Source organism: Bifidobacterium sp. B4111 (genome assembly GCF_026537235.1).
Lineage (GTDB): Bacteria > Actinomycetota > Actinomycetes > Actinomycetales > Bifidobacteriaceae > Bombiscardovia.
The window spans coordinates 288,358-519,043 of record NZ_JAFNMO010000002.1; the positions used below are offsets into that span (position 1 = coordinate 288,358).

At 60.6% G+C, this 230,686-nt stretch carries 165 protein-coding genes, 5 tRNA genes, 3 rRNA genes and 1 pseudogene (2 of these 174 running past the window's edge); 64 read left to right on the plus strand and 110 right to left on the minus strand.

Annotated elements, in window-relative coordinates; all coding sequences use genetic code 11:
• Positions 1-1,242 carry the 3' portion of a sugar porter family MFS transporter gene (locus tag J3T93_RS05105; protein WP_267430806.1) on the plus strand. It extends 147 nt beyond the left edge of the window, so only the last 1,242 of its 1,389 coding nucleotides appear in the window; the start codon falls outside the window, past its left edge; the stop codon is at positions 1,240-1,242.
• A 132-nt stretch (positions 1,243-1,374) separates the two neighbouring features.
• Here J3T93_RS05105 and J3T93_RS05110 read toward each other — a convergent pair whose 3' ends face one another.
• Positions 1,375-2,040: an HD domain-containing protein gene (locus J3T93_RS05110; RefSeq protein ID WP_267430807.1), complete on the minus strand. Its 666-nt coding sequence runs from the start codon at positions 2,038-2,040 to the stop codon at positions 1,375-1,377.
• 233 nt (positions 2,041-2,273) lie between these two features.
• Between J3T93_RS05110 and zwf the strand changes: the two genes are divergently transcribed.
• The 4 genes from zwf (at position 2,274) to J3T93_RS05130 (ending at position 13,002) form a co-directional block, all read left to right on the plus strand.
• Positions 2,274-3,755 carry a glucose-6-phosphate dehydrogenase gene (zwf, locus tag J3T93_RS05115; RefSeq protein ID WP_258561583.1) on the plus strand — a complete coding sequence of 494 codons (1,482 nt, stop codon included), beginning with the start codon at positions 2,274-2,276 and terminating at the stop codon, positions 3,753-3,755.
• On the plus strand, positions 3,752-4,759 hold the full coding sequence (locus J3T93_RS05120; RefSeq protein ID WP_267430808.1) for a glucose-6-phosphate dehydrogenase assembly protein OpcA: 1,008 nt from the start codon (positions 3,752-3,754) through the stop codon (positions 4,757-4,759). The genes zwf and J3T93_RS05120 overlap by 4 nt, the downstream gene beginning before the upstream one ends.
• An 86-nt stretch (positions 4,760-4,845) precedes the next feature.
• Positions 4,846-5,637, plus strand: coding sequence for a 6-phosphogluconolactonase (gene pgl, locus J3T93_RS05125; RefSeq protein ID WP_267430809.1), 792 nt, complete (start codon positions 4,846-4,848; stop codon positions 5,635-5,637).
• Positions 5,638-6,396: 759 nt separating this feature from the next.
• Entirely contained in the window at positions 6,397-13,002 is a 6,606-nt protein-coding gene (locus tag J3T93_RS05130; protein WP_267430811.1) for an InlB B-repeat-containing protein, read from the plus strand.
• 292 nt (positions 13,003-13,294) lie between these two features.
• On the opposite strand, the gene J3T93_RS05135 is transcribed toward J3T93_RS05130, so the two are convergent.
• Complete coding sequence (locus J3T93_RS05135) at positions 13,295-13,999, minus strand: FadR/GntR family transcriptional regulator (RefSeq protein WP_220236755.1); 705 nt, start codon at positions 13,997-13,999, stop codon at positions 13,295-13,297.
• A 223-nt stretch (positions 14,000-14,222) separates the two neighbouring features.
• Here J3T93_RS05135 and J3T93_RS05140 point away from each other — a divergent pair, with 223 nt between their 5' ends.
• The 3 genes from J3T93_RS05140 to gnd are packed head-to-tail and all read left to right on the plus strand — an operon-like array spanning position 14,223 to position 17,355.
• Positions 14,223-15,668 carry a GntP family permease gene (locus J3T93_RS05140; protein ID WP_258561531.1) on the plus strand — a complete coding sequence of 482 codons (1,446 nt, stop codon included), beginning with the start codon at positions 14,223-14,225 and terminating at the stop codon, positions 15,666-15,668.
• Between the two features lie 36 nt (positions 15,669-15,704).
• Positions 15,705-16,382 (plus strand): gluconokinase, encoded by a 678-nt coding sequence (locus J3T93_RS05145; RefSeq protein WP_267430812.1) that lies wholly within the window; start codon positions 15,705-15,707, stop codon positions 16,380-16,382.
• 28 nt (positions 16,383-16,410) lie between these two features.
• Complete coding sequence (gnd, locus tag J3T93_RS05150; RefSeq protein WP_258561582.1) at positions 16,411-17,355, plus strand: phosphogluconate dehydrogenase (NAD(+)-dependent, decarboxylating); 945 nt, start codon at positions 16,411-16,413, stop codon at positions 17,353-17,355.
• Here gnd and J3T93_RS05155 read toward each other — a convergent pair.
• The 4 genes from J3T93_RS05155 to J3T93_RS05170 form a co-directional block, all read right to left on the minus strand.
• A complete protein-coding gene (locus J3T93_RS05155; RefSeq protein ID WP_258561529.1) occupies positions 17,345-18,235 on the minus strand; it encodes a family 43 glycosylhydrolase in 891 nt (296 codons plus the stop codon). The genes gnd and J3T93_RS05155 overlap by 11 nt on opposite strands.
• A 122-nt stretch (positions 18,236-18,357) precedes the next feature.
• Positions 18,358-19,215 (minus strand): carbohydrate ABC transporter permease, encoded by an 858-nt coding sequence (locus tag J3T93_RS05160; protein ID WP_267430813.1) that lies wholly within the window; start codon positions 19,213-19,215, stop codon positions 18,358-18,360.
• The gene (locus J3T93_RS05165) at positions 19,212-20,141 is read right to left on the minus strand and encodes a carbohydrate ABC transporter permease (RefSeq protein WP_267430814.1); all 930 of its coding nucleotides are present in this window, start codon (positions 20,139-20,141) and stop codon (positions 19,212-19,214) included. Before J3T93_RS05165 ends, J3T93_RS05160 begins: the two co-directional genes overlap by 4 nt.
• Positions 20,142-20,155: 14 nt before the next feature.
• The gene (locus J3T93_RS05170) at positions 20,156-21,406 is read right to left on the minus strand and encodes an ABC transporter substrate-binding protein (protein ID WP_267400403.1); all 1,251 of its coding nucleotides are present in this window, start codon (positions 21,404-21,406) and stop codon (positions 20,156-20,158) included.
• Between the two features lie 185 nt (positions 21,407-21,591).
• On the opposite strand from J3T93_RS05170, the gene J3T93_RS05175 reads away from it, so the two are divergent.
• Positions 21,592-22,626, plus strand: a complete 1,035-nt coding sequence (locus tag J3T93_RS05175) for a LacI family DNA-binding transcriptional regulator (RefSeq protein ID WP_267430816.1) — start codon at positions 21,592-21,594, stop codon at positions 22,624-22,626.
• A gap of 72 nt (positions 22,627-22,698) precedes the next feature.
• Here J3T93_RS05175 and gndA read toward each other — a convergent pair whose 3' ends face one another.
• From gndA to J3T93_RS05190, 3 genes are all read right to left on the minus strand, one after another.
• Entirely contained in the window at positions 22,699-24,165 is a 1,467-nt protein-coding gene (gene gndA / locus J3T93_RS05180) for an NADP-dependent phosphogluconate dehydrogenase (RefSeq protein ID WP_267430817.1), read from the minus strand.
• Positions 24,166-24,277: 112 nt separating this feature from the next.
• Positions 24,278-26,599 (minus strand): KUP/HAK/KT family potassium transporter, encoded by a 2,322-nt coding sequence (locus J3T93_RS05185; RefSeq protein ID WP_267430818.1) that lies wholly within the window; start codon positions 26,597-26,599, stop codon positions 24,278-24,280.
• Positions 26,600-26,774: 175 nt separating this feature from the next.
• Positions 26,775-27,731: a TatD family hydrolase gene (locus tag J3T93_RS05190; RefSeq protein ID WP_267430819.1), complete on the minus strand. Its 957-nt coding sequence runs from the start codon at positions 27,729-27,731 to the stop codon at positions 26,775-26,777.
• A 176-nt stretch (positions 27,732-27,907) separates the two neighbouring features.
• Between J3T93_RS05190 and J3T93_RS05195 the strand changes: the two genes are divergently transcribed.
• On the plus strand, positions 27,908-28,972 hold the full coding sequence (locus tag J3T93_RS05195) for a glycoside hydrolase family 43 protein (RefSeq protein WP_267430820.1): 1,065 nt from the start codon (positions 27,908-27,910) through the stop codon (positions 28,970-28,972).
• On the opposite strand, the gene J3T93_RS05200 is transcribed toward J3T93_RS05195, so the two are convergent.
• The 7 genes and pseudogenes from J3T93_RS05200 to J3T93_RS05230 form a co-directional block, all read right to left on the minus strand.
• Complete coding sequence (locus J3T93_RS05200) at positions 28,926-29,321, minus strand: hypothetical protein (protein WP_267430980.1); 396 nt, start codon at positions 29,319-29,321, stop codon at positions 28,926-28,928. The genes J3T93_RS05195 and J3T93_RS05200 overlap by 47 nt on opposite strands.
• Before the next feature lie 106 nt (positions 29,322-29,427).
• A pseudogene (locus J3T93_RS05205) lies at positions 29,428-29,652 on the minus strand (DUF624 domain-containing protein); the annotation flags it as partial.
• Entirely contained in the window at positions 29,625-30,539 is a 915-nt protein-coding gene (locus tag J3T93_RS05210; protein ID WP_267430821.1) for a family 43 glycosylhydrolase, read from the minus strand. The pseudogene J3T93_RS05205 and the gene J3T93_RS05210, both read right to left, overlap by 28 nt.
• A gap of 4 nt (positions 30,540-30,543) precedes the next feature.
• On the minus strand, positions 30,544-31,503 hold the full coding sequence (locus J3T93_RS05215) for a carbohydrate ABC transporter permease (protein ID WP_267430822.1): 960 nt from the start codon (positions 31,501-31,503) through the stop codon (positions 30,544-30,546).
• Between the two features lie 24 nt (positions 31,504-31,527).
• Entirely contained in the window at positions 31,528-32,463 is a 936-nt protein-coding gene (locus J3T93_RS05220) for an ABC transporter permease (protein ID WP_267430968.1), read from the minus strand.
• Positions 32,464-32,534: 71 nt separating this feature from the next.
• Entirely contained in the window at positions 32,535-33,590 is a 1,056-nt protein-coding gene (locus tag J3T93_RS05225; RefSeq protein ID WP_267430823.1) for a hypothetical protein, read from the minus strand.
• Positions 33,529-33,999: a hypothetical protein gene (locus tag J3T93_RS05230; protein WP_267430824.1), complete on the minus strand. Its 471-nt coding sequence runs from the start codon at positions 33,997-33,999 to the stop codon at positions 33,529-33,531. The genes J3T93_RS05225 and J3T93_RS05230 overlap by 62 nt, the downstream gene beginning before the upstream one ends.
• A 474-nt stretch (positions 34,000-34,473) precedes the next feature.
• Here J3T93_RS05230 and J3T93_RS05235 point away from each other — a divergent pair, with 474 nt between their 5' ends.
• The gene (locus tag J3T93_RS05235; protein ID WP_267430825.1) at positions 34,474-35,568 is read left to right on the plus strand and encodes a LacI family DNA-binding transcriptional regulator; all 1,095 of its coding nucleotides are present in this window, start codon (positions 34,474-34,476) and stop codon (positions 35,566-35,568) included.
• Here the strand turns inward: J3T93_RS05235 and J3T93_RS05240 are convergent.
• The 9 genes from J3T93_RS05240 to J3T93_RS05280 all read right to left on the minus strand — a co-directional run bounded on the left by J3T93_RS05240 (position 35,550) and on the right by J3T93_RS05280 (position 47,364).
• Positions 35,550-36,014 (minus strand): hypothetical protein, encoded by a 465-nt coding sequence (locus J3T93_RS05240; protein ID WP_267430826.1) that lies wholly within the window; start codon positions 36,012-36,014, stop codon positions 35,550-35,552. The genes J3T93_RS05235 and J3T93_RS05240 overlap by 19 nt on opposite strands.
• 129 nt (positions 36,015-36,143) lie before the next feature.
• On the minus strand, positions 36,144-36,281 hold the full coding sequence (locus J3T93_RS05245; protein ID WP_267430827.1) for a hypothetical protein: 138 nt from the start codon (positions 36,279-36,281) through the stop codon (positions 36,144-36,146).
• A 165-nt stretch (positions 36,282-36,446) separates the two neighbouring features.
• The gene (locus tag J3T93_RS05250) at positions 36,447-37,328 is read right to left on the minus strand and encodes a carbohydrate ABC transporter permease (RefSeq protein WP_144178217.1); all 882 of its coding nucleotides are present in this window, start codon (positions 37,326-37,328) and stop codon (positions 36,447-36,449) included.
• Complete coding sequence (locus tag J3T93_RS05255) at positions 37,325-38,275, minus strand: carbohydrate ABC transporter permease (RefSeq protein WP_220236740.1); 951 nt, start codon at positions 38,273-38,275, stop codon at positions 37,325-37,327. Before J3T93_RS05255 ends, J3T93_RS05250 begins: the two co-directional genes overlap by 4 nt.
• A 111-nt stretch (positions 38,276-38,386) precedes the next feature.
• Entirely contained in the window at positions 38,387-39,706 is a 1,320-nt protein-coding gene (locus J3T93_RS05260; protein ID WP_267430831.1) for an ABC transporter substrate-binding protein, read from the minus strand.
• Between the two features lie 229 nt (positions 39,707-39,935).
• On the minus strand, positions 39,936-40,928 hold the full coding sequence (locus J3T93_RS05265; RefSeq protein WP_267430969.1) for a family 43 glycosylhydrolase: 993 nt from the start codon (positions 40,926-40,928) through the stop codon (positions 39,936-39,938).
• Between the two features lie 139 nt (positions 40,929-41,067).
• Positions 41,068-43,902: a family 43 glycosylhydrolase gene (locus J3T93_RS05270; RefSeq protein WP_267430833.1), complete on the minus strand. Its 2,835-nt coding sequence runs from the start codon at positions 43,900-43,902 to the stop codon at positions 41,068-41,070.
• 157 nt (positions 43,903-44,059) lie between these two features.
• Positions 44,060-45,142 carry a LacI family DNA-binding transcriptional regulator gene (locus J3T93_RS05275; RefSeq protein WP_220236737.1) on the minus strand — a complete coding sequence of 361 codons (1,083 nt, stop codon included), beginning with the start codon at positions 45,140-45,142 and terminating at the stop codon, positions 44,060-44,062.
• A complete protein-coding gene (locus tag J3T93_RS05280; protein ID WP_267430835.1) occupies positions 45,139-47,364 on the minus strand; it encodes a family 43 glycosylhydrolase in 2,226 nt (741 codons plus the stop codon). Before J3T93_RS05280 ends, J3T93_RS05275 begins: the two co-directional genes overlap by 4 nt.
• On the opposite strand from J3T93_RS05280, the gene J3T93_RS05285 reads away from it, so the two are divergent.
• Positions 47,363-47,581, plus strand: coding sequence for a hypothetical protein (locus tag J3T93_RS05285; RefSeq protein ID WP_267430837.1), 219 nt, complete (start codon positions 47,363-47,365; stop codon positions 47,579-47,581). The two genes, J3T93_RS05280 and J3T93_RS05285, sit on opposite strands and share 2 nt — an antisense overlap.
• Positions 47,578-49,161 carry a glycoside hydrolase family 43 protein gene (locus tag J3T93_RS05290; protein ID WP_267430838.1) on the plus strand — a complete coding sequence of 528 codons (1,584 nt, stop codon included), beginning with the start codon at positions 47,578-47,580 and terminating at the stop codon, positions 49,159-49,161. The genes J3T93_RS05285 and J3T93_RS05290 overlap by 4 nt, the downstream gene beginning before the upstream one ends.
• A gap of 6 nt (positions 49,162-49,167) precedes the next feature.
• Here the strand turns inward: J3T93_RS05290 and J3T93_RS05295 are convergent, their stop codons facing one another.
• From J3T93_RS05295 to metG, 6 genes are all read right to left on the minus strand, one after another.
• Positions 49,168-50,526, minus strand: a complete 1,359-nt coding sequence (locus tag J3T93_RS05295) for a glycoside hydrolase family 27 protein (protein ID WP_267430839.1) — start codon at positions 50,524-50,526, stop codon at positions 49,168-49,170.
• Positions 50,527-50,577: 51 nt separating this feature from the next.
• Complete coding sequence (locus J3T93_RS05300; RefSeq protein WP_267430840.1) at positions 50,578-51,645, minus strand: glycoside hydrolase family 43 protein; 1,068 nt, start codon at positions 51,643-51,645, stop codon at positions 50,578-50,580.
• A 114-nt stretch (positions 51,646-51,759) separates the two neighbouring features.
• Positions 51,760-53,670 carry an ABC transporter ATP-binding protein gene (locus J3T93_RS05305; protein ID WP_267430841.1) on the minus strand — a complete coding sequence of 637 codons (1,911 nt, stop codon included), beginning with the start codon at positions 53,668-53,670 and terminating at the stop codon, positions 51,760-51,762.
• A gap of 29 nt (positions 53,671-53,699) precedes the next feature.
• Positions 53,700-55,538 carry an ABC transporter ATP-binding protein gene (locus J3T93_RS05310; RefSeq protein WP_267430842.1) on the minus strand — a complete coding sequence of 613 codons (1,839 nt, stop codon included), beginning with the start codon at positions 55,536-55,538 and terminating at the stop codon, positions 53,700-53,702.
• 226 nt (positions 55,539-55,764) lie between these two features.
• Positions 55,765-58,785 (minus strand): HAD-IA family hydrolase, encoded by a 3,021-nt coding sequence (locus J3T93_RS05315; RefSeq protein ID WP_267430843.1) that lies wholly within the window; start codon positions 58,783-58,785, stop codon positions 55,765-55,767.
• Positions 58,786-59,010: 225 nt separating this feature from the next.
• The gene (metG, locus tag J3T93_RS05320) at positions 59,011-60,882 is read right to left on the minus strand and encodes a methionine--tRNA ligase (RefSeq protein WP_267430844.1); all 1,872 of its coding nucleotides are present in this window, start codon (positions 60,880-60,882) and stop codon (positions 59,011-59,013) included.
• A gap of 294 nt (positions 60,883-61,176) precedes the next feature.
• Here metG and J3T93_RS05325 point away from each other — a divergent pair, with 294 nt between their 5' ends.
• Entirely contained in the window at positions 61,177-61,788 is a 612-nt protein-coding gene (locus J3T93_RS05325; RefSeq protein ID WP_267400351.1) for a hypothetical protein, read from the plus strand.
• Positions 61,785-62,201 carry a hypothetical protein gene (locus tag J3T93_RS05330; RefSeq protein ID WP_267400348.1) on the plus strand — a complete coding sequence of 139 codons (417 nt, stop codon included), beginning with the start codon at positions 61,785-61,787 and terminating at the stop codon, positions 62,199-62,201. Before J3T93_RS05325 ends, J3T93_RS05330 begins: the two co-directional genes overlap by 4 nt.
• Here J3T93_RS05330 and rsmI read toward each other — a convergent pair.
• On the minus strand, positions 62,180-63,133 hold the full coding sequence (rsmI, locus tag J3T93_RS05335) for a 16S rRNA (cytidine(1402)-2'-O)-methyltransferase (protein ID WP_267430970.1): 954 nt from the start codon (positions 63,131-63,133) through the stop codon (positions 62,180-62,182). The genes J3T93_RS05330 and rsmI overlap by 22 nt on opposite strands.
• 223 nt (positions 63,134-63,356) lie before the next feature.
• On the opposite strand from rsmI, the gene J3T93_RS05340 reads away from it, so the two are divergent.
• Positions 63,357-64,913 (plus strand): dolichyl-phosphate-mannose--protein mannosyltransferase, encoded by a 1,557-nt coding sequence (locus J3T93_RS05340; protein ID WP_267430971.1) that lies wholly within the window; start codon positions 63,357-63,359, stop codon positions 64,911-64,913.
• A gap of 65 nt (positions 64,914-64,978) precedes the next feature.
• Here J3T93_RS05340 and J3T93_RS05345 read toward each other — a convergent pair whose 3' ends face one another.
• The gene (locus J3T93_RS05345) at positions 64,979-66,373 is read right to left on the minus strand and encodes a GH1 family beta-glucosidase (protein WP_267430846.1); all 1,395 of its coding nucleotides are present in this window, start codon (positions 66,371-66,373) and stop codon (positions 64,979-64,981) included.
• A gap of 212 nt (positions 66,374-66,585) precedes the next feature.
• Here J3T93_RS05345 and J3T93_RS05350 point away from each other — a divergent pair, with 212 nt between their 5' ends.
• Both J3T93_RS05350 and J3T93_RS05355 read left to right on the plus strand, forming a co-directional pair.
• Complete coding sequence (locus J3T93_RS05350; RefSeq protein WP_267430847.1) at positions 66,586-67,269, plus strand: VTT domain-containing protein; 684 nt, start codon at positions 66,586-66,588, stop codon at positions 67,267-67,269.
• A gap of 83 nt (positions 67,270-67,352) precedes the next feature.
• Positions 67,353-67,425 (plus strand) — tRNA-Ala (locus J3T93_RS05355).
• A 212-nt stretch (positions 67,426-67,637) separates the two neighbouring features.
• Here J3T93_RS05355 and J3T93_RS05360 read toward each other — a convergent pair.
• The 11 genes from J3T93_RS05360 to J3T93_RS05410 form a co-directional block, all read right to left on the minus strand.
• On the minus strand, positions 67,638-69,287 hold the full coding sequence (locus J3T93_RS05360) for a DEAD/DEAH box helicase (protein WP_267430972.1): 1,650 nt from the start codon (positions 69,285-69,287) through the stop codon (positions 67,638-67,640).
• 192 nt (positions 69,288-69,479) lie between these two features.
• Positions 69,480-70,019: a heat shock protein transcriptional repressor HspR gene (locus J3T93_RS05365; RefSeq protein WP_267400335.1), complete on the minus strand. Its 540-nt coding sequence runs from the start codon at positions 70,017-70,019 to the stop codon at positions 69,480-69,482.
• Positions 70,020-70,071: 52 nt separating this feature from the next.
• Complete coding sequence (locus tag J3T93_RS05370; RefSeq protein ID WP_267400333.1) at positions 70,072-71,076, minus strand: J domain-containing protein; 1,005 nt, start codon at positions 71,074-71,076, stop codon at positions 70,072-70,074.
• 147 nt (positions 71,077-71,223) lie between these two features.
• Complete coding sequence (gene grpE / locus J3T93_RS05375; protein WP_267441427.1) at positions 71,224-71,949, minus strand: nucleotide exchange factor GrpE; 726 nt, start codon at positions 71,947-71,949, stop codon at positions 71,224-71,226.
• A gap of 1 nt (position 71,950) precedes the next feature.
• Positions 71,951-73,849 carry a molecular chaperone DnaK gene (gene dnaK, locus J3T93_RS05380; protein ID WP_121913956.1) on the minus strand — a complete coding sequence of 633 codons (1,899 nt, stop codon included), beginning with the start codon at positions 73,847-73,849 and terminating at the stop codon, positions 71,951-71,953.
• 229 nt (positions 73,850-74,078) lie between these two features.
• Positions 74,079-74,648, minus strand: a complete 570-nt coding sequence (locus tag J3T93_RS05385; protein WP_267430849.1) for a YesL family protein — start codon at positions 74,646-74,648, stop codon at positions 74,079-74,081.
• 46 nt (positions 74,649-74,694) lie between these two features.
• Positions 74,695-75,816, minus strand: coding sequence for a glycoside hydrolase family 172 protein (locus tag J3T93_RS05390; RefSeq protein ID WP_267430850.1), 1,122 nt, complete (start codon positions 75,814-75,816; stop codon positions 74,695-74,697).
• Positions 75,817-75,872: 56 nt separating this feature from the next.
• Positions 75,873-78,113, minus strand: coding sequence for a hypothetical protein (locus J3T93_RS05395; protein ID WP_267430851.1), 2,241 nt, complete (start codon positions 78,111-78,113; stop codon positions 75,873-75,875).
• Between the two features lie 3 nt (positions 78,114-78,116).
• On the minus strand, positions 78,117-78,956 hold the full coding sequence (locus J3T93_RS05400) for a carbohydrate ABC transporter permease (RefSeq protein WP_267430852.1): 840 nt from the start codon (positions 78,954-78,956) through the stop codon (positions 78,117-78,119).
• The gene (locus tag J3T93_RS05405) at positions 78,953-79,807 is read right to left on the minus strand and encodes a carbohydrate ABC transporter permease (RefSeq protein ID WP_267430853.1); all 855 of its coding nucleotides are present in this window, start codon (positions 79,805-79,807) and stop codon (positions 78,953-78,955) included. Before J3T93_RS05405 ends, J3T93_RS05400 begins: the two co-directional genes overlap by 4 nt.
• Before the next feature lie 167 nt (positions 79,808-79,974).
• Complete coding sequence (locus tag J3T93_RS05410; protein ID WP_267430854.1) at positions 79,975-81,339, minus strand: ABC transporter substrate-binding protein; 1,365 nt, start codon at positions 81,337-81,339, stop codon at positions 79,975-79,977.
• A gap of 42 nt (positions 81,340-81,381) precedes the next feature.
• On the opposite strand from J3T93_RS05410, the gene J3T93_RS05415 reads away from it, so the two are divergent.
• The 3 genes from J3T93_RS05415 (at position 81,382) to J3T93_RS05425 (ending at position 84,766) form a co-directional block, all read left to right on the plus strand.
• Positions 81,382-81,615, plus strand: coding sequence for a hypothetical protein (locus tag J3T93_RS05415; RefSeq protein WP_267430855.1), 234 nt, complete (start codon positions 81,382-81,384; stop codon positions 81,613-81,615).
• Between the two features lie 284 nt (positions 81,616-81,899).
• On the plus strand, positions 81,900-83,648 hold the full coding sequence (locus J3T93_RS05420; RefSeq protein ID WP_267430856.1) for a glycoside hydrolase family 13 protein: 1,749 nt from the start codon (positions 81,900-81,902) through the stop codon (positions 83,646-83,648).
• Between the two features lie 77 nt (positions 83,649-83,725).
• Positions 83,726-84,766, plus strand: coding sequence for a LacI family DNA-binding transcriptional regulator (locus J3T93_RS05425; protein ID WP_267430857.1), 1,041 nt, complete (start codon positions 83,726-83,728; stop codon positions 84,764-84,766).
• A gap of 96 nt (positions 84,767-84,862) precedes the next feature.
• Here the strand turns inward: J3T93_RS05425 and J3T93_RS05430 are convergent, their stop codons facing one another.
• Positions 84,863-85,573, minus strand: coding sequence for a histidine phosphatase family protein (locus J3T93_RS05430; RefSeq protein WP_267430858.1), 711 nt, complete (start codon positions 85,571-85,573; stop codon positions 84,863-84,865).
• Between the two features lie 64 nt (positions 85,574-85,637).
• Here J3T93_RS05430 and J3T93_RS05435 point away from each other — a divergent pair, with 64 nt between their 5' ends.
• Together J3T93_RS05435 and J3T93_RS05440 are read left to right on the plus strand one after the other, a co-directional pair.
• Positions 85,638-86,003 (plus strand): DUF4235 domain-containing protein, encoded by a 366-nt coding sequence (locus J3T93_RS05435; protein ID WP_267400307.1) that lies wholly within the window; start codon positions 85,638-85,640, stop codon positions 86,001-86,003.
• 106 nt (positions 86,004-86,109) lie between these two features.
• Positions 86,110-86,928 (plus strand): nitroreductase family protein, encoded by an 819-nt coding sequence (locus J3T93_RS05440; RefSeq protein ID WP_267430859.1) that lies wholly within the window; start codon positions 86,110-86,112, stop codon positions 86,926-86,928.
• Between the two features lie 215 nt (positions 86,929-87,143).
• Here J3T93_RS05440 and J3T93_RS05445 read toward each other — a convergent pair whose 3' ends face one another.
• The 7 genes from J3T93_RS05445 to J3T93_RS05475 all read right to left on the minus strand — a co-directional run bounded on the left by J3T93_RS05445 (position 87,144) and on the right by J3T93_RS05475 (position 95,831).
• A complete protein-coding gene (locus J3T93_RS05445) occupies positions 87,144-87,395 on the minus strand; it encodes a hypothetical protein (protein ID WP_267430860.1) in 252 nt (83 codons plus the stop codon).
• Positions 87,396-87,590: 195 nt separating this feature from the next.
• Positions 87,591-88,529, minus strand: a complete 939-nt coding sequence (locus J3T93_RS05450) for an aldo/keto reductase (protein ID WP_267400304.1) — start codon at positions 88,527-88,529, stop codon at positions 87,591-87,593.
• Positions 88,530-88,597: 68 nt separating this feature from the next.
• On the minus strand, positions 88,598-89,350 hold the full coding sequence (locus tag J3T93_RS05455) for a tyrosine-protein phosphatase (protein ID WP_267430862.1): 753 nt from the start codon (positions 89,348-89,350) through the stop codon (positions 88,598-88,600).
• 180 nt (positions 89,351-89,530) lie between these two features.
• Positions 89,531-90,196 (minus strand): SDR family oxidoreductase, encoded by a 666-nt coding sequence (locus tag J3T93_RS05460; protein WP_267400302.1) that lies wholly within the window; start codon positions 90,194-90,196, stop codon positions 89,531-89,533.
• Between the two features lie 353 nt (positions 90,197-90,549).
• A 5S ribosomal RNA gene (gene rrf, locus J3T93_RS05465) occupies positions 90,550-90,666 on the minus strand.
• A 170-nt stretch (positions 90,667-90,836) separates the two neighbouring features.
• Positions 90,837-93,904 (minus strand): 23S ribosomal RNA (locus J3T93_RS05470).
• A 402-nt stretch (positions 93,905-94,306) separates the two neighbouring features.
• Positions 94,307-95,831: ribosomal RNA gene (locus J3T93_RS05475) — 16S ribosomal RNA — on the minus strand.
• Together the 16S, 23S and 5S rRNA genes form the textbook arrangement of a ribosomal RNA operon.
• A gap of 649 nt (positions 95,832-96,480) precedes the next feature.
• On the opposite strand from J3T93_RS05475, the gene J3T93_RS05480 reads away from it, so the two are divergent.
• Entirely contained in the window at positions 96,481-97,236 is a 756-nt protein-coding gene (locus tag J3T93_RS05480; RefSeq protein WP_267400934.1) for a Sir2 family NAD-dependent protein deacetylase, read from the plus strand.
• A gap of 196 nt (positions 97,237-97,432) precedes the next feature.
• On the opposite strand, the gene ilvA is transcribed toward J3T93_RS05480, so the two are convergent.
• From ilvA to J3T93_RS05510, 6 genes are all read right to left on the minus strand, one after another.
• Entirely contained in the window at positions 97,433-98,698 is a 1,266-nt protein-coding gene (gene ilvA / locus J3T93_RS05485) for a threonine ammonia-lyase (protein ID WP_267400935.1), read from the minus strand.
• A 302-nt stretch (positions 98,699-99,000) separates the two neighbouring features.
• On the minus strand, positions 99,001-101,466 hold the full coding sequence (gene otsB, locus J3T93_RS05490) for a trehalose-phosphatase (RefSeq protein WP_267430863.1): 2,466 nt from the start codon (positions 101,464-101,466) through the stop codon (positions 99,001-99,003).
• A 162-nt stretch (positions 101,467-101,628) separates the two neighbouring features.
• Complete coding sequence (locus J3T93_RS05495; protein WP_267430864.1) at positions 101,629-103,539, minus strand: glycoside hydrolase family 13 protein; 1,911 nt, start codon at positions 103,537-103,539, stop codon at positions 101,629-101,631.
• An 87-nt stretch (positions 103,540-103,626) separates the two neighbouring features.
• On the minus strand, positions 103,627-104,526 hold the full coding sequence (locus J3T93_RS05500) for a carbohydrate ABC transporter permease (protein ID WP_267400939.1): 900 nt from the start codon (positions 104,524-104,526) through the stop codon (positions 103,627-103,629).
• 1 nt (position 104,527) lies between these two features.
• Entirely contained in the window at positions 104,528-105,466 is a 939-nt protein-coding gene (locus J3T93_RS05505; RefSeq protein ID WP_267430865.1) for a carbohydrate ABC transporter permease, read from the minus strand.
• A 20-nt stretch (positions 105,467-105,486) separates the two neighbouring features.
• The gene (locus tag J3T93_RS05510; RefSeq protein WP_267430973.1) at positions 105,487-106,743 is read right to left on the minus strand and encodes an ABC transporter substrate-binding protein; all 1,257 of its coding nucleotides are present in this window, start codon (positions 106,741-106,743) and stop codon (positions 105,487-105,489) included.
• Between the two features lie 231 nt (positions 106,744-106,974).
• On the opposite strand from J3T93_RS05510, the gene J3T93_RS05515 reads away from it, so the two are divergent.
• Positions 106,975-108,258, plus strand: coding sequence for an ROK family transcriptional regulator (locus J3T93_RS05515; protein WP_220236659.1), 1,284 nt, complete (start codon positions 106,975-106,977; stop codon positions 108,256-108,258).
• Positions 108,259-108,280: 22 nt separating this feature from the next.
• Here the strand turns inward: J3T93_RS05515 and J3T93_RS05520 are convergent, their stop codons facing one another.
• Together J3T93_RS05520 and J3T93_RS05525 are read right to left on the minus strand one after the other, a co-directional pair.
• Complete coding sequence (locus tag J3T93_RS05520; RefSeq protein ID WP_267430974.1) at positions 108,281-110,506, minus strand: alpha-galactosidase; 2,226 nt, start codon at positions 110,504-110,506, stop codon at positions 108,281-108,283.
• 176 nt (positions 110,507-110,682) lie between these two features.
• Positions 110,683-111,657, minus strand: coding sequence for a ketopantoate reductase family protein (locus J3T93_RS05525; RefSeq protein WP_267430866.1), 975 nt, complete (start codon positions 111,655-111,657; stop codon positions 110,683-110,685).
• Between the two features lie 274 nt (positions 111,658-111,931).
• Here J3T93_RS05525 and J3T93_RS05530 point away from each other — a divergent pair, with 274 nt between their 5' ends.
• On the plus strand, positions 111,932-112,729 hold the full coding sequence (locus J3T93_RS05530) for a sulfite exporter TauE/SafE family protein (protein WP_324123867.1): 798 nt from the start codon (positions 111,932-111,934) through the stop codon (positions 112,727-112,729).
• 8 nt (positions 112,730-112,737) lie between these two features.
• Here J3T93_RS05530 and J3T93_RS05535 read toward each other — a convergent pair whose 3' ends face one another.
• Positions 112,738-113,190, minus strand: coding sequence for a nucleoside deaminase (locus J3T93_RS05535; RefSeq protein ID WP_258561511.1), 453 nt, complete (start codon positions 113,188-113,190; stop codon positions 112,738-112,740).
• A gap of 35 nt (positions 113,191-113,225) precedes the next feature.
• Positions 113,226-115,961, minus strand: a complete 2,736-nt coding sequence (locus tag J3T93_RS05540) for a cation-translocating P-type ATPase (protein WP_267430868.1) — start codon at positions 115,959-115,961, stop codon at positions 113,226-113,228.
• A 571-nt stretch (positions 115,962-116,532) separates the two neighbouring features.
• Between J3T93_RS05540 and J3T93_RS05545 the strand changes: the two genes are divergently transcribed.
• Positions 116,533-118,752, plus strand: coding sequence for a cation:proton antiporter (locus J3T93_RS05545; RefSeq protein WP_267430869.1), 2,220 nt, complete (start codon positions 116,533-116,535; stop codon positions 118,750-118,752).
• A gap of 6 nt (positions 118,753-118,758) precedes the next feature.
• Here the strand turns inward: J3T93_RS05545 and J3T93_RS05550 are convergent, their stop codons facing one another.
• The 5 genes from J3T93_RS05550 to J3T93_RS05570 form a co-directional block, all read right to left on the minus strand.
• Positions 118,759-119,514: an alpha/beta hydrolase gene (locus J3T93_RS05550; protein WP_267400953.1), complete on the minus strand. Its 756-nt coding sequence runs from the start codon at positions 119,512-119,514 to the stop codon at positions 118,759-118,761.
• A 31-nt stretch (positions 119,515-119,545) separates the two neighbouring features.
• The gene (locus J3T93_RS05555; protein ID WP_267430870.1) at positions 119,546-120,355 is read right to left on the minus strand and encodes a hypothetical protein; all 810 of its coding nucleotides are present in this window, start codon (positions 120,353-120,355) and stop codon (positions 119,546-119,548) included.
• A gap of 203 nt (positions 120,356-120,558) precedes the next feature.
• Positions 120,559-120,792, minus strand: a complete 234-nt coding sequence (locus tag J3T93_RS05560) for a DUF2188 domain-containing protein (protein WP_045934889.1) — start codon at positions 120,790-120,792, stop codon at positions 120,559-120,561.
• A 504-nt stretch (positions 120,793-121,296) separates the two neighbouring features.
• A tRNA-Gly gene (locus tag J3T93_RS05565) sits at positions 121,297-121,370 on the minus strand.
• Between the two features lie 123 nt (positions 121,371-121,493).
• Positions 121,494-122,612, minus strand: a complete 1,119-nt coding sequence (locus J3T93_RS05570) for an ROK family transcriptional regulator (RefSeq protein WP_267430871.1) — start codon at positions 122,610-122,612, stop codon at positions 121,494-121,496.
• Between the two features lie 296 nt (positions 122,613-122,908).
• Between J3T93_RS05570 and J3T93_RS05575 the strand changes: the two genes are divergently transcribed.
• The 4 genes from J3T93_RS05575 to nagA are packed head-to-tail and all read left to right on the plus strand — an operon-like array spanning position 122,909 to position 127,456.
• Positions 122,909-124,213, plus strand: coding sequence for an AGE family epimerase/isomerase (locus tag J3T93_RS05575; protein ID WP_416378828.1), 1,305 nt, complete (start codon positions 122,909-122,911; stop codon positions 124,211-124,213).
• Between the two features lie 6 nt (positions 124,214-124,219).
• Complete coding sequence (locus tag J3T93_RS05580; RefSeq protein ID WP_267430872.1) at positions 124,220-125,326, plus strand: ROK family protein; 1,107 nt, start codon at positions 124,220-124,222, stop codon at positions 125,324-125,326.
• Positions 125,323-126,111, plus strand: coding sequence for a glucosamine-6-phosphate deaminase (gene nagB / locus J3T93_RS05585; RefSeq protein ID WP_220236648.1), 789 nt, complete (start codon positions 125,323-125,325; stop codon positions 126,109-126,111). Before J3T93_RS05580 ends, nagB begins: the two co-directional genes overlap by 4 nt.
• Before the next feature lie 37 nt (positions 126,112-126,148).
• Positions 126,149-127,456 carry an N-acetylglucosamine-6-phosphate deacetylase gene (gene nagA / locus J3T93_RS05590; RefSeq protein WP_267430873.1) on the plus strand — a complete coding sequence of 436 codons (1,308 nt, stop codon included), beginning with the start codon at positions 126,149-126,151 and terminating at the stop codon, positions 127,454-127,456.
• On the opposite strand, the gene J3T93_RS05595 is transcribed toward nagA, so the two are convergent.
• The 9 genes from J3T93_RS05595 to J3T93_RS05635 form a co-directional block, all read right to left on the minus strand.
• Positions 127,447-128,319, minus strand: coding sequence for an ABC transporter ATP-binding protein (locus tag J3T93_RS05595; RefSeq protein ID WP_267430874.1), 873 nt, complete (start codon positions 128,317-128,319; stop codon positions 127,447-127,449). The two genes, nagA and J3T93_RS05595, sit on opposite strands and share 10 nt — an antisense overlap.
• 176 nt (positions 128,320-128,495) lie before the next feature.
• Positions 128,496-130,484: an ABC transporter permease gene (locus tag J3T93_RS05600; protein ID WP_267430875.1), complete on the minus strand. Its 1,989-nt coding sequence runs from the start codon at positions 130,482-130,484 to the stop codon at positions 128,496-128,498.
• A gap of 110 nt (positions 130,485-130,594) precedes the next feature.
• Entirely contained in the window at positions 130,595-131,770 is a 1,176-nt protein-coding gene (locus J3T93_RS05605) for a sensor histidine kinase (RefSeq protein ID WP_267430876.1), read from the minus strand.
• Positions 131,767-132,393, minus strand: a complete 627-nt coding sequence (locus J3T93_RS05610) for a response regulator (protein ID WP_267430877.1) — start codon at positions 132,391-132,393, stop codon at positions 131,767-131,769. Before J3T93_RS05610 ends, J3T93_RS05605 begins: the two co-directional genes overlap by 4 nt.
• Positions 132,394-132,440: 47 nt before the next feature.
• The gene (gene htpX / locus J3T93_RS05615; protein WP_254478207.1) at positions 132,441-133,376 is read right to left on the minus strand and encodes a zinc metalloprotease HtpX; all 936 of its coding nucleotides are present in this window, start codon (positions 133,374-133,376) and stop codon (positions 132,441-132,443) included.
• A gap of 136 nt (positions 133,377-133,512) precedes the next feature.
• Positions 133,513-134,523, minus strand: coding sequence for a D-alanine--D-alanine ligase family protein (locus J3T93_RS05620; protein ID WP_267430878.1), 1,011 nt, complete (start codon positions 134,521-134,523; stop codon positions 133,513-133,515).
• Between the two features lie 250 nt (positions 134,524-134,773).
• Positions 134,774-136,240 (minus strand): FAD-dependent oxidoreductase, encoded by a 1,467-nt coding sequence (locus tag J3T93_RS05625; RefSeq protein WP_267430975.1) that lies wholly within the window; start codon positions 136,238-136,240, stop codon positions 134,774-134,776.
• A gap of 118 nt (positions 136,241-136,358) precedes the next feature.
• A complete protein-coding gene (locus J3T93_RS05630; RefSeq protein WP_267430879.1) occupies positions 136,359-138,326 on the minus strand; it encodes a heavy metal translocating P-type ATPase in 1,968 nt (655 codons plus the stop codon).
• A 172-nt stretch (positions 138,327-138,498) separates the two neighbouring features.
• Positions 138,499-140,370: a S1C family serine protease gene (locus J3T93_RS05635; protein WP_267430880.1), complete on the minus strand. Its 1,872-nt coding sequence runs from the start codon at positions 140,368-140,370 to the stop codon at positions 138,499-138,501.
• Between the two features lie 232 nt (positions 140,371-140,602).
• Between J3T93_RS05635 and tgt the strand changes: the two genes are divergently transcribed.
• A complete protein-coding gene (gene tgt, locus J3T93_RS05640) occupies positions 140,603-141,901 on the plus strand; it encodes a tRNA guanosine(34) transglycosylase Tgt (RefSeq protein WP_267400995.1) in 1,299 nt (432 codons plus the stop codon).
• A 56-nt stretch (positions 141,902-141,957) separates the two neighbouring features.
• Positions 141,958-142,040: transfer RNA gene (locus tag J3T93_RS05645), tRNA-Leu, on the plus strand.
• Positions 142,041-142,218: 178 nt separating this feature from the next.
• On the opposite strand, the gene J3T93_RS05650 is transcribed toward J3T93_RS05645, so the two are convergent.
• Positions 142,219-143,553, minus strand: coding sequence for a dicarboxylate/amino acid:cation symporter (locus J3T93_RS05650; RefSeq protein ID WP_267430881.1), 1,335 nt, complete (start codon positions 143,551-143,553; stop codon positions 142,219-142,221).
• A gap of 165 nt (positions 143,554-143,718) precedes the next feature.
• Positions 143,719-144,000, minus strand: a complete 282-nt coding sequence (locus J3T93_RS05655; protein ID WP_110416674.1) for a metal-sensitive transcriptional regulator — start codon at positions 143,998-144,000, stop codon at positions 143,719-143,721.
• Between the two features lie 115 nt (positions 144,001-144,115).
• Here J3T93_RS05655 and J3T93_RS05660 point away from each other — a divergent pair, with 115 nt between their 5' ends.
• Positions 144,116-146,968: a heavy metal translocating P-type ATPase gene (locus J3T93_RS05660; protein ID WP_267430882.1), complete on the plus strand. Its 2,853-nt coding sequence runs from the start codon at positions 144,116-144,118 to the stop codon at positions 146,966-146,968.
• A 21-nt stretch (positions 146,969-146,989) separates the two neighbouring features.
• Here the strand turns inward: J3T93_RS05660 and J3T93_RS05665 are convergent, their stop codons facing one another.
• The 5 genes from J3T93_RS05665 to J3T93_RS05685 all read right to left on the minus strand — a co-directional run bounded on the left by J3T93_RS05665 (position 146,990) and on the right by J3T93_RS05685 (position 157,069).
• The gene (locus J3T93_RS05665; protein ID WP_220236632.1) at positions 146,990-148,081 is read right to left on the minus strand and encodes an alpha/beta fold hydrolase; all 1,092 of its coding nucleotides are present in this window, start codon (positions 148,079-148,081) and stop codon (positions 146,990-146,992) included.
• 35 nt (positions 148,082-148,116) lie between these two features.
• On the minus strand, positions 148,117-150,447 hold the full coding sequence (locus tag J3T93_RS05670; RefSeq protein WP_267430883.1) for a YhgE/Pip domain-containing protein: 2,331 nt from the start codon (positions 150,445-150,447) through the stop codon (positions 148,117-148,119).
• Entirely contained in the window at positions 150,444-153,080 is a 2,637-nt protein-coding gene (locus J3T93_RS05675; protein WP_267430884.1) for a YhgE/Pip domain-containing protein, read from the minus strand. The genes J3T93_RS05670 and J3T93_RS05675 overlap by 4 nt, the downstream gene beginning before the upstream one ends.
• A 194-nt stretch (positions 153,081-153,274) precedes the next feature.
• Complete coding sequence (locus tag J3T93_RS05680) at positions 153,275-154,582, minus strand: chloride channel protein (protein ID WP_267430885.1); 1,308 nt, start codon at positions 154,580-154,582, stop codon at positions 153,275-153,277.
• Between the two features lie 57 nt (positions 154,583-154,639).
• Complete coding sequence (locus J3T93_RS05685; protein WP_267430886.1) at positions 154,640-157,069, minus strand: S9 family peptidase; 2,430 nt, start codon at positions 157,067-157,069, stop codon at positions 154,640-154,642.
• A gap of 345 nt (positions 157,070-157,414) precedes the next feature.
• Between J3T93_RS05685 and J3T93_RS05690 the strand changes: the two genes are divergently transcribed.
• From J3T93_RS05690 to pknB, 8 genes are all read left to right on the plus strand, one after another.
• On the plus strand, positions 157,415-158,284 hold the full coding sequence (locus J3T93_RS05690; RefSeq protein WP_267430887.1) for an InlB B-repeat-containing protein: 870 nt from the start codon (positions 157,415-157,417) through the stop codon (positions 158,282-158,284).
• Positions 158,285-158,481: 197 nt separating this feature from the next.
• Entirely contained in the window at positions 158,482-159,186 is a 705-nt protein-coding gene (locus tag J3T93_RS05695) for an FhaA domain-containing protein (RefSeq protein ID WP_267430888.1), read from the plus strand.
• A gap of 36 nt (positions 159,187-159,222) precedes the next feature.
• Positions 159,223-159,738 (plus strand): FHA domain-containing protein, encoded by a 516-nt coding sequence (locus J3T93_RS05700; RefSeq protein ID WP_416378830.1) that lies wholly within the window; start codon positions 159,223-159,225, stop codon positions 159,736-159,738.
• Between the two features lie 6 nt (positions 159,739-159,744).
• On the plus strand, positions 159,745-161,313 hold the full coding sequence (locus J3T93_RS05705) for a BofC C-terminal domain-containing protein (RefSeq protein WP_267430890.1): 1,569 nt from the start codon (positions 159,745-159,747) through the stop codon (positions 161,311-161,313).
• 2 nt (positions 161,314-161,315) lie between these two features.
• Positions 161,316-162,857, plus strand: a complete 1,542-nt coding sequence (locus tag J3T93_RS05710) for an FtsW/RodA/SpoVE family cell cycle protein (RefSeq protein ID WP_267430892.1) — start codon at positions 161,316-161,318, stop codon at positions 162,855-162,857.
• On the plus strand, positions 162,854-164,317 hold the full coding sequence (locus J3T93_RS05715; RefSeq protein WP_267430894.1) for a peptidoglycan D,D-transpeptidase FtsI family protein: 1,464 nt from the start codon (positions 162,854-162,856) through the stop codon (positions 164,315-164,317). The genes J3T93_RS05710 and J3T93_RS05715 overlap by 4 nt, the downstream gene beginning before the upstream one ends.
• On the plus strand, positions 164,314-165,306 hold the full coding sequence (locus J3T93_RS05720) for a serine/threonine-protein kinase (RefSeq protein WP_267401016.1): 993 nt from the start codon (positions 164,314-164,316) through the stop codon (positions 165,304-165,306). The genes J3T93_RS05715 and J3T93_RS05720 overlap by 4 nt, the downstream gene beginning before the upstream one ends.
• Positions 165,303-167,462 carry a Stk1 family PASTA domain-containing Ser/Thr kinase gene (gene pknB, locus J3T93_RS05725; protein ID WP_267430896.1) on the plus strand — a complete coding sequence of 720 codons (2,160 nt, stop codon included), beginning with the start codon at positions 165,303-165,305 and terminating at the stop codon, positions 167,460-167,462. Before J3T93_RS05720 ends, pknB begins: the two co-directional genes overlap by 4 nt.
• A 241-nt stretch (positions 167,463-167,703) precedes the next feature.
• Here pknB and J3T93_RS05730 read toward each other — a convergent pair whose 3' ends face one another.
• Both J3T93_RS05730 and J3T93_RS05735 read right to left on the minus strand, forming a co-directional pair.
• Positions 167,704-168,819 carry a class E sortase gene (locus J3T93_RS05730; protein WP_267401018.1) on the minus strand — a complete coding sequence of 372 codons (1,116 nt, stop codon included), beginning with the start codon at positions 168,817-168,819 and terminating at the stop codon, positions 167,704-167,706.
• Positions 168,820-169,572, minus strand: a complete 753-nt coding sequence (locus tag J3T93_RS05735) for a DUF881 domain-containing protein (protein WP_267401019.1) — start codon at positions 169,570-169,572, stop codon at positions 168,820-168,822.
• A 90-nt stretch (positions 169,573-169,662) separates the two neighbouring features.
• On the opposite strand from J3T93_RS05735, the gene crgA reads away from it, so the two are divergent.
• Positions 169,663-170,082: a cell division protein CrgA gene (gene crgA / locus J3T93_RS05740; protein WP_229133395.1), complete on the plus strand. Its 420-nt coding sequence runs from the start codon at positions 169,663-169,665 to the stop codon at positions 170,080-170,082.
• 383 nt (positions 170,083-170,465) lie between these two features.
• On the opposite strand, the gene J3T93_RS05745 is transcribed toward crgA, so the two are convergent.
• The gene (locus J3T93_RS05745) at positions 170,466-171,227 is read right to left on the minus strand and encodes a rhomboid family intramembrane serine protease (protein ID WP_267430898.1); all 762 of its coding nucleotides are present in this window, start codon (positions 171,225-171,227) and stop codon (positions 170,466-170,468) included.
• Positions 171,228-171,380: 153 nt separating this feature from the next.
• Between J3T93_RS05745 and J3T93_RS05750 the strand changes: the two genes are divergently transcribed.
• Both J3T93_RS05750 and J3T93_RS05755 read left to right on the plus strand, forming a co-directional pair.
• On the plus strand, positions 171,381-171,611 hold the full coding sequence (locus tag J3T93_RS05750) for a hypothetical protein (protein WP_015021110.1): 231 nt from the start codon (positions 171,381-171,383) through the stop codon (positions 171,609-171,611).
• A 134-nt stretch (positions 171,612-171,745) separates the two neighbouring features.
• A complete protein-coding gene (locus tag J3T93_RS05755) occupies positions 171,746-172,165 on the plus strand; it encodes a sterol carrier family protein (RefSeq protein WP_267430900.1) in 420 nt (139 codons plus the stop codon).
• Positions 172,166-172,187: 22 nt separating this feature from the next.
• Here the strand turns inward: J3T93_RS05755 and J3T93_RS05760 are convergent, their stop codons facing one another.
• Positions 172,188-172,571 carry a DUF3073 domain-containing protein gene (locus J3T93_RS05760; RefSeq protein WP_267430902.1) on the minus strand — a complete coding sequence of 128 codons (384 nt, stop codon included), beginning with the start codon at positions 172,569-172,571 and terminating at the stop codon, positions 172,188-172,190.
• A gap of 153 nt (positions 172,572-172,724) precedes the next feature.
• On the opposite strand from J3T93_RS05760, the gene trpS reads away from it, so the two are divergent.
• Complete coding sequence (gene trpS / locus J3T93_RS05765; protein ID WP_267430903.1) at positions 172,725-173,810, plus strand: tryptophan--tRNA ligase; 1,086 nt, start codon at positions 172,725-172,727, stop codon at positions 173,808-173,810.
• Here the strand turns inward: trpS and J3T93_RS05770 are convergent.
• Positions 173,807-175,666 carry a threonine/serine ThrE exporter family protein gene (locus tag J3T93_RS05770; protein WP_267430976.1) on the minus strand — a complete coding sequence of 620 codons (1,860 nt, stop codon included), beginning with the start codon at positions 175,664-175,666 and terminating at the stop codon, positions 173,807-173,809. The two genes, trpS and J3T93_RS05770, sit on opposite strands and share 4 nt — an antisense overlap.
• A 306-nt stretch (positions 175,667-175,972) precedes the next feature.
• Between J3T93_RS05770 and J3T93_RS05775 the strand changes: the two genes are divergently transcribed.
• Positions 175,973-178,732 carry a phosphoenolpyruvate carboxylase gene (locus J3T93_RS05775; protein WP_267430904.1) on the plus strand — a complete coding sequence of 920 codons (2,760 nt, stop codon included), beginning with the start codon at positions 175,973-175,975 and terminating at the stop codon, positions 178,730-178,732.
• A 672-nt stretch (positions 178,733-179,404) separates the two neighbouring features.
• Here the strand turns inward: J3T93_RS05775 and J3T93_RS05780 are convergent.
• From J3T93_RS05780 to J3T93_RS05800, 5 genes are all read right to left on the minus strand, one after another.
• Positions 179,405-181,042 (minus strand): glycoside hydrolase family 36 protein, encoded by a 1,638-nt coding sequence (locus J3T93_RS05780; protein WP_267430906.1) that lies wholly within the window; start codon positions 181,040-181,042, stop codon positions 179,405-179,407.
• Positions 181,043-181,087: 45 nt separating this feature from the next.
• Positions 181,088-183,208, minus strand: coding sequence for an alpha-galactosidase (locus J3T93_RS05785; RefSeq protein ID WP_267430907.1), 2,121 nt, complete (start codon positions 183,206-183,208; stop codon positions 181,088-181,090).
• Positions 183,209-183,313: 105 nt separating this feature from the next.
• Positions 183,314-184,174 (minus strand): carbohydrate ABC transporter permease, encoded by an 861-nt coding sequence (locus tag J3T93_RS05790; RefSeq protein WP_267430908.1) that lies wholly within the window; start codon positions 184,172-184,174, stop codon positions 183,314-183,316.
• A gap of 1 nt (position 184,175) precedes the next feature.
• Positions 184,176-185,162 (minus strand): carbohydrate ABC transporter permease, encoded by a 987-nt coding sequence (locus tag J3T93_RS05795; RefSeq protein WP_267430909.1) that lies wholly within the window; start codon positions 185,160-185,162, stop codon positions 184,176-184,178.
• Between the two features lie 25 nt (positions 185,163-185,187).
• Positions 185,188-186,450: an ABC transporter substrate-binding protein gene (locus tag J3T93_RS05800; protein ID WP_220236608.1), complete on the minus strand. Its 1,263-nt coding sequence runs from the start codon at positions 186,448-186,450 to the stop codon at positions 185,188-185,190.
• A gap of 325 nt (positions 186,451-186,775) precedes the next feature.
• Between J3T93_RS05800 and J3T93_RS05805 the strand changes: the two genes are divergently transcribed.
• On the plus strand, positions 186,776-187,789 hold the full coding sequence (locus J3T93_RS05805; protein WP_267430910.1) for a LacI family DNA-binding transcriptional regulator: 1,014 nt from the start codon (positions 186,776-186,778) through the stop codon (positions 187,787-187,789).
• A gap of 148 nt (positions 187,790-187,937) precedes the next feature.
• Here J3T93_RS05805 and J3T93_RS05810 read toward each other — a convergent pair whose 3' ends face one another.
• Positions 187,938-189,689 carry an FAD-dependent oxidoreductase gene (locus tag J3T93_RS05810; protein WP_267430911.1) on the minus strand — a complete coding sequence of 584 codons (1,752 nt, stop codon included), beginning with the start codon at positions 189,687-189,689 and terminating at the stop codon, positions 187,938-187,940.
• A gap of 121 nt (positions 189,690-189,810) precedes the next feature.
• Positions 189,811-190,374 (minus strand): peroxiredoxin, encoded by a 564-nt coding sequence (locus tag J3T93_RS05815; protein WP_015021096.1) that lies wholly within the window; start codon positions 190,372-190,374, stop codon positions 189,811-189,813.
• A gap of 157 nt (positions 190,375-190,531) precedes the next feature.
• On the opposite strand from J3T93_RS05815, the gene J3T93_RS05820 reads away from it, so the two are divergent.
• The 3 genes from J3T93_RS05820 to J3T93_RS05830 all read left to right on the plus strand — a co-directional run bounded on the left by J3T93_RS05820 (position 190,532) and on the right by J3T93_RS05830 (position 194,296).
• Positions 190,532-191,917: a hemolysin family protein gene (locus tag J3T93_RS05820; RefSeq protein WP_267430913.1), complete on the plus strand. Its 1,386-nt coding sequence runs from the start codon at positions 190,532-190,534 to the stop codon at positions 191,915-191,917.
• Positions 191,918-192,149: 232 nt separating this feature from the next.
• On the plus strand, positions 192,150-192,629 hold the full coding sequence (locus J3T93_RS05825; RefSeq protein ID WP_267430914.1) for a Dps family protein: 480 nt from the start codon (positions 192,150-192,152) through the stop codon (positions 192,627-192,629).
• Positions 192,630-193,036: 407 nt separating this feature from the next.
• Positions 193,037-194,296 carry a Na+/H+ antiporter NhaA gene (locus J3T93_RS05830; protein ID WP_267430915.1) on the plus strand — a complete coding sequence of 420 codons (1,260 nt, stop codon included), beginning with the start codon at positions 193,037-193,039 and terminating at the stop codon, positions 194,294-194,296.
• A 110-nt stretch (positions 194,297-194,406) separates the two neighbouring features.
• On the opposite strand, the gene J3T93_RS05835 is transcribed toward J3T93_RS05830, so the two are convergent.
• Entirely contained in the window at positions 194,407-195,174 is a 768-nt protein-coding gene (locus J3T93_RS05835; protein ID WP_267401042.1) for an SDR family oxidoreductase, read from the minus strand.
• 502 nt (positions 195,175-195,676) lie between these two features.
• Entirely contained in the window at positions 195,677-196,285 is a 609-nt protein-coding gene (locus J3T93_RS05840; protein WP_267401044.1) for a M48 family metallopeptidase, read from the minus strand.
• 104 nt (positions 196,286-196,389) lie between these two features.
• Between J3T93_RS05840 and J3T93_RS05845 the strand changes: the two genes are divergently transcribed.
• Positions 196,390-196,463, plus strand: a tRNA-Ile gene (locus J3T93_RS05845).
• 38 nt (positions 196,464-196,501) lie between these two features.
• Positions 196,502-196,574, plus strand: a tRNA-Ala gene (locus J3T93_RS05850).
• Between the two features lie 811 nt (positions 196,575-197,385).
• Here J3T93_RS05850 and J3T93_RS05855 read toward each other — a convergent pair.
• The 6 genes from J3T93_RS05855 to J3T93_RS05880 form a co-directional block, all read right to left on the minus strand.
• Positions 197,386-197,979, minus strand: a complete 594-nt coding sequence (locus tag J3T93_RS05855) for an Abi family protein (protein ID WP_267430916.1) — start codon at positions 197,977-197,979, stop codon at positions 197,386-197,388.
• A 621-nt stretch (positions 197,980-198,600) separates the two neighbouring features.
• Positions 198,601-200,082: a Na+/H+ antiporter NhaC gene (nhaC, locus tag J3T93_RS05860; RefSeq protein ID WP_267401048.1), complete on the minus strand. Its 1,482-nt coding sequence runs from the start codon at positions 200,080-200,082 to the stop codon at positions 198,601-198,603.
• Positions 200,079-201,263, minus strand: coding sequence for a MalY/PatB family protein (locus J3T93_RS05865; protein WP_267430917.1), 1,185 nt, complete (start codon positions 201,261-201,263; stop codon positions 200,079-200,081). Before J3T93_RS05865 ends, nhaC begins: the two co-directional genes overlap by 4 nt.
• 100 nt (positions 201,264-201,363) lie before the next feature.
• A complete protein-coding gene (locus tag J3T93_RS05870; RefSeq protein WP_267430918.1) occupies positions 201,364-202,188 on the minus strand; it encodes a helix-turn-helix transcriptional regulator in 825 nt (274 codons plus the stop codon).
• 2,269 nt (positions 202,189-204,457) lie between these two features.
• The gene (locus J3T93_RS05875; protein WP_267430920.1) at positions 204,458-206,233 is read right to left on the minus strand and encodes an amino acid ABC transporter ATP-binding/permease protein; all 1,776 of its coding nucleotides are present in this window, start codon (positions 206,231-206,233) and stop codon (positions 204,458-204,460) included.
• Positions 206,217-208,001, minus strand: a complete 1,785-nt coding sequence (locus tag J3T93_RS05880) for an ABC transporter ATP-binding protein/permease (RefSeq protein ID WP_267430921.1) — start codon at positions 207,999-208,001, stop codon at positions 206,217-206,219. Before J3T93_RS05880 ends, J3T93_RS05875 begins: the two co-directional genes overlap by 17 nt.
• Before the next feature lie 221 nt (positions 208,002-208,222).
• On the opposite strand from J3T93_RS05880, the gene J3T93_RS05885 reads away from it, so the two are divergent.
• The 8 genes from J3T93_RS05885 (at position 208,223) to J3T93_RS05920 (ending at position 219,654) form a co-directional block, all read left to right on the plus strand.
• Positions 208,223-208,831, plus strand: a complete 609-nt coding sequence (locus J3T93_RS05885) for an MptD family putative ECF transporter S component (RefSeq protein WP_220236595.1) — start codon at positions 208,223-208,225, stop codon at positions 208,829-208,831.
• Positions 208,828-209,526, plus strand: a complete 699-nt coding sequence (locus tag J3T93_RS05890; protein WP_220236594.1) for an energy-coupling factor transporter transmembrane component T — start codon at positions 208,828-208,830, stop codon at positions 209,524-209,526. The genes J3T93_RS05885 and J3T93_RS05890 overlap by 4 nt, the downstream gene beginning before the upstream one ends.
• A complete protein-coding gene (locus J3T93_RS05895; RefSeq protein ID WP_267430922.1) occupies positions 209,504-210,955 on the plus strand; it encodes an ABC transporter ATP-binding protein in 1,452 nt (483 codons plus the stop codon). The genes J3T93_RS05890 and J3T93_RS05895 overlap by 23 nt, the downstream gene beginning before the upstream one ends.
• Before the next feature lie 142 nt (positions 210,956-211,097).
• Positions 211,098-211,799, plus strand: coding sequence for an ABC transporter ATP-binding protein (locus J3T93_RS05900; protein ID WP_220237321.1), 702 nt, complete (start codon positions 211,098-211,100; stop codon positions 211,797-211,799).
• A gap of 2 nt (positions 211,800-211,801) precedes the next feature.
• Positions 211,802-215,260: an FtsX-like permease family protein gene (locus tag J3T93_RS05905; RefSeq protein WP_267430923.1), complete on the plus strand. Its 3,459-nt coding sequence runs from the start codon at positions 211,802-211,804 to the stop codon at positions 215,258-215,260.
• A 103-nt stretch (positions 215,261-215,363) separates the two neighbouring features.
• Entirely contained in the window at positions 215,364-218,189 is a 2,826-nt protein-coding gene (locus J3T93_RS05910) for an ABC transporter ATP-binding protein/permease (RefSeq protein ID WP_267430924.1), read from the plus strand.
• 81 nt (positions 218,190-218,270) lie between these two features.
• Positions 218,271-219,143: a formate/nitrite transporter family protein gene (locus J3T93_RS05915; RefSeq protein WP_220236590.1), complete on the plus strand. Its 873-nt coding sequence runs from the start codon at positions 218,271-218,273 to the stop codon at positions 219,141-219,143.
• Positions 219,144-219,267: 124 nt separating this feature from the next.
• Positions 219,268-219,654, plus strand: a complete 387-nt coding sequence (locus J3T93_RS05920) for a nuclear transport factor 2 family protein (protein WP_267401060.1) — start codon at positions 219,268-219,270, stop codon at positions 219,652-219,654.
• 117 nt (positions 219,655-219,771) lie between these two features.
• Here J3T93_RS05920 and J3T93_RS05925 read toward each other — a convergent pair whose 3' ends face one another.
• Positions 219,772-220,473, minus strand: a complete 702-nt coding sequence (locus tag J3T93_RS05925; RefSeq protein WP_267401061.1) for a TetR/AcrR family transcriptional regulator — start codon at positions 220,471-220,473, stop codon at positions 219,772-219,774.
• A gap of 209 nt (positions 220,474-220,682) precedes the next feature.
• Here J3T93_RS05925 and J3T93_RS05930 point away from each other — a divergent pair, with 209 nt between their 5' ends.
• Positions 220,683-221,999, plus strand: coding sequence for an ABC transporter permease (locus J3T93_RS05930; RefSeq protein ID WP_267430925.1), 1,317 nt, complete (start codon positions 220,683-220,685; stop codon positions 221,997-221,999).
• The gene (locus J3T93_RS05935; protein ID WP_267430926.1) at positions 221,996-223,876 is read left to right on the plus strand and encodes an ATP-binding cassette domain-containing protein; all 1,881 of its coding nucleotides are present in this window, start codon (positions 221,996-221,998) and stop codon (positions 223,874-223,876) included. Before J3T93_RS05930 ends, J3T93_RS05935 begins: the two co-directional genes overlap by 4 nt.
• A gap of 36 nt (positions 223,877-223,912) precedes the next feature.
• On the opposite strand, the gene J3T93_RS05940 is transcribed toward J3T93_RS05935, so the two are convergent.
• Both J3T93_RS05940 and J3T93_RS05945 read right to left on the minus strand, forming a co-directional pair.
• Complete coding sequence (locus tag J3T93_RS05940) at positions 223,913-225,247, minus strand: gluconate:H+ symporter (protein ID WP_267430927.1); 1,335 nt, start codon at positions 225,245-225,247, stop codon at positions 223,913-223,915.
• Positions 225,248-225,365: 118 nt separating this feature from the next.
• The gene (locus J3T93_RS05945) at positions 225,366-226,145 is read right to left on the minus strand and encodes an SDR family NAD(P)-dependent oxidoreductase (protein WP_267430928.1); all 780 of its coding nucleotides are present in this window, start codon (positions 226,143-226,145) and stop codon (positions 225,366-225,368) included.
• A 275-nt stretch (positions 226,146-226,420) separates the two neighbouring features.
• On the opposite strand from J3T93_RS05945, the gene J3T93_RS05950 reads away from it, so the two are divergent.
• A complete protein-coding gene (locus tag J3T93_RS05950) occupies positions 226,421-227,452 on the plus strand; it encodes a LacI family DNA-binding transcriptional regulator (RefSeq protein WP_267430929.1) in 1,032 nt (343 codons plus the stop codon).
• 248 nt (positions 227,453-227,700) lie between these two features.
• On the opposite strand, the gene ptsP is transcribed toward J3T93_RS05950, so the two are convergent.
• The 4 genes in view from ptsP to J3T93_RS05970 are tightly spaced (at most 26 nt apart) and all read right to left on the minus strand, a layout consistent with a single transcriptional unit that may run on beyond the window.
• Complete coding sequence (gene ptsP / locus J3T93_RS05955; protein WP_267430930.1) at positions 227,701-229,314, minus strand: phosphoenolpyruvate--protein phosphotransferase; 1,614 nt, start codon at positions 229,312-229,314, stop codon at positions 227,701-227,703.
• Complete coding sequence (locus tag J3T93_RS05960) at positions 229,311-229,571, minus strand: HPr family phosphocarrier protein (RefSeq protein WP_267430931.1); 261 nt, start codon at positions 229,569-229,571, stop codon at positions 229,311-229,313. The genes ptsP and J3T93_RS05960 overlap by 4 nt, the downstream gene beginning before the upstream one ends.
• 10 nt (positions 229,572-229,581) lie before the next feature.
• On the minus strand, positions 229,582-230,331 hold the full coding sequence (gene alsE, locus J3T93_RS05965; protein WP_267430932.1) for a D-allulose 6-phosphate 3-epimerase: 750 nt from the start codon (positions 230,329-230,331) through the stop codon (positions 229,582-229,584).
• A gap of 26 nt (positions 230,332-230,357) precedes the next feature.
• Positions 230,358-230,686, minus strand: the end of a protein-coding gene (locus J3T93_RS05970; protein WP_267430933.1) for a PTS fructose transporter subunit IIC. The gene runs 790 nt beyond the window's last position; only the last 329 of its 1,119 coding nucleotides appear in the window; its start codon lies off the right edge, out of view; its stop codon occupies positions 230,358-230,360.

The window sequence follows — 230,686 nt, forward strand, 5'->3', positions numbered from 1 at the left end:
AAGTTCAAACTGAATCCAGCCTCAATGGGGTGGGTAACCTCTTGCCTCACAGTAGGTTGCATTGTAGGGGTGATTTTTGCGGGTCGCCTCTCCGACCTTATCGGACGCAAAAAGGTACTAGTCATCGTCGCATCCCTTTTCATAATCGGAGCCGTGGGTGAAAGCGTCTCTCCCAACGTTCTGTTTCTGGTTATTTCACGCATGCTGGTTGGCATAGGCATAGGACTTGAAACCACTGTCGCTCCGCTTTACATCGGCGAAATTGCACCGGCTCGCATTCGTGGCCGCCTGGTCTCTTTCAACCAGCTTTTCAACTGTATCGGCAACCTCATCATTTTCTGTGTAAGCGCAGCCGTCATCAGCTTTCATGCCGAACAGTGGAATGTGGACTATAGCTGGCGCGTCATTTTCATGATCGGTGTAATACCATCCATAATCCTGATTATCTGCCTGCGCTTCATCCCTGAGAGCCCACGCTGGCTGGTACAGCAGGGTCGGCTTGACGAAGCGCGGGTTTCCATTTCGCGTCTGGTATCAGACAAGGATGCCGTCGACGACCAGCTGAACAGCATCAATGTAGCAATCGCCTCGGAGGAAAAGCCAAAAATCACCGAGATTTTCGAACCTCGCTTGCGGCGGCGACTGATGATTGTCACTGTAGTGCCCTTCTTCATGCAGTTCACTGGCATTACAGCCGTCTTTTACTATGCTCCTGAAATCTTCAAGAAGGCAGGCTTTGGAACCAACGCAGCCGTGCAAAGCACCATACTGGTCGGCGGCGCACTGGTGGCAGGCACTCTCTTGTCAGTGTGGATCATCGACAAGGCTGGCCGTCGACCTCTACTTCTATTTGGTTCTATTGGCATGACTGTGCTTCTAGGGGCAATAAGCTACCTCTTTACCCAGACCCACCCGAACGGTCCAGCTCTGATAGTCCTGCTGCTGACCTATGTAGTGGTGTGGGGTGTGAGTTTCGGCACGGTATCGTATGTGCTTCCCGGCGAAATGTTCCCCACTCGAATTCGTGGCCTTGCCTCTTCGGCAAATACCTTGTCTCAGTGGGTATTCACTTTCGTCATTGCTCAGTTCTTCCCCATCCTGGTCGATAGGTTTGGCTCCACTATGACCTTCGCCGGGTTAGCCATCTTCTCTCTCTTGGCATTCTTCTTCTGCATGGCATATGTCCCTGAAACCAAGCAAAAGCCTCTAGAACAGCTAGAGCTGGAACTCGCGCAGAAGTGAGCCCATCCCTTGATAAACAACTCAATATCAACTTGATCTCATCATTCTGATCAATTACTTATAAGTTGAAGTGCGGCATCCTGCTCAGCCTGAGCAGGATGCCGAATTATATAGGCATACAAAGCATACAAATCAGACGATGGTCATGCCGTAGTACTTAGCCAGGGGCTGCAGATCCGGTACTCCATACCGGGCCACCAGTTGCCTCCAGCGGGCCAGGTTGTCGGGACCATACTTGGCCGTGCGCTTGGCGGCAGTGGGCTCGGAGACAAAAATAGGCGGCTGGTGCTTGCTGTGGAACTTGTCCGCATACATGACCACCTCCTGCTCAGGGTTGACCGGCAGGTAGTCGTCCGGCGGCAGATTCAGATGCTCCTCCTCCACCTGGCGGCGGGTCAGTCCCACTCCGGTGTGGTTGCGCGCGAACTGGGCCACCGACTCGTCCACCCCGGCATCCAGCAGCAGGTGGTAGCCCTCCAGCCCGTGCTCGATGTACCGCTCGCCTTGGAAGGTCAGGGGCCGACCATGGGAGCCGTCATCCTTCAAAATCCTATAGGTGCCGATGTCATGCAGCAGGGCACCTATGCGGACCAGGTCACGGTCCAGGGGACGCTCGGGCAGGATACCGTCAGGGTCATCGTCACACAGCAGGCGTTCGTTGACCTGGTCAGCCATACGCACCGCGAGGGCGGCAATGATCTGGCAATGGGTGTGTATCAGTTCATAGGCGGCTTGTGAGGGTGCGTACTGGCGGTGCAGGGCCTCGGCCAAGGGAACATTGGGAATCATACCGACCATTCTAGGGATCCTTGCCGCAAATGTGACCTTTGCGACGCTTATGCACTCTTCAGCGGATAATCCGCCCTGCCCTTCTACTGCCGACAGTACACTGGGAGCCACGGTATTTCACGAGGAGCACTATGGACACTTCACCACTTGCGCGCTCCGCCGACCAGCCCGCTCCTCCCGACGAGGACGGCGGCCGACAGGCGCCCTGGCACAACCCCCTGCTGGACCCGCGCGATCTGCGCATGCCGCGCATCGCGGGCCCAAGCTCATTGGTCATCTTCGGCGTCACCGGCGATCTGGCCAAGAAAAAACTTCTGCCGGCCGTCTATGACCTGGCCAACCGGGGACTGTTGCCAGCCAGCTTCGGGCTGATCGGCTTCGGGCGGCGGGACTGGAGCGACCCGCAGTTCGTGGCCTTTGCAGAGGAGAACGTCCGCGCCCACTGCCGCACCCCCTTCAACGAGTCCACCTGGCGACATCTGAGCCAGGGCATGCGCTTCGTCAAGGGCAGCTTCGACGATGCGGAGGCCTTCCGTCGCCTGTCGGCCACCGTCTCGGAGCTGGACCGGGTCCGGGGCACCCGTGGCAACCATGCCTTCTACATGTCGGTGCCGCCTAAGGCCTTTCCCCAAGTGGCCCGCCAGCTGGCCGAATCGGGGCTCTCCCACTCCACCCAGGGGGCCTGGCGACGGGTCATCATTGAGAAGCCCTTCGGCCGCGACCTGGCTTCGGCCAAGGAGCTTGACCGGGTGGTCTCCCAAGTCTTCGAGCCGGATTCGGTCTTCCGCATCGACCACTATCTGGGCAAGGAGACTGTGCAGAACATCCTGGCCCTGCGCTTTGCCAACATGATGTTCGAACCAGTCTGGAACTCCAACTACGTCTCCCACGTGCAAATCACCATGGCCGAAGACATGGGCATCGGCGGCAGGGCCGGCTACTACGACGGAATCGGAGCGGCTCGGGATGTCATCCAGAACCACCTCCTGCAGCTGATGGCCCTGACGGCCATGGAAGAGCCGGTCTCCTTCTCAGCATCAGATCTGACAGCCGAAAAGACCAAGATCCTTTCCGCTGTCCGCCTTCCCAAGGATCTGGCGGCCCACACCGCCCGGGGCCAGTACACGGCAGGCTGGCAGGGCTCCCAGCATGTGGTCGGCTACCTGGATGAGGACGGGATTGATCCCTCCTCTACCACCGAGACCTATGCGGCCATCAGGCTGGACGTGGATACCCGCCGCTGGGCTGGCGTCCCGTTCTACCTGCGCACAGGCAAGCGCCTGGGCAAGCGGGTCAGCGAGATCGCCATCGTCTTCAAGCGTGCACCTCATCTGCCCTTCGAGGCCACAGCCACCCGGGAACTGGGCGCCAACGCGGTGGTCATCCGCGTACAGCCCGACGAGGGCGTGACCCTGCGTTTCGGGGCCAAGACTCCCGGCTCGGCCATGGAGGTGCGCGACGTCAACATGGACTTCTCCTACGGGCGTTCATTCACCGAGGCCTCCCCGGAGGCCTATGAACGGCTGATCCTGGACGTGCTCCTGGGCGACCCTCCCCTCTTCCCCACCACCGAGGAAGTCAATCTCTCCTGGAAGATCCTGGACCCCATCGAGGAGTTCTGGGCCGGACAGGGCCAGCCCCAGCCCTACTGCGCCGGCACCTGGGGTCCGCGGGAGGCTGATCTGATGCTGGCCCGCGACGGATACCACTGGAGGATGCCATGATCGTCAGACTGAACAACACCACTACCTCCGCCATCGCCCAGGAGATTGACGAGCTCCACGTCGAACGTGGAGAGGCCGCCCAGGGAAGAGTGCTGACCCTGGTCATCGTCACCGAGCAGGCCCATCTGGAGACGGCCCTGGAGACCGTAAACGCCGCAAGTCGTGAACACCCCTGCCGGGTCATCGCCATAGTGACCAATGCCGAAGACCATCAGGCCGAGCAAGAGGCGGACCAGCGGACCGCTGCGGCACAGTCCTCAGAAGATTGCGTCTCCTACAAGAACACCAACCATGACGGTGACCGCACGCTGGATGCCGAAATCCGTTTCGGATCAGATGCAGGAGCCGGCGAGATAATAGTGCTCAGGCCGGTCCTGGCCCTCCTGAGCCATTCCGATGCCTTGGTCATCCCGCTGTTGGTCCCGGACGCCCCCCTGGTGGTCTGGTGGCCCGCCAATCCACCCCAGGACCCATCCAAGGACCCGATCGGGGCCATGGCCACCAGCCGCATCACCGATGCCATGGAAGCCGACGACCCACAGACCGCCTTCACCTCCCTCCTCAAGCATTCGGGTACTGCTGACGTGGACCTCTCCTGGACAAGAACCACGATCTGGCGAGCCTTGCTCGCTTCCATGATGGATCAACCACCGCATCTGCCCGTAACCTCAGTGCGGGTGACCGGCCAGACGCACTTCCTGCCCTTGGAGCTCCTGGCTTCCTGGCTGGCTCTGAAGCTTGGGGTGCCGGTCACGATTGAGCGTGATCCACAGGCCCAGGCCATCACCGGGGTCTTCTTCAAACGCAGCGACGGAACCATGAGCATGGAACGTCACAAGGCCGACCAGGCCAGAATCAACCAGCCTGGCCAGGCCAGCCAGACCATCTCCATGCCTTTGCGAACCGCCGTTGACTGCATGAGCGAGGAAATGGGACGTCTGGATCCTGATGAGGTCTATCGGGATGTCATCAGCAGGGGCTGGCCCATGGTGCATGAACGGTGACCAGTTGACGGCTGGCTCGGCGCCGGGAGCCACTGGAGGCGCAAGCGCGCAAGTATGATAGACATCACTGCCATGAAGGAGACGCCATGACCGAGCGTACAATCATCCGCTATGCCAGCACCAGCCTGCTCAACAAGGCCACAGCCGCGCGAATACTGATCGAATTAGGGGACATCCTGGCACGTCAGGAGCGGGCGGACCTGGCTTTGACCGGTGGAACGGACGCGGCGGAAATCTACGCACTGATGGGGACCAGTGATCTTGCAGCGAGCATCGACTGGAAGCGGGTTCATCTGTGGTGGAGCGACGAGAGATTCGTGAGCCCGGAAGACCCTGAACGCAATGCCAAACAAGCCCGGGATGCCTGGTTCGGCAGGCTCATCGACAAGGGTGATCTACCTGCGGACCATGTTCATGAAATGCCGGCTGATATTCGTACCCCCGACCAGATCGCAAGGGCGAGCGAGGCCGACGACACAGAAGCACTGGCCCAGGCGGCACGGACCTACCAGGATGAAATCATTCGGGGGATCGGCCCCCATGGCCATATGGACCTGGCCGTTTTCGGCGTAGGGCCAGACGGCCACTACGCATCGCTCTTCCCTGACCGCCCCGAGGCGCTGATCAGCGACGAAACCACGCTGGTGGCAGGCGTCAACCATTCGCCCAAGCTCCCACCGCTGCGAGTGACCATGACCACCCCGTTCATCCGCCGTACCCCCAAAGTCTGGCTCTTCACTTCCACCCAAGAAAAGGCCCAAGCCGTGAAGGAAGCACTGAGGGATGAAGACAACCCCCACGTCCCCTCCTCATTCGCCAGGGGTACCGAACAGACCTTATGGCTGCTTGACGAGGACGCCGCAAGCCAGCTTGGCTAAGATCCCGAACACCAGCCATGATTCGGCCGACCGCACAGCGTCAGCAGCGCTGTGCGAAAGTCGCGCCGCATAGGATAACGTGACTGGCAAGCCCACCCGATCCAGGTTGTGGGACGGCCTCAAAACCGTTCCCCTGATGGCATTTCGTCACACTCGCCTCCCCGCGCTTCAGCTCGGGGGTCTTTTTCAGGCCCGCGAAGGCAGGAATCCTCCTTCGCCGAGTATCCCCTCAAGACAGGAACGAGGTGTTATAGTGCTAAGCAGTGTATTGAACTGCCCTCTCCTGGTTATTCATGGGGTTGAAGAAATCAGGTTCTAAGATATTTCGAGGGCAGCATGTTGGGAAGGCATCTTTCATGCGTGTTGCTTCTAGGCGTGTCTCACGCCCTATTATCTGCGTCTTCGCTGTGCTCGCTACCATGGGCCTGGGGCTCATGGCAGATGCGCATGCTGCCGGTGCTGAGCAATCAGACACCGATGCATTGGCAGAGTCTGAAATCAGGGGGGGGGGGGGGTGAGAGAGAAGCCCCGGCCCCAAGGCCGTCAGTCCCCGAACTAGACAGCCATCCTTCACCCTCTTTCATAGCAACACCCTCCGAGCATCCATCCCCGCAAACCGCCCAATCAACACCACTGATCCAACCCACGAACCCTCAGCCGGCATCAGGGAGCCATCCTTCACCCCTGGCGACGCTGAATTCTCTGGCCGCCACACAGCAGTCTCCAGGCCCGTCGCCAAGAAACGACGGAACCCATACAGTGCAGTTCACATCAGATGAGGGCACCACGGGCATGCCCGCCCAACAGATCGTGGCCGACGGCGGAATCGCTTCCTGGCCGCATGACGATCCATCCCGCCCGGGCTGGACATTCGACGGCTGGTTCCAGGGCGATGTCCCCTACGATTTCTCCAGGCCCGTCACTAAGGATACGAATCTGAAGGCCAGATGGGGGCAATGGGCGACCAACCCCACGAGCGGCCCCTGGCAGGGCGGCACAGACGTAACGGTGAATTCGCCAAAGGACCCGGTCCGACTCGCTCAGGTGTCCGCTGCCCAGTACCATTCCCTGGCATTGGGCAGCGACGGGAACGCCTACGCATGGGGTAGAAACGACTGCGGACAACTGGGCGACGGGACGACCACGGCGAGTAGAACGACTCCGGTGCCGGTATCCATGCCCGCGGGCGTCAAATTCACCCAAGTGTCCGCAGGCGGCTGGTATTCCATGGCCCTGGACCGCGACGGCAGGATCTGGACCTGGGGATTCAACGATGGCGGACGACTGGGCCGCGGCTCTGTCAACAGCTCCTACTCCACACCCGGCCTGGCTGACATCCCATCAGGCACAACCTTCAAAGCTATCAGCGCCGGGAACCTGCATTCCTTAGCCCTGGACACCAAGGGCAACATCTGGACCTGGGGCGTCAATTACAACGGCCAGCTCGGCCGTCCTCCATATGGCAGCAAGGCAAGCGACAACACGCCGGCAAAGGTGACCGCGCCGGAGGGAACCTTCTTCACGGCAATCAGCGCAGGCGTTTACCATTCCATGGCCCTGGCCGCCGACGGCACCGCCTGGACCTGGGGGGACAACGGCGGCACAAGAGATGACTTTTATGGCGTACTGGGCCGCACGCCGACCGATGCCGCCCCCGCCAACAGGCCCGGCCAAGTCGATACCGACCGGAAGTTCACCGCAATCAGCGCTGGATACAACCATTCCATGGCTATCGGCGCCGACAACACCGTACTCACCTGGGGAGGCAACAGTTCAAAACAACTGGGACGCTCCGGCGACACGACCCGACCAGGACAGGTTCCCGGCATGACCGGCGCCACAGACATCAACGCCGGCTGGAACTACTCCACCGCCATCACCGACACCGGTGCCTGGGCGTGGGGAAGCAACGACTACGGCCAGCTCGGCACCAACACCGACACGACCATCCCCGCCCGCATGACAACCCCCGACGAAACACCCGCCCCCTTCACCTACACCAGCCTCAACACGGGAAACACCAGCCTCCACATGCTTGTCATCGGGTCTGACGGAAACACCTACAGCATGGGCCGCAACGACTACGGCCAACTCGGCACCAACACCACCAACAGCGCAACGAGCGGATCAGCGGCAGCCAATCCGAAGCCAGGCATGGTCTGGCGGTCAACCGACCGGCGGATAGCCTCCGTTCTTTTCGGCGACAGCCACAACGTCGGCGGCATCACCAAACGCGCCGACGGATGGCACGTTACCTCCCCCCGGCACCATCTGGGCACCGTCACCCTCACCATCCAGTCTGCTGACGCCACAGGTGCAAGCCAACCCGACGACACCAGCCAGAGATTCACCTACACCGGCACTGCGGCCGCCGTCACTTTCAAGTCGGAGCACGGCGACCCAATCCCCAACCAGCAGGTCGCCGTAGGCGACACCATCCAACGCCCGGACGATCCAAGCGAGGCGGGTTGGACATTTGACGGCTGGTTCCAGGGAAATGTCGCCTACGACTTCAGCAGACCCATCAAGGGGCCCACCACGCTGACCGCCAGGTGGACATTCGGCAATAACCAGTGGTCGATCCACCCCACGTCGGGTCCCCGGACCGGTGGCAACGATGTGCGCATCGACCCTCCGAACCGCATCGCCTTCTCCCAGGTGTCCTCGGGACAGTTTCATTCCCTGGCGTTGGGCAGCGACGGGAACGCCTATGCATGGGGAAGAAACGACTGCGGCCAACTGGGCACCGGCGGAATGGAAGGCGCCTCGGCGCGTCGAACCACCCCGGTGATGGTCAAGGTGCCCGATGGCGTGAAGTTCACCCATGTCTCCAATGGTGGCTGGTATTCCATGGCCCTGGACCGGGACGGCAGAATCTGGACCTGGGGAAACAACGAAGCCGGACGTCTGGGGCGCGGATCCGTGGGAGTGGGTAACTGCTATCCCACGCCGGGTCTTGCCTCCACCCCTCCAAATGTTCAGTTCATCGCCATCAGCGCCGGCAACATCCATTCCATGGCCCTGGACCGGGACGGCAACGTCTGGACCTGGGGGCAAAACAAGGACGGCCAGCTCGGCCGCCCGCCCTACGACGGTTCCATGAACGACATCACCCCTACGAAAGTGGCCATGCCCGAGGGAACCACCTTCACCGCGATCAGCGCCGGCGACCGGGATTCCATGGCCTTGGCCGCCGACGGCACCGCCTGGACCTGGGGCCGCTATGAAAAAACCAACACCCTTAGCGACTACTACGGTATACTGGGGCGCGATTCCAGCGATGCCTACCCCGCCGACAAACCAGGCCCAGTCGCCACAGATCTGAAGTTCACCGCGATCAGCGCCGGTGCATACGTATCCATGGGCATAGCCACCGACGGCAACATCTATACATGGGGAGGCAATAAGCACAATGAGCTGGGACGCAACGGAGAACGCACCCGCCCAGGACGGGTACCGGGCCTGACCGGCGCCATAGACATTAATGCAAGTTGGGACTTTTCCACCGCCATCACCGACACGGGCGCCTGGGCATGGGGAAGCAACCAATACGGCCAGCTTGGCACCACCTCCACCAACGGCAGCGACTCAGGCGTAGCCACACCCACGCGCATACCCAAACCGGACGGGGCGACGAGCGACCTGACCTACTTCAGCCTCACCATCGGCAGCAACCACTGGCACATGCTGATCATCGGGTCGGACGGCAACGTCTACAGTTTCGGCCGCAACGACTGGGGACAGCTCGGCATCAACAGCGTCAACACCAGCAACGGGGCAGCGGCGGCCAATCCGAGACCAGCGGGCGTATGGTTCCCATGGCCCTTGACCGTGTCCTCCGTCACCTTCGACGGAAAGCCATCGATGATCGTGCCGGTCAGGAACCCTGACGGCTCCTGGAAGGTGCGCCCGCCGGCGCACGCTCCGGGCCCGGTGGATGTCAAAGTCTCCTGGTCACGACGGAACCTGGATTCCGGCACGGCTGCCCTGACCTACACGTATCTCACAGTCAGCCACCGGGTCCGATTCGACCCGGCCAACGGCGACCCGGTCACCAGCCATAACGTAGACGACTGGGGACAGGCCGTCCGACCCGCGGCCGACCCGGGCCGCGCAGGATACAGGTTCGACGGCTGGTTCCAGGGCAACGTTGCCTTTGACTTCACCCAGCCCGTCACCAGCGATACAACCATCACTGCCAGATGGAGCCGACCAGGCCCCTGGACCCGCTCTCCTGCCTCAGGTCGCACATCCGGAGGCACCAGTCTGACCCTGACCCCGCCCGACTACGCGACCAACACCCGCCTGGCCGGCATCAGCGCCGACGGCACCCATTCGCTGGCCGTATCCAGCGACGGCCGTCTGTATGCCTGGGGTGACAACGACCACGGCCAACTCGGCAATCCCGACCGGGCCAGACGCTCCGCCCCCACCAGCGTTCCCACCCCCGATGACACCCGATTCACCCAAGCCACCGCAGGCGACAAATACTCCGCCGCACTCGACACCCAGGGACGCATCTGGACCTGGGGCGACAACGACCACGGCCAACTCGGCCATGGCACCACCAGCGGTGACGACCCGACACCACGGCAGGCCGATACCGGGGACACCAGGTTCACCCAGATCAGCGCCGGCGACGGCCATATGACCGCCCTCGACACCCAGGGCAGGGCGTGGACCTGGGGGGACAACACCCAAGGCCAGCTCGGCGACGGAAACACGGGCGGCTCCACCGGTACCCCGACCATGCGGGCCATGCCTCCCGCCACCCCCTCATGGCTGGTCTACACACAGATCCAAGCCGGCGGCCGCCATACCCTCGCCATCGCCAACAACGGCCGCATGTACGCTTGGGGCGACAACAACCACGGCCAGCTCGGCGACGGAAACACGGGCGGCTCCGCCGGTACCCCGACCCAGGTCCAGGCCCCGACCGGCACATCCCCCGCCTTCACATGGCTGCATGTCACCGCCGGCACCGACCACACCTTCGCCATCGGCTCCGACGCCGACACTGGCGACGACATTCCGTACACGTTCGGCTCCGATCAGCAGGGCCAACTCGGCGCAGGCAGCGGCACCGAGACCGGCCGACCCGTCAAACCCGGTCTGCCCGCAACCATCACCGCCATCTCCGCCGGCGGCCATGCATCCTTCGCCATCGACAGCCATGGAACCCTGCACGCATGGGGCGACAACACCCAGGGCCAACTCGGCGACAACACCACCACCAGCAGAGCCAAACCCGTCGCCATCGACGCACCTGCCTCCGACGCCACCTGGGTCCGCACCGCCGGCGGCACCGGACACACTCTCGCCATCGACAGCCATGGAACCCTGCACGCATGGGGCGACAACACCCAGGGCCAACTCGGCGACAACACCACCAGCAGCAGAGCCAAACCCGTCGCCATCGACTACCCCGACCTGCAGGTCGCCTCCATCGATTTCGGCGGGATGCCAGGAGCCGATCCCTCCCGACAGCCGGACGGCGCCTGGACCGTCATCGCGCCACCCAGACGGCATCGACCCGGCACGATACCTCTCGTCATCCACTGGAACCAGAACGGTCTTCCCCAACCAGATGCTGTCCTCGACTTCACCTATACCCCTGAGCGCTACACCATCACCTACGACAGCGACGGAGGCTCGCCCACACCACCATCGCAGACCGCGGACGAGGACACCACCGTCATCCGACCTGCCAATCCCGCCAAACCAGGTCAACAATTCGACGGCTGGTTCGACGGGAATGCCGCCTATGACTTCACCCAACCCATTCAGCAGGGCCACAACCTGAAAGCCAGGTGGAGCCCTGCAAACACCAAATGGACCCTCACCCCCACGCGCGGCATCGATACCGGCGGCGAGACCGTGACCCTCACCCCACCGCCAGCCGGCAACATGCGTCTGTCACAGGTCAGCGCCGGGTCAGGATACTCACTCGCGATCGGCAGCAACGGAAAAGCCTACAGCTGGGGAGACAATAGCTCCGGCCAACTTGGGGACGGCACGCGGACCAATCGGAACCAACCCATTGCTGTTGCCGCTCCGAAAGGGGCCAGACCCGGGTTCACCTGGCTGCAGGCCGCCGCAGGCACCACGATGAGCATCGGCTTGGGATCCGATGGGATGGCCTACGCCTGGGGCACCAACGCCACAGGCCTGGGCGACGGCACCACCAGCACCTCCACGATCCCTGTCAAGGTGGTCCTTCCGGCAGATGCAGCCCCAGGCTTCAGGTTCACTCAGGTGGCCGTAGGCAGAAGGCATATCCTGGCTCTGGGCAGCGACGGGAACATCTATGCCTGGGGATCCATCACAGGCGGGCTAGGTGATGGCAAGACCGGCAGTTCACCGATTCCGATCCGGGTAGCCAAGCCCGGCGAAGCCACATCCGGCTTCTCCTACATCCAGATCAGTGCGGGAAGCGAGCACAGCCTGGCCATCGGCACCGACCGGAAGATATACGCCTGGGGGTCCAATGCCAATGGGAGACTCGGCCTTGGCGACGGAAGCAGCGAAAGCAAGGTGCCCAAACCGCTGGCAGTACCATCAGGCATGAGCGAAAGCCCCGTGTACATCCGGATCAGCGCCGGGTCATCCCACTCCGTGGCCCTGGACCAGGATGGGAGGGCCTGGGCCTGGGGGTCGAACAGCAACGGCCAGGTCAGACCCGTCGGGGACGACGAGCCCATACCCGTTCAAGTCGCCCTCCCCCGGGGTGCATCCGACAGCTTCGCCTATCAGCAGGTGGCGGCCGGAGACAACCACAGCCTGGCCATCGGCACCGACCAGGTGGTCTACGGTTGGGGGGACGACACCCACGGCCAACTCGGTGATGGACGCTCCCCCGAGCAGCCTGCCAAGGCCAGGGATCCCAAGGACAAGAGCCAGGGACTCAAGGCTGGAAGCATCAGCGCCGGCGACAACCACAGCCTGGCCATCGGCACCGACGGAACGGCCTATGGCTTCGGCCGAAACAGCACCGGGCAGAACGGGACCGGCTCCGACAACACCGATCTGGTGCTGGCCACCCGCATTGCCATCCCGCCCATGGGCATTCCCACCCGCCTTTCCTTCGGCGATGCCGACGGAACGATTGTCAGTGGGCAACCGAACGGGACCTGGCAGGCTATCACCCCCAGCCATAGATTCGGCCAGGTTTCCACCACCATCGAATGGACGCTGGCCGGGGAGCCGCAGACCCCGGACACGAGCAATATCTACATCTTCATGCATTCATGGATACTGCCGAATGCCGGCGGAAGGGGGATAATCCTCCTCCTGCTGATCGGGCTTATGACATTGGCAGCCATCGCCGCCCAACGCAAGCACCGAATGCAGGAAGGCATGAGTTGATCAGGATTTCGCTCGAGTAAGTGGCCATAGCAGGGGAAGCTCCCCAGCTTCCCGGCCGGAAGGCAGCTCCGCCAGTAATATCCCCCTTGGCAGGCTGCCTTCTTTCTTGTTGTTCCCGATCAGAAAAAGGCCTGCCTCTTTGAAAAATATGCAACCAAGCGAATTCCTGGCTTGCTTCGCAGACGTGGAATCAGTCAGCATACGGCGTGCCGAACAGAGGCGGGGATGGCTTGCACACTCTGTCGCGATAGCCACAGCCCGACGACGATGCCAACCTTTTGCCAGTGACGACTTACCCCTGCGAACTCGTCATGGCATGAATGGCCTGGTCTGATTCGTCAACGATGCGCTCCATGGCCCTGCGGGCACCATCGCCGTCACCCTGGCGGATCAGAGCCGCCACGTCGCCATGGAGCCTCAGCGCCTGTTCATTGGCCCGCCGGGGCATGAGTTCATGGCGGGTGCGGCCCGCCAGGACAGCGGCCACCACGTCACCGAGGGCAGCAAACATGGCGTTTCCTGATGATTCCAGGAGTGTCCTATGAAAACATTCGTCAGCCTGGAGGTAGTCGGACTCATTCGCCCGGTTGGCGTGGGCCACCATGTCGATGGCGGCTTGAGTAAGGGCGGCCCATTGTTCCGGCTTGGCCCTGGATGCCGCGAGCCGTGCCGCCGTGGGCTCCACGCTTCCCCGCAGCTCCGAGAGCTCGTGGAGCGTGCTTTCCCGATCCGGTCCGCGCAGTCTCCATTCGATGACCATGGGGTCGTAGATGTTCCAGACCCTGGCGGGGTTGACGGCGGCTCCCACCTTACGTTTTACCGTGACCAGCCCCATGGATTCGAGGACACGGGTCACCTCTCTGGTAACCGTTCGGGAGGGGAGCTCCCGACCTAGGGCCGGGGCGGGCAGACGCTCTCCTTGGGCTATATGGCCAGTGATGATGCCCATGCCCCATTGATCGAGCAGCCTGTCATGCAACGACGGTTCGGTTCCCATGAAATTTACTCTACCAATCATTCCCGGCGAGGTGTCCCGTACTGAAATACGGATGGGTCCTGCCATAATGAAGGAGCGGCAGCGTCGCTGCCGTCCACAGGGCGTGTACACTTATAGCAGTTAAAACATACATAATGTCATTTGGTCGATATTATGTCATGCAAAATAAAAAAAATGAACCCGGGAGACCGGATTCGTCCGATTCCTCAGAGAAGAGGCAGCAATGCAAACCATATTGCACCTGGCAGCCGCCGAGCAGGTCCTGATCGCCGCTGGCGGGACCGCCAAGCTCAACACCACGCAGCTGGGCGTCAGTCTGATCCTCAGCCTGGCGGTGCTCATATTCCTGGTGACCGTCGTCAAACTCCACCCCTTCGTATCCCTCCTGGCGGCCGGACTGGTGGTAGGCATCGGATCAGGCTATGGCCCCATGCCGACCTTGACCAGCTTCACCGGCGAGTTCGGCAACACCATGGGGTCAGTAGGCATCCTGATAGGCCTGGGAGCCATGATAGGCAAGGTGCTCATGGATACCGGCGCCACCGACCAGGTGGTCAACACCCTGGTATCCAAATCCTCCGCAGCCTCCATACCCTGGATCATGGCCCTGATAGGAGCCCTGATCGGCCTTCCCATGTTCTTCGAGGTAGGCTTGGTCATCCTGGTGCCGGTCATCATCCTGGTGGCCCAACGCACCAAGCTGCCCTTGATGCGCGTTGCGATCCCCACCCTGGCGGGCCTGTCGATCATGCATGCCTGCGTACCCCCCCACCCCGGCCCGCTGGCCGCCCTGAGCCAGTTCAAGGAAACCGGCAATGTAGGGCTGACCATGATGTTCGGCATCCCCTTCGCCCTGATCACCCTGGTCCTGGTCGGCCCCCTCTTCTCCAGGGTGGCCGCCCGGTGGGTTCCGGTCCAGGCACCTGCGGACTTTGTAGCCAAAAGCGATGAGGCCGGCAAGGAGGAGACCAAGCTTCCCTCATTCGGCATTTCCCTCTGCTGCATCCTTCTTCCCGCCGTCCTCATGCTCCTCACCTCAATCTTCGAAATCGCCTTGCCCGGTTTCAAGGACCGCACAGACGGATTCGCCCAGACCATCAACTTCATCGGCAACCCCGTCATGGCCCTGGCCATCGCCCTGGTCGTTTCCATGCTGGTGCTCAAGGCCGCCTCCGGAATATCCTGGAAGACCGTCAACGATTCCCTGGGCGCCTCCCTGCCCGCAGTGGCCGGCATTCTCCTGATCGTCGGGGCAGGAGGCGGCTTCAAGGGCGTCCTGGTTGCCACGGGCATCGGCAAGATCATCGGCAACTTCGTGGAGACCTCAAGCATCTCCATCTTCCTGTTGGGCTGGCTCATCGCGGTCTTCGTCCGTGTCGCCACCGGTTCAGCCACCGTCTCCATCCTGACCACGGCGGGCATCCTCAGCAACGCCATGACCATGATGCATGCCACCCCGATGGCCACCACCCTCCTGGTGATCGCCATCGGCGCCGGGTCCATATTCCTCTCCCACCTCAACGACGCAGGCTTCTGGCTGATCAAGGAGTACTTCGGCCTGAGCGTTGGCGAGACCCTGAAGACCTGGTCGGTTCTGGAATGTCTGCTGTCGGTCGTGGTCCTGGTTCTGGTCATGGTCGCCAGCCTGTTTGTGCCCATCGCCTCCTGAGCATCATCGTCACATCACTTTTCAGAAAGGTTGCACATGGTAGATACATCATTGAAGAATTCCGACGCGCTGAGCGCAGAAAGCCACCCGGAGCCCAAGGTCCCCTCGGCGGTCGACAACACGGTTCCATCTGACTATTTCCACGGCCGCACACCAATCCTGGTCATCATGGGCGTTTCAGGCTGCGGCAAGACCACCATGAACGAGCACCTTGGACGCAAGCTGGGCTGGGACATGGCAGAGGCCGACGACTTCCACCCCCAGGCAAACATCGACAAGATGGCCCGCGGCATCCCCCTGACCGATCAGGACCGCTGGCCCTGGCTGGACAGCATCCATGATTGGATTGAGGACCACGTACGCCGGGGGACGCCCGGGACCGTTACCTGCTCCGCCTTGAAGCGAATCTACCGTGACCGGCTGCGGATGCCGGGCGTGGTCTTCATCCACCTGAGCGGGGACTACGACTCCATCATGGAACGGCTCTCCAAGCGGAAGGGCCATTTCATGAAGCCGCAGATGCTACGCTCCCAGTTCGATGACCTGGAGCCCCTGGGACCTGACGAGATCCATCTGACCATCGACGTGGGGCTGCGCATGTCTCCTGAGATCGAGGCCGAAGAGGTCATCGACACTCTGGGGCTCCAGTGCGACGTCAAGGCGCACACCGCCCAGGTTCAAGCTGAGCGCGCCCGGCAGGCAGCCCGCCAGTAGCACCCGCGAATCGGCCCGACCGCGGCCGATAACCAACTATCGCGGTCAACTTCACACTGTTGCAGTTAAGAGTCAAGGGAGAGGAACTAACACTATGAAGATCGGCATGATTGGCCTGGGACGCATGGGCAAGAACATGGCAGACCGCCTGCGCACCGGCGGTCATCAGGTAGTCGGCTACGACATCGCGCCGGACTCGGGCAGGGATGTGGACAGCCTTGAGGCCCTGGTCCAGGCCCTGGAGGCACCACGAGTGATCTGGGTCATGGTCCCGGCCGGCAAACCCATTGAGTCCACTCTCAATCAGCTGGGCGAGCTGATGGAGCACGGCGACCTGGTCGTGGATGGCGGCAACACTCGCTTCACCCAGGACCAGGAACACGCCCAGGCCCTGGCCGCCAAGGGCATAGGCCTAGTTGACGTGGGCACCTCCAACGGCATCTGGGGCAAGGAGAAGGGTTATGCTCTGATGGTCGGCGGCTCGGACCAGGACGTGGCCCGAATCCAGCCCATCCTGGACACCTTGAAGCCTGAGGGCGACTACGGTCTGGTCCACGCGGGAGGCACCGGCGCGGGCCACTATGCCAAGATGGTCCACAACGGCATCGAGTACGGGATGATGCAGGCCCTGGCCGAGGGGTACGCAGTCCTTGAGGCCTCCGACCTGATCAAGGAGCCTGGCGAAGTGGTGGAGTCCTGGCGCAAGGGCTCGGTCATCCAGTCGTGGCTGTTGGATCTGCTGGCCCAGGCTCTGAAGGATGACCCGCATCTGAGCGGGATCGCCGGCAAGGCCGACGAAACCGGCGAGACCAAGTGGATGATTGCGGACGCCCTGGAGCTGGGGGTGCCCACGCCGGCCATCACCTCGGCTCTCTATGCCCGCCAGTCCTCCAAGATCGAGGATCCCATGACCATGAAGGTAGTGTCCGCCCTGCGCAGCGCATTCGGCGGCCACCCCATCGTCAGGGAGTAACCGGATTCCGGGCTGGGTACCAGTAGGATCCCACTTGCGGGCGGATCTGGACCAGGGCGCTGTCATCGGCGAAATCCAAGGAGTCAAAGATGATTTCGCGATGGCAGCCGTCACCCCGGCCGTCCCTGGCGAACCTGTGGTAGGCCACGATCCAGTCATCCCGGCCCGGCACACGGGTGATGCAGTGGTGACCCGTGGCCAGAATCCCCTTGGCATAATCAGCCTCGATCAGGATCTGGGGTGCGGTCCATGGCCCGTCCAGCGATGGCGCGCTGGACCAGCGGATCCGGTAGCTCGGATCCCTGGTGTCATTCTCCGACCAGGAGGCGTAGTAGATGTCTCCCCGTCGGCAGACAGTGATGGCCTCGCGGAAGTTGTCAGGCACGGCGGAGTGCACCGAGCCGTCCTCCAGGCGCCGGCCGTCCGGACTCAGCCGTGCCATGTAGGCACGGCCATTGCCCCATAGCAGATAGGGCACATCGTCGTCATCCACAAAGACCGAGGGATCGATGGGCAGGCAGTCGTAGTCCCCCCGGGCGATGAATGGCTCCTGGGCCGCCCGGAAGGGACCGGTTGGACCAGGTGCGACTGCTTGGCCGATCTGTCCGTCGGCCACAAAATACAGGATGCAGGTTCCCTGACGCATCAGCAGGCAGGGAGCCCAGGCACCCTGTCCCCCATGCCACCAGGGGACCTGGTCCAGGTCCAGAATCTTTCTGCGGGTCCAATGGCACAGGTCCACGGATTCATAAACGTAGAAGGCATGCGAGGTCCATTCAGGCAGACCATCCTCGGTGCAGTACAGGTACCAACGGTCCCCGATCATGACCAGATCCGGGTCCGCGCAGTAGCGATGCAGCGGGTTGCTTGCCAATCCCATTCTCTTCGATCCTGGATGTGCGTTTGCGAATTCCTCCATGGACTGTGACTCCGATTCCTTACGAGCGGAACGGCCGGAACCCCCAACCGCCTCCATAGACTACGACCTTCCGATTGGTCGCCTTACCCCTTGACCGCTCCGGCAACCAGCCCGGAGACGATCCACTTCTGGCAGAAGATGAAGAAAACGAAGACCGGAATCAGGGCCAGGACCGTAATGGTCATGAAGCTGGGCCAGTCAGTGGTGAACTGGCCGACTGCGTTGTAGACCTGCAGGACGATGGTGCGCAGGTTGGAGCTGCTGATGAAGACGTTGGCCGTCATGAAGTCGTTCCAGGTCGACATGGTCTGAAAGACCACCACTGTGGTCAGGATGGGCCTGATCAGGGGCAGCACAATGCTCCAGAAGATCCTTAGGGGCCCGGCCCCGTCGATCCTGGCGGCCTCAATGACCTCGAAGGGCAGGGACTGCATGTAGCCCACAATCAGGAAGTAGCAGAAGACCGCCCCGCCCAGGTACATGACGATCAGGCCCAGGAGCGTGTTGACCAGCCCCACGCTGGACTCCATCCGGTAGAGGGGAATCAGGGTGGACTGGGTCGGAATGACGAAGGCGATCATGAGAATCACACCGATGACCGAGGTGAAAATCGACTTGCGCAGGATCATCCCATAGGCGGCCAAAGCTCCGATCAGCACCTGGAGGAGAACGCCGAAGAAGGTGACAATCAGGGTGTTGACCAGGCTTCGGACAATGGGCACCGTGGCGAAGGCCCGCGTGTAGTTGCGCAGCGTCCACTGCTTGGGCAGGCCCAGGGGATTGGTGGCCATGTCGGGGACGGTCTTGAAAGTGTTGATCAGGATGTACCAGAGGGGCACGGCGCAGATCAGGGCGATGATCAGCACCACCAGGCTCCTGACCGCCGAACGCTGCCGTTCCCGCTGGCTCAGGGTCAGGGTCGGGCTCTTGCTGCTACTCATTGGAACCTCCTGGAAATCAGACTGGCGGCGCCCATCTGAGCGAAGACCACAAGGGCCGTGGCCACGGTGAACAGGACTGCTAGAGCCGAGCCCAGCCCATACTGGGACTGGCCGATACCCTGTTGAATGATGGACTGGGTAACCGTATAGGTGGAGTACCCGGGGCCGCCCTTGGTCATGGTGTAGGGCAGGTCGTAGACCTTGAGGCCGCCTGACATAAGCAGGAAGCTGGAGGTGACGATGCCCGGGATTAGCTGAGGCAGGGTGATGTGGACGAACTGCTGGCGGCTGCTGGCCCCGTCCACCGTGGCCTGCTCATAGAGGTCTTCGGGAATGGATTGCAGGAAGGCCAGGTAGAGCGTGGCGTGCCAGCCTATCTGCGCCCAGACTGCGATGAAGATGACGCAGCACCGGGCCAGGGTCGAATTGGACAGCCAGGGTACCGGCCCAAGGCCGAAGACACCCAGGACGGTGTTGAAGACGCCTGACTTCATGGGCGAGAAGATGTACTTCCAGACCATGCCCATGATGGCCAGCGATGGCACGCTGAAGAAGAAGAACAGGGAACGGGCGAAGTTGCGGCCCCAAAACTTCCGGTTAAGCGTAACAGCCAAAGGGATGGCGAAGATGGTCACCAGGACCGTCTGGGCCACGGCGTACAGGATGGTGAACACAAGTCCCTGCATGGTCGAGGCGTCGGTGAACACGCTGTGGTAGTTCTTCCAGCCCACATAGTGCATGTTCAGGCTGTAGCCGTTGAAGTCGGTCATCGAGTAGATGATGGTCTGCGCCAGCGGCACGGCGAAGAGAACGACGAAGACGGCCAAAATAGGCAGGAGGAACCAGAAAGAGGTCAGATCCTGCCGCAGGCCGAGCGTGCGCCGTCGATGGGCGTTGGCACGCTCCGCCGCAGATTGTGAAGCCATGGTCCAGCCCCTTCCTACTTGACCGAGGCCATCTTGTCGTCGATAGCCTTGGCCCACTGATCCAGATTGATGGACCCCTGGACCAGCTGCTGGGTCTCGGACTGGCGGACGGTGGTCAGCACATCCGGCTTGGCATAGAAGTTCATGAGCAGGAAGTAGTGGCCCGGCTGCACGTTGGTCCGGTAGACCTGCTCATACTCGGGCTTGACCTTGGCCTTGAACCCCTGGACCGTGATGGCATCCCCGTTGTCGGCCGAACGCTGCAAGGCCCAGTGGCTGTCCATGAAGGTCAGGAACTTCTGGGCAGCCTTGAGCTTGTCGCCCTTGAGGCGGGAGTATATGGCGTAGGCGGGCGATGGCGACCCCTGTGCGTAGTTGACCGTGTTCCTCTCCATAAGCGGCATGGGGGCCATGCCATACTTGAGCCCAGCCTGGCCTATGGATGGCAGGTCCCAGGGGCCGGTGCAGATCATGGCCACCTGGCCGTTGATGAACTGGGTCTTCATATCGTCGCCGCTGATGCCGACCGTGTCACGGGTGACCAGGCCCTGGTCGTAGAGCTTCATCCAGGCCGCAACCGCCTCACGTTGGTCGCCGCCGGGCTTTTGAGGGCGGCGGTCGATCAGGCTGGTCACATCAACCTTGTCCCTGTCGAACTGCGAGCCCATGAAGGCATCGGGAATCCTGCTGGGGCCATCGGCGATGGTCTCCAGGAAGGGCGTGACCCCAGCGGCCTTGAGCTTCTTGCACAGCTGCAGGAAGCCATCCCAGGTCTCTGGGACCTCCTTGGCGCCCGCCTTGGCCAGAAGGTCCTTGTTGTAGACGATTCCTGAGGCCCAGGAGGACACGGACATGCCGTAGACCTTGCCCTGATGGCTGACGAAGTCCTTGTTGGCCTGAGAGATGTTGTGCATGAAGGGCTCGTTGGTCAGGTCGCGCACGTAGCCGTTCTTGATCAGGTCAGCCTTATTCTCGGAGGTGATGATGAACACATCCGGGGCCTGGTTACCGACCAGTCGGGTCTGCAGGGTCTGGATGTACTCAGGGGTAGGCGGCGAATAGCTGAAGTCCACCTTGATCCCTGGGTTCTGCTGCTCGAATTGGTCGATGTATGGCCTCATCACCTGTTCGTTGTTCCATGACAGGAAGGTCAGCGCAGTCTTGGACCCGTCAGCGCCGCCAGCCCCGCAGGCACCCATGGCCGACACCAACATGCCGACACCCAGCGCCGCAGCTATGCCCCTCCATGCTCGCTTCAGCTTCATGACTCCTCCTTGCAATCAATCCTCTGAACATCTCTCCGGGCTGTTCAACGTCGAGACCCGGGGATTGACACGATTCAACTCCAGTCACAATATGGTATATCACATTGATTGAATCGTGTCAACTATATTCTGATAAGGCCACCCACGTGCCTAGGATAATGGCTGAACCCCGGGAAAGGTGCGAGATGGTGACGATGAGCGATGTAGCCAAGGAGGCGCAGGTCTCTCGGGCCACTGCTTCCTATGCCCTTCGAGGCGATAAACGCATAGCGGATGACACCAGGCGCAGGGTCCTGCTTGCCGCCCACAAGCTCCGCTACTCAGCCAATCTGTCGGCCAGGAGCCTGCGCTCAGGCAAGAGCGGAATCATCGGCGTGGCCATCTTCGAGCTGGACAAGCCTTATCCCGCGCAGATGAGTGCAGCCATCTCCCGGCAGATCAACGCCCACGGTATGCAGGCCATCATTCAGCAGACCTCCAACTCCAAACAGGACGAGGTCTCCATTCTCCGGCATGTGACCAGCCAGCTCTGCGACGGCACCATCTTCAGTCCGGGCAGCATCACCAATGAGGAGATGCAGGAGCTGGCCGATGGCAAGCCTCTGGTGCTGCTGGACGACCCCTCAGCCGAGCCGGTCTTCGATTCGGTCATGACGGCCGGGTTCGAGGGAGCCGCCATGGCTGTGCAGCACCTGCTGGACTGCGGATGCCGACGAATAGGCGTGGTGGGTGCCGACATGACGGCCAGCACCGATCCGGTCCAACAGCACTCGGTCCACGGCCGCAGGGTGGCCGGCTGTCTGAAGGCTATGAAAGCCGCCGGAATCAAGGCCCGTCCCAAAGACTTCCTGCCCCTGGACCGCTGGGACGGAGAAATGGCGCGCGACCTGGGCCATCATCTGGCGGACACATCCGGCCAGCCCTTTGACGGCATCTTCTGTATGACCGACTCTCTGGCCTTAGGTCTGATTCGTGGACTGCACGAATGCGGCGTGGAGGTCCCCAGGGACCTGGCCGTCGTGGGATTCGACGGCATTCAGGAGGGAGAGTCCTACATACCCTCGCTGACCACTATCAGCACCGACAAGGACGACCTGGCCCGCAAGGCGGTGGATGCCCTGCTGACCCGTCTGCAGGGAAGCGATGAGAATCATCCCCCCACCCGGACGACCGCCGCCTGCCGGCTGGTGGTCCGGGAATCCACAGCCAAGATCCGCTGACAGGATGATAAAAAGAGGTCCGCGCTGCCGTCTCAGCGGCTGCTCGGACCCCTTGCGATTCTGGCGAGAAGCTCAGTCCTGCTTGATCTCGGACTTGTCCTCGGCCCAGAGGGTGTGGAAGGCACCTGGCTGATCCACACGCCCATAAGTGTGGGCCCCGAAGAGGTCACGCTGGCCCTGAATCAGGGCGGCAGGGAGCCTATCGGAACGCAGCCCGTCGTAATAGGACAGGGAGCTGGCGAAAACGGGGATGGGGATGCCGGCCTGGGTGGCACGGGCCACGACACGCCGCCAGGAATCCTGGGCCTGCTCGACCGCCTGCTTGAAGAAGGGATCGAAGAGCAGGGAACCCGGCTCACGTCCAGAGGCGTAAGCATCGGAGATCCGGTTCAGGAACTTGGCCCGAATGATGCAGCCGCCACGCCAGATGCGGGCGATGGCACCCATGTCCAGCTTCCAGCCGTAGACCTGGGCGCCCTCCTGCATCTCGTTGAACCCCTGGGCGTAGGCCACGATCTTGGAGGCGTAGAGGGCCTGACGGATGTCCTCAATGAAGGACTTGCGAGCCTCGGGATCGGCGGCCAGGTCGGCCATGACGGCCTTGGGCTGCGGCCCCTTCAGGCCCTCCTGGGCCGCTTGGCTGCGCAGCTCGGGCGAAGAGGACAGTCCCCGGGCGAAGACGGCCTCGCCAATGCCGGTCACGGGCACGGCAAGATCCAACGCGGTCTGCACGGTCCAGGTGCCGGTGCCCTTCATGCCAGCCTGGTCGGTGACGATGTCGATAAAGGGCTTGCCGGTGGCAGCATCGGTGTGATGGAGCACTTCAGCAGTGATCTGCACCAGGTAGGAGTTCAGATCCCCCTGGTTCCACTCTTCGAAGACCTGGGCGATGGCCTCGGGCTCCATGCCCAGGCCCCGGCGCATCAGGTCATAGGACTCGGCGATCACCTGCATGTCGGCGTACTCGATGCCGTTGTGGACCATCTTGACGAAGTGGCCCGCACCGTCGGTACCGATGTGGGTGACGCAGGGTTCCCTATCGACCTTGGCGGCGATGGACTCCAGGATGGGCCCCAGGGTCTTCCAGGACTCATCGGTCCCGCCGGGCATCATGGAGGGCCCCAGGAGGGCGCCCTGCTCGCCGCCCGAGACGCCGCAGCCCACGAAGTGCAGCCCACGGGCCCGGATGGCCTTCTCCCGGCGGATGGTGTCCTTGAAGTAAGCATTGCCGGCATCGACGATGATGTCACCAGGCCCCATCAGGTCGGCCAGGTCATTGATCATCTGGTCGGTGGGATCCCCGGCCTTGACCATGATGATGGCCGTACGGGGCTTGGTCAGCGAGGCCACGAACTCCTGCAGGGTCTTGGCCGGAACGAACCGGCCCTCCTGGCCATGATCGTTGATCAGGGTCTCGGTGCGCGAATAGTGGCGGTTGTAGACCGCTACGGTATTGCCGTGCCGTGCCAGGTTCCTGGACAGGCTGGCACCCATGGCGGCCAGACCCACGACTCCGATATTGGCTTGAGCTTGTGTCATCACATCACCTTTCGACGGTAGCCCGGAAAGGCCGGGCACCAGGTTCCATGCCGTCAATTCTATGGCCCGGACTCGATTTGAGCCAGGCTCCCCGGGGTGAGATTCCACTCATTCAGCCCTTGTGGTGCTTGCCGCCCTTGATCTTGCGGGAGGGCAGGACCACGCGCGTCAGCTTGGGAACCGCCCTGGTGGAGACGAACAGGGGCTGCACCTCCACGATGGGGTTGTAGGGAGCCAGGCCGAACCACTTGATCGGCGAGCCCGCCACCTTGCGGATGGCGTACTTGACCTTCAGCGAGAAGGCACCGCGGGAGTCGATCTTGGACTCGGGCATCAGGGCCTTATGAACCAGCACATAGGTGACCGTGCCGATCTGCGGATCCTCGTCCACCTTGGGATAGATGGAAGGCTGCTTGGGTAGCTCGCCGCTGTCAATCAGCTCGTGCATGATCTGGTGCAGGTAGGTGGCCACATTCTGGTCCACCTTGAAGCCCAGCCTCATACGCACACGGAAGAGGTAGTTGGTGCCGAAGTTCTCCACCGAATACTTGCGGGTGTAGGGGGCGTCCGTGGTCTGGACCGAGACGGCCCACCAGGCGCGAGCCCGCTTGGGCCGGTTGGCGAAGATGGAGAAGAAGATGTCGGTGTCCAGCCGTCGCATCTCCGCATCCGAGGTCAGATAGACCAGGTTGTCTGCGTAGTAGGGAACGCGGAAGTCATTGTGGAGCATCTCCAGGGCGGGCAGACACTCCTTGGCCGTCATATGCCGCCGTTGCGAGCGCTCCACCTTGGTACCCACATCCCAGGTGTACATGATGTAGAGGATGGCCGCGGTCAGCAGCATGGTGAACCAGCCGCCGTGCATGAACTTGGCCATGGAGGCCATGAAGAAGAGGATCTGGATGGCCAGGAAGACCAAGGCGAAGAGCAGAGAGAACACGCGCTTGCCATCGTGCCAGATGTAGTCGGCCAGCAGGACGGTCGTGGTGATCATGGTCACCGTCAGGGCCAGTCCATAGGCGGCCGAGATGTGCTCGGAATCCTTGAAGATAGCCAGCACCGTCAGCGTGGCCGCGCACAGGACCCAGTTGATGGTAGGGATGTAGAGCTGGCCGCGAGTACGCGCCGGGTAGCGTACCTGCAGGTGGGGCATCCAGTTGAGGCCGGTGGCCTCCGAGACCATGGTGAAGGCGCCCGTGATCAGGGCCTGCGAAGCGATGACACCGGCCGTCACCGACAGAAGAACCGCCACGTAGCGCACGGTGGTGGGCATCATCTGGAAGAAGGGGTTGAGTCCGTCCACGCCCTGCAGGGCCTGATTGTCGGTGTTGCGCAGAATCCACGCCCCCTGGCCGAAGTAATTGAAGACCAAGGCGATGTTGATGAAGGGCCAGGTGGCGTAGATGTTGCCACGGCCCACGTGGCCCATGTCGGAGTAGAGGGCCTCGGCTCCCGTAGTCGACAGGAAAACCGTGCCCATGATGGTCAGGCCCACCGGGTTCTGCGGGCTGAAGAGGAAGCGAATCCCGTAGACCGGGTTCAGAGCCTCGAAGATGGACCAGTCGTTGCCGATGCAGTAGATGCCGATCAGGGCCAGGAAGGCGAACCAGACCATGACCACGCTGCCGAAGACCTTGCCGATCCGCTCGGTTCCGCGCGATTGGACGGCAAACAGGATCAGGATGATCACGAAAGTGATGACCATGGTCAGGTTCCCGTTTTCACGGAAGATCGGAGTCAGGATGGGGATGGTCTTAAGGCCTTCGACTGCCGAGGAGATGGAGACCGCAGGAGTCAGCACCGAATCAGCCAGGAAGGCTGCACCACCGACCATGGCCGGAATGGCCAGCCATTTGCCGTAGTGCCGAACCAGGGTGTACAGGGCGAAGATGCCGCCCTCGCCCTTGTTGTCGATGCGCATGGCCACCAGGACGTATTTGACCGTGGTGATCAGCGTGATGGACCAGAAGACCAAGGAGAGCATACCCAGCACGGCCGGCCTGTCCACACGGGCCATGCCGCCCTGGCCGGCCACGAAGGCCTGCATAGTGTACAGGGGCGAGGTGCCGATGTCGCCGTATACCACGCCCAGGGCCACGATGCACATGCCCAGGCTGATTCTGTCTGGCGAGGACTGCACCCGCCGCCACCAGCGGCCCAGAGGACCCTTCGGCGGGATGCGGCGACGCTGGGCCGCCCGTTGGGCCTCGCGCCGAACCCGCTTGAGCTCGTTCTCCTCCTCCCGGGTGCGGGACTTGGCCGAGATCTTGGGAGCCTTGGTGAAGCTCTCCTGAGGAAGTATCGATTCTTTCGTCGGCCGACCTTTACGGCGGGCCGTCGTCGGCTTCGCCGCTTTTTCACCGGATAACCGGGGTGGTTCGTCAGCGCCCCTGCCATCATCCTGAGCCGCCAACTCATGCCGCTCATCCGCCATAGAGCCCTCCATCGGCCAATGCCTTCACTCATCTACTTCCGGGTGCCGTATGTTGCTGTTCGCGCACACGTGCGACGACAACCGTAGCACTCTCCCCCCACACTCTGCAGGGACGATTCAGACCGCGACACACCATTAGCTTAGTCCCGGTCCGGCACCGTCCATCGGACACCCCTCACAGCCCGAAAACCCGGCGCGTGGTGGCTGCCGTCGCTTTGGCCACCTGAGCCAGGGGGCAGTCCAAGGCATCGGCCATGGCACGCAGGGTGTAGGGAATCATGTATGGGGAGTTAGTGCGCCCCCGGTAGGGCATGGGACTCAGATAGGGCGCATCGGTCTCCACCATGATGTGGTCCATGCCGACCACAGACAGGGCCTGGCGGATTCCCTCGTTGCCCTTGTAGGAGACTGTCCCCGAGAAACTCAAATACCAGTCATGCTCGGCAGCGACCTGAGCCATCTTCGCATCCCCCGAATAAGAGTGGAAAATCGTGCGCTCGGGAGCGCCGTCCTCCAGCAGGGTCTCGACGACCTGGCGGTGAGCGTCGCGGTCGTGGATCTGCACAGGCAGGTCCAGCTCCTTGGCCAGGGCGATGTGTTCGCGGAAGGCCTGGCGTTGGATTTCTTCGGCCCCCTGTCCTGTTCGGAAGAGGTCCATGCCCGTCTCCCCGATGGCCACCACCTGGTCGGGATATGCGCGAGCCAGACGGGCGACCTCCTCAAGCGCCTGCTCGAAAGAAACCTCATGCCAGGGCTGATATTGCAGTGGCAGTCCATCCGGCCCCGGCACCCCTCGATGGCCGTGCAGGACGGCCTCATTGGGATGGATGGCCAGGGCCGCGTGAACCACCCCGGGATGGGCCAGGGCCAGGTCCACAGCCGTCTGCAGATGGGGCAGCTCGCAGCCTACGTCGATGGCCCCGACCACGCCCACAGCCCGGGCCCTTTCCAGCTGCTGGTCGACCGTGCGAACGGGGACCGGATTTTGCCCGCGCTCCCTGGCCTGCCGATCCATCTCCTGGGCGAAGGGGACCACGGAGGCCATGTGGGTATGATCGTCGATGACTTCAATGCCTTCGGGCAGCGGCTCGGGGTCGGGAGCCCAGCTGCGGTCGCGATGATGCCTGCTCATGGTCCACAGTCTAGGAACCCGTGCGGCCCAAACCGCGACCCGCCCGGACGACCGGCTCTGCCAAAAGGAAGGGCGGCAGCTAGAATCGCCCATGACGGCCCTGGAACGGCCGGAACGAAGGGGCGAAGAAGCGCCCGCCGCCGCGGTACCGTTGCCGTAAGCAGGAAAGGTGGAACATGTCTACGGATTGGCAACCCTCGTTCGAGGCGACCAGCGCCTACCTCTTCGTCCACTTCACCGGACACGAACAGGCCGAGACGGACGAGCAGCTCTACTTCGCCCTCAGCCGGGACGGTCTGCACTGGCATGACCTGCGGGCCCAGGGAGACCCGGTGCTGACCTGGAGCGAGGGCGAGGGTGGTGTGCGCGACCCCTATGTCGTCCGTGGACCAGACGGCCTCTTCCATATCATCGCCACCGACCTGTCCGTCTACCACAGGGGCGGCTGGCAGGAGGGCCGGTCCACGGTGGATGGATCCACCGGCCTGGTCATCTGGGATTCGCCGGACCTGGCCCACTGGGGCAGACCCCGCCTGGTGGATGTGGCCTCGGCCATACCCAAGGCTGGCATGGCATGGGCACCGGAGGCCTGCTGGGATGCCGACAGGGAGCAGTGGATAGTCTTCTGGGCCACGGCGGCCGCCGACAGCGCCGAGGACCCGGCCGCAGCCGACCTGGCCAACGAGCTGGGCGACGGCATCAACATGTACTACGCCACCAGCACCGATCTGGTTTCCTTCTCCCGCCCGGTCAAATGGATCGACCGCAGCAACGGGATCATCGACACGACCATGCTCAAGGCGCCCGACGGCTGGTGGTACCGGGCCTCCAAGGATGACCAGATCACCCTGGAACGCACCCGCAACCCCTATGCTGTCACCCATGAGCTGGTGCGCACGGACGATGACCAGGCCTGGTCATACCTGTCCAACCTGACCGACATCTTTGGCCAGGGACGCTACTCCTCGCGGTATCTGGAGGGCCCCGAGCTCTTCCTCTACAACGATGCCGACGCCGCAGGACCCGACGGCCGGGCCATGCCTTTTGGCCTGATCTGCGACCAGTTCGCCGAAGGCCGGGGCTATCTGCCCTTCCGCTCGGCCGACCTGTCCTCCAGAGAGCCTCAGGACTGGACCTTGGTCAACGACATGGACTTCGGCCGACTGACCAAGCGCCATGGCTCCATCATGCCCATCACCGAGAACGAGCATCGGATTTTGAAGCGGACCCTGACCCGCTGACCCGCTTCTTGGCAGGTTCGAGCACATGGACATCCATGCCCGGCAGCCGCCCCCAGGAATAAACGGCGGCCATGTCTGCAAAGAGCGGCGCGGCCAGGCCGAAGGTCACAGCCAAACCTGGCCAGGTGTAGTAAGCCCAGCCCGTGATCATAAGCAGGGCCAGGACCATCAGGGAGCATAGGGGACGCCCCGCCACCATGGACAGTGCAGTCCGGGCCGCCCAGAGCGGGCTCTCGTCGAAGTTGGACCGCACTGGCCAGCTGAGCAGAACGAAGAGCCCATACAGCAGGTTGAGCAGGAGGAGCAAGCCGGAGACCACGGGCGTCAGGGTGCCCATGTAATTGGTCATGGTCAGCCAGTATTCCCAAATCAGGAGGGCCCAGACCAGGGAGCTGGGGCCATCCGAAACGGTTGGCTGTGGCCAGTTCTGAGCGCCAAGCCCGGTGGAAGGTCATCCAGGTCTGCCTGACCGTCCATGAACGGTCCTTCAGGTCCAGCAGCCAGGTCCGGTAAGTGGTGCAGGTGGCTGCCATGGAGGGGAAGAATCCAACCAGGACCAGTCCGAGCAGTGTGTGGGCCAGAAAGGCCACATGGACCACGAATATCATCATGATGATTCGGCACAGGAACTCGTATCCCACCGCGAAGCGCTTCATCGCCACCCCTTTCCTGGATCCCATTGTTCCCGCCAGAGCAGACGAACGCAACCGTCGTCAATCAGGATGGGCAGGGTCACCAGCGGGGATTCGCCCAAATGATCGGGCCGCCACCGATCTCCGATGTACAGGCAGGGCAGGGCTGGATCCTCTGACAGGGGCACGATGGCGTCGCACTGCGACTGGTAGGTTTGCGTCCCCAGAGGCGCCACAGGCTTCCATGGGCTCCATGGTCCGCGCAGGTTCCGCGAAACGGATACCATGTTGTCATTGCAATCCCAGCCGGTCAACTGCGAGCCGAACCAGTAGTACCAGCCGCTCCGGTGCAGGAGGATGGGGGACTCATAGCCGAAGCGACCGTCCTGGCCACGCAGACAGACCAGATCCTCCACCAGAGACAGGTAGTCCCTTGAGAGCCGGTAGATGTGGGTTCCCTGATCCCGGTCCTCGGAAACCAGATACCCGCTGCCATCCCGGTCCTGGAAGGCGAAGGTGTCGCGGCTGGCATTCATGCCAAACCGCATGGTTGAAAGGGACCGGAAGGGTCCCTCGGGCCGCTCGCTGATAGCCGTGCCCACATGGGCGTAACGGTAATCCCCCTCGCCGTCCACATGCAGGTACATGACATAGAGCCCGGTGGCCGGACAGCGCAGGACCCGGGGCCGCTCCACGATGCGCTCCGGAGAAGTCATCCCGCCCGGCGACCCAACTGGCAGAACGCAGCCCAGATCGCGCCAGTGGACGAAGTCCTCAGTGTCATAGCAGCAGATTCCCCCAAACCGGCTGCCCCCGGTCTTGATCTCGCCATAGGCCAGCCAGCGGCCGCCATCCTTCAGCATGCCCAAGGCGTGCAGCTGGGCCACAGACCCATCCGCTCGCCTGACTAGCTGCACACCAGGTATGAGGCTCACGGTCTCATCCCTTGACCGCGCCGATCATGACCCCTTTGTCGAAGTATTTTTGCAGGAAGGGGTAGATAATCAGCAGGGGCAGGGTGGAAACGATGATGACGCCATACTTGATCTGGTCAGCCAGCTGTTGCTGCTGCAGGACGTTCTGGCCGCCGTTGCCGGTGCCCATCTGGTTGGTCTGGTTAGCCAGCTGAATGGACTGGAGGACATTCTGCAGAGGCTCCTTGGCCTCCTGTCGGATGTAGATCAGGCCAGTGAAGTAGTCGTTCCAGTGGCCCACGAAGTAGTAGAGGCCGATGACAGCGATGATGGCCGAGCTTAGGGGGATGACGATCTTCATGAAGTAGCCGAAGTAGCCCAGTCCGTCGATTCGCGCCGCATCATGCAGGTCCTCGGGTATGGAGGTCTCGAAGAATGAACGGGCGATGATCAGGTTCCAGACGCTCAGGGCACCGGGCAGGATGAAGACCCACATGCTGTTGAGCAGGCCCAGCTGCTTGTATAGCAGGTAGTTGGGGATGAGCCCGCCGGCGAAGTACATGGTGAAGGCGAACAGGAAGAGCAGCACCCTGCGGGGCTTGAACTCCAAGCGTGACAGGGCGAAGGCCGCAGGCATGGTGACCACCAGGTTCAGAGCCGTGCCCAGGACGGCGTACAGGACCGTATTTCCATAGCCGGTCCAGATGCGGGCATCCTGAAAAACCCTCTGGTAGCCGGCCAGCGTGAAGCCCACGGGCCAGAGCGTGACCCGCCCCGAGGAGACTGCCCCCTGGTCGGACAGAGATGCGACCACGATGAACCAGAGCGGGTAGATGACCGCGAGAAGCGTGGCGGCCAGAAGCAGGGCTATGACGATGTCGACGGCCAGATCCCCAGGCTTCTGCTGCTGCCTGGTGTGCTTGTTCCACGGGACGGCCCCAGGGTCCGCCTTGGGTGCCGGTTGGGCGACGTTGCTGCTAGTCATGATGGCCCTCCTTAACCTGCGCGATCAGAAGATGCTGGTGTCGGTGACCCGCTTGGATATCCAGTTGGCCCCGACCAGGAAGACGAAGTTGATGACCGTGTTGAACAGGCCTATGGCCGTTCCGTAGCTGAATTGGAAAGATTGGATGCCGATCTTGAAGGTATAGGTGGATATGACCTCGGAACCCGGCAGGTTCATGGCGTTCTGCATCAGCCAGACCTTTTCGAAGCCGACCGAAAGCACAGAGCCCATGTTCATGATCAGGAGGACCACACAGGTGGGCATGATGGTGGGCAGGTCCACGTAGCGGATCAGCTGCAGCCGGCCTGCCCCGTCCATCTTGGCCGCCTCGTAAAGAGACAGGTCCACCGAGCTCAGGGCCGCCAGATAGATGATGGCGTTCCATCCGCAGTGTTGCCAGACCTCGCTAATCCAGTAGATGGGCGCCACGGCGCCGGGGCTGTCCAGGACGTTGTCCTTGCCCAGGAAGCGGCCGACCAGCCCGGTATTAGGCGTTAGGAAGATGTTGAGCATGGCCACGATGACCACAGTGGAAATAAAGTGAGGCATGTAGGTGATGGTCTGGGCGAATCCCTTGATCCGCTGCGAGCCGATCTGGTTGATCAGCAGGGCCAGAATGATAGGGGTGATGAACCCCAGGACCAGCGTCCCCAGGCTGATCTTGAAGGTGTTGATCATGGTGGAGGCAAAGAGGGGCGACTGGAAGAACTGCCGGAAGTACTGCAGCCCCACCCATCGGCCACCGGTCAGCCCCTTGGCGGGGACAAAGTCCCGGAAGGCCAGCTGGATGCCGTACATGGGCACGTAGGCAAAGAGCAGGGTGAAGCCCAGGGCCGGCAGGGCCATGAGCCAGAGCTGCCAGTATCGTCGGAAATGCCAGGCCAGCCGCCTATGCAGAGGCCAGGTTTCCCGCACCTTGTCGTTATCCACCACCTGCACGTCGCTACCGCGCTCGATCGCTTCCTTGTCCGCACGCACATTCAACCTCCTTGCCAGCGGCGCCGGCCGGCTTACTTGACCTTGAGGGCCTTGTCGTAGGCCTTCTGCCAGATCGTGGTGTTCTGATCGATCTGATACTTCTTCAGATTGCTCTGGGAGTCCCGCCAAGCGGCATCATCCTGGACGCGCCCTTTGGCCAGCCAGTTGGAGACCACAGGCACGGCGTAGTTGAACAGGGCGGTGTTGTTGTTGGCCACAGTGTTCTGATCTGCCTCGCTGATACGCACATAAATAGGCATCATGTCCCGCTCGTGGTCGTAGTGCTTATACTGCTCCTCATAGGCCTTGTCCACGGCAGCCACATGGTCCATGCCCCGGTCGCCCTCGACAGTGACCGCATCAGGAATCCAGCCGGCCAGCCGGTCCTCCAGGGCCGGAATCCTGGCCGCGTCCTGGGCCTGGTGGAACTTGTCGGTGACACGGTAGGCGTGCGGTCCGGTCTTCTCCAGGTACTCATCAGTTAGGGAGCCATAGAGCTGCTGGATGGAGTACTTTTCGGAATAAAGCAGGTTGATGACCTTCAGCGCAGCATCCTTGTTAGCCGCATTTGCGGACATGGCCATGTGGTAGTCCTCAAAGCGGTTGGCCTCGCGCGAGCCGTCCCAGACCACCTTGTCGGCGGAAACCCCGTCGGCCGCGGGCACCGGGATGCTCTCATACTGCTGGGCCATGGCCGACCCGTAGGATCCCAGGGCAGAGTCGTCCCAGCCGAAGACCATGCCCACCGTGGCGGTCTGCCCGTCAGATTGGTTGCGGGCGTTGTACTTGTCTCCCTTGGCAGTGACCCAGTCCGAGGGGGCCCATCCCCTCTCGACCATCTCGCGGTAGAAGGCGATGACCTGACGGAACTGGTCGGTCTGCATCCAGTTGCCGACCTTCCCGTCGCGCAGATAGATCCCCTGCTGCGAGGGTCCTGAATTGAAATGGGTGACGATGCCGGTCGAATTCATCATCAGGAAGGGGCTCCACCAGTCGCCGATCTTGCCGGTGATCAGGGCCCGCGGGTTAAAGGCGATTTCGTCGGCCTTGCCGTTGCCGTTGGGATCGCGGGTCTTGAAAGCCTCCATGAACCGTACGCATCTCATCCCAGGTGGTGGGGGCCTTGAGCCCCAGTTTTTCCAGCCAGACGCGGTTGATCATCAGATGCTGGCCCGAGGCCAGGAACCCCTTGGTGCGGCTGGATGGCAGAACACGAACCTTGCCGTCGACAGTGACGAACTTGCGGGCTGTGGGCTGCTCCTTGAAGAAGCGCTTGACATTGGGGAGCTTGTCCAGGTCATCGCCCAAAGGCTCGAAGGCCGAGGGGTTGCGGACGGCATCGTCCGGGTTGAAGGCCCTGATGTTCAGATCGTCGATCTCGCCAGCAGCCAGTGAGGCATTCTTCTGCTGTCCCCAGGCATCGTCGCTGACCTCGTGCCACTGAATGGAACATCCGCAGTCGGCGGCCAGCTCCTTGGCCCAAGTCATGTCGGCCATCTTGGTTTCATTGGAATTTTTCACCACAAGAATCTTGACTATGGGCCGTCCCTTGTCATCGGTGGAGGAGCCCCCCCCCCCCGCCACAGGCGGCGAGAGTACCCGCCACGGCCAGCGCCGACAGCACGGCCAGGCCCTTCATCATGGTTGCCTTGGTTGTCATCATCAGTCTCCTTCTCCATTCCCGGCCCTTGAAAGGCCTGGCAAGCGGATCGGGTCATACAGGACCCCGGCTGCTTTGCCTACGCATACGTCTTTGCATACTTGCAGAGGGTGAAACCTGTCGTCATCCTATAGGAATCGTAACGATTTGATTATGCAATCCCCATTACCTCCTTGTCAAATCATTACTGTTGTTGGCGCGTTCAGCAGGTAGTAGACATAGAATTACTGCAACGATTCGATATGTAGGTCGCCCTATGGGACCAAACTTGACCCGTCGGTTCCTGGTCAAGTTCGCAAGGAGGCGAAGCGGTGGTAACACTCAAGGATGTGGCGGATGCCGCAGGCGTATCCCCATCGACAGCCTCTGCGGCCCTGCGCGGCATGGACATCGTCAAACCGCTTACACGCCGCAAGGTCATCAGGCAGGCCCAGCGCCTCCATTACTCCACCAACGTATCCGCTCGTGCCCTGCGCTCGGGCCGGTCGGGCATCTTCACCCTGATCGTGCCGGACCTGGAGAACGGCTACTATGCCAGGCTGGCCAACTCCCTGGCCAGCCGGCTCTTCGCCAAAAATCTGAAGCTGATCATCCAGGTCAGCCAGTACGACAAGGCCAAGGAGCTCCGCCAGATCCAGGAGCTGCGTTCTTCCATGTGCGACGGGCTCTTCGTCTGCTCCACCCACAACAGCGCCCGGGAAATCCAGCAGGTGGCCAACGGGCTGCCGGTCCTGCTCTTCGACGATATGAGCGCGCAGAACCAAGCCTGCTACGATTCCATCGAGACTCCCAGCAGGGACGGAATGACCGCAGCCATACGCCATCTGCATGCCTGCGGGCGCCGGAGGATCGGCGTGGTGGGCGGCCATCAGGGAGCCCTGAGCGCCAGCCACGCCCTGAGCGTGACGTTGCGGCGGAACCGCTATCGGCAGGCCCTGGACACCATGCAAGACCTGGGCATGGATACCTCCCAAGCCCTGGTCACCTGTGACTGGTCCACCCCGGCCGGACGGCGGACAGCACATGCCCTTGCTCGCCAAGGCATGCACTACGATGCCCTCTGCTGCATGAATGACGCCCTGGCCCTTGGCATCATCCGCGGCTTGGCTGAATGCGGACTGCGGGTGCCTGAGGATGTCGCGGTCACCGGTTTCGACGGGATTGAACCGGGAGCCTACTCCGTCCCCACCCTGACCACCGTGGCAGTGGATTTCACTGAGATGGCGCGGATGGCCATCTCCATGATGCTGGATCATGTGGGTCAGCAGGAGGGTCAGGAAGATTCGGACCGAACCCCTCGCAGAGTGATCGTGGGCTACCATCTGCTGGAGCGGGAATCCACCCTGGGAATCCATGCTGCAGACACGGTTCAAAGGGACCCGGGAACTCAGCCGAAATCCATATAGTCGACGAAGGCCCGGACGTAGGTTATGGTGTCGGCTACGTTGCTCAACCCCAGGATGGCGTGATCAGGCAGGCCGGGCACCTGCCTCCAGCGCGATGAGCGGGAGAGATCCAGTCCCATGGCATGGGACGGATTCGATACCTGCCGTCCCTTGGAGTCCACCAGAACGCCTTGGCTGGCTAACCGCCGCAGGTCACCGCCCTTCAATCCTTGCGAGGGCTTAGCCACCAGCCCGCGCTTACACAGAGTCGGAAAGAGGCCCGTCGGGGCGATCACCATGTTGATCTGTCCTGCAGTGACCCGGGTCAGGGCCTTGGCCGAATCGTCGTAGCCCTGGCCATTCAGCGTCAGGGTCGCCTCCATGCCCACCAGCCGGCCATCCTTGATTCCCCGGTCGTGCATGAATCCCTGTTTGATGCGGTCAAACCCCTCCTCATGGGCGCTCATGTTGAAGCCCTGAACTGAAAGAAGCGGGTCCGGCGGCCTGGTCAGTCTGGTGACGACCAGGCCGACCAGCAGGGCCAGTACCAGAGCGGCGGCCAGAATACCGGGAAGAAAGTGCTGGGCGAAATATGGCTAACGCTCATTCGGCGGCAATTGCCTGAAGATGGTCCACTTGGACTGTCCGGCATGGGGATCCTCCGATGCCAGAACCCCCAAGGCATCCTGCTGGTCGGGGCTCAGCCCATATTGATCGCCCTGACGCTCATCCATGCTTGACCTCCCCGTCCGCGACGCTCACCAGCCCAGTCTAGATCCAGAACGAACAAGGGGCCGACGGAGGGTTGGTCATCCCCCGTCGGCCCCTTGGACACCAGGCGCAGTGGCCCACCCCTCAAAGGGCCCTGGGCCCGGTGCCGATAATGGTGGCCTCGTCGATCACTTGATACCGGTCATGGCGATGCCCTGCACGAAGCTCTTCTGGATGAAGAAGAAGATGATCAGCAAGGGCAGTGCCGAGATCAGGGCGCCTGCCATGACCACGCCATAGGGCGTGACCGAGGAGCCATGGCCGGTCAGCATGGCCAGACCGGCGGTTATGGTCCTTGTCTCCGGGCGGCTGGTCATGATCAATGGCCAGAGCAGGTCGTTCCAGTTGCCCATGAAGTTGAACATGGTCACTACCAGCACCGAGGACTTGGCGTTGGGCAGGATAATCTGCCAGAAGATGCGGAACTCGCCGGCACCATCGATGCGAGCCGCGTTGTCCAGATCTTTGGGCAGGGAGATGAAGAACTGCCGCATCAGGAAGATGCCGCCCACATCAGCCAGCCTGGGGATGATGATGCCCCAATAAGAGTTGACCAGACCCATGCTTGCCAGCAGCTTGTAGACCGGGATCAGCAGGGCCATGCCAGGGATCATCATGGTGGCGATCAGGATTCCCAGCAGGAAGCCGCGCCCCTTGAAGTCGATCCTAGAGAGCCCGTAGGCGGCCAGGGAGTCGAAGAAGACCGAGAAGACCGTCACAGCACCGGCGAAAATCACTGTGTTCATCAGCTGCTTGCCGATGGGCATCCGCTGGAAGAGCGAGGTGTAGTTGTCCAGGGTGAATGAGGAGGGAATCACCTTGGGCGGCCAGGTCTGGGTCAGCTTGTTGGGCGTAAAGGAGGTGATCAGCACGATCAGCAAGGGGAAGATGATGATCACCGTCATCAGGATCAGCAGGAAGTAGGTCAGGACCCTGGCCACCATGTGTCGGGCATGGGCCCTCCTGAGCAGCTTATCGTGCTCGATTGCGGTAGGAGTCGACTGGCTCATCCGATTTCCTCCTTCTCATGCTTGTTGTTCCAGACCAGCTGGATAACGCCGATGATCAGCGTCATGATCAGCAGGACATAGGACAGGGCCGACGCATAGCCCATCTTGCCGTTGCCGAAGGCCTCGGTGTAGATGCGGTAGACGATGGTCTCCGTGGCGCGGTCGGGGCCTCCGGATGTCAGGATGAAGACCTGGTCGAAGACCTGGAAGGATCCGATCAGTCCGAAGATGACCACGTAGTTAAAGGTGGGCATCAGCCCTGGCAGGGTGATGTGCAGGAAGCGCTGCCAGGCGTTGGCTCCATCCAGGGAGGCCGCCTCGTACAGGTCCGGGTTGATCCCCTGCAGGCCGGCCAGGAAGATGACCATGAAATAGCCGAAGTTCTTCCATACGGTGATGAAAATGATGGTGGCCAGGGCCGTGGACTTGGTTCCCAGCAGATCCATGTGCTGGATGCCGAAGAGCACCTTGCCCCAGTAGGGTATGAGACCCAGTGATGGCGAGAGAAGGAAGCTCCAGGCGATGGAGGCCACAGTCAGCGAGATGATGTAGGGCATGAACAGGCAGGTGCGGAAGAAGCCGACCCCCTTGATGTCCTTGCGGTTGAGCAACAGGGCGAAGGCCAGGGCCACGATGACCACCAACGGCGCGTAGACGACCGCGTAGATGACCGTGTTGCGGAAGTCGGTCCAGAAGTCCGCGTTGGTGAAAAGCTCGACGTAGTTGTGCAGACCGACGAAGATGCCCTTGCGGTTGATGCGGTCGGTAGTCAGCGAGGTGAAGAAGGTCTTAATGGTCGGGTAAAAGACGAAGACCGACAGGACGATCAGGGCCGGGGCTATGAAGCTAAGCCCGATCCGGATATTGCGCCTGGAAAGGGTTTTCTTGTTGTCCTTGATGACCTCGTCGGCGCCCTGCGCGGGTGGGATCCCAGTGGTAGTGGACATAGGTACTCCAAAGTGCCGCCCGGACGCCGGGCCCGGGCGACGGTCAGCCATGAGGGACCGGCCGACGGCGCTGCAGGCCGCCAGGCCGGCTCCTCAGGGGCGGATGTTCAATCAGTCCTCAGCCTTGTACTCATCCAGATACTTCTGGATTTTGTTGGAGGCTTTGGATAGCGAGGCGGAAATGTCATCGTCAGTGCGGGCGGTGTTCTGGGTCACCGAATCCAGGGTGGACGAGATATCCGCGAAGCCGCCCTTGAGGCCGGCAATGCCGATGTAGGAGTTGTCCGTATTCTCGGAGACCTTGGCGATCAGGGGGCGCTTGGAAAGCTCGTCGGTGGTCACGGTCTTGTTGTTGGACGGATAGGCGGAGCCCAGCGACCACATGACCTGGTTGTCATGGTTGTTGTAGTACTTGAAGAAGGCGTAGATGCCCTTCTTCTTGGCCTCGTCCTTGACCTGCGAGGTGACCCACCAATACAGACCGGTGGAACCGGTGTTGGAGCCCTTCTTGCCGTCGGGGTAGACATAGGTGCCGTCTCCGTTGGGCACGGGGAACAGATCGTGCTTGATGCCCTTGTCGGTGGCTGCCTGGTCCTCCCAGGGGCCGACGATGACCATGGCCGACTGGCCGGACTCGAAGGACTCGCGTGCAGCGGTGTCATCCATGCCGGTCTTGGAGTAACCACCCTTGTAGAACTCGCGCATCTTCTGCAGGAAGGCCTTGTTCTGCTCGGAGTTGATGGTGACCTTGCCCTTGGTGCTGTACAGGCCGGTGCCGTTGCCCTTCATGAAGGCCGCCCATCCCGAGTCGGACAGGGCCATGCCGTACTGGGAACCGTCACCCTTGGTCAACTTCTTGGCCACATCCAGGAGCTGGTCCCAAGTCTTGGGATAATCCTGCTCGGTCAGGCCGGCAGCCTTCCACATATCGGTGTTGTACCAGACGGTGGTGGGCGCATAGCCCATGGGAACCGCGCACTGCTGCTTCTTGCCGTCGATGGTGAACTCGGTCTGCTTAGTCACGTTGGGCAGGTAGTTCTTGGTCTCGTTGGAGGGATCGTCATAGAAGTCCTGCACGCACTGGAAGGTGCCGTCTATGGACCAGCCCTGGCCGTTGTCGGCGCCGGTGGTGACGAAGTCCGGGCCGTCGCCCGAGGTGACCTTGGTGACCATGGTCTCGCCGATAGTGCTCCAGGGCTGCAGCTGGGCGTCGATGTGGTACTTCTTCTGGGACTTGTTAAAGTTCTCGACGATCTTCTTCAGAGTCTTGCCATCGGCCTCGGAGAATCCGTGCCACATGACGATGTTGGTAACGCCGTCCTTGCCCTTGGCATCCTTGCCACCACTGCCGGAACCGCAGGCCGAGAGCCCCACGGTGCTGAGCGTGGCGAGCGCGATCGCGGCTACCGCAGCCTTTCTGATTGCCTTCATTGTCTCTGTCCTTTCGACATCAAGCAACGGTTACAAAGGAACCGATGACGGCCGAAACAACCATGTCCTGCCCATCTGGTCCAATGGCTTGCATCGCCTGGTCACGCTCCCAGATACGTGAACGTAGCCCACGCCTTTGTAAACCGACATCTTTCTAACGTTGCAAATGATATACTACTCTCTTCTCCAACGATGTACAAGCGTGTCGGGCATAGCCCGGTTATGCCGCTCAATGGCTGCCATCGGGAGGCAGGATCTGGCGGCTCGTCGGGGTCCACCGATCATCAGGCAGCGGTAGTCCGAAGTCTGGTCCATGGTCGGTCCAAGTGACCAGCCCAACCCTGGCATGGCGGTTGGGATCGAAGAGGGGATCACCCTCGATATGTGTGTAGTTGCGAGCATGATAGATCATCAGGTCCTGGCTGCCATCCTCGCTGACTGTGAAGCAGTTGTGGCCGGGCCCATACTGATGGTTCTCCTCAGCCGTTTTGAAGACGGGGTGATCGCTCTTGGTCCAGCTGGCAGGATCCAGCAGGTCGGCATCCTCACAGGCGGTCAGCATGCCCACCGCGTAAGGGACCCCGGTGCCCGAGGCCGAGTAGGTCAGGTAGATCATGCCCTGGTGAAGCATGACAGCCGGGCCCTCGTTGACCTTGAAATCAATGCATTCCCAGTCGTATTCGGGCTTTGAGAGCAGGACAGGATCAGTGGCCAGGGTCCAGGGATTGGCCATGCGGGCGATGTAGAGATTGGAATTGCCCTCTATGGCTGGATCCTTCTGGGCCCAAATCAGGTACTGGCTGCCCCCGATCACCGCTGTGGTGGCATCCAGGGAGAAGGAGTCGATCGGGGTGTGGATTTGCCCCTTCTCGATCCACTCGTCATCCATGGGGTCTTTGCCGGTATTCTCCAGCACATACATGCGATGGGTGGGCAGATCGGCGGAGCCGAAGTCCTCCTCGGCAGCCGCGAAGTAGATATACCAAGCCCCATTGATCTGGTGGAGTTCGGGCGCCCAGATATACCTGCTCATGGGGCCGGACTCGTGCTTGTGCCAGATGGTGCGCTCAGGGGCGGCCTGCAGGTCGTCCAGCCTGGCGGCGGCGCGTAGGATGATTCTGTCGTAGGCCGGGTAGGAGGCGGTGAAATAGTAGAGGTTCCTATGCCTGATGACCCAGGGATCGGCCCGCTGGAGTACCAGGGGATTGTGGTATGCGCTCATCATGTGTTCCTATCACGAAGACGGAGGTACTGGTCTATATGACCAATATACAACGTTGAATATCAGCGAGCTGCCCACCCTCCGCCGGGCGCTCGAGTTCGAAGGCGGAGGGCGGCTTGGGCAGTGGGCCCGGTCGGGTTCAGCCTTGGGCTCGGCGAATGGCAGTGAACACCAGTGCGCCCAGACCCAAGACAAGGGCCGCGGATGCGGCTGCGACGGGAGCCGACAGGGCCGATCCGGCCGAGGGAAGACGACCGGCCTTGCCTTCCTTGCCGGACCGACCTGCAGGTGCACGAGTGGAGTCCGCGGCGGGAACAGTCGCATGACCGCTATCGCCATCGGCCTCCTCTTGAACCTTGGGACCGGCCAGGGGACGCGAGCCCCAGATGGCCGCGGCACCTGCTGCCTGAGAGACATCGGCACCGGCATCGGTGAAGACATCGCCGCCCAATCCTGAGAAGAAGACGACCGGATGGCCCTGCTCATCAAGCTGTCGGCCCAGCCTGGCCCGATAGACGCCGTGCAACAGAGTGCCCGGATCCGCCGAGTCCACCTTGATGGTCAGATCGCCACCAGTCGCCGTCCAAGAGCCCTGCACCTGGCCGCCCAGCCGACCGCCAGCCAGCAGGCTCACTGACACGGACCGGTAGATTGCCGGGCTGAGCAGGCCGGATCCCGCATAGCAACGGACCGGATCATGGACCACCACCTGGTAGTCGCCGACCACCTGGCTGGAGGAGACCCTGCCCACCGGATTCCGGTATTCGAAGGGCGTCATGACCAGCCATCCGTCAGGGGTCTGGACCATCTGCTTGACCCGGACCTGATGTTCCTCCAAGTTGCCCGCAGCGCGCACGAAGCGAGTATGGTAAACGTTAAAGACGCGATCCTCGTCAATCAACAGCGCATTGCCTCCCTGGGAGGTCAGCACCTCGTCCTGTCCAGGCTGGGCGAAGGAGGAGTCGATCCGCAGACCCCGGTTGGCATCCAGATCGTTCATTGCACGCCCATAGACGGCCGGCTTGCCGTTCTGGTCCATGTAGGGGCCGGTAATGGAACGGGAGCGGAATTCACGCATCTGGTAGCCCCCGGTCTGCCCGAGTCCGCCGTAAGAAAGCATCAGATACCACCAGTCACCCTGACGGACCAGGGCGGTGCCTTCGCCTGAGTTGCCGAAGCCTCCGGCGAGTTTGTGTCCGTAGTAGGCGTCGGACTGGTTGGCCTGGGTGGGGTAGGTGGTGGAGTAGTCGCGCAGACCGGTCTTGGGGTCCAGCCGGATCATCCAGATGCCGCCGAACCAGGAGCCGAAGCTCATCCACAGGCCCCCCTGCCCGTCATCCTTGACACAGGCGTCAATCGCATTGATGCCCGTATCCGTAAGGCTGGCATAACGCGACAAATCGACATTGGGGCCCAGCACCTTGGGAACGTCAGTAGCCTCCACGTTGGACTTCTGGAAGCCGGAGTAGACCACTGGGCCCACCAGGCTCCAGTCCCCCTCGATGTCGTCGGCCGTCAGCAGGACGATGACCGACTTCTGGAAGGGGAACCCTCCCCCGTTCAGGCTCAGGTACATGCACCACTTCTTCATGGTGGCGTTGTAGTAGACCTCGGGCGCCCACATGTTGCCGGTCACGTCCGGGTTGGAGGACTGCTTGGGCCATGCCTTCCAGATAGGATCCAGAATGCGCTGGTAATCCCGGCTCAGATTGTTGGTGAATGGCTCCCAATGCTTGAGGTCGGTGCTGCGGGCCCAGGCCCGATGCGAGCCGAAGACATAGTAGCGCCCTCCGGCCTTGACCACGGAAGGGTCATGCACAGAGACGCGCGAGTAGGCGTTCTGATCGTCCTTGGATGTGCCCCTGACAATAAGCCGGTAGTCCTGCTGGATGGCTTTAGCGTCTCGGGAGGACCTCGAGGCCTTGCTCGCTTGCAGCCGGGCCGTCAGCGTGATTGGGACATCCCGCTTGCCGGGGACCACATGGGCCCTCCCGGTGGCAGCATTGACACTGACTGTTCCAGGCACAGAAGAGGTCCACCCCACCGAGGCGACAGTAGTTGAGACCGGCAGGTTGAAATCACCGTCTACGGCTGCGGGAACCGCCAGTGATGCGGCCTGCTGGTTGATCAGATCTCCAAGGTCCTCCGAGGGCAGGGTGGCGACGATCTGGTCGGCATTCAGGGCCTGCGGATAGACGGCAAATGACTGCACTGCGCCATGGAAGAGGGCGTCGCCTATGCCGGGGTATCGGGACTGGCCGATTACGTTGTGGTGGTGGTCTCCAAAGGCGGCGGGATTGACCGTGGCCTTGCCCTCAGCCACCTGCAAACCGTTGATATAGAGCCGAACCATGTTGTTCTTGCCGTCGATGGTGGCGGTCAACGTGGAGAAGCGGTCATTGGGCAGGTTCTTGGATGCCGGCAGATATGTCTCGCCTTGGCCGTTGGCCTTGGAAGTGATGGAGGTGTACAGGGAGGTATGGGTGGAGGCGGTCCAGGAGCCGACAGCCTGCTGGCCGGTCCCCCCTAGCGACCAGAGATAGGTCCAGGGGCCTGAGGCGTTGAACCGGTCGTTGCGCACGCGGATGGACACCGTGGCGCTGGCGTGTCCGCTCAGTATGTCATCGGGAAGCTTGACATAAGTGGATCCATCGAACAGGAGCGCATCGTCGTTCTTGGCCGCCCCTGTCGGCCGGCCATTGGCATCCAGGATGCGGGCCGGGCCAAAGGATGAGCCTGTGACAGTATTGTTTGCCTCCTTGGCTCCTGCGGCAAGGGCTGAAAAATCGTAGCCGAGCAGGGGCTGCGGCTGACTGGCGGACATCCTGGTTGTAGCGCTGCCATCTGCTGGGGACTGATCAGCCCAGGCTGGAGACGCGACTGTGCCGCCCGCCAGTATCATGCCCACGAGGGCCGCCGCTGCAACCCCTCCTCGGCTCCGTCGTCCTGCGTCTGATGACGATTGATGACGCATGTTCACACCTTTCCGCATCGGCATCGGAGCGGCCGCGCTCCGACCGGCAGGCCTCCATGGCCCGCCGGTGCCGCATCAAATCATTCGAGAACGTCTTCAGTATATTATAACGTTAGAAATTCAGAAATCCAAGACACCCGAAAAAGCACATCAGCGATCAGACGGCGATCTCGTTTCCGGGTAGGGCACGGGTTGAATTGCGGACCACCAGCGAGGAGGATACCTTGCGGAAGACGTGCTCGCCCTCTTTGGTGTTCAGCGGCTGGACCCCATTGATCCTGTCCTTGAGAACACGGACCGAGAGCCTGGCCACGGCCTTGAGCCCGGGCGAGATGCTGGTCAACGAGGGCGACAGATACTGGGAATCATCGGAATTGTCGAAACCGATTACCGAGATGTCGTCCGGCACCGACATGCCATGCATTTGTATGGAATGCAGAACCCCTGCCGCCAGCATGTCGTTCAGGGCCACCACCCCGTCGGGGACAATGCCCTGGTCCAGCAGGGCATTCATGGCGTTGACCCCGTCGATGCGATGCCACATGCGCGATGGGGCCACCAACCGGGGATCGTAGTCCAGGCCGGCCTCCTCAAGACCCTGTCTGTACCCTTCCAAGCGAAGAGCAGCCGAACCAAGCTTCTCGCCGGGATGGGTGCCGATGACCGCCACCCGACGGCAACCAGTGTTAATCAGATAGGCGGTGGCGTGCTTGGCGCCCTCCACGTTCTCCGTGGCCACATGATCAAACTGATCGCTGAAGATCCGCTCCCCCACAACCACCAGAGGATAGTCCACCCGCAGCTGGTCCAGATCGTCCATGCCCAGCTCCAGCGGGCTGTAGATGAGGCCGTCGATCATGGATCGCTGGGAGCCGTGCAGAGCCTCGATTTCACCCTCGCGCGAGTAGAGGGTGGGCTCCACCAGAACCCGCATGCCCAGCTTCTTGGCCTCCTCGATGACCAAGGAGGAGAGCTGAGCGAAGTAAGGCATTGCCAGATCAGGTATGGCCAAAGAGATCATCCCCGTGAAGCCCAGCCGCAGGTTTCTGGCCGGCACATTGACCCGGTAGCCCAGCTCCTCTATGGCCTTGTTGACCTTGCCTCTAGTAGCCTTGGAGACGAATTCATAGTCATTGACCACATTGGAGACGGTCTTGACCGACACTCCTGCGGCCTGGGCCACATCCTTCATAGTCGGGGTGGAACCACGTCCTGTGCCGGGGGAATCGGCTAAACTCATAAGACCCTAACCTCCAAGGTTACCGTGGCACGGGTGGGGTCGAGCTCCTCATCCGTTTGCATATCCAATACGGGCATCCCCTCAGCGGACCAATGTACCCGTCGTACCTGACTGTCGCGGCCAAGGTAGCGGTCCTGGTCATGCTCGGCATTGTGGAAAACGTAGATCATGGTGCCGTCTTCGTCCTGGGACCACATACCGTGGCCGGTGCCCAGCTGCCAATGGCCATTGTACTTCCCGGACTTCTGCAATGGGTAGTCCAGCTTCTTCCACACGCCGGGATCGCATAGATCGGCCCCAACACCGGCCGGCGCGGTCACCAGTCCGGTGGTGTAGTCGATGCCCACCAGGGAGCCGGAATAAATTAGGAAGATCAGGCCGTCGTGGATCACGGCATTGGGCCCCTCAGCAATCATGTTGTCCCAGGCGAACTCGGGGACGATGATCTGGCGTGGCGTGCTGGTCAGACGGTCGGGGCGGGCAGGGTCGAAGGCGGCGATCCAGACCGAGCCCAGCTGCTGCCAGGCGTAATACCAGCGGCCGGTATCGTGCAGGACCGTCATGTCCAGGCTGATGCGCTGGATGGGGTTGAGAGGGGTGCCTTCGGCCCGCAGAATGGGTCGGGGGCTGTCCCAGTTCTCAGGCTGGCGAGGGTCCAGATCCCGGCCCTGGTCGTCGCGGCGCAGCTGCATGATATGGCAGCAGCCCGTCCACATGTCCGGCTTCCCGGCCCGATCGTTGGCGGTCCCGTCAGGGTTGGTCCGCGGACCATCGAAGCAAGGCATGAAGAGGATGGAGAGCCTGCCTCCGATCAGATGGATCTCCGGGGCCCAGAAACAGCCGGTCATGACTCGGCCTTCGCTGTTGCGATCGCCCCTGCGCAGCAGGTCCACCTCCTTTTCATGACCGCCGGCCTGATCGCTCAGGCCTTCGATGGTGTCAGCGACCCGTAGGGGCATGTGCGTGTGCCCGTTCAAGGGGTCGACGCAATTGCCATCCGCATCCTCGGTGGCGATGAACATGAACAGGCGCCGGCCCCTCCAGGACCAGCGGAAAATGGAGGGATCGGCACGTTGCCGAGCGAAGGGGACCGGGTAAGCCGTCTGCCGGACCCGTCCGCCTATCAGCCTGGTCTCTCCATGATTCAGACGACCCAGGGCCAGGTCACTGGCCAGACGATCCAATTGGCTCTGATCCCAGTCCACCCCGCGCAAGGCGGCAGACCCATCGCTGTAGAGGAGCCGTGCCTGGGCCTGCCGGGCCGACTCCAGACCGTCGCCTCGGAACACCTGAACCGGATCCACTTTCACGCCGGTGTTATAGATGCGGCCGAACCGTTCCAGCAGGCCGCGCTCGCAATCGGCGCGGATCAGCACCACATTGCCGGCCAGAATGCCCTTCATGCCGCAGTCCTCCTCCAGGGCGCGCCGCCGGTCCATGGACAGGGGGTCGCCCTGGACCAGAGAATCGTCATCCTCCAGGATCTTCATGTCGGCCACCATGCCCATCCGCGTCGGATCGTCCACCGTGGCCGTGCACAGCCGCCCGCGGTCGTCGTCCCAGTAAAGCCGGCAGCCCTGGCCATCGTCCAGAAGCCGCGCCCTGGGCCGGTGGATCCCATGAGCGCCCAGGATATGGACCTGTGGCAGCCGTCGGTAGGTCAGCAGGTCCGGCGAAAGAGCCGTCAGGAAGGAGTCGGCCTGGGAGCCGTCCGACTGGCCGCCCCTGGCCACCCTGGTGGCCAGAATGACGAAGGCGCCGTCCCTCAGGGGCAGCAGGAAGGGGTCGATCAGGCTCTTGAGGACCAGATCCTGCCCTGGGACCACCGCCAGTTCCTGGGCCGCCTGGGATGCCTGGCCATCGTCGACATTGTCGTCGCCATCAGCATCAGCATTGGACCCTTCGCCTTGATGAGCGTCCAGTCCAGGGTTGTGCCCGCCCTCTTGCGGTGCTGCCTCGCCTGGCAGGGCGGCCCCGGCCGTGCAGGCCCCACGGGCACTATCCGGCACAGACTTGGTGGGCACAGCAGCAGCGAAGAAGATGCCGTAGCCGCCGTTCAGGGGCTCCCAACGGCCGGTCGCCCGCGATCGCAGGGCCAGGTGCATGCTCAGAGCGACATCTTCGTTGTTGGCCTCCTGCCGATCAGTGGGACGCCGGGTGTAGCACATGAGCGCAACCCCATCCCCAGATTCTCGTCCACCGTCCAGAACATCCTCACCCATGACGATTCCTTCCATCCGGCTTGCCGGCTTCAACGCCGACGACTATCGTTTTCTAACGATAGAAATTATACATGGAGATCAGTCCACGACGCCTGATGACCGCATGGATGAGGCCGGGCTGTTTGCTCATCCGAACCGACTTCGCAAGGTCGGCCATGCGCCGCGGGTCGTCATCGATGTCGATCGGGCTGCCTTCACGGAAAGCGAGGAACCATGAGAAGACCCAAACGCATCGGACGGGCCATCAAGGCCCTGACTGCCCTGACGGCGGGTCTGGCGGTGCTGCTGACAGGGGCACTGGGCGCCTGCTCGAACCAGCAGCCGTCAGCCAGCGGCACAAAAGCCGCCGCCACCCAGGAACCCAAGCGCGTCTCGGTCCACGACCCCTCCCTGGTTCGCTCCGGCAAGAGCTACTACGTCTTCGGCTCGCACCGGGCCTATGCCCGCAGCACAGATCTGGTCAACTGGACCCCATTCACCAACAACCTGAGCCGCGATTACAAGAAGATCTTTGCCCAGATCTGGAAGGACTGGCCCAAGCAGTCCTCCAACCCGGACGTGACCGGCAACATGTGGGCGCCTGACGTCTACTACAACGCCACCATGAAGAAGTGGTGCATGTACTTGAGCCTGAACGGGGCCGAGCATCGTTCGGTCATCGTCCTGCTGACCGCCGACCGGGTGGACGGCGACTGGACTTATGCAGGACCAGTGGTCTACTCCGGCTTCACACGGGCCAATTACATGCACACCGACGTTCCCAAGGTGCTGGGCCCGGACCCGAAGCTGGACCGCTATCAGTCCTACACGGATACGGGCATCAATGCGATTGACGCCTGTGTCAAGGATGACGGGCAGGGGGGCCTGTGGATGAGCTTCGGCTCCTGGTTCGGCGGCATCTGGATGATCCGGCTGGACCCCAAGACCGGTCTGCGCGACTACTCCACCACCTACCCCACCCAGGCCAACCAGTCCGACGCCTACTACGGACACAAACTCGCCGGAGGCTTCGGCAACTCAGGCGAAGGATCGGCGCTGCTGCACACCAACGGCCACTGGTACCTCTTCCTCTCCTACGGCAAGCTGGTGCAGACCGGAGGCTACCAGATGCGGATGTTCCGCTCGGACTCCATCACCGGCCCCTATCTGGACCAGCAGGGCAACCCGGCCATCGCCACCAGCGGCGAGGCCGACAACTGGACCAGCGAGACAGGCATCCGCCTGATGGGCTCCTACCAGTGGAGCGGAGACAAGCAGGGCGACATCGAGGTCTCGCAGGGCGGGAACACGGCTCTGCACGACAAGGACGGCCGAGACTACGTGATCTATCACACCAGATTCTCCGACCGCAAGGAGGAGCATCAGATCCGCGTCCGGCAGCTGATGCCCACAGCAGACGGGTGGCTGGTGGCGGCCCCCTATGAGTATCTGGGCACCAAGGCCGGCGGCCCATACAGCGCCAAGGACGAGGCCGGCACCTATGAGCTGGTGGAGCATGATCCGACCATCTTCTTCAAGGGACCGCGCAAGGTGACCGACACTCACAGCACCCAATACCGGGGCGTGGTCAAGGCTGTGGACATCCGTCTGGAGCCCGGCGGCCAGGTGACCGGAGCACGCCAGGGCCACTGGCAGGTCGACGACCGGGGACGGCTGTCCATGGACCTCAAGGAGAAGGACGGGACCGTGAGCTACCAGGGGGTCTTCGCCCGGCTGCCCAGGGACAAGGATCACCGCATGGTCATGACCTTCAGCGCCCTGGGCAACAACGTCTGCATCTGGGGCTCCAAGCGCTGATCAGCCTCAGCGTGGATCCAGAGCCACCCAGACCACGCCGTGTGCAGGCACAAGAGCCGCCAGCTCACGGTCGGCACCCTGTCCTTCCAGGCTGATTTGGGCGGGCTCAGTGGTCCGGTTCCCCCACAGGTCGACCGGGGTCCAGGCCTCGTTCGCCCCGTCCAGGCCCACCAGGGAGGACAGGGCCGTCCTGACTCGCCGGGGGCGATCCCCGGTCCAGAAGACAGCCGCATAGACCCCGCCGTCATGGCCCGAGGGGGTTCCGTCGGCCCAGTCGCTGGCCAGGGCCCTCCAGACGATCTCCTCGCCTAGGATCTTCTTGTCTTGGCCGTCCCCACTCTCGACCGGCTCTCGGATGATCTCACCATTGTCGGCCGAACCGGCGGTGACCTCCTCCAAGGCTGGGTTATCCAGCAGCGACAGAATGGCCTCATCGCTGCTGGGGAGGTCGCCGCCCACCATCAGCGGCGAGCGCCCCATGGCCCAAAGGGTCAGCATGGTGCGTTGCTCGTCGGCCGTCAGGAGGCTGGACCGGTCCCCGCCCCGCTCGGCCCGCAGTCCGATATGCCCCAGAGGCAGCATGTCCGCATCGGCCCAGTGGCCTGTGCTCTGCAAAGGTGCCCAGCGGGCCAGACGGGCGAACTGGGCGTAAAGGTCCTGCCAACGATCCCAGAGGTCGTCCGAAATCCGCCAGAGCTGGGCGTGATCCCGCAGGAAGCCAAGATGGGTGGTGGGCACCCGGGTGCCCGGGGACAGGGAGAGGGTCATGGGATGGCCATGGGCCTGCTCGGCCTTGCTGATGGCACAGGCGTAGGCGTCGATTTCCCGGTCCATGAAAGGGACCTGCATATCGTCCACTTTCAGGTAGTCCACCCCCCAACGTGCGAACTGGTCAACCTGGGCGTCATACCAGGCCTGGGCTCCCGGATGGGAATGGTCCAGACCGTAATTGTCGGGATTCCAGGCACAGACATGGGTGGTGTCAACCACCTGGGCGGCGGTATAGGAGGTGCCGAGGACGGGCAGGTCCCGCTCGACCGCCAGCCTGGGGATGCCCCGCATGACATGAATGCCGAAGCGCAGCCCTAGATCGTGGATCCGAGCAGCCAACGGAGCGAACCCTTGGCCGTCGGCCGCCGAAGGAAACCGGACCGGGTCGGGCAGCTGCCGGCCATAGCCGTCCAGGACCAGGGGCGCCTTGGTGTTGTAGCCATGGGCCCTGGCGGTCGGGTCGTACCAGGCGATGTCTATGACGACCGTGTCCCAGCCCGCCGGGAGCAGCCTGTCGCGCATGACCTGCGCATTGTCCAGCACCTCCTGCTCGGTGACGGTGGTCCCGTAGCTGTCCCAGCTGTTCCACCCCATAGGTGGTCTCCAGGCCTTGTCCACGTCTTGCTCCTTTCTCAGTGCTTTGTTTCAGTCCTGTCGCGCCAGAGGGCGCAGACGTTCGTATTCCTGCCGGGTCAGGGATAGGACCCCGCCGTGCTTGGTATGGGGGCGCAGGCGGAAGTCCTGCTCCCGGGCGTAGTCGAACCCGGCGTCCGGATCATCGCTGACCATGGGCCTGTAGCCCACTGAAGGAATCACATCCACCAGCAGGTACCAACGGTTCCGGGCATGGTCGGCGTAGAGAGCCGGACCCTCTACGCCCGAGGGGTTGCCGTCGGCGCACCAGCCGGCGCCGATCTGCTCCTGGATGGTGGTCCACCGGGCCTGCGGCAGCCACCATCGAGGATCGTCAGTGCTGTCCAGCCAGATGCCCCGGCCAAAGCCGTTGTCCTTGGTGGCCCGGTAGGTGCGTAGGCCGCCCCCAGGCAGAGGACGCTGGACCATGGTGGTGTCAATGGCATTGCGGCTGGTATCGATAAGGACTCCCCCATAGCGGAAGTGCTCCTGTGTGAAGTCGGTGGTCGACCCCCAGAGCACCCGGTCATATACCGACGGGTCGGCATGGTCAGGATCATCCTGGTCAAAGAGCTTGGATGACCAGTAGAGGACGAAGGCCCCCTGCCGCGGCCCCTCATAGTCGGGCACCCATAGGCACTCCGGCGCCCAGGCCATGCCCAGCGGAACCCTGCTGCCGTCCTGTTGTAAGGACACATCCAGCGGCCAGGGACCTGACCAATGAATCAGGTCGTCAGTGGACCAGATCATCAACTTGGTGCTGCCGTGGCGGGACCAGTGCTCCCAGCCGCTGCCCTTTGACTGATCGCCGCCGAACACCCGCAGATCTGTAGCCATGACATAGACCCGGCCGTTGCGCGGGTCACGCACCATGTAGGGATCCCGCAGGCCGGTAGTGCCCAGATGCGAGGTCAGCAGCGGCCTGCCCCCGTACAGCGGATCCCAGCTCAGAGGGTCGTCGCCTCGTGACAGGTCGAAGTAGAGGCGCTCGGCATACCCCTGGGGGTCTTCGATGAAGTGCACCATCAGATACCCGTAGGGGTCGGCTCCTTCGACATCCTTATGAACCGTATCGCTCAACGTCTGCTCCTTTGCTCTGGCTGCCGAACCTGTCGGCTTTGCCTTGTCGCTATTTATTTTATAACGATGTAATGCTGCTAGTCGGGGACCAACGGCGACACATGGGTCAGCCTGCTATTGGGCAGAGACAGTCGAATCCTGCGGAACCCGGCTGCCGCCCTGTCCGGCATCATCGCCAGGCTGTGTCGATTGCGCCTGGTCACCGTTGGCTGTGCGGATCATGGCGTACTGGGACTCGTGCAGCCGATAGTAGGCGCCCCTCTTGGCCAGGAGCTCCTGGTGGGTGCCGTGCTCCACGATCTGCCCATGATCGATATAGAAGATCTGATCCGCATTCTCGATGGTGGACAGCCGGTGGGCGATGACAAAGGAGGTCCGCCCCTTGAGCAGATGGGCCAGTCCGGCCTGGAGGGCCTCCTCGGTGCGGGTGTCGATGCTGCTGGTCGCCTCGTCCAGGATCAGGATTCGGGGGTCGGCCAGCAGAACCCTGGCAAAGGCGATCAGCTGCCGCTGACCTGCGGAGAGGGTGGATCCGCGCTCCTCGACCTTGGTATCGTAGCCGTCGGGCAGCTCCATGATGAACTCGTGGGCATGGACGGCCTTTGCGGCCTCCTCGACTTGCTGGTCGGTGGCCTCCAGGCGACCGTAGCGAATGTTCTCGCGCACGTTGCCAGTGAAGATGAAGGTGTCTTGAAGCATGACCCCCATTTGCCGACGCAGGGAGGCCAGGGTCACGTCGCGCACGTCATGCCCGTCCACGCAGACGCTGCCCTCGGTCACGTCGTAGAAGCGCGAGAGAAGGTTGACGATGGTGGTCTTGCCGGCGCCCGTAGGCCCCACCAGGGCGACCGTGCTGCCTGCCGGCACATGGAAGTCCACCAGGTTGAGGATGTTGCGGCCTCCGGGCTCGTACTTGAAGACCACGTCGTTGAAGTCCACCCTGCCCTTGACCGGCGGCAGCTCTATGGCCCCTGGACGGTCCTCGATCCCAGGGCGGACGTCGAGGGTCTCGAAGATGCGCTCCAGGTAGGCCGAGCATGTGATCAGCTGGTTGTAGAAGTTGCCGATGTTGATGATGGGGTTCCAGAAGTTGTTGGCATAGCCGACGAAAGCGATCAGCATGCCCGTGGTGACCTGCACGCCACCCAGGCCGGTGATCCCGAGATAGTAGATCAGAGCGATGGTGATGGTGGAGATGTTCTGCACTCCTGGCCACATCAGGTACTGGATGTGCACGGCCCGCATCCAGGCGCTGCGAACCTGGCCCTGCTGCTCCTGGAAAGTATGGAACTGCTCGCGCTCCCTGACGAAGGTCTGCGTGGTCTTGACCCCTGCGATGGACTCATGGATGTAGGCGTTCAGATTGCTCTGTTTGTTGGACAGGCGCTGGTAGGCCCGCCGCTGGAAGCGCTGGAGAATCAGCACATAGAGCACCAGCAGGGGCATGAGGACCAGGGACCAGAGGGTCAGCCTCCAGTCGATGACGAACATGACAACCAGGGTCAGCAAGAAGGTGAAGATGTCCGCGATCACGTTGATCAGACCCGAGCTCAGGGTATCCGAGAGGGTGTTGACGTAGTTGACCACCCTGATCAGGATCTTGCCGTGGGGCCTGGAGTCGAAGTATGAGAAAGGCAGGGTCTGGATGTGGGTGAAGAGGTCACGGCGCATGTCCTTGAGCATGAGCTGACCCACCTGGGTGATGGCCACCGTCCGGTACCGCAGGAGGAGCTCGTAGATGACGATAGCCAACAGAAAGACCGCCCCCAGGGCGAAGAGCCGGACCGGGTCCTTGGAGGGGATGACCGCGTCGATCATGGTCTTGGTCATGTAGGGAATGGCCACGGCGATGGCGCTCATGGACAGAACCGCCGCCAGGATGATCACCCCCTGGCGCAGGTAGGGTTTCAGATAGGCCCCTATGCGCTTGATATCACCGAAATTGATCTGCTCCTCCAGGTCCTCGTCCTCGCGAAAGGTGTTCCTGCGCGTGGTGCCTGCCGAACGTTGCTCTTGCTGCTTCATCGTCTCACCTTGCCATGCCTGCTGATGCGTCAGAACCCTGCCGACTGTCCGGATTGCAGCCCCAGCTGCTTGCGGTAGATCCGGTAGTAGCGGCCGTGGGCGTGGACCAGCTCTTCATGGGACCCGCGTTCCACAATCCTGCCGTGGTCCAGGACCAGAATCAGGTCGGAATCCTTGATGGAGGAGATCCTGTGGGCGATGGTGACCATGGTCCTGGTGCCCTCCATCTCCTGCAGATGCCGCTGGATGGTGGCCTCGGTCTCCATGTCGACGGCCGATGTGGTGTCGTCCATGATCAGGATGGCCGGGTCGTCAGCCAAGGCCCGGGCCAGGCTGAGCCGCTGCTTCTGGCCGCCCGACAGGCCAACCCCGCGCTCGCCCACCACGGTGTCATAGCCCTCGGGCATCCGGTTGATGAAGGAGTCGGCGCCGGCCATGGAGGCCATGGTCCTGACGTACTGCTCGTCGTCGCGTTGGGCTCCGAAGGCGATGTTGTCGCCGATGGTATCCGAGAAGAGGAAGGTGTCCTGGGCCACGATGTTGACCTGCCGCCGCAGCAGGTCCAGGGGCCACTGCCTGGCATCGATCCCGTCGATGAGCACATGTCCCACGGTGGGGTCGTAGAAGCGGGCCACCAGGCTGACCAGGGTGGACTTGCCCGAGCCGGTCTCCCCCAGTATGCCCAGCCGGGTGCCAGCCGCCGCATGGAAGTCGATGTCCTTGAGGATGGGGGTCTCCGGGTCGTCAGGGAAGGCGAAGCTGACGTGGTCGAAGCGGATGTCCCCACGGATTCTGACCGGGTCGCCGGCCTGCTCGCCGTTGACCTTGGCGCGGACTGTGGCCGCCTGGACCACGCCGGCCTGGGCGTTCTTGCGCTCGACGATCCTGGGCTCGGCCGTCAGCAGCCGACGGATTTTGACGCAGGAGGCGTTGAAGCGCTCCACATCGTTGATCAGCCAGCCGGATTGGCGCACCGGGCCGTCGATCATCCACAGGAAGCTGTTGAAAGAGACCAGGGCGCCCAGGGTCATCTGCTGGCGGATGACCAGCCAGCCGCCCAGGATCAGGGTGATCAGCTGGAGCATGTAGGAGCAGCCGTCCAGCCAGGGCATGTAGGTGCGGCTGTTGCGGGCGGAGTCCATGTTGCGCTGCATGTAGTCATCGTTATGCTGATCGAACTTCTCGGTCTCATAGGGCTCGCGGACGAAGGCCTTGACCACCCGGTTGCCCTCGATGTTCTCCTCGACCATGGAGTTGAGGGATGCCAGCGAGTTGCGGATGGCATAGAAGAGCGGGTGGGCGTGCTTGGAAAGCTGCCAGGTGAAGCAGAAGAGGAATGGAGTCACGGCCAGCAGGGCCAGGGCCAGCCGCCATTCGATGGTGAACATGACGGCCAGAGACCCGATGAAGAGGCAGATGGCATCCAGGATGTTGTATGAGACCCAGGAGACGAAGTGGCGGATAGCATCGGTGTCCGAGGTCATCCGGCTCATGATGTCGCCGTTGCGGGTGTGGTTGAAGTAGGTGAAGTCCATGTCGTGGAGCTTCTCGTATTCGTCACTGACCAGCCGATAAATGGTGTTCTGGCCGAAACGCTCCATGAACATCTGATAGCCATAGCGGCAGACGCTACGCCCAAAGGTGACGGCTATCATGGCGAAACAAAGCTTGGGCAACCGATCCTCATGCCCCTGACCAATCACCTGGTCCACAATCATGCCCGCCAAAATAGGCATAAGCATGACCAGGACCTTGTCCGCCGCAAAGAGCAGGAGAGCGGCGGCGATTCTACCGGCGTCCGGTCTGCAGTAGGGTAGGATCCATCGAAGGTTGCTGCTGTGCTGATTCTTCGCAGAATCGACGTACATTGGAGGACACCCTCACGTTCCCTGTTGAACTTCTCTGATCTGGTCTCTTCTCATTGCCGTGACCGTCCGGGAGTGTGACTGACCAATAATGACGCCCGGCTGTGTTCTTCGCCTCTGCAAGGCCGCGCGCGTCCGCCCTGGATTCGTCTAAGCGTGGCCTATTTTATTGGAGCCTGCACCAGATGCAACCCCGGATCTCGGCGTGTCTAGGCCCAGAGTCCGGAGATCATATGTGGCGAGGATGCCCCTGGACCAGAAGGTCCAGCTCAGGTCCTGACAAGCGCTTCAGATCGACACCGCCTGTTGTTACGGCAACCTGGAACCTGGTGCCTCGCACCTCCAACTCGTAGGTCAGCGAGCGCCAGGATGAGGGCAGGCGGGGGTCGATGCTCAGCATGGTCCCGCCGGTGTCCCGTAGGCCGCCGAAGCCGCAGACCAGGCTGGACCAGACGCCTCCGCAGGCGGCCAAGTGAATGCCGTCAGTCGTGTTGGCGTGCAGGTCGTCCACGTCCGTGAACAAGGACCGACGGAAGTACTGCATGGCCAGCTTGTCATGCCCCACCTCGGCGGCGAGGATGGACTGGGAGGCTGCAGACAGGGTCGAATCCCCGGTGGTCAGCGGATCGTAGTAGTCGAAGTCAGCCAGCTTCTGCTCCGGAGTGAACCAGGAGCTGAGCAGGTAGAGGGCCATAACCACGTCGGTCTGCTTGAGCACCTTGTGCCGGTAAATGACCAACGGATGGTAGTGCAGCAGCAGGGGCCTGGCCGTAAACTGGTCGAAGTGCCAGCGAGGGCGTTGCATGAACTGGGCATCCTGGGCATGGACCCCCTCCTGATCGTCGAAGGGGGCGAACATGGCTTCAGCCGCATGAGACCATTTGGCGGCCTCATCGTCGTCGAAGTGCAGCCTTTCGCGTATGCCGCCGATCAGATCCGGGTGCTTCTCGCGCAGGTGCTGGTAGGCCTTGTAAGCGGCTAAGAGATTGAACCGAGCCATCTGGTTGGTGTAGAGGTTGTCGTCGACCAGGACCGTGTACTCGTCCGGGCCGGTCACGCAGTGGATGTGGAAGCGGCCGTCCTCCTTATAGCGCCCCAGGCTCATCCAAAGACGGGCCGTCTCCACCAGGATGTCTACGCCCTCAGCCTGCAGGAAGTCTTCATCGCCGGTGACCTGCGCATATTGGGCCGCCGCGTAGGCGATGTCGGCATCGATATGGTATTGGGCCGTGCCGGTGGGGAAGTAGGCGGAGGCCTCCTCGCCGTCGATGGTCCGCCATGGGAAGAGGGCGCCGTTCAGGTTGAGCGCGCAGGCCCTGCGCCTGGCCGCCGGCAGCATCAGGTAGCGGTAGTGGAGGACGGCTCTTGCTCGAGCAGGCGCCGAATAAATCAGGAAGGGGAGAATGTAGATCTCGGTGTCCCAGAAGTAGTGGCCGCTGTAGCCGGATCCGCTCAGGCCCTTGGCGCCCACGCCGTTCTCGATCTGGGCCGTGGACTGGGCCAGCTGGAAGAGTTCCCAGCGCACCATCTGCTGGGTACGGCCGCCATCGTCGGCCTGGATGCGGATATCCTGACGCTCCCAGAACCGGTCCAGCCATGCCCTCTGACGCTGCTCCAGCTCTTCCAGAGAGAGGGCGCTGACCTCCTCCAGCCGATCGCGGCAGTCCTCGACCAGACGCCTGGTCCCCTCCCCCCGGGTCTGCACGACCAGGCCGTTGCCGCTGGTGCCGGCCGGAAGGATGGGATGGCTGCGGTAGACGGCGTAACGGACCAGGCGGGTGGAACCGCCCTTGGGCACGTCCATGCGCCAGCCGGAGCCTTCAACGGGCCGGCCGTCCCTGAACTGCCGGACGCCCAGAGCCAGGCTGAGCCGTGAATTGTTGCAACGAAATACCCTGCAATCCGCACTCAGCTCACCATAGACCGCATTGTCCAGCACCTCGTGGATTCCGCAACCGTCCACAAAGGTCGACTTGCGGGGGTCGCTGGAGTTGACATGGCGGGGGTTGTCAGCATTGACCGGCCCCTCGACCACCACAGCCATGTCACGGTCGGGCGACTCTACAGTCAACGTGCAGACGCTCAGGTTGCGGTCATACAGACAGACCATGCGTGTAAGCACGGTCTTCAGATGGATGCCATGGTCCAGATCGTACAAATTGGTGGTAGTCGCGATCCCGGTTCGGAAGTCCAGACGCTGAGTGGTCTTCTCAGGCCGGCCCAGGGGCAGCCCCTCCACTTTGAGGGTGAAGTCCGAAGCATCGGGCACTCCTTGGATCAACTGTCCTACCTTGGCATACCCGTAAGCGCTTTCGGGATGGGCAATCCGGAAGGTGTCATGGAAGCCACTCAGGAAGGTGCCGTTGCCCAAGCAGCGTTCCCCGCCGCCTTCGCCCCTGACGCCGACGGAGCCGTTGGTGACGGAAAAGACCGTGGCGCTGATGTCTCCAGGCCGCCCGACCTCGCTGAGACCCCAGTCTTCCACGGGGAAGCGGCCCTCATCCAGACTGGGGTCCTTCCCCTGCGCACGCTCGCCCGCATCGTCGTCGATCAGCTCGATCAGCTGGTCCACCACCAAGTCCGCGCCGGCCTTGAACAGCTGCTCACGGCCGGCGCCCCTGTTCACGCCCACAACCAGGCCGAACCTGCCGGCATGGCCGGCGGCTACGCCGGAGAGAGCATCCTCGACCACAACGGCATCCTCATGATGCAGTCCGAGAATCTTGGCCGCATAGGCGTAGGTGTCCGGGGCCGGCTTGCCCTGAAGACCCATCTCGTCCTTGAGGTTGCCGTCCACCACTGTGTCGAAGTATCCGGCGATTCCAGCGGCCTGGAGGACCTGGGCCGTGTTGCGCGAGCTGGACACCACAGCCAGACGCTTCTTATCGGAGCGCAGGTGCCGAAGCAGATCCACGGTGTCCGGGTAGGGATCGATGCCCTTCTGCTTCAGCATCCGCTCAAAGGTCAGGTTCTTGCGATTGCCGTATCCGCAAATGGTGTCCAGTTTCGGATCATCATCGGGGCTGCCCCAGTCCAGCTCGATGCCCCTGCTACGCAGCAGGGCGTCCACGCCGTCATAGCGGGGCCGGCCATCCACATAGGCGTAGTAATCCTGCTCCGTATAGGCCGGGACGTCTCCGGGCAGGACTTGATCGAACAACGCCTTCCAGGCGGCCTTGTGCAGGATGGTCGTGGGCACCAGCACCCCATCCAGATCGAAGAGCACACAGGCGAATTGGGCAACCTTCATGGTTACTCATCCTATGGGTCTTCCATGACGAAAGAACCCGGCGGTTCGAAGAACCGCCGGGCGAGAAGAGAGAGAAGAAGGGGTTCAGTTATCGGGGCCGCATGACCCCCATCGGCCAGTACTTCAACCGACAGAACAAATATAACCAGCACTACCTTGGAGGAAGTGCCCGAAAACCTCAAAGTTCTCTGTGAATCACGAATACCGTCCCGGGCGCGTCGACCGTCACTTGCCCTGGTCACCCAGCTTGGCCTGTTCCGCCTCGAATCTGGCGCGCTCTTTGGCCTTGCGGCGATCCAGTTGCTCCTGGAAACGATCCAGCTCCTCCTGCACGGCTTCCTTGGGAATACGCGGGAATATAGGTGTGGGCCGATCGATTGGGGTGCCGTCCCTGAGAGGCTCGCGCGCCCAAGGATGGACCGTCTCCCCCAGCCGGTAGTCGCCGGTGATGATGGGATAGTGGAAGTCGGACCGATCCAGGTCGTCAACCTCCTCGATACGAGGCAGGGGTGAGAAGGTGCCCTTGCCGCCCATGGTCTCCCAAACCCGCTGAGAAGCATGGGGCAGGAAGGGGGCCAGCATGGTGTTGGCATCCAGCACTGCCTGGGCGGCAGTATGCAGAACGGCAGCCAGACGATTTCGGTCGTCCTTAATTTTCCAAGGCTCCTGGGCGGAGATGTACTTGTTGATATCGCCCACAAAGGCCATGGCCTCGACCAGGGCGGCCTTCTGACGGTGATTCTCAATCAAGGATCCCACAGTATCGAAGGCCTGAAGGCTGCGATCCAGCAGGGCAGTATCCTCCTCGGTCAGCCAGGATTGCTCGACGGCGGGGATGCTGCCAAAGTCCTTGTTGAGCAGGTTGGCCACGCGGTTGACCAGGTTGCCCCAGGAGGCGGCCAGCTCCTCGTTGTTGTGCCGGACGAACTCCGCCCAGGTGAAGTCAGAGTCCGAAGTTTCCGGTCCGGCGATGGAGATGTAGTAGCGGACTGCATCGACTGGGTAGCGTGCCAGGATGTCCTTGACGTAGATGACGATGCCCCTGGAGGAGCTGAACTTCTTGCCCTCCATAGTCATGAACTCGCTGGCCACCACCTGCTCAGGCAGGTTGAGCTCGCCGTAAGGTCCCGGCTGTCCGCCCTTGGACCCCTTGCCGTTGTATGCCAGAATCTCCGAGGGCCAGATCTGCGAGTGGAAGGTGATGTTGTCCTTGCCCATGAAGTAGTAGCCCAGGGCCTTGGGGTCATTCCACCATTTGCGCCAGGCCTCAGGGTCGCCCTGACGGCGGGCCCATTCGATGGATGCCGACAGGTAGCCGATGACGGCGTCGAACCAAACATAGAGCTTCTTGTTGGGGTCATCCACCCAGCCGTCCACAGGCACGGGAATGCCCCAGTCAATGTCACGGGTGATGGCCCGCGGCTTGACCTCCTTGAAGAGTCCCAGGGAGAAGTTGAGCACGTTGCTGCGCCAGCCCTTGCGGGTCTTCAGCCAGGCCAGGTTGGCCTCGGCCAGGGCGGGCAGATCCAGGAAGAAGTGCTTGGACTCCTCAAACCGGGGCGTCTCCCCGTTGATCTTGGATACGGGGTTGATCAGCTCGTCCGGATCCAGCTCGTTGCCGCAGTTGTCGCATTGGTCGCCGCGAGCGCCATCGGCGCCACAGATGGGGCAGGTCCCCTCGATGTAGCGATCGGGCAGAGTCCGTCCGGTGGAGGGTGATATGGCCACCTTTTGCTGGCCCTCATAGATGTAGCCGTTGGCCCGGCACTGGCGGAAGAGTTCCTGTACCACCTTCTCGTGATTGCCGGTCGTGGTCCTGGTAAAGAGGTCATAGCTGAGCCCCAGATCGCACAGATCCTTGACGATGACCCGGTTGTAGCGGTCGGCGATCTCCTGGGGGCCCACACCCTCGGCGTCAGCCTCCACCAGGATGGGGGTGCCGTGCTCATCAGTCCCCGAAACCATGAGGACATCATTGCCCTTCATGCGTTCGTAGCGTGCATAGACGTCCGAGGGAACGCCGAACCCAGCGACGTGGCCGATGTGACGGGGCCCATTCGCGTAGGGCCAGGCGACGGAAACAAGGATATGACTCATACCAGCAAGATTATCGGCTCAGGCCTACAATCCCCCCGCCCGTCCACAGGACTGCCATCCAGCAAGCAGATTATCCACAAGTGCACAAATTTGGCCTTCCCCCAGATAAACCCGGAACCAGCCATTTACAGTCGAACCATGAATCGAGAACACGTCCTCGGGGGAGTGACGTGGACGCCTACTACTATCCATGGCGCCAGCCGCACCCTCAGAGCTACAACAAAGCCGCCAGGCCGAACACCGCACGCCGACGCCGCTCAACAGTGGCCCGGACCACCAGCCGGAGCAGCGCCGATGCGCACCCGCGGCCGTCCTCCTACGACCGAACTTGGGGCCCTGACCCCCGAACCCAAACCGCTGCCCAGTCTGATCCAAACCGGCGATCTGCCCGGCCCGCTCAGCCTCAGTCTGTTGGTGAATGAGGGGATCGTAACCTGTCTGGACCGATCCTGCTGCTACCTGAACGAACAGGCGGATGGCCTCTACGGCCGCGCCTCCATCGTCATGCCCATGGTGCCTTACGGCGCAGCAGCATGCGGCGGACTGGCGCTCTGGATATGGATCAACGGCCGTTTCCCCGATACTCTGGACATCATCTCCAACTCCCACTTCCGCACGCCGGTTCACGGCAGACCTCTGCATCCCCACCAGCGACAGCTGGATGCCCGCTATCTGATGAAGCTGGGGAAACTTTGGGTGACTTCACCGCTCTGGACGGCCTGCGATCTGGCCTGCGATCCCTCGGGCCGGTGCAACGGAGAAGAGACCGTGGCGGTCCTGCATGAGCTCATGGAGCGATACCAGGTCAGCTGCGGATCCTGCGAGGCGCTTCTGTCCTCCAACCCCCGCTGGCCTGGCCACGCTCAAGGGCTGGAGACCATAAGAAGACTCAAGGCGATCCTATGAGTCTGCCAATGATGGGTGGCCGAGGTGCGCATGGCCATCGTGGATCCTCCGCCACTGAACGCATGTCCCGGCTCATGACTGCCATCAGCAGCCGGTCGCGATCCTTGGCAGAAGATGGTTGGGGCCAAGACGATCCCCATGGCATCCAACCGACGGCCGAGATGCGCGCCCCGCCACCAGAGCCTCCCCTGGTACCCACCGCACTGATGGCCGCAGACCCCGCGACCGACCCGAGCATCCTCTGGGCCATCGCCCGAGAAGAGCCTCAGCTGCGCCGATGGCTTGTGGCCAATCCCGCCGCCTCACCAGCACTGCTGGAGACCATCTCCCAGTTGGGCGGGCCCGGTGTGCGCAGGGCACTGGAGGTACTGCTGGATGAGGGCAATGGACATCAGTCCCCCTTATCCTCTTGAACAGCCAAGGCATAGATCCGCTTGCGATTGGGCAGGCTGCCATCAGCCAGGGGGTGTTCGGCAGTTACCCTGGCGATGGCCTCCTTGAGCCGCAAGCCCTCGGTGCGAGCCAGATCACGTGCCAGAACCGCCAGCCTCCGATCATCCATGGCTTCAGGATCGTTGCGCCTGGCCTCCAAGGCGGATGCACCAGCCACGACCAGGACCATCTCTCCCCGGGGAGGGTCCTCCTGGAGGGAACGCACAATTTCACCGACTGTGCCCCGCCGAATCTGTTCATGCTCCTTGGTCAGCTCCCGACAGAGGGCCATGAGCCGGTCGGGACCGAAGACCTCCTGAAGGTCCTGCATAGCCTGATCAATGCGGTGGGGCGTCTCGTAGAAGACCATGGTCCGCTCCTCGCTGCGTAGGGTGCGCAGATGCCGCAACCGCTCCTGGCGTCGACGGGGAAGAAACCCCTCATAGCAGAAGCGGTCGGTCGGCAGTCCGGAGAGGGCCAGGGCATCCAGCACGGCGCTGGGGCCAGGGGCACAGGTGAACGGTATGCCTCGCTCAATGGCCCGCCTGACAATGGCCATGCCCGGATCGTTAATGGTGGGCATGCCCGCATCTGAGACCACCAGCGCGCAGGCTCCGTCACGCACCTGATCCAGGATGGGATCGGCCATTCGCCGCTCGTTATGATCGTGATAGGCCATAACCCTGCCGCCTACGCGCACCCCCAAACGATTGGCCAGATCATAGAGCCGCCGCGTGTCCTCTGCTGCCACCAGATCCGCCGACTGCAGGAGCTCCACCAAGCGTGTCGAGGCATCGGCGACATTGCCTATAGGCGTGGCCGCCAGCACCACTGTTCCACGTGAAACACCGGGTGAAATCGACCCTGCATGGCTTTCTCCACCCTGTATATGTCCATCGCTCCGGCCATTCATGCTGCTCATGCCTTCAGTATGGCCTAATCTAGGGGTGATGACATCTTTGGCAGGGCTTTCTTCGCAGCATCGCTCCTCCAGACACGGCAGGCACGCCGCCCACCGGTCCGGTCGCCCTGTCATGCTGTCCATCTTCAGCAAGCCCAAAGGTCACCATACTAAACGAGGGATCTCGATACCTCGGTTCTCCCGACGGCAGAGCAGCTGGCTGGCCTGCATACTCATGGCGCTTCTGGGCGGGCTTCTGCGGTTTGTACGGCTGGGCAGCCCTCGGGCCATCGTCTTTGACGAGACCTATTACGTCAAAGACGCCTGGACTATGCTGATGACCGGCGAGCCGCGCAACTGGCCGAAAAAAGCCGGCCCCCTTGACCTTCCCATTGACCAGATCTTTGCCCAGGGGCATACAAGCGACTGGCTGCCCCAGGCCGAATATGTGGTTCATCCGCCGGTGGGCAAGTGGTGCATCGCCTTGGGTCTCAAACTGTTCGGTGGAGCCGGGAACCCCTTCGCCTGGCGGGTGGCCACTGCCCTGGCGGGCACCATAGCCATCCTGCTGCTCTGCCGAGTAGCCCTGCGCCTCTTCCACAACCTGCCCATCGCCCTGACAGCCGGCTTTCTCATGGCTATCGATGGTCTGGGCATCGTTATGAGCCGTACCGGCCTGCTTGACAACTTCGTCATGATCTTCGTCCTGGGAGCCTGGCTGTGTCTGATGGGCCATCGGGACTGGGCTCGAGCCAGGCTGCGACAATCCTGGGCCAAGGATCAGGCTGATTTCCGCCTGCGCTACCGGGTGAAGATCATTCAGCCACAGGGACAGCAAGGACAGAACAGCCGCGTTGAACTGCCTGTGGCCACTACCGGCCCCTTCATCGCCTGGTCCTGGTGGCGGACAGGAGCCGCCCTGCTCCTGGGCCTGGCCACCGGCACCAAGTGGTCAGGCGCCTACTTCTTCGCTGTCTTCGCCCTGATTTCGGTGCTCTGGGATGGCTGGGAGCGCCATCAGGCAGGATACGGATCCTGGTTGCAGAGCGCCGTGTTCAGGGACGGACTGCCGGCGGCCCTGCTTATGATCCCTGTCTGGGCAGGCACCTATCTGGCCTCCTGGACGGGATGGTTCCTGCACAGCGATTCCTTCATGCACAATTGGGCGGCCCAGCACCCGGGCCAGGGCCTGACCTGGCTGCCGGAGGGACTGCGGTCCCTGGCTGAATACCACCGGCAGATGTGGCACTTCCACACCACCCTGCATACCCGCCACCCATACATGGCCAACCCCCTGACCTGGCCCCTGCAGATCAGGCCCACCAGCTTCTACTGGCAGAAGATCACAGGCTTCCCCGGCCTGTGCGGACTGGCCAAGGACTCCCCTTGCGTGGCCGCCGTCACATCCTTGGGCAATCCCCTGACCTGGTGGTTGGGCAGCATCTGCATGATCCTGGCTATCTTCATCGCCGTCGTGGTCAAGCACGGAGATTGGCGAATCTGGGGAGTGCTGGCAGGCATGTTGGCCGGCTGGTTGCCCTGGATCCAATACATGAACCGGACCACCTTCACTTTCTATTCCATCGTCATCCTGCCCTGGATGATCCTGGCAATCTGCTATGTGGTCAACTGGCTACGGCAGAATTCGGACAGCATCCTCTACCGGCAGACCATGATCATGGGCCTGACCCTGCTAGGCCTGACCTCCGTCTTCTTCTACCCGCTGTGGACCGCCATGCCCATCCCCTATGACTTCTGGCGCATGCACATGTGGCTGTCCAGCTGGATCTAAGACAAAGAAGGCAGCCGGACAGGGATGCCCGACCGCCTTGCAGTAACCTTTGTATGCCGCCTTGCTCAGACTGCACGATCATGGATGATCTGTGCGTACCGCAGACCGGAATCCTTCCAGATCCTCTCCTGGGTGTCATAGTCGACCCTGATCAGCCCAAAACGCTTGGTGTAGCCCAGGGCCCACTCAAAGTTGTCCAGCAGGGACCAGGCGAAGTAATCGGTCACCCGGGCCCCTTCATGGATGGCCCGGGCCACAGCACGCAGGTGCTCCTCCAGATAGGCCACCCGCTGGGGATCGTGCACCCCTTTGTCTCCAGGGAAGGATGGATCCGAGCTAACCTGGTCCTCCCAGGCGGACCCGTTCTCGGTGATCATAAGATCCAGCTTGGGAAAACGCTCGGAGACTTCCATAAGCAGGTCGGTCAGCCCCTGAGGCTCCTGGTTCCAGCCCATGGCGGTCAACGGTCCCTGGGGAGGCAGAGTTTCGACCATATCCTGGGCGGGCATTGGGTTGCGCTCGGAACCAGCGCCGCTTCGACCCCGCACGTGGTTGGTTGAATAATAGTTGATGCCCAGCACGTCCAAGGGCTGATGGATCTGTTCCAGATCACCGTCACGGACGAAGCTCCAGTCAGTGAGACCCTCGGCGGCATCATGGATGCGTTGATCATAGGTGCCGGCAAGCATGGGGCCCAGCCAGACCTCGTTGGCGAACAGGTCAGCCCGGGTCTTGGCCGCCAGATCCGCCGGATCGTCGCTATCAGCCCGGTTGACCTGCAGGTTCAGGGTCACCGATATGTGAGCCCTGTCACCCAGTTCAGCACGGATGGCCTGGGCTCCCAGCCCATGCGCGAGATTCAGATGATGAACCGCTGCCAGGGCCTGCCCGTAGTCGCAGATACCTGGAGCATGGCCGCCATTGCCGTAGCCCAGATAGGCCGAGCACCAGGGTTCGTTCAGGGTAGTCCAGGTCTGCACCCGATCGCCCAGAGCCTTGGCCAGGACGGCTGCATAGTCGGCATATCGTTGGGCGGTGTCGCGGTTGGCCCAGCCTCCAGCCTCCTGCAGGTACTGGGGCAGATCCCAGTGGTAGAGGGTGACGACAGGCTTGATGTCATTTTCCAACAGCATGTCCAGCACCCGCCGGTAGTGGTCCAGGCCAGCCTGGTTGATGGCGCCACCTGCCTGGGGCACAATACGAGGCCAGGCCACAGACAACCGGTAGGCTCCCACCCCCATCCGCTTCATCAGAGCAATGTCCTCTGGGTAGCGGTGATACTGGTCACAGGCGACATCGCCATTGGATCCATCCGCTATTTTTCCTGGCTGCCTGCAGTAAACGTCCCAGATGGAGTCTTCCCTGCCATCCTCGTGCGCCGCACCCTCCACCTGGAAGGATGCCGTTGCCGTGCCCCAGATAAAGTCCTCAGGGAAGGCAAGTCGTTCGTCATTGACCATATGTCCACTCCTCAATTGTGTGACCCTTCCCGCCTATCTTCGCACAGGTGGGCCGACGACAGGACCGTGGCCGACTGCCGATAAGTCCGGCAACAATGGGTTGTGTTGTCCTCGCAAGGAATCAGACCGGGGAGTGCCGGGTGCCAAGGCCAGCTTGTTAAAGTATGTCTCGGTTTCGGAAAAGCACACATCGACGGAATGGAACACGATTCATGGGGTTCGTCAACTGGTTGATACACCTGCTCAAGGATCCGCGCAGCGCCATCGCAAGCTGGATCGCCATGGGGCTGGTGCCGACCTACGGGTTCATCTTCCTGATCATCTTCATCGAAACAGGCGTGGTTTTCATGCCCTTTCTGCCGGGCGACTCCCTGCTCTTCGCCGCCGGCGTCTTCGCCCATGACCCATCCAGCGGTATGGCCCTGGACGTGCTCCTGCCCGTCGTCTGGCTGGCCCCCATCCTGGGCGATCAAAGCAACTACTTCATCGGGCACTTCTTCGGCCGGGCCATCGTCCGTTCAGGGCGCGTGAAGTCACTGACCCCCGAACGAATCGCCAAGACCGAGGGCCTGATCGACAAGTGGGGCCCTCTGGCCGTGGTCCTGGGACGCTTCCTCCCCTTCATCAGGACCTTCATGCCTTTCATTTCGGGAATCTCCGGAATGCGGTGGCGGCGCTTCACCCCCTTCAGTGTGCTAGGCGGCTTGGTATGGTCAAGTCTCTTCACCCTCCTGGGCTACTTCTTCGGCGGCATCCCCGCAGTCCAGCAGCATTTCGAGCTGGTCATCATCCTGATCCTGGTCATCTCGGTCCTGCCCACGGTCATTGGCCTGTTCAAGGCAAAGTTCGGCCGCAAGAAGGCTTCCGCCGAAGAAACCAGCGCCAAGGCAGACTGATACTTGGCCTGAGATATTTTGCGTTTGGCCAGGGCACGCGCTAAAGTAAGCTTCTGTTGTTCGGCTACGGTCGGGCAACGAATGGGGCTGTAGCTCAGTTGGTAGAGCGCTTCGTTCGCATCGAAGAGGTCGGGGTTTCGACTACCCTCAGCTCCACAGTGTCGAGATACTTTTTTCTTCTTTTCTATGCTGTTTCGCTACATCGCAATCGCTCTTCTGCAAGGATCAATCAGGCAGTTTTAAAAACAAGAACCCTGGCGCACGGCCAGGGTCAGATTGAACTGCAATTCCTCGTCAAACCTCAGAGAGGCTTCATCGAAGCCGACAACCACGATGGACGTATTACTAAAAACACGCCCATCAGTGGATCAACGCTTGGAGGCAGAGCGGAAGGGGTTGTCATCGCGACGATGATGACGATGACCGCGGCGGAACCCGCGACGGTCTGCGTCAAAACGAGATCCAGCACGGCCGTTGCCACGGCCATGGTCGTGACCATGGGTCCGCTCGCTGCTGCCGGAATGACGATGGCCTCTGGTCCGGCCGTCCAAGGGACCATCCTCACGATCGAATACCGGTCGGTCACCTGACCGCCGGGAACGGTAAGGCCGACGGTCCCGATCCCGGCCCGCAGCCCTAGCCTGGCCGTCGCGGTCGAAATGCCTGTCTGACCGGGAACGATTCCGATGTCCGCTTCGGCCGCCACGGCCTCCACGGGCAGAACGGCCCCCCGAGGCCTGCGGCTGCTCGGCTTGCAAGGACCAGCCGTGCACCGGCTTGGCCACGGGCCCTACGAGTTCGGTAACCTCGGGCGAATCGGCGGTCACCTGAACCGGTTTGGCATCGATATGGGCCATGCGTAGCATCCGCCTGGTGTCGCGCCACTGGTCAGGCAGGACCAGGGTGACCACGTCGCCGGAACGGCCGGCCCGGGCCGTACGCCCTGACCGATGCAGGAAGGACTTGGGATCGGCTGGTGGATCCACCTGAACCACAAGGTCCACATCGCTGATGTCCACACCGCGGGCAGCCACATCGGTAGCCACTAGGACTTTCACCTCGCCCCGGGAGAAAGCCACCAGGTTGCGATCGCGCTGGTTTTGAGAAAGGTTGCCGTGCAGCTGCGCAGCCGGGATGCCATTGTCGATCAGGTTCTTGGCGAGCTTCTTGGCCTGGAATTTGGTCCGGGTGAAGAGGATGCGCCGTCCGGTTCCCGAGGCCAGCTTGCGTACCAAATCGTGCTTGGCCGCCTGGGTGGTGCGGAAGATGTGGTGGGTCATCAGATCCACATGCTGGGTGGCGGAATCCACCTCGTGAATCTTGGGATCCTTGAGGAACCGCTTGACCACGGCATCCACACCGTGATCCAAGGTGGCCGAGAAGAGCATGCGTTGACCGCCCGGACGAACCTGGGCCAGAATCCGCTCCACAGCGGGCAAGAAGCCCATGTCGGCCATCTCGTCGGCCTCGTCCAGCACGGCGATCTCCACATCCTCCAGGCTGAGCTTGTGCTGGCGAAGCAAGTCCTCCAAGCGACCCGGGCAGGCCACCACAATCTTGGCCCCGCGCCGAAGGGCATCGACCTGACGGCCCTGACCTACACCGCCGTAAACGGTGCAGGTCCGCATGCCGTAGGCCTGAGTCAGCGGATTGAGAACCTCATCGATCTGATTGGCCAGCTCGCGGGTAGGAGCCAAGACAAGACCGCGCGGGTGGGGCAGACTGCCTGGACTAGCGCCACCTCCGCGGCCATGACGGGCACGTCCTCCCTCGCCGGCAGCCAGTCGACCCACCAGAGGGATGCTGAAGGCCAGGGTCTTGCCGGAACCGGTCCGACCCCGTCCCAGAATGTCGCGGCCAGCCAGAGCATCAGGCAGGGTGTCCCGTTGAATGGGGAAGGCACTGGTCTTGCCGTCCTTGCGCAGGATGCGAACCAAGGGCTCAGGCACCCCCAGCTGGTCGAAAGTCATAAGGTCTACGGCAGAATGATCGGAATTGGACGAATCGGAATCGGACATGGATGAATCAGTCACAATGACCTTTCACAACAGGGAAGAAACGGTACTGTCGGTCGACAGTTCGCAGGCCGCGTGCAAAGCAGAGAATGACGAATTTCGCGCAAGCGGTTTCCCCGTACTCAAAGCATTCAGGCGACGATCGGCCACAACGCTTGGGCGAGCGGCCAACCTGTACAACATAGCACAGGCCCCTCACCTACCTGAGGAGCGTACGCTCCAGACGATCAGCGATTTGGAATCAGTCGGATCAGCCTCGTCATGCGTCGTGTCCTGCCGCCAGAGCCGAGCTCTGCTGGACCGCCTGACCTCGACAACCCGGCCGTCGGCAGCGGCGGCGAACATGCTGGACCCCTGTGACTGGTGGGAGCGGCGCAGCTGGCGCCTCAGTTGACGATTCTCCTCGGCCAGGGCCAGAATCCTGGTCACCCCGGCCAGGTTGATGGACTCGTCCTGGCTCAGATGCTGGGCCTGACCCAACCGGTCCAGATCCCGCAGGGAGTATCGCCGCGCACCCCCCTCGGTCCGTTCCGGCACGATCAGACCCAGCCGGTCATATTGGCGCAGGGTCTGCGGATGGATGTTGGCCAACTGCCCGACCTGGCCGACGCTGAAGACCGGCAACTCAATGTCCAAGCCGGCATCGTCGGCATCATCCAGGCTGATGCGCCCGGCCACCAGACCGCGAGCGCAGGCCAGATAGATCCGCCTGGTCTCGGGATCCACCCTGACCATGATCATCACTCCTCTCCGCTGTTCGTTCCGACTTGGTCCGGCATCCGGATCGTCATATCTTCATGCGTTCTCCGGCGATCTGCTCGTCGAAGTCGCCACTGGACTTGGCAAAGTCACGCATGGCCTTCTTCTGGGCCATACCTAACCGACTGGGCATACGGATCTCAAGCCGCCCCACCAGGTCGCCCTTGCCGCGCCGGTCCTGAACCCCCTTGCCGGCGATGCGAATCTCGTCGCCGCTGGAGGAGCCAGCCGGAATCTTGAAAGTGACGACCTGATCGTCGATGTCCCGTGCCTGAACCTTGGCTCCCAGGGCTGCCTCGGATACCGTCACCGGCAGGGTCATGACCAGGTCCCTGTCCTCCATGGTGAACCGCTGGCTGGGTTGAACGCTGATCTGCAGGTAGAGGTCGCCATTGGCGCCCCCGTCCCTGCCAGGCCGACCCTTGCCGGCCAGCCTGATCCTCTGGCCGTTGTGAACTCCAGCGGGGATATGCGTCTTGAAGCGCTTGCCACCCACGCTCAGGGAGACCGTGGCCCCCTTGACCGCCTGACGGAAGGACAGGCCAATTTTCGAGTTGCGATCCTCGCCCTTGACGGGCCTGGGCCTGGTCTCCTGGTAGGTGGTTCGGCCGCCACCACCGGCCCCTCCGCCGAAGGAGGAGAAGATATCAGCGAAATCGGGCTGTCCTGAACCGTTGCCGAACCGGATGCGGGTGCCTCCCGGCGCCCCGGCCCCGCCGAACATGGAGCCGAAGATGTCCGAGAATGCATCGGTGTTGAAGCCACCCTGGCCGGAGCCGCCGGCGAACCGGGCTCCCCCCATGCCGAATTGGCGGATGGCATCGTACTTCTGACGCTGCTCCTTGTTGCTGAGCACGTCGTAGGCCTCGGAGATATCCTTGAACTTCTCCTCGGCCTCCTTGGTCTTATTGAGATCGGGATGGTATTTGCGGGCAAGCTTGCGGTAGGCCTTGGTGATCTCCGCTTCGCTGGCGTCCTTGGAGACACCAAGGACCTTGTAATAGTCCTTGCTCAGCCATTCATTCTCAGCCATCCATGTCTCCTTTCCTCATAAGCTACGAATATATGGAATTGGAATCCGCCCTTTCGCGTGCGGCGGCAGGCGGGACCATAACCCACCCAGCCGCCGCATGCGAAGGCGTCGATTCAGCCTGCGGAAGGTCCGCAATCACCGTCCCTGCTACTGCCCTGGCGAAGTCACCACTACCCTGGCAGCCCGAATCACCCGGTCGCCGATCCGATAGCCCGCCTCGACCACCGTGTCAACGGTCTCTTTCTTGGCCTCGGGGTCCGGCTTGTGCAGGATGGCCTCATGCTTGGTGGGGTCGAAGTCCTCGCCTTTTTCACCGAACTTCTCAACGCCGAACTTCTCGAAGGTCTTGTCGATCTTCTTAGCCACAGCCTGGAAGGAGTCGTCCATCTGCCCGTGCTCCTTGATCCGGTCAATGTCATCAAGGGCCGGAAGAAGGGCGGTCAGTACATCCACGATGCCGTGCTGGCGGAAGATGTCCTGCTCCTTCTTGGCACGGTTGCGGAAGTTGACGAACTCGGCCCGCTCGCGCTGGAGAGCCTCCAGATAATCGGCGGCCTCCTTCTTGGCCTGGCCCAGAGGGGTCAGACCCTCTGATTCCTTGTCGGTGCCGTCTTCCTTGGCCGAATCAGAATCAGTCTTGTCGTCAGCCTGAGCATCGGCGGACGAAGCGTCCTTGGCGGAGGAATCCGACGAGGTCTGGCCAGCCGCCTGGCTCTCGTCTGCTGCGCTCTTGCCGGCGTGACATCCGCGAGCCGCTTCCTGGTCAGGCGTCGAGGCGGTGTCAGAGGCCTTGGCCTCGTTCCCGTCCGGTTCGCCGGCAGCGGCCAGGTCGCCCTTCAGCGGCCCGGCATCATCCTTGTCGAAGGCCGACATGTCACTCGCCGTCCTTCTTCTTGTCGTCGTCATCCACAACCTCGGCATCCACCACGTCGTCATCGGCGGACGAAGAGGAGCCTGCACTCGAGGCAGCACCGGCGGCACCTGCAGCGCCCTGAGCGCCTGCACCGTCAGCGGAGCCCTGCTGGGCGTAGAGGGCCTGGCCGATCTTCTGGGCAGAGGTCATCAGCTCGCTCTGAGCGTTCTTGATCTTGTCCATATCTTCGCCCTTCAGAGCCTCTTTCAGAGCGTTGACCTTGTCGGTGACCTCCTTGGCCACCTCGTCGGAGATCTTGTCCTTGTTGTCGTTGACCAGCTTCTCGGTCTGGTAGGCGGCGGACTCGGCGGCGTTGCGGGTGTCGGCGTCCTCACGGCGCTGCTTGTCCTCGGCCTCGTGAGCCTCGGCCTCCTTGACCATGCGGTCGATCTCGTCCTTGGGCAGGGCGGAACCGCCGGTGATGGTCATGGACTGCTCCTTGCCGGTGCCCTTGTCCTTGGCGGAGACGTGCACGATGCCGTTGGCGTCGATGTCGAAGGTGACCTCGATCTGAGGGACGCCGCGCGGAGCCGGAGCGATGCCCGTCAGCTCGAAGGTCCCCAGAGGCTTGTTGTCGCGGGCGAACTCACGCTCGCCCTGGTAGACCTGGATCAGCACGGAGGGTTGGTTGTCCTCGGCGGTCGAGAAGACCTCGGACCGCTTGGTGGGGATAGCGGTGTTGCGGTCGATCAGCTTGGTCATGATGCCGCCCTTGGTCTCGATGCCCAGGGAAAGCGGGGTCACGTCGATGAGCAGCACGTCCTTGCGGTCGCCCTTGATGACGCCGGACTGCACGGCAGCGCCGACGGCCACGACCTCATCGGGGTTGACGGTCTGGTTGGCTTCCTTGCCGCCGGTCAGTTCCTTGACCAGGTCCTTGACAGCAGGCATACGGGTGGAGCCGCCGACCAGCACCACGTGGTCGATGTCCTGAACCGAAATGCCGGCATCGTGCAGCACGTTGTTGAAAGGCGTGCGGCAGCGGCCCAGCAGGTCGGAGGTCATCTCTTCGAAGTGCGCCCGGGTCAGGGTCTCGTCCAGGTGGACTGGGGTTCCGTCGGGGGTCATGGCCAGGTACTGCATGGAAATGCTGGTGGACGAGGAGGAGCTCAGCTCCTTCTTGGCCTGCTCAGCAGCCTCCTTGAGCCGCTGCAGAGCGATCTTGTCCTTGGACAGATCCACGTTGTACTTGTTCTTGACCTCGCTGACCAGCCAGTCGATGATCTTCTGATCCCAGTCATCGCCGCCCAGCTTGTTGTCGCCGTTGGTGGCCTGAACCTGAATGGTGGAGAAGCCGTCGTCGTCCTTGCCGATCTCCAGCAAGGAGACATCGAAGGTGCCGCCGCCCAGATCGAAGACCAAGATGCGCTCATCCTCCTTGCCCTTCTCCAGACCGTAGGCCAGAGCCGCAGCAGTGGGCTCGTTGATGATGCGCAGGACGTTCAGACCGGCGATCTTACCGGCATCCTTGGTGGCCTGGCGCTGGGCGTCGTTGAAGTATGCAGGGCAGGTGATGACCGCGTCGGTGACGGGTTCGCCCAGGTAGGACTCGGCATCCCTCTTGAGCTTCATGAGGATCTGGGCCGAAATCTCCTGAGGGGTCCACTTCTTGCCGTCGATCTCGACGGACCAGTCGGTGCCCATGTGGCGCTTGACCGAGCTGATGGTCCGGTCAACGTTGGTGACTGCCTGACGCTTGGCCACCTCGCCGACCAGAATCTCGCCGGACTTGCTGAACGCCACCACCGACGGCGTGGTCCGCGCGCCCTCAGCGTTGACGATTACGGTGGGCTCGCCGCCCTCCAGGGTTGCAATGCAGGAATTGGTGGTTCCCAGATCAATGCCAACTGCACGTGCCATACTCATTACCTCCTGATGAAATCGGGGCGTAGGGCCTGACCCTGCACCTCATCGTTCACGTTCTCCGCTCGCGCTTCGTTCGTGGTCCCGATGGCCGGCTCCCGTCGGCCCGGGCAAGCAGCCATCATGACCACTCCGAAACTTGAGCCTACATCACTCAACTTCTTCTGGCAAATATTATTCCCACCTAAGTAAACGATTCCTGCATCAGTTTCAGATGGTCACTTTCTTATGCGACGTAGGAACGCATTGCATAATTTAAAATTGCGCTCTTAACCATGACCAAGCCTCCAGGCGCCACCAGAGCAAGCAAAAAAAGACCGCGTAGCATAACAGCCATCGAGGCGAATAGAAGTACGAAAATGAAGCAGTCAAGCATTACGATCACTACGGTATATGGCCATTTAGTCAGCCCGAAAATCAATGAATTCTTCAATGTTCCCACAAGAGAGTTGGCAAATCGCGCCTGTAACCACCAAACCCACTCAAAACTGATTATCCAAAAACAGGTAGCAATAAGCTGTGGAGCCAGTAACGCCCATGAACGCACAACAATCCAGAGGACTACCAAAGCAGCACCAGGAATACCAAGAATCAGCCACAGGATGGTCGCTTGCATAAAATTGCTTTTAAAGGCAGCAAAAAAATCTCGTGTCACATGTCCGATGCCCGCCAAAGATCTCCTGGCCGCATAATTCGCAGCGACTAGAGCAGAGCCTGCAGTAATTGCGGGCAACGATGCCACAATCATCAAGATGGTTATCCATACTGCATCAATAACCGTAGATAGTCCACGCATGAAGGCAGACTCTGGCGACAGAAAATGCATGATGTTCTTTTCGACGTCACCTAGGCATCAGCAGATTCGGATCAGGCTTTTCGACAACAGTAGGGAAAGGCAGATGCGGTTCTGTTTGATACCAATAAGCCACAGTGGCCACATCATCCTCCCGCTCGAACATTCCGCTCTCGCGGCCTCCTATCTGCTGCCATGTGACCCGCAAATCCTGATGGAAGATAATTGGGTCCATTAGGTGCCATCGATACATTCCCCGAACTACAGGACCTGAGTCATCCCAATAATCACTGGCTTCACCCCCAGATGTCCGCGAATAGAATGGGTAGCCCATGAAGGCCCTGTTATAGGTCTGTTCATGCATGGTATCTTTATTCGTTTCCGATCGAAAACTCCAAGCACCACCGAAATAATCCTCAGCACCGGTACTGCACCAGGTAGGAAATTGGTTATCTCCATCGATGAAGAATTTAAACTCACCTTCGCCCCACCATCGTGATTGCAAAGCAGTAAGGGCCAAATAGGTACCCACATATATTCCGTCACCCGCTACACCGTCAAGCAGGGTGTAATCCTGTTGTCTAGTAGTGACAGGTTCCCGCCGCCACTGAGCGTGGAACCTCATCAGCTCGTCAGGCAGTGCATCATTAAGTTCATAATCGATTTGATAAAAGACTGATTGCACATCCTCGTCGTGGTTATTAATTAGTACGATTCTAGCCGAGCTGAACGGCATGGGGAAGTAGCAATTAAATCCTCTCGTTGGGTTAACGCAGATAGGTAAGGAGTCCACCAGAGCACCCCGTCCATGTCCGCAGCAGAAGAAATCACCCAAAGGAGAGACGACCGACGGTCTCTCTTCACCATCCCAATAGATTTTAATTAACAGATTCCGAAGAACATACAAACCCTGTGGCGAAGTGGCATCCGTGACAGTGAACCACATATGCTTGATGATCCCCGGCTCCTGAATATCTGCAATAGTGACTGTTTCGCCGTGGCGCAGAACTGGCAGACTGGGATGCCCTTTTCTGGTAAACCCTAAAGGACTGCTTGAATTTCCAGCTTCCCCTCTACCCCCCTGAGGATTTTCCCCATTTATGCACCTAGTCACACCATGCCTGGGCCTCAGCAGGCGATAAAGCAGGTCATTCTCGTATGCTTGCACCATCAATCGCACCATTCGCTTTCTGATTCATCCAAACTTGTATGTCGGCTATTGATCGCTTAGGAAATCGCGATAGTCATATCAATCCGCTTCTGTGGGCCCACTATCTCTTTCAAAACTACTGAAGAACTGTCGAACAGCCTGACCAGCTGAGCTTCCATCCTCCTGCTCGAACCATTGATTTTGACATCTTCAAGCATGGAATTTGCGGGCATGCAAAGTTGTAGACGAGCATGGATATCGCGGCCTGTGTTGTTCACAAGGCTAAGCTTTTTATCGTCCACCACAAAATCCACCGTGCCATCCAGGAAAGCGAAACCGGTGAGGCTAGCCTTGCGCCAAGGCAGATACGGTGCAAAGCTTACAGAGCTGGTTTTCGCATCGGTTTGTATTCCGAGAATGTCATGGAGTATGAGACTCACGAATTCACCACCGCACCAGCCGCACTTTCCCAGACCTCGTTTTACTCGATTCGCATCCGTTTCGTCATGTTTAAACGGCCACCACCAAAACGACCCATCTAAATCGGTTGTCCTACGTATTGCTGCAAAAGCCTGCCGAAGATCCTCACGATTCCTTGTCCGCTTCAATAGACACAGGTACCCAGGATATGAAACGCCATTGCTTCCGTCGAAATCCCAGAAATCAATGCCACCGGAGATCCGGGCATAATATGGATTACCTGTGCTATGAGCCCAATACATATGGTTGATGATGCGGCGATCATCACGTTTGGCAAAACCATAAACGCTTGCAAGCGCTAAATCACTTTCCTCAGCATCATGAATTGGCACTAGAGTGCCATCGGCATATGCACCTTCCACGAACTGCTCACCCTGACCGAAGGACCCCACGCACAGCGTTTCAATGGTCTCCACGAGTTGTGAACGAATCGACGACAGCGTCTCGATCGTGCTGTTATCAAACAGAGCATGGAAATCTTCAATTAAGGCATCTGCAGCTCTCCATGCAAGCATATTGGAACCAGTATGAAAGTCCCCGCGAGACAAGCCATCGGAAATGAAACGCGTGGCATACAATGATCCTCGATCAGGCCGGTCGGCGATCATGCACCTTGCAAGCTGATGAAGATAATCGACAATCACCGAATCAGGCTGATCCACCGAGTCGTAGCCATAACGTCGAAAAATCATCGAGAGGACAACTGCGCCCATGCAGGCGTTACCCAAAGAGTGCCGATACGATGATTCATCTCCTTGGCCTTCTTCAGTCGTACCCCACAGCTCGCCAGGAGCACTGGCGGCGCAAAGATATTTAGCGCACCTATATGCCAACTTTGGATTCGTATCTACTAAACCAATAGTCGTGTAGGAAAAATCCCTCATCCACACGTCAGGCTTCGGATTGACATTAGACCCCCAGAAAGAGCCTATGACCTCACCGTTAGCAAGTTGAAGGACACTCTGCCTGGCAAGTTCAGCCGCTCGTGTCAGCTCATCACCAACCCAAGGCTCTTCTGGTACTTCTAACACTCCTTGAGAGCCTACGGACTCTAAGACTTTCCCAAGTGCGCAATCCATTTCCCCAAGAGTCACCACTGGAGGTGATGGAAGCACGCCGACACCGAATCTGCAAATGCAGCCGATCTGTATTATCTGTCCGGCATCAATACTCATCTGACAGCTGCCATGGTTGTCGGTATTACCTTCAACAATCAGCGTTACGTCCGTTGCTAAATTCGGCCACTTTGATTGACCTGATTCTTCGTAATCCAACTCAATACCCAGCGCATGGGACGAATCACTCTGATTTCTCACCTCAGCCAGCAGGAAAACAGCACTCGCCTTTGTCTCATAGACAGCTGGCACGAATACCCGCAGCGTCACTTCGACGTCGCGCCGGCAGAAGCCAAAAACAGGAACCACCCCCTTCTCCAAGCTCAGGGAAGGCTGTTGCAAAGGTCTGCCGTCAATCGACATGCGCAATCCGCAATGACCATCGAAGTATGCCAATTGTTTTTTAGTGTATACGCCTGGAGCATCATAACCCCGCGCATCCTGAGACCCCACACAGACTACTGCACGACGAACGAATGCCGAACGATCTAACGAAGCCAAAAGTCGATTATTGGAAACATCTACACAAAATGGGTAATCGTTATATCGAGGTATCTCCTCCTCAGGCATATAGTCGTTCGGCCATTCCAATCCTGCTGCAGCATACAATGAAGACCGGTTACGGGCACCGCCTTTGGCATCATAGCCCATAGAGACTGACTGGCCCATTATTGACTGGGAGACTCTTATTCCACTCGATTTCCTGCTGGTTGCTTCACCCACAGTTCACCCCTTTACAGCTCCAGTAGTAATACCCTCAACGATGTATCGCTGGCAGAGCACATAAAATACGACGACCGGTATGATGGCCAAGACCAGGCAGCCCATCATGGCGCCCAGATCGACAGCGCCATAGCCGCCTTTTAAATATTGCACGGCTATCGATATTGTTTTGTATTTTCTGATATCCAAAGTCAGATATGGCAGCAAGAAGTCATTCCAGATCCACATGGTTTCAAGAATGGCCACGCTCATGACAGTTGGCTTCATCATGGGCAGGATGATTCTGAAGAAAGTCTGTGGAACCGATGCACCGTCGATCATGGCCGATTCTTCGACTTCCATTGGCAGCGATTTCACAGCTCCTGTAAAGATGAAGACTGCGAGACCGGCGCCGAAGCCCAGATAGATTACCCATAGGCCCCAGGGTGTGTTCAATCCGAGCATGTCGGTGATTTTGGACAGTGGGAACATGATCATTTGAAAAGGTACAATCATATTGAAAAGGAACAGCACATAGATGAGCTTTGCGAATTTGTTATTAACGCGGACTATCCACCAGGCGCACATAGATGTGCATAGCAGGATCAGCAAAACGCTTCCCACGGTCAAAATAATGGTCCACCCGAAGCTGACCAAAAGATTCGTACGCTCAATGCCGCGTCGATAGTTTTCCAGTCCCGCATAACTTTCTGCACTGGGCAAGCTGAAAGTTTCTGTGGAAATATATGCCTTTTTCTTAAAAGAGTTGACAATCACTAGGATCAACGGATAAATCCACAGCAATGAGACCAACGAAAAGAACACGGTCCACAAACGGCCGTGACGAAAGGTGCCTTTGTTCACAATGCCACCTCTTTCTTTGCAGAAAGGCGATTCTGAGCAATCGCCACTATCGCAACAATGACGAAGAATATGACAGCTTTGGCCTGCCCGACCCCTTCCATGCCAGCGGTTCCGTAGAAGGTTCGATAGATATTGAGCGTGATCAGCTCGGAATTATTGGATGGAGCACCATTGGTCAATGCGAGGTTCTGATCGAATGTCTTGAATCCGTTGGTTATAGTCAAAAATGTGCACACCGTAATGCTGGGCATCATCAGGGGCAGAATCACGCGTCGCAATGTCTGACCTTGGCTTGCACCATCCACCTGCGCAGCTTCGATGACATCCCCTGGCAAAGCCTGCAACCCGGCGATATAGATAATCATCATGTAGCCAATTTGTTGCCAGCAGGTAAGTATCACCAGGCCCCAGAATCCATACATCGCCGAGAAGGTGATAGACCGATTCCAGAATGACAGCACGCCATTGAGCAGCAGCTGCCAGATGTATCCCAGAATGATGCCGCCAATCAGATTAGGCATAAAGAAGATGCTGCGGAACAATGTCGATCCACTGATTTTCTTAGTTAGCATATAGGCGATCATGAACCCGACAACGTTGATGATGACCGTAGTTATCACTGTAAATAGAACTGTAAGTATCAAGGAATGTATGAATTCCGGGTCACTAAAGACACCTGAATAATTGCCAACACCGACCCATTCAGCGTCGGTAATAGTAGTGAAGTTTGTGAAGCTTAAGTAGATGCCGAGAATGAAAGGCACCACAAACCCCACCATAAAAGCTACCAAGGTCGGTAAGGAGAACAACATCCACCATTTGCGTATGGATTTGCCTATCATTGATATCATTATGTTGCTGACTTTCTGAGGTATAGCGGTCGCCCACTTTGTTCGGAGTAGCTTTGAGCCTTCGTTCAGGGCAAAGCCGGGGACAGATTCATGCGTTTTGCACGTATCAAGGGTTTGTCCCCGTCAGCGATGCTGTTATTCAGACGACCACTTTCATCTGCGATCAATTAGTGGAGTTTAGTGGCAGTCGGCAGGGCGCCAGTTGTCTGTTTGACCAGCTTCCAGTCCTTCTGCCAACCATCAATGTAGCTGTGCTCGACATTGTTCCAGTCCTTGGTGCCTTGGGTATACTCCAAGAGCGCGTTGGCCAGATTGTCGCCCCACTGAGTGCTGGGGAGATTGAAACTGCGAACCAGTGGCTTACCCTGCTTCTCATAGGCTCGCGCGGACAAAGTCAGAACATTATTGGGCTGGTATTTGTCGCTGAATGCCGAGAAAGGCACGGAGAAACTCATCTTATGCGAAAGAGTTTTCTTGCCCTCTTCGGAAGTGACCATCCACTTGATGAACTTCAGGGATGCTTCCTGATTGGTCTTGCTGGTTTTTTTGTTAATAGCCCATGAAGCATCATATACAGATGCAGGTCCCATTTTTTCTTCACCTGGAATGCCCATCCAATAAGGAAGCATGCCCATATCCTCATCCGCTACCTTGTTATTGCGAATCAATGGGTAGGCCCAGACCCCTTCAGGGAAGAAAGCAACCTGTCCTTGGGAGAATTCAGCGACGCAATCGTCATAGGTCTTATTGCTAGCTGTCTTTGGACTCGACGGACTGCTAGCAACTTCGAGATCAAAAAGATCCTTGTAATTCTTCAAATAAGTGCCCTTCAATTCAGGTTTGAAGGTCGTGTTGGAATCCCGATATTCATAGTAAAGCGGTATACGTGACATATGGGATACGAACCTGTGCTCATCGGAAGCATCTACCGACGGCGTAGTCACTGCACCTTGAAGACCCAAATCGTCTTTGTGCTCCTGAATTGAAGTAACTACTTTCTTTAATGTCGCGTAATCCTTGATTTCGTCGACACCTTTAACTACTGCGTAGGGTTTGGCCCCATATTCGTTGATGATTTTCTTGTTGTAGATGATGCCATAATATTCAGCTGCAAAGGGGAAGGTGAAGGAATCGCTGCCATCCTTCATGGAATACTCCCTGCCATTCTTATCCAGGAGCTTGTAGACATCAGTATCCTGAATAGGCAGCAGATACTTCTTGAATTTCGGGAAGTTATCCATGCCGATACTCAGAATAGTCGGCGCATCCTTCTTGGCCAACTCCGACTGTGTGGTCTGATCTAGTGTATTGGTCGCGGCCGTGACAATATCAACCTTGATGCCGGTCTTCTTTGTGAAATCCTTTGCCAGCTGATGGTACTGATCGGCAACTTCAGATTTGTGATTAAGAAAATAGACTCTTCCCTTGTCGGAACCGGAAGCGGACGAACCACCACCACAGCCCGCCAAACCAACCGCCAGCATGGCTACCGTGGTCATGACAGTCATACTTTTCACGATACCGCTGTGCATATTGCTCACGCTCCTTTGCGAATTCTCATGGACACTTGTAGTATGGCATCTATTGCAACCGTTGTCAAATATAAGCAATATAATCAGCACTTCAAAATCAAAAGGACTTCTTATTTAGCTGATATTGCAGCTATTTGCTTCTATCAAAAACAGAAACAACGTATGCATCAGTTCCATTACTTCTCTATTTTATTGCCTTCAATGGCAGTCAGTCGGGGTTATTTTTATATTCAAGCCCCCTTATTGTTCTATAGTTTCGGTAATGAGTCTTCATAGCTGATCAGATGCCTTATAATAATTGCATGGCATAATAAGTTATTGCAACTCTCAATTGCAATCGTTGTCACCTCTATAGTATAGGTTATCTGTATACCACTTGCTGAAAGAGGAGGCCATAGGCGGCAAATAAAAGCAATACGGATCGGTATGTCTTTTCGATCGATCCGATAGAGACATCCATCCAATAATCGTACAGGTTGGCAGTGCAGCCGGCATGAGACTAGGCATATCGGTGGGGCCACTTACCTGTTGCCGCAGCACAATGTCACAGGAGGAGCATTATGCAGCAGATGCAGAAACAGGACGACTGGTGGAAACAAGCGGTCGTCTATCAAATTTATCCACGTAGCTTCAAAGACTCGAACAAAGACGGAATTGGCGACATCGCTGGAATTACGAGTAAGATAAGCTATCTGGATTACCTAGGAGTCGATGCCATCTGGCTTTCACCCTTCTATCCTTCTGAACTGGTCGACGGTGGCTATGATGTCATTGACTACCGCAATGTCGACCCGCGTCTAGGAACTATGGCGGATTTCGATACCATGACAGCAACAGCTCACTCACATGGGATCAAAGTCATTGTTGACATTGTGCCCAACCATACATCGGATCATCACCCTTGGTTTCAGGAGGCTCTTGCCTCACCAAAAGGGTCTAAGGCCCGTAACCGGTATATATTCCGTGACGGCAGAGGTCCTGATGGTTCCATCCCTCCCACTGACTGGATATCAGAATTCGGTGGCTCTGCATGGAAACAAGTTGAAGACGGCCAATGGTATCTGCACATATTTGCTTCCGAACAACCCGACTTAAACTGGAAGAATGCGGATGTGCGCGAAGACTTCAAGCGCACGCTTCGCTTCTGGTCCGATCATGGAACCGATGGGTTCCGCATCGATGTCGCACATGGCCTGGCCAAAGACGTATTAAACCGGCCTTTGGAAGAGCTAAACCAATGGACCCTGCAAAACAAAGATAATCCAGATGGGAGCAATCCTCTCTGGGATCGTCCGGAGGTTCATGACATCTACCGCGAGTGGAGAAAAGTATTTGATGAATATACACCGGCTCGGTTTGCGGTTGGAGAAGCTTGGGTCGAGCCGGATCACCAATACCGTTACGCCTCCAAGAATGAATTAGGACAGGTATTCAATTTCGAATTTGCCAAGGCCAATTGGGATTCCTCAGAAATTCGGAATGCGATTGAGGATGGTCTCCAAACAGCCGAACGCTCCCGCTCAACGGCTACATGGGTAATGAGCAACCACGATCTGGTTCGACATGCCAGCCGTTATGCGTTGCCGCAGATCCACTCCCGAACACAGCATCAATTAGCTAAGGACTGGGTGCTACGAAACGGCGAGTCCTATGAAGAAAACCGCGTGCTAGGTACACAGAGGGCAAGGGCCGCTATCCTACTTGAAATGGGCTTGCCTGGGTCTATATACATTTATCAAGGGGAGGAATTAGGTCTCTTTGAGGTGGCAGACATTCCGTGGGAGCGCTTAGAGGATCCAACAGCCGTACGTTCCAAAGGACCTTTAAAAGAAAAGGGACGTGACGGCTGCCGTGTCCCCTTGCCTTGGGATGACCACGACTCCCCCGAGCCAGCATCATGGAATCAGAAATTCGGGCAGAATGGAACCTTCGGATTCTCCACATGTAAATCCGGGCAATTCGTAAAGCCTCACCTGCCCCAACCCATGTGGTTCGCAAGGTTCTGCGTTAATCGCGAAAAGTCAGATCCATCATCCATGTTGAGTCTCTACAGACAGGCCATAGCTAAACGTGCACGATTGTTGACAGAGATGCCTAATACATCTCTGACCTGGCTGACGGACTATGACGATCCGAAAGTGATTGCATACACCCGATTATGCAGCAGCGGAAATGGCAAACTAGCAGTCATCACCAATTTCGGCGAACGCCCCATTCCTTTACCTGCCGGTAGCGTAGTTCTTGCTTCAGTAGAAATCGTAGACAACCTTCTTCCTCGAGATGCCACTGCATGGATATTATTAGAGTGAACATTTACGACCGATCCCCGCATTAGAAGGAGAGCTCGGCCTGCGAGCGCTGGGAACAACTGAAAGGCGGCAACCCTGTGAATGCGACAATTCAGGATGTTGCCGCCTCGGCACATGTATCGGTTTCCACAGTCTCACGAGCTTTCAACAACCCTTCATTGGTATCCGACAAGACAAGGGCACGGGTACTTGAGGCAGCGCGCCGACTGAACTTCTCCATCATGAGATCAGCGACTGTACTGAAATCAGGACAGTCGCTACGTATCGCATTACTGATTAACAGCCCTATCCAGTCCTGGTTCAATTCTTCAATTTTGGAAGGGCTGAACACAATCTTTAACCCGGCTGGCTATGACATTGCTATACGTCGAATTCTGACCCTTCAAGAACGACAAAACTTCTTCCGTGATCTCCCTATCAGGCGCAACGCTGATGCAGTCATCGTAACCTCGTTTGACATAGACAAGGACGAAGTTGAACGACTTCATTCAGTAGATGTTCCTCTTGTCGGCATCAATTCATCATTATCGGAGCTGTTCGACGCGGCAGTCAATATTGATGACGTGCAAGGAGGCATGCTACTGGCACGTCATCTCCTGTCATTGGGGCACCGAAATATTGTCTTCATCATTACGGAGATGTATGCTTCAGTACTTCATTTCAGTGCGCAAAAGCGCGTTAATGCCTTTCTCGATACCTGCCGAGCCAATGGAGTGGAACCCACCATTATCAAGGTTGCAGACAGCCATGGCCAGATAGATGATGCCTTGACGCAAGTATTCAGCCTTCCATCCCTCCCCACCGCTATAGCCTGCCAAGAGGATGGCATAGCGGTACCTTTGATGTTCGAATTGCAGAAGAGTGGCATCGAGGTACCATCCACGGTCTCGCTGACAGGGTTTGATGACAGCCTGTATGCTCATGAAGTCGGATTGACTACAATCCATCAGAATCCCATACGACTTGGAGAGATTGCCGCCAGGAAGGCCTTGGATCTGATCGCTGGCGAGAAAATAACTAACCCTCGCGAAACAGTGCCAGCCAGGCTAATTCTACGCAGCAGTACATCCCATCCAAGGCATAAGGCCGAAAGCATCACACCTGGACGACAATCATAATGCACCATGAATTACTGCCCGATCAGGCTTATGATATCTCGTACTGACTCAATCGCAATCGTCAAACCCACTAATACATACCAATATTCAGCTCAATCACACGTTCCACTGCCTGAGCACACGCTTGCCCTGGTAGATGCCAAGAACACCGTAATGCGCCGTATTCATCCTGAACAACTGGGCCTTATGGGGATCCAAGTCAAGCCACTGCGTTGTCAGGATGCGCAGGATGTGGGCGTGCGCCACCAGGAGCACATGCCGCCCCGAACACACCAGGGGCTCAAGCCATTCGACGACCCCCCGCGCACGGGCAGCTACCTGATCCAGACTTTCGCCCTGAGTTACGTGCACAGAAACTGGGCTGCCCGAGGACAGATTGACCACCCGGTCGCCAGTCAGCTCATCGATGCCCAAAGCATGCGGACCATCGATCCACAGTTTCCAATCACGTCCAAGGCTGGACACCACATCCTGAGGACGGTGCCCTTCGGCCGGACCGTAATCCCACTCCAGGATCTCATCCATCGGCGCCGGATCAGGGAAACCGGCCAGCTCGGCTGTCTGCCTGGCTCGTTGCAGGGGGCTGGAAAAAATGCAGTCGGGGTCAAACCCATTGGGGAAGGCCTTGGCCAGCCTTTGACCTGCCTCTTTGGCCTGTTCACGCCCTTGGTCAGTCAGAGGGATATCAGTGCACCCCGTATATTGTCCGGTTTCGCTCCAAACTGTCTGACCATGCCGCAGCAGCACAGCGTAGCCTTCGCTTTTGGCCGAGGCATCATTGCCCGACGTATCATTCGCAATGTACATAGATGGCAGTTTAACCCCAGGTCCGGTCACGCCCCAAGCTCCCTGCGTGTGGGATAATGAACCTATGACGGACTCAGGACGGGAACCTGGCAGGATGGCCGACCAAGTGGTCGGCATGCTTCATCAGGTGGATAGCAAGGTGAATGACATGCGTAACTCGATTGAATCTGACCCGGAATCGCTAATAGACAAACTGGTCAAGTTTGTGCTTCCCAGCATCGCCGCACTGCTGGCTGGCAAGCTCTTCCAGGCCTTTTGGAGCGGACTGGTCCGCAAGCGCAATGGAGGCGTGGACAGCCCCGAAGAGGATCAGGAGAGCGCTACCGCCGGTCTTCTCTTCGGCGTTCTGTCGGCAGCCGTCACCGCCCTGGTCTCAGGTCTGTCCGAGCGGGGTTCCCAGGCTCTGATCGACCGTCGTCACCAGCGCTGAAAGCAAGGGACGCTGACTGATAACCAGGCTGGGTCTGATAACGCTGATTGCGTGATTTTGACGACAAGGTCTTGCATTGGCAGGCGTTGACGGCCAGAATGTCAAAATGACCTTATCAAATTCACAGAAAACCCCGACCGCAAATCCGGCCGACGATCCCACCATACGGACCTTGCTTGAACGGCGCTCCATCCGCGGATTCACTGACGAACCGGTAGACGACCAGACCGTCGCCCTGCTGGAGCAGGCGGCCCAGCATGCAGCGACAAGCCGGTATTTCCACGAATGGTCGGCCATCAGGGTCACGGATCATGATGAGGCGCTGGCTATCGCGGATATGGCCCATCAGCGCTACGTCGCCGAAGCCCCGTTACTCTACATCTTCCTCGCCGATCAGCGCCGCAATGCCGATCTGGTCCGACGATTCGACGATGATCTGGATCCGGATACCACCCTGCTCAACTCCGGTTATGTCTTCCTGCAGTCCCAGAATGATGCGGTCCTGGCCCTGCACGCCATGGAGACCGCAGCCAACGCCCTGGGCCTGGGCGGAGTCATTCTGGGCAGTGTCATCAATGATACGAACAGACTAATCGATCTGCTGAAGTTGCCCAAGCTGGTCTACCCGGTGCTGGGTCTTGCCATTGGCCATCCGGCCCAGGATCCGGATCACAAGCCCAGGATGCCTCGTCAGGCGCAAATCTTCACCAACACCTATCAGCGGGCCGACGATGATGCAGACATGAAGGATGCCTTGGCCGACTTCGACCAGACGGTCACACGTTATTATCGCGACATCCGGCACCTGGATGATCCCCACCGTTCATTCAGCGCCATGATGACTGACAAGGTTCGCAACCCTGCCTCCGGCCATGAACCCATGCTGGATTCGATCCGCCGGCAGGGCTTTGACCCAGCCTGCTAGGCAACGAAGTCCCTGCTGGCCAGACAACTGTAAGGCTCACCTGAGAAGTTCACCAGCCTAGTTCAGCAGCCTAGTGGTGAACAAACAAAGCCCAATCGGCCCCAGGCAGCGAGATCAGCGGAATCCGATCTTGCTGCCTGGGGCCGTCTGAACCAACTCGGCGATCATCAAGAATGCCAAGTCGAACGCTGGAGCTGCAGAGGCAATGACTGTCCCTACCGACGACGAGGTTTATACCCACGTTTGCGGCTATGCGGTTTCAGAGTTCGCGAGCCCGCCCTCATACGCTGGTAGGAGCCCGGCTCATGGCTGGTCAGATGCCAGTTTCCGCAGTAATCGCAACGGTAGACCCACAGAAGAACGTTGCGTTCGACCATGCTGCGGTCGGCGGCCTGCTGGGCCTTGGCCCGATCGTGATACATGATCTTGGACGTAGCAGTGCAACGTCGTGGGGTGAAATAATGCATGACAGCGTACGACTACCTCGAAACCAATCTGACTATCCTTCTGTGCACTTTTGCACTCATAGCGCCCAATGCCCGATCGGGCAGGCCCTGCCAGATGACACATCCGAATGATGCAAGATCAGACTGGCAGGGCGCAATCCTTCATAACCAGAAGCAGTTAAAGACGGGCGGACGCGAGCGACTCTAGAGCACGGATCAGGGCAGGTCGTGACCGGCACTCAGGTAGAGGTCGTACCATTCCTGGGCTGTCAGATCCACATCCGCACCAGCCGCCATCTGGGTGATGCGCTCAGGGTTCATGGATCCCAGAAGCACCTGTATGCCAGCCGGATGCCGCAGAATCCAAGCCACAGCAATAGCACTCTTGGTTACCCCATGCTGTTGAGCCAACTTGTCCAACTCTGCATTGAGTTCGGGATAGCGGGGATTGTCCAGGAAGACTCCGTCAAAGTATCCGGTCTGGAAGGGGCTCCACGCCTGAATGGTCATGGACTTCAGCCGTGAATAGGCCAAAAGACCGCCATCATGGTCCAGGCTGGGATCGTCGCCCATATTGACATGAATCTCCTGGTCGACCATGCCGGTGTGTCCCAGGCCGAATTGCAGCTGGTTGACCTCCAGGCGCTGGCTTACCGCGCTCTGCAGCAGCTCCACCTGCATGGGGTTGACGTTGCTGACGCCGAAGTGCCGAACCTTTCCACTGGATTGCAATTCATTGAAGGCTTCGGCCAGATCGTCCAAGTCGACCAGGGTGTCGGGGCGATGCAGCAGTACGAAGTCGACATGGTCGGTCTGCAGGTTGACCAGCTCCTCATCCAGGGCCTTCAGCAAGTGATCCTTGGAGAAGTCGTAGCGGGTGATCTGATCGCTGTCCGGGTTGCGGAAAATGCCGAACTTGGTCTGAATGCCCACACTGTCACGGTCTACGCTCAGATCCTTCAGAGCCTGTCCCAGGGCTCGGCTGCTGGCCCCGGCATGGTAGCAGTCTGCTGTGTCGAAGAAGTCCACTCCTGCGTTCATGGCCGTCTCCACAATGGTCCGCGCTTCCTCGCGGCTCTTCTGATCGATCCGCATGACCCCCAGGGCCACACGGGAGGCCCGGAATCCTGACCGTCCTAAGTTCATGTATCGCACAATGCCCTCCTCGCAATTGACGTCTAGGCTCGAGTCTACCCGTACCGGCTACCTCCAGCCTTGTGCGGCTACTCCAGCAGGTTGCTGCGCAGTGCCTCCACATGGTCCGGTCCGAACCCTAGAGCCTGCTGGGCATAGGTGAAGACATCCCCGTAGGACTCGACCATGGTTTGTTGGGCATGGGCTAGGTATTCTTTCTTGACGCAGAGCGCAATCTGTATTGCATCCAGTGAATCCTGGTCGAAGCCTTTGGCGCGGAATTGGTCCAGCAGTTGATTGTTGGCCGCGACCCTCTCTTGGTTGGTCTTCAGATAGTCCGCGAATATCTGGTCGTCGTCCACTTCCAGCAGCCAAAGCACCAGAGCCGCGGCGAACCCGGTCCGATCCTTGCCGGCAAAGCAGTGAAAAAGAGTGGCCCCCTGGATGTTGTCCACGACGATGCGCAGGAACTTCCCATATCCCCGCTGAGCCGCAGGACTCATGACCAGGTCATGGTAGACATTCAACATGTGGCCGTTGACCTGATCCGCTAAACCCAGCGAGGCGAAATCGTCCAGGCTGGCGCCGTTGGTACCACTTTGCTCCAGCAGATCAATGTTGGTAAAGGTCACACCATCGATCCTGTCGTCAGGACTTTCCTGTCTCTCAAAGGGCCGGCGGAAGTCCACGACCTGTGTCACCCGGTAGCGGTCGACCAGTTCCCTCTTCGTATCTTCGTCCAGACCCACCAGCTGTCCTGACCGGATGAACCTGTGGGTGCGGACCCGGCGGCCATGAATGGTCCGCATGCCACCCAGATCCCGAAAATTGGTGATGTTCATCAACGACCTCCTTAAGATTCGCCCTGTCTCCAAGCCACCTCATCCTCGCAAAGATTACAGGTACGCAGCATGCCAGCGTGCGATCTGCAGTGCAAGCATTCCAACTAAGGTGCAATTACCCGTTGCTGTGCACACCGTGGTTTCAAGTCAGAGCTGTTCTTGAATAATTAGCGGGTTCTGTCACTGCTTTGCGGTCAGGGCCTGTCTGATAGGCGTGCTGCCTCCGATGATGTTGTAGATCCTGCCGACGGTCTGGGGAAGGTCGACGCAGTCGGCAAGGGATTGTGCAACATCCGCAATCGGTATGGGTCCGGGGCCGTCGGGCTCTGCATGAATGGTTCCTGTGCCGTCCTGTTCGGTCAGGCTTCCTGGCTCGATGATGGTGTAGTCCAGTCCGGAACTGATCAGGTACTGGTCGGCCATGTTCTTGGTCACGTAATAATCGGCGAGGGCGTCTATCGCAGGCTTGACTTGGGGCTGCTCCCAACGCAGCCAGTCAGCTGCATACATGGCTCCCAGCATGACATACCTGGTGATGCCGACTGCTTTGGCGGCCTCTATGGTCTTCATGGCTCCCAGGGCATCAATCTGATTGATGTCCTTGCCGCGCGAGCCTGCGGTGAAGACAACAACGTCCGCATGCATCTCGCGGAAGGCATCTATTACTTGGGCAAGCGGGTCATGTAGATCCAAGGTCATGGACTCCACTTGTCGGCTTGCCCGGATCTTCGAAGCTCCTCGTGCGCAGGCTACCACCTCATGGCCGGCTTCGACCAAGTCCTCAAGGGTCAATGCACCTACTCTGCCGGTGGCTCCTATAAGAATGATTCTTTTGCCCATGCTCATCCGCTTTCTCCGCATACGTGTTTACGGGACTGATTTGTCTGTTGTCATTTTACGTTTCCGGGCCATAAGCAACAGGCGGCATATTAGGCCAGAGTGTCCGAATCAGTGCTTTCGAGTATCAAATTGCAGACTGGCTAAGTGCCAGACAGCTTAAGTACGTGGTTGCCTTTCATATTCTGCTCAACCGTATTCGATTACTTGGCGCTTACCTTTACGAGGAGGCGCAATCTTCAAGCCTGAGTGGTGGGTGTGGCGGACTGTTTTGGGTTTCCGTGTGTCCTGGGGGCTGTGATTCGGGCAAGACAGGAAAGGCCTCTGGTGACTGTTGTCATCAGAGGCCTTTCAATGTGTTGTGGCGGCGGTGTGCTACTCTCCCACACTCTTCCGGGTGCAGTACCATTGCCGTGCTGGGTCTTAGCTTCCGGGTTCGGAATGGGACCGGGCGTCTCCCCCAGGCCATGACCGCCGCGAATCTTCAATTCTGCCAATCCTTCTCGTGAAGGGTTGGGGTTTCCTGGCGGTTTGGGGACCGGATGGCGGACGCGTGTTTCGTGTTCGATCGCCTGTGGCTGTCCGTGCTATTGCCGCAGGCCGTGTACGCAGCAGGGTTGATGCCGCCGCCCCTCACAGGGGGGCGGGTGTTGTGTTGTCTTCGACCATTAGTGCCGGTCGGCTGCGCCCCTTGCGGGGTGTCCACGTCCGGTCTATCGACCATGTGTTCTGCATGGGGTCTACAGAAGCCCGAAGGCTTCATGGAATCCTTATCTTGGAGGGGGCTTCCCGCTTAGATGCTTTCAGCGGTTATCCCATCCGAACGTAGCCAACCGGCCGTGCCGCTGGCGCGACAACCGGCATACCAGAGGTTCGTCCACCCAGGTCCTCTCGTACTATGGGCAGGGCTCCTCAAGATTCCAACGAGCGCAGAGGATAGAGACCAAACTGTCTCACGACGTTCTGAACCCAGCTCGCGTGCCGCTTTAATCGGCGAACGGCCGAACCCTTGGGACCTGCTCCAGCCCCAGGATGCGACGAGCCGACATCGAGGTGCCAAACCATCCCGTCGATATGGACTCTTGGGGATGATCAGCCTGTTATCCCCGGGGTACCTTTTATCCGTTGAGCGATGCCGCGTCCGTACGCCGGCACCGGATCACTATCTCCGACTTTCGTCCCTGCTCGACCCGTCGGTCTCGCAGTCAAGCTCCCTTGTGCGATTGCACTCAACACCCGATTGCCAACCGGGCTGAGGGAACCCTTGGGCGCCTCCGTTACTCTTTGGGAGGCAACCGCCCCAGTTAAACTACCCGCCAGGCACTGTCCCTGGCCGGGATGACCGGCCGAGGTTAGAGGCCAGATGAGGACAGAGCGGTATTTCACATTCCGGCTCCACGGATGCTGGCGCACCCGCTTCGAAGCCTCCCGCCTATGCTACACAGTCCGCACCTAACGCCAATACCAAGGTATAGTAAAGGTCCCGGGGTCTTTTCGTCCTTCTGCGCTTAACGAGCATCTTTACTCGTACTGCAATTTCGCCGAGCTCCTGGTCGAGACAGTGGGGAAGTCGTTACGCCATTCGTGCAGGTCGGAACTTACCCGACAAGGAATTTCGCTACCTTAGGATGGTTATAGTTACCACCGCCGTTTACCGGGGCTTGAATTCACCGCTGCCCCCCCGAAGGGGATGACGGATCCTCTTAACCTTCCGGCACCGGGCAGGCGTCAGTGCATATACAGCGACTTACGTCTTCGCATGCACCTGTGTTTTTGGTAAACAGTCGCTACCCCCTGGTCTGTGCCGCCCCCACCGGCTCCGCGCGCAAGGCGCCTCACCGGCAGGGGCCTCCCTTATACCGAAGGCACGGGAGTGATTTGCCGAGTTCCTTGACCAGGATTCGCTCGATCGCTTTGGTATACTCTACCTGACCACCAGTGTCGGTTTAGGGTACGGGCGGCGCCACTCCTCACGCCGAAGCTTTTCTCGACGGAACGGCACACCGGATTCGGGGCACAAGACCCCCCATCATCACACCTCGCGCTCATGCCGGGCGGATTTGCCTGCCCGACGCGCCGCATGCTTGACCACGGATAACCACCACCGCGGCCCGGCTCCCGTTCCGTGTCACTCCTGCGCTACCCGCCACGCATCCACACGCCGGTCCCATGCCATCGGACGGTCCGAAGACCGCCACCCGACACGGGTAAGGGCACGCTTCCACGTCTTGGATTGGACGGCTTGACGCCGGTAGGAGAATATCGACTCCTTCATCCATTCGACTACGCCTGTCGGCCTCGCCTTAGGACCCGACTCACCCGGGGACGACGAACGTGGCCCCGGAACCCTTGGTCATCCAGCGGACGGGATTCTCACCCGCCTCTCGCTACTCATGTCTGCATTCTCACTTCCACGCGGTCCACGGCCGGCTCACGCCGCCGCTTCGCCCCACGCGGAACGCTCTCCTACCCAGCACAGCAAACTGCGCTGCCGCGTCTTCGGTGGCGTGCTTGAGCCCCGCTACATTATCGGCGCGGAACCACTAGACCAGTGAGCTGTTACGCACTCTTTCAAGGATGGCTGCTTCTGAGCCAACCTCCTGGCTGTCTATGCGACTCCACATCCTTTCCCACTTAGCACGCGCTTAGGGACCTTAGACGACGATCTGGGCTGTCTCCCTCTCGACGACGGAGCTTATCCCCCGCCGACTCACTGCCGCGATACACCTCTCACGTATTCGGAGTTTGGCTGCTGTCGGTACCCGATACGGGCCCTCAAGCATCCAGTAGCTCTACCCCATGGAGGCACTCACGCGACGCTGCACCGAAATGCATTTCGGAGAGAACCAGCTATCACGGAATTTGATTGGCCTTTCACCCCTAGCCCCAGGTCATCGGCCCGGTTTTCAACCCAGGTCCGTTCGGTCCTCCACGCGGTCTTACCCGCGCTTCAACCTGCCCAGGGCTAGATCATCCCGCTTCGGGTCCAGGACACGCGACTGGAACGCCCTTATCGGACTCGCTTTCGCTACGGCTGCCCCACACGGGTTAGCCTCGCCACGCACCACTGACTCGCAGACTCATTTTTCGATAGGCACGCCGTCACCCCGAAAGGCTCCGACGGATTGTAGGCACACGGTTTCAGAAACTCTTTCACTCCCCTCCCGGGGTGCTTTTCACCTTTCCCTCACGGTACTCGTACGCTATCGGTCAGACAGGAATATTCAGGCTTACCCCACGGTCGGGGCCGATTCACACGGGATTCCACGAGTCCCGCGCTACTTGGGAACAAGAACCGGCAGGCAGCGCGCCTTCGGCTACGGGGCCATCACCCTCTACGGCCGGGAATTCAATCCCGTTCGCCTCACACGCCGCTTTATCACTGCCGCCGGGCCCGTCGGAGCCCGGACGCCAAGTCCCACAACACCCATGCCGCAACCCCCGACGGGTCTCACACGGCACCGGTTTGGCCATCATCCGCTTTCGCTCGCCACTACTCACGGAATATCCTTTCCTGCAGGTACTGAGATGTTTCACTTCCCTGCGTACCCCCCGCACGAATGCGGTGCCGACCCATAACAGCCGGCGGGTTACCCCATTCGGACACCCTCGGATCAAAGCCCTGTCGGCGGCTCCCCGAGGCCTATCGCGGCCCCACGCGTCCTTCATCGGTCCTGTCTGCCAAGGCATCCACCATGCGCCCTTGCCGACAACACGACCACAGGCCATGCCACGACAACAACAACTGCGAACTGCCAGACGACAAATCATCACACTAAACGATCACAAAACGATCGACCCGAACCCACCAAGTGGGCCCGGACGAAACAATACAGCAGACAGCCAGCCGGAAAGCCGGCCATCCGCTCGCGTCCACTATCCAGTTCTCAAACCACCAGCGCACCGACGACACCCGACACGGGGCAACACCCCACACGGGAACCGACGGGCGGCGGGAACACCACCCACAAGGGTGGCGGTCCGGGAACCCAACAGCGCATCCATGCCACAGCCCTCCGACCGTTCCACGCCAGCACGCCCACGCCAGCCAGCCAACCGGCCGGCCCGCAGGCACGACCCCCACGCAGACCACGCAGAGGAATTTCATAATCTCCGTAGAAAGGAGGTGATCCAGCCGCACCTTCCGGTACGGCTACCTTGTTACGACTTAGTCCCAATCGCGGACCTCACCTTAGACGGCTCCCCCCCTTGCGGGTTGGGCCACCGGCTTCGGGTGCTGCCCACTTTCATGACTTGACGGGCGGTGTGTACAAGGCCCGGGAACGCATTCACCGCGGCGTTGCTGATCCGCGATTACTAGCGACTCCGCCTTCACGGAGCCGGGTTGCAGGCTCCGATCCGAACTGAGACCGGTTTTCAGGGATCCGCTCCATGTCACCATGTCGCATCCCGTTGTACCGGCCATTGTAGCATGCGTGAAGCCCTGGACGTAAGGGGCATGATGATCTGACGTCATCCCCACCTTCCTCCGGGTTAACCCCGGCGGTCCCCCGTGAGTTCCCACCATAACGTGCTGGCAACACGAGGCGAGGGTTGCGCTCGTTGCGGGACTTGACCCAACATCTCACGACACGAGCTGACGACGACCATGCACCACCTGTGAACCGGCCCCGAAGGGAAGCCGCGTCTCCGCGGCCGTCCGGCACATGTCAAGCCCAGGTAAGGTTCTTCGCGTTGCATCGAATTAATCCGCATGCTCCGCCGCTTGTGCGGGCCCCCGTCAATTTCTTTGAGTTTTAGCCTTGCGGCCGTACTCCCCAGGCGGGATGCTTAACGCGTTAGCTCCGACACGGAACCCGTGGAACGGGCCCCACATCCAGCATCCACCGTTTACGGCGTGGACTACCAGGGTATCTAATCCTGTTCGCTCCCCACGCTTTCGCTCCTCAGCGTCAGTGACGGCCCAGAGACCTGCCTTCGCCATCGGTGTTCTTCCCGATATCTACACATTCCACCGTTACACCGGGAATTCCAGTCTCCCCTACCGCACTCCAGTCCGCCCGTACCCGGCGCCGATCCACCGTTAAGCGATGGACTTTCACACCAGACGCGACGAACCGCCTACGAGCTCTTTACGCCCAATAAATCCGGATAACGCTTGCACCCTACGTATTACCGCGGCTGCTGGCACGTAGTTAGCCGGTGCTTATTCGAAAGGTACACTCACTCTCGCTTGCTCCCAATCAAAAGCGGTTTACAACCCGAAGGCCGTCATCCCGCACGCGGCGTCGCTGCATCAGGCTTTCGCCCATTGTGCAATATTCCCCACTGCTGCCTCCCGTAGGAGTCTGGGCCGTATCTCAGTCCCAATGTGGCCGGTCGCCCTCTCAGGCCGGCTACCCGTCGAAGCCTTGGCAGGCCATCACCCCGCCAACAAGCTGATAGGACGCGACCCCATCCCATGCCGGTAAACCCTTTCCCACACCATCATGCGACAGCGCGGAGCATCCGGCATTACCACCCGTTTCCAGGAGCTATTCCGAAGCATGGGGCAGGTTGGTCACGCATTACTCACCCGTTCGCCACTCTCACCGCCAAGCAAGCTTGACGGATCCCGTTCGACTTGCATGTGTTAAGCACGCCGCCAGCGTTCATCCTGAGCCAGAATCAAACCCTCCACAAAAAAACATGAAGAAGCCGAAACGACTCACATCAATAATTGACGGGCCAGCTTCCATAAGGAGGAAACCAACCCACGAAAAACCCCGACACCCCTCACAACGCTCCCACGTACCCGACAACAGCCGGGCGGGCATCGGACTGGCAATCAAAAAGCTATAAGTAGCACAAACACGCTCTTGAGTTCTCAAACCACCACCACACCAACAGCACCAAACCCTCCAAAGAGAACTCAACACTGCCGGGCAGCAAGAAGTAAACTTACCACGAGCCGGCCAAAACGCAACTCGGCCCTCACGCAGGGACGGTCAAAACAAGCAATAGCAGGCCTTTAAACGGCGTGTCGCTGCATGAGACTTTCTGGCTTTGAGCCCCGCGAAGAAGGAACTTCAGCGCACCCTCACGACTTCATGCACACATTTTATTCACAAAGTGCTGGTCAGGCCACAGCTGGATCGGCGTGTCAGCACAATCCTTTAATAGTCATTTTGAATTCAGATCATGGACGGTCATGCTCGATGCTGAGTTCGCCTTCAGTCTTCTATCCTCTATCATCCACAGCTTATGAATGCCGGTATTGATATAGGTGCACATTCACGCACTATGTTGATTTGCGGATCATGGATTCTGTTGACGGATGGTAAGACGGGTGTATGAGCACAACAATTGCAGTACTGACCGGGGCGGGCATCTCGACTTCAGCCGGCATACCGGATTTCCGCGGGCCTGACGGGGTTTGGACCAAGCATCCTGATCAAATGAGCGTCTATGACCTGGACCTGTTCATGAGCGACCGGAAACAGCGGGAGTATTCATGGCGGTGGCAAAAGGAGTCGCCTGTATGGAAGGCCCAACCGGGAGTGGCCCACAAGGCACTGGCCAAGCTGGAGCAGGCAGGCATGCTGAACCTGTTGGCTACGCAGAACTTCGATGCCCTCCACGAGAAAGCCGGCAACTCCGAGGACGTCATCGTCAACCTTCACGGAACCATCGGCACCTCCCACTGTATGAAATGCGGTCAGGCATACCGGACAGCCGACATCATGGCCAAGCTTGATCAGGAACCCGATCCGCACTGCCACAAGCCCATGCCCTACCAAGGCAACATGCCATGCAACGGCATCATCAAGACCGATGTGGTCTACTTCGGTCAGGCCCTGCCCGAGGGAGCCATGGAGAAGAGCATGAGGCTGGCTAGCCAGGCCGATCAATTCTGGGTGATCGGCTCCACCTTGGAGGTTTATCCGGCGGCCTCGCTGGTGCCGGCGGCAGCCCAGGCTGGCGTACCGATCACCATCATGAACATGGGCTCGACCCGGTATGATTCTCTGGCAACCCGGCTCATCCACGAACCCATCGAAGAGGCGCTGCCCAAACTCGTCGACAAAACCATCGCCGGACAGGGATGATTCGCTGACTGCTCCGCCTATTTTTTTGAAGCAGAGTGACATTCTGCAGATTTCTGATAGATCCCACAGGCTCATATGGGTCCCATCAGCCAAGTTCAGCAATAGGGAGCCATTCTAGCTGTTCACCCGGCCATGATCCTTATCGCGGAAGCCTGGATGACGGGCACCGGAGCCTGGTTCCGACCGGGAAACCAAGTCAGTAGTTCTGATGGACTTGGAAGCCTCGACTGCGCAAGGTATCCAAAATCTGGGTGATGTGGTCGGGGCCGTTGGTCTCCACGGTCACCTCCAAGAGCACGCCGTTGTCATAGTGGCCAGAGGATTTGAACTGATCATGGTTGAGCTCGATCACATTGGCACGCAGATCGGCCAAGACCGTGGCCACATTGACCAGCTGGCCGGGAACGTCGGGCAATTCCACGCCGAATTGCATGATGCGCCCGCGGGAAATCATTCCACGCTGGATGACTGCGCCCATAGTGACCGTGTCGATGTTGCCACCCGAGATGATGGGGACGATCACGTGCGGCCCTGGGGCGGACCGGAAGACATCGGACTGCAGATCCAACTGGCCCAGTGCTGCAAGGGAGACGGCACCGGCTGCCTCGACCACCAGTTTGTGCTTCTCCAGCATGAATAGGATCATCTCGGAGATGTCGCTTTCAGTCACTTGGACCAGATCATCCATATAGCGGCTGAGCAGAGCATAGTTCAGATCGCCGGGACGTCTGACGGCTACGCCCTCGGCAGCCGTACGCATCTGATCTGCTGCAACCACATGACCAGCTGTCAGAGATTCACGCCAGGCGGGAGATCCAACCGGGGTGGCTCCGATGACTCTGACCTCAGGCTTAAAAGTCTTTACAGCGAGCGCCACGCCGGCGCCCAGCCCGCCCCCACCCAGGGGAACCACGATATCGGTGGCATCGGGCACGTCCTGAAGAATCTCCATGGCGATAGTCCCCTGACCGCAGACGACCTCGTAGTCATCGAAGGGCGGGATGAAGGTCATGCCGCGATCACGCGCCATCCCCAGGGCGTAATCAGAACTTTCATCGAAGACCTCACCCTGCAGGACAACCTCGGCGCCATAGGCCCGAGTGGCATCGACCTTGAGCGGCGGCGTGATCCTGGGCATGACGATGGTGGCCTTCGCGCCCCGGCTGCGGGCGGCAAAAGCCACCCCCTGGGCATGATTGCCAGCGGAAGCGGTGACGATGCCGCGGTCCAGCTCGTCCTGATTCAGCGAGGCCACCTTGTTGTAAGCTCCACGGATCTTGAAGGATCCGGTCAGCTGCAGATTCTCCGGCTTGAGCAGAACACGATGGCCTATCCGAGCACCCAGGTCATCGGATTGCTCGATAAGGGTGTGGCGGGCCACACCCTCCAGACGACGTGCGGCGTTACGCAGATCAGCAGCATGATCGGACTCGAGACAGGCAGTGATTGTTGAGGCATCCATGCTCCAAGTATGGTCGGCGAGCCCGGCCAACGGGGTCAGCCGTCAACATGGTGGACACCCAAACTTATCGAAAACCAAAAGATGTGAGCACTCGGACATCTAAACACCCGAAAAAGTTGTCGGCAGTTCCCGACAGTCGTCGCTGACAGGTAGTGGCAGGCAACAGTCGCAACCTACAGCCCATGGTCATCCGCCCCCGGTCATCACATGCCGTCACTGCGGTGAGCGTCAATCACCGCCAGCTGCCCGCAAGCTTATCGAACTTCACCAGCAGTCACCGGTGGGGCTAGCGATCACCTGCCTTACTTGTCGTCAGTAGACTGGGCATGTGCCTCGTCGACCACGGTATGGTCATCACGGAAGTCGTGGGAGGCCACAGGTTCATCAGAGTCACGGGCTACTCCGGCGCCCAGGTCGGCCAGCAGCAAGGTGACCGCAGTCGGGTCATTGACCCGCAGACGGGCCTTGGTCTGGCCCGGCCCGACCTTGATGGTCCAGCCCTTATCGGGCATGACGGCGAACATGGTCTCGTCCGTTTCATCGTCGCCCAAGGCCATCATGAAGTCGTAGTCGCCGCTGTTGACGAAGGGCAGGATGGCCTGGCCCTTGCTGGTGGCCACGGGGGTGACTTCGACGACCTTGGAGTTCTCCATGATCATCAGCCCCAGGCCGACCACTACTCCGCGCAGGCGATGGAGCAGATCCTGACGCTCCTGGTCGGCCACCTGGGCGTCGCTCATCCGGTAGTGCCAAGCAACCGCATCCGACTTGCTCTCCACGAAGGAGCGAGGAACCCTTGTGGCCGATTCATCCATGATGGGCCGGATCACCTTCTGCCAGGTATCGGAGTCGGGCAGGCCTTTCGCCCGCTGCCACTCGTCCGAGTCGCTGCCAGGCAGGTTGCGGTTCCAAGCGCCATGTTCAGCAATCAGCCCCACCGGAAGGTTGCCGAACCAGTCCTGCATGATCTGATGGCTGCGGCCGGAGACCAGCAGGAAGTCCACATCGGGATTGCTCCCAACCTGGGTCAGCAGACGGCGGAGGGCCTGGGTGGGCTTAGCCCGCTCAGGACGGCGAACCAGCGGGGTCAGCGTCCCGTCATAATCACACAGGACCAGACGACGATGGGCGCCGTCCCACTGACGAACGATGGCGTTGTGGTGATCCATACGCAGCCTCCTATCTGTCATGCCAGGAGCGGACACCTGCCGCAGGGAGTCGAGGAACGAGGCGCACCAGTTGGCTGCAGTGCGCACCTTGAGCCGGGCCTGCATGCGAATGTTACGCCGCTTGGACTCCTCGGGAGTAATCTCCAGGGCGTTGTGCAGCGCCTCACAGACCATGTCGATGTCGTAGGGATTGACGATGAAGGCATCGGTCAGCTCGTCGGCTGCCCCGCACATGTCCGACAAGACAAGGGTGCCGTCGCGCCCGTCATGGCAGGCCAGGTACTCCTTGGCCACCAGGTTCATCCCATCGCGCAGGGGGGTGACCAGGGCTACATCGCCAGCCGTGTATATACCGCAGACCGGCTTGATGGACAGGGAGCGGGTGATGTAGTGGATGGGGGTCCAGGCCAGCAGGGAGTAGCGGCCGTTGATCTCGCCCACCAGCTGATCCACCTGGGCCTTGAGCCGCTGATAGGACTCGACGACCTCACGCGAGGGGGTGGCCAGCAGGTAGTAAGTGACATGGCCCACCCATTCAGGGTACTTGTCCAGCATGCGTCCAAAGGCCTGAAGCCGCTCGGGCAGACCCTTGGTGTAATCCAGCCGGTCCACCGAGACGATGACCTTGTTGGACCGGCTGCCCACCGAGGAGGCCGCCTGCTTGGCAAGCGTGGACTCGGGGATGTCCTCCTTCATGTAGTGGCTCCACCAGTTGGCGTCCGACGCGGCGGCTTCGTTGGCTGCGACCCCTTCAGCGGTCACCGAGGTGCGGTAGCGATGACGGGGGGACTTGCCGCAGACCTCGTCGATCCCTCGGCGCATGGCCCGGGCCAGGCTGGAATGGGCAGTACGCCGGTAGAGGTTGTAGTCGATGCCGATGGGGAAGGCGTCGATGGCTGCGCGGTGGCCGTCAGGCATCTCGACCACGCCGTCCTGGTTGATTGGCAGTTCGGGCAGCAGCCTGTGCAGCGAAGCCAGGAAGCTGGCGGAGAAGTCCACCGTGTGGAAGCCGATCAGGTTGGCGCCCAGGACGCCCTCCAGGATCTCTCGACTCCAGGGCAAGGATCGGAAGATCTCGGCGCTGGGGAAGGGCACGTGCAGGAACCAGCCGATGGAGGCATCAGGGTAGCGTTCGCGCAGCATCTTGGGCAGGAGCATCAGATGGTAGTCCTGGATCCATATGGTGTCGCCCTTGCGAATGAGCGGTTCCACCACCTGCGCGAAACGCATATTGACTTTGCGGTACATCTCCCAGTCCTCCTGACGGAAGACCGCCTCATGCGAGAAGTCATGGAAGAGGGGCCAGAGGGTGTTGTTGGAAAATCCGGCGTAGTAGCCGTTCAGCTCATCCTTGCTTAGGAAGATGGGAATGCACCGGCTCTCCCGGTAGGCCTGACGAATCCCGGCCAGTTCCTTTTCGGAGTACTTCTGAGGATCGATACCACTCCAGCCGATCCAAAGGCTGTCCTTATGGGAACGGTGGTAGGGGCCGATCGCCGTGGCCAGCCCTCCGACGTTCTGGCGCAAAGTGTAAGAGCCGCCCTCCCGTGCCTGCAGTGACATGGGCAAACGGTTGGAGACGATGATCAGACGAGACATGCAACCCGCTTTCTTTTTCCGTCCGCGACGAAGTCGTCACGACTTGCCATGACGCGGACCCATCGCCCCGGAACCCGGGGACCCAACCGGTCCGTACAGGCACAACGGGGCATCGCTGACTTCCACTCTAGCCGGGAAAGCATGCCGACGGCGAAGTTTTCCTCAGAGTCGGTAGACGAAACCCTCCCATGGGGAGAGGCGGCCGGTCAGCAGGGAGCTGGCTGTCTGCTCAGGCCGGTAGGTGGTTATGAGGATCCGGTCGGGGTCCACCGCTCCGAGGGCCATAGAGGTGAATCCGGTCTGATCCAGGCCCAGAATGGCAGCGGTCTGAGGCGGCAGCGAGGCTGGGCGGCTGCTCAGATTGACCGCAACCAGCAGGCGCTGGCAGGGCAGGGCATCCAGCACACTGGCAGCCTCAGGTCCCGACTTGGGCTCCGGCACCTGGTCCAGGGAACGGGTGAATGAATAGATCCGGTCCGCCTCCGGATCCAGAAGGGTGAAGTCGCCGGCCGCCACGACCGGATTGGTGTGCCGCAGGCGGATCAGCTCCCGGTAGAAGGCCAGGACCGAATCCGGATCGCGCAGCTCGGTCTTGGCGTTGACTTTGTTTCTATTAGGGTTGACGGCCATCCAGGGCTCCTTAGGAGCGTATGAAGCCGTAAAACCAGCGAACTTGGTGGAGTCCCACTGCATGGGGGTGCGGGCATTGTCGCGGCTCATATAAGCCAGGGCGGCCATCATGGACTCCGGATCCTGCTCGTGCGCCTGGTCGACCCGCTGGTGGTAGAGGTTGATGGACTCCAGATCCCGGTACTGGTCCAGGCTGGTGAAGCCGGCGTTGGTCATGCCCAGCTCCTCGCCCTGATAGATGTAGGGGGTTCCCCGGTGCATGTGCAGGAGGAGTCCCAGGGCCTTGGCCGAACGGGAGCGCAGCTCATCACTGGAGGTGTCGCCCCAACGGGAGACGATCCTAGGCTGGTCGTGGTTGTCGAAGTAGAGGCTGGCCCACCCGGCCTTGGCCACAGCCTGCTGCTGCTCGTTCATGGCCGCCTTGAGCCGGGAGACCTGGAAGGGGCGGATGTCCCACTTGCTGTCCCCGGTGTCAACCTCGGTCTGGGTGAAGAGGAAGAGCATGTCCAGCTCGTGGTTGGCCGGGTCGGTGATCTGCCCGCTGCGAGCTGGGGCCAGGCTGGGAGCCTCCCCCACGGTCAGGTAGCCATGCCGACCTTGGAAAACCTCGCTGCGCATCTGTCTGAGGAACTCGTCCAGCCTGGGGCCGTCCACACAGAAGGGCGCCGAGGACGAGTACCCCTCGGGCCCTACAGAACCGTCAGCAATGGCCGATCCGTCCTCGCCGGGCAGACGGCCCTCGGAGTCGACGGTCTTGGAGATCATGACGATCACATCCATGCGGAACCCGTCGATGCCCCGGTCCATCCACCAGTTCATCATGCCGAAGACGGCCTGCCGGACCTGTGAGTTCTCCCAGTTGAGGTCGGGCTGCTTCTTGGAAAACAGGTGCAGGTAGTACTCGCCCCGCTGCGGATCGTATTGCCAGGCGGAGCCCCCAAAGTAGGACCCCCATTGGTTGGGCTCTGCGCCAGGGGTGCCGGGTTCGCGGCCGGCCTTGGCGGGACGCCACCAGTACCAGTCGGCGTGCGGGTCATCCCTGTTGCGGGAGGCCTGGAACCAGGCGTGCTCGTCCGAGGTGTGATTGACCACCAGGTCCATGACCACCTTGATGCCCCGCCGGTGGGCCTGGTCCAGAAGCTCATCCATATCGTCCATGGTGCCGAACATGGGGTCGATGTCCTGGTAATCGGCGATGTCATAGCCGTTGTCATCCTGAGGAGACTTGTAGACCGGGCTCAGCCAGATCACGTCCACGCCCAGGTCGGCCAAGTAGTCCAGCCGCTGGGTGATGCCCGGCAGATCGCCGTAGCCGTCACCGTTGGTGTCCTGGAAGGACCGCGGATAGATCTGATAGACCACCGCGTTGGCCCACCAGGGATTGGGAGCGGCTCCGTTGGTCCGCACCCTATCGGGCAGCTGCATGCGTTCTTCCTGGGTCATGGCCCTCCTCACGAAGGTTGGATTCCTGGGACTTCCTTGTTCTGTGACCTCCACTATAGGCCGCCCTGACTGCCTGTCCTGGCTGGGCTACTTGACAGCTCCTCTCATAACGCCGCTGATGACCCACTTCTGTGCGAACAGGTAGACGATCAGGATGGGCGCCAGAGCCATCAGGTAGCTGGAGAAGGCCATCGGATAGTTGGTGGCGAACTGGGAGCTGAAGACATACTGTGCCAGAGGGATGGTCTGACTGGTCTGATCCGTCAGGACGATCAGCGGCATGAGGAAATCGTTCCAGGCCCAGAGAGCCGTGGTGATGGCGATGGTCGCATTGATTGGACCCATAAGGGGGAAGATGATGGTCCAGAATATCCTCCAGGTGCCTGCGCCATCCAATCGGGCGGCCTCCTCAAGAGCGGTGGGGATGGATCGGATGAACCCCGTGGCGATGAAGAGGTTGGTGCCGAGTCCTAATACCACGTAGAGCAGGATCAGACCTGGCACGTTGTCCAAGTGCCAGCTGCCGAACTGCTTGGCGATGGGAAGCATGACCACGGGGAAGGGGACGAACATGGCCGCGATGAAGAAGTAGTAGAGGAAGCGGAAGAAGCGCTTGTCCATGTTCCTGGCCACGGCATAGGCCACGAAGGTGTTGGTCAGCAGGGTGAGCGCCACTGCGCAGACCGTGACGACGGCTGAATTCAGAGCGGCCTTGGGATAGTTGACCTTGTTCCAGGCATCGGCGAAATTATGCCACTGCCAGGAAGAGGGCAGGCTGAAGGTTCCGGCTTCCGCAGGGGTCTTCAGAGCCGTGACCACGGTGAAGTAGAGCGGCACAAGAATCGTCAGGGAGAGCACAGCCACGGTGGCCGTCAGCCACCAGTTGACCCTCTTGAGGTGCGATCCCGGGGATCCCCAATGCCGCCTTCCCCTTCTTTCTGCTGATTGTGCCGGTGTCTGCGGTTGCATAAGCGCTGTCTGTGCCATCTCAGATCTTCTCCCCTCTTCTGGAAATGCCCAGCTGGATGAATGCGATCACAGCCAGGACGATGAAGAACATGACCGCGTTGGCTGTCTGGTAGGCGTACTCGCCTCCGGTAAGGCCGCCCTTGTAGATGAGGTAGGTGACTGTTTCGGTCTTGGAATCGGGCCCTCCTGCGGTCAGAGCCACCACCTGGTCGAAGGTGTTGAAGGCATTCTTCAGAGTCAGCACAAGGTTGATGGTGAAGAATGGGCCAATCAAGGGGAAGGTGATCCTCCAGAATTTCTGCCACTCATTGGCGCCATCGATGGATGCAGCCTCATAAACCTCCGAGTCGATGGTCTGCAGACCCGCCAGATATATGAGGGTCGAATAAGCCACCGCCTGCCAAACCGAGAGGAAGACGATAGGGATCCATGCATAGTGCTCGCTGGTCAGCAGGGACTGGGAGAGCCAGCTGATGCCCAGGGCCTTGCCTAGAGCCGGCAGGGGCGTCATGAAGATGTATTTGAAGACATAGCCGATGACCAGAACCGAGAGCGTGTAGGGGATGAAATAGATGACCCGGAACCCGTTCTTGAAAGCGATCTTTCCATTCAGCGCCACCGAGATGAACAGGGCGATGAAGTTGACCAGCAGGGTGATCAGGATGGCGATCAGCAAAGTGAACAGATAAGCGTGGCCCACGCGGCCGTCACGGAAGAGGGCGCCGTAATTCTTGAAGCCGATCCTTGAGAAGCGCCCGTATCCCTGGGAATTCGTAAAAGAGTAGGCCACGCCCTGGAGGAAGGGCACATAGAGGAAGAGCATGAAAATCAGGGCGGCAGGGACCGCCATCCAGTAGAAAGCGCGGTCGACCTTGCGATTGGAGAACCTTGAAGGCCGTTTTCCGGCCTTGGCTGTTCCGTCAGCAGTACGGATGCCGACGACCTTGGATTGTGCCATGTCTGAATCCTGACCTTTCATCATTGGAAGTTCCTTGCCTGGACCTTGTCCCATTCGTTCTGCATGGAACCGATGAAGCCATCCACATCCCCCTTGGTGACCATTGTCTGCAGATAGCCGCCGATATTGATGGAAGAGGGGATGTAATGGTCGCAGAAGTCGGCCAAGCGGTTCTGCTGGAAGAAGGGAAGAACCCCGTTCAGGGCCGGATCACCTGCCTCCACCTTTCTGGTCGGCGTGAAGGCCGTCTGGGCCTTGGCATACGTGCGCAGCTGCTGGGGCTGCATCAGATAACGGATCAGCCGCATGGCCTCCTTGGGATGCCTGGTGTTGGCGCCCATGGTCAGCATGACATCGTCGCCAGCCGTCAGTATTTGCCGGGAGCGGGAATCATTCGCGGGCATCTGGGCGAATCCGAGGTCCACATCCGGTTCGATCATCCTGATTTGCGGTATGGCGTATGTTCCCAGGGGAAGGATCGCCACCTTGCCCTTGGCCATATTTTGGGTGCCCTGCTGGTAGGTGACGCCCTTGTCGCCAGTGGAATGGCTGAAGAGCTCGACCTCGCGCCGAGCCGGCTCCGTCCACAGGGTCTTGAAATCGGTTTTCCCAGCCATCAGATCCCTGTATCTGCTCTCGGGGACCAGGGTCCCCGCCAGTGACGCCAAGGGGGCCTGGGCGGTCCAGGAATCAGAGAGAGTGCCCTGCACAGGTTCGATGCCCAGGGACTTGAACTTGTCCATGACAGCCGTGAACTCCGACCAGGTGCGCGGCGGATTGTCAGGGTCAAGCCCTGCCTTTCGCCAAAGCGTCTTGTTGTATATGTACCCGCTGGCGTTGCCGGCAAAGGGCAGGCCATACAGGCGCTTGGCCGAAGGATCCTTGGTCTGGACCAGATTCCTGGCTATCGACACCATGCCCGGATTGAGCCCCTTGACCAAGGGATCGTCAGTGAAATCATGGAAGACCCCGGATGCCGCGAACATGCCGAAGCTGATATCGCCGTTGAAGGTGATGACGTCGGGCACCCGGTTTTTGACCAGACGAGTGCGCAAATCCGTCTGGGCATCAGCCGAATTATTGATGTTCACCCTGATGTCAGGATTCTCCTTCTCAAACTGTGCAACCATGGCCTTGAACTGGTCGGCGGCCTCGAACTTGAACTGGAAGAAGTCCAGAGTGACTTGGCCTGAATCTGCTGAGCCGCAGCCCGCCATGGCCACGACGGTCAGCAGAGCCAGGAGCGAGGCGACTCCGTTGCGAACCCAGGTCGTCATTCGACCAAGCCCGGATCCCTCCCTACTGCCGATATCCTTCATATTTGGCTCCTTTACCATCCGCACGGGCAACAATGACCTAGATGATTCTGCGGACCAGCATAGGGGACAGGGATATTTCATTCCCAGCCCCGGCGAGTTCCTTTCGTTAAGAAAGTAATTAAGATATGCTGTTCAGTGCATGGGGTTTGTCCGCAATCAGGTCGGACCAATTTTCCGTAAGGAGGCACCGTGGCCGACAGAGACAACCAGAGCTCAAACCATCACGAGAACGATTACCGCCTAGGAGAAGCACGGCCGTTCCCAGCCTGGTTCACGGCCTCCCAATATACCCACCGCATCGCCGTTGAGATCCTCCAGCACGGCCCGATCTCCAGAGTGGCCCTGGCACGGCGATTCAACCTGACCCAGGGTGCCGTATCGCGCATCACCAACGATCTGACCCACCGCGGGGTCATCAGAGAGGCAGGCACACTGCCGCAGGCAAAGAAAGACCCAGGAAGACAGGATGACGGCAATCATAGCTCCAATAGCGTAGGCAGACCGCAGCAGGCTCTGATCATCCGCCGGGAAGCCAAGACCTTCATCGGCATCAATCTTCACGGCGGCACCGCGCTGGCCACGGCGACGGACCTGGCCTGCCGACCCGTCGGCCAGCCCCACAGTCATCACATTCGACAGCGAAGCCCAGGCCAGGTCGTAAGGATGCTGTCAGACCTTGCCCAGGAATGCATGCGCGAGATCAGCCAGGCCGGGCTGCCCAGCCCCTCCGGCCTTGCCATCTCCCTTGGGGGTCGGGCGGAGGGAGACAGGATCGTCACCTACGCCCCCTTCCTGCACTGGAGCGAACCTATTGATCTTGCCACCCAGATGGAGAATACATGTGATCTGCCTTGTCTGGTCTTCAACGATCTCGATGCTCTGGCCCTGTACGAAGGATGGTTCGGCGAGGGCATCGGGCTGGATCGTTTCGCTCTGATCACCATGGGATCCGGCATCGGCTATGCCCTGAGCGAGCACGGCATGCCTGTCTCCTCACCGGATGAGGGTTTTGGGCTGATTGGCCATCAGCTGGTGGATCCGGACGGACCGGTCTGCTATCTGGGTCATCGTGGCTGCGCCCAGTGCCTGACTACAGGCTCCCTGGCTGAGCAGTACTCGCATGCCATCGGGCAGGCTGCCAGCCTTGACGAGTTGGTCAAAGACCTGGAGGAGGACATGCCACAGGCGGAGACCCTGCTCAATCTGACCGGTTATCGGCTAGGGGTGCTGATCGCTCTGGTGGCCAACGTGGCCCTGCCTGACAAGGTTCTGGTTGGCGGGGAGACTTCCTATTTGATGAAAAGGTGCGTCGAATCCGTACGCAAGGGCACTGCATCATTCCGCCACAGCCAGATGGTCGAGGTTCCCGTGAAAATCATTGACGGCGACTGGCTCCGCTGGGCCCAAGCACCGGCGGCCAGAGCAATTGCCCGGTACCTGCAGGGCCCCGGAGAGGCCGATAAGCCCGAATGAACGAGGAAACGACTGGACGGATTCAGATACGGCTCGCTTCAAAAATCACTGCCTCCGCCGGGTGAACGACCGGTGGCCGGATTCCCTGAGCGCCCAAGACCGCGCCCGGAAGGACCACGCCTTGGGAACGCCACCAGGCCAGAGGGCTCTGTCCGTTGCCGATCCGATCCAGGTCACGGCAGACATCCAAGGGTCTGATCTTGTAATCAGCCTTGGGATCCAAACCGGGAAGCGCCAAGGGCTGCGGAGGGTAATTGACCGAAGAGGTCAACTGGGTGAAGCGGTAGAGCGCCTGCGAGCCGCCAGCAGAGACTACTCCATCCAAGCGGACTGCCGGGTCGGGTGCGTCGCCATGCACTACACGACCGGTGTGCAGCATATGCCGCCACTGCTTATAAAGATCAATCCAACGCCCCAGCTCATCCAGCTGATCCTGGGGCACGGCAAGCAGGTTCCATTCCACGCCCATATGGCCGAAGAAAGCCATGGCCGCACGCAGACCGAGCGAGGTGGCACGGCCGGTGGAATGGGCCGGGGAATCGCCCACATGCTCACCCATCATCTCCGGCGGCAGCAGTAAGGATGTGTAGCGCTGGATGTCAGCCCGCTCGACCGGATCCACGCAGTCCGAGACCCAAACCCTGTCAGCGTATTCCAATACGCCCAGATCGATGCGTGCGCCCCCTGAAGCGCAGGATTCAATCTCCAAGCCAGGATGCCTGGTTTTCAGGTCGCGCATGATTCTATAGACCGCCTCGGTCTGCGCATGCATGGCAGGACGTCGCGACCGGGGCGAGCAGGCTTCGGTCACGTAACGATTGTGATCCCATTTGATGTAGTCGATGCTCATAAGCGCAATGAGCGAGTCCATGGCATCGAACACATAGCCATAGGCATCGGGATTGGTCAGATCCATGACCTGCTGGTTGCGGCCTTCGACAGGCAGCCGGGAAGGCCCCGGGGACATGACCCAGTCAGGATGTGCGCGAAAGACGTTTGAGTCTGGACTGATCATTTCGGGTTCGAACCAGAGGCCGAATTCCATTCCCAGCTGATGCACCTTGGCAGCCAGAGCCTCCAGGCTCTTAGGCCCTTCGGGCCATACCTGCCGATCGATGGACCAGTCCCCCAGTCCGGCCTCATCCGAACGCCTGCCCTGGAACCAGCCATCATCAACGACAAAACGCTCCACACCTATACGGGCGGCCTGTTCGGCCAGGGCAGCCAGCTTGTCATAGGACTGGTCGAAGTAGACCGCCTCCCAGGTGTTCAGAGTGACAGGCCTGGGATGTGAGGCCAACCCGGGATGCAGGGATCGCAGGAAAGCATGATACCTATTGGCCGCCTGGTCCAACCCTTTGCCCCGGGAACCATAGAGCCAGGGCGTGGAATACGCTGGCTGGCCGGAATGGCCATCAGCAGGAGGAAGCGCGATTTCTCCCGCCATCAGAATCTCGCCGCCGCCCAGCAATGCGGGAGCTGAAGGAATCCGCTCGGCGCTGAGCAGACCATTGCCGCTCCAACCCAAGTGGACCATGCATACCTCATCATGCTCGAATCCGAACCCGGGTCGACCCGCGCACATGACCAGGGAGGAATCAAAATCCGGCCGGCCCACCAAGCTTGAACGCTCCAGACGGCCTACGGTCAATGGCTGGCGTTGCGGGCTGCGCTCGCGCAGGTGGTGACCGGTGGTGGTCAGAATCTCGCTTGCCTCGGCCGGCAAGGGGAAAGCCAGCTCCAAGCCGTTGACATCCAGCTCTCTGACCTTATCCAGGTTGAACAGGTCCGCACGCTGCCTGACTAGACCGGACGAAAGCACTTGGCACTGCCAAGTCAGCCCCACGCCCTGGCCCTGGTCGCATACCTGAACTTTCAGCGTCGGAACGGCGGAGCCGTCAGGGCGGACCTGGGCTGTGCCCAAATCGACTGACACCACCTGGAAGCGGCAAAAGACCTCAACACCGCTGCGGCAGATGCGCAGTCGGCGCTGTCCGGTCCAAGCCTCGGACTGGGTCGGAAGGATGCTGGGCCAGGCCGTCAGGTCCAGTCCTCCTGAGACCCGCTGCGGGGCCAGAGCGTCATAGGTTCCCAGAAGGGCCTGCGGATCGGCCACTGGATCGCCCCAGTGAACTATTCGCGGCAGACCCCTCCCCGGGAAAAGAGCAGCAAGGGACAGCTCGGACTGCTCCATGTAAACCAACCTGAGGGGAACCCCCAGATTCGATTTGCTCTGATAAGACCCCATCCTCGGGCCGCCGCGATGAACCTCCATGACACCTCCGCCATAAGCCCGGCGATGCCGCTCGCCGAGGCTGATAAATCAGGCTCCATGCTAAGAACCCGCGGCTAACTTGTCTGGAAGGGCGTGTTTTTCTTACTTGGGAAAGTAATTCATGGAAATCCGCTCAGCAGCTGTTTACATCAGCTCTGGCCGACCTGCTCTTCGTGGTGAACACGGAAGGCCAGCTCGGCCAGGTGGACACCGTGGGTCAGGAACTCCTGAGTCCGGCAGACATAGTCATGCTCACGGCCCAGGCGCGCCAGGTAGCCGTTGATGTAGTCCACCTCGGTCGGGCGGCCCTTGGACATGTCCTGATACATGGAGGGGTAGTGAAGCGGGTTGCTCACCCGACTGACATAGTCCACCTCGTCCAGTGTCTCCTGACGGGTCTGGATCAGCTGCTTGCCAGCCCTCTCGCAGGCGTCATAGGCCTCGTCAATCAGCTGGCGGGACATATCCTTGGCGCCCGGGTAGGAGATGAACTGGCCCATGGTGATCTGATACATGGTGCAGATGGTGTTGACCACCGAGTTGAAGATGATCTTGGCCAGGCAGGTGCCCTCGAAGTTTTCCGTCAGGATGGGGTTGAGGTTGGCGGCCTTGAAGTCCTCGGCCATCCTGCGCTCCAGGTCGGTGGTCTGCTCGGTCATGGCACACAGGTGCAGGGAGCCGGCCCCGGACTTGCCTATGAAATCCACGTCGCCGGGCCCATTGAGGACCGTGCCGATCATGGCCGTGCCACCATAGATCCGCTCCTGGGGGAAGTACTTGAGCAGCTTATCGAAGTGACCCCAGCCGTTCATGGCCGAGACGACCACCTGATGGTCGCGGAAGAGCGGTGCGCAGCGCTCCAGGACGGCCTCCAGCTGCATCTGCTTGAGCATGACGATCCAGACGTCGGGGTCGCCCTTGTAGTCCTCAGGGGTGTAAATATTAACGGACACCAAATGCCGATTCTCATGATCGCGGGAGACATAGACGCCTCCTTGGTCGTGAACCTTGTCAATATTGGGCATCCAGGTATCCACGAAATCCACCTGCAGGCCGGCCTGCTCCTGCAGCAGCACACCCAGACGATAGCCCATGGCTCCGGCACCGATGACCGTATATCGCATCGAAATACACCCTCTTCTTTTCCTGACTAGGCGACACACCTTCGGGGACCGGCCCGAGGGATACCAAGCAGTATGCCGGGACGGCAGAAGGGGACCAGGACAACGCTCGCATAGTGGACATAAGGACTGGAGCATGCGTGGATTCCTGCAGCGTGGAAAGCCTCGCCACGCCTAATCGACGCCGATAGGAGCATAAGCGGACATCCAGCCATCCCGGCAAAAACACCGGCATAGGCTAGAACCCATGCAAAGAGAGCAGAGAGGAGCCGGGGGGATGGACCGGCGGACCCTGGCCATCCTGGTCCTGGTGGGCGTGATCAGCGGATTCCTGTCGGGGATGTTCGGCATCGGCGGCGGATCGATCATAGTGCCTGCCCTGGTATGGACCGGACTGCAGCAACGGCAGGCCTCTGCCACGTCGCTGGCCTCCATGATCCCCATGTCGCTGGCCGGGGTGGCCTCTTACGCCCTGAGCGGGCATGTGGACTGGCTGGCGGCTCTGTTGCTGGCCGTGGGCACGGTCATTGGGGCGCAGGTCGGCACCTGGCTGCTGGACCGGCTTCCTGAGGTGATCCTCAGATGGCTCTACGTGGGCTTCCTCATGGCAGTCATTGCCCAGCAGCTGCTGTCCACGCCCTCAAGGGAGAGCAGCATCCAGCTGAGCCCAGTGGTGGCCTTGATCATTCTGCTGGTCGGCGTCCTGATCGGAACCCTGTCAGGGTTGCTGGGTGTCGGCGGCGGAGCCATCGCGGTGCCCGCCCTGGCTCTGCTGGGCGCCAGCGACCTGATCGCCAGGGGAACCTCCCTGCTGGCCATCCTGCCCAGTTCATTGTCGGGAACGTTCACCAACCTGCGGCACCACCTGGTCCACGCCGGTCAGGGGCTACTTCTGGGAATCGTGGCCGCTCTGACCACACCTGTGGGCACCTGGGCGGCCTCGGGGGTCAGCGCGCGAGTGGGCGCCAATCTGTTCGCCGCCTACCTCTGCCTGATCGTCCTGCGCTGCATCTGGGCGGCCCTCCAGGTTACCCCGGTCTTCCAGCAGTACATGGCCAATCACAACCACCGCTAAAAACAGGCTCAGCCCTGGCGGTGCCGTGCAAAGAAATCGGCAAGAATCCTGGCACACGCCTGTTCGCACACACCACCCAGCACCTCGGCCTTTGTTCCGGTGTGCGGGTCACGGGGCAGATCCCAGACCGACCCGCAGGCTCCCATCTTGGGGTCCCAGGCTCCGAAAACCACCCTGCTGAAATGACAAGCCATCAGCGCCCCTGCACACATGGGGCAGGGCTCCAGGGTCACGATCATGGTGCACCCGGCCAGATCCCAGCCCACGTCGGATTTCCCGATGGCCTCCATCTCGGCATGAGCCAGGGGACGGCCCAGGGCCTGCCGCTGGTTGAAGCCCCGGCCGATGACGCGGTCCGAGGCATCCAAGACCAGAGCGCCCACGGGCACGTCCCCACGGTCTCCAGCCAAGCCGGCCAGCCGCAGGGCCTCCTCCATGGGCGCCTTCCACTGTTCTTGCACGGGTTCAGTCTGGCAGTCCAGCCCGACAGGTCAGTTCAGTTGATCATGCCTGCGATACGGCGACGCACATGGTGCAGATGGGCCTTGGGCCGCCCGGACGTGTCGATGCCTCGCTTGGCTAGGAAGGCACGAACCATCTTGTCCCCCTCGCTGAAGATCAGAACCGTCAGTCCAATCCCCAGGCAGATGAGCCACTGGCTTGCACTCAGTGGAGCCATGCCCAGAACGCTTGCAACCGGAGCCAGATACATGGCCCCCGCGTGGATGCCCAGGGCCACGAACGAAGCCACCAGGAGGAAGGTGTTGTCCAAGGGGTTGAGCTGGACGATCAGCCTGTTCTCAGACCTGGCCGACATGGCGACGAAGAAGTTGAAGAGGACCAATAAGGTCAGGGCCATGGTCCGGGCGTGGGCCAGATCCATCCCTGCATTGATGTTGAGGCGGAACAGGACCAGGATGCAAGTGGCCATCCAGAGCCCGCAGACGGCAAGCCGTGCCCAAAGCACTCGCGAGAGCAAGCCCTCTCCGGACGAACGCGGGGGCGACTCCAGCTCGTCCCCGCTGCCCGGCTCGAATCCCAGGGCTATGTCCTGGACGCCGTTGGTCACGAAGTTGATCCAGAGCATCTGCAGGGGCAGGAAGAGCAGGGGCTCCTCGGCAATCACATTGACCCCCACGGCGATCATGGCGGCTGCGGCCGTGGACAGGAGGAAGTAGGCGGACCCGCGGATGGCCTTGAAGATGACCCTCCCCTGACGCACAGCCTGGGTGATGGTGACGAAGTTGTCGTCGGTCAGAACCACATCGCTGGCCTCCCGGGCCACGTCGGTGCCGGAGCGGCCCATGGCGATGCCCACCGAGGCAGCCTTCAGCGCTGGGGCGTCATTGACGCCGTCGCCGGTCACAGCCACCACATGGCCCTCATCCTGCAGGGCTTCCACAATGCGCAGCTTGTCCTGGGGGGAAACGCGGGCGGCGATGGAGGTCTCACGCAGACGGGCCCGGAGGACCTCGTCGCTCATCTCCAGCATCTCGCTGCCGGTCAACGCCTGGTCGGTATGCTCCAGACCCAGGCGACGACCTATGGCGGCTGCGGTCACCGGGTGGTCGCCGGTAATCATGACCACGCGGATGCCGGCCCCGGCGCATTCGGCGATGGCCTCGCGCACGCCGGGTCGGGGCGGATCGAGCATGCCTTCAAGCCCCAGGAAGGTCAGGTCGTCAGGTCGACGGCGGGAGGCGGGATCCTGGTCAGAGGAGAGGACCCTGCTGGCCACGCCGATCACCCGCAACCCCTGGGAACCCATTGCTTCGTAGGACTTGTGGACAGCCTGGGTGTCCAAGGGAACGACCTGGCCATCCGGGTCCAGCATGGTTCGGCTCATGGCCATGATCGCATCGGGGGCACCCTTGACGTATTGGGTCAGGGTGCCGTCCGGGCTGCGGCGGATGGTCATGGAGTGGAGCAGCTCCGGCTCGTAGGGGGTCTCCATGACGATAGGAGCGTCCAGGTCTTCGGTGGTCACAGCCCCGGTCTGGTCGGCCAGGCGGGCCATGGCCATATCGACCGCGTCGCCACTGTATTCGATGCCGCCTTGTTCATTCGGCTGCCGGTGGGCCTCGTTGGTCAGAGCCCCAGCCCGAGCAAGGGCGGACAGACCACGCATACGGTCGTCGTCGGATACGGCCGCTGCGCCCAGGTCCATGCCCTCTACGGGGATCGGCTGGCCGCCGCCCAGGGTGAACTGTTCCACGGTCATGCGGTTCTGGGTCAGCGTGCCGGTCTTGTCCGAGCCGATGACGGTGATGGAGCCCAGGGTTTCAACGGCCGGCAATGAGCGGACGATGGCATGGTATTCGGCCATCCTAGAAACTCCCAAGGCCATGGCCACGGTCAGCACGATGGGCAGGGCCTCAGGCATGGAGGCCACCACCAAGGAGACCGCAGACAGGAAGGCCCCGGTAGCATCGCCATTGAGGATGGCTCCGCCGATGAAGACGAAGATGGCCACCAGGATAACGGCGACGGCGATGCCCACCTCGGTACGGTGGATGATTCGCTGCAGGGGCGTGCGGCCCTTGGCCACATGGACCAGATCGTTGATCTCGCCCAGCTCGGTGTCGGAACCAGTGGCCACCACCAGCCCGCGTCCACGGCCGCTGGTGACCATGGTGCCCGAGAAGGCCATGCATCGCCTGTCGCCCAGGGCTGCATCGCGGTCCACGGGATCCGTATTCTTCTTGGCATCCTCGCTCTCGCCCGTCAGCATGGCCTCGTCGATGCGCAGGTGAAGGGCCTCGATCAATCGCAGATCGGCGGGGATGCGGTCGCCGCTCTCCAGGAGGACCAGGTCGCCCGGAACCAGCTGGTCGGCGTCAATCTGCTCCACCCTGCCCTGGCGCACCACCCGTGTGGTGGGGGTGGACAGGGTGGTCAGGGCCTCCACGGCCTTGTCCGCCTTGGATTCCTGCACATAGCCGATGATGGCATTGAGAAAAAGGACCAGGAATATGGCCGCAGCGTCCACATAGTGCTGCAGAAAAATGGTGATGATGCCGCAGACCATCAGAACGGCGATCAGGGGGCCGGCGAACTGCTCCAGGAAAAGTTTCCAACGGGGTTTGGCCTGGGCCTCGGCCAGGCTGTTGGGCCCGAAGATCTCCAGTCGGCGTGCGCTCTCCTGCGTATCCAAACCTTGGTCCCCGGTGCGTAGGGTCTCCAGCACAGCCGAGGTCTCCAGGCTGTGCCAATCGGTGTCGTCGAAACGCATGTCAGTCCCTGCTACCGCTGCGTTCTGATTCTTAATGCTTGTAGATGTCATGGATGATGTCATCGGTCAACCTGGCCTTTCCAAACCGGATCGGTCATTTGTCCCCGCATGCGACCCTCTGCAGTCTTTCTCGCAATCTTCCTTCTGGACCGGGGGATGTCCAAAAGCATCGGGGAAACAATAGCGTGCGCGCAAGTCCCCGGGGTCAAGAGATGGGGCTCCATGGTCAGCCGCCGCAAGCAGTGCCCGCTGGGAGGTTCGGAGCCTTCCCGGTCTTCATGAGTATACCGATTGAGCCGGCTCTTCATGCACTTACGGGAGTCCCCAGGCCGGATTTTCACAAATGTTCGCCTATCGCGAGCGCAGTCTGTCCACCATTTCGCCTTGAGGTGTCAACTTAGCGCACATTGTCCATTAATGCTGTTCCTGGATACCGTGATTCCGTACAATGGATTGTGCGACGTCAATCCTCATGCAACCCTGTACTCGGAGATTCCTTCATCGGTCGAATGAACCCTACTAGTCGGGCCTGCGGCAGCCCGCCCGGGATTGCGTGGCGGAAAGGAAGCCCGTGGAAACATTCATCCTCATTCTGTGCATACTTGCTGCCGTCCTCGTCTCTTCCTTCATCTCCAGATTCATTCCCCGGATCTCCACCCCCTTGGTCCAGATTGCCTTGGGCGCGGTCATGGCCCTGCTGCCCATTTTTCCGCGGATGCGGCTGGATCCTGAGCTGTTCATGGTTCTCTTCATTGCGCCCCTGCTCTACTACGAAGCCCACACCATCAACAAGGTGGAGCTGCTCAAGGGCTTGCGATCATCCCTTTCCCTGGCCATCGGACTGGCTGCCCTGACCATGATCATGGTGGGCGTCATCCTGCACGCTGCCTGGCCCATGTTTCCCCTGGCTGCAGCCATGGCCCTGGGTGCCGCCCTGGGGCCCACCGATGCCGTGGCTGTTTCCTCCTTGGGCGAGAGTGCCGACCTTACACCGGACGAACATTCCATTCTTGCCGGTGAATCGCTCTTCAACGACGCCACTGGCGTCATCGGCTTCCAGTTCGCCATCCTGGCCACCGTGACCGGCTCCTTCTCCCTGCCTCAAGCCCTGGGCGAGTTCCTCCTCGAGTTCGTAGGCGGCATCGGTTTCGGCCTGATCATGGGCTTCGTGGTCAACTGGCTCTTTGAGTCCGCCCGCCGCCTGGGCTGGGAGACCACCACCACCAGAATCCTGCTGGAGCTCTTCCTGCCCTTCCTGATCTACATGGTCGGGCAGAACATCCTGCATGTGTCCGGGGTCCTGGCCGTGGTCTCCACCGGGCTGCTGGTTCGCTTCGACCACACCGGAGTAGGCCCCAACACATCCAAGGCCAACATCGTCTCATCCAGCGTCTGGAAGGTGCTCTCCTTCAGTCTCAACGGCGCGGTCTTCGTCCTTCTGGGCATGCTGCTGCCGGCGGCCATGGGCACCAGCTGGCGAGACCGTCGGGTCAGCAACTGGATGTTGGTGGCCACCATCACCCTGGTCTGCCTGACCGTGATTGTACTGCGCTTCCTCTGGACAGCCAGCGTCCTGATCTTCACCAAGGACCATGAGACCGGCAGCAGACGAAGGATCACATCCAAGCTCCTGAGGTCGGCGGCCGTCATGACCTTCGGCGGACCCAAGGGGACCATCACCTTATCCTTGGCCCTGACCATCCCCTATATGACCGACGACGGGTCCGCTTTCCCCATGCGCAGCGAGCTGATCTTCGTGGCCGCCGGGGTCATCATCGTCACCCTGGTGCTAGCCAACTTCGCCCTGCCGCTGCTGGCCCCTTCACAGAGCAGCGAAGTTCCGGCCCAACAGGTCGAAAAATCCATCAAGGTGCTCAGAGGCACAGTCCGGGAGCTTTCCAGCCGAATCACTGACGAGAACCGGCTGGCCATCCAGCACGTGATCAAGCAGTACAACCACCGCATCGCCAAGCTCAAGTCGCGGATCGGTCAGTATTCCCCCAAGGACTTCCAGGACCTGCAGGTGCAGACTATGGAGTGGGAGCAGGATTACATGGAGGAACGGCTGAGCCGGATTGAGGAGGCCCAGGATCAGCTGGAGGAACGGCTCAAAAGCAAAGACGCCAGTATTGAGCAGGCACCTGCATCAGCACATCCTGCGACCGAGGCCGAACCCAGCACCGAGGCCGAGACCGTAGCCGACAGGGATGCCGATGCACAGCTGATCGACCGGCGCAACGACCGCGGAGACGACCAGGAGGAACTGCTGAATCTGCGCAGCCAGGAACAGGCAGCACGCAGGATCCTGTCCACCATATCCGGCTCCCTCTTCCACTTGGACAGGGGCGGAGAGCTCCGCTGGAGGGCCTACACGGCTCGCAGGCGACTCAGGGGCCTGCTACACAGCCAGTTCCACCGCCTGAAGCACCTGACCCAGCCGATCGACAAGGATCGTGTCTTCGTGGCCGGACGCCACCTGCAGGCAGAGATGAACCACTTCCTGATCGAAAAGCTCTACTCCGAGCTGGGCAAGGGCCGCTTCAAGACCGAGGACCTGCTCAACACCATCATCAACCACCAGATGATCGAATCCTCGGCGGAGGGAAAGACCGAATACGCGGGCATGCCGGCCGTCAGAGATCAGGTGGAGGAGGCCAAGCGCGAAGGGTATGCCATCGAGCTGGGCCAGATCCAGGACATGGTCGAATCCGGAGAGATCTCGCGCACGACAGCCAGGAAGATGCGCCGCAACGTCTACGTCATGCAGGTCGATGCCGACTCGGCCCTGTGAGCCGATCTACATAAGGCCCGAGGTCACGTCGATCTCGCCCAGCCACTGGCGAAGGTCATTCATCTCGCGCATGTCGACGGCATGGTCCAAGTGATCGTACTCGGTGGTGTGCAGCCATACGTGCTCGTCCAACCAGGCGGCCAGGGCCCGGAATTCGTACTTGGGCACCGTGGTGTCATCCGAACCGAAGCCCAGGAAGACCGGCTTGTTCAAGCCAGCCAGGCGCTCATCCGCCGGAGCAGTGCCGGGCACTAGGCCTGGGGCAAGGAACCCGGACAGGCATATGGATGCCCGGTAGCGCTCAGGGTTGACCCGAAGCAGATGAACCGCCAGCATGGCTCCCTGCGAGAAGCCCATGGCCACCACAGGTCGGTCCTCGGGGATGTTGGCTGAAACCCAGGCATCCACAGCTCGAGCCGCTGCGTAGCCATCCCGATCCAAGTCCTCCTGTTCGGGGCGCATATCGTGAAACCAGGTGTACCCAGGGCCGAACATGCCGCGCTCGCTGCCCGGCACCACCATGGGCGCCCGCAGGGATGCATAGTCGTTGTAGGGGGCCACGTAGCGCATCAGGTCAGCCATGTCCTCCTCGTTGGAGCCCCAGCCGTGCATGAGTACAAAAATGGGCCGCGAGGGGTTGCCTGTGCCCTGCTTGCGGGACCAGCGGACCTGCTCGACCTTGAGCTCCTGCCCAAAACGTCCGGGCACCACCGTGGAGGGCCGACCCACCAATCCGCCATTATCCTTTTGTGCTTGATCCATATCTGCCACGATAGTCGACCGGGCCGGTCATTCAATGCTGACTCATGAGCGGCTCGGCCTGGCCACCCCACTGGCCCTGCAGTCCGGTCACCTGGGTCTTGCTGCCTACCACCATCCAACGCTTGCCGGTCAGCAGCCATAGATCCTGGGGCTGCAGCCCGCCTCCGTAGCGGGAGAGCAGGTCAGGCACGCGGGCGCGGATGGGCCCCTTGGCCAGAGATGCCGCAGAATCGTTGTCGAAGACCACGTAGGCTATGGTCGTATCCGTGCAATACCGGGCCTGGGAGATGCCCACATACCCATCTAGGCCAATGTCATGCCAACCCGAAGCGCACTGACCGACAGCCTTGTCGATACCGCCGGTCATAGCCTGGGCCGAACTGATGGGCGCTTCGTCACGCGCAGGAGCCTTGATGATGCCCTTGGGAAAAGAGTTGGCGATGAGCAGGCCTGCCACGGTCAGGAGCATTCCGCAGATCAGAAGAATAATGCCCGCCGAGCCCACGGATGGCCGGTTCGGGATTGTTCCGGAGTGACGGGCTATGACGACCAGGATTATGGTCAAAAGGGCAAAGGCCACGGAGACACCCACCCAGGCCGAGATGCCCACCTGGCCTATCACCCCTAGCCTGGAGGGGGCTATGGCATGGGCCAGCAAGGCAGCGCCCGCCAGGGCTGAGACCAGCCCTGTAACCGCCGCAAACCGACTCCAGATGTTGGCATGGGCTATCTGAATAGGACGCTCATCAATATCCGGGCGAGGAGGATAGGAGGCTGGCAGACCCTCGTCATACCCGCTGTCCGCCAGCCGCTGATCCAGCTGGTTGAATCCATCGGCCATCGACCTCGCCACCTTTCACGGTTGGTTTCAGTCTATGGGGGCGGACACATGCAGACCAGCGCCGGTGGCCAATGCTTCACCATCCCAACATCCTGCTGGACTGATAGATAGGCATATTAGAAGCGCCTAGTTACTTATCGCCGCGACGTTCGGCACCAGCACAGGTCCGATGACGGCGAAAGAACCTGGAGCCCGGTTGGAGTTCAGCCCTTGATGTCTCGGGGATCCTTCTTGCCTATGGTGCGCTTGTCGCGGATTTTATTGCCGCCCTTGTTATGGATGTTGACCTCGCCGCCGCCGGACCGATCTGCAAAGACCTTGGCCTGTTTGGTGGCCTCCGCCTTGGTGGCGAAGGTACGAGAGACGCGTGAAGCCCCGGCACGCTTGACTGTCCAGAGATCGCGATCCCCGTCGTATTGCACGTGATAATCAGCCATGATGGCCGTCCTTTCCATACTTCCCTGTACCCCCTCATCTTCCACTGCCCGACCTGAGACACCGTGCTTCGACACTCCAGAATTTTCAGGAATATTGTTCATCAAAGACCCGGCCCTGTGTTGCAACTCCTGTCTCAAATACAAAGTGGCTCTGTGATTAGAGCGGAGTCTGGCGACAACTCGACATGATCCTGCAAATACCGAAAAGCACACGCATGACTTCGGCATTCATTCTTCCGCGTTTGTTACTGAGAAATAATTTTCAAGAGTCTTCTTACCTAGAACCAATAAAAAGCCGTTTAGGAATAAGGCGCTTTGCGGAGATATACGGACTCGATAAGCCTATGACCAGGAAACACCCACGTAAGCACCCCATATTCCATATGTCAGATTTGCGACATATGGCGCGATCTCAAAACCAGATTATGATAATAAAGCTCAAAATATATGCAAATATGAAAGGTTTGAAATCCCGATCTTCATCGACATGTCCGTGAATCCGACTGGAGCGGGCGACGGGAATCGGACCCGCCTCTGAAGCTTGGGAAGCTTCCATTCTACCAATGAACTACGCCCGCAAGTTTGGCTACCGGGGTCAGACCTCGGCCAACCGCATGCGAGTCACTATGGTAGCAGGTCTCGGCGATGTGCGCGAATCACCAACTCCGGGCACGGTTACGAGACAGGTCTTCAATCCACTTTCAGACGGTGCCGTCAGGCTCGATCAGGTCAGCCACCACCGTGGAGCAGGCCCCAAGCAAGGCGGCATCCTCACCCAAGGCCGATCGGTCGACCACCAGGGGCCGCCGGAAATCAGTGGCCAGAGCATCGTTCATGGTCTTCTCCATGGCGCTCAGAAAGATGCGGTTGACCACTCTGGAATCGCCCAAAACAGCCACGCGAGGAATATCCATAAGGCCGGCAGACATGGTCAGAACACGGCCCAGCAGTTCACCGGCCCGGCGCAGAATGCTAGCCAGATTGTCAGGATCCCCGTCCATTGCAGCAGTCAGCTTGGGAACGCTGATCAGAGATTCCAAGCAGCCGCGCTTGCCGCAGCGGCACTGAGGGCCTGTGGGGTCAACGACCACATGGCCAATTTCGCCGGCCGCACGGTTGCAACCGGTCACCAGCTCGCCGGAAACCAGCAACCCCGCCCCAACTCCGTCGCCCAGATGGACCAGCAGTAGGTCAGATTGTCCTGAGCCGAACTGCTGCTCGGCCAGCACCTCGTTGTTAGCATCGTTGTTGACCGTTACCTCCAGGCCTGTCTTCTCATGCAAATAGCCGCGCAGGTCGGTCTGAACCCAGCCCAGGTTGGTGGCATCATCCACCACGCCTTCAGCACTGACGATGCCAGGACTGGATACACCGATGCCCATGATGGGGTGGGCTGCCCGCTGCATCAATGAATCGGTCAGCTCCCCCACCAAGTCCAGGGGAACCTTGCCGTCAGCAGTCAGAGGGATCTCCTCACGCGCCACTACCTGCCCGGTCAGGTTGAGCACCGCCCCCCTGAAAACGTAGGGCGTGGAAAGGTCCAGGGCCAGGATGCTGCGCCCGTCAGGATTGATGCGCAGCAGCCGTCCCCTCTTGCCCGGCCCGGTGGATTTGCTGTAACCCACCTCCATGAGCAGATGCTCGCCCAGCAGCTCGGCCACAATATCTGATATGGCGACCCTGGTCAGCCCTGAAGCGCGGGCCAGATCAGCCCTGGTCATACTGACATCGGGATAGAGCAATCTGAGCAGGATTGCTCGATTGTGGTGCCGCACCGACTTGGGCAATGCCTTGGACAGGTTGCCGCTATTGCTGGTCATAATTCGCCTGACGATAGATAATGCGGGTACGGGGACCCGCCATGGGGATTGGGCCTTGAACCCCGTGACCATGCCCATCCATGCTTGCTCCTTATATTGTAAACTTCCTTGCCCGGACAGATCCGGATCTCGCCATAACGGCATCAAACTGGTTCGTTTTCAAGACTACGCACTAGCATCATGGGCAAGACTACGAGACAGTCAGTAAAAAGTTCAGTTCCCTAACAATTACGTGTTAGGCTGTTAACAGATACCAGAAACAGCTGCATCCCTCGCTGAGCAAAGGAGCGATCGCCATGACCAAAACACCGAACCATCCGGGAGCCTCATCTTCCGCCATGAATCCCCGATACCTGCTGGGAAACGAAGCCAATCGCATCTTCATGGCCTCGCAGACCTATGGCTTCCTGGACTTCGGGCGCGGGTTCCCCACCGAGCAGGGCGGCGCCGGCTGGCTCAATGACGACGGCAGCATCGACCCAGACCAGGGAATCCAAACCTGGATCACCTGCAGAATGACGCACGTCTACGCCATCGGCAGCCTCCTGGGCTACCCGGGAGCATCACAACTGGTCCACCGCGGCGTCCAGGCTCTTCAAGGAAACCTGCACGATGACGAACACGGCGGCTGGTACCCCTCGGTCTCCTGGCAGGGCCAGCCCGAGAGCGGCAAGACCTGCTACACCCACGCCTTCGTGGTCTTGGCCGCCTCTTCGGCCATGCTGGCGGGCGACTCCGATGGACAATCCCTGCTGGAACAGGCGCTGGAGATCTTCAACCGCTACTTCTGGGATGATGACAGGGGCCTGGCCGTCGACACTTGGGACAGCGGCTTCACCCGGCTGGACCCCTACCGGGGGCTCAACGCCAATATGCACAGCACTGAGGCCTTCCTCGCCGTAGCCGATGCCACCGGCAAGGAGGAATACCGCGAGCGCGCCGGACGCATCATCGACCAGGTCATCGGCTGGGCCGAGAACAATCAGTGGCGCATCCCCGAGCACTTCAACAGCGATTGGCAGGCCGACCTGGACTACAACGAGGACAACAAGGCCGATCAGTTCAAGCCCTACGGGGCCACGCCGGGCCACGGAATCGAATGGGCCAGGCTGATCACTCAGTACGCATTAAGCAGGTTCGATCAGGAGGCCGACCGCCGCCGCTACACCGAGGCAGCCGAGCACCTGTTCGCCAGGGCTGTGGAGGATGGCTGGGCCGCCGACGGGTCCGAAGGCCTGGTCTACACCACCGACTGGCAGGGCGGCCCGGTGGTCCACGACCGCATGCACTGGACCCTGGCCGAGGCCCTGAACACTTCGTCCACCCTCTACGCAGCCACCGGCAAGACCACCTACGCTGACTGGTACGCAACCTTCTGCAGCTACGTAGACCACTACCTGATCGACCACCAGGGCGGATCTTGGTGGCATCAGCTGAATGCCGACAACCACGTGATCGGCACGGTCTGGCCCGGCAAGTCCGACCTCTACCACGCCTTCCAATCCACCCTGATCCCCTACAACGACCCGGCGGTCTCCATCGCTACGGCCATCAAGCAGGCCTGCGGACAGGGATGGGCGAACCAGGCCCAGGCCCGCTAAAACCCCATGGCAGCAGCGACCCCGCACCTCAGGGCGGGCACAAATAGCGTCCAGGCCGACCCGATCAGCTTAGGGATAGACATCGGCGGCACCAAGATCGAGGGTGTGGCCATGGATGGTAACGAACACCTGCTGGCCTGCCATCGGATCCCCACGCGCGAGGGCAGCCAAGCGGTTCATGACGACACAGTGATGCTTATCCGCCACCTGCTGGACCAGGTGGGCCCAAACCAGGGTCCGGTCACCGTAGGCTTAGGCATCCCGGGGCGAGTGGACGCCAATCGAGGGATGGTGGACGACGCGGTCAACTTAGGCATCCGCCACATGGCTCTGGGCCCTGCCGTCGCCAAGACGACCGGTCTGCCCGTCCGCGTCGAGAACGATGTGAACATCGCTGCTCTGGGAGCTGCCTCGCAGACTGGCGACACTCTGATGACCCCTGGAGCCACACCCCACTCCCAGGCTGCTCGGGACCAGGCCCGACGACCCGCAACTGAGCCTGGACGCGACGGCCCCAGGGCCCTGCCCGACCATGACGACCACACGGTGGCCTTCATCAACCTAGGCACTGGTCTCGCAGCGGGCATCATCAGCGGGGACCGGATCGAACACGGAGCCAGCGGGGCAATCGGCGAAATCGGCCACATCCCAGTAGATGCCCACCAGTTTCCCTGCAAGTGCGGCCAGCGGGGCTGTCTGGAGACCGTGGCCTCCGGCTCGGCCGCGCAGGCCCTCTGGCCGGGGATCGCGCACCCCTTGCCTGACCTTATCGCCCAGGCAGGCCAGGGGAATCAGCAGGCCCAGGATGTGCTGGACATCATTGGACATGGCATTGCCCTGGCCGTGCAGATCGTGGCCCTGACCATCGACCCCGCAGTCATCATCCTGGGCGGAGGCATGAGCAAAACCGGTCAGCCCCTGCTGGATCTGGTCACCGAGCATCTGAATAGGAGTGCGGCCTGCAGCCACTTCATCGCCTCGCTGAGTCTGCCCGACCGGCTTCGTCTAGCCCCAGCCGACCTGCCCATCGCGGCCATCGGCGCAGCCCTGGCAGGACGCATGGCCGCCGATAGTCGCCCATCTGACTTTATTGGAAAGGAAACCGCATCATGACCGAAATCATCATCGTCAAGTCCCAGGAGGAAGCCGGCGAAATCTATGCCCGCTGCACGGCCGACCTGATCCGGCGCAAGCCCGACTGCGTGCTGGGTCTGGCCACGGGGTCCAGCCCACTGGCGGCATACCAGGCGCTTGCCAATCTGGTCCACAAGGAGGGAATCGACGTCTCCCAGGTGCGCGGGTTCGCCCTGGACGAGTATGCAGGGCTGGATCCGGCCCACCCCCAGTCCTACCGGTCCACCATCGACCGGACAGTGGTCGAGCCTCTGGGCCTGGACCCCGCCAAGGTGAGGGTACCTGATGGAAACCTGGACACCATCAAGGACGCTGGCCGCGTATACGACCAGGCAATCGAGGATGCCGGCGGCGTTGACCTGCAGATCCTGGGCATCGGCACCGACGGACACATCGGCTTCAACGAGCCCGGATCCTCCCTGGCCTCGGGCACACGCATCAAGACCCTGACCGAGCAGACTCGCATCGACAACGCCCGCTTCTTCGACAATGACATGGACCAGGTGCCTACCCACTGCATCACCCAAGGAATCGGAACCATCCTCAAGGCACGCCAGTTGGTCCTTCTGGCCTTCGGCGCCGGGAAGGCGGAAGCCGTGGCCGAGAGCGTAGAGGGCGGCATATCGTCCTTCTGCCCAGCCTCCGCCCTCCAGATGCATCCTCATGCCACCGTGATCGTGGACGAGGCCGCCGCCTCACGCCTGCGCAACCGCGACTACTACAAGTGGGCATATGCCAACAAGCCTGACTGGCAATCCATCTGATCGTCCTGACCGGCAAAGCACAGAAGGCAGATCATACATGTCCAAGGAAGCATACGAGTCGGCAGGGCTCGCGGTCGAGTCATCCCTGAATGGACCTGCCCATCCCCTTGTCCTGACCGGCGCAAGGCTGATAGATGCCCGCGGCATCAGGGAAGCTGGCTGGATTCTGGCCCTGGATGGCAGGATTGAGCAGGTCGGGCAAGGCAGGGAGAGCCTGGAATCCGCCCTGAGAGCCGCTGGCCTGCCCAGCCTGCTCTCATTCTTTCAGCCTGGATCCGATAACCATGACGCGAATGCGAACGGTGTAGAGTTCATCGACGCGACCGGCTCCATCCTCACTCCCGGGTTCATCGACATCCACTCCCACGGCGGTTGGGTCCACTCCTTCGATGACGGAGACGAGGCCATCCGTACAGCCAGAGCCTGCCATATGGTCCATGGAACCACCAGGCAGGTGCTCAGCCTGATCACCAACCCAGTCGACACGATGTGCGTCAATCTGCGCTCGGTCAGGCGGGTCATGGACTCCAGACCCGACGTGCTGGGGGCCCACTTGGAAGGGCCCTTCATCGCCCTCTCCCGTAAAGGGGCGCACGATCCCAAGTGTCTACGCGACCCTGAACCTGCGGCCCTCGACAGTCTTCTGGAGGCTGCCGACGGTTGCATACGCCAGGTGACATTGGCTCCCGAGCGCGACCATGGCTACGAGGCCATATCCCGCCTGGCTGAGTCCGGCGTGGTTCCTGCGGTCGGCCATTGCGATGCCGACTACGACCAGACCCGCCGCGCCTTCGATGCCGGCGCCCGCATACTCACTCATGTTTTCAACGCCATGAACGGCATCCATCATCGTCAGCCAGGACCTGTTCCGGCCGCCGTGGAGGACCCCCGTGTCACGGCCGAGCTGATCAACGACGGTTTCCATGTCCAGGACCCCTGCGTCGACTTGGCCTTCAGGCTCTTTCCCCATCGGATAGCCCTGGTCACCGATGCCATGGAGGCTACCGGCTGCGAGGACGGTGCCTACAAGCTGGGCTCCCTGGACGTAACAGTGAAAGGCGGCCACGCCCGCCTGACCTCCAACGGAGCCATAGCTGGTTCAACCCTGACCCTGGATGTGGCAGTCGGCAGAGCCGTCCAGGCCATCGGTCTCCCGGCCCACCAGGCCGTGGAAGCCGCCACTCTGACACCAGCCCGGGCTCTGGGGCTGGACCGTCCCAACCCGATCACAGGTGCTCCACTGGGTCTGCTGGCACCCGGCTATGCGGCCGACCTCCTCCTCCTGAGCCCGGCCGACTGGTCCGTCAAAACCGTGGTCTGCAACGGGCGCAGAATTCAGACCTGAATTGATCTGAGCGGCTCCTTCTGCTCGGATCCGGACAGAAGGAGCCGCTCTATATCCTCCTGATCCATATGATGGTAGGAACCGCAAATCCTCCCATCCCGCATATACAGGATTCTGTCAGCCCTGGAAGCCACCCTGGCATCATGAGTGACCAGAAGGCTGGCCTTGAGTCCCGCACTCATGGCTGCTTGGATGGCATCAAGTGTGTCCTCACGGGCTCTGGGATCCAGGTTGCCGGTGGGCTCATCCGCAAAGAGAACATGCGCATCCATGATCATGGCCCGAGCGATGGCCACCCGCTGCTGCTGACCTCCTGACAGCTCGCCCACCTTTCGCCCCATTACACCGGTCGGCAGGTCCACACAGGACAGAGCCCGACGTACAGCATGAACATCGGCGGCTGAACCATTCAAGGACTGCGGCAGGATGATGTTCTCGGCGACTGTCAGGGAATCGACCAACATGTAATCCTGGAAGATGAAGGCGAATTCGGTCCTGCGAAGCCTTGCCCGGCGAAAACCCGGCTGCTGAGCGATGTTCCGATGCCCATACCAGACCTCTCCTCGCGACGGGGTCAGGATGCCGGCAAGCAGCTTGAGCACAGTAGACTTCCCGCATCCCGAAGGTCCGATCAAGGCCGTGATCCGACCAGATTGCAACACTATATCGACCGGCCCGATCTGCGGGGCCGACCCATTCCTGTCATGCGACCTTCCCAGCAGACGACGCCTACGGCGACCGCTGTCCGGATAGTCGTAGCAGACAGACTTGGCCTGCAAGACCTTATCGTTGGCATCCGGATCCCCGTCATGAGCAGTTTTCAGCCTTATCCTTGCGTCCCGTCCCCCATGTCTTGTTTCCATATGTCCCTCTTTCCTACGTCCGATTTTCGAAATGCCAGCTGCACGACTGCTGCGAGCAACGCATTTCGTGATGACCGCAACAGACTTCTCAGGCCACTTATCCCCCACCCCCGCCTGCACGGCCGTCCGTCGTGCCCTCACTCATTCCCATACCGCCACCGCCACAGGCTGCTCGCTCATCCTTGGCAAGCCAGACGAGCATAGGAAACCATGTGGGCGGACAGGGCCACCAGACCCATCGTCAGGATTACCGTCAAAAGCAGGCCCAGCTGCCTAGCCGGGCAATAAAAGGAGATACCCCCGTAGAGTTCGACTGACTGTGGGTGGGAGCAGAGGTTGACGACCAGGAGCGAGCCGACGCAGCCCAGGAAGAAGGCCGACAAAACTTCGCCCAGATACCTGAGAGTCCCGCTGCACCCGTACCGCCAGACTCCCAGGTCCAGGAGAACGGTCACGGCCCTGGTTCTGCGCCCCTCCTCCACCATGGTGAAGATCAGCGACAGGACGCCCACAGCGCATATGGCCAGGACTGGGTACACGATGACAGCCATCTCTCTCATCCCGTCCCCCCCAGTCTGCGTGTAGATTTTGCCTGTCGGCAGATCCGCCACCCATGCCTTGGCCGCCTGGTCGGTAACTCCTGTCGGCACCTCCCGGCCATCTGGCCGGGACGAAACCAGGGCCAGAGGCGTGTGCTCACCCCAACGTTCATATCCGGACTTCCATGAACCTCGGGATATAGAAGACGACAGACGGGAGGGGATGAAGTACTGGCCCATTCCCCCCGGCAAATCGGCCACAGCCGCAATTCGACTACGTCGGGCTGACCCGCTCCCATCATCGATACAGACCGGGCTGTCGACTGACACGCCCGCCCCCGCCTCCGGCTTGGAGGCTACCACCCCATCGAGCCTCTCCAGGCTTGTTCCGTCCTGCGCATGGCGGAGGGCGGCGGATGGAAGAACCCGGCCTAGATCGCCGTCTATTTGAAGACGGGAGGCACCACGATAGTAAGAGGCTGCCCGCTGGACCTGCCGATCACATCCTCCACCGTTCTTCTCCATAGGCACAACCGTGGCAGGAGCCAGAATAAGAGGGTCAGCATCGCGCGACCTTACATAGGCGGACCAACGATCCAAAGTCCCCTGGCCGCGCCCGACCGGTCTGATCACAGACCCGCCTGCCAGCGCTTCGGTCAGGGAGGCGCGCGCATTGGCATCGCTGTACCCCAAAAACCCGAAAAGCCCACAAGTGACCGCAGCGGCGACGACCACCATCGTGAAAAGGGAAGCCGCCCTGGCGGTCTCCTGACTGCGCAAGGCCAAAGTGACCACGGGACCTTTCAGACGACCAGCCAGGATAACGCTCGCTATTCGGTTCAATAGGGTCCTGCCCATTCGTGCCAAGGCCCACACCAGAAGAGGAATCAGGAAGATGCCCAAACTGCCGGCGGTCGCTCCAGTCCCCTTTAGGCAGATCATCATGCAGGCCGCAGAGACCGCCAAAAGAATGACCACAGTAAACAGGGCGCGGCGGCGCCTCCCGGACGAGCAGGGCATGGACTGCAAGTCAGGCCGAGCTCTGACGACCCTCACTGCAGCCAACATGGCGCCCAGACATTGGCACAAGACGGAAAGCAGAACCGTCACAAGAATGGAGGAGAAGCTCGGCAGGCTGCTCTGCCTTGGCAGAAGCATGCCCAGCTGGGACATGGCCGACCCTGCCAGAGGCATCACCAGCTCACCCATGATCACGCCGATGAGGCCAGAGAAGACAGCCATGAGACCTTGGACGACCAATATCGATCCCAAGAGCCGGCTGGGGGAGGCGCCCAGCAGACGGATGCGCATGAGCCTGTCCCATTGAGCTGTAAAGGCGTGATCGCTGATGGTCTTGGAAACGGAGGCCGAGGATGCTAAAAATATAGCCACCATAGCTACCGGGGTGGTCGAGTCGGGCCGCCCTTCTCCCCTGGCCATGGCCTCAAGGACCAGGAAGATCAAGGCCATGGGGCAGGCTCCAGCCAGTACGTTCAGGGTTTGCAGGCCGCGGTTCTCCCTCCATAGGGAATTCACCAGGCGGATGTATCCGATCCTGATACCCCGCCCTCTAGGCAATTCCGCCCCGGATTCTTTCCCGTCACCGCCTATTCTTGTCCGTTGCATAGGACCAAGCTACATGGGCAAGCAACAGGTAGGCCACCGACAGACGTCACTATCAAGTGGACGAATGTCACTGCCTTGCAGAAGTCGTCATCCTGGCCGAAGGTCCGAAGTTACCTACCGGATTGCGCAGCCAGCGGAAAAGAAAGCGCCACCCTAGTGCCATGAGGAGACTCCGATGCCTCTGCCGGCCCCACATCCAGAGAGCCGCCCAGGGCCTTCGCCCTCTGCTCCAGGGAGGACAGGCCGAAGCCAGGCACAAACCGAACGGATCCGTCGCCAGGACCTACTCCGTTGTCCGTCACACTCAGGCGAAGGGTTCTTGGTGCCAGATCAATGACAATCGAGGCGGATGAGGCATGAGCGTGACGGACCACGTTAGTCAAAGTCTCCTGCAAGGCCCGGTAGATAAGGACTTTGCTCTGCGACGACAGGCCCTCTAGGCTCCCATGCACCGTAGCGGTCACATGCAGACCCGTGGATTCAAATGAGTCTGCCAGACTGACAATCGACTCCTTGGTCAGTTCCCCACCAAAGACGGCCGGATTCAAAGCCCTGGCCTGCTGACGTACCTGAGTCAGAGCCTTCTTATCGATGTCTTCGGCCTTAGCCACATGAGCGAGGACTCGGTCGATGGACAAACCCTTGTGCAGAGTCCTTTGCGCTGCTTCAAGCTCCATGTGCATGGCCGATAGGTACTGACCAATCGAATCATGCATCTGCGAGGCCATTTCCGCCCGCTCCTTGGACAAGGCCAGACTCTCGATTGTGAACGACTGTCTGGCCAGCTGCCGGTTCTTTTCAATAAGCAGACGGCTGGCCCGTGCATAAAACAGGAAAGCCACCGCGAAGAAGATAATCAGAGCCAAGTTCAGGATCATATCGCCCCAGATGGTCTGCCGCCATCCGCTTTTCCATGCCATATGCAGAATATAGGCCGCAATTTCCCCTCCCACTGAGACCCAGGTCCAGATCTCCGGGAAGGCGAAGAGAACATCCACGGTCACGATGGCGGTGAGAAACATCTGCGGCGGATTGTCGAAAAGGGTGGCTGCAAGACAAACCACGATGAGAAGGCCCCCGCAGATCAAGGCGGGAATACGTCGCCGAATCAGCCTATAACCCAGCCAGGCCGAAACCATGGCAGTCTGGAAGAGAAAGAAGTTGAGCGGATTGCCGTATTTTGACCATAGGAAGGAGCAGCAGAACGAGGCGACCTCCACCAGGCCTACATATGGGAGGGACCCTGGTTTCCGCTCCTGAGATGGCTCAGGCTCTGACGGGCTCATGGCCGCCTTAAGGTCATGGCCAGCTCGGTACGGTTGCGCACGCCGATCTTGTCGAAAATGTTGCTGACGCGGTTCCTGACCGTGCCCAGAGCCAGGCATAGACGATCGGCGATCTCCCTGTTGGTTGAGCCAGTCACAATCATGTCGATAATCTGACGGTCCGTCCGATCAAAGTCGCAGGCATCGTCGACTCCTTCCCTGCTAATGAGATCCATCAGTCTGCCCGACTCGGCAGCCCCAAGGACGCGTTCGCCCCTGTAGACCCTATGCACAGTACCGATAATCTCCTCGGCATCGGCGTCTTTGAGCAGGTGCCCATATGCCCCAGCCTTGATGCTCCCCACAAGATTCTCATCCTCATCGAATGCCGTCAGTGCGACGCATCGGACTTTTAGTCCTCTTTTCCGCAGAATGCCAATGAGACAAATCCCGTCGATGTCAGGCATCCGGCAGTCAACTAGGGCCACATCGACATCGCTCAGACGAGGATGCTCCAGAAGCTCCCGGGCACTGGCTGCATCCGCAACAATCTTGATATCGTCCTCATCAGCCAGTATCGAGACCAGTCCTGCTCTGACCAGTTCCTGATCATCGACGATAGCCAGATTGATGGTCTCCGTCATCCCAGGCATCATCTCCCATCGACTGAAGCGCAAAGCTGCTCTGCCTCTCAGTACCCCACCTGGGCTTCATGCCCGGAATTCACCTGGGTCTGCCCCATCTCCTGACTCATCTGCATCAGGCGGGCTATGCGCTCTTCCGTGGGCGGATGAGTGGAGAAGAGCCTGCTGAACCCCTTGACCGAGAAGGGATTTTCGATCATCATGGCGGCGGCGCTCTGGGTGCCGGCAGTCTGAGGCATGGGCACAGCCTGAGACCCGTAGGATATTTTGTTCAACGCCGATGCCAGAGCCGCTGGGTCCCCAGTCAGCCGACTGCCGTCCTCGTCGGCGTCATACTCACGGGTGCGGGAAATGGCCATCTGGATCAAGGAAGCGCCCAGGGGGGCCAGAATCGAGCTGATCAGCACACCCAGGAGGCCGAAGACGCCGGAATCGTTATCCCTGTCCCTGCTGTCGCCGCCGAAATACATGAGAGAGTATCCCAGATAGGTGATGACCGTGGCCATGGCCGAAGCCACTGCAGAAGTCAGGATGTCATGGTTGTAGACGTGCATGAGCTCGTGGCCCAGCACCCCGCGGATCTCACGCTCGTTGAGGATTCGCAGGATTCCTTGGGTGCAGCAGACGGCGGCATGGCGCTCGTTACGGCCTGTGGCAAAAGCGTTGGGAGAGTCAGTGGGGGCGATGTATATACGGGGCATGGGCTTGCCTGCCCTCCCCGACAGTTCTCGTACGATACGGTAGAGGTCGGGAGCCTCCTGCTCGCTGACCGGCCGGGCATGCATGGAGGCGATCGCCACCTTGTCGGAGAACCAGTAGGACCCGAAAGTGGTGGCCAGGCCTATGAGGATATAGATGCCTAGAGTCCCCTGACGGCCACCCGTCAGCCACCAGATGAGCATAATAACGGCCCACATAAGGGCGAACAAAAGCGTCGTTTTCAGGCCGTTGAAATGTCCGTGAACCTTCAGCTTGCCATTCATGGACACCATGGTAGACAATGCTGCTGAATTTCTGCTGAACGAAGCCTGTACATCCCACGGGTTTCATACACGTCAGACCAGAAACACATACCCCGGGAGAAGCTTGACGGAGCAGTTTCATGAGCCAAAGAGCGATTTATTCCTTAGCCAGAGCCAGCTGACAGATCCGTTCGCATAGATCGCCAAAACTTATACCAGCTGCAGCTGCCGCCTTGGGCAGGAGGCTGGACCGCGTCAGGCCGGGCAAAGTGTTGGCCTCCATGAACCAGATCTGTTCTTCTTCATCCACAATGAAGTCACTGCGGCTGTAACCGCTCAGTTTGAAAACCCGGTGAATAGTCTCGGCCCCCTCTTGGAGCCGTTCAGCCAAGCTTGCAGGTATTCGGGCCGGGAAGATCTCATCCACCCCGTCCTTCTGGTACTTTGAGGCATAGTCAAAGACCTGCCCATCCGGTTTGACGATTTCACCGACTGGAAGTGCAGAGTCGCCGATAACACTGACAGTGAACTCCCTGCCTGTGATGAAACGCTCTATGATCACCTGGCCATAGGCAGCCGCCTCCTGAATGGCAGCAGGCAGACCATCAGGATTGTCCACAATACTCAGGCCGACACTGGAACCTTCGGCATCCGGTTTGACTACTACTGGCCAGCCCAGACGATCCTCAACCTCAGTCGCGTCGACGGAGCCCGTCAACCATTCAGGCGTGAGGATGCCCGCACTTCCAGCCACTCTCTTCGAGACCTCCTTATCCATGGCCAGGCCACTTGCTGTGCTTCCCGACCCAGTGAACGGAATCTGAGTCAATTCTAAAAGGGCCTGGATCTGACCGTTCTCACCAGAGCCACCGTGAAGGGCCAGGAAGACCAAATCGCAGTCCAGGACCGCCGACGAAAGATTCACCTCAGAATGTGCACGTTTCAATGTCTCAAGTTGTTTGGCGCCTGGATGATTCTGGATGGAAGTCGATGCCGATGAAGAAAGGGCCAGCCTGCCTTCCTCCTCCAAACTCAATCTGCCACGGGCACTGTCAACGGCGACGACCTCGTGGCCTCGTTCACGGAGCGCACGAATGACTTCAATAGCCGAAGCGACCGATACCTCGCGTTCGGTACTGGTCCCACCAAAGACGACAGCTATCCTCATCGTTCAGCCTCCTGGCTGTCCACTCACCTGCATGGTTCCACTTCATGGACTAGAGAATCTAGAGTGTGTTCGTCAACGCTTAACCGGCACACTCCTTAAGATAACGAATACAAAGGGACGATTCAACCGTATAGGCGATTGAATACTCTGCGAGATGCCCTCCCCGTGGTGCCGACCAAGAAAACAGGATTTGGACGAGGATTCATGAACCTCATCCAAATTCTGCCGCTGCCGAACCAGGACCGCTCGCTTACTCGCCGTGGGCGAGCTGGCGGAGCTGGTCGGGGTCGGTGACCTTGATGTGCTCACGGCCGACCTTGGCGCCCTCGGCCCGCTCATAAGCATCCACCCGCTTCCAGCCGGCGAAGTCGATAGGCTGGATGCCCTTGTCCGCCAGGAAGCGGTCAATCGAATCGTCGTCCCGGTCCTGGGCGAAGCGACCATGATCCGGGCTGGCAGCCAGGTCATCCAGCATGTTGCCGATGGTCTCCAGGGCATCGGACTTGGTGGATCCGATCAGACCCACGGGCCCCCTCTTGGCCCAGCCCGTGGCGTAGAGACGGTCGATGGACCTGCCGCCCTGCTCCTCGGGAGCAGTGGTCACCCGGCCGTGGACGTTGGAGAGGGTGTAGCCGGAGAAATCGTATGGAATGCCGGGAACTTCGGCAGGCTTGTAGCCGATGGCGTGGTAGACGGCCTGAACCAGGTACTCCTCGTACTGGCCGGTCTCCTCCATGGTGCCCTCGGGCGTGACCCTAGTCTTCTCCACGCGAATGCCGGTCACTGTGCCATCCTGGCCGATGATTGCGGCAGGCATCCGGTAGAAGTGCATATAGAAACGGCGATCGGCAGGATTGCCCTCGAAGTCGACTCCGCCGTCCTCAGCCATGTCCTCGGCCATCTCCCTGATGGTGAAGAGCTCCTCCAGCATCTGCCGGGTCAGCTTGTCGGCACCGGCCCGATCGATTGTCTCCTGATCCAGGTCGAAGTCCTCCTCGTCGAGGACGATTTGCACCCCGGGCAGCTTCTCCAGTTCGCGCAGCTCCTGGACCGAGAACTTGGCCTGGGCCGGCCCGCGACGGATGAACATGTGCAGCTCGCGGGCCTGGTTGCCCTGAATCCCTTTGTAGACATTGTCGGGGATGTCGGTGCCCAGAAGGTCGTCGGCCCGCCGCATCAGGATCCTGGAGACATCCATGGCCACGTTCCCGCCTCCGATGACGGCCACCTGCTTGGCGTCCAGGGGCCAGTTCTGGTCAGCGTCAGGATAGCCGTCATACCATTCGACGAAGTGGGCGGCCCCGTGAACGCCATCAAGCTCGTGCCCGGCGATCTCCAGGGGGCGGTCGTCCACCGCACCGGTGGCGAAGAGGACCACATCGTAGCGCTGAAGCAGATCATCCAGGTTGATGTCCTTGCCGAACTCCACATCCGCATAGAGGTGGATCTCGGGGTTATCCAGGGTCTTCTCCAAGGCGCCGGCGATGTACTTGATGCTGGGATGGTCCGGGGCCACGCCGTAACGGACCAGACCGAAGGGAACGGGCAGCTTCTCGAACAGATCGATGCGGGCCCGGTCGCCCAGACCCAGGTCGGCACCCTTCTCCCGAAGCTGCCGCAGCAGGATGTCAGAGGCATAGACCCCTGCAGGCCCCGCGCCTATGACGGCCACGCGCAGGGGTGGGCCAGCTTCCTCGCCGCGGGCCGGTGCAGGCATGGTGGAATCGTTGACAGTAATATCGCTCATGCTTGTCAGCCTAACGCAAAGCGTCGGTCGGGAACAGAGCTAGTCGGGCTCCATCCCCGGGACTTTCACCAAGCGTCGCGAAATGGTCTCAGTCCCGGTCTATCAGCGCAGTCAGGGCCCAGAGGATGGAAACCACATCGATGGCCTCCTGCGTAAAGGCGCCGACAACCACCGGGATCAGGTCGAAGGCGGCGCAGAGCATGCCCACCGTGGCCAGGGTCAGCCCCAGCATGACCGCCTGGAGCATGACCCGCTTGGTCCTGCGGGCGATGGTGATCGACCTGGGCAGGCAGGCGATGTCGTCGTTCATGATCACGGCCTGGGCGGATTCGGAGGCGGCCGTGGTGGTCCCGTCGGTGATGGCCATGCCCACGTCGGCGGCAGCCAGGACCGGGGCATCGTTGACCCCGTCCCCCACCATCATGGTGATGGATTTAGTCACCGATTCACCTAGGAACTTGGACAGCCAGATGTCCCAGAAGGGCTGCCGATTGGGCTTCTCCCTGGCAGCCTCGGCGATCAGATCGGCCTTGTCCTCAGGGAAGAGGCCGGCATGCACGTCCGTAATCCCCACCTGGTCGGCGATGATCCGGGCCGAGGCCTCCTTGTCTCCGGTGACCATGGACAGGCGGGTGATCCCCAGCTCCCGCAGCCGGGCGATGGTCTGAGCGGCATCCGACCTGGGCACGTCCTTCATGACGACTCGCGCGGCCAAGGCCCCGTCTATAGCGATGTAGGAGGCCATCTCGTCAGGAGCCAGGGGGCCAAATGACTCGCTTGGTTGCTCGCCAGCCACGAATTCGGCCCTGCCCACCTTGACCTGATGGCCGTCAACCAAACCCTGGACCCCATTGCCAGAGTCCTCCTGAACCTCCCGCGCATGCAGATGGACCTCACCGCTGCTCTGTGCACGCAAACGCTCCTGGACTGCGGCCCCGGCCTCGGCAATCCCGTTAGCCAGGATGTGAACCGAGTAGGACTCCACAGCGCCCGCCATAGCCAGAATCCGGTCCGTATCGACCTCCTGCCCCTCACCGTCAGGCAGATCGATTCGAACCACTTGGGGACGTCTGACGGTCAGCGTGCCGGTCTTATCGAAGAAAATGTGCGAAACCCGGCCCAGATTCTCAATCACGTCCTGGGTCTTGATCAGCAGCCCCGCCTTGGCCAGCCTTCCCGTCCCGGCCATGTAGGCCACAGGAGCGGCGATCAACAGAGGGCAGGGGGTGGCCAGGACCAGAACCTGGGCGAACCGGGTCGGCGCTCCGGAGATGATCCAGGCCACGCAGGCGATGATGAAGGCCACTACAGTGAAGGGCACCGCCATCAGATCGGCTGTTCTGACGACTGCAGCACGCGAGTTCTGGGCGGAGCGCACCAGGTTGAGGATTCGCTGGTACTGGGAATCCCGGGCCAGCTGCCGGGCCCGCATCAGGAAGGTGCCCGAACCATTGACCGCCCCGGACATGACCTGGGCATCCTGGTAGAGCCTGCGCGGCATGGGCTCACCGTTGATGGTGGACATGTCCAGGGTGGCGGTGCGGCTTATCAGCTCGCCGTCAACGGGCACGGTCTCGCCGGGCTTGACCACCAGGAGGTCGCCCAGGCGGACCTGATCGACCGCCACCGTGCTCCAGTCGCTCTCCTTGGGAAGGCCATGCTCTCCCTCCGGCAGGTCTACCTGGACAACGTGGGCCACCTGAGGAGCGGCCTGAACCAGTACCGTCAGGTTGTTCTGTGCCCTGTTCCCTGCATACTGCTCGATGGCATCGCCGGAGTAGAGCATGAGGACCACGGCCCAGCTGGCCCAATACTGCTTGACAGCCAGGGTGGAGAGAATGGCGACCACAGCCAGGATATCCACGCCCACGTGGCCATGTCGCACGTCATCAATCATCCCCTTGAGGGTGTCCACCAGCGAAACGGCCACCAGGACGGCGACCAACCATTGGGCGGCCTGGCGATAGGGGTGCCAGAGCAGGCCCATGGCCAGTCCGCAGGCCAGAACCACCCAAAGCATGGGGACCTTCTTGGCGAAACGCAGAATTCTTGACATGACCACTTCCCCGATCCGGACTTGTCGATCCGTCGACCGCAGCCGGATTACAGCTCTCTTGTCCTCTTGTACATCAAGCCTATACCGCGCCAGAGCCAGTGATGGATGGCGGATACGACAGGGGGCCGCACCCGCCATGTGACGGGTGCGGCCCCCTGGGTTCAGTCCCGGATCACTGCCCGAAGAAGAAGCGGAAGGGATCCATGGAGTCATCGTCATCGCCCGAACCGCCCTGGTCGGAGCCACCGTCCTGGCCACTGCCGTCCGAGTTCTTCCTGTTGGTCCTGGGCTTGCCCTGGACGTTCTGCTCCTCGCTGTCAAGCGTGGCATTCACCTCGGCAGTCTTGCCGTCGCGCACCACGGTGATCTTGACCGAGTCACCGAAAGCGGCAGCCCTGACGAAGCCCAGCAGGGAGTAGTTGTTGTTGACGGCATGGCCATTGAAGGCCACGATGGTGTCGCCGACCTTGATGCCGGCCTTGTCCGCCGGAGAACCTGAAACCACATTGGTGACCTTGGCGCCGCCGCGGGTGACCCCGTTGGCCTGGGCTGTGCTGCTCTGGATGGTGACCCCCAGGGAGACGTGCTTAGCCTTGCCGTCCTTGATGATTTCATCGGCAATCCGCTTGACCAGGTTGGATGGGATGGCGAATCCGATGCCGATGGACCCTGCCTCAGATTTGGAGGAGGCCATGGAGGCGATGGAGGAGTTGATCCCGATGACCTCACCGGCCGCGTTGAAAGTGGGACCGCCCGAGTTGCCGGGGTTGATGGCCGCATCCAGCTGGACCGCGTTGGTCACGATGGGGTTGTTATTGCTCTCGTCCATGACCGAGACCGGGCGGTTCAGAGCCGAGACGATGCCAGTGGTGGCCGTATTCTCGTAGCCCAGGGGGTTGCCAATGGCCATGACGTTCTCGCCCACGGCCAGCTTTTCGGAGTCGGCGAACTTCACTGGCTTCAGGTCGGAAGGCGCCTGATCCAGGCTGAGGATGGCCAGATCGGCTGTGGTGTCGGTACCGACAACCTTGGCCGTGTACATCTGCCCGTTGGAGAGGGTGACGTGGATCTCCTGGGCGCCATCGACCACGTGGTTGTTGGTGACCACATGGCCCTGAGTATCGAAGACCGCGCCCGATCCGGCCCCGACCCCGCTCTTGGTCTGCACCTGGATGGAGACCACGGACTCGGAGACCTGCTTGCTGATGCCCTGCCAGTCAGGAGCCTGCCCGCCCTCGACCTTGGCCGTGCCCTGGCCCGAGGAGTTAGAGGAGACCCCGCTGAGCGAGGAGGACGAGGGCAGAGTGATCCACCCGTTGGACAGAGCCGCCCAGCCCAGGCCCAGCATGAGGGCTGCGGCCACCAGGGCGGCCACCACGGCGGTAAAGACGTACTTGCCCGTGCCGCTCATGCTGCTGCTGGCATTGTTGGCAGGACCGGGCCGACCATTGGGGCCGCCAGTTCCGAAGGGCACGTAGGGCCCCTGGCTGGCGGGTCGGCCACCCTGGGGGTTCTGACCGGCATTCTGGCGAGGCTGGCCATTCTGACCGAACTGGCCTGGCTGTCCATATTGTCCGAAGAAGCTCTGCCGAGGACCAGAGCCATACCCCTGGTTGGACTGCTGGTTGGACTGCTGCTGACCCTGATTGTTGGCAGGTGGACGCGAGCCTGCGGGAGCATAAGCACCATACTCGGGCGCTGGCCGATAGTAAGGCTGCTGCGTCTGCGCATCCTGCCCCGCAGTCGAGCCACCGGAGGCGGAGGCTGAGGTCCCGGTGCCGCTACTGTCATTCGACGCATTTTCTGTAGTCGCGAGCCGTGCATCGCCACCAGGCATGGCAATAGGTGTCGTGGGCCTCTGGTCCCAGGCCTGAGTCTGCTGGTCCCCTTCTTCTGTCGCTGGGACTTGAGCAGAGTCGGTCTGTTCTGTGGAGGCTCCCGTCTCCTGCTCTTGCTCGGCGGCCCCGCGCTCGATGTGGCTTGGCTGCCAGGACTGACCGTCATCGCCGCCCCTCCACGGGTCGGCCTTATGCTCTTCAGCCATTTCTGCTCCTTCGGATCGATGCCACTGCCTGCTATTCGGTCACGCTTGTCAATCTACCCCGTCGCCCGCGCTTTTTGCCGTTTCCGGCTGACAGGCGAAGCGGGTCCTCGCATGCATTGCTTCCAAGTCTAGGGCCGAAATGCTGAATGTTGTCTGGACGTTGGATGAAAGTCATATCGACTGTACGCAGGGCAGCAGCAGGACGGTTGGATGTCTTGGATACAGTGGAGCCATGAGCCTGATCACCAACCCGCTGGGAGCCACACCGGGCCGACCCGGCGACCGCACCGCATTCTCATTCGAGACCCTGAACCGCTTGCCCGACAGCCCCGAAGGCCTGGGACGCAATGGCCGCCGCTACGGCCGCACCGGCATCATCCATACTCCGCACGGAGACATCCACACCCCCGCATTCATCCCCGTGGCCACACAGGCGGCCATGAAGGCCGTTCTGCCAGAGCAAATGCGTCAGCTGGGCGCCCAGGTCCTGCTGGCCAACGCCTTCCACCTGTTCGAACGCCCCGGCCCCGACATTCTGGACCAAGCAGGCGGCCTGGCCCGGTTCATGAACTGGGACGGCCCCACCTACACCGACTCGGGCGGCTTCCAGGTCCTATCGCTGGGAGCGGGATTCAAGAAGACACTGGCCATGGACGTGACCGGCATGAAGTCGGACCAGGTGATCGCCGAGGGCAAGGAGCGCCTGGCTTTCGTGGATGAGGACGGAGTCACCTTCAAGTCTCCGCTCAACGGCGACCGGCACCGCTTCTCGGCTGAGATCTCCATGGGCATCCAGCACCGCATCGGCGCCGACATCATGTTCTCCTTCGACGAGCTGACCACACTGATGAACACCCGCACTTACCAGGAACAGTCAGTGGAGCGCACCTTCCGGTGGGCGAAGCGCTGCGTGGATGAGCACCACAGGCTGACCCAGGCGCGGACCGGCAAGCCCTATCAGGCCCTGTTCGGCGTGGTACAAGGGGCCAACTACGAGGATCTCCGCCGACGCGCCGCCCGCCAGATCGCCTCCCTGGACTTTGACGGCGTGGGCATCGGGGGCGCCATAGAGAAACGGCTGCTGGGGCAGACCTGCGCCTGGATCTGCGACGAAATGCCCGAATCCCGGCCCAGGCACGTCTTGGGCATCGCCGCCGTGGACGACATCTTTGCAGGCGTGGAAAACGGCGGGGACACCTTCGACTGCGTATCCCCGGCTCGCTGCGGCCGCAACGGGGCCGTCTTCACCCGTGACGGCCGCTGGAACATCAAACGCGCCCAGTTCAAGGCCGATTTCAGACCCATCGAAGAGGACTGCGACTGCTACACCTGCACCCACTACTCCCGGGCCTACATCGACCATCTGCTTCGCGCCCATGAGCTCAACGGCTACACGCTGGCCACCATCCACAACGAACGCTTCTTCGTGAGGCTGCTGGACGAGATCCGCCAGTCCATTGACGGCGGCTACTTCGACGAATATAAGAAGAAGACGCTGGCCAGGTTCTACGCCCACGGATCCAAGGGCTGAACCAACACGCCATTATTGCGCCGCGCAGACAACCGTGCTAACCTTTCCAGTTGTCTGCGAACGTGGCGGAATGGTAGACGCGCTGTCTTCAGGTGGCAGTGAGCTGATGCTCGTGAGGGTTCAACTCCCTCCGTTCGCACAAAGAAATGGAAATGTCTTCGACTGATTGATGTCAGTCGAAGACATTTTTTATTGGTCGAATTACAGCTGAGGCCGTTCTGGCTATCCGGCCTTCTGGCCGCCGCAAGTCGGGTCAGGATGGTTCATCCTCTTGCCGCCTGCCGCCCGACCACGCAGCTTTTGATCATACAGACCAGTCACTCGATGTCCTGGTCGTCGAAGACCTTGCGGCCCTTGTAGAGGTCGAGGTCCAGCTCGTTCTCGGTCCTGGCCACGATGACTGCCGTATTGGCGGCACCTGCTACGTTCACCAGCGTGCGGCCCATATCCACCAGCTGGGAAATAGGTTGCATGATAGCGATGAAGGGTACGGGCAGGCCAGCTGCTGTGAAGAGGGAGGTGGCGGTGATCGTAGCTGTGCCTGGCACACCCACCGTCCCCACGGAAACCACCAGAGCAAAGACGATCAGGAGCGCAAAACGGAGAGGGGAGTAAGGAATCCCCTGAGCATTGATAGCGAAAACCGCCAGAAGAACGGGCCAGAGCCCGGCGCATCCTGGCATGCCCAGATTGGCTCCCAGACTGGCCACAAAGGAGGCCGTCTCTTCAGGAACACCAGCGGAACGCAACTGACGGACTGTGACTGGGATGGTACCGATGCTGCTCTCGGAGGTGAAGGCCACCACGCCCGCCGGCCAAAGGGAGCGGAAGAAGGGCAGAGGATTGACCCGGCCGACCAGGGCCAGGATCAGGGGTTGGACTAGGAAGAGCTGAATAGCCAAGCCCAGGTAGGACACCAAGAGGACAGCCAACAGGGGCAGAAGGGTCTTCAGGTTGCTTCGACCGATGGCGGCTGCGATCAGGGACAGGACCGCATAGGGGGTGAAGCCAACGACGATTTGGGTGGCCTTGGACAGGACCACATTGCCGGCTTCCACGAAAGCCTTGAAGGGGGCCACACTCTGCTCGCCGCGCGGGGTTGAGGCGGCCTTGTTCAGAGAGACCGCCAGGAGGATGGCGAAGATCACGACAGGAATGACCTGGTTCTGGGCCCAGTTTTCAGCCAGATTCGAGGGGAAGAGACCGACCAGGGTGTCAAGCACCCCTGGCACCTCGTGAGGCTTGGCCCCCTTGGGCAGGGCCTGGTCGAACCCCTTGCCGACCTGGAAGAGCAGCCCCAGAACCAGGGCGATCACGGCTGCTGTGAAGGTGTTGACCAGGAGCAGAACGATGGTTTTCAGACTGATGTTTTTCAGCCGACCGGACCCGCCGATACGGCTGATGCTGGCGATGATGCTGAAGAGCAGGAGCGGCACCACCAAGGCCGAAATGACCTCGGACCAAACGTTGCCGAATGCCCCCACATAGGTCGTGTGACCTGAGAAGCCCACACCCACCAGGATTCCCAGCACCGTCGCTATGATGACCCGCCAACTGAAGTTGACCTTGGTCCTCCTGCTCAGCAGGGCCAGCCCCACAAAGAGAATGACGACCACTATCAGGGCCGCCCAATCCCAACTCGTTTCCGACATTGCCTCTCCCTCATCGATCTCTCCTCCCCAGGACCAAACGGCCTGGGGTTGGGGTTCAATCTAACAGGAGAGCGGCGGAAGTCCAACGATTCCCGGAAGAATGCCTATACCCGTTGCTTATGGACTGCTATTCCCGGGCAGATTAGGCCTGTCTGACGAGGATTGCTAAGAACGGACCAGGCGGGCGATGGCCTCGGAGGCCTCCTCCATCTTCTCGTCGGCCTCTTCACCTCCCTTTTCGGCAGCTTCGCGGACGCAGTGGTTCATGTGGTCGTCCAGCAGGGTTAGGGCCACCGACTTCAGGGCGCTGGTCGAGGCGGCAATCTGAGTGAGAATATCGATGCAGTAAGTGTCTGACTCGACCATCTGCTCGATGGCCCTGACCTGGCCCTCGACACGCCGGAGTCTGGTAATGGTCCGCTTTTTATCGTTGGCATATCCGGGCACGATTCACTCCATTCCTAGTCAATGGTCTTCATGGCAGAGCCAGGACCGACCCGAATCCATGAAACCCATCTCGAAATTCACTATCAGTATACCCCTGGGGGGTATAGTGGGCCACATGAGCAGCATCCTGGTCCTTATAGCAGCCCTGGCCATCACGGCAGGCATCATCTGGTACTTCTTCGCGCCCAGAAAGGCCACCCAGGCCAAGGATGAGGGCGGCATCCAGACCGTCCACATCACAGTCAAGGGCGGATACAGCCCCCAGCTGATCCAGGTTCAGGCCGGGCGACCGGTCAAGCTGGTCTTCGACCGCCAGGAGAGCGGGGAATGCTCCTCGCACGTGGTCTTCAACGATTTCAACATCGACAAGACCCTGCCCGCCTTCCAAACCTCGACTGTCCAGCTGACCCCACCCAAGGCCGGCGACTACCCCTTCGCCTGTGGGATGAACATGCTTCACGGGATGCTCCGGGCCACCGATGGACCGACGACCGTCAGTGCCGAGGCACAATCCGAACAAGCACGAAGCAGCCAGTCGCAAGACGAGCATTCACCACAGACCGAATCCGCCAAGCCCGCTCAAGCCAATGGCGGCAGCGACCAGGACGAGGCGGATCAGGAGCGTACGGCAGAAATCCGCGATCTGACCAGGCGATTCATCGTAGCCCTGGTCTTCACGCTCCCGGTCTTCATTCCGGCCATGTTCGGCATGTTCCTGCCCATGCCCCACATTCTGATGAACCCCTGGGTCCAGCTGGGCCTGATACTGCCAGTGATGTTCTATTCGGGCTGGCCCATCCACCGCACCGGATGGCTGGCGCTGGCACACCGGACACCGGAGATGAACTCCCTGGTTGCCCTGGGCACTGCCACGGCCTTCCTGTACTCACTGGTGGTCACTGTGGCCCCGCAACTTCTGCCTGAGGGAAGCCGCGAACCCTACTACGAGGCCGTGGGCACCATAATCACGCTGATGATCCTCGGCCAGATCCTGGAGGCACGGGCCCGGCGCGGCACTGGTGATGCCATCCGCGCCCTTGTCGGACTGAGGCCCAAGACAGCCACCGTGGTAAGGACCGACCAGGACGGCAGGGAGGCCACCCAGGAGATCGCCGTCGATGATGTGGCCGTCGGAGACGTGATTCAGGTCCATCCGGGCGAGAAGCTGCCGGTGGATGGTCAGGTCATTTCGGGATCATCCTCTGTGGACGAATCCATGGTGACCGGCGAGCCCATGCCCGTGCTCAAGCAGGAGGGCGATTCCCTCGTCGGAGCCACCGTCAACAGCACAGGTTCTCTGCGCTACAGGGCCACCCAGGTAGGGCAGGACACGGTTCTGGCCCAAATCATCCGGCTGGTCAAGACGGCTCAGACCTCCAAGGCACCCATCCAGAAGCTGGCCGACCGAATATCGTCCATCTTCATCCCCGGGGTAATTCTTGTGGCGCTCTGGACCTTCGTGGCCTGGTGGGCCTTCGGCCCCATGCCACGCGGAGTATATGGAATCGTGGCGGCGGTCTCCGTCCTAGTCATCGCCTGCCCCTGTGCCCTGGGCTTGGCCACTCCGCTATCCGTGACGATCGGCACCGGACGCGGCGCCCGTGCCGGAGTGCTCTACCGATCGGCGGAAGCCTTGCAGGGAGCGCATGACATCGATACCATCGTCCTCGACAAGACCGGCACCATCACCCAGGGCAGGCCTGAACTGGCTGATGCCCTGAGCGTGCAGGGAATGGATGAGGACCTGCTAATAAGAGCGGCCGCGAGCGCCGAGAGCGATTCAGAACACCCCCTGGCCCAGGCCATCGTCCAGGCTGCCAAGGGCCGCAATCTAAAGCTGGTCCCGGTCAAGGACTTCGATTCGGTCACCGGGGCAGGCATCGATGCAACCTTCCCCTCCGGATCCTTCGAAGGATGCAAGGGCACCTCGCATGTCCTTGTCGGCAACCGCAAGCTGCTCGAGGACAAGGGAATCGAGCTGGAAAGCGAAACGTCAGACCAGGCAGGCGCGCAATCCCTCTTCGACACCGCCCGCGGCTGGGAGGGCCAGGGCCGTACGACCATCTTCGTGGCCATCGACGGCGAGCTTGCCGGAGTCCTGGCCGTGACCGACCAGGTCAAGTCCGGCTCCAAGCAGGCCATCCACGACATGAACGAGCGCGGCATCCAGACCATCATGCTGACTGGCGACAACCAGGGCACTGCCGAACAGGTCGGGGGGCAGGTGGGTGTCACCCGGGTGGTTGCGCAGATCCACCCTGAAGACAAGGCGAGCATCGTCAAGGCCCTTCAGGCTCAGGGGCACAAGGTGGCCATGATCGGCGACGGCATCAACGACGCCCCGGCCCTGGCCCAGGCCGACCTGGGCATGGCCATCGGCACCGGTACGGACGTGGCCATCGAATCCGCCGACGTGACCCTGGTCTCGGGCGACCTGAACGCGGCCGTCAAGGCCATTGACCTCTCTGCTGCGACCATGCGCAACATTCACCAGAACCTCTGGTTCGCCTTCGGATACAACGGGCTGGGCATCCCCATCGCCGCCGGGGTGCTCTACCCCTTCATCGGCCTCCTGCTCAACCCTATGATCGCCGGGGCGGCCATGGCATTCTCCTCCCTGTCGGTGGTGCTCAACGCCAACAGGTTGCGGCACACGCCTCTAAAAGCCAGGCCGGTCAAGGAGGTCGAGCCAATCGACATGGATGCCCTGACCAGGGACCTCAGTATTTCCACACACCAAGAACACAACCAAGAGAAAGGAAACGAGATGGGACTCTTCCATCATCATGACGACATGCAGCAGGATCAGGCAGCAGCAGAGAAGGTCACCGACCCGGTCTGCGGCATGTCCATCGACCCCGACACAGCTGCAGCCAAGCGCGACTACCAGGGCAAGACCTACTACTTCTGCTCGCAGAACTGCGTCGATACCTTCGACGCCGATCCGCAGAAGGTGCTCAACAAGTAGGATCGTACGTTTGGCATCTGATCAGCGGTCGTCAGCGAGCTGCCAAGGCTGGTCGAAAAAGTCGAAGATGCGTTCCAAGTAAGGCCTCAGGACCTTGTCCGGCATTTGGTAGAGCTCGTGCATGCTGTCCGGGATGCGCACCAGCTTAGCCTGGCAGCCGCCCTGCTGGACCTGGTCGACAAAACGGTTCTGGGGCATCGGCAGCACAAACCGGTCGGGCTGGGCCTGGAAAAGCAGCAGAGGGGTCTCCACTCGGCTGCACCGGTTGGGGCGCAGTATGGCCCGGCTCATCTCCAGACTCTCCCTGACCCAGCCGAAGGTGGCGGCACTGGTCTGGTAGTGCAGTTCCTGGGCCCGCAACTTATGGGCCCAGGCCACCCGCGCCTGGCTGCCATTGGGGTACTTGCCCATGTCCAGCTCGGGGCGGAATGGCCCAAACCCCGGAACCATGCTGCGCGAGCGGCCCATCATGCAGGCGGCGTTTGTTGCCGTCCAGGCCACCGAAGGCATGAACCCGGTCCGCGGAGCAATCATGGGTGATGACAGGACCGCCTTGTCGATGAGGGAGGGGAAGGTTTCCAGCATCCGCGCAGCCACGCCGCCGCCCATGGAATGGGCATAGAGCACCATGGGCTCGTCTTGGGCATACTGCTGGCCCACCTGGGAGCAGAAGGCGGCCAGATCCGCCACATACCGCTGCCAATGATCCACCCAGATCAGGCTGGGATCGTTCACACCACGGCCAGAGAAACCATGCCCCCAATGCTCGGGAACGCAGACGGAGTACCCCTGCATCAGGAAGTACCAGGCCATCTCCTGGTACTTGTCGGCGAATTCCGAAAAACCGAAGGAGATGATCGCGGCCCCGCGCACACGAGCTGAGCCGGACTCCACCGCACCCTTGCGGAACAGCGTCCTGTCATAGCAAACGTAATGCAGAAGTCGGGAGGGGTCCACGCCGCTGAGATGGGCCTTGTCCAGGAGGGTTCCCCCGTCCTCGCCGCCGTCATGGGAGATCATCCATCCGTCACTGCGACAGGAGGCCAGGTCAGGAAGGACACGATCCTTCATGATTTGGTCGTAGCGGCGTTCCTCAACCAGTTGGACGCTCATGCTCTCACCCTATACCACCTTCTGCCGGACTCGCCCTACATGAGCCGGGTGCTCTCAAGGTTTCTGACGATCCAGTCATTGAAGCGGATGACGGGCTTGCGCAGGACCAGCCCCAGCAGCAACGAGGGCACCAGGAAGAGGGCCAGGGTGGCCATCTCCCGCCAGAACTCCATGCCGTAGGCTCCGGCAACGGCCGACTGCATGGCTCCTATAGCATGGACGAAGGGCAGGAAGGGGTAAACCCCCTGGAAGAAGCCAGGCAGGGTCTCCATGGGGAAGGTGCCGCCCGAGCCAGCCACCTGCATGACTAGGAGGATAACGGCAATAGCCTTGCCGATGTCCCCGAAGGAGACGACCAGGGTATAGATCAGATTCATGAAGACGAATGAGGCGAAGACCGCCACCAGCACGAACATCAGCGGATGGACGCACTGGACCTTCAGGTAGAAGAGGTCTCCTAGAGCGATCAGGCAGCCCTGGAGGATGGCCATCAGGGCGAAGACCGCGAATCTGCCGAAGTACTCCTGGTAGAGCTGAAGGCCGAAGCGGCGGGCGTTGCCTGGCGACTCGGGGCGGAAGTCTCCCCAGGAGCGGCGGCCTTCGGAATCCTCATCCAGGTCATCGGCCCTCTTCCATGCATCCTGCAGGGAGTCCAGGTGCAGGACAGAGGCTTTCTTCTTGTCTGACAGAGCCACTTTCATCATGGCCGCCAGAATGGTGGCACCCACCCAAATGGAGAGGATGGTGTAGAAGGGGGTCATAGCCGACCCGTAGTTCATGACTGGGAAGACCGCATGCCGATGGATGCCTACCGGTGAGGACAGAAGGGCGGCCATGGTTTCGGAATCCCCGCTCAGCAGAGTCTTGACCTCCTGCGTATCTTTGCCCTGCGAAGCCTGGGTCAGATGTCCCCCTAGGTCGGTCAGCCGCTTGGAGGCCTGCTCCAGGCGCTGGGAGATCTCACCCAGCTGGTCCTTGGCTTGGCTGATATCCCTGGTCATAGGGCCCGTCAGCCCAGAGGCGCCCTTGACGGTTCCATCCAGACCCGTCAGCAGCCGATCGGTCGAGGTGACCACGGTGTCCATGGATGAAGCCAAGTCGTCCAGGCGAGGCTTCAGGTCATTGCGGTACTGGGTGCGGACCTGATCCACCGAGGCACGGGCCTGAGCGATCCTGTTCTTCAGATCCTGACGCTGACCGCCCAGCTTGTCCTTGCCCTCCTTGGCTGCCTGGGAAGCCTGGCTGATCCGGTCGGCCAGGTCACGTTGGGCCGCCTGGGCTGTGCGCATTCCGGCCTGGGCCTGATCGATGGCGGTCAGCAGGGCCTGGCGCTGGTCAGCTGTCAGATTGGCATCGGATTCCACAGTGCTGCGCAGATCCTCCAGGCTGGCGATCATCCCGTCGTAGTCGGCCGCCGAGTCTCTGATCCGCTCGCTCAGATAGTTCAGCTGGCTGCTGACAGCATCGCTCTGCTGGCCCACCTTGTCGAAAGCGTCATCGATCTTAGAGCCGATGGTGTCATAGGCACCCGAGGCCTGGTCAAGGGCAACGTCGACCGCCTGGGCCGACCCGGAGAGGGACTTGCCCAGATCCTTGGACCCCTTGGTTCCCTGGTTCAGGGCCTTCCTGGCATCGGCCATGGCGGAGTCAGACCGACCCAGAATCCTGCCGGTGGCGTCGATCATCTTTCCGGAGGAATCCAGAAGGCCCGCATAGGCATTCACCTGACTGGAGGCAGTGGTCAGCCGCTGTGACATCTGATCGATGTGGCCGGTCGCCCTGGCCAGATAATCCTGGACCTGGGGGCTCTGGGAGTAAGTGAAAACCTGGCTGGCCAGGTCGATCCCCACCTGGCCCACGGTCTTGACGAAGGTCTTGTCGATGGTTGTGGCCACAGTGTCGGCCCCCTGCTCAGTGACATGGGGGGCGATGGCGTTTTTCTTTTCGTTCAGGTAGTACTCAAGGCTGGCATGCTTCACGTCCTGCGAGAAGAGGGTCATCATGTCCGCGCTGAAATCCTTGGGAATGACGATGGCAGCATAGTACTCGCCTGAGCGCACCCCCTCCAGGGCCTGGTCGCGGTTGACGAACCTCCAATCCAGCTGGTCGTTTGCCCGCAAGGTGCTGGTGACCGTCTCCCCCACGTTGATCCTGACCGGAATCAGGTCGGATTTGTACCCCTTGTCGGTGTTGGCCACGGCCACCTTGATGGCCTTGGTATTCTTGTAGGGGTCCCAGCTGGCGGCGATGTTGAACCAGGCATAGAGGGCCGGGACAATAATCAGGCCCATCAGGACGATGATGGCGATGACGTTGCTGGTGGCATCGGCCAGGTCCTTGCGCAGGATCCTCCAGATGTTCCTCATCGGCGATCACCATCCTCGGGAGCGTCCTCCTCATCGCGGCTCATGACTGATTCGCGCACGGCCGTGGTCAGCCTGGTCATGGCCGAGGGACCCTGCCGACGCGGGCGAATCAGGGTGAGGAAGTCCATGCCGGGACGCTCGGTCAGGCCCAGCTGCCGAACATAGCTGTCGCAGATGTACTCGACGATGATCAAGTAGGCGTCTATCAGGACGATGGAAGCGATGCAGGCGATCAGCATGACGATCTTGGCTTCGGTGCTGAACAACAGGATGAGGAAGAGCACTGGCAGCAGAACCAGGACCAGACCACCCCGGATCAGCGTTGGATAGAGGGTCAGGAAGCGATGCGCACGCCGCCTTATGACGGCGCGGTAGTCGCCCTCGCCCAGGATGGAGCGGGCCAGGCTGCCCAGGCTCAGACGGCGGTCGGCTGAATGGTTCTGCTCGGTCAGCATCAGGTCAGTGGCACCAAGCCGCCGGTCGAAGAGGGCATTCAGGTTGAGCAGGTACCGCCGCACCACCAGTCCGATCAGGAGGGCCACCGGCAGGTACCAGAAGATGTGGAGCATGTCCTGCCAATAGTGGTTGCCGTACATGCCGCCGATGGTCTCACGCATGGCGTTGATTCCGTAGGTGAAGGGCAGCCACGGGTTCAGATTGCGGAAGAAGTCGGGCATCATCTCAATCGGGTACATGCCCGAGGACCCAGGTATCTGCAGGATGACCAGAACCACAGCCAAGGCCTTGCCGATGTGCCTGAAAGAGGCGGCCAGGGCATAGATGATATTGATGTAGACGAAGGAGGCAAAGACCCCGGCCAGGACGAACAGGGCGGGTTGGCGGCACTGGATGCCCAGCATCAGGTCGCCCACTGTAGCGATCAGCGCCTGGAAGAAGCCGACGAAGACCAGCAGAAGCCAACGACCCAGGTAAGCCTGGGTGGCGGTGCATTTGCGGATGCCCTCCTTGTCGACCTCCAGCTTGTAGATGGCTATCAGGATGAACCCACCCACCCAGAGAGCCAGATTGGTATAGAAGGGCGCCACGGATGACCCGTAGTTGCTGACCGGATAGACCGTGTGCGAGGCCAGCTCCACCGGCGAGGCCATGGCCTTTCCGAAGGATTCCGGGCTCAACCCCAGGGTCTGGGTCATCCGGTTCCAAGCAGCCGAGGACCCAAGGGCTGCCACATCGGTCCGAACCCCCTCCAGGTCGGACCTGACCGAGGCCAGGGAGGCCCTGGTGGTGGACAGGGTCGACTGGGCCTGACCGATGGTGGAATCCAGTTGATCCAGCAGGGCATCGGTTTGGACGGCCGTGGTGGCCAGGTTGCTCAGGGCACCTTGGAGAGAGCCGTTGGAGGCATTGAGGGCATCCAGCCCGGTAAGGAGGTTGGGCATGGTGGTCCCAGCCAGGCTCTGGCTGGCCGCAGCCAGAGCCTTGATGCCTGTGCCGCCGGTGTCGGTCATGGCCGAGCTCAGGTCTGATGCGGCCCGCCTGCCCGAGTCCAGAGCCGTCGAGGAGTTCTTCTTGAAGGCATCAAGGGATGACTTCTGCTTCTGGTTGGTCTTTTTCAGATCGTCAATCTGCCGCTGGATGCTCTCATAGGCCGGATCCCCAGAATGTAGCCCGGACTGGTCTAGACCCGACTGGAGCCGGTCCACAGCCTCCCCATTGGCATCGACCAGCTGACCCAAGCCGGAATTGACCCGGTCCACCTTGTCCTGGGTGGCGTTCAGGTCGGCGGTGATCCCGCCTGCCACTGTATTCACATCCGTGACCGCGCTGGACAGCCGCACTGACCCGTCCGCCAGAGCCTGGTTCAGGGCAGAAGAGAACCGAAGACTGTCGTCGCGGGTCTTGGCCATGCTGCTCTGAGCTCTGTTCAGAGTGGCCTGGGTGGCCGATATCTGACTCTGCAGGTCCTTGATGTCGCTTCTGGAGCCGGCCACGGTCTGCCGGGCCTGGCCCATGGTGGAACCGATCCGGTCAAGCTGGCCGTCCGTCCGATCCAGCTGGTCGATAATTTCCCCCAGGTCGCCCACCACCTGGCTGCGGCTCTGCTCGGCCGCGCCCTGGGCATCGCCGACGGTCTGCAGGACCTTCCCGGCCAAGGCGTCGCTGACGGCCGAGACGAAGACCGCGTTGATCTCCTGGTCGATGGTGGAGGCGCCGGTGTCGGTCACCTTGGGAGCGATGGCGTTTTTCTTCTCATTGACGTAATAGTTCAGAGCGGGCCTGTTCCCGGCCCCCTCGACGATGCCGACCAGGTCGGCGCTGAACCGTTCAGGAATGATGATGGCCGCGTAGCACTGGCCCGAGTGGACCTCTTCGATGGCCCTTTCATCATCATCCATGAACTTCCAGCCCAGGCTTTTATTGCCGCGCAGCTCCTGGATGACCGATCTGCCGGCGTTGATCCTGCCCGTCTCTGCCGATTGCGCTCCCCGATCTATGCTGACGACGGCCACGGGAAGGTTCCTGACATTGCTATAGGGGTCCCAGAGGGCCATGATATTGAACCAGGCATAGAGGGACGGGAGCACGGCCACGCCGATGGTCACCACCAGGGCCACGGGGTTGCGCAGTATCCGCCAGAGATCTCGCCTGAAGATGGCCAACACGGTCTTCACCGCCAGGAACCTCCTTCTTGTCTGTCCAGGGGATCACGGCACTGGCCTACTCCACTCGGATCGGCTGCATCCTCCCGGGACCTACGTCCGGCCTGAGTATAGCCACCCTTCCTTACTGGCCCAGACCAGTCAGCTGATTGTGAATGCCCATGCAAGGCCGGACCGTCAGAGCAGCAAGGGCTTCTGACGACGGTTTATGCCTTGGCCACGAACAGACGCGAGACCGCCATCGACAGGGCCACAGCCAGGCCCATGGGCATGAAGGCCATGACCGGCAGGCGGCAGACCTCCATGAGCATAGCCATGGCCATGAGCGGAGCCTGCTGGGAGGCGGCCAGCAGGGAGGCGGCGCCGATCACGGCACACTGCCAGACCGGCAGGCCGGGCACAAGGCAAGCCAGCGGCAGGCCCAAAACAGCGCCCATGGCGGATCCCAGGGCTATGGATGGCGTCAGAGTGCCGCCGAAAGCCCCAGCACGGATGGTTGCTGTGGTCAGCAGAGCCTTGGCCAGCGCAAAGAGGGCCAAGAGGGCAAGTGACCGAGCCAGCTGGAGCCCTGAGAACCCGACGGACAGCAGCTGATCCATGCCCATCTGGGCCAGAGCCCGGCCGTTGCCCATGACCTGGGGGACAGCCAGAGCGACCAGCCCGGTCAACAGAGCTACCCCCGTCAGCTGCCAGATGGCGGCAGGGCCAGTAGTTCTATGGGACTCTGCCCAGGATGTCATCCAGCGGAATCCGGCCCCCAGCAGCCCCATGACTGGTCCGATCAAGAGGACCACTGCCATAAGCCATGGCCGGAAGGGATCGGAGCCGACCTTATAGTAAGGGGTAAAACCCTTGATAGATCCGCCGACCAGGGTAGCCAAGGCCGACATAGCCAGATTGACCGTCACCACTTCGGTATCCACCCGCCGCAGCAGCACCTCGATGCCGAAGAAGGCCCCAGTCAGAGGCGCAATGTAAATGCCGGCGAACCCTGCACCTGCCGCCGAAGCCACAAGCAGCGCAGCGTCCTGATCACGCAGCCCCAGCCGTCGTCCCAGCCTGGTCCAGAGACCGCCCAGAAGAGCCCCCGCCTCGCGAGGGGCCACCTCCCTGCCTATGGAGCCGCCAGCAGCCACAAAGAAGATCTGGGTAAGCACATGAACCACGGTCCGGCCCGGGGGCATGGATGCACCCTTGACGGCCTGATCGACCGAGGGAACCAGCCTGGTCCTCGTCCGCAGCCAGGCCCAGACCAGACCGGCCATCAGCCCGGCCAAGGTCACCGAGGCCAGCCTTCTGATCGGCGGAACCACCTCAGCCGTGGGAGCCCCTGGGGTCTCAGCGAAACCCAGCAGGCCGACCTGAGACAGCTCAAAGAACCTTGCCAGCAGGCCCGAGGAAAGCCCGACCAATAGACCTAGGCAGAGCACCGAGACCGCCAGACCCCAGCTACGAGGAAGCCGGAATCCGCGTTCGGGACCTGGATCCTGGTCAGGCTTTCGTTGGATATGCACAACTCCAATCTAGCGGAAGCAACCGCCAGCAGAGTGTTAGCCCAAGCAGCCTTTCCGTCAGTCCGTCTTGTTCATGAGGGCCTCCCGTAGGAAGTCCCGCTGCACAATAAGCAGGTTTTCGGCCACAGTCTCGTCGTTGGTCATGTGGGTGATGCCGGTCAGCGGCAGGACCGTATGAGGGCGACCGGCCGCCATGAGAGCGCTGGAGAGCCTCAGGGTGTTGGCCACGGAGACGTTGTCATCCGCGAACCCGTGTATCAGCATCAGCGGGCGGCGCAGCGAAGGCGCATCGTCGATAATGCCGTTGCGGCGGTAAACGGCCGGGTCCATCCCCAAATAGCGCTCGGTGTAATGGGTGTCGTAAAGGGTCCAGTCCGTGGGCGGGGCACCTGCACAGGCTGCATGGATCCGGTCGGGAGCCCGCAGAACCGATAGGGCCGACAGGAAGCCGCCATAGGACCAGCCGATCATGGCCACATGCCCCAGGTCGGCCTCGGGAGCGAAATCAGGCAGAGCCTTCAAAGCCTCAAGCTGGTCATCCAAAGTCACCTGGGCCATATCCTCGAAGATGGCCCGATCCCAGGCAGGCCCACGACCCGGCGTACCCCGGCCATCGACGGTCAGAACCAGGAAGCCTTGATCCGCCCACCACTGGGACTCCCAGTAGTAGGACTGATTGAAGACCACCTGCTGGGCGCCTGGACCGCCGTAAGGCTTGAGCAGGACGGGCAGGCTGTCGGCGCTGGCGTAGGGACTGGATTCAGACGGCCTGACGATGGCTGCGAACAGCTCGCGCTGGCCCATGCGTACGAAGTCCACGTTGGGGATGAATCCGGGATCACTGCTGACATCGGCCAGGACGGCGCACATGGCCCCCTGGCTATTGATATGGCCAGCATCCATGGCCCGGCGATCAGGACGATCATGGTGCTCCTGCCGACCGCCAACCCGGCCTGAGGCACTGGAGCCACCAGCGGATCTTACGCTGCCGTCAGAGCGGGCTTTGCTCACCAGGCCCAGCCCTTCGGCCCCCAGGCGGTCCAGATCTCCATCAGCACCCAGATAGCAGTGGCGCACCTGCCCATGCGCCGAGGCCATAGTCCGGCCGCTGACCACGATGCCATGACCGGCCCGAGAGGCGGACCACACTCCGGGCAGCCGGTTGAGCACATGGATCGAACCGTCATAGCTCAGGCGCATCAGGTCGAAGCTGCGGGGATCAGTGGAAACCACCGCCAACACATCGCGATCCTCCACAGACAGCACCCGCCGAATCTGGCAGCCAGCCGGGGAGAATACCCTTCCATCCAAGCGCAGCCTCGTGGTGTCGGCTTCTACGTCAATGAAGGCGTCCACCAGCCCGCCCTGGGGCCGATAGGCCGGCAACCCGGGCACCAGGTCGATCCACTGGTCATTGCCATGCTCCTGCATCACCCTGGTAGCCACCTTGGGCGCTGCATCGGAATCAAGAAAGGTCATGTCCTGTCCCCGATCCAAACCCTGGCGATCATCCGGCACCTGTACCTCCAGGATCCTGTCCTCGGTCTGCCGACGGTTCTGAACCAGCAGCAGCGGCCGATGCCCTTCTTGCCAGCGGACCACAGCCAGGTATTCAAAGGCCTGATGATCCCAGTCCACCTCGCCCACCCAGGGATGGGCATCGTCCTGACCCAGGAGGACCAGGCTCAGCCCGACACGGGCATTGGACGTCAGAGCCTGGGGATACCGCCGGGCGCGCGGCCCGACCTGGGGGTTGGCCGGATCGCTGATGTACCAGATCGGCTCGTCGGAGGAATCCGTGTGCTCGACCAGCAAGGCTCGGGAGTCCGGCGACCACCAGAACCCCTGATAGCGATCCATCTCCTCGCCAGCCACGAACTCGGCCAGCCCCAACAGCATCCGGTCATCGGTGCCGGGACGCAGGGCCAGGACAGCCCGTTCACGGTCCTGTCCGGCATCCTGACCGATGGCGACCACCATCAGCTGGTCACCAGTCGTATAGGCCACCATGGTGCCGTCCGGGCTGATGACTGGATTGAGCACAGCCAAATCGCTGTGTTCCAAGCTCAGGGCCCGCGTAGAGGCAGTGAGACCATCTGGGGCGATCAACGAGAGCCAGAGTCGGTCACCAAGGGCAAAGACCACCCGATCCCCGGCAGCATCCACGCTGTAGTCGACAATGCCCTCGCCGCCTTCTCGCGAACGCTCCCTCCGAGCCAGCTCGGCAGCCGGCACATGTTCCATGTCTGCATCCTCCAGCAGAGCCCTGGGGTCGGCCAGGAGCACCTCATGATGACGGCCCTCCTGATCAAAGACAGACAGCCAGAGCCCGGTCACCAGATCCTCAGGCCCGTCCGAGCGCAGAAAGACGGCACGTGAGCCATCCCCCACCGCCGAGACCGACCGTGGCGCGCCCAAGGTGAACCGCAGGGTCCGGGCCTTGACCCGCGGATATGCCTCCATTGCCCGATCCACCTCTTCGGTCATGCTCGCTCCTCGAATATCTCTGACATGATCACCATGATCTTGCGTCTGCCACGATGATAAGCGCCTAGGTGCCAAAGGGGAATTCGATCAGCCCCAACCGCAATGCGTCATCTTGGCCAGCAGCAGACGTCAATCGTTCTACATGGGAAATTTGTATCACGAATAAGGCGTACCGCCGGACTACGACCAGCCGATGGGCACTCCCTGCGATAAAATAATATCGCTTTATCGCCAATGACTGGCCGATAATCCCTGCTTCCCAGGGGATAGGGGTGTCAAGGTAGGACACCATGACTGCACATGGGGAGCAATCCACAATAGAGAAAATAGAGGTAACCAATGAACATGATGGTTCGTTTTAAACGCGCATGCGCGGTGCTCGCTGCCGGCGCCACCCTGGCCGGCGGCCTGGCATTGCTGCCTACCGTGGCCCAGGCTGTGGAGGGCAACAAGGGGGCCGAGGCCAAGTCCGCCCCCTACAAGATCACCTTCGTCGGCGATCCAGAGGACCAAACAGGCGCTAACGGGATCCCTGTAGAGACCGACAATCAGGGCATACTGGATAAAAGCAAGATCCCCACTAACATACCAGTACCTGATTCCATGCAGGATTCGCAGTCGCCCGACAAGCCTTGGACTGTCGTCGGCTGGACCTATGTAGCGACGAGTTCTGACACAGTCGACTTCACGAAGCCCTTTACGGCGGACACCATTGTCTTCGCAAAATGGGACCAAGCTAATGCAGTCACTTTCGTCGCTCAGGACCCGACCAACCTCGACCACGAACCTGCCACGCAGACGCTGTATACTGGCGAGGGCCACAAGCTGGCGGCACAGCCCAGTGCCCCGCCCAGCTACCCCGGCTACACTTTCGAAGGATGGTTCGGTGCTGACAGCAACGCAGCCTTCAACCCTGATGCCGTCTTCTCTGAAGATGCCACTTTCGTAGCCAAGTACACCAAGGCGGCTGCTCCTGCTCAGCCTGCTGAGACCAACCCGGCCGACAATGCCAAGGAGCCTGCCAAGGCCGGCGACAAGACCGCCGACAAAGCAACTGGCAAGGCCGCCGCCAAGGATCCGGCCGGAAAGGCCGCCAGGAGCGACACCGCTCTGGCCAAGACCGGCGCTGATGCTATGGCCCCTCTGGCCATTGCCGCTGGCCTCTGCCTGAGCGCCGGCATCACCCTGGGTCTGCGCCGCAAGCTGTCTCTGTGAGTCGACAGGCTTCGGCCTGACCCATGACGATCGAAGGTCAAAGGCCCCTGGCCCATTGTGGCCACGGGCCTTATCCATGCCTGGCAATCGCGTTCGTTCGAACCTGTTCATTGAAGAAATTGCAAGCATCCGACCGCCCATTACCCCCTTTCAGCAGTGTCACGTACTATGAAAGGGTTATATGGAAAGGGATGACTATGAGCGTTCTCGATCGTTTCGAGAAGAGCGTGGAAGGCGCCGTTAACGGTGTCTTTTCGAAGTTCGGCTCCAAGGACCTACAGCCCGTCGACCTGTCGAGCGCCCTCGAGCGTGAGATAGACTCACAGGCCATGCCCGTCGGTCGCGACCGCACTGTGGCGCCCAACGAGTATCGGTTCAGACTATCCACCCCAGACTTCGACCGCATTGAGCAGTGGGGTTCGGAGGCTTTGGCCAACGAGTTGGCAGACAACCTGACCAAGTATGCCGAAAGCCAGCACTATGCCTTCGTCGGTCCGGTTGTAGTCATCTTCGAGGAGGACCTTAACCTGAACAAGGGCGACTTCCACCTATCTGCCGAGTCAGTCCAGGGCAACGCGGCACCCGTCACCACCCCCGAAGAGTCCAAGGATTGCCCGGTTCTGGAGATCAACGGCCGCCAGTACCTGCTGACCGCCCCCGTCACTACCATCGGCCGTGGATCCTCCTGTGATATCGTCATCGACGACGCAGGCATTTCGCGCCGACACCTGCAGATCGAGATCACCGACAAGGGCGTGGTAGCCCGCGATCTGGGGTCCACCAACGGCACCTATGTAGAGGGACATCAGGTTCCCGCAGCCACTCTGCTGGACGGCAATACCATCACCATCGGCCGTACCCGCATCCTCTACTGGGCATCGTCGCAGGAACAGGATTCGTAAATCGCCCAGACCTTGAAGTAAGGTCGAACCATTATGCTGACTGAACTGACATTCGCCATCCTCAAATACGGGTTCCTGGCTCTGCTATGGGTATTCGTCTGGCTGGCCATCCGTTCACTCCGCAAAGACATCGAAACTTTTAGCCCCAAAACTTCGTACACTCGTCGACGTAGCGAACGCGCAGCCCAGCGCAAGTTGCCGGCAGCCACCGGACCCGTGCCCAACGCCCCGGTCAGCAAGCCTGAACCTGCAAGCGACGGGCCCTCCCTGCTGGTGGTTATCGACGGACCCCTGGCCGGCTCCTCTACGCCGCTGTCCGGACGACCCATAACCCTGGGCCGCTCCTCCTCGAACACCCTGGTGCTGGACGACGAGTTCGTCTCCGGCCATCATGCGCGGGTCTACCAGGATCCTGCATCGGGCCGATGGGCCATTGAGGATCTTGGGTCCACCAACGGCACCGTCGTCTCGGGGCAGAAAATAACGGCGCCGACAATCCTACCGGCGGAGGTTCCCGTACGCATCGGAGCCACCACCTTCGAGTTGAGGTAGCCGCCCATGACCAGGAACGATGCGAACCAAAAGCTGTTCCTCTACTCCACGGCGGTTTCAGACGTGGGGTACGTGCGCAGCAACAACCAGGATTCGGCCTTTGCCGGCGAGCGCCTGGTAGCCATGTGCGACGGCATGGGCGGTCATGCGGGGGGGGACACGGCATCGACCATAGCCATCCGATCCCTGGCCCACATCGAACGCGACGACAGGAAGCAGGACGTGCAATCCCTGGCCCGGATGATGGAGACCTCGGTCATCGCGGCTCATGACGCCATCGTGGGCAAGGCCAAGCACGAACACCGCCTGTCAGGCATGGGCACAACGGTAACGGCCCTGGCTCTGGCCGACGACTCCTGGGTGCTGGCCCATATCGGGGACTCCCGAGGCTACCTCCTGCGGGAGGGCAAGCTGATCCGGATGACTCAGGACCACTCCTACGTGCAGCACCTGATCGACACCGGCCGCATCTCCCCGGCTGAAGCCCGCAACCACCCTCAGCGCAACGTAGTCATGCGGGTTCTGGGTGACTTCGACATCGACCCTCGCCCGGACATCTCCATCTCCAAGGCCCTGCCTGCAGACCGCTGGATGATCTGCTCGGATGGTCTCTGCGGCGTTTTGGAGGACTCGACCATCGCCGAGGTGCTGTCCTCGGTCTCGGACCAGGCGGAGTGCGCCCAGCAGCTAGTCACCTTCGCCCTGAAAGCCGGCAGCACCGACAACGTAACCGTGGTCATCGCCGATGCCACGCTGGCCCTGGATGCCGATGCCTTCGATCTGCCCCATCAGACCCCTCTGGTCGGTGGTGCAGCCAGCTCCAACCTGGAGGCTCTGGCCGACATTCTGGATGAGCCCGTGACGGCCGCACCGCGCCTGCGTGACGAGTCCCGGGAATCGCCCGCCAAGCGGGCCGCCGATCTGACCCAAGACCGGGATTCCGGCAAGCAGGAGGGCGAGGATAGCGATAGCCACACCGCCCAGCCCTCGGCTGCCCGCGAAGAGAGCGGCGAACGGCAAGTGCCCGACACCAGCGAGATCCCCGTCGTCCACAAGGAGGACGGTTCGGACTCAGCCGATCCCTACGACCCAGACGTGGCCGACGCCATCCACAAGGAGCATTTGGAACAGCGCAGGCGCCAGCGTTCCCGGCATCGGCGGATTCGGCTGATCCTGGCTGGCATCATCACCCTGGTAATCCTTGCACTGGCCGGAGGCACGACGGCTGCCTACCGTTGGAGCCAGGAACAGTATTACCTGGGCGCGGACCAGGGCCGCGTAGTCATCTACCAGGGCGTGCCCACTAAAGCCTTCGCCCTCTCGCTGTCCCACCCGGTGCAGACCACAGACATCTCCGTTAAGGGGCTTCCCCAATCCTGGCGCGACCAATTGGAAGAGGGCATCACCGTCTCCAGCATGGATGATGCCCAAGAGCACGCCCGTCTTATCCGCAAGGAGGCCGGCGACCTCAAACGCGAGCGCGCCAAGGAGGGCAAGAACGAGTCTGACCAGACAGCGGCCTCCCCGTCAACCTCGCCCTCACCGTCGAAAACCGACCAGAGCAGGCGGCAGTAGTCATGATCACCACGCGTCTGCGCCGCATAGGCCTTCTGCTTTTCTCCTTGCTGGTGGGGTTCATCGGCTTCTTCCAGATGTTCGCCCGAGCTGCAGGCCGCTTCCCCGGGGACTACGCCGCCCTGCTGGCAGTCACTGCCGCCCTCTTCATTGCCCTCTGGGTCCTGTTGGAGATTTTCCAGCCTTATGGCAGCCAGGCCATCCTGCCCAGCATCGTCATCCTGAGCTCCCTAGGCATCACTCTGATCATCCGCATAGATCTGCGCAACGCTCGGATCGGCCAGCCCACACGAGTGGGCTTCACCCAGCTTATCTGGCTGTGTCTGGCTTTGGTCCTGTGCGGCCTGCTGGTGGTGCTGCTTCGGGATTACAGGCTGCTGCGACGCTTCTCCTATGTGAGCATGGTGGCGGGCCTGGTCCTGCTCCTGTCGCCCATGCTGCCCGGCATCGGCCGCGAAATCGGCGGCGCCCGCATCTGGATCGGCGTAGGGTCGCACACCCTGCAACCCGGCGAATTCGCCAAGCTCTTCCTGGCCTTCTTCTTTGCTGCCTATCTGTTCGACCACCGAGACCAGCTGGCTGTGGGCGGCAAGAAGGTCCTAGGCATGCGGATGCCTCGAATCAAGGACCTGGGCCCCATCATTATCGTCTGGCTTATTTCGCTGGCCGTCCTGGTCATCCAGCATGATCTGGGCACCTCGCTGATGTACTTCGCCATGTTCGTCTCCATGCTCTACGTGGCCACGGGCCGCACCAGCTGGATCGCCATCGGCGCCGTCTTCTTCGTCATCGGGGCGGTGGCCGCCTCCATGGTCTTCGCCCACGTAGGCGCCCGCGTGGATGCCTGGCTGCACCCCTTCAGCGATGCTGAGTTCGGCAAGACCTTCGGCGGGTCAGGCCAACTGGTACGCGGCATCTTCGGCCTGGCTGCCGGCGGGCTGACCGGCACCGGCCTGGGCCAGGGACGCCCCTGGATCACCCCTCTGGCCAACTCCGACTTCATCTTTACGTCAGTGGGCGAAGAGCTGGGGCTGAGCGGCCTGCTGGTGGTTCTGGCCCTCTACCTGGTTATCGTGGCTTCAGGCATGATCACGGCCATGAAGATCAAGGACGGCTTCGGCAAGCTCCTAGCCTCCGGTCTGGTCTTCACCATGGCCTTCCAGGTCTTCACCGTGGTGGGCGGCATCACCCTGGTCATCCCCCTGACCGGCCTGACCATGCCCTATATGGCGGCGGGCGGCTCCAGTCTGGTGGCCAACTGCATCCTGGCCGTCCTGCTGATCATCATTTCCAACGCGGCCAACAAGCCTGCGCCGGAGGTCAGCTCGGACACCTTCAAGTACGAGGCCCTGGCCGTCCTGCGCCAGCAGGAGACCAGCAAGCGCAGCGGACAGGACGACTCGGACTCTGATTCTGACTCCGACGACCAAGAAGTCCATGGTCGTCATGCCGAACCGGGCGAGCCGACTGATCGGGATGAGGAGACCGACCTGCCAGCCACCGGCCGCATCCCAGTCCGCCAGGTGCGAGGAGGCGGACAGTGAACAAGGCCCTGCGTCAACTCTTCAACGCCGTCATCGTCCTCTTCGTCATCCTAGGGCTTTCCAGCTCCATCATCATGGTGATCAAGGCTGGGAGCCTTAACTCGGACCCTCGCAATCTGCGCGCCCTCTACCATGAGTACGCAGCACCTAGGGGGGCCATCCTGACCTCGGACGGCGCCGTCATGGCCCAGTCCGATCCCATCAACGACTCCTTCCAATACCAGCGGCATTACAACAATGGTGCCGCCTACTCGCCCATCACCGGTTACTACTCCATCACCAGCCCGGCAGACCGGGGAATAGAGGCCTCGCGCGACCGTCTGCTGAGCGGCCAGTCAGACAGTCTGTGGATGGATCGGCTCAAGTCCCTCTTCACCGGAACCCAGAACAAGGGTGCCTCCATTGAGACCTCCATCAATCCCAAGATGCAAGAAGCCGCCTACGACATGCTGGGCAACCTGTCCGGGTCGGTGGTGGCTATCGAACCCTCCACCGGCCGCGTGCTGACCTTGGTCAGCACGCCAAGCTATAACCCCGACGACCTAACCGCCCACGACAGCGGCGATGCCTCCCAGGCCTATCAGAAACTGGCATCCCGTTCCGACAACCCCATGCTCAACCGGGCCACCTCGCAGCTGTATCCTCCAGGATCCACCTTCAAGGTGGTCGTGGCCGCGGCCGCCCTGGAGTCCGGCCAGTACCACATCGACAGCCAGTTGCCGGCCGGGGCCTCATACACCCTGCCGGGCACCAACTACAACCTGACCAACGCCACAGCCACGGGGAACGGGGTCAACGGCAGGATCAGCATGGAGAACGCGCTGGCATACTCCTCCAACACCGCCTTCGCTCAGTTGGGTGTCAGTCTGGGGAATAAAACGCTTGCCGAGCAAGCCCGCAAGTTCGGTTACGGTTCCACCATCACCTTGGACGGGACCAACTCCACAGGCCGGCCCATGAAGGCCGTGGCCTCCAAGTTTCCCGAGGACCAGTCCCAGGATCGGCTGGCCTTGGCATCCATCGGCCAGGGGGACACCTTGTCCACCCCCTTGCAGGCAGCCATGACGGCCGCTGCCGTGGCCAACGGCGGCAAGCTCATGCAGCCGACCCTGGTGGACCGGGTGCGTTCCAGCGACCTGAGCGTCATCAGCGAAACCACGCCCTCGGTCTACTCGCAGGCCTTCTCCTCGGACACCGCCAAGGCCCTGACCACCATGATGGAAGCAGTGACCACCAAGAGCTACCCCAATCTGGCCATCCCCGGCATGCAGGTGGCTGCCAAGTCCGGCACAGCCCAGATCGGCGCTGGCAATGCGGCAAATGACGGGTGGATGATAGGATTCGCCCCGGCCGACAGTCCCAAGGTGGCCGTTGCCGTCGTGGTGCACGGCATCTCCTCCTATGGAATGGAGATCGCCGAGCCGATCATGAAACGCGTCATGCAGGAGGCTGCCAAGTGAAACTGGTGCAGGGACAGCTCATCCACAGGCGGTACCGCCTGGACCGCCGCCTGGCCCAGGGGGGCATGGGCGAGGTCTGGAAGGGCTATGACATCGAACTGGGCCGCGTGGTGGCCATCAAGGCCCTGCGCGAGGACCTGACCAACGAGGAGTCCAAGCTTCTTCGGCTTCGGGCCGAGGCCCACAATTCCGCCAACCTGGCCCACCCCAACATCGCCGCCCTCTTCGAGTACTACGAGCACGATGGCATCGGATTCCTGATCATGGAATACGTGCCCAGCCAATCCCTGGCCGACATCTACCGAGACCGGGGCACCCTGGGCCCCATCGAGCTGCTGCCCATCCTGATCCAGACGGCCCGAGGGCTCTACGTGGCTCACTCCCACGGTGTCATTCACCGGGATGTCAAACCGGCCAACATCATGGTCTCCGACACCGGCGAGGTCAAGATCACCGACTTCGGCGTCTCCTACTCCACCAACCAGGGGCAGATCACCCAGGACGGCATGGTGGTAGGCACGGCCCAGTACATCTCGCCCGAGCAGGCCCAGGGTCTCCAGGCCACGCCCCAGTCAGACATCTACTCCCTGGGCGTGGTGGCCTACGAGGGGCTCTGTGGGCACCGGCCCTTCACCGGCGCCACCCCGGTGGACATCGCCGCAGCACACGTCAACGACCCGGTGCCGCCGCTGCCCGACTCAGTGGACAACCAACTCATGAACTTCGTCATGTCCATGCTGGCCAAGGACCCGCGAGACCGCCCGGCGAATGCCTTGGTGGTCTCGCACACGCTGGCCAGGATCGAGCAACGGCTGCTGGACCAGCAGCTGGGCGAGACGGAGGTCATCAATCCACGCGCACCCATGCCTCGACGCATTATGAGCAGGCCGCACGCGGTAAAAGACATCTTCAGGCCCTTCTGGGGGCACTATGGAGAAGGAAGCGCACAGCGCGGCCTTGAAGCGACGAACGGAGGGGATACCCTATGAGCATCACACTGCCGCCGTCCCTAGCGGACGGACGATACCGTCTGGGACAGCTGATCGGACGCGGTGGCATGGCCGAGGTTCACAAGGCTGTGGACACACGTTTGGGAAGGACCGTCGCGGTCAAGATCATGCGATCCGATCTGGCCAACGACGAGGTCTTCCTATCGCGGTTCCGGCGGGAAGCCCACTCGGTCGCCCTGCTCAACAACCCCAACATCGTCTCCATCTACGACTCGGGCGAGGAGATACTGACCGACGACCAGGGCAACCATGAGCGGGTGCCCTACCTGGTCATGGAATACGTCAAGGGCCAGACCCTGCGGTCCATCCTCAAGGAGAACGGCGCCCTGAGCCAGCGCGACAGCGAGCAGGTCATGCTGGGTATGCTCAGCGCCCTGGACTACTCCCACCATATGGGCGTCATCCACCGGGACATCAAACCCGGCAACATCATGATTTCGGAGCAGGGCATCGTCAAGGTCATGGACTTCGGCATCGCCCGGGCCATGGACGACTCTGCCGCCACGATGACCCAGTCCCAGGGCGTGGTGGGCACGGCCCAGTACCTGAGCCCCGAACAGGCCCGCGGCGAGAGCGTGGACATGCGCTCCGATCTCTATTCGGCCGGCTGCGTCCTCTACGAGATGCTGACCGGACGGCCGCCCTTCAACGGGGATTCGGCCGTGGCCATCGCCTACCAGCACGTCACCGAGGTGGCCACCCCGCCCAGCAGCATCGTGCCCGGCCTGCCGAAGATGTGGGATTCCATCTGCGCCAAGGCCATGGCCAAGGACCGGCAGAACCGGTATGCCAAGGCCTCCGCCTTCAAGAGCGACATCCTGGCCTTCATGAACGGCGGAACCCCGGTGGCTGCCGCCTTCAACCCGCTGACCGACCTGGCCAACGTCAAGGCCCGCAAGGATGCCGAGCAGGGGGCCGAAACGGCCACCATGCCGCTGACCGAAGAGAAGACGGCCGCCACCCAGGCCTTCAACCCCGTCCAGGATTCGCTCAACCCTGCTGCCACCGGCGTAGCCACAGCTGAGCGCACAGCCGCCAAGACGGCCCAGCAGAAGGCCAAAAAGCGCAAGAAGATCATCATCGGCGCCGTCCTGGGAGCCCTGCTTCTGGTAGCCGCTGGACTGGGTCTCTGGACGGTCGTGAACCGGAACCATCATCAGATGGCCGAGGTGCCTACCATCAACGCGCAGATGTCACGGATCCTCGCCCGCGAGAAGGTCACCGCCGCAGGCTTCCACTATCAGGAGAAGGAGGACCACGACTCGGCCGAGCCCAAGGGGACCTTCACCAAGCAAAGCCCCAAGGGCGGAAGCATGGCTCCCAGAGGCTCCACAGTGACCGTCTGGTTCTCCTCCGGGCCTAAGGACACAGCCATTCCCGACGTCAAGGGCATGAACCAGCAGGAGGCCCGCAGAACCCTGGAGAAAGCCGGATTCAAGGTCTCTCCAGCAGCCTCGGTGGAAGACAGCCAGGACGTGCCCAAGGACCATGTGACCCGCACGGATCCCGCCGCAGGCCAGAGCGTGGCCAAGGGAACCAGCATCCTGATCTACATCTCCTCGGGCATGACCAAGGTGCCTGATCTGTCTGGCAAGAGCAAGGACGACGCGACCAAGACCCTGCAGAGTCTGCACTTCAACATCACCATCCGCGAGCAGGCATCCAACAGCGTGGCGAAGGATATGGTCATCAGCACCGATCCGGCTGCCGGATCCTCCGTCCAGCAGGGAACCATGATCACGGTCACCGTCAGCAACGGCATGCAGTTGGGCAACTATATCGGTATGACTCTGGGCGAGGCCAAGCGCACCCTGGGCCAGGGGGTCAATATCAAGGTCAATGGCCCCAACAACGACAACGCCGAGGTCACCGGCCAGGATCCTGCCGCTGGCTCCTCCTTCGACAAGTCCAAGGACACCATCACCCTGACCACAGCCATCCGCATCCCGCCCTTCTCACAGGGCGAGACCTTGGGCAGCTACCGGCAGAAGCTGACCAACAGCGGTGTCAGCGCCGACAGGGTCACCTCCATCGGCAAGGACACGGACAAGGTGACCGCTGTAAACCCAGCGGCAGGAAGCAGGGTGGACGACAACACACCCATCACGGTGACCACCATCAGCTCCACCAACTGACCTGATATGGCCCCGGCGGGCACAGTCCTGCCGTCGGGGCCATATGTTGGGTCATATAAGGCCAGGCAGCATGAGTACGAGGTGAATATAGCGGCGCCTTCCAGACCATGGCCACCGTGGTGTCTTAGATAAACCAGGGTAATCACTTCCGGCAGTCGGCAAGATATGACATCAATAAGCGGCGGGGCCGCAGGATCACATTGGATCCTGCGGCCCCGCCGCTCTTCCTATGCCGCCTAGGTCAGAAGGTGGAGTAGTTGGACATCTGTCTGAGCATGGGCACGTTGCTGGCCAACCATGGGAAGCCCCATTCCATCAGGGCGCAAACCAGAGTCAGCAGAAGCAGAATCAGCAGAAGCCATCGAATCGGGGCTATGCCGGACTGGTGCCGCAGCAGCCAGCCGTAGAGGCTGATCATGGGCTGGGGCTTCTCGCCCTTGCGAATCTGCTTCAGCAAGGGGTACCGCCAGGCAGCCAGTGCCGCCAGGTAGATGATCAGATAGGCTGCTGCCAAAACCAGGAAGACCGGCTGCAGAGAACCCAGCCTGGCCATGATCGAGCCCTTGTCGTCGGCAAAGGCCACATTGCTGCCCCGGTCGCCCAGCAGTTCCTTGGGCACACCGTCTGACACCTTGGCCCAGTAGCCGAATTCGCCCCAGCTGATCCACCGATGGGTGGCCGTGGTGTATTTGGGCTCGCAGGTGGTCAGTGTGATCATGCGCCGATCAGGAGCGTCGTTGGGCGAATAAGGGTTGGGGGCGATGACGCTCACCTCTTCGGGCGAGACGATCTTGTAGCGGGTGTAGTGGTAGACGTACCAGTAATCCTTGGTGCGCAGAACGATGGCATCGCCCACTCGCAGCTCGTCTACATGGCCCAGCGGCTCACCATAGCCGGCACGGTGTCCGGCTATGGCCACGTTGCCCATCTCGCCCGGCATCTGCGTATTGGGGTAGTGCCCCAGTCCCGCGTAGGCCAGCTCTCGGGGCGACGTGCCCTGAACCACGTTGCGCTCCCAATGCTGTCCGAAACGAGGAATATAGGCCTGAGCCATCAGTTCACCCTCGGAGGCCTGCTTGGGCTGCACCGGCGGCGCCCCTTTCTGAGGCTTGGCCACCTTGCGGGTGTCGCCCGATCCCGGGTTGCTCCAGGAGGTCGAGGCCCGGGCCTGCAACTGCTGATGCTCGGACTGCACACCGGTCCACCAGAGCTGCCATACCACGTAGAGTGCGCAGATGACGGCCAGGGTAATCAGCAGCTCCCCTATGATTTCTGCAATGCCCACCAGCCAAGTTCGCCCTTTATCCGCCGGCTTATCGGCCGGCGTTTTGTCGTTCTCCGAGTCTTCTGTCGTCATTTACCGTGCCTTCTCATCTAGCGATGCGTACTGGAGTGGCTGCAGGACAGCCGTCGTCTCAGGGAATCTCAGATTGTCCGAAGACTCGACATTCCAACCCAGACCCACCGTGTTCACATACTCCTTGTAAACGCGGATGGATGGCGAAGCATTCAGGGACTTGGTCATCCGATCGACTGGTCCTATGGCTGAAATCTTATATGGCGGCGAGTACTTTCGGCCGTGCAACAGCAGCACATTGCCCACGCATCGAACGGCCGTGGTGGGCAGCACCCGCTGATCCTGGATTCGCATGGACTCGGCTCCCCCGGCCCAGAGTGCGTTGACCACGCTCTCCACATCCTGCTGGTGGATGACGTAATCGTTGATGTTGGCCGTCGACCCGTCGGACCCCACCTTCTGCTGCCAGAGCGAGGAATCGTTGAGGGTCACCGTCAGCCCCGGCCCCTGGACGGCCTTGAGCACCGTGCCCGAGCCGGGGTCCTCGCGGGACTGGTCCGAACTGCCCTTGTCATCGGTCAGGGTCTTCAGCGCGTTGATCTGCGAGCTCATGTCATTGATGTCCTTGCGCAGCTCGGCAGCCTTGTTCTGGCGCTCCTCCACCAGCCCGGCCGTATCCGAGGTGACCGTGACCGTCCTGTTGACGCGGATGTTGGTGGTCAGCATGTACCCCACCAAGGCGAGCACCACAGCCACGGACACTGTGCCGACCAGGGACCTGCGCGCACCGTGCCGTCCCGTCCGTCTGGTCATAGGCATACCCTCATCCTCGTCTGCGATAGTATTACGTTCGAGTCTAACCGCTACTATGGCTTAGTAGATCTACTGAAGGAGAATAACCTCATGGCAGAGCATCAACTCCATGATGACGAGGACCAGGCGGTGGACGAGGCCAAGACCGCTGACACTGGTGAGGATGCCGAGGACGAGGAGTACGGCCTGTCCATGGACAAGGTGGAGGCCGTGCTCAACCAGAGCGTTGACAAAAAGCATATGACCCCGCAGATGCGTCGCATCGTGCAGCGACAGGAGGAGAACACCCGCCGCGTGGAGGACACCATCAAGAGCACCAAGGCTAATCCACGCTGGTTCGTGCCTCTCTTCGTCACGCTGATGGTGGTGGGCCTGATCTGGATCGTGGTCTACTACATCGCCTCCACTCGGGGCAATGTCTTCCCCATCCCCGGCATCGGCAACTGGAACCTGGCCGTAGGCTTTGGCATTCTGCTGGTCGGCTTCCTCATGACCATGTGGTGGCACTGATCCATCTGCCACATTGTTCTTTAGGGACCCCACAACCGCTCAGGCACGGCTGTGGGGTTCTTTGTATACCCATCCACACCTGAGCATCAGGCATGTGTGGATTCGGCTACTCAGCTCCACCGATTTCATCCACCAGTTCCAGACTCAAGCCAAAGTTATCCACAATCGCCCGAATTTCTCGTGGACGCACTAGGACACTCGTCCACAGCCGTACTGCTGATTGGATTCTGCCTTCACTTATCCACTTTTTGCTGCTATATATGCACCAGTTCTGGATACTTATTCCCAGGTTATCCACACGATTGTCAACAAATGTGGATAGATGACACCCATGTCATTTATCAATTACGGAAGGCAGCAACGCAGCAGACAGATGCCGATTTTCAGCGCATTGGGTTGACCATATTGCAGCCCAGAGCCAGTAGAACCAGGACCGCCAGGAAGATCAGCGTGGGCAGCAGCCAGGAGAGCAGGCCATGCACCCGCGAGCTAGGCCGGCCCATGTACAGCAGGGCCAGCATGAAGAGGCCGCCGACTATAAATCCGCCCACATGGTCCTGCCAGGCGATGCCGGGCACAAACAGGGGCATGCAGAAGTTGATGGCCATCCAGACCACCATGGAAACGATGTCAATCCCCAGACGGCGGTAAACCACCAGGATGGCGGCGAAGAGCCCGAAGAGTGCGCCCGAGGCCCCGATGGCCGAGGTGCCCCATCCATTGGGCGCCAGGACCGCATAGACCATCAGCCCCAGGTCTCCACCCAGCCCGCTGATCAGGTAGAGGGCCAGAAAACGCCCGTGCCCTATCAGATTTTCCAGCACCGGCCCCACAACCCAAAGGGTGATCATGTTGAAGAGGATATGCGAGACATTGGTGGCGTGCAGAAAAATGTTGGTCACAAACATCCAAGGCTCATGAATGGCCGTAATCGGCACGAAGGCCCAGTAGCCCAGCAAAAGCCGTTGATAGCGAAGCGGAGCCAACAGGTATAGGACCATCTGGATGACCCAGGCCACCATGCAGATCAGGGTGATGGCTATGGTCACCACCGGAGCATGGTCACCCCAGTGCCGCCGGATCCATCCCAGCGGCCCCCGACCATTCCCTCCGCCCGTGAAACCGGTGCCCATGCCATTGACCATGAACCTTACCTTACCTGACCATCCGGCCGGGGTGTGCGGTTTCCGTGCCGCAATGGCACCGATGCGCCCCACAGTTCGCCGCTTTCTACTAGGATGATGACTAGGTCGGTCGAAGTGGGCAGGACCGACGAAAGTCGTCGAAAGGAGCCAAACATGGAGAATTCATCTTCAAACGGCTGGAAGTTCTTTGCACTGCTCTTCGGCACGCTGCTGGCCGGCGTTGTCGCTCTGTTCGTATACAAGCAGCAGAACCCGGATTACGATCCCTGGGAGGAGCCCTGGGAGAACAGCTCATCGCCAGTCGACCTGGGCCTGGCCAAGGATGAGGAGGACAAGGGATCTGAGGATCCTGAGACCCCTCTGCAAGCGGGCGCACAGGCCTGACCGTTCCGGTCGGGAAGGAATCCGACCCAGCGTCAAGGACGTGAGGGCAACGGATTCCTTTTTTCATGCCTGATTGCGGCTTGACCCGCAGCCTGCCGGACACGCCTGTTAGGGCGGCGCGTCAGAATGGAGCCATGAGTGCCATACGGGAAGCAGACATGGAAGAGGGCCGCCGGGATTTTCTGGCCTGGCGCGATGCGGCCAAGGAGGTCGCGAATAAATTGGGCCCGGAAGGCGACCGACTATCAGTGGCCCCACAAACCGATAGACGCAGCAAGGCCATGGCCGTCCGCTATTCCCTGCACATGCTGGAAATCAAGGCCCCAGGCCCCGGCGTAGAGGTCAGAGTGGCACCTTGGGGAGCAGTCAAGATTCTGGATGGGCCGGCATCCGACCCGCATAACCTGACCCCGCCCGACGTCATCGAACTGGACCCGGATGTCTGGCTGCGGCTGGCCGCCGGCATCACCAGTTGGAGTGAAGAAGCCGCCGCCGGGCATATCAGCGCCGTGGGCGAGCGCGACGATCTGCACGAGCTGCTGCCACTGGTATGAGGCCGGCTACCTCTGCGGCCGGCTACTTGCTCGCGGACTCCTTGGATGCGCTCTTCTGATCCCTGCGGTGTTTGAGCGCGCTGGGCACGGGAATGGGTATGCGCTTGTGCGGCTTGGGCGTGGCCGGCATCTCTCCCGAGGTGGCCTTGGCAGCAGCCTCGGCGGCCCACCGGGCGTAATCGTCCAGATCATCGTCCATGGAATCCTCGGGGTCCTGGCCCCCCGATTTGCGTGAATCCGACTTGGAGTATTCCTCTTCAACCATTTTGAAGGGATCTTTGCCCCTGGTTCCGGGTTCCTTGCTGCTGAGCTCTTTGGCCAGCTCGTCGTAATCCGTGTCCGTTGTCAGATATTTGAGCTTCCGGGCTATTTTCGTCTGCTTAGCCTTCTGACGTCCGCGGCCCATCCGACCCCCTTCGCCAGGTAACGTGCACTTAGGCAACTTGAATGTGAATTTGCATCATTTATGAGAGTACCACCTACGCATCTTGTCGGCTCGGACTTTTACCATAAAAGCAATTCCCAGAAGGACATTCGGCACGACGACGAGGGTGGGACCATGCAGGAAGAAGTCACAGCGGCAGGCAACGAGATCAGCGATAGCTTCAGAGCCGCCAAGCATCGGTCCGACCAGGTGCTGGCCGAGCTGGACAAGAATCCCAGCCGCTACACCATGCTGACCGGCGACCGCCCGACCGGCAGGCTCCATCTGGGCCATTACTTCGGCTCCATCCGCGAGCGCGTCCAGATGCAGAATCGCGGCGTACACACCAACATCGTCATCGCCGACTACCAGGTCATCACCGACCGGGACACCACCGAGCACATCCGCGACAACGTGCTCAACCTGGTGCTGGACTATCTGGCCGCAGGCATCGACCCCAAGAAGACCATGATCTTCACCCATTCGTCCACTCCTGCAGAGAACCAGCTGCTGCTGCCCTTCCTCTCTCTGGTGACCGAGGCCGAGCTTCACCGCAATCCCACCGTCAAGGCCGAGATGGAGGCCAGTGGCCACGCCCTGACCGGCCTGCTGCTGACCTACCCGGTCCACCAGGCCTGCGACATACTCTTCTGCAAGGCCAACGTAGTGCCCATCGGCAAGGACAACCTGCCGCATGTGGAGCTGACTCGGACCATCGCCCGCCGCTTCGATGAGCGCTACCCCGGCCAGGCTCCGGTCTTCCCCGAGCCTGAGGCCATCCTGTCTGACACCCCTGAGATTCCAGGTCTGGACGGCCGCAAGATGAGCAAGTCCTACGGCAACTCCATCATGCTGGGCGCCACCGCGGAGGAGACAGCCAGGCTGATCCGCAAGTCCCCCACCGACTCCGAGCGCAGGATTACCTTCGACCCTGTCAACCGCCCCCAAGTCTCGGCCCTGCTGACCACGGCCGGCCTGGTGACCGACCGGAAGCCCGAGGATATCGCCGAGGAGATCGGCAATGCCGGCTCGGGCGCCCTCAAGGCCTATGTGACCAAGTCGGTCAACGAATTCCTGGCACCCCACCGCGAGCGCCGCGCCGAGCTGGCCAAGGACATGGACACCGTGCGCGACATCCTGGTTGAAGGCAACAAGCGTGCCAACCAGGTAGCCGAGGAGACCCTCGATCAGGTCCGCTCGGCCATGGGCATGCGCTACTAGACGTCGTACCGCCAGGAGCGGTCGGTCAGCACCCGAGCCGTAACCAGGCCGATAGGCAGGCAGATGATGACCATGAAGGCCCGGAAGGCCCAGTCCAGGGCGTTGAGCGTATTGAACTGCCCCAGGTAGAACATGGCCCGGTACATATACAGGCCGGGCACCATAATGACGATTGAGGGCACAGTCAGGCTGATTCTTGGATAGCCCAGATCGGGCGGCAGCAGGCCGTGGCGGACTGAGGAACGCCAGACCGTGGCCAGCATGCCAGCCAGAAAGGCGCCCAAAAAGGCGGCCATCTCAGGAGGAACGTGGAGCAGATCCTGCATCTCCAAGCGCATGGTGTCGGTCAGGGCGCCGATGACGGCGGCCACCAGGGCCATGCGCTGGGGTGAGTTGAAGAGGACCGAGAAGCCCCAGACCCCGCAGAAGGCTGCTACCAAGCGCAGGCCAGCCATCAGCCAGGGGCTCAGGTTCATGGGTTCAAAGCCCTGGGGGTTGAGCATGACCATCCTTGCTACGGCCCAGCCGCCCAGGGTGGCCACCAGAATGATCGAGAAGGCGTAGGTGATGCGCTGCACTCCCGAGGGGAAGTCCAGCTTGGCGATGTCCAGGCCGCCAGTGACCAGGGGGAAGCCGGGAATGACGAAGAGGATGGCGCCAATGTAAGCCGTGTCGTGCCTGAGAGCCACAGGGTCGAAGATACCCGCCAACCTCAGCGTGCCGACACAGGCCAGGGCGGCGATGATGACCGCCACTCCGGTGGCGAAGAACTGGTTGATCCGCCTGCCCAGCATCTGACGACGCACCCACTGTCCTATGCCAGCGCCGACGAAAGCTCCGGCCATGTCGTAGGGGCCGCCGCCCAGCAGGAAGACGAAGGCCGCGCAGGCCACGGCCGAGGCGAAGCCCGAGAAGAGGGGCGAGTAGAGGGGTCTGCGTCGCTCGATCAGGTCCAGGCGTTCATGCGCCTGTCGGACTGTGATGCCATCCGTAGCCCGCGTCTGCGAGGATGCGGACTCGTGAGAGGAAACAGGCCCATCGGAAGATACAGCCTCTTTGAAAGACGCGGACCAGACGGAAGACACCGACTGTTCGGAGGACGCGGCGCCCTCGGAAGACCTGGCCTTCTCACGCGCTCCACCTTGGGTTGACGCAGATTGTCCGGAAGCGGGCCGCCCAGCCCCCGAATCGCGTCCTTGACTGGTTGCAGAAGATTCAGCGGCTGCAGAAACGGCATCAGCAGCGGAAGCGGCTTTGGGATCGTTGGAATCCTCGGGCCGAGGCGTGGAGCCTACAGTGCCCAGACCGGCGGCCGTCCTGGTGTCCATGGCCGCCGCATCGATTCGGCTCTGGCTGATCTCGTCCTCGTTGTGCACAGCGGTGGCCACCGCATCCTTGAGCGCCTTGGCCGCATCCTGGTCCTGGGCCAGCACCTCCTTGACCGCCTTGCGGGCCGCCGCGTAGATGTTCGGCTCGTCCAGGTTGTCCACCAATTCCCGGGAGACCACCGACATGGCGTGGTACGTCCCCGCCTGCCCGCACTTGACGCTGAGCCAGTCCGCGAAGTGCTCCAGCAGCCAGATCCGCTCGGTATTGACCCCAGTAGTGGGCAGGTCCACCACCTCGGTAATCCGAGACACGCCATCCGTGCAGGTGGCCTCGATGTCAGTCAGGTTCACGTCGGCCCGCACGTGCACGCCCATGGGGTAGGCAATCCTGTGCATCATCTCGCGCACGCGGAAGCTTCCCGTGCCGGCCCCCAGCTCCAGCATGCCCACCCGCACAATCAGACTGGTTTTGGCCGCGATGCAAGCCTCGACAATGGGCTTGTCGTAATCGCGTTCAATATCCTCCATGTCCAGCGGAATGGAGTGGGTGTGGTACTTGCTGACCCGTCTGACCTCGGCTGCGGTCCTGCCGCGATAGCCATCCTTGGAACTTCTGCTCTTGAATTTCACACCCACATTCATACTCCACCCGGGTCACGTGCCCCTGCACCGCCGCATGGGACCATGAAACGTATTCGACCCGAAAACGTCCTAGAATGGGCCGCGAGCCATCGAATCGAAGGCTGTGGGCCTGCAACGCCGACCACCAATAACCGCGGAGGAGCCGTGGAATGGCCGAAGACCGGGCAACCTGCGATTCGACAAGGAGGACTGATGACAGATAGTAATCAGCAAATCACGGCTGCCGATGCGACCCTGGTCACATCCGGCACCGGGACCAAGGGGCCGGAGGAACGCAAGCTGCCTCAATCGTTGGACGAGGACATGGCCTTGTGCCTGCGGCTGCTCAGGGATGTGTTGGGGGAGTTCGATCAACAGCTGCTCAAGCGGTTCGATTCCCTGCGCGAGGACGTAATGACGGCCAGCGCCGAGCACTTCAACCGCCACCCCTCGGACCCCGTGCCTGACGAGGACGGCCTGTCCAAGGCCGTGGCCCTGATCGACGACACCTCAGTCAAGGATTCCCAGCTGCTGGCCCGCGCCCTGACCACCTACTTCCACCTGGCCAACCTCTGCGAAGAAAACTACCGGGTGAAGGTCCTGCATGAGCGTGAGGGCAAGGTGAACCTTGAGGTCAAGGGCACCGATCCCATCAACGAGATGACCAGCGCCTATAGCCAGCTCCTTCAGGAGATGGGCCCGGCCAAGGCTTCGGAGCTGCTGGAGAAGCTGGAGTTCCACCCCGTCTTCACCGCCCACCCCACCGAGGCGCGGCGCAAGGCCGTGGAGGGCAAGATCCGGCGCATCGCCAACCTGCTGGCCGTTCGCCGTGGTCTGGGCGGTTCCGAACTGGAGGAGAACGAGCGTCTGCTGCATAACGAGATCGACGCCCTCTTCCGGACTTCGCCCATCGCAGCCAAGAAGCCGACGCCCGTCGAAGAGGCCAACACCATCCTGGATATCTTCGACTCCACGCTCTTCGAGACCATTCCCAGGGTCTACCGCCGCTTCGATGACTGGATGCTGGGCAGGAAGGCCGGCATGGTCAAGCCTGTCTGCCCTGCTTTCTTCCACCCGGGCAGCTGGATCGGCTCCGACCGTGACGGCAACCCCAATGTGACTGCCAAGGTCTCGCGCAAAGTAGCCCGCAAGTTCTCGGACCACATGCTCAAGGCCTTGGTCAAGGCCACCACCACCGTGGGCCGCAACATGACCATGGAGGTGACCACCACACCCCCCAGCCCCGAGCTGAGGAGCCTGTGGAGCCACCAGAAGGAGATGAGCGAACGGCTGACCGATCGGGCCGCCACCATCTCTCACAACGAACTGCACCGTGCCGTAGTCCTGGTCATCGCAGACCGCCTGCAGGCCACCATCCAGCGTGACGCCGACCTCATGTATGCCGACTGTGACGACTTCATCGCCGACCTGCGCGTGGTCCAGGACTCCCTGGCCAAGGCGGGCGCGGTCCGTCAGGCCTACGGCCCCTTGCAGGATCTGATCTGGCAGGCCCAGACCTTCGGCTTCCACATGGTGGAGATGGAGTTCCGCCAGCACTCCCTGGTCCACGCCCGCGCCCTGGAGGATATCCGTGAGCATGGCCTGCATGGCGAGCGCGGCGAGCTGCAGCCCATGACCCACGAGGTGCTCGACACCTTCCGGGCCCTGGGAGCCATCCAGAAGCGCAACGGCCAAAAGGCCGCCCGCCGCTACATCATCTCCTTCACCAAGTCGGCGCAGAACGTCAAGGACGTCTACGAGCTCAACCGGCTGGCCTTCGAACATGCCGAGGACGTGCCGGTCATCGACGTGATCCCCCTGTTCGAACAGCTGGAGGATTTGCAGAACTCGGTGGACGTGCTGGAGGAGATCATCAAGATCCCCGAGGTCCAGGCCCGGCTCAAGGAGACCGGCAACAAGATGGAGGTCATGCTGGGCTATTCCGACTCCTCCAAGGATGCCGGCCCTGTCTCGGCGACCCTGGCCCTGCACTCCGCCCAGGAGCGCATCGCCAAGTGGGCTGAGAGCCATGACATTGACCTGACCCTCTTCCACGGACGCGGCGGCGCCGTAGGCCGTGGAGGCGGCCCTGCCAACCGGGCCGTGCTGGCCCAGCCTGTGGGTTCGGTGAACTGCCGGTTCAAGCTGACCGAACAGGGCGAGGTCATCTTCGCCCGCTACGGCAACCCGGTCCTGGCCATCCGCCACATCGAGTCCGTGGCTGCGGCCACCCTGCTCCAATCCGCGCCCAGCGTGGAGGAGCGCAACACCACCATGACCGAGAAGTACGCGGATATGGCCGACGAACTGGACCAGGCCGCACACGAGCGCTTCCTGGACCTGCTGCATACTCCGGACTTCGCCCCTTGGTTCTCCATCGTGACGCCTCTGAACGAGATCGGCCTGCTGCCCATCGGCTCCCGGCCTGCCAAGCGTGGTCTGGGCGCCAAATCCCTGGACGATCTGCGGACCATACCCTGGGTCTTCTCCTGGGCACAGGCCCGAATCAACCTGGCCGCCTGGTACGGCCTGGGCACCGCCTGCGAGAAGTTCGGCGACCTGGATACCCTGCGTCAGGCCTACGAGGAGTGGCCGCTCTTCAGCACCTTCATCGACAACATCGAGATGAGCCTGGCCAAGACCGACGAGCGTATCGCCAAGATGTACCTCTCCCTGGGCGACCGGGACGACCTGAGCCAGAAGGTCCTCTCGGAGATGGAGCTGACCCGCAAGTGGGTTCTGCAGATCGTGGGCGACGAGTGGCCCCTGCAGCACCGCCACGTGCTGGGCCAGGCCATCCGAATCCGCTCTCCATATGTGGACGCCCTGTCGGTGACCCAGGTGCGCGCCCTGCGTGCCCTGCGTCGTCGCAACGACAAGGAGGAGCTCAGCAAGAGCCAACAGGCCGACTTCATCTACCTGATCCTCTGCACCGTTTCGGGAGTCGCAGCCGGTCTGCAGAACACCGGCTGATCCCCGGCCCGGCGTTAAGCACGGGCCCCGTTCTCCCGCAGTTGCAGGAGGCGGGGCCCTGCTTATTCAAGTGCCCCTGACGTGACCATATGTGTTGTTTATTAGCTGGATGGTAGCGCGAGGGGGGGGGGGGGGACGCCGGGAAGACGGCTGGATTCCGCCATGGCTCGAGCGAAGTGATGCAAGGCCCGCGTTGACAGCAGGACTGCTTTTCGACAGACGAGACATTGCAAGGCGAACGGCGTTGGCAAGGGGTTCCGGCTTCGCATATCTAGCCGGCCGTCTGCGTTCGTCCTGCTGAGACTGCTGACCGGCATGGGCGCAGCGTCCAAGCCGACGGATGCTCCTTGCCCACGAGGGAGGGAGCACAGCCCCAGCTGGTCCGACCACTGTTCGTCCATCATGCCAGCCATGGATCTCGCTGATAACAGGTTAGGCTGCCATAGTCATAGCAGAATGATAAAGTTGCATCAGCCGTACAAAGACGCAGGAGTAAATGACACGCACCGGCTGTTAGGGAGACAGTCGGCAAAGTTCTTGGGAAACTCCGCAAATGGCGTTACCGAATGTTCTCCACTGTGCTTCTTGCGAGTAAGGCCGGATCCTCAACACTGCGATCCGGCGAATCTGGCGGCTGTGCCCATCCCAACCGAGCACGGCCGCCAACTTCCTCTAAATGGCTGAAAGGTACCCATCGTAGCGCTCAGGCATGTCAGCGAATTCCAGGCCAGCCGGCTGATACCAGGAGTATCGGCGGGTGCCGCCGTCGTCAGTCCAAATCTCAGGGCAGTCATTGACCAGCCAGTCCGAGGGAAGGGCATGGGCGCCTCCGGTCGAGGCCATGGCCAAGGCCTGCCTGAGCTGGCCCTCCTGTTCAGCGGTCAGGCTGCCTGGGCGGGCCGAGAAGAAGAGTGGGGTGCCAGTCCGCGCCAAGAGGTCCATCCACTGACGGTTGAACTCCCAGTCGATTGAGTCGGATATGCCCACGCAGTCGGCGTCGGTGGCGTAAAAGCTCCCGTTCTGGGGCAGACGGAAGGCCAGGGTGTTGACCCCGATTTGCCTGGTCCGCTCCCACTGCAGGCCGCTGGTGTCGTCGCCGGTCCGGTTGATCTGCATAAAGCCGACGCCCAGGTGACCGACCACGTTGCATCCCTGGACCAGCATCCCGGTCTTAGTGGCCTGCTCGAAGATGGCCCGGTAGAGCTGTTTGACCACCTGAGCGCTGGTCAGGCTCCGGTTGTAGAAGTGCCAGCCGTCCGGGCTGGGCCAGGGGTTCATCTGGAAGCCCCACCTGCCCAGCAGGTCGAAGGTGCTGAAATCATGCTTGATCAGCTGGTAGCCCCACTCCCCCAGCTGGGCGATGTCCTGGCGGATGTAGTCCAGGACCTGCGGGTTTGAGGGGTCCAGGCATCCGTTGTGCGGGAGCCTCCACTGGTCTGCAATGGTCTCGTCCTCGTTGAGGAGCGGGCGGTACCAAATGCCGGGCTTGATGCCCATGGCCTTGATCCGGTCGGCCAAAGCGCCCATGTCGCCGAACTTCTCGTTGCCACGCCGCCAGGGACCGCCGTTGTAGTCCTCAAGCCGGTGGTGGTCCTGCCACCCGTCGTCCACGACCATGGTGGGGCGGTTGGCGCTGCCCTGGGTCAGGGAGGCCAAATACTCGGCATCGGCAAGAATCCGGGAGCGGCTGGAGTCCCCGTAGGCGTAGTACCAGTTGTTGCTCCCGTAGACCGGCTCGGTGGGTATGAGGCCCTTACGGCTGATCCGGGAGCAGAAGTCAGTGGCCACAGCAAAGACCGGACCACCAGCCCGCTCCTGAAGCGGATATTGCAGGCAAACGATGGTGGCCGCTTCAAGCTCTCTGCCGTCCAGGACCAGGCCTGTGCCTCCATTGCGCAGATCAAGGAAGAGGGTGACACCGGCCGTATCGACCTGCCAGAAGCAGAAGGCGTTGGCTCCGGTGACCACCCCGTACCCCTCGGCCTGCTCCTGACCCACCGCCAAGAAGTACCAGGGCATGAACCGGTTGGCACGCATGGTCTGGAAACCCATGCGGCCGTAGCCGCGCTCCCAGGCGTCGCCCAGGTAGAAGTCATCGGAGGGCATGGGCCTGGTCCAGCGCAGCGCCAGGGACCGGATGGGGGTTGAACCGGCGGTCAGGCTGACTGTCAGAGCGGACCCGCCCTTAAGGCTGGCCCTCACGTCGGGGGCTGTGTGAAAGCGTCTTCCCGCAGGCACAGTCTCCCTGTCGGCATCGGTGGTCAGCGTGATCCAATCCGGCTCTCCAAGGCTAAGGCTGGTTGGGTTCATGACTCAGTGCTCCTTCATCCCTGTGGTGTGGCAGACGGCGGCGGGTCAGACCCGGACCAGGTCGATCAGGCGGATGGTCTCGGGCTGGCAACGGGGTATGCGGATACCCACACGCTCCAGATAGGTGCCGGTGACCTCGGCGGTGCCCAGCGGACCTGTTGGGTCCAAATGCTCCAGCGAGGCCTTGGGCTTGGCGGGGCCGGTCCAGGCGAGCCGATACAGCGCCTTGGGATCCAGACCGGGAATACGTAGACAAACACCACGATTATGCAGGGATTCATCCAACTGGACATGGGCCAGGATGGCGCGGCTGCGGTCGGGGGCCACCACGCCATGGGCCAGCGCCGAGGGGTCAGCCAGGTCCAGGCGAACCACGCGGCCGGAGTGGAGGAAGCCGCGGTTGACCTTGTACCAGGTGATCCATTCCTTGAGCCGCTCCAGGTCCTCCTCGCTGGCCTGGCGAATGTCCCACTCGATGCCCATGGACCCGAAGACGGCCGTGGCGGCCCGGAAGTCCAGGCTGTAGGTTCTGCCGGTCTGCTGGGAGGAGGGCTGGGAGATGTGGGCGCCGATGTACTCGGGGGCCACGGTCTGCTCGGTCCAGCGCTGGATCAGCTGCCTGCTCAGGGCATCGGTCATGTCGGAGTTCCAGAAGCGGCGGATCTTTTCGATCACGCCCAGGTCGATGCGGCCGCCGCCCGAGGCGCAGGACTCCCACTCCACCTCAGGGAAGCGAGCGCGGAGGGCGTCCAGAAGGTGGTAGTAAGCCAGGGTCTGCTCGTGGATGGCCGGCGCGCCCCCATGGGCCTGTGAGCCGGCCTCAAGAAGGTCGCGGTTGTGGTCCCACTTGACGTAGTCGATTTGGCAGGACCCCAGAACCTCGGTCATGGCCTCCAGCACATGGTTGAAGGCCTGGGGGTTGGTCAGGTCTAGGACCAGCTGGTTGCGCTGCAGCTCCGGGTTTCTGGAGGATGCCCTCATGACCCACTCAGGATGGTCGCGGAAGGCATCCGAATCAGGATTGATCATCTCCGGCTCGAACCAGAGGCCGAACTGCATCCCTAGCTTATGGACATAATCAACTAAAGGCTCCAGACCCTGGGGCCAGACAGCAGGATCCACCCACCAGTCGCCTAGACCGGCCTTGTCGTCCCGGCGCAGGTGGAACCAGCCGTCGTCCAGAACAAGGCGCTCCACTCCGATGCGGGCGGCCCGGTCGGCCAGATCGCGCAGGGTATTGAAGTCGTGGTTGAAGGCGATGGCCTCCCAGACGTTCAGGATGACCGGCTGCTCGCGCGGATGCTCGGTTAGAGTGCGCTCCCAGGCGTGCAGGCTGTTCATGATCGGATCCATGCCATGGTCGGAGGCGGTGACCACGATCCAGGGCGTGCTGTACTCCTGGCCCTGGTCCAAGACCACCTCGCCGGGCAGGAGGAGCTCGCCAGCGCTGACGCCGGCCGGGGTGGCGCTGTTCCGGTCCACCCGGAGCACGGTGTTGCCGCTCCAGGCCGGCTGGACGCAGAGCACCCTGCCATGGTGGAAGTTGAACCCGGGGGTGCCCACCATGATTACGGGCCCTTCGAAGCCGGTGCGGCCCCAACGAAACTCACGCACCCAGGCCCCGTCGGCCATATCATGACGCTGGGGGCTGCGCTCACGCTCGTGCCTACCGGCGAAGTCCAGAATCTGGGTCTGCTGGTCGTCCAGGGGCAGGCGGATCTCCAGACCCTCCAGCAGGAAGGGATCGGCGCCCAGGTTGCGCAGGGTGTGACGAATCCGCAGGGAGCCGCCGGCCATGGCCTCCACCCTGGTCTTCAAGCCAAGCTGGGCACCCTCGTCGCGAGCCTTGATGATCAGCGAGTCGGCGGTCTGCTCGGGCCGGCCCTCAACCAGGAATCGTGGCGACCAGGAACGACCGGCCTGGAAGCCCTCGGGGCCCTGCGTGATCCGATGCCCGGTCAGGCCCGGATGCAGGTAGGTGTTCTGCGCATGCTCCAGCAGCAGGGGCGAATGGGTTGAGGCCCAGACGGGGCTCTGTTCCAAGCCATCCAGGTCGGGGCCAGCATACAGCCCTCTGATGTCAGGAATATCGGCACCCGGCGTAACGGGCCCCAGGGCCATATAGGTGAGTGGCTGATCCGAATGGACCGACTGTGGAAAGAGCATGAAAAATCCTTTGGTGACTACGGCACAAATGTGCAAAAACAACGATGCTTGATGAGCCAGTGAGCCGCCCGCTCAACTGCAGTTGGACGGCTCCTGACTAAAAGACTACTTGACTGCTCCGGCCACCATCCCTGCAATGAAGTACTTCTGCAGGAACATGTAGGCGACCACCATGGGTGCTGCCGCAATCAGAGATGCCGCTGCGGCGACGCCCAGATTGTTGGTATTGGCCGAGAAGAAGGAGGCCACACGAGGGGCAATGGTCTGGGCCGAGGGATCGGTCAGGATGTAGCTGGACAGGGCGTAGTCGTTCCATACTGTCGAGCCGGTCATGATGACCACGGTCGCCGTCACCGGCTTGAGCATGGGCAGGACCAGGCGCATGAAGACTTGGAGCCGGTTGGCCCCGTCCAGCTCGCCGGCCTCATCAATCGCCGGGGGTATGGCCTTGATGAAGGCCGTGTAGAGGAAGACCGACAGAGGCAGGTTGGTGGCCGTCAGCACCACGATGATGCCCCAGTAGTTGTTCACCCCGCCGATCCTGACCAGGAAGGAGTAGAGGGGGACCAGGATGCTCAGCGGCGGAATCATCATCATGGAGAGGATGAAGGCCGATACCAGCTTGTTGAATCGGGTCAGGCGACGAGCCAGGGGGTAGGCCGCCGCTGCTCCCAGGATGCAGACCAGGGCCGTCGCCCCAACAGTCACCACCACGCTGTTGAGAACGGATTTGAGGATGCCGCCCTCGTTGACGGCCTCGGACCAGTTGGACCATGCCAGGTCGTGGGTGCGCATGCTCAGGGCCGAGCTCAGATCGTCCGAAGGCTTGAGCGAGGTGGTGATCGCCAGGTAGAAGGGCAGGAGCTGGCAGAGGCAGACGATGACCAGAAAGAGGTAGATGGCCCAACGCCCACGCTGGTATGACCGCTCGGCAGGGGTCATCGCATTCTTGTTCTTGCTAGCCATGTCAGGCCTCCCAATCCAGCTTGGCCAGCCCCTTGTTGACCAGCCAGGTCACGATGGCAATCAGGACAAAGAGGAAGACTCCGATGGCCGAGGCATACCCGGCCGCCTGGTTGTCGAAGTAGATCGTGCCGATATAGGTCGAGATGGAGTTGGTGGCATACCCGGGGCCGCCGCCTGTCAGCACCTTGACCATGTCGTAGAGCTTCAACCCTCCGATCAGGTTCAGAACCACGCTGGTCGTGAAGGCGGGCGACAGGAGCGGCAGGGTGATGTTCCAGAACTTCTTCCAGCCGGATGCCCCATCGACCTCGGCGGCCTCGACCACCTCCTGGTCCATGGTCTGCAGACCGGCCAGGTAGATGATCATGGAGACGCCGACGAACTGGATGGAATTCACCAGCACGATGATGCAGACCGAGAACCCCGCATTGTTGAACCAGGCCACCTTGTGCAGACCCAGCGCCGTCATGACGGCGTTCAGGGCGCCCTGCTGGTACTGGAAGACGAAGTAGTACATGATGCCCATGATGACCGGGGCCACCAAAGCGGGCAGGTAGATGATGGCCCTGATCAGGGTGCGCCCCTTGATCCTGGCGTTCAGCAGCAGTGCCAGAGCCAGGCCCAGGATCTGCTGAAGCACTGTGCTGCCAATGCCGTAGATGAAGGTGTTGATGACCACCTGCTTGAAGTTGGCGTCAGTCAGCATCTGCTTGTAGTTGGCCAGCCCCACGAAGGACTTGGCCTCGTTGTACCCGTCCCAGTTGGTCAGGGAAAGTCCGATCCCCGACAAGAGCGGATAGATGATGAAGATCACCAGGAGGATGACGGCAGGAAGATAGAAGAGATTGATCGAGGCACCCTTGAAACGGCGACGACGCGGGGCGGGACCCCTGACGTGGTCAACGGATGCATCCCTGCTATCCCCATGTAACGGTGATCCGGATTGGGTGTCCTGCGAAGGAATCGCCCCTGAGCGGCTATCTGTCATGACTCGGCTCCTCTTGGCTCACTGCTCAGGAAGACTTCTGGCCATACAGGCTGTTGAAGGAGGTCTTGACCTGATCGGCAGCGGCCTGTGCAGTCAGCTGACCGGTCAGCAGACCGTCGGTCGACTTGGCCAGAGTGTTGTACATGCCGTTGGGCAGGTACTTGCGGTCGAAGAAGGGGACTAACTTGGTCTTCTTCTTGTTGACCCAGTAGTCGTATGTCGGCTCGAACTGCCCCAGCGCGGACTTGACGCCGGTCAGGGCCGAATCGTTCATGCTCACGTCTACCAGCTTCTGCAGGTTTTCAGGCTCGGCCATGAAGTCGATGAACTTCAATGCCGCGTCCTTGTTTTTGCTGGTCTTGGAGACGCCGAAGGTCAGGGTGTCCTCGCCTGTAGAGAAGTAGGGTCTGCCGACTTCTGCAGGAACCGGCATCATGCCCAGCTTGACCTTGGGATTGTAGGACTGGATCAGCTGGGAGCTGCCGTTGGCGCGGAAGGAGAAGCCGACCTTGTCCTGGGCCATCAGCCTGGATATGTCATCCTGGGAGGCGGAAGTGTAATCCACATTGAACCAGCCGTCCTTGGCCCACTTGGCCACCCTGGAGGTGTACTTCTCGTAGACTGCGGTATCGAACTTGCCGGCAGAAAGGTCCTTGAGCTGGCTGTCGTCGTACATGCCCGGAAGCATGTAGTCGGCGATGTCGCCATTGGGACCCGCATCCTTGTTGGAGGAGATGAGCGGAGTGTACCCGGCGGCCTTGAGCTTGGTGCAGGCCTGCTCAAAGGCGTCCCAGGTGTCGATGGACTTGGGATCGATGCCGACCGCATCCAGAACCGTTTGGTTGTACATGATGCCAGACACTTGAATATCAGCAGGAAGGGCGTAGAACCTGCCGTCCTTGGTCTTGAAGACATCGTTGCCTATCGGCTTGAGCCGCTTGGCCCAGGGCCTGTTCTGCAGAGGCTCAAGAAAGTTGCCGTACCGGTCGCGCGACCAGCCGTGGGTGTTCCATATGTCCGGAGGGTTGTGGCCCGCTAGACGAACCTTGATGTCGTTCTCGTTGTTGTTGGTGCCAGGAACCATCTTGATGGCGATGTCTGGATTCTTTGCCTCGAACTTCTTGCCCAGGCCCTGCAGAGCCTTGAGCTGGGGGGTCCCCGTCGACTGCATGGTCATGAATTCCACGGTCTTCTTGCCCCCGGAGGAGGAAGAGCCGCAGGCAGCCAATGAGGTTATTGCCATAGCGCAGCAGATGCCGACCGCCGCCACCGTCTTGATCTTGTTCATCAACCACTCCTTCGTAGGTTGCTTCTTCGCCGAACACGTTCCGAGAGAACCTGAACTCATTCGTGATTCTTAATATACACGAGTAGATTCATCTGTCAAATATCTGACGCTGGTTGCCTAAACAGTTGCTTTTGAGGAAAAACGCACCCGCAACGGCTGGTTTTTTAGTGCTATTTACCTTGATTTTGCAGCCTTAGCAAGACATGTGCAGACAGATCAATGATGGCGCTCAACCGGGTTTGACGGCAATATCAATTCGAGTAGATTCCCTATTCCGGGTAGCATAAATTGAGACTGGCGAATAGGCAGATGGGAACGAACTCTGATGGCTGCAAACAACAAGGATCACCGACAACGCAAAAGGGCCACGCGCACGGATGTGGCCAAGCTGGCTAATGTCTCCACAGCCGTGGTCAGCTACGTATTCAACAATGGGCCCAGGGCTGTGGCTCCGAACACATCCAAGCGGGTGCGCGAGGCGGCGAAGCTGCTGAACTACCACCCCAACCCCACGGCGCGCGCCCTGCGCACCGGCTATTCCAAGATGCTGGGGGTCATTGTGCCGGATTCTTCCAACCCATTCAGCGCCGGCATCTACGACGAGCTGCAGACGGTGGCCATGCGGCGGGGATACTCGGTTCTCTTCATGAACGTGCGCAGCGACCCCGAATTGGAGGAGCAGGCCATCAGACAGCTGCTGGAGCGCAACGTCGATGCCATTTTCCTCTCATCCTCACGCAGCTACGCACAGCTGAGCATGGCTCATCTCGAGGAGAGTCGCTTCGTCTTCATGGACCAGCCCAACCGGGTGAGCAATGCCAAGAGCGTGTCGACCGATTTCTTCCACTCTGGCCTGACCGCCACCCAACACCTGATCAAGCACCGGCACTGCAGCGTCGACATGCTCTTCGGCGGCTCCCCCGACGACCGGGGCGACGCCCGCATCCAGGGCTGGTATGCGGCCCATCAGAACGCCAACCTTCCCGCCGGCAGGATTCGCCAGGCCTTCTTCACACGCGAGGGCGGCTACCGCGCCACCTTGGACCTGATTGACAGCGGCAGACCACCCCAGGCCATCTTCGCCGGATCGGACCTGGAGGCCATGGGTGCTTTGCGAGCCCTGCATGAACGCGGGCTGCGCATTCCCGAGGATGTAGCCATCGTTTCCTTTGACGGCACCATCGACTCCCTCTACACCTGGCCTCAGCTGACCACCATGCAGCAGGACACTGCGAAAATTGCCACCTGCGCCATCAATGCGGCCTTGGAGCCGGACCAGGTCCCCGACGTGCAGATCATCAAGGCGGATCTAGCCATCCGTCACTCCTGTGGCTGCTGATACGACAAACTATCCAAACCATGGATAATATCCAGAGCTTTTCATCAATGCAGACCTGCAACATATACCAAAAAGACGCTGGCATCATCACCGCAAAGGCAATAGACGCCAGCGCCTTCTCAGACTCTGTTCAGGTTCAGACCCAGGGTCAGGCCCCAATCAGATCCAGCATTTCAGGTACGGACTTCTTGCCGAACTCCACGGTCTCCTGTCCGTCCTTGCGGATCACAATGCAGGGGACGCTCATGACCTGGTATTGATCTTTCAGCTCAGGGAAGCGGGCCAGGTCGTAAGCCTCGGCGCGCACCTTGCCGTTCTGGGCCGCCACCCGCTGGGCGGACAGGACCGTAGTCGGGCACATGGTGCAGGTCAGGGAGACCAGCATCATCACGTCCACCCGGTCCTTGATGGCATCGATCCGGTCCGAGGTGGGCTGATCAACCTGCTGCCCGGGGCCCGCCGCATTGTAGAGGGCCAGGACGAAGGAGTTGAACTCGTGGCCGCTGGGCACGCCATGGAAGGCCAATCCGGTCGGCTGGGAGACGCCCTGGTCGTCCAGCCGGCAGATGCGCACGCTGGGACGTGCATCAGGCAGGTCGCTGGAGGGATCGTAGTCCTTGCTGTCCTCGTCCGTGCGGGAGTCGACCCTGACGGTCAGCTTGCCGTCGGAGAGCCCGACCAGCTCATCCACGAAGGCCTCCAGCTCCTTGGAGACCTGGCTGCCGTCCAGATCCAGGGCCAGCTCCAGCTTTCCGGTCATCTTGCCGAAGACCATGTCCAGCTGTTTGCGGATGTCCGGCCCGAAGAAGCCGGAGGTCTTGGCCAGGGTCTGGTCGTCCTCCTGGGCCACAGGCGCGGGCGAGGTGCCCGAGGCCAAGGCGGAGTTCTCGGCCTGCCGCTCGGAACGGGCGTAGGGGGAGTCCTCGGGCCGCGGCGGCACCAAGCCGGTTTTGTCCGACATGTTGGAGGCGTAGCGCTCCAGCTCCACGGCGGCCACAGCCCCATCGGAGGCGGCGGTGATGACCTGCCGCAGGTTCTTGACCCGCAGATCCCCGGCGGCGTAGATGCCTGGCACCGAGGTCTCCAGGTAGTCGTGGGTCAGCACGTACCCGTGGTCATCCAGATCCACCACGCCCTTGAGCATGCCGGTCTGGGGCACGTAGCCAGCGAAGACGAAGACGCCAAAGGTGCCGCCATCCTGGGGCTTCCAAGTGGTGGTCTGCCCGCTCTTGCGGTCCAGGATAGCGGCCTCGACCAGCCCGCCGGGGCCAGCGGAGACTCCCTTGAGCTCGGTGGAGTAATGAATCTCGATCTTGTCGTTCTTCCGGGCCTCGTCAGCCACGGCAGCATCGCAGGTGAAGTCCTCCTCGCGCACCAGCAGGGTCACCTTGGTGGCGTACTTGGTCAGGAAGACCGACTCCTCAGCGGCTGCGAACCCGCCGCCGACCACCAGGACCTCGCGCCCGGTGAAGAACTCGCCATCGCAGGTGGCGCAGTAGGCCACACCGCGGCCCGCATACTCCTGCTCGCCCTGGAAGCCTATCTTGCGGGGGCTGGCGCCGGTGGCGATCAGGATGCCGAAGGTGCGCAGGTCGCCCCGAGAGGTGTGGACCACCTTGATGTCGCCCTGGGCCTCGATACCTGTGGCCTCGGCGCTCATGAACTCGGCTCCAAAGTTCTGGGCCTGCTGGCGCATGGTATCGGTCAGCCTGCGGCCATCAGTGCTGGCCACGCCCGGGTAGTTGACCACGTCGGCCGTGATGGTGATCTGGCCGCCAAAGTCGTCCTTCTCCAGGATCAAGGTGCGATACCGCGCCCGGGCCAGATAGAGGCCTGCGCTCAGGCCTGCAGGACCACCGCCGATGACGACCACGTCATAGAGATTCTTGTCTTCCGTCATGAATGCCTCTTCCGAAGGAATGCACGGATGTGCTGGTGTTGGATACTGGTCGTGAATACAGAAAAGGGAACCCGCCCTGGTCGCTTCCGATCGGCGAGTTCCCGATATTGGCAGCTGCAGATCAGAGCTGACCGACCAGATCCAGGCTGGGCTCAATGGTGTCCTCGCCGGGCTCCCACTTGGCAGGGCAGACCTGATCGCCGTGCTCGTAGACGAACTGGGAGGCCTGAACGCGGCGCAGCAGCTCGTCGGCGTTGCGGCCCACGTTGGAGGAGATGACCTCGTAGGCCACGACCTTGCCTTCAGGGGTCAGAATGAAGTCGCCGCGCTCGGCCTTGCCCTCAGCCTCATTGTAGGTCTGCAGGTCCTTGGCCAGGGTTGCGGTCGGATCGGCCAGCATGGGGTACTGGACCTTGGCGATCTTCTCGTTGGCCTCGTGCCAGGCCTTGTGGACGAACTCAGTGTCGCAGGAGACGGAGTAGATCTCGCAGCCGATCTTCTTGAAGTCCTCGTACTTGCTGGCCAGATCCTCCAGTTCGGTGGGGCAGACGAAGCTGAAGTCCGCAGGGTAGAAGAAGAGCAGGGACCAGTGTCCCAGCAGATCCTTCTTGGAGACCGGGAAGGTCTTGTTGTCCTGGTAGGCCTGCGTGGTGAACTCAGTCAATTCGTGCTGAAGCTGTGACATGGGAAAATCCTTTCGGGAGCGTTGGGAACGTCGACCTGAAGCCGAACCTGTCTCCGTATTTCATGCTAGTCAGGAAGCACTGCATGGGGAAGACAGAGGTTCGCCGCTGGGGTGTGACATAGGGCACATGGGGCGTCCATACCCTAGCATTGAGGGTATGGCATTATGGCTGAACATCCTGCTCATTCTCTTCTTCCTCCTGATCGGATCCGTCTTCTCGGGGACCGAGCTGGCGCTGGTCTCCCTGCGCGGATCGCAACTGGAACAGATGGAGCAGCAGGACGCACGCGGCGCCCGGGTGGCCCGCATCGCCCGCGACCCCAATACCTTTCTTTCCGCTGTGCAGATCGGCGTGACGCTGACAGGCTTTCTCTCGGCCTCCTTCGGCGCATCATCCATCGCCCCCTACGTAGTTCCCGTCCTGACCGGGTGGGGAGTGCACGAGAGCCTGGCTGGCACCCTGACCACGGTGATCCTGACCCTGATCATCTCCTACTGCTCCATCGTCATCTCCGAGCTGGTGCCCAAGCGGATCGCCATGCAGCGCACCGAGGCCATCGCCAGGGCCGTCGTCCCGGCCATCGACGTCTTCACCACCCTGTGCAGGCCGCTGATCTGGCTGATCGGCAAGAACACCAACCTCATCGTGCGCATCCTGGGCTTCGACCCCCAGCAGACCGACACCGAGGTCAGCGATGACGAGCTGCGGATGCTGGTCTCCTCCAACACCAACCTGAGCAAGGACGAGCGGATGATCCTGGGCGACGTCTTCGATGCCTCCGAGACCAGCGTGGCCGAGGTCATGCGCCCCCGGGCCGACGTGGTCTTCATCGCCGGAGACATGCCACTGCAGGAGGCGGTCGAATTCGTGCACGACGAGCCCTACTCGCGCTACCCGGTGACCGGACGCGACTTCGACGACGTGCTGGGCTTCGTCCACGTGCGCGACCTGATGGACGTGCGCAATCCCCAGGCCAAGACCGTGGCCGACGTAACCAGGCCCGGCATCGCCCTGCCCGGCACCTCCAAGCTCCTGCCCAGCCTGGAGAAGCTGCGCAAGAAAGGCATCCACCTGGCTGTGGTCATCGACGAGTACGGGGGCACCGACGGCATCGTCACCCTGGAGGACATGACCGAGGAGCTGGTAGGCGACATCCGCGACGAGTACGACCTGCCTGAGGAACAGAACCCGGCCCATCCCCAGGCAACCGCCTTCGTCAACGGCGTGGCCACGGTTGACGGCGGCATGACCATCGAGGACTTCGCGGACCTGACCGGAATCGAGCTGGAGGACGGACCCTACGAGACCCTGGCCGGCTACTTCCTGGCCCAGACCGGGCGGATGGGGCAGGTGGGCGACGTGGTCCACTCCGACGACGGATATGACATGGTGGTGACCAAGGTGGACGGGCGGCGCATCGAGACCATTGAGGTCAGGCGCCGGCAGGAGGCTGAGGGCCAGTCTGGCGATAATGACGAAGCCGGAGAAGACGGAGCGGATGAAGACAAGTCGAATCCCGAAGCAGGAGCAGGCCGGGAATAACCAGAGCGGTTCTAATCTGACTGAGATTGATTTGACCGAGGCTGGCCGTCAGCCTACGAGCATCCCACGCTAGTCAAGGAAAAATGACTGTCAGCGTAGCCGATGGTCCGTGAATGATTTCACTGGTTGATTCCCGCAAAATCCAAGCGTTTCCTTGCCTTTTCATCTAGTCTGGAGATACAAGGCCGGGGCTGATCCGACCACAGGCATAATTCATATTTAAGGAGCGATTATGGCATTGAACTTTACCGTACCGGGACTCGACGAAGCGACCAGCGAGAAGGTCATCTCCATCCTGCAGAGCCGTCTGAGCCAGGAGCAGGAGACTGCCCTGATTCTCAAGCACGCCCATTGGAACATGAAGGGCAAGGAATTCATCGGCATCCACGAGATGATGGATCCCGAGGTCGATTCGGTGCTGAACATGGCCGACGAAACCGCAGAGCGCATCGCCACCTTGGGCGGCTCCCCCGCCGGACGGCCCGACGACATCATGAAGAACCGCGACTGGGATGGCATCACCATGACCGGCCGCCAGGATGCCCTGGACTATCTGAAGGCCCTGGACACCTACTACACCACCTTCATCAAGCGCGATCGCGAGGCCATCAAGGAGCTGGACGACCTGGACGTCATCAGCTCCAACATCGTGCAGGACCACGTGCAGGAGCTGGAGCACTTCCAGTGGTTCATGCGCAGCCACCTGTTCTGAGTTACTGAGTTACTCGATTTCTGAGCTCTGAGAGCTCATCGCCGCCTCCGATAGGCGGTATGCCAGCGGCCCTGCATCGTAAAAGGTGCAGGGCCGCTGGCATAACTCTTTGAACAAGATAGAATTGACATTTGGGAGACGGCCGGGCGCCGCCTCATGCCGGGAAGACTGGTCGGCCACGGAAGACCGAACCCTATCCGCCCGACCAGGAGCATCATGCCGCCCACGCCCACATTCCCAACATCTCAAATCAATCCACGTCGTCAGAACCCCGACTTTCGAATTCTCAGCAGAATTCCAAGCCATCGAATGCCCAACCATCAAATCCACAGCGTGGGCAGGGCGGATCTGACAGGGACCAGCACAACAGACATCATCGTTCAAATTGTTTCGCAACCCTATCATCCTTGGCTGAAAACGATCGGATCACCGGGCCATTCATGATGGTCTGCGCAGTAGCCGGACTGATCCTGGCCAATCTGCCGAAGGCCGGGCCAGGCCTGAATGCGCTTGCCGCCTGGGTACCTCTGGATCTGCCGAGCGGGCTGAACCTGTCCTTGAAGGACTGGATACAGGACGGGCTGCTGACCATATTCTTCCTGACCATGGGTCTTGACCTGCGCCAGGAAGCTGCCACGGGCACTCTGCGCGACCACAGGCAGGTCCTACTGCCCATGCTGGCCGCTCTAGGCGGTGTGGCCGTTCCGATCCTGATCTACTGCCTGCTCAACCTGGGCTCCCCCGCTGGTTTGCGTGGCTGGGCTGTCCCAACGGCCACCGATGTGGCCTTCTCCCTGGCGGCGCTGCAACTGCTTCTGCCCAAGGCCGGGCCCGCCCTGCAGGCCTTTTTGATGACCCTGGCCATCTTCGACGATCTGATTGGCGTCCTGCTGATAGCCCTGGGCTACTCCAGTTTGGGACAACAGAGCTGGCTGCTTGTCTGCCTGGCCGGCCTTGTGGTCTGGGCCCTGCTGGTCCGAGCGGTGAGCCGTTCCTCCCAACTCTGGAGACCGTTGATGCTGCTGTTCCTGTTGGGCGCCTTAGCGGGCGGACTTCTGGCCTGGTACGGCCTCTTCAAGGCTGGAATCCACCCAGTGTTGGCGGGAGTGGCGATGGGCCTATTGACCCCTGTGGCCAGGTCACGCGAGGCTGAACCATCCGGAGCAGAATCTACCGGGGCCAATCCAGCTGAGACCAAGACAATAGGAATTGAGCAGAGTTACTCCCGGGCACCATCGCCTGCCGAACAGTTGGATCGCCTGCTGACGCCTTTGAGCGCCCTGGTTGTCCTGCCCGTGTTTGCTTTCTTCTCGCTATCCATCTCCCTAGATCAGCTGGGGCCCGGACTGCTGACTGACCGCGTCTTTTGGGGCACCACGCTGGGACTGGCCTTGGGCAAACCCTTAGGAATCATGACCGTAGTGATCCTGGCAGGTCATTTGGGGCTACGGCGGCCTGCTGGCTCCACGACCGGGAACATGATCGGCCTCTGCCAGCTCTGTGGAATCGGCTTCACCATGTCTTTCTTGATCGCCAACCTGGCGTTCGCCGGATCCCTGCGCCTGGAGCCAGCACTGCTGGGCGTGCTGGCGGGATCGGTCCTGTCCGTGCTCATCGTGGCCGTCGGCACTATCCCCGGTCGACTGCGTTCCGCTAGGCACACATAGGCTTAGCTGCCAAGACTCAACCTCTGCCAGACCCGGTTCCTGCCAGAATCAACCTGTCAAACTGGGTTTTTGGCAGAATCAGTTTTGCCAGAATCGGTCCCTTACCAGGCTCAGCTGCGACGGTAAAGCTTGGTGTATGAGCCCTCGGCACGAGGACGAACCACAATCTGGTCGATGTCCACAGTGTCGGGCTGCTCCAAGGCCCAGGTGACGCATCCTGCGATGTCGTCGGCGGTCAGCGGGTCGGGCACACCGGCGTAGACCGCGTCAGCCCGGTCGCTATCACCGCCGAACCGCTTCAGGGAGAACTCATCGGTGTGGACCAGACCAGGGGCGATATCGACCACGCGCACTGGCTCGCCAATCAGTTCCAGCCGCAGAATGCGAGCCATGACCCGTTCCGCCGCCTTGGAAGCACAGTATCCACCGCCGCCCTCGTAGGGCTCGATGCCTGCCGTCGAGGAGATGACGAGAACCGTGCCCTCCGACTCTTTCAGGGCCGGGAGCAGCTTCTGGATGACCCGCAGGGTGCCGATGACGTTCAGCTCGTACATGCCGCGCCAATCGTCCAGGCTGGAGGTAGCCACCGGGTCCTTGCCAAATGCCGCACCGGCACAGTTGACCAGAGCCTTGACCGGTCCACCCTTGAGTACAGCATCGACGGCCACCTGAGTGGAGTCCTCGTCGGTCACATCGCATACCTCATAGGTGAAGTTCTGACCCAGCTGGTCGGCGAGGGCCTTGAGATTGTCCTCGCGCCGAGCCAGTCCGACCACCTTCCAGCCTTTGTCCACCAAGGCTCGCACACTGGCCTGACCGATGCCGCTCGAAGCGCCGGTCACCACAGCACGCTTGATTGTCTTCTTGGATTCCGTCATCTCATCTGCTCCTTCATGATCGATTGCCCCGGATCGGCTCCACACTCGCCTCCGGGCCGCAGGGAGCCTGCCTAGCTGCTGCAGGATCGCCCCTCTTCCTCAACGCTAGCGCACCAGCATGGGCTGCGGCAGTCTCCTGTCGGCTTTGGAGGACAAATGTGGCGCATTAAACCAGCCTCGGGTAGAGTCAGCACGAATCAAATGCAGATCAGCTGAGTCAGAACAGCTCACAGTCAGTTCGGTCTGAATCAGACCGCATAGGCAGGTTAGATCTGCACAGACAGAACGCATCAAAAACCAATCCGACTTCGCTCCAAAAGACACAGCAGAGGTTCGGACGCGAAATCATCAGCACGTATGATGCCACAGATTCGTAATTTACAAGCTCACATTGCACAAATTCTGAAATCACGTGGAGCTGATGGCTCCGGAATTCATGGCTCTCGAAGTCATATCTTCATATGTCTAGCTTCTGTAGTCACAATATGTCTAGCTTCTGTAGTCACAAAGCCAAATAGCGGTTGAGTCGACGACGGCGCTCAGTCCAGTCGGGCATATAGCGATCCATCCGCGCGCGGAAGCCGGGGCCGTGACCGTGCTCGTAGAGGTGAGTCAGCTCGTGAACCAACACATACTCCAACAGATCGGAATCCAGCCAAGCCAGGTCGGTGTTGAGCCGGATACTGGCAGTGGCGGGGGTGCAGGAGCCCCAGCGCGTTTTCATCTTCCGCAGACTGATGCGCTCGGGCCGACGACCCACTACGGGGACCCACCGATCAAGCAGAGTCGGCAGCCTCTCTTGGAGAATTCTCTTGGCTTCGTCCTCGGATCGTCCTGGCTGTAGCTGACCATCGGCTCCGGATTGGGCGTAGACATCGCGTGAGTGGGCCAGACGTTCTCTAGTGGTTGCAATCCAGCGGTGCTTGCCGTCGATAAAGGCACGAATCTGGTCGTCGCCCAGCTTTAGAGGCGCCGTCACTTCCAGATGGCCGTCAGGCGGCTTGACCCGCAGATAGACGTTGGCGATCCGCTTTCTGATAACCAGAACAGTCTCACCACCGACCTCCAGCTGCTCCGACCGGACTGGTTCCGCACGCCGTTTCCGCCTCATGACCCCCATTCTTCCGCCAAGACGCGACGCGACGCCGCCGAGATTGACTTGAGGGGACACTATGGTAAGCTAACCATTTGTGTGATTCTTCGGTCACACGGCATGGGCCTGTAGCTCAGCTGGTTAGAGCGCATCCCTGATAAGGATGAGGTCGGAGGTTCAAGTCCTCCCAGGCCCACGCATTTCTTGCGCGGTTGAAGTTCTTTTCACATTCACGGGGCTATGGCGCAGCTGGTAGCGCATCTGCTTTGCAAGCAGAGGGTCGCCGGTTCGAATCCGGCTAGCTCCACAGATAGTATTTCCGAGGCTTTCGAGGCTTTTTTACATCATCTTTGGCAAATATCGACTATCCAACTACGACTACTACAGCGTGGATAACACTGATCCAGTGGGGTGGACACTCTAGCAGCTGAAGCTCATACAACCGAATGTATGACCACACCCCGCCGAATCATTCTATGTAAAGAGAACTTTCAACAATACTGCAAGCAGGAACAGAGAAATCAATTATAAAAGCCTGCAATCACTATTGAGTTACACAGTCGGTTTCAACACTGATGAAGAAGGAAATGGTCAGAACTCTTGCTCTCCGATAAAATGACCACCTTAAACCGGTGACTGAGCAGGATTCACTTAACTGAAAAAGGCTGAGGGATAAAATGCAATCTTCCGCTTTGATGCGGCTGGTCACTTTCAGCTTTAATGTATTCCGAGAACGCTCGCGAAATACGAATAATGCATGCAAGAGTATTCCTTAAGTGGATGCACTCCGAATTCCCCTGATAATACTGCTCGTAATTCTTGCATATTCTTTGTTCTAGATCTGACATCAATTTTGCTGCTATGCGTCGTATGGGCATACTGTTACAGACTATAAGAAACATGCACAAGAAACTTGAATAGTCATAGACAAGTTGCGACTTCTTAATCGTACTCGGAATAGGCGCCGGGGGGTTATCTATTTGGAATAAATCGCACAAACATCCATCAACAAACTCAGTCTGAGGCACATGGCCATGCTTGTTTGTCCTATCCACATCCAACAGTAACGGGGCACTATGCGATACCGCATTTCGCAACCTACGGAAGTTGCCAAAAAATTATGTAGCATTGTCTCTCAGATGCAATGACTCCAGATACTTCATATATGAATCAATCAAATCACCCAGATTGAAGCATTCCCATAAGTTCCATATTTCTGGGTCAGGGAAATATTTGCGAACCATAGCATCTGAATAAGGAGAATATTTAAGCTTAATTCCTGTCTTGCCAGGCCTGCCATCGTGTTGATTTCGATAGCCAGTCTTTTCATCAAATACAAAGCGATCATATGGATCAACCAGCTTTGCAATTCGTCTACCGTCAAGCTCAGAATTTGACATCAATAAATTATTGAATCGCACTTTCAAATCATGTTCCGCGTTTGCTACCAAATATTCCAGTGCCATCCTGAGTTCATAGTCAATGACCGCCAAATCTTTGAGTACAGCGAAATCGAGATTCTTGTACTTCCCGTCTTCGTGCTTGTTGAAATTAGAAGCATATCGCTTAATCCGAAATAGGTAGGTGTTCGCAGATAGATATGCTTTAGCGGATTCCTCATTACAGATATCGAATACGATGCCGTCGTTTTGCAAATTAGCAATTTGAAAATCGAGGCTTTTAGCCAGACACTTGCGCTTTGAACTGTCCACATTGGCCCGCGCAGCTAAACTAATGGGGCATCCGCTTCGAAAAGCGCTGCCCCATTAGTGAAGAGCTGGCCAATGTGACCAACTCCCTTTTGACTTTGTACCTACAATGCTAATTACATATAAGCATCTGTCAATTTATTTCGCGCGTGTTGAAAATATGGTTTTGACGCAAACAAAGGATAGATTTTTCTGTTTTTTCAAGGACTTATCAGGTGCTGCTGAGTATGTTTTCTGAAGTTATGAATACCGAGCAAATTTCATAATATTTAAAACTGATCTGTTGTCGATTCAACATAACAGCGCCGACAAAGTGCTCGATCTAAAGATAAAATTACTAAACATTTGATCTTTGCTGTTCACTGAGATCAGACTAGTTATATAAGTGCTGCTTTCATAGTCAAACTTACTGATTCTGCACTCGAGAGAAACATAGAAACCTGCATTAACGCCATTAAGTTCAGCGCTGGTCGTTGAAGCCAGGACGACTAATTTGCTGCTTTCCGAACAATGAAAAGAGACCGAACCCATGCAGATCCATATTCGTTTTCCGACTGACAAGAAAAGCGCCACAACAGGTACTGCCCAGTGGTGGCGCTAATTAGCCATAACAGAGAAAAGGCTCTACGCTTCCTTCTCCTTATCCAGCTCAGCGAGCATGGCCTTCTGCTCATCCGGCGTTAGCTTCCTGATGCCAATTCCTGTGTATCCCCAGATGGTGGCAAAGATCACGCCGGTCCAGCAGAGAGTTGCCCAAGGCATATAGGAGAGCGTGGGCACCCCCAACGTGGCCGCCATGTAGGCGCCAGCAGCTGTCCAAGGCAGGATCGGCTCGAATATGGTGCCGGAGTCCTCTATGCTTCGCCCGAGATTGCAAGGATGCAGACCTCGACGAATGTAGGCAGGCCTCAACAGCTCGCCAGGCAGCAGGAGGGAGACCTGCCCGTTGCAGGTGGTGGATATGGTCAGGATGCCGGTCAGCAGGGTGACGACAATCAACGAGCCAGTGCTCTTGCTGATCTTAAGCAGAGACTCCACTATCTTGTTCAAAGCCCCGGAAGCCGAAAGCACTCCTGCGAAGGAGAGGGCGCAGAACGCAATTAGAAGGGTGCTCATCATGCTCTCCATGCCACCCCGATTCAGCAGACTGGTGATGTCCTTGGCTGCGGGACCCAGGTTGAAGCCCTTGGGGAGCATAGAGGTGTCGAATCCGTTGACAATGGCGTTGAACGCGTTGGTGACGGAAAAGCGCTGGATGACGACAGCGTTGAACATGGCCACCGCCGACGAGAGCAGCATGACTGGAATAGTCGGCTTCTTCCACGCCGACCCGATCAGGATGATCAGGAGTGGTATAAGCAGCATGGGCACGTTCCAGGTGAAAGCCTGCGAAAGCGTGTTGTTCATCTCGGCGACTTTGTCAAAGCCACGGCCGCCTGTGGACTGGACTCCACGGCCCGCCACAAACATGACTATCGATGCCACCAGCAAGGAGGGGAAGGTGGTCCACAACAGGTGCTTCATATGCGTGAACACATTCACATGGGTGATGGCCGCAGCCAGGTTGGTGTCTCCGGACAGAGGGGAAAGCTTGTCTCCGAAATAGGCGCCACTGACCACTGCACCAGCGACGATGGCGGGATTGATGCCATCCATGCCCAGCGCCACTCCCATGAAGGCCACGCCAATGGTACCTGCGGAACCCCAGGAGGTTCCCGTGCAGACCGAAGTGATGGCCGTGACCAGCAGAGCCGTCAGATAGAGGTACTTGGGCGATACGATCTTGAGGCCGAAGTAAACCATCATGGGAATGGTTCCGCCGATCATCCAGGATCCGATAAGCATGCCCACCACTATCAGAATCAGCATGGCAGGCATGATCCCGGCGATCTTCTCGGCTATGGTGTTGAGCATCTCATCGTATCCGTGGCCAAGCATGTAGGCGATGATCGCTGCCACCACGGCAGCCATGATAAGCATCGGTTCAGCGGGAAGTTCCAGCCAGATAGCCCCAACCCCCATAAACACCGCCATGGCGATAATTGGAGTCAGTGCCAAGAGCAGGGTGGGGGAACGCTGCTCTCTTTGTTTCCTTTCCTTCGTCATTGCAGGGTCACCTTTCTCGTGGAAGTACCAAGCGCCCGATGCATGCGCGACAGTGCCTCGGTCAGAATCGGCGTAGTTGTTGCCAGGTTGATACGCACAAAACCGCTGCCGCCCAGACCGAAGTCAGTCCCCGGATCCAGCTTCAGACCCTGGTCAGTCAGCCGCTTTTCGATCTCCTCATCTTGAAGTCCCAGCCCTCTCATATCTATCCAGGCCAGATAGGTGCCTTCAGGTTCGATCAGCTTCACGCCATCCATTCCGGCAACGCAGTCGCGCAAAAGATTGGTGTGCTTCTCGAGCTCAGCAAGAAGCTCGTCCAACCAGTCTGCGCAATGGTCATATCCTGCCTGAGTAGCAACTTGTGCAAAATAGCGGGGATTATGGCAGCCGGCATCATCGATGGCCTTTCCCACCTTGTGCCGCAGATCAGCATCAGGAACGACGATGTTGGCAGTTTCCAGCCCAGCGATGTTGAAGGTTTTCCCCGGGGAAGTAAAGGAGATGCCTCCAGCTGCCTCGGGCGAAGAGGTCAGATAAGGCTGGAATCGATATCCTGAATGGATCAGATCAGCATGGAACTCATCTGAGATGACCAGAACATCATGCTTGGCGGCAGCCTTGGCAACCTTAGCCAGTTCGTCACGGGTCCATACACGACCGGTGGGGTTATGCGGGTTGGTGATTACCATCGCATTGGCCTTGTCAAGCAGGTCTTCAAGCGCATCAAAATCGAACCGGTATTTTCCCTGGCCGTCTATCTTCAGCATCCATGGAAGGACCTTGCACCCTGCGGCCTTGATCGCCGTTGGGGTGGGCGAATATGCAGGATAGGGAACGATTACCGAGCTGACGGGCGGCAGAGCCTCCCTGAGTATGGCCGGCAAGGATTCTACCATTCTTCCTACCGGCACCAGACTGGCGGGACTGATCTGCCAGCCGTGGCGCCTTTTGAACCAGTCGCACACTGACTGTCTATACGAGGGGTCCAGGTAAGTGTAGCAGAAATCACCCACCTGAGCACGCTCGACCACAGCCTGGACCAACGGGTCCGGGGCTTTGAAATCCATATCTGCCACCGACAGGGATATGGCATCGTCACCGCAGTTGCGATGTGCATCATCCCAACGGATGCTATGTATTCTTCCCAGATCCTGGGTTGAAACGGGATGTAGAAGACCCATGATTACGTCTGTTCCCTTCTTTACAACTATGCCGGATACCTTGCCTTCATTAGCAATGCAATCCTCTGAGGCCACCATGGCCTCGGTACCACTCCCCCGCTTATTGCTTTTTCTTATCTTTAACGGAGGTCGTCTCGTCTATTTCTTTGAGATAGTTGTAGACGGTGAACCGTGAAATCTGCAAACGGTCGGCTAAGGTCTCGGCCGCGTCTCGCAGGAAGAAAAAGCCCTGTTCTTTGGCTTGTCGTATCACCTCCTTTTTATGGCTTTTCGTCATCAGCTCGACCGGTACACCCTGGCTGGCAACAGCACGGTCAAGCACGATATTTGCCAAGTCGTCAAGGTTGTGGACGAAGGCTTCACCCGCGGAGCTGGCTTCGGCCGATCCTGTTCCCTGATCTATCTGCCCTGTCTCAGATCCGGCTTTCTCGGCGCCACGCTGTTGGTTCTGATCCAAGTCTTCATCAAGTTCAGCTTCCGACTTTGGTTCAGAGCTTGCGTCTACACTGCCGTAGAGCATTTGCTGGCATATTTTCAGAAGCCCCGACCAGATCTCGACACTGCTGTTGATGCACAATGCAGCGACCGGATTCCCTCGGCTATCTTTGACGGCGATAGTGGCACAACGAATCCGACGCCCGTCAGGCAGAACAGAGCTGTAGTTGACCATGGTGCGAACCCTACCCTCAGCCATCTGCTTGAGCAGCACATCGGTCGCCGGATCACCGACCTTGCGACCGGTCAAGCCTCCTGCGATGGCGACAATGGTGGTGGGCACCTGTGAAAGGTCATGCACCACAACCTCGCAATCCGCCATAAGCGATGCCAGCGGCTCCACCAGCTGGGCCAAGGATTGGATTATCAGGGCACGCTCTACGCTGTCCTGCGTCTTAAGGTCGCGTGCCGATTGTGCATCGTTGCTCATACATCATCTCTTTCATGAAGTAGCTAAAGATAGTATAACCATTTAATAAACATTTTGTTGAGCGTTTCTATTAATTGTTTATTTTTTCCTGTCGCTCTTCCGAATTCACGATCTTCATAGGGGATATTCATCCGTTCAAATCGTTGAAAATCCGGCTGTTTAACCACGAAACACATAATGTTGAATGCAAGGCTGCAGACATCCATAATCCGCAGATATGGAATTAAAGTAGCCAGCTAGACCCTTGACAGGGGCTTCAAGATATCGAAAAGGCTACGCCCTAGCGGGAATCGTGTTTGCCCAGGTAAGTTGCTTGAAACCGTATCTTTGACGACTAACAACTGCCGGACTGACCAGATGGGCTGGCATCCGCTTATTAATTAGTAAAGCAAATCAGTAAAGCGATAACCTTGCTGATGGACTTAATTACCTCAACTCTGCCGAAAGAAATCCTCCACTTTTCAACTCTCTTAAGACGGCTGGGCTCCATGAACCACGCTTGCGCAGGAACCTTATCGAGATATCGCCACCCCGAGTGAGAGCTGACACCTGTTTTACTGAATCACTTTTCTCCGAACTGACTTCAATTGAACTTGCCATGTGCGAAAGACAGCAGATGGTTAACTCGGGCACAGACCGAGGAACGAGGGAGACGATTAGACAAGTGCGGCCACCCCTCTGTTCAATCAGCATGGTTTGAACTCCTCTCCAAAGTGAGCATCCATTCGCCAGGTCTAAGAGAAAAATCCAAACCTTTTAGAACAGCGACTTGGCCGCCGTGTTTACCCGGATCATTCCTGCCCGCGTCTGAGAAGGAAACCGTCCTGGACTCCTCTCCTATAAATTCCGTTAGCGAATTGTCGAAGTTTAGCTCAACCTCGCTCGCAGGTGGCCCCTTATCTAAAAGCGATTTGGCCCACACCTTCCATAGTGTCGGGCTGTGCCCCCACGCCACCGCTAGATTGGTTTATCCACAGCACTGACCCAACCCGCAGTGCGGAGCAGACTGGACACTATGGCAGAAAAGCAGGAAAATCAGCCAAGAATCGACTGGGCATGTGGCCAAAACGCCGGGGACCACGCTCATCATCGAAAACGGAAGCACCTGGCAAGTGGGTATTCGACATGAGCCTTCCCAGAACGCGCATATGCAGCGGACCTTAATAAGACTGGTCTGTTGCACAACCAGTGTTGTATTTAATTGCCTGGTAAGAGCCAGGCAGGAATGGCTGGACCTTTCGCGTTCACGGAAGAGAGCAGCCCACCCTGTTGGACGGGCTGCCTGGACATCACCGCTTCCTGTGCCACACGTCATACAGGACTGCACACGCCATCATGACCAGACACATCAGCCAAGCAGCGTACGAATCCATCCTGCCCGCGAGCGCTGGGACACCCACGAGAGCAGCAGCCATGAAGTACGATCCGCGACCGTCCTTGTTTGGATTACCATTAGGCATCCAAACCACCTCGGTATATTGATAGAACAGCCAACCCGGATGAGCTGGCGGCCGTCATCTCCGCATCACCGGCATGGCGACTATCTGATTTTATCCCATGATGAACTTCTTCGGTCGTCGACGGCGATATGATGGGGTTTGTCGGGAGACGGCAGCATCACCCGGTAGATATAAGAGGTAAGGATAAATTCTTTTAGCATCTGCTGGTGCCGTACCCGATTGGGCCGTTTGGGGTCCATTGATAGAACGAAGGCCGATAGCTATTGCGCTGTCGGCCTTTTCCTATACAGATAGGCTATCTTCGGATGACCCTGCTCAGCTAATATCTTTACCTGGCGGTCAGTCCAAAAAAGATGGCCACAACTCCAACAACTAATCGGCGATGTTGCCCATCCATTCGAGGTGTGTAATGGAGACGATGGCAATCTTCTACTCTATGAGGAAAGCCACTGTCAGCTATGAAGATATGAACCCTGAGGCGGCTCTTCCGGTTATGGCATACACAACAAATTGAGCAGTTCCCCTTCTGGCATCTAGTAACTTTTGCGACTCGCTGGCATCATCTTTTAAAGAGTTATCGCATTCTAGCGTTCCTATGCAGTCTACAGACAGACTGTCGGTTGACCACTGTTACATACGTTTGGCATAGCATATAGACCTATCCCGCTAGATTTCCTAACTCGATACAGCTAAAAGTCAGCAAATTATAACGAAATCATGTGTTGCCATACCTCTCAATCAGCTATTCACCTGACAAGGCTAGAGATTCTTCAGAAGCAATAGCAGCAGAACACGAACTTCTCTCATCTCTATCCTACCGCGCACGACATGGCATCTTTCTCCTCAACTAGTTTGCCGTCTCGCAGCGTCAGCAACCGGTCAACCCTGGCAAGGACCGAGGGACGATGAGAGACGATCAGACAGGTACGGTCGCCCTTCCGCTCGATCAGCCTGGTCAAGACCCGGCCCTCGAGGAGAGCATCCATATTGCTGGTGGGCTCATCCAGAAGCATGAATGGCGCCGAGCTCAAAAAGGCGCGAGCCAGAGCCACCCTTTGCCGCTGTCCATCGGACAGGTCCGAGCCGTTGTCAGCAAGCAGATGATCCAAGCCGTCAGGCAGCTGGTCGATCAGATCATCCAGGCAGGCATCATGAGCTGCCTTCTCAATATCTTCTCTGCTGGCATCGGGCCGGGCCAGAGCGATGTTATCCGCCAAAGTAAGGCTAAATATATAGGTATCTTGACTCACCAAAGCCTGCTGGGCACGCAGGTCGACAGTGTGAATCGTCTCGATAGGCAGACCGGAAACCGTCAGATCCCCACCACTGCGCTCCTGGAACCGCATCAGCAGATCGATCAAGGTAGACTTGCCAGCTCCGTTGGCGCCTTGGATGCCGATCAGCTCGCCAGGCTTGATGGAAAGATCCAGACCGTCCAAAACCGAGATTCGGCCACCATGTTCACCTGAGTCAGTCTTGCCCGTGTCAGTCTTGCCAGCGTAGGAGAAGGAGACGGCCTTGGCCTCCTCTCCAGTGAACTCCGCCAGGGGATCCCCATGACCGGATTCCACCTCACGTACAGGCGGCTCCTTATCCAGAAGCGAGAAGACCCGTCGAGCCGCGGCCAAGGTGGGCTGCAGGCCGGCGCCTAGCCGGGCCACAGGTATCAAGGGAGCGAAGGAAGAGAGGAAGCCGACCAGTCCGATCATTCCCCGTGCAGGATTCACCAACCCTGCCGAACCTAGGTGGCAGGCCATCAATGTGAAGACTCCAGCGCAGATCAGAGTGACCACGTTGGTGACCAGATCGTTGGCAATAGTCCGCCCAGAGGTGCGGCCCCGCGCATCCAACATCTGGCCCGTAGCGGCTCCCACCCGGCGACGGGTATTCCCCAGAGCGCCCAACCCCGCCAGCTCTGTGCGGCCCTGCAGAGTCTCCAGAAGAAGGGAATGCAAATTGGCTTGGGCCGTCCGCTCCTGCATGGCTACCTTGAAGGTGGGTCTTGCGCTCAGGATGGGGATGAGCAGACCGACGATGAGGTAGGAGATCACGGCGGCCAGGCCCATCCAGGGCGAGAGCCAGGTGAGCAGGGCCAGGTTGGCCAAGGAAGTCACCAGAGCGATGGCGATGGGTGAAAGGGTGTGGGCGTAGAAAATCTCCAGCAACTCGATGTCATTGGTGATCACCGTCACCATGTCTCCGCGCGCCTGGTCGCGCAGACCGGCCGGGGCCAGGGACCGCATCTTGTCGAAGACCGTCGTGCGGATGTCGCGGAGCATGCTGAAGGCCATCTCATGGTTGCAGTACTGCTCCCCATAGGCCATGACCCCCCGGCTGAGGGCGGTCAGGACCGCCGCCAAGGCCCAGACGACCCACTGTCCATTCAGCGGAGGCCAGTCCGCGACTAGGCCGATCAGGGCCGCAGCGGCTGCCATCATGCTCCAGACCGCGAAGAGGTGGCCCAGGCTGCCGCAGAGGATGGCCTTGCCCTCCGTGCCGGCCAGAGGCTTCATCAGCCGGGCCATGCGGCGCATCATCACCAGGTTGCCGGTCGTCTGCTGCATTCTGTCACTCCCCGTCCTCATACTGGGCCTGCTCCTTCCACTGGGCCGCGAATCCGCCCCCGGCATCCATCAGCTCACGGAAACCGCCGCTCTCCGCCAGACGGCCCCCCCGCAAGAAAAGGATGGAATCGGCATTGCGGACCCCGGCCAGGCGGTGGGTGACGGTCAGGACCAGGGACTCCTTGCCCAGCGCGTCCATCAGAGCAGCCAAGCTGGCGTCATGCTCGCGGTCAACGGCGCTGGTGGCCTCGTCGAAGATGTAAACAGAGGAACGCCGCAGAAGCCCACGGGCAATGGACAGCCGCTGGCGCTGTCCTCCGGAGAGGTTGCCTCCCTCAGGGTCGATGGGAGCGTCCAGCCCGCCCTTGCTCTGGACAAGCCCGGTCAGACCGACCTTGTCCAACGCGTCCAGCAGCTCACCATCCGAGTAGCCCAGTCCGGCCGGATCGAGATTCGACCTGATGGTTCCGGTGAAGAGGTGGTCGGTTCCCCGAACCACGGTCTGCAGGCCAACCAGGTCCTCACGTGACAGATCGCTGATCTTGCGTCCTCCAATAGACAGTTCTCCGGTATACCCCTGAAGGCGCCCGGACAGCAGGCCCGCCAGGGTGCTCTTGCCGGAGCCCGAAGCGCCGACCAGGCCCACATGCCCCTTGGCCGGGAGATCGAAGTTCAGATTGGTCAGAGCCTGGAAGCCGTCAGGATAGGTGTAGGTCAGATTGCGAGCGCGGATGCCCAGCGCACCGGCAGATCCCGATGCGGGCCCTGGGACAGCGTCCGAGGCGTATTGCGGAGCCGCCGACTCCCTGTCACCCACCTGCCGCGCCTGGAGAATGTTGTCGATGGCCTTGCCCTGCTTGATGGCGACCATGCCGGAATGCATCATGTAGACCAGCTGCCGCTCGGGCGCAAAGAGCCGAACCCCGGCCAGGGCGACGACCAGGCAGGATAGCACTCGAGAGGACCCTCCTTGCCCAATCAGGACTGTGGCTGCAACCGCCAGAATGAGGCTGGCGTAGATGACCGCGTCAGCCTTGATCAGCGAGCGCAGCTGCCCGCCCAGGACCCCCATGGTTATCCGGCGGAACCCCTCGGACTCCTCGGCCAGATCATCAGCCTGCCGCTGGTCCGCTCCAAAGATCTTCAAGGTGCTGAGCCCCCTCAGGGCATGCTCGAAGTGGACGCCGACCTTGTCGTACTTGCGTAGCTGGCCCAGCTGCACTTTGATGTTCTCGCCCATGGTGGGCTTGGAGGCCAGGGGCAGGGCCACCATGCCGATCACGACGATCCCCGCAGCCAGCGGGCTGACGGGCAGGAGGACGGCCAGGGTCACGACCAGCATCAGGGCAGTCTGGACCAGGGCCGGAATGTAGGCCGTAAAGTAGGAGACGACCGACTTGACCCCCTCGGTCGAAAGCCTGGCCAGGGTCTGCGCCGGAACGTCCAGGTCGTTCTCCTGACCATTGGGGTCGAACATGGATAAGTACAGGGCCTGGGAGAGCGCCTGGCCCATCCCATCGGCCAGCCTGGCGCTGACGGATCTGGCGACCGCCTGAGTCAGGAACCGAACCAGAATCAGCCCGCCTATCAAGACCGCCAGAAGCCCAGGCCGACCGGGCACCCAGGCAAGGGCACGAGGGACAGGCAAGCCAAGGGAACGGCCTACGGCCGCGATAGCCACCGGCAGGAGGAGGACCTCCGCCAGCGCGCCGATCGTCTGCAGGAGGGCCAGCAGGAAGCTGGCGCCCATCCTGGCTCCCGGTAGATGAAGTAGTCGCTTGCTGATCATGCCTGTCCTTTGTGCCGCCTTTCTGATACGCCCTTCTCGGTGAACCCTAACAAAATCCCTGCGCGCCAGGCAATACCCTTATTGTGAAGCCCCGGCAAGAGAAATAAAAGAATATCATTTACTTTTCCTCCTAGCTCCCCTAGAATGGACGGCACAACCCGACTTCGGCGGATATATGGCCTAGAGCCGAGCGGCCGCCACCCGCACGGGAGCGATCCTTTATGAAAGCACTCAAGACAAAAGACCTGGTCAACGTCGGTATTTTCACGGCCCTCTACTTCGTCAGCATGGCTGTGGGCAACTTCATCACCATCTTCGTGGCGGGCCTGGTTATGCCCGGCCTCTCCTCCCTCTTCATACCAGCCATGGTTGGACTGGTCTCTGGCCCGGTCTACATGCTGATGATCCGTCAGGTGCCTAGATTCGGGGCCGTCACCATCGTCGGCGTCATCATGGGCCTCTTCCTGCTGGTCTTCGGCCACTTCGCCCTCTCCTTCATCCCTTACGCCTTCTGTGGCCTGCTGGCTGATCTGGTTCAGTCCTCGCTCAGGGAGAGCCGTCCCAATCTGGCCCGTTACCTGAGCTATGCCATCCTCACCTTTGGCTGCACCGGCCCCGTCCTTCCCCTCTGGTTCATGAAGGACGCCTACGTGGCAAGCCTGGTCCGCCGTGGCAAAAGCCAGGAGTACATCAACGGGGTCTTCGCGCCCATCACCGGAGCGACCTTCCTGGTCTGCATTCTGGCCACCCTGGTCGGCGCCCTGCTCGGGGCATGGATAGGCGCCAGGATCGTCGACAGGCATTTCAACCGGATACCCGCCAAGCAATGAGGCCTATCTCCATCTACACCAGATTCCTGCTGGTCATCTTCGCCAACGCCCTTATTTTCATCACCTTGCCCACCCCACTGGTTCTGGCCATAAACGTCTACTTCTGCAGCTTTCAGGTCATCGTGGGCAGGGTGAGGAAGGGCCAGGCCTGGCTTCTGGTCTGCCTGGTCTTCGCCCTGGGCGCCTCCCTGGCCATGGTCTTTCCTGAAAACCTGCCGGGGCATTACCTGCTCTTCCTCTTCGTCGGCGTAGGCAGGGTCCTCCCCCTGGTGCTGGTGGCGGCCTTCATGATGGGTACCACCAAGGTCTCGGAGCTGGTCTACCTGATGCGCAAGATTCACGCCCCCCAGTGGCTGGTCATCCCCGTAAGCGTGCTCTTCCGCTTCTTCCCGACCGTCAGGCACGACTATGCCCAGATCAGACGGGCCATGAAGTTCAGGGGGATTGCCGTCACCACGGGCGACATGATCTGTCACCCACTGCGGACCATGGAGTACATTTACGTGCCCCTCCTCAACAACGCCACCAATGTGGCCACCGACCTGACCTCGGCCGCCCTGACCAGGGGGATCGGCGACCCCGGGCCCAAGGCCTCCATCCAACGGATTGCCTTCACTGAACTGGATGCGATCATGTGCGCCCTGGGCCTGGTCCTTATGGGATGTGGAGCCTATGTTGCAATGTTCCAGGCTTAGCTTCACCTATGAGGGCGCCAGCAGGCCATCCCTCGAAGAGGTCTCCTGCCAAATGGACCGGGGCCGGGTGACCGTGGTCACTGGGCCGAGTGGGTGCGGCAAGACCACCCTGTCCAGGATCATCAACGGCCTGATTCCCGAGCTCTACGAGGGCAAGCTGGGGGGAGAGTGCCTCATCGGGGGCCAACCCACCACGGCCCGGCCCATCTACCGGCTTTCGGAGCGGGTGGGATCGGTCTTCCAGAATCCCAAGACCCAGTTCTTCACCACCGACGTCCGCAGCGAGCTGGCCTTCCCCTTAGAGAACACCGGGGTACAGCCGGAGGCCATCCAGGAGCGTATGGACCAGGTGGCCGACCTTTTCGGCATCGCCCCGCTCATGGACCGGGACATCTTTTCCCTGTCCGGAGGCGAGAAGCAGGTGATCGCCATCGCCTCCTCCTGCATGATGGATCCACAGATTCTGATCCTGGACGAGCCCTCCGGCAACCTGGACGTCGAAGCGGTGGCCGTCCTGGCGCAGATTTTGGGCCGCTTGAAGGACCGGGGCCTGACCATGGTCCTGATCGAGCACCGCCTCTACTACCTGGACGGCCTGGCTGACGACTTCCTGGTCATGAAGGACGGCAGGCTGACGGAGCATATGACGCCGGCCGCCATGAGAGGGCTGGATGATCCAAGCCGCCAGGTCATGGGGCTGCGGGCCCTCAAGCTGGATGCGGCCCAGGAGGTGAGCGCCCCTGCCAGGGTCATCGCCGAGAAGACCCCCGATCTACTGCGGGTCAGGAATCTGACCTATGCCTACCACCGCGACCAGGCTCCCGCCCTGGATGTGGACGACTTGACCCTGTCCAGCGACGACATCACCGGCATCATCGGCCGCAACGGTGCTGGCAAGAGCACTTTCGCCTCGGTCCTTACCGGCCTGCTCAAGCCTGGCGACAAGTCGGAAATCAGCCTGAATGGGGCCAGGCAGACCAGCAGGGAGCGTGTCGAGGACTCCTATATGGTCTTTCAGGATGTCAGCTACCAGCTCTTCAGCGAGACCGTCGAAGGCGAAATGCTCCTTGGGGCCAGACGAACCGATCTCTTCAGGGAATTGGCGCGAAAACTTGACCTGGAGCGGCTCCTGGGCCGGCACCCCAACACCCTTTCCGGCGGAGAGAAACAGCGAGCGGCCATCGCGGCCGCCATACTGTCGGGCAAACGCCTGGCGGTTCTGGACGAGCCAACCAGCGGCCTGGACCTGCTCCACATGAACCAGGTGACCGGGATGATCCGCTATATGCGTTCCCTGGGAGTCATAGTGATCGTCATCTCGCATGATCAGGAGTTCCTGGCACAGACCTGCCAGCGGTTCATCACCTTCCGCCAGGGCAGGCCGGTCAGGGACAGTCGCAAACTGGGCAACCTCCTGCAAGCCCTCTGAGCCCTTGCCGGGCCTGTGGACATGTTGCCGCCCGGCAGGCGGTTCTCCTGTGCCCCAGGCCCTACGAACGTATACAGTAGTGGGGAGCAGAGCATCGGGGGGCGTCCCTTGCGTCGGACGGCCAGGGTTACGAGAGGGCATGATGGGCTATATCGACGTCATTGGAGAAACGAAGCGGTATGCGACCGGCGAGACGACCATTGTGGCCAACAACGACGTCACCTTCTCCATCGAGAGAGGCGAGCTGGTGGTCATCCTCGGAGCCTCGGGGGCGGGCAAGTCGACTGTGCTCAACATCTTGGGCGGCATGGACACCTGCGACGAGGGCCAGGTGATCGTGGACGGGAAGGACATCGCCGGCTATGACGCCCGGCAGCTGACCACCTACCGCCGCTATGACGTGGGCTTCGTCTTCCAGTTCTACAATCTGGTGGCCAACCTGACCGCCAGGGAGAATGTGGAGCTGGCTTCGGAGATCGTAGACAACGCTGCCGACCCGGTCCAGACCCTGATCGACGTAGGCCTGGGCGATCGGATCGACAACTTCCCTGCCCAGCTTTCCGGCGGTGAGCAACAGCGGGTGGCCATTGCACGGGCCGTAGCCAAGAATCCCAAGATCCTGCTCTGTGACGAACCCACCGGAGCCCTGGACTATCGGACCGGCAAGCAGGTGCTGCGCATCCTCCAGGACCAGTGCCGCCAGAAGGGCGCCACCGTGGTCATCGTCACCCACAACGCGGCCATCGCCCCCATCGCCGATAGGGTCATCCGCATGCACGACGCACGGGTCCAGGCCGTGCAGACCAACGACAGCCCCGAAGACATCGAAAACGTGGAGTGGTGAGGATGCAGCCCGTCAGAAAGGTGCTCTGGCACGACATCCGGGTCTCCCTGCGCAAGTCCTTGGGACGGTTCATCTCCGTCGTCTGCCTGGTGGCGCTGGGCTCCTTCGCCCTGGTCGGGCTGAGTGTGACCGGACCAGACATGCGGCAGGCCGGGAACGTCTACCTGTCCAGCCACCATCTGGCTGATCTGATGGTCATCAGCAGCTATGGCCTGGACCAGGAGGACCGGGATGCCATCGACACCGCCCCCGGCAGCTCGGGAATCGAATACGGGTATCTGAAAGATGTGGTGCTCAAGGGGACCGATAAGAGCCTGCGCATCTACTCCGCCCCCGACCGGATCTCCACCTATGAGCTGGTCGACGGATCCATGCCCAGCAGACCGGATCAGGTGGCGGTCGACACGGCCCTAGCCGGAAGCCACCCCATCGGCAGCAGCATCAAGGTGGACGAGAAAGCCGACCAGCTGGGCAGGAAGGTCTTGAGGCATCACAGGCTTCGTGTCGTAGGCACGGTCAGGTCGACCGAAATTCTGAGCAAGGTCAACATGGGACCCTCTACAGCCGGATCCGGTTCCTTGGACTCCTACGCTGTGACCACGCCCGGGGCCTTCGATTCGGCCGAGTATATGATCGCCCGCCTGACTTTCAAGGACCTGGACCGGATCAGGGACCACTATTCCGACCAATACACCCAGGCCCTGCAGACCCACAAGGACGACCTGAACAGGATTCTGTCAGGACGTCCCACCGCCAGGCTGAATGACATCAAGACCCCCCTGAAGAAGAAGCTGGACCAGGGGCAGGACCAGGTGAACCAGTTCAGAGATGAACTCGAGGGGAACCGGCAGCAACTGGACCAGGCCAAAAAAAATCTGGACCAGGGCGCCCAGAGCATCCAGGCTGCCAAGAACCAACTGGCCGCCAAGACGGTGCAGGCCCAGGCAGCTATCGACCAAGGACAGCAGGAGGTGGACCTGAACTCGGCCGAACTGGCTCGGAAGCAGAGGCAGTACCAGTCCTCCGCCAGCCAGGTGGCCCAGGGCAGGCAACAGGCCGATCAAGGTCAGCAGGCCATCGACCAGGGACAGGCCAGGCTTGATGATTCCCGCCAGCAGCTGAAAGGCGGAAAAGCCCAGGCCGACCAGGCTGTAGCCCAGGCCCAGGAAGCGCAAAAGCAATGCAGACAGGGCATCGCACAGGTCACCGGCCTCATTCAGGCCATTGATGCTCAACTGGCCACACCCGGGCTGACCCCCCAGCAGCAGGACGAACTCAACCGCAGAAAGGCCGGGCTTCAGGCCCAGCTGGCCGAGCTCAACCGGCAGTCGCCGCAGATCGACGCCCTGGTGGCCAAGGCCAAAGCGGGCCACGATGCCTTCATGGCCAATCAGTACACACCCGGCATGGCACAGGTTGCAGCTGGCCAGCAGACCCTGGATGCGAAGCGGCAAGAGCTGACCCAAGCGAGGGCCAAGGTGAAGGAGGGCGAGCGCCAGCTGGCCCAGGGCAAGGCCCAACTTGATCAGGGTTCGGCACAACTGGCCCAGGGCAGGGCCAAACTAGCCCAGGCCCGGCAGCAGCTGGCCAGCAGCCATGCTTCAGCCCAAGGGCAGATCGACCAGGCCCAGGCCACCCTGGATCAGAAAAATGCGGAATACCAGACCAAACTGGACAAGTTCAACAGGGAGAGCCCTGACGCCCAGAAGAAGATCGACGACGCCCAGAAGAAGCTGAACAAGGCGGCCGACCAGCTGAGCCGGCTGGAGAAGCCGGTCTACGCCCTGGATTCGCGCCGTGAAGCGCCCGGCTCAGAGGGCTACAAGGTCTACGCCTCCGTCTCCTTCATCGTGGACTCGCTGGCCAAGGTCTTCCCCTACTTCATGTATCTGGTGGCCGCCCTGGTCACCTTCACCACCATGACGCGCTTCGTGGACGAGGAGCGGATCAATGCCGGAACACTGAAGGCCCTGGGCTACAGGGACCAGGATGTCATGGCCAAGTTCCTGGTCTACGGCGGAGCAGCCTCGGCCCTGGGCGCGCTTCTGGGCATCGTCGCCGGCCACACCCTCTTGCCCTGGATTGTCTACCAGGCTTACGCCCATGCCTTCGACATGCCGACTATCCACTATGGCTTCCACCTGCCCATCACCCTCCTGGCCTGCCTGCTGGCCTTCCTGAGCGCCGTGGTCCCGGCCTTCCTGAGCGCCTGGCGGGAGCTGCGCGAGAAGCCGTCGGCCCTCCTCCTGCCCAAGCCGCCCAGCGCCGGTTCGAAGATCTTCCTGGAACATATCCCGCTAATTTGGAACAGGCTCAGCTTCACTCACAAAGTCACTGCCAGGAACATCTTCCGTTACAAGCAGCGGATGCTGATGACCATCTTCGGGGTCTGCGGGTCAGTGGCCCTGCTGATGGCCGGGTTCGGCGTGCAGGGATCCATCTCGGCCATCAACGAGCACCAATTCGGCCAAGTCATTCGCTATGACCTGATCGCTGCCGAGAACAGCCAGGCCACCACCGACCAGCGCCAATCCATCAAAAAACGGCTGGAAAAGCCCGATGTGAGCCGTTCCCTGAATGTGCGCTACGAGGAGATGAGCAAGACAGCCGGCCACAATGCCGACAAGCAGTCCATCACTATGATCGCGCCGGCCAGCTCCGAGCGCCTGGACGACTTCATCCGCTTGGACACCCGGTCCAGGCACAAGCCCCTGAGCCTCAAGGGCGACGGCGTGATCCTCTCCGAACGGATCGCCCAGCTGACAGGGACAAAGACCGGCGACAAGATCACCCTGCAGGATTCAGGCGGCAAGGACAGGACCATGCGGGTGGACGGCATCTGCGAGATGTACTTAGGGCATTTCGTCTTCATGAGCCCATCGGCCTACAGGACCGTCTTCCACCAGGACTTCTCGCCCAACGCCCATCTGGTCACCTTCAAGGACTCCAGCGCAGATAACACCAGAAGGCAGGCCGCCTCCTTCATGCGGATAGACGGCATCCAAGGGGTGGTGCAGAACACGACTCTGATGAGCCAGATCGACACCGTAGTCAGGTCCCTGAACATAATCATGCAGGTGCTGATCATCGTAGCCACCCTGCTGGCCCTGGTCATCCTCTACAACCTGACCAACCTGAACGTGGAGGAACGGATCCGCGAGCTGAGCACCATCAAAGTGCTTGGCTTCTACGACCGTGAGGTGACCATGTACATCTACCGGGAGACCATCCTCCTGTCGGCCATCGGCGTCCTTGCCGGGTACGGATTCGGGGCCTGGCTGCACCACTACATCATCACCACCGTGCCGCCGGACGACGTCCTCTTTGACCCCTCCATCAGCTGGGTGGCCTTCGTTGTGCCCCTGATCATGATCACGGTCATCACGGCCGGCCTGGGCTGGATGGTCAACAACAAGCTCAAGCATGTGGACATGCTGGAGGCTCTCAAGTCGGTGGACTAGGCCATATCGGCATTTACCCATTCTGATGGCGTAAGCTGGCACTCCAAGAGTCCATAAGCCCATGCCATTGAGCCATTGAGAATCCAGAAAGCGGAGGACTACGGTGCTGCAGATCGAACACATCTCCAAACAATACAAAACAGGGGACTTCGTCCAGCAGGCCTTGAATGATGTCAGCGTCAACCTGCGCGACAACGAGTTCGTGGCCATCCTGGGCCCCTCCGGTTCCGGCAAGACCACTCTGCTCAACATCATCGGCGGGCTGGACCGCTACGACCAGGGCGACCTAATCATCAACGGCACCTCCACTAAAAAGTACAAGGACCGGGACTGGGACTCCTACCGCAACCACACTGTGGGATTCGTCTTCCAGAGCTACAACCTGATCCCTCACCAGAGCATACTGTCCAACGTGGAGCTGGCCCTGACCATCTCCGGAGTGCACCGGCAGGAGCGGCGGGAGCGGGCCAGGCAGGCCCTGGAGCAGGTGGGGCTGGGCCAGCACGTGAACAAGCGACCCAACCAGCTCTCGGGCGGGCAGATGCAGCGGGTGGCCATCGCCAGGGCCCTGGTCAACAACCCCCGCATCCTCCTGGCCGACGAACCCACCGGAGCTCTGGACTCCGAGACTTCCATCCAGATTATGGACCTGCTCAAGGAGGTGGCCCAGGACCGGCTTGTGGTCATGGTCACCCACAACCCCGAGTTGGCCCACCAGTACGCCACCAGGATCGTGGAGCTGCACGACGGCTCTGTGATCAGCGACTCCGACCCCCTGCCCGACGACCAGGTGCCCATCCGCCGGGCCCGCCACCGCACCTTCGGCAAGGCCTCCATGGGACTGCTGACCTCTCTGTCGTTGAGCTTCAACAATCTTCGAACCAAAAAGGCCCGAACTGCACTCACAGCCTTCGCTGGATCCATCGGCATCATCGGCATCGCCCTGATCTTGTCGGTGTCCACCGGAGTCAACCGCTACATCGACAGGGTGCAGCGGGAGACCATGACCTCCTACCCCATCACTATTCAGGAGCAGTCCTTCGACCTGAACAAGATAGCGGACTCTGCCCAGGAATCCCAGAAGGAGGCCGAAGCCCACAAGGATCTCAAGGCCATCCAGCCGGACGACTCCAGCATCAAGGGGGCCTCCAGCCTGACCAGCAGCATCACCCAAAACAATCTGACCAACTTCAAAAAATACTTGGATAATCCCAGGAGCGAAATCCACCAGTACGTGGGATCCGTGGGCATCCAGTACTCCTATGCCACCAAGTTCTCGGTCTTCGAGCACGACCCGGACGGCAAGCTGGTCTCTGCGGACAAGGTGACCATGAATGGGCAGGATGCCGCCAGCTCTACCGTCAGCCAGATGGCCACGGCCAACACCGACAGCGACATGGGCGACATCCAGTCCAAGCAGATGTCCTACCTGACCGGCAAGACCGAGAAGAACAAAGCCCCGGAGATCTTCGGTGAGATCATGCCAGGGGCCGATGCCAAGACCGCCATCAGCAAGGTGGTGACCGACAACTACCAGGTGGTGAACGGCACCTGGCCTAAGGCCAAGGACCAGGTGGTCCTGGTGCTCGACAAGAACAACCAAATGCCCGTCACCAGCCTCTACAAGCTGGGCGTCCTCCCCTCCAGCCAGTACACCGACATGATGAACAAGCTCAACAGCGGCCAGGAGGTCAAGGTCGACACCAAGCCCATCGAATACGCCAAGGCCATGGACCAGAAGCTCTCCCTGGTGCCCGCCGCGGACCAGTATGCCAAGGGGACCGACGGCCACTACCACTACATCGGCGACAGCACAGACCAGATGACCAAGGCCGCCGACCAGGGCCTGCAACTGCGGATCGTCGGCATCGTCCGCCCCAACCAGGGGGCCAAGGCCACGCCCCTCAAAGTGGGCGTCGGGTATACCCGCCAGCTGACTGACTACCTGATCGACCAGGCCAAGACCAGCCCCATCGTCACCGACCAGGAGGCCGATCAGGGCCACAGCGTCCTCAGTGGAATGGCCTTCGCCCCTGCCGACGATGCCGCCAAGGCCAACGATGCCAAGGCCTATATCGCATCTCTGGGCGTTAGCCAGAAAGCCAGCATGGCCCAGGAGATCATGAAAAGCCCAGCGGCCATGGCCGGTCAGGAGGCCCAGGGCCGGGCCGGAGCCGCTGCAAGAGCCCAAAGTTCTGCGGGCATCCCCACGGGGGCCTCTGCCGAACAGCAGACAGCCCAGGCCTTCGACCAGTACATCGCCACCGCCCCGCAGGATGCCCTGGTCGCCATATACAACCAGTACGTCTCCACTGGCACCTACGCCGACAACCTGAGCGACTTCGGCCTGATCTCCCGGGACGCCCCCTCCCGCATCAGCATCTACACAGACAGCTTCGAGAACAAGAATTCCGTGGGTGACTCCATCAAGCATTACAACGACAAGGCCGCGAAGAAGAACAGGATCGTCTATACCGACTACGTGGGCCTGATGATGAATTCGGTCACCACCATCATCAACGTCATCACTTACGTGCTGATAGCCTTCGTCGGGGTCTCGCTGGTGGTCTCCTCCATCATGATCGGCATCATCACCTACATATCGGTTCTGGAACGGACCAAGGAGATCGGCATCCTGCGCGCCATGGGCGCCTCCAAACGGAACGTCTCCAACGTCTTCAACGCCGAGACCGGCCTCATCGGACTTCTGGCGGGCCTGCTGGGAGTGGGCATCACCCTGCTGCTGATCATTCCGGCCAACAGCATCATGCACCACTTCATGGGGACCACCGAGGTCAACGCCGCCCTGCCTGCCTCAGGCGGTATAGCCTTGGTCATTCTGAGTGTGGTTCTGACCCTGATCGGCGGCCTGATCCCCTCACGAAAGGCAGCCAAGCAGGATCCTGCCACCGCCCTGCGCACCGAGTGAGGCTGAGTGACACTGGCAAAGAAGTGAATTCCCGCACAGTCTGGCCTTAAGGGCGGTCCCTCTTTACTTGGGGATGCCATAATGAACCCCGTGAATGAGCAGCCCAATCAGATGACAGACCAGCAGAACAGGCAGCCCCTCTTCCCCGGGCGGGCCTTCATCAGCACCGTCCTGGACGTGGTTGAGAGCAAGAAGACCATGAGCGGCGCCCTGACCGGCAAGTACATGCAGCGAGCCACCATGGCCGGCCTCTTTGTGGGTATCTTCTTCACGGCCTTCTTCGTCATCATGGGTCAGGCCGGGCAAAACCCCGCCGACCACGGCTTGATCCTGGCAGGCCGTGTTCTGGCGGCGACCACCTTCGGCTGGGCCCTGGTCCTGATCTACTACACCAACTCCGAACTGCTGACCTCCAACATGATGGTGGTCACCATAGGCGCCTATCACAAGCGCCTGGGCTGGCTGGCCTCCCTGCGGATCCTGGTCCTCTGCCTTCTGGGCAACCTGGCAGGAGCCCTGGTCGTGGCCGTGATCCTCCGTTTTTCATCTATCGTTAGCGGGCCGACCCTGGACCAGATGCTGACAGCCGCGGCGACCAAGACCGGCTACATCTCCGGCGGCCCTATGGGGTTCGCCGACCTGTTCGTACGTGGCATCCTGTGCAACTTCTGCATCAACATCGCCATGCTCATGGTCTACAACGGCAAGCTTTCCAACGACTTCACCAAGTGCATCATCATGGTCGTGGCCGTCTTCGTCTTCGCCTTCTGCGGGTTCGAGCACTCGATAGCGGATTCGGCCCTCTTCCTTATCCTGGGCGTCTTCGGGCAGGTCAATGCCTGGAAGGCGATCCTGGTGGTCCTGGTGGCCATGCTGGGCAACTACGTAGGCGGCGGCATCCTGATCGGCCTGAACTTCGCCACCATGAACGATGAGCGCCGGTTCAAGGCCTGAGACCACTTCCCGTCAGCCACTACCCACCTGCTCAACGTGATTTCGGATGTGCTTACTAGCCTGAGCGAAAACACCTATCATGAAGAAACTCGAAAGCCTATGTACAGGCAGAAAGTGGAGGTTCATGATGACCGAAAGCGAGACGACAGCCAACAAATCCCTGGTGCAGGTATTTTACGACCAGGTCTTCAGCCGAGGAGATACCAGCAACATTGACAGGTTCATGCGGGACGACTATATCCAGCACAACCCCACCTGCGCCGACGGGAAGGCAGGCTTCCTGGAATTCATCAAGGGCTTCCTGTCCTTGGGCCCGCAAATCGAGATCATCAGGCTGAACGGCGAGGACGACATGGTGTACGTCTTCTTCAAGTGCACGCTGAAGAACGGCCATGTCAACAAGGTCTGCGACATCTACCGGCTGCAGGACGGCCAGCTGGCTGAGCACTGGGACGTCATCGAGCACAATGTAGAAGGCATACAATCCCGGAACGGAAACGGCCTGTTCTGACAGATACGTTGATCGGCCTGCATCCTCCCGGCAATCAGGCGCCTTCAACCGAAGATGTCCCGCAGGTTCCGCCGCCATCTGGCCGCGAGACCTGCGGACCTGTTCCTTGGCGCGAACTCACCAGCACAGGTCGGCGTAGAGATATCGATCCAGCGTGGGACCGATGATACGAGCCAGCGCACCAGGCGACATCGAAGCCAAGGGCTCCACCCGGAAAACATCGCGGGCTATTATTAAACCAAGCATCTGCGACCCCACCAGCACCATGCGTTTTTCGATCCTGTCGGTTTTGATGGCTTTGAGCCGGTCACTGGTCAGCTCCCCTCGTACCAGGGCGACCATCAGGTCTCGGGCGTGGTCGTCCCGGCCCGCATTGCGCACGAGCGAAAGGTAGGCCTCGCCAGGTTCGGTCGTTTCCATGAACTTCAGAAAGGCCCTTATCAAGGTAACGCCCAAGGAGCCATCTACGGAGGACGCACGCTTGGCGTCCTGCTGAATGAACAGGTCGAGGAGATGGCTATCCCCGATGATCTGCTGTGCCGCCTTGGTGAAGAGCTCGTCCTTACCGCCGAAATAGTAGTGGATGAGCTTGGGGTCGCAGCCTGCACGGCGGGCAATGGCCCGCAGGGTTACCTTGTCGAAGCCCTGACGCGAAAACTCATATCTCGCCGCCGAGAGGATATCATCATAGGTTGTTGACGCCCTCTTTCCTCCGGGTCGGCCACGTCGGTGACGCAGAGATGTTGCGGAAACCTCAACCTCATGAGATTCCGAAGCTTCTTTCCGGCTGATTCCCTCACGAGCTGATTTCTCTGCCATTCCGATCGCTTCTCCTTATTGGGTATCACCGCACCCGGTCAGTCTATCAAGAAAAAACAATATTCACCGCTTGATGAATATAGTGCTATGATTTTATTCGCCAACCAAGGAATTAATAGCTTCGTCATGATTCCCTGTGCAACGGTCAGACCGGGGTCGGCTTCCCGGCGTATGGCCGCTCGCTTGATTCACCAATAAGGAGGTGCACCGTGAAGGCGCTGATCATCAAGGAATTCAGAGAGCTGATGCGCGACAAGCGCACGGTTGCCATGCTGATAGCCATGCCCATCCTGCTCCTGTTCATCTTCGGATACGCCGCCAATTTCTCAGTTGACAGGATCTCCGTTGCCGTCATCGGCGACGGGGCCCAATCCGTGTCCGAGAAGGTCAAGGGTTTTGACGCCGCCAAGGACGGCATGGATATCGTCACCGTGGATCCGACGCAGCACGGCGAAAAGGATGCCACAAGCCTGCTCAGAGACAGGAAGGTCGATGCCGTCATCGTCGTCAGGGAGGACCAGCAGGACCAGGGCAAGGATCTGCTTTCCAACCGGACCAAGGTGTATCTTGATGGTTCCGGCCTCTTCGCTGCACAGTCCGCCAAACGAACTTTCCTCCAGCTGAACGCCGAGGAGGCCAAGGACCAGATAGCCGCCACCAGATCGCAGGCCATGGAATCCCGCAAGGCTGCGGCCCAGCAGGAGAAGCAGGGCCTGCAGGACTATCTGAGACAGATGCAGAATTACCAGAGCCAGGCACAGGCCGCTACGACTCAGGGCCAACCCGCCCCGCCCATGCCTGCCCCACCGCAGTTGGATCCGGTTCAGGTACCGGAAGCCGACCTGCCCGACCCGGCAAGTGCAACCGAGACGGGAGAGGACAACGTGACCGTCCTCTTCAACCCGGACCTGAAGACCTCCTTCGTTATGATTCCCGGACTGATTGGCCTGATCATGACCCTGATCGGCACCATGATCACCAGCATCGGCCTGGTCCGCGAGCGCGAGCAGGGCACCTTGGAACAGCTGGCGGTCATGCCTCTGAAGCCCGGAGCGGTCATCATCGGCAAGATCGCCCCCTACCTGCTTCTGGCCCTGATCGACATGGCCATCATCACGCTGATTGGCATGGCCGTTTTCGACCTGCCCTTCCGAGGTGATATCTGGGTCTTCCTGCTAGGGACCTTACTCTTCCTTTTTGTGGTCCTGGGACTGGGCATCTTCATCTCAACCGTGTCACAGAACTCAGGTCAGGCCGTACAGATGGCCATGATGCTGGTCATGCCGCAGATGCTGCTGAGTGGCATCATCTTCCCCCTGGAGTCCATGGCCGCCTCGGTGCGCTGGATCGGCTACCTCCTGCCACTCACCTGGTTCAACGAACTGGCCCAGGGCACCATGCTGCGCGGTGCCTCCTGGGGATCCCTCTGGCTTCCACTGGTCATCCTGGCTGGTGAGGCCGCCGTCATCTTCTCAGCCGCCACTCTGCGGCTGCGCAATGTGCTGACCCATGGGGGTGCACGATGAACCGTGAGCCTGTAACCCTCGACAAGGCCAGGGTCTCCTACGGGGTCATCCATGCCCTCCAGGGATTCTCCGGGAGCTTCCTCCCCGGCCAGGTAACGGCATTGACCGGTGGGGACGGGGCAGGCAAATCCACCCTGCTCAAGCTGCTGGCCGGACGGGCCCCTTTGCAATCAGGAAGCGTCCACGGCCTGCCCGACAAGAAGGACATAGGGTATCAGCCTGCGGATTCGGGCGTCTGGCGCGACATGTCGGTCATCGAGAACATGCGTTTCATCGCCTCGGCCTATCGGATGGATTCCAGCCTGGCTCGGAACAGAATAGAAGGCCTCCTGGCCGACGCCGGCCTCACCTATGCCCGAGATACGACGGGACGGAACCTGTCCGGAGGAATGCGTCAGAAGCTCGGCTTCATCATGGCCGCCCTGCATGAGCCCGACCTCCTGCTCCTGGATGAGCCGACGACCGGGGTCGACCCCGCCAGCCGCGAAGGAATCTGGACCCTGATCTCGGCCCAGGCGGCGGATGGAAAGACGGTGGTCTTCGCCACCACCTATCTGGACGAGGCCGAACGGTGCGCCAGCCTTTATCTGATGAACGACGGCAAGGTTCTTGCCCAAGGCAGGGCCGAGGACATCTGTGCCAAGGCCCCCGGCAGACTCTGGCAGGCCCCGGCTTCGGTCGGGAAGCAAATGACCCGGGATTCGTTCTTCGGATCCAGTCTCCAGGACAGGCCCGCCCCCTCGGCCTTCCACAACTGGCGCAGGGCCGATACGGCTCTGGCCTGGACCGCAGCAGGTGATGAGAGGACCCCGGAAGGGTTCACTAGGACCGATTTCGACTTGGAAAACGCCAGCATCGCCTATCTGCTCCAGGATGACCAGAGCGGACTGCCGATCAAACCCCGGGCCGCGGCACCGAATGTGGACACCCCCAATCACCGCCAGCCAGGCGGGGAACCTGGCGAACCTGGTGGAAAAGGTCCAGGAAACACCACGGATCGGGTACTGATCCAGGCCACGGACATGGTCAAGCAGTTCGGATCCTTCACAGCCCTGAACGATGTCTCCCTCCAAGTCAAGCCCGGTCAGATCATCGGTCTGATCGGTGGGAATGGTGCGGGGAAAACCACGCTCATGCGCATTCTCCTGGGGCTGGAACAGGCCAACCAGGGATCCACCCTCCTGCTTGGCGGGCCCCCTTCCTTGGAATCACGCAGACGAATCGGCTACGTTCCCCAAGGCATGGGGCTCTACCCCACCCTCACGGCATGGCAGAACGCACAGTTCACAGCTGACGTTTACGGCACAAGCCCACAGGGATGGACCGCCAAGTACGCCCGCTCCCTGGGCCGGACGCCGGTGGGCAATCTGCCCCTGGGTGCCCAACGGCTGCTTGCCTACACCCTGGCCGCCGGCCATGACACGGACCTGCTCATCCTGGACGAGCCAACCTCAGGGATGGATCCCGTCTCCCGCATGAGGCTCTGGCGTGAACTCCACCGGAAGGCCGATCAGGGCGTAGGTGTCCTGGTCACCACCCATTACATGGCCGAAGCCAGCCAATGCGACCAATGCGTGGTCTTGGCACATGGCCAGGTCCAGGCGAGGGGCGACGTGGAGCAGATTGTCGGCGGCCACCACTCCCTGGTCATCAAGACGGAGGAATGGGAGCAGGCGCTGAAGCTTCTGACCGCAGCAGGCCTGCCTGTCTCCATGGACGGACGCACTCTCCGCGCCATCGACGCTGACGAAAACAGAGTGAAGGAGGTCCTGAAACCTCTCGGGACCGCCTATGAACTGACCAGGTCGCCGGCCCGGCTGGATGAGATCCTCACACTCACCTCCCAGCCGGCACAGGACCAGTCCCTCAGGGGATGATCCGATCCTGTGCCATACAGAGGCACTGGCTTCCGTTCAGACCACCAGCGAGAGCAAAAGGACGGAAGCCAGACCTGTCACGGAAAGGACCGTGGTCACCGAGGTCCATGACATGAAGGTCTCCTTGAGACTGAGACCGAAGTACTCCTTGATCATCCAGAAGCCCGCATCGTTAACATGGTCAGCCACAACCGAACCGGCGCCCACGGCCAGAACCATCAGTGCCGGGTTGACCGGCGACATGGCCATCAGGGGTGCCACAAGGCCTGCGGCGGTCAGGGACGCGACGGTTGCGGAACCCAGGCAGACCCTGAGAACCGCCGCCACCAACCAGGCGGCAATCAGGGGAGGCATGTTGATGTTGGCGAACATGGTGGATATGTAATCGGATATGCCTCCATCTACCAGGACCTGCTTGAAGGCACCACCGCCACCGATGATAAGGAGCATCATGGCGATCTGCTTGACGGATTCAGCCATCGAACCCGCGATTTCAGGCATCCGCTTGCCACGCGCATATCCCATAGACCAGACGGCGAAGCAGAGGGAGAGCAGCATGGCAATATCCGGGGCTCCGATGAAAGCTACAACCCTGCCTACCAGGGTGGCCTTGGGCAGGACGAAGGAGCAGATGGTAGCCACGACAATCAGGATGACCGGCATCATGGAAGTCAGGACGCTGATCCAGAAGCGGGGAGTATCCTTCTCCTCGAATTCCCTGAAATCCCCCAGAACGGCCACATCAATGTTCTTGTGGTATATGGAGGGGCACACCTTGTGCAGGAAGGAATTGAAGAGTGGGCCTGCCACAATCACCGTGGGAACGGAGACGATGATGCCGTAGATCAGCACCTGACCCATATTGGCTCCCAGGGTGGCTGTGATGGCCGTCGGCGCGGGGTGGGGCGGCAGAAAGGCATGGGTCACGTTGAGGGTGGCAGCCATGGGAATGCCCAGGTACATCAGGGGCATGTCCAACTCGCGGGCGATGACGAAAATAATGGGGAGAAGGACGACCAGCCCAACCTCGAAGAAGAGGGCGAGACCGACGATGAAGGAGGCGAGAACGACTGCTATCTGGATTCGTTTGCGTCCGAATCGGTCGATCAGGGTCATGGCGATGCGGTGGCCGCCGCCGGAATCGGAAACCAGCTTCCCAAGCATGGAGCCGAATCCAAAGATGATGGCCAAATGGCCCAGCTGTCCGCCTATACCCGTTTCAATGGTGGTGGGAATCTTGTCGGACGGTATTTGCAGGACCAAGGCTGCGAGGATCGAGGTGATGATAAGGGAGACGAAAGTGTTGAGTTTGACCTTGACGATAAGAAATATCAGCACTGCGACGGCGCAGGCGACTATGAGAAGTTTCATGAGATGCTCTTTCGGATTTGATGACAATCACACCCTGTAAAACCCGGAATCCACATCGACTCCGGGGCGGGCAAGGGCCTCGACCGGGCTGATATCGCTATTCCCCGGTCGGGCATGATCAACGCAGAAGGTATCCCCCGTCCACGGGAATCATCACACCGGTCACGTAGTCGGAGGCCTTGGAGCAGAGGAAAACCATGGTTCCCTTGAGCTCCACGGGCTCACCCCAATGCCCAGCGGGGATGTGGTCGCGAATCTCGACACTGCGGACGGGATCCTCCTGCAGGGCCTTGGTCATGGGGGTATTGATGTATCCGGGGGCTATGCCGTTGACCTGGACGTTATAGGGGGCCAGGGCGTCCGCGTAGGCCCTGGTCAGCCCCAGAACCGCATGCTTACTGGCCGCATAGGGAAAGATGAACTTACCGGCCCTGTAGGACTGCATGGAACCCACGTTGATGATCTTGCCCGACCGTTGCTTCATCATCACCTTGGCGACCTCGTGGGAAAGGTAGTACAGGGCATTCAGGTTCAGGTCAATCACCGCGCGCCAGTCCTCGTCCGGGAATTCCTCCAGGGGATGACGGCGCTGCATACCAGCGTTGTTGATCAGCACATCAATCCTGCCGAACTCCTTCAGGGCGGTGTCGACCACCTTTTCAGCGGCCCCTTCCTCGGTGATGTCCTGCCTGAGGAAGACGACCCGTCGCCCATGGGCCTTCACGTATCTTTCCATCTTCCCCCAATTGGTCTCGGTGTTGGAGACGACCAGGACATCGGCCCCTACCTGGGTGACGGCTTGGGTGTAGTACTCCCCAAGTCCGCTGGCCCCACCAGTAATGATGATGACCTTATCGGTCAGGTCAAAGCTCTTCAACGAGAAGTCCTCGTCCACCATGGACTTTCCTTTCCCTCGGCTTCGGGTCGGCAGGCCATATGGGCTCCGGCCAGCATGGTTTAATGTCTATAGTGTATCGATAACCTACATGGTTAAAACTACTTCGTTTCCATAGGTGTATCGATTACCTAAAGGTATACATGACTCTTTTCACTATGTCAAATCGGATCCCCCTCACCGAGGCAAGATAACCGGGCGGCCAACCGATCAATCCAATAAATGGGCTAGCCTGAGACGTACAAGACCATCACGCCGTAAGGCTCCAGGAGGACGGAATGGGCAAAGCCACCATAGCGGACATCGCTCATGAAACAGGTGTATCCGTTACCACCGTTTCCCGTTTCATCAATGGCAACTACGGCAAGATGAGTGCAGAGACGCGCGCACGCATCCAGACCACAATCGACAGGTTGCATTATTCACCCCGTGCCTCAGCCAGGCAGATGAGGCGCCGTCAGAGCATGATTGTAGGCGTCATTGTCGGCGACATTTCCAACGTCTTCTCCTCCCTGCTTTTCAAGGGAATCTACAACGTCCTGCAACCAGCGGGATATGATGTCATGCTGATGAACTCCAACAATTCCGTTGATCAGGAGAGGGACGAAATCACCCGTCTCCAGTCCCAGCAGGTCGACGGGCTGATCATCCAGCCGGACGCTCGGGACTTCAGGAACTATGAGACCATCACCGATTCACAGCTCCCCCTGGTCATGGTCGACAGGGAGATAGACGACCAGCCCCACCACATCAGCAAGGTCACCAGCGACAACTTCGACTCCTGTTTCTCCCTGGGGTCCCGCCTACTGTCGGAGGGCTACGACAAGGTGATCGTCCTCACCAGGGTCATGAGTCAGATATCCGCTCAGACCATCCGCGCCGACGGATTCACCAGGGCCGCCCAGGCACTCAAGAAGCGGGCGATCCGCATCGAAGTTGGCGACCACGATGCAAACTGGCTCGACGATAGACTGGGCGATGAGATCGGTGGGTCCGCACAGAAGACCGGATCCCGAACCCTGCTGGTATCACTGATGGGGCCACTCCTCTTCCGAGCGCTGACATCCCTGAAGCGGCTGAAGCTGGACTTCCCCGATGACCTCGGCCTGGTCAGTTTCGACGATTGGGAATGGTCCCAGTATGTGCAGAAGGGCATTTACCTGTTGGAACAGGACCCGACGGCACTGGGCGAGCAGGCCGCGACCAACCTCTGCCGGCAGATGGAGGCAGCCGCCGGGAATCAGGACCCCTACCAAGTCAGCAGAAACCTTGTCCTACCCGTCAGGGATGTACCCGCATCATCGATTTGACGAACCGAGAGAGTTGGCCCATACTCTCGCCGTGCACCCGGCAGCAAATTCCACATCAATCAGACGCATAACCGTCTGGACGAATCTGACCCGACGACAGCCCCTTGGTTTCATGAATCATTGCGAATGCGCGGAATCTGGACTGCCAACTGTTTGCCGAATATGAGAATGGGGGCTTCCGTCAAGAAGTCCCCATTGGGATCTGATTCGAATCAGGGGTTTCCCGGCTCTCAATCCGAATATCGCAATCAGCGGGAGCGAATAGCCTCCCTGACCGGCAGGACGCTTGTCGGAGATACCGAAAGTTCGTCCAGACCGTCATCCAGGAAGGTCTCGGTCAGGGCCCGATCAGCACCCAGCTCACCACATATGCCACACCAGATGCCGGCACGGTGGGCCGCGTCCACGGTCATGTGAATCATGCGCAGAACCGCCGGCGAGTGCGGGTCGGCGAACTGCCCCAGGTTTGGATTCTGTCGGTCGCATGCCAGGGTGTACTGGGTCAGATCGTTGGTCCCGATGGAGAAGAAGTCCACCTTCCGGGCCAACTCGGGAGCCATGATGACCGAGGCCGGGGTCTCGATCATGATACCCACTTGGATATCCTCTTTGAAGTCCACACCCTTATCACGCAACTCACTCTTGACCTGATCGATGATGCCCCTGGCCTGGTCGACCTCGGCGGTGGAGGTGATCATGGGGAGCATGATCGCGATGTTACCGAAGGCGGAAGCCCGCAGGATGGCCCTGAGCTGCACCTTGAAGATCTCCGGCCTGGTCAGGCAGATACGGATGGCCCGGTATCCCAGGGCAGGATTGGCCTCCTGCTCCAGACCGAAGTACCCGACCTGCTTGTCGGCACCGATATCCAAGGTGCGGATGATGACCGGCTTGTCACCCATCCGCTGGGCGACCTCCTTATAGGCCTGGAACTGGAACTCCTCAGTCGGGAAGTCATCGCTTTCCAGGTAGAGGAACTCGCTGCGGAAGAGACCGACCCCCTCGGCATCGTTGGCTTCTACTGCATCCAGGTCCGAAGGCCTCCCGATGTTTGCATAAAGATGGACCTCCTGGCCCTCCTTGGTCCTGGTGGGCTTGCCTTTGAGTTCCTGGAGACGCTGCATGCGTTCCCGGTACTCCCGCTGCCGTGCCTCGTAGGACCCCAGGGTCTCTTTGTCAGGGTCGATCAGCACCAGGCCCTGGCCACCATCCACGATGGCGGTCAGCCCCTGGTCCTCGGGCCTGGGACTCTGACCAAGGCCGATGACGGCCGGCAACCCCATGGTCCTGGCCAGGATGGCGGTATGTGAGTTGGCCGAGCCCTGGCTGGTGGCGAAGCCGAGCACCTGGGAGGGGTCCATCTGTGCGGTCTGGCTGGGGGCCAGGTCGGAAGCCATGATGATGGTCGCCTGGTCCTGTTGCCCTGCCTGGACCCCTGAACCCAGATTATCGATCAGTCGCCGGGAGACATCCTTCACATCGGCCGCTCGGGCCTGCATATACGGGGAGTCCATGGCGGCGAACATATCAGCAAACCTCTGCGCGGTGGCATCCACTGCGAACTCGGCGTTGACCTTGTCCGACCGGATCTGCCCCTCGATCCCCTCCACATAATCCGGATCCTTGAGCATGAGCCGATGGGTGTCGAAGAGTTCAGCCTTGTCCTCGCCGATTCTGGCTGCGGTATCCTCGCGAAGCTTGGCCAGCTGGTCCATGGAGACCTGCTGAGCCTGGTGGAAGCGCTCAATTTCGGCCTGGGGGTCGTCAACCGTGCGACGTTCCACCTGACCGGCCTCCTCCAGTACCTTGATGGGGCCGATGGCGATGCCGGCCGAGACGCCGGTACCTTTCAGCTCCCTCATAGATTCTCCTTGAAGAAGGCCTGGAGTTCCTCCGCTGCCTTGTCCTGGTCCGGACCATCGACGGTCACGTCAATCACGTCGCCCTGCTTCGCCCCCAAGGCCATGACCGCAAAGATGCGCTTGGCGTCCGCCGTGGTGCCATTGTCATCCAAAATGATGGAGGACCGGTACTTCTGCGCCTCCTCGACCAGCCTTCCAGCGGGCCTGGCATGCATGCCCTCAGGATCGGAAATGGTAAAGGTGAACTCAGTTGCCATGGTTTCCTCCTCAGTTCTGGCTGACGTAACAGCCGTTGTCGAACCTGTAGCCCGTGGATTCCTCATATTCGCGGACCATCTGATTCCAGGAGTCCTCGATCCGTTCGGTCAGGCCGAACAGGCCGGAGCGGCCGATTACGTAGATGTCCGGGTCCGCATCCGAAATCAGCTTCCAGTGAGCCAGGTTGGTGGACCCGTCCATCTCGATCTGATAACCGTAACCGTGTTCGTCTCGCATCTTGCGCAGCTGGACGATCTTGTCCAGGCAGACGGACAGGAAGCGCTGCCCGGCGAACCCCGGATCGATGGTCATGATGGTGACCTTGTCCAACAGGTCGATATAGGGCAGGATGGTCTCGACCGGGGTCTCCGGGTTGAGCACCATGCCGGCCTTGAGACCGGCATCGTGGATCTGGTCGATCAACCGGAAGGCCACCCCGTTGGAGACCTCGACCGGAATGCAGATCATCTCGCACTTGATGTCAATCAGCTGCTGGACCCAGAAGGGGGCGTCGGTCACCATCAGATGGGCCGACATGGGCAGATCGGAGATCTTGCGCGTCTGCTCGATGAACCACGGTGACAGGGTGATGTTGGGCACGAAGTGACCATCCATGATGTCGATGTGGTAGAGGTTGACCCTGCTGTTCAGGAAGCCGATCTGCTCCCTGAACTGATCCAGATCCATGGTCATCAGCGAGGGGGCCAGTTGAATCCGCCGCGAACGCGTTACCAATGCCTGTGTGTTTGTGGCTGTCATTATGGATTGCATTTCCTTTGATTGGTTCACATTACCTGGATATCGTCCAGGTTCAGATCCTCTTCATCCTCGGCTCCGGCGGCCACGGGCTCATCAGCACCTTCGGGGATGTTCTTCTTGATCAGGGCGTAGACGATACCGGTCACCAGAATGTTGACGGCGATGGCCAGGAGGCCGACCCACCACTTGGCACCCATGGTCGGCAGCATCAGGAAGCCGCCGAAGGGAACGGTGGCACCCTTGCCGTCGGAGAGGGACATGAGGATGGCCCCCTCGCACATACCACCAAGACCGGCGGCCACGATGCCCCTGACCAGGTCATTCATGACGATGGGGATCGAACCTTCGACAATGT

Coding starts and splice junctions, on each gene's coding strand:
- J3T93_RS05110 (WP_267430807.1), bottom strand. CDS start 2,040: ATGGTCGGTATGATTCCCAATGTTCCCTTGGCCGAGGCCCTGCACCGC.
- zwf (WP_258561583.1), top strand. CDS start 2,274: ATGCCGCGCATCGCGGGCCCAAGCTCATTGGTCATCTTCGGCGTCACC.
- J3T93_RS05120 (WP_267430808.1), top strand. CDS start 3,752: ATGATCGTCAGACTGAACAACACCACTACCTCCGCCATCGCCCAGGAG.
- pgl (WP_267430809.1), top strand. CDS start 4,846: ATGACCGAGCGTACAATCATCCGCTATGCCAGCACCAGCCTGCTCAAC.
- J3T93_RS05135 (WP_220236755.1), bottom strand. CDS start 13,999: ATGGGAACCGAACCGTCGTTGCATGACAGGCTGCTCGATCAATGGGGC.
- J3T93_RS05140 (WP_258561531.1), top strand. CDS start 14,223: ATGCAAACCATATTGCACCTGGCAGCCGCCGAGCAGGTCCTGATCGCC.
- J3T93_RS05145 (WP_267430812.1), top strand. CDS start 15,705: ATGGTAGATACATCATTGAAGAATTCCGACGCGCTGAGCGCAGAAAGC.
- J3T93_RS05155 (WP_258561529.1), bottom strand. CDS start 18,235: ATGGGATTGGCAAGCAACCCGCTGCATCGCTACTGCGCGGACCCGGAT.
- J3T93_RS05160 (WP_267430813.1), bottom strand. CDS start 19,215: ATGAGTAGCAGCAAGAGCCCGACCCTGACCCTGAGCCAGCGGGAACGG.
- J3T93_RS05165 (WP_267430814.1), bottom strand. CDS start 20,141: ATGGCTTCACAATCTGCGGCGGAGCGTGCCAACGCCCATCGACGGCGC.
- J3T93_RS05170 (WP_267400403.1), bottom strand. CDS start 21,406: ATGAAGCTGAAGCGAGCATGGAGGGGCATAGCTGCGGCGCTGGGTGTC.
- J3T93_RS05175 (WP_267430816.1), top strand. CDS start 21,592: ATGGTGACGATGAGCGATGTAGCCAAGGAGGCGCAGGTCTCTCGGGCC.
- gndA (WP_267430817.1), bottom strand. CDS start 24,165: ATGACACAAGCTCAAGCCAATATCGGAGTCGTGGGTCTGGCCGCCATG.
- J3T93_RS05185 (WP_267430818.1), bottom strand. CDS start 26,599: ATGGCGGATGAGCGGCATGAGTTGGCGGCTCAGGATGATGGCAGGGGC.
- J3T93_RS05190 (WP_267430819.1), bottom strand. CDS start 27,731: ATGAGCAGGCATCATCGCGACCGCAGCTGGGCTCCCGACCCCGAGCCG.
- J3T93_RS05195 (WP_267430820.1), top strand. CDS start 27,908: ATGTCTACGGATTGGCAACCCTCGTTCGAGGCGACCAGCGCCTACCTC.
- J3T93_RS05200 (WP_267430980.1), bottom strand. CDS start 29,321: ATGACCAATTACATGGGCACCCTGACGCCCGTGGTCTCCGGCTTGCTC.
- J3T93_RS05215 (WP_267430822.1), bottom strand. CDS start 31,503: ATGACTAGCAGCAACGTCGCCCAACCGGCACCCAAGGCGGACCCTGGG.
- J3T93_RS05225 (WP_267430823.1), bottom strand. CDS start 33,590: ATGGAGGCTTTCAAGACCCGCGATCCCAACGGCAACGGCAAGGCCGAC.
- J3T93_RS05230 (WP_267430824.1), bottom strand. CDS start 33,999: ATGGCCGACATGACTTGGGCCAAGGAGCTGGCCGCCGACTGCGGATGT.
- J3T93_RS05240 (WP_267430826.1), bottom strand. CDS start 36,014: ATGAGCGCCCATGAGGAGGGGTTTGACCGCATCAAACAGGGATTCATG.
- J3T93_RS05245 (WP_267430827.1), bottom strand. CDS start 36,281: ATGGATGAGCGTCAGGGCGATCAATATGGGCTGAGCCCCGACCAGCAG.
- J3T93_RS05250 (WP_144178217.1), bottom strand. CDS start 37,328: ATGAGCCAGTCGACTCCTACCGCAATCGAGCACGATAAGCTGCTCAGG.
- J3T93_RS05255 (WP_220236740.1), bottom strand. CDS start 38,275: ATGTCCACTACCACTGGGATCCCACCCGCGCAGGGCGCCGACGAGGTC.
- J3T93_RS05260 (WP_267430831.1), bottom strand. CDS start 39,706: ATGAAGGCAATCAGAAAGGCTGCGGTAGCCGCGATCGCGCTCGCCACG.
- J3T93_RS05265 (WP_267430969.1), bottom strand. CDS start 40,928: ATGAGCGCATACCACAATCCCCTGGTACTCCAGCGGGCCGATCCCTGG.
- J3T93_RS05270 (WP_267430833.1), bottom strand. CDS start 43,902: ATGCGTCATCAATCGTCATCAGACGCAGGACGACGGAGCCGAGGAGGG.
- J3T93_RS05275 (WP_220236737.1), bottom strand. CDS start 45,142: ATGAGTTTAGCCGATTCCCCCGGCACAGGACGTGGTTCCACCCCGACT.
- J3T93_RS05285 (WP_267430837.1), top strand. CDS start 47,363: ATGACGATTCCTTCCATCCGGCTTGCCGGCTTCAACGCCGACGACTAT.
- J3T93_RS05280 (WP_267430835.1), bottom strand. CDS start 47,364: ATGGGTGAGGATGTTCTGGACGGTGGACGAGAATCTGGGGATGGGGTT.
- J3T93_RS05290 (WP_267430838.1), top strand. CDS start 47,578: ATGAGAAGACCCAAACGCATCGGACGGGCCATCAAGGCCCTGACTGCC.
- J3T93_RS05295 (WP_267430839.1), bottom strand. CDS start 50,526: ATGGGGTGGAACAGCTGGGACAGCTACGGGACCACCGTCACCGAGCAG.
- J3T93_RS05305 (WP_267430841.1), bottom strand. CDS start 53,670: ATGAAGCAGCAAGAGCAACGTTCGGCAGGCACCACGCGCAGGAACACC.
- J3T93_RS05310 (WP_267430842.1), bottom strand. CDS start 55,538: ATGTACGTCGATTCTGCGAAGAATCAGCACAGCAGCAACCTTCGATGG.
- J3T93_RS05315 (WP_267430843.1), bottom strand. CDS start 58,785: ATGAAGGTTGCCCAATTCGCCTGTGTGCTCTTCGATCTGGATGGGGTG.
- metG (WP_267430844.1), bottom strand. CDS start 60,882: ATGAGTCATATCCTTGTTTCCGTCGCCTGGCCCTACGCGAATGGGCCC.
- J3T93_RS05325 (WP_267400351.1), top strand. CDS start 61,177: ATGCGCACCCGCGGCCGTCCTCCTACGACCGAACTTGGGGCCCTGACC.
- J3T93_RS05330 (WP_267400348.1), top strand. CDS start 61,785: ATGAGTCTGCCAATGATGGGTGGCCGAGGTGCGCATGGCCATCGTGGA.
- rsmI (WP_267430970.1), bottom strand. CDS start 63,133: ATGAATGGCCGGAGCGATGGACATATACAGGGTGGAGAAAGCCATGCA.
- J3T93_RS05340 (WP_267430971.1), top strand. CDS start 63,357: ATGGCGCTTCTGGGCGGGCTTCTGCGGTTTGTACGGCTGGGCAGCCCT.
- J3T93_RS05345 (WP_267430846.1), bottom strand. CDS start 66,373: ATGGTCAATGACGAACGACTTGCCTTCCCTGAGGACTTTATCTGGGGC.
- J3T93_RS05350 (WP_267430847.1), top strand. CDS start 66,586: ATGGGGTTCGTCAACTGGTTGATACACCTGCTCAAGGATCCGCGCAGC.
- J3T93_RS05360 (WP_267430972.1), bottom strand. CDS start 69,287: ATGTCCGATTCCGATTCGTCCAATTCCGATCATTCTGCCGTAGACCTT.
- J3T93_RS05365 (WP_267400335.1), bottom strand. CDS start 70,019: ATGGTCAGGGTGGATCCCGAGACCAGGCGGATCTATCTGGCCTGCGCT.
- J3T93_RS05370 (WP_267400333.1), bottom strand. CDS start 71,076: ATGGCTGAGAATGAATGGCTGAGCAAGGACTATTACAAGGTCCTTGGT.
- grpE (WP_267441427.1), bottom strand. CDS start 71,949: ATGTCGGCCTTCGACAAGGATGATGCCGGGCCGCTGAAGGGCGACCTG.
- dnaK (WP_121913956.1), bottom strand. CDS start 73,849: ATGGCACGTGCAGTTGGCATTGATCTGGGAACCACCAATTCCTGCATT.
- J3T93_RS05385 (WP_267430849.1), bottom strand. CDS start 74,648: ATGCGTGGACTATCTACGGTTATTGATGCAGTATGGATAACCATCTTG.
- J3T93_RS05390 (WP_267430850.1), bottom strand. CDS start 75,816: ATGGTGCAAGCATACGAGAATGACCTGCTTTATCGCCTGCTGAGGCCC.
- J3T93_RS05405 (WP_267430853.1), bottom strand. CDS start 79,807: ATGATATCAATGATAGGCAAATCCATACGCAAATGGTGGATGTTGTTC.
- J3T93_RS05410 (WP_267430854.1), bottom strand. CDS start 81,339: ATGCACAGCGGTATCGTGAAAAGTATGACTGTCATGACCACGGTAGCC.
- J3T93_RS05415 (WP_267430855.1), top strand. CDS start 81,382: ATGGCATCTATTGCAACCGTTGTCAAATATAAGCAATATAATCAGCAC.
- J3T93_RS05420 (WP_267430856.1), top strand. CDS start 81,900: ATGCAGCAGATGCAGAAACAGGACGACTGGTGGAAACAAGCGGTCGTC.
- J3T93_RS05430 (WP_267430858.1), bottom strand. CDS start 85,573: ATGTACATTGCGAATGATACGTCGGGCAATGATGCCTCGGCCAAAAGC.
- J3T93_RS05435 (WP_267400307.1), top strand. CDS start 85,638: ATGACGGACTCAGGACGGGAACCTGGCAGGATGGCCGACCAAGTGGTC.
- J3T93_RS05440 (WP_267430859.1), top strand. CDS start 86,110: ATGACCTTATCAAATTCACAGAAAACCCCGACCGCAAATCCGGCCGAC.
- J3T93_RS05445 (WP_267430860.1), bottom strand. CDS start 87,395: ATGCATTATTTCACCCCACGACGTTGCACTGCTACGTCCAAGATCATG.
- J3T93_RS05455 (WP_267430862.1), bottom strand. CDS start 89,350: ATGAACATCACCAATTTTCGGGATCTGGGTGGCATGCGGACCATTCAT.
- J3T93_RS05460 (WP_267400302.1), bottom strand. CDS start 90,196: ATGAGCATGGGCAAAAGAATCATTCTTATAGGAGCCACCGGCAGAGTA.
- J3T93_RS05480 (WP_267400934.1), top strand. CDS start 96,481: ATGAGCACAACAATTGCAGTACTGACCGGGGCGGGCATCTCGACTTCA.
- ilvA (WP_267400935.1), bottom strand. CDS start 98,698: ATGGATGCCTCAACAATCACTGCCTGTCTCGAGTCCGATCATGCTGCT.
- otsB (WP_267430863.1), bottom strand. CDS start 101,466: ATGTCTCGTCTGATCATCGTCTCCAACCGTTTGCCCATGTCACTGCAG.
- J3T93_RS05495 (WP_267430864.1), bottom strand. CDS start 103,539: ATGACCCAGGAAGAACGCATGCAGCTGCCCGATAGGGTGCGGACCAAC.
- J3T93_RS05500 (WP_267400939.1), bottom strand. CDS start 104,526: ATGGCACAGACAGCGCTTATGCAACCGCAGACACCGGCACAATCAGCA.
- J3T93_RS05505 (WP_267430865.1), bottom strand. CDS start 105,466: ATGGCACAATCCAAGGTCGTCGGCATCCGTACTGCTGACGGAACAGCC.
- J3T93_RS05510 (WP_267430973.1), bottom strand. CDS start 106,743: ATGACGACCTGGGTTCGCAACGGAGTCGCCTCGCTCCTGGCTCTGCTG.
- J3T93_RS05520 (WP_267430974.1), bottom strand. CDS start 110,506: ATGGGGTCTTATCAGAGCAAATCGAATCTGGGGGTTCCCCTCAGGTTG.
- J3T93_RS05525 (WP_267430866.1), bottom strand. CDS start 111,657: ATGCGATATACGGTCATCGGTGCCGGAGCCATGGGCTATCGTCTGGGT.
- J3T93_RS05530 (WP_324123867.1), top strand. CDS start 111,932: ATGGACCGGCGGACCCTGGCCATCCTGGTCCTGGTGGGCGTGATCAGC.
- J3T93_RS05540 (WP_267430868.1), bottom strand. CDS start 115,961: ATGCGTTTCGACGACACCGATTGGCACAGCCTGGAGACCTCGGCTGTG.
- J3T93_RS05550 (WP_267400953.1), bottom strand. CDS start 119,514: ATGGATCAAGCACAAAAGGATAATGGCGGATTGGTGGGTCGGCCCTCC.
- J3T93_RS05555 (WP_267430870.1), bottom strand. CDS start 120,355: ATGGCCGATGGATTCAACCAGCTGGATCAGCGGCTGGCGGACAGCGGG.
- J3T93_RS05560 (WP_045934889.1), bottom strand. CDS start 120,792: ATGGCTGATTATCACGTGCAATACGACGGGGATCGCGATCTCTGGACA.
- J3T93_RS05570 (WP_267430871.1), bottom strand. CDS start 122,612: ATGACCAGCAATAGCGGCAACCTGTCCAAGGCATTGCCCAAGTCGGTG.
- J3T93_RS05575 (WP_416378828.1), top strand. CDS start 122,909: ATGACCAAAACACCGAACCATCCGGGAGCCTCATCTTCCGCCATGAAT.
- J3T93_RS05580 (WP_267430872.1), top strand. CDS start 124,220: ATGGCAGCAGCGACCCCGCACCTCAGGGCGGGCACAAATAGCGTCCAG.
- nagB (WP_220236648.1), top strand. CDS start 125,323: ATGACCGAAATCATCATCGTCAAGTCCCAGGAGGAAGCCGGCGAAATC.
- nagA (WP_267430873.1), top strand. CDS start 126,149: ATGTCCAAGGAAGCATACGAGTCGGCAGGGCTCGCGGTCGAGTCATCC.
- J3T93_RS05595 (WP_267430874.1), bottom strand. CDS start 128,319: ATGGAAACAAGACATGGGGGACGGGACGCAAGGATAAGGCTGAAAACT.
- J3T93_RS05600 (WP_267430875.1), bottom strand. CDS start 130,484: ATGCAACGGACAAGAATAGGCGGTGACGGGAAAGAATCCGGGGCGGAA.
- J3T93_RS05605 (WP_267430876.1), bottom strand. CDS start 131,770: ATGAGCCCGTCAGAGCCTGAGCCATCTCAGGAGCGGAAACCAGGGTCC.
- J3T93_RS05610 (WP_267430877.1), bottom strand. CDS start 132,393: ATGACGGAGACCATCAATCTGGCTATCGTCGATGATCAGGAACTGGTC.
- htpX (WP_254478207.1), bottom strand. CDS start 133,376: ATGAATGGCAAGCTGAAGGTTCACGGACATTTCAACGGCCTGAAAACG.
- J3T93_RS05620 (WP_267430878.1), bottom strand. CDS start 134,523: ATGAGGATAGCTGTCGTCTTTGGTGGGACCAGTACCGAACGCGAGGTA.
- J3T93_RS05625 (WP_267430975.1), bottom strand. CDS start 136,240: ATGCCTGCACCGGCCCGCGGCGAGGAAGCTGGCCCACCCCTGCGCGTG.
- J3T93_RS05630 (WP_267430879.1), bottom strand. CDS start 138,326: ATGTCAAGAATTCTGCGTTTCGCCAAGAAGGTCCCCATGCTTTGGGTG.
- J3T93_RS05635 (WP_267430880.1), bottom strand. CDS start 140,370: ATGGCTGAAGAGCATAAGGCCGACCCGTGGAGGGGCGGCGATGACGGT.
- tgt (WP_267400995.1), top strand. CDS start 140,603: ATGAGCCTGATCACCAACCCGCTGGGAGCCACACCGGGCCGACCCGGC.
- J3T93_RS05650 (WP_267430881.1), bottom strand. CDS start 143,553: ATGTCGGAAACGAGTTGGGATTGGGCGGCCCTGATAGTGGTCGTCATT.
- J3T93_RS05660 (WP_267430882.1), top strand. CDS start 144,116: ATGAGCAGCATCCTGGTCCTTATAGCAGCCCTGGCCATCACGGCAGGC.
- J3T93_RS05665 (WP_220236632.1), bottom strand. CDS start 148,081: ATGAGCGTCCAACTGGTTGAGGAACGCCGCTACGACCAAATCATGAAG.
- J3T93_RS05670 (WP_267430883.1), bottom strand. CDS start 150,447: ATGAGGAACATCTGGAGGATCCTGCGCAAGGACCTGGCCGATGCCACC.
- J3T93_RS05685 (WP_267430886.1), bottom strand. CDS start 157,069: ATGACCGAAGAGGTGGATCGGGCAATGGAGGCATATCCGCGGGTCAAG.
- J3T93_RS05690 (WP_267430887.1), top strand. CDS start 157,415: ATGATGGTTCGTTTTAAACGCGCATGCGCGGTGCTCGCTGCCGGCGCC.
- J3T93_RS05695 (WP_267430888.1), top strand. CDS start 158,482: ATGAGCGTTCTCGATCGTTTCGAGAAGAGCGTGGAAGGCGCCGTTAAC.
- J3T93_RS05705 (WP_267430890.1), top strand. CDS start 159,745: ATGACCAGGAACGATGCGAACCAAAAGCTGTTCCTCTACTCCACGGCG.
- J3T93_RS05710 (WP_267430892.1), top strand. CDS start 161,316: ATGATCACCACGCGTCTGCGCCGCATAGGCCTTCTGCTTTTCTCCTTG.
- pknB (WP_267430896.1), top strand. CDS start 165,303: ATGAGCATCACACTGCCGCCGTCCCTAGCGGACGGACGATACCGTCTG.
- J3T93_RS05730 (WP_267401018.1), bottom strand. CDS start 168,819: ATGACGACAGAAGACTCGGAGAACGACAAAACGCCGGCCGATAAGCCG.
- J3T93_RS05735 (WP_267401019.1), bottom strand. CDS start 169,572: ATGACCAGACGGACGGGACGGCACGGTGCGCGCAGGTCCCTGGTCGGC.
- crgA (WP_229133395.1), top strand. CDS start 169,663: ATGGCAGAGCATCAACTCCATGATGACGAGGACCAGGCGGTGGACGAG.
- J3T93_RS05745 (WP_267430898.1), bottom strand. CDS start 171,227: ATGGTCAATGGCATGGGCACCGGTTTCACGGGCGGAGGGAATGGTCGG.
- J3T93_RS05750 (WP_015021110.1), top strand. CDS start 171,381: ATGGAGAATTCATCTTCAAACGGCTGGAAGTTCTTTGCACTGCTCTTC.
- J3T93_RS05755 (WP_267430900.1), top strand. CDS start 171,746: ATGAGTGCCATACGGGAAGCAGACATGGAAGAGGGCCGCCGGGATTTT.
- J3T93_RS05760 (WP_267430902.1), bottom strand. CDS start 172,571: ATGGGCCGCGGACGTCAGAAGGCTAAGCAGACGAAAATAGCCCGGAAG.
- trpS (WP_267430903.1), top strand. CDS start 172,725: ATGCAGGAAGAAGTCACAGCGGCAGGCAACGAGATCAGCGATAGCTTC.
- J3T93_RS05770 (WP_267430976.1), bottom strand. CDS start 175,666: ATGGAGGATATTGAACGCGATTACGACAAGCCCATTGTCGAGGCTTGC.
- J3T93_RS05775 (WP_267430904.1), top strand. CDS start 175,973: ATGACAGATAGTAATCAGCAAATCACGGCTGCCGATGCGACCCTGGTC.
- J3T93_RS05780 (WP_267430906.1), bottom strand. CDS start 181,042: ATGAACCCAACCAGCCTTAGCCTTGGAGAGCCGGATTGGATCACGCTG.
- J3T93_RS05785 (WP_267430907.1), bottom strand. CDS start 183,208: ATGCTCTTTCCACAGTCGGTCCATTCGGATCAGCCACTCACCTATATG.
- J3T93_RS05790 (WP_267430908.1), bottom strand. CDS start 184,174: ATGGCTAGCAAGAACAAGAATGCGATGACCCCTGCCGAGCGGTCATAC.
- J3T93_RS05795 (WP_267430909.1), bottom strand. CDS start 185,162: ATGACAGATAGCCGCTCAGGGGCGATTCCTTCGCAGGACACCCAATCC.
- J3T93_RS05800 (WP_220236608.1), bottom strand. CDS start 186,450: ATGAACAAGATCAAGACGGTGGCGGCGGTCGGCATCTGCTGCGCTATG.
- J3T93_RS05805 (WP_267430910.1), top strand. CDS start 186,776: ATGGCTGCAAACAACAAGGATCACCGACAACGCAAAAGGGCCACGCGC.
- J3T93_RS05810 (WP_267430911.1), bottom strand. CDS start 189,689: ATGACGGAAGACAAGAATCTCTATGACGTGGTCGTCATCGGCGGTGGT.
- J3T93_RS05815 (WP_015021096.1), bottom strand. CDS start 190,374: ATGTCACAGCTTCAGCACGAATTGACTGAGTTCACCACGCAGGCCTAC.
- J3T93_RS05820 (WP_267430913.1), top strand. CDS start 190,532: ATGGCATTATGGCTGAACATCCTGCTCATTCTCTTCTTCCTCCTGATC.
- J3T93_RS05825 (WP_267430914.1), top strand. CDS start 192,150: ATGGCATTGAACTTTACCGTACCGGGACTCGACGAAGCGACCAGCGAG.
- J3T93_RS05835 (WP_267401042.1), bottom strand. CDS start 195,174: ATGACGGAATCCAAGAAGACAATCAAGCGTGCTGTGGTGACCGGCGCT.
- J3T93_RS05840 (WP_267401044.1), bottom strand. CDS start 196,285: ATGAGGCGGAAACGGCGTGCGGAACCAGTCCGGTCGGAGCAGCTGGAG.
- nhaC (WP_267401048.1), bottom strand. CDS start 200,082: ATGACGAAGGAAAGGAAACAAAGAGAGCAGCGTTCCCCCACCCTGCTC.
- J3T93_RS05865 (WP_267430917.1), bottom strand. CDS start 201,263: ATGGGTCTTCTACATCCCGTTTCAACCCAGGATCTGGGAAGAATACAT.
- J3T93_RS05870 (WP_267430918.1), bottom strand. CDS start 202,188: ATGAGCAACGATGCACAATCGGCACGCGACCTTAAGACGCAGGACAGC.
- J3T93_RS05875 (WP_267430920.1), bottom strand. CDS start 206,233: ATGAGGACGGGGAGTGACAGAATGCAGCAGACGACCGGCAACCTGGTG.
- J3T93_RS05880 (WP_267430921.1), bottom strand. CDS start 208,001: ATGATCAGCAAGCGACTACTTCATCTACCGGGAGCCAGGATGGGCGCC.
- J3T93_RS05885 (WP_220236595.1), top strand. CDS start 208,223: ATGAAAGCACTCAAGACAAAAGACCTGGTCAACGTCGGTATTTTCACG.
- J3T93_RS05890 (WP_220236594.1), top strand. CDS start 208,828: ATGAGGCCTATCTCCATCTACACCAGATTCCTGCTGGTCATCTTCGCC.
- J3T93_RS05895 (WP_267430922.1), top strand. CDS start 209,504: ATGTTGCAATGTTCCAGGCTTAGCTTCACCTATGAGGGCGCCAGCAGG.
- J3T93_RS05900 (WP_220237321.1), top strand. CDS start 211,098: ATGGGCTATATCGACGTCATTGGAGAAACGAAGCGGTATGCGACCGGC.
- J3T93_RS05905 (WP_267430923.1), top strand. CDS start 211,802: ATGCAGCCCGTCAGAAAGGTGCTCTGGCACGACATCCGGGTCTCCCTG.
- J3T93_RS05915 (WP_220236590.1), top strand. CDS start 218,271: ATGAACCCCGTGAATGAGCAGCCCAATCAGATGACAGACCAGCAGAAC.
- J3T93_RS05920 (WP_267401060.1), top strand. CDS start 219,268: ATGATGACCGAAAGCGAGACGACAGCCAACAAATCCCTGGTGCAGGTA.
- J3T93_RS05925 (WP_267401061.1), bottom strand. CDS start 220,473: ATGGCAGAGAAATCAGCTCGTGAGGGAATCAGCCGGAAAGAAGCTTCG.
- J3T93_RS05935 (WP_267430926.1), top strand. CDS start 221,996: ATGAACCGTGAGCCTGTAACCCTCGACAAGGCCAGGGTCTCCTACGGG.
- J3T93_RS05940 (WP_267430927.1), bottom strand. CDS start 225,247: ATGAAACTTCTCATAGTCGCCTGCGCCGTCGCAGTGCTGATATTTCTT.
- J3T93_RS05945 (WP_267430928.1), bottom strand. CDS start 226,145: ATGGTGGACGAGGACTTCTCGTTGAAGAGCTTTGACCTGACCGATAAG.
- J3T93_RS05950 (WP_267430929.1), top strand. CDS start 226,421: ATGGGCAAAGCCACCATAGCGGACATCGCTCATGAAACAGGTGTATCC.
- ptsP (WP_267430930.1), bottom strand. CDS start 229,314: ATGAGGGAGCTGAAAGGTACCGGCGTCTCGGCCGGCATCGCCATCGGC.
- J3T93_RS05960 (WP_267430931.1), bottom strand. CDS start 229,571: ATGGCAACTGAGTTCACCTTTACCATTTCCGATCCTGAGGGCATGCAT.
- alsE (WP_267430932.1), bottom strand. CDS start 230,331: ATGACAGCCACAAACACACAGGCATTGGTAACGCGTTCGCGGCGGATT.